This is a genomic window from Undibacterium sp. FT79W (genome assembly GCF_014284215.1).
In the GTDB taxonomy this organism is placed as follows: domain Bacteria; phylum Pseudomonadota; class Gammaproteobacteria; order Burkholderiales; family Burkholderiaceae_D; genus Undibacterium; species Undibacterium aquatile.
Genome location: NZ_JACOGB010000003.1, coordinates 230,687 through 461,372 on the forward strand (window position 1 = coordinate 230,687; position 230,686 = coordinate 461,372).

197 protein-coding genes, 1 tRNA gene and 1 pseudogene (2 of these 199 cut by a window edge) are annotated in these 230,686 nt (G+C 50.6%); 93 read left to right on the plus strand and 106 right to left on the minus strand.

The genetic code is table 11. From position 1 onward, the window contains the following. A protein-coding gene (locus H8K38_RS06485; protein ID WP_222610778.1) for a serine hydrolase crosses the window boundary here: on the minus strand, window positions 1-210 show its start. Its footprint begins 969 nt before the window's first position; the window shows 210 of its 1,179 coding nt (coding positions 1-210); its start codon is at window positions 208-210; its stop codon lies beyond the left edge, outside the window. Between the two features lie 106 nt (window positions 211-316). Between H8K38_RS06485 and H8K38_RS06490 the strand changes: the two genes are divergently transcribed. The 5 genes from H8K38_RS06490 to H8K38_RS06510 all read left to right on the plus strand — a co-directional run bounded on the left by H8K38_RS06490 (window position 317) and on the right by H8K38_RS06510 (window position 6,681). Beyond that, complete coding sequence (locus tag H8K38_RS06490) at window positions 317-1,585, plus strand: glycerate kinase (RefSeq protein WP_186883982.1); 1,269 nt, start codon at window positions 317-319, stop codon at window positions 1,583-1,585. A gap of 355 nt (window positions 1,586-1,940) precedes the next feature. Then, complete coding sequence (locus tag H8K38_RS06495) at window positions 1,941-3,488, plus strand: ABC transporter ATP-binding protein (protein WP_370527132.1); 1,548 nt, start codon at window positions 1,941-1,943, stop codon at window positions 3,486-3,488. After that, entirely contained in the window at window positions 3,481-4,557 is a 1,077-nt protein-coding gene (locus H8K38_RS06500) for an ABC transporter permease (RefSeq protein ID WP_186883983.1), read from the plus strand. Before H8K38_RS06495 ends, H8K38_RS06500 begins: the two co-directional genes overlap by 8 nt. 2 nt (window positions 4,558-4,559) lie before the next feature. Further along, the gene (locus H8K38_RS06505; RefSeq protein ID WP_186883984.1) at window positions 4,560-5,471 is read left to right on the plus strand and encodes an ABC transporter permease; all 912 of its coding nucleotides are present in this window, start codon (window positions 4,560-4,562) and stop codon (window positions 5,469-5,471) included. A 70-nt stretch (window positions 5,472-5,541) separates the two neighbouring features. Further along, window positions 5,542-6,681, plus strand: coding sequence for a BMP family ABC transporter substrate-binding protein (locus H8K38_RS06510; protein ID WP_186883985.1), 1,140 nt, complete (start codon window positions 5,542-5,544; stop codon window positions 6,679-6,681). Window positions 6,682-6,758: 77 nt separating this feature from the next. Here the strand turns inward: H8K38_RS06510 and H8K38_RS06515 are convergent, their stop codons facing one another. Both H8K38_RS06515 and H8K38_RS06520 read right to left on the minus strand, forming a co-directional pair. Beyond that, entirely contained in the window at window positions 6,759-7,685 is a 927-nt protein-coding gene (locus H8K38_RS06515) for a LysR family transcriptional regulator (RefSeq protein WP_186883986.1), read from the minus strand. After that, a complete protein-coding gene (locus H8K38_RS06520) occupies window positions 7,682-8,461 on the minus strand; it encodes a class II glutamine amidotransferase (RefSeq protein ID WP_186883987.1) in 780 nt (259 codons plus the stop codon). Before H8K38_RS06520 ends, H8K38_RS06515 begins: the two co-directional genes overlap by 4 nt. Window positions 8,462-8,741: 280 nt before the next feature. On the opposite strand from H8K38_RS06520, the gene H8K38_RS06525 reads away from it, so the two are divergent. After that, window positions 8,742-9,065: a hypothetical protein gene (locus tag H8K38_RS06525; RefSeq protein ID WP_186883988.1), complete on the plus strand. Its 324-nt coding sequence runs from the start codon at window positions 8,742-8,744 to the stop codon at window positions 9,063-9,065. A 52-nt stretch (window positions 9,066-9,117) separates the two neighbouring features. Here the strand turns inward: H8K38_RS06525 and H8K38_RS06530 are convergent, their stop codons facing one another. Continuing rightward, window positions 9,118-10,008 carry a LysR family transcriptional regulator gene (locus H8K38_RS06530; protein WP_186883989.1) on the minus strand — a complete coding sequence of 297 codons (891 nt, stop codon included), beginning with the start codon at window positions 10,006-10,008 and terminating at the stop codon, window positions 9,118-9,120. 121 nt (window positions 10,009-10,129) lie between these two features. On the opposite strand from H8K38_RS06530, the gene H8K38_RS06535 reads away from it, so the two are divergent. Both H8K38_RS06535 and H8K38_RS06540 read left to right on the plus strand, forming a co-directional pair. Next, window positions 10,130-10,996, plus strand: a complete 867-nt coding sequence (locus H8K38_RS06535) for an MBL fold metallo-hydrolase (protein ID WP_186883990.1) — start codon at window positions 10,130-10,132, stop codon at window positions 10,994-10,996. A gap of 12 nt (window positions 10,997-11,008) precedes the next feature. Next, window positions 11,009-11,647: a DsbA family protein gene (locus tag H8K38_RS06540; protein ID WP_186883991.1), complete on the plus strand. Its 639-nt coding sequence runs from the start codon at window positions 11,009-11,011 to the stop codon at window positions 11,645-11,647. A gap of 125 nt (window positions 11,648-11,772) precedes the next feature. Here the strand turns inward: H8K38_RS06540 and mnmE are convergent, their stop codons facing one another. From mnmE to rpmH, 5 genes are all read right to left on the minus strand, one after another. Continuing rightward, window positions 11,773-13,179 carry a tRNA uridine-5-carboxymethylaminomethyl(34) synthesis GTPase MnmE gene (gene mnmE / locus H8K38_RS06545; protein WP_186883992.1) on the minus strand — a complete coding sequence of 469 codons (1,407 nt, stop codon included), beginning with the start codon at window positions 13,177-13,179 and terminating at the stop codon, window positions 11,773-11,775. Window positions 13,180-13,332: 153 nt separating this feature from the next. Continuing rightward, a complete protein-coding gene (gene yidC, locus H8K38_RS06550; RefSeq protein ID WP_186883993.1) occupies window positions 13,333-15,078 on the minus strand; it encodes a membrane protein insertase YidC in 1,746 nt (581 codons plus the stop codon). 9 nt (window positions 15,079-15,087) lie between these two features. Further along, window positions 15,088-15,387, minus strand: a complete 300-nt coding sequence (gene yidD / locus H8K38_RS06555; RefSeq protein WP_186883994.1) for a membrane protein insertion efficiency factor YidD — start codon at window positions 15,385-15,387, stop codon at window positions 15,088-15,090. 1 nt (window position 15,388) lies between these two features. Then, entirely contained in the window at window positions 15,389-15,796 is a 408-nt protein-coding gene (gene rnpA / locus H8K38_RS06560; protein ID WP_186883995.1) for a ribonuclease P protein component, read from the minus strand. 40 nt (window positions 15,797-15,836) lie between these two features. Next, window positions 15,837-15,971 carry a 50S ribosomal protein L34 gene (gene rpmH / locus H8K38_RS06565; protein WP_061535510.1) on the minus strand — a complete coding sequence of 45 codons (135 nt, stop codon included), beginning with the start codon at window positions 15,969-15,971 and terminating at the stop codon, window positions 15,837-15,839. 521 nt (window positions 15,972-16,492) lie between these two features. Between rpmH and dnaA the strand changes: the two genes are divergently transcribed. The 5 genes from dnaA to H8K38_RS06590 all read left to right on the plus strand — a co-directional run bounded on the left by dnaA (window position 16,493) and on the right by H8K38_RS06590 (window position 25,772). Continuing rightward, complete coding sequence (gene dnaA, locus H8K38_RS06570; protein WP_186883996.1) at window positions 16,493-17,875, plus strand: chromosomal replication initiator protein DnaA; 1,383 nt, start codon at window positions 16,493-16,495, stop codon at window positions 17,873-17,875. Between the two features lie 290 nt (window positions 17,876-18,165). Beyond that, window positions 18,166-19,272: a DNA polymerase III subunit beta gene (gene dnaN, locus H8K38_RS06575; protein WP_186883997.1), complete on the plus strand. Its 1,107-nt coding sequence runs from the start codon at window positions 18,166-18,168 to the stop codon at window positions 19,270-19,272. A 181-nt stretch (window positions 19,273-19,453) separates the two neighbouring features. Then, on the plus strand, window positions 19,454-21,958 hold the full coding sequence (gyrB, locus tag H8K38_RS06580) for a DNA topoisomerase (ATP-hydrolyzing) subunit B (RefSeq protein ID WP_186883998.1): 2,505 nt from the start codon (window positions 19,454-19,456) through the stop codon (window positions 21,956-21,958). Between the two features lie 125 nt (window positions 21,959-22,083). Further along, window positions 22,084-25,467 carry an SIR2 family protein gene (locus tag H8K38_RS06585; RefSeq protein WP_186883999.1) on the plus strand — a complete coding sequence of 1,128 codons (3,384 nt, stop codon included), beginning with the start codon at window positions 22,084-22,086 and terminating at the stop codon, window positions 25,465-25,467. Between the two features lie 17 nt (window positions 25,468-25,484). Beyond that, window positions 25,485-25,772: a hypothetical protein gene (locus tag H8K38_RS06590; protein WP_186884000.1), complete on the plus strand. Its 288-nt coding sequence runs from the start codon at window positions 25,485-25,487 to the stop codon at window positions 25,770-25,772. Between the two features lie 38 nt (window positions 25,773-25,810). On the opposite strand, the gene H8K38_RS18685 is transcribed toward H8K38_RS06590, so the two are convergent. Next, window positions 25,811-26,071: a DNA/RNA helicase domain-containing protein gene (locus H8K38_RS18685; RefSeq protein WP_222610779.1), complete on the minus strand. Its 261-nt coding sequence runs from the start codon at window positions 26,069-26,071 to the stop codon at window positions 25,811-25,813. A 195-nt stretch (window positions 26,072-26,266) separates the two neighbouring features. On the opposite strand from H8K38_RS18685, the gene H8K38_RS06600 reads away from it, so the two are divergent. Beyond that, a complete protein-coding gene (locus tag H8K38_RS06600) occupies window positions 26,267-26,887 on the plus strand; it encodes a glutathione S-transferase (protein WP_186884002.1) in 621 nt (206 codons plus the stop codon). 220 nt (window positions 26,888-27,107) lie between these two features. Here the strand turns inward: H8K38_RS06600 and H8K38_RS06605 are convergent, their stop codons facing one another. Next, the gene (locus H8K38_RS06605; RefSeq protein WP_186884003.1) at window positions 27,108-27,305 is read right to left on the minus strand and encodes a hypothetical protein; all 198 of its coding nucleotides are present in this window, start codon (window positions 27,303-27,305) and stop codon (window positions 27,108-27,110) included. A 143-nt stretch (window positions 27,306-27,448) separates the two neighbouring features. Further along, on the minus strand, window positions 27,449-27,598 hold the full coding sequence (locus H8K38_RS06610; protein ID WP_186884004.1) for a hypothetical protein: 150 nt from the start codon (window positions 27,596-27,598) through the stop codon (window positions 27,449-27,451). A 237-nt stretch (window positions 27,599-27,835) separates the two neighbouring features. Here H8K38_RS06610 and H8K38_RS06615 point away from each other — a divergent pair, with 237 nt between their 5' ends. The 5 genes from H8K38_RS06615 (at window position 27,836) to H8K38_RS06635 (ending at window position 30,968) form a co-directional block, all read left to right on the plus strand. Then, on the plus strand, window positions 27,836-28,039 hold the full coding sequence (locus tag H8K38_RS06615) for a hypothetical protein (protein ID WP_186884005.1): 204 nt from the start codon (window positions 27,836-27,838) through the stop codon (window positions 28,037-28,039). 35 nt (window positions 28,040-28,074) lie between these two features. Continuing rightward, entirely contained in the window at window positions 28,075-28,770 is a 696-nt protein-coding gene (locus tag H8K38_RS06620) for a DUF3334 family protein (protein ID WP_186884006.1), read from the plus strand. 326 nt (window positions 28,771-29,096) lie between these two features. Beyond that, entirely contained in the window at window positions 29,097-29,891 is a 795-nt protein-coding gene (locus tag H8K38_RS06625) for a tRNA-uridine aminocarboxypropyltransferase (protein WP_186884007.1), read from the plus strand. A 93-nt stretch (window positions 29,892-29,984) separates the two neighbouring features. Next, the gene (locus H8K38_RS06630) at window positions 29,985-30,233 is read left to right on the plus strand and encodes a DUF3297 family protein (protein WP_186884008.1); all 249 of its coding nucleotides are present in this window, start codon (window positions 29,985-29,987) and stop codon (window positions 30,231-30,233) included. 117 nt (window positions 30,234-30,350) lie between these two features. Continuing rightward, window positions 30,351-30,968, plus strand: a complete 618-nt coding sequence (locus tag H8K38_RS06635; RefSeq protein WP_186884009.1) for a hypothetical protein — start codon at window positions 30,351-30,353, stop codon at window positions 30,966-30,968. Between the two features lie 46 nt (window positions 30,969-31,014). Here the strand turns inward: H8K38_RS06635 and H8K38_RS06640 are convergent, their stop codons facing one another. Further along, entirely contained in the window at window positions 31,015-31,767 is a 753-nt protein-coding gene (locus H8K38_RS06640) for an ABC transporter substrate-binding protein (protein WP_186884010.1), read from the minus strand. 314 nt (window positions 31,768-32,081) lie between these two features. Between H8K38_RS06640 and H8K38_RS06645 the strand changes: the two genes are divergently transcribed. The 7 genes from H8K38_RS06645 (at window position 32,082) to H8K38_RS06675 (ending at window position 40,494) form a co-directional block, all read left to right on the plus strand. After that, complete coding sequence (locus tag H8K38_RS06645; RefSeq protein ID WP_186884011.1) at window positions 32,082-32,999, plus strand: hypothetical protein; 918 nt, start codon at window positions 32,082-32,084, stop codon at window positions 32,997-32,999. Window positions 33,000-33,183: 184 nt separating this feature from the next. After that, complete coding sequence (locus tag H8K38_RS06650; protein WP_222610780.1) at window positions 33,184-34,155, plus strand: hypothetical protein; 972 nt, start codon at window positions 33,184-33,186, stop codon at window positions 34,153-34,155. Between the two features lie 205 nt (window positions 34,156-34,360). After that, window positions 34,361-34,753 carry an MAPEG family protein gene (locus H8K38_RS06655; RefSeq protein WP_186884013.1) on the plus strand — a complete coding sequence of 131 codons (393 nt, stop codon included), beginning with the start codon at window positions 34,361-34,363 and terminating at the stop codon, window positions 34,751-34,753. 24 nt (window positions 34,754-34,777) lie between these two features. Continuing rightward, a complete protein-coding gene (locus tag H8K38_RS06660; protein WP_255422853.1) occupies window positions 34,778-35,032 on the plus strand; it encodes a hypothetical protein in 255 nt (84 codons plus the stop codon). 242 nt (window positions 35,033-35,274) lie between these two features. Continuing rightward, a complete protein-coding gene (locus tag H8K38_RS06665; protein ID WP_186884014.1) occupies window positions 35,275-35,754 on the plus strand; it encodes a low molecular weight protein-tyrosine-phosphatase in 480 nt (159 codons plus the stop codon). A 286-nt stretch (window positions 35,755-36,040) separates the two neighbouring features. Continuing rightward, window positions 36,041-37,243 (plus strand): efflux RND transporter periplasmic adaptor subunit, encoded by a 1,203-nt coding sequence (locus H8K38_RS06670; RefSeq protein ID WP_186884015.1) that lies wholly within the window; start codon window positions 36,041-36,043, stop codon window positions 37,241-37,243. A 2-nt stretch (window positions 37,244-37,245) separates the two neighbouring features. Further along, a complete protein-coding gene (locus H8K38_RS06675) occupies window positions 37,246-40,494 on the plus strand; it encodes an efflux RND transporter permease subunit (protein ID WP_186884016.1) in 3,249 nt (1,082 codons plus the stop codon). Between the two features lie 97 nt (window positions 40,495-40,591). Here H8K38_RS06675 and H8K38_RS06680 read toward each other — a convergent pair whose 3' ends face one another. Beyond that, on the minus strand, window positions 40,592-41,581 hold the full coding sequence (locus H8K38_RS06680; protein ID WP_186884017.1) for an LLM class flavin-dependent oxidoreductase: 990 nt from the start codon (window positions 41,579-41,581) through the stop codon (window positions 40,592-40,594). A gap of 292 nt (window positions 41,582-41,873) precedes the next feature. Between H8K38_RS06680 and H8K38_RS06685 the strand changes: the two genes are divergently transcribed. Together H8K38_RS06685 and H8K38_RS06690 are read left to right on the plus strand one after the other, a co-directional pair. Next, window positions 41,874-42,359 carry an arsinothricin resistance N-acetyltransferase ArsN1 family B gene (locus tag H8K38_RS06685; protein ID WP_186884018.1) on the plus strand — a complete coding sequence of 162 codons (486 nt, stop codon included), beginning with the start codon at window positions 41,874-41,876 and terminating at the stop codon, window positions 42,357-42,359. 115 nt (window positions 42,360-42,474) lie between these two features. Further along, the gene (locus H8K38_RS06690; RefSeq protein ID WP_186884019.1) at window positions 42,475-43,380 is read left to right on the plus strand and encodes a DNA ligase; all 906 of its coding nucleotides are present in this window, start codon (window positions 42,475-42,477) and stop codon (window positions 43,378-43,380) included. 131 nt (window positions 43,381-43,511) lie between these two features. Here the strand turns inward: H8K38_RS06690 and H8K38_RS06695 are convergent, their stop codons facing one another. Beyond that, complete coding sequence (locus H8K38_RS06695; protein WP_186884020.1) at window positions 43,512-44,027, minus strand: hypothetical protein; 516 nt, start codon at window positions 44,025-44,027, stop codon at window positions 43,512-43,514. 309 nt (window positions 44,028-44,336) lie between these two features. Between H8K38_RS06695 and H8K38_RS06700 the strand changes: the two genes are divergently transcribed. Beyond that, window positions 44,337-45,278 carry a peptidylprolyl isomerase gene (locus H8K38_RS06700; RefSeq protein ID WP_186884021.1) on the plus strand — a complete coding sequence of 314 codons (942 nt, stop codon included), beginning with the start codon at window positions 44,337-44,339 and terminating at the stop codon, window positions 45,276-45,278. Window positions 45,279-45,359: 81 nt separating this feature from the next. Here the strand turns inward: H8K38_RS06700 and H8K38_RS06705 are convergent, their stop codons facing one another. From H8K38_RS06705 to H8K38_RS06715, 3 genes are all read right to left on the minus strand, one after another. Then, entirely contained in the window at window positions 45,360-47,696 is a 2,337-nt protein-coding gene (locus H8K38_RS06705) for a DEAD/DEAH box helicase (RefSeq protein WP_186884022.1), read from the minus strand. 233 nt (window positions 47,697-47,929) lie between these two features. Continuing rightward, on the minus strand, window positions 47,930-48,739 hold the full coding sequence (locus H8K38_RS06710) for a transporter substrate-binding domain-containing protein (protein WP_186884023.1): 810 nt from the start codon (window positions 48,737-48,739) through the stop codon (window positions 47,930-47,932). Window positions 48,740-48,766: 27 nt separating this feature from the next. After that, window positions 48,767-49,603: a 1-aminocyclopropane-1-carboxylate deaminase/D-cysteine desulfhydrase gene (locus H8K38_RS06715; RefSeq protein ID WP_186884024.1), complete on the minus strand. Its 837-nt coding sequence runs from the start codon at window positions 49,601-49,603 to the stop codon at window positions 48,767-48,769. A 112-nt stretch (window positions 49,604-49,715) separates the two neighbouring features. Here H8K38_RS06715 and H8K38_RS06720 point away from each other — a divergent pair, with 112 nt between their 5' ends. Then, window positions 49,716-50,537: a GGDEF domain-containing protein gene (locus H8K38_RS06720; protein WP_186884025.1), complete on the plus strand. Its 822-nt coding sequence runs from the start codon at window positions 49,716-49,718 to the stop codon at window positions 50,535-50,537. 197 nt (window positions 50,538-50,734) lie between these two features. On the opposite strand, the gene H8K38_RS06725 is transcribed toward H8K38_RS06720, so the two are convergent. Beyond that, on the minus strand, window positions 50,735-51,205 hold the full coding sequence (locus H8K38_RS06725) for a hypothetical protein (RefSeq protein ID WP_186884026.1): 471 nt from the start codon (window positions 51,203-51,205) through the stop codon (window positions 50,735-50,737). A 334-nt stretch (window positions 51,206-51,539) separates the two neighbouring features. Between H8K38_RS06725 and H8K38_RS06730 the strand changes: the two genes are divergently transcribed. Further along, window positions 51,540-53,468 carry a CocE/NonD family hydrolase gene (locus tag H8K38_RS06730; RefSeq protein ID WP_186884027.1) on the plus strand — a complete coding sequence of 643 codons (1,929 nt, stop codon included), beginning with the start codon at window positions 51,540-51,542 and terminating at the stop codon, window positions 53,466-53,468. A gap of 189 nt (window positions 53,469-53,657) precedes the next feature. On the opposite strand, the gene H8K38_RS06735 is transcribed toward H8K38_RS06730, so the two are convergent. The 5 genes from H8K38_RS06735 to H8K38_RS06755 form a co-directional block, all read right to left on the minus strand. Then, a complete protein-coding gene (locus H8K38_RS06735) occupies window positions 53,658-54,524 on the minus strand; it encodes a DMT family transporter (RefSeq protein WP_186884028.1) in 867 nt (288 codons plus the stop codon). Window positions 54,525-54,650: 126 nt separating this feature from the next. Next, entirely contained in the window at window positions 54,651-55,406 is a 756-nt protein-coding gene (locus tag H8K38_RS06740; RefSeq protein ID WP_186884029.1) for a LytTR family DNA-binding domain-containing protein, read from the minus strand. Then, the gene (locus H8K38_RS06745; RefSeq protein ID WP_186884030.1) at window positions 55,403-56,797 is read right to left on the minus strand and encodes a sensor histidine kinase; all 1,395 of its coding nucleotides are present in this window, start codon (window positions 56,795-56,797) and stop codon (window positions 55,403-55,405) included. The genes H8K38_RS06740 and H8K38_RS06745 overlap by 4 nt, the downstream gene beginning before the upstream one ends. A gap of 123 nt (window positions 56,798-56,920) precedes the next feature. Further along, the gene (locus tag H8K38_RS06750) at window positions 56,921-57,343 is read right to left on the minus strand and encodes an ANTAR domain-containing response regulator (RefSeq protein WP_186884031.1); all 423 of its coding nucleotides are present in this window, start codon (window positions 57,341-57,343) and stop codon (window positions 56,921-56,923) included. A 151-nt stretch (window positions 57,344-57,494) separates the two neighbouring features. Then, window positions 57,495-59,996 carry a prolyl oligopeptidase family serine peptidase gene (locus H8K38_RS06755; RefSeq protein ID WP_255422854.1) on the minus strand — a complete coding sequence of 834 codons (2,502 nt, stop codon included), beginning with the start codon at window positions 59,994-59,996 and terminating at the stop codon, window positions 57,495-57,497. A gap of 344 nt (window positions 59,997-60,340) precedes the next feature. On the opposite strand from H8K38_RS06755, the gene H8K38_RS06760 reads away from it, so the two are divergent. Next, window positions 60,341-61,870 carry a peptide MFS transporter gene (locus H8K38_RS06760; protein WP_222610781.1) on the plus strand — a complete coding sequence of 510 codons (1,530 nt, stop codon included), beginning with the start codon at window positions 60,341-60,343 and terminating at the stop codon, window positions 61,868-61,870. Between the two features lie 96 nt (window positions 61,871-61,966). Here the strand turns inward: H8K38_RS06760 and H8K38_RS06765 are convergent, their stop codons facing one another. The 4 genes from H8K38_RS06765 to H8K38_RS06780 all read right to left on the minus strand — a co-directional run bounded on the left by H8K38_RS06765 (window position 61,967) and on the right by H8K38_RS06780 (window position 66,343). Next, window positions 61,967-63,145 carry an acetyl-CoA C-acetyltransferase gene (locus H8K38_RS06765; RefSeq protein WP_186884032.1) on the minus strand — a complete coding sequence of 393 codons (1,179 nt, stop codon included), beginning with the start codon at window positions 63,143-63,145 and terminating at the stop codon, window positions 61,967-61,969. Window positions 63,146-63,354: 209 nt separating this feature from the next. After that, window positions 63,355-63,915 carry a phasin family protein gene (locus tag H8K38_RS06770; protein ID WP_186884033.1) on the minus strand — a complete coding sequence of 187 codons (561 nt, stop codon included), beginning with the start codon at window positions 63,913-63,915 and terminating at the stop codon, window positions 63,355-63,357. 206 nt (window positions 63,916-64,121) lie between these two features. Then, window positions 64,122-64,628 carry a methylated-DNA--[protein]-cysteine S-methyltransferase gene (locus H8K38_RS06775; protein ID WP_186884034.1) on the minus strand — a complete coding sequence of 169 codons (507 nt, stop codon included), beginning with the start codon at window positions 64,626-64,628 and terminating at the stop codon, window positions 64,122-64,124. Between the two features lie 2 nt (window positions 64,629-64,630). Then, window positions 64,631-66,343 carry an AlkA N-terminal domain-containing protein gene (locus H8K38_RS06780; RefSeq protein WP_370587068.1) on the minus strand — a complete coding sequence of 571 codons (1,713 nt, stop codon included), beginning with the start codon at window positions 66,341-66,343 and terminating at the stop codon, window positions 64,631-64,633. A gap of 60 nt (window positions 66,344-66,403) precedes the next feature. Between H8K38_RS06780 and H8K38_RS06785 the strand changes: the two genes are divergently transcribed. The 3 genes from H8K38_RS06785 (at window position 66,404) to H8K38_RS06790 (ending at window position 70,018) form a co-directional block, all read left to right on the plus strand. Continuing rightward, window positions 66,404-67,615: an MFS transporter gene (locus H8K38_RS06785; RefSeq protein WP_186884035.1), complete on the plus strand. Its 1,212-nt coding sequence runs from the start codon at window positions 66,404-66,406 to the stop codon at window positions 67,613-67,615. A 2-nt stretch (window positions 67,616-67,617) separates the two neighbouring features. Beyond that, on the plus strand, window positions 67,618-67,752 hold the full coding sequence (locus H8K38_RS18425) for a hypothetical protein (protein WP_255422855.1): 135 nt from the start codon (window positions 67,618-67,620) through the stop codon (window positions 67,750-67,752). A 112-nt stretch (window positions 67,753-67,864) separates the two neighbouring features. Further along, entirely contained in the window at window positions 67,865-70,018 is a 2,154-nt protein-coding gene (locus H8K38_RS06790) for a M3 family metallopeptidase (protein WP_370587069.1), read from the plus strand. 91 nt (window positions 70,019-70,109) lie between these two features. On the opposite strand, the gene H8K38_RS06795 is transcribed toward H8K38_RS06790, so the two are convergent. Beyond that, complete coding sequence (locus tag H8K38_RS06795; RefSeq protein ID WP_186884036.1) at window positions 70,110-70,457, minus strand: energy transducer TonB; 348 nt, start codon at window positions 70,455-70,457, stop codon at window positions 70,110-70,112. Window positions 70,458-70,555: 98 nt separating this feature from the next. Continuing rightward, the gene (locus H8K38_RS06800) at window positions 70,556-72,301 is read right to left on the minus strand and encodes a methyl-accepting chemotaxis protein (RefSeq protein ID WP_186884037.1); all 1,746 of its coding nucleotides are present in this window, start codon (window positions 72,299-72,301) and stop codon (window positions 70,556-70,558) included. Window positions 72,302-72,790: 489 nt separating this feature from the next. On the opposite strand from H8K38_RS06800, the gene xdhA reads away from it, so the two are divergent. The 6 genes and pseudogenes from xdhA to H8K38_RS06830 form a co-directional block, all read left to right on the plus strand. Next, window positions 72,791-74,287 (plus strand): xanthine dehydrogenase small subunit, encoded by a 1,497-nt coding sequence (xdhA, locus tag H8K38_RS06805; RefSeq protein ID WP_186884038.1) that lies wholly within the window; start codon window positions 72,791-72,793, stop codon window positions 74,285-74,287. Then, window positions 74,284-76,599: a xanthine dehydrogenase molybdopterin binding subunit gene (gene xdhB, locus H8K38_RS06810; RefSeq protein WP_186884039.1), complete on the plus strand. Its 2,316-nt coding sequence runs from the start codon at window positions 74,284-74,286 to the stop codon at window positions 76,597-76,599. Before xdhA ends, xdhB begins: the two co-directional genes overlap by 4 nt. Window positions 76,600-76,708: 109 nt before the next feature. Then, window positions 76,709-78,037, plus strand: a complete 1,329-nt coding sequence (gene guaD / locus H8K38_RS06815; protein ID WP_186884040.1) for a guanine deaminase — start codon at window positions 76,709-76,711, stop codon at window positions 78,035-78,037. 780 nt (window positions 78,038-78,817) lie between these two features. After that, entirely contained in the window at window positions 78,818-81,562 is a 2,745-nt protein-coding gene (locus H8K38_RS06820) for a TonB-dependent siderophore receptor (protein WP_186884041.1), read from the plus strand. 98 nt (window positions 81,563-81,660) lie between these two features. Continuing rightward, complete coding sequence (locus H8K38_RS06825) at window positions 81,661-83,643, plus strand: S9 family peptidase (RefSeq protein WP_186884042.1); 1,983 nt, start codon at window positions 81,661-81,663, stop codon at window positions 83,641-83,643. Between the two features lie 332 nt (window positions 83,644-83,975). Further along, window positions 83,976-84,422: pseudogene (locus tag H8K38_RS06830) on the plus strand (amidohydrolase family protein); the annotation flags it as partial. A gap of 186 nt (window positions 84,423-84,608) precedes the next feature. Here H8K38_RS06830 and H8K38_RS06835 read toward each other — a convergent pair. Further along, window positions 84,609-87,353 (minus strand): TonB-dependent receptor, encoded by a 2,745-nt coding sequence (locus tag H8K38_RS06835; protein WP_186884043.1) that lies wholly within the window; start codon window positions 87,351-87,353, stop codon window positions 84,609-84,611. An 869-nt stretch (window positions 87,354-88,222) separates the two neighbouring features. After that, window positions 88,223-88,762, minus strand: coding sequence for a cytochrome c5 family protein (locus tag H8K38_RS06840; RefSeq protein WP_186884044.1), 540 nt, complete (start codon window positions 88,760-88,762; stop codon window positions 88,223-88,225). Between the two features lie 230 nt (window positions 88,763-88,992). On the opposite strand from H8K38_RS06840, the gene H8K38_RS06845 reads away from it, so the two are divergent. From H8K38_RS06845 to H8K38_RS06860, 4 genes are all read left to right on the plus strand, one after another. Continuing rightward, a tRNA-Arg gene (locus tag H8K38_RS06845) sits at window positions 88,993-89,069 on the plus strand. 410 nt (window positions 89,070-89,479) lie between these two features. Continuing rightward, the gene (locus tag H8K38_RS06850) at window positions 89,480-91,888 is read left to right on the plus strand and encodes a TonB-dependent siderophore receptor (RefSeq protein ID WP_186884045.1); all 2,409 of its coding nucleotides are present in this window, start codon (window positions 89,480-89,482) and stop codon (window positions 91,886-91,888) included. Between the two features lie 11 nt (window positions 91,889-91,899). Further along, the gene (locus H8K38_RS06855) at window positions 91,900-93,240 is read left to right on the plus strand and encodes an aminotransferase class V-fold PLP-dependent enzyme (RefSeq protein WP_186884046.1); all 1,341 of its coding nucleotides are present in this window, start codon (window positions 91,900-91,902) and stop codon (window positions 93,238-93,240) included. Window positions 93,241-93,366: 126 nt separating this feature from the next. Further along, the gene (locus H8K38_RS06860) at window positions 93,367-94,125 is read left to right on the plus strand and encodes an ABC transporter substrate-binding protein (RefSeq protein WP_186884047.1); all 759 of its coding nucleotides are present in this window, start codon (window positions 93,367-93,369) and stop codon (window positions 94,123-94,125) included. Between the two features lie 154 nt (window positions 94,126-94,279). Here the strand turns inward: H8K38_RS06860 and dinB are convergent, their stop codons facing one another. Further along, complete coding sequence (gene dinB, locus H8K38_RS06865; RefSeq protein WP_186884048.1) at window positions 94,280-95,365, minus strand: DNA polymerase IV; 1,086 nt, start codon at window positions 95,363-95,365, stop codon at window positions 94,280-94,282. Between the two features lie 158 nt (window positions 95,366-95,523). Here dinB and H8K38_RS06870 point away from each other — a divergent pair, with 158 nt between their 5' ends. Beyond that, window positions 95,524-96,003 carry a thioredoxin family protein gene (locus tag H8K38_RS06870; protein WP_186884049.1) on the plus strand — a complete coding sequence of 160 codons (480 nt, stop codon included), beginning with the start codon at window positions 95,524-95,526 and terminating at the stop codon, window positions 96,001-96,003. Window positions 96,004-96,141: 138 nt separating this feature from the next. Further along, on the plus strand, window positions 96,142-98,502 hold the full coding sequence (locus H8K38_RS06875) for a PAS domain S-box protein (protein WP_186884050.1): 2,361 nt from the start codon (window positions 96,142-96,144) through the stop codon (window positions 98,500-98,502). A gap of 10 nt (window positions 98,503-98,512) precedes the next feature. On the opposite strand, the gene H8K38_RS06880 is transcribed toward H8K38_RS06875, so the two are convergent. Next, window positions 98,513-99,541 (minus strand): AraC family transcriptional regulator ligand-binding domain-containing protein, encoded by a 1,029-nt coding sequence (locus H8K38_RS06880; protein ID WP_186884051.1) that lies wholly within the window; start codon window positions 99,539-99,541, stop codon window positions 98,513-98,515. A gap of 148 nt (window positions 99,542-99,689) precedes the next feature. Here H8K38_RS06880 and H8K38_RS06885 point away from each other — a divergent pair, with 148 nt between their 5' ends. From H8K38_RS06885 to H8K38_RS06900, 4 genes are all read left to right on the plus strand, one after another. After that, entirely contained in the window at window positions 99,690-101,291 is a 1,602-nt protein-coding gene (locus H8K38_RS06885) for a GMC family oxidoreductase (protein WP_186884052.1), read from the plus strand. Between the two features lie 328 nt (window positions 101,292-101,619). Then, window positions 101,620-102,795: a DUF4124 domain-containing protein gene (locus tag H8K38_RS06890; RefSeq protein ID WP_186884053.1), complete on the plus strand. Its 1,176-nt coding sequence runs from the start codon at window positions 101,620-101,622 to the stop codon at window positions 102,793-102,795. A gap of 71 nt (window positions 102,796-102,866) precedes the next feature. Continuing rightward, window positions 102,867-103,406, plus strand: a complete 540-nt coding sequence (locus tag H8K38_RS06895) for a hypothetical protein (protein WP_186884054.1) — start codon at window positions 102,867-102,869, stop codon at window positions 103,404-103,406. A 104-nt stretch (window positions 103,407-103,510) separates the two neighbouring features. After that, the gene (locus H8K38_RS06900; RefSeq protein WP_186884055.1) at window positions 103,511-106,261 is read left to right on the plus strand and encodes a pitrilysin family protein; all 2,751 of its coding nucleotides are present in this window, start codon (window positions 103,511-103,513) and stop codon (window positions 106,259-106,261) included. Between the two features lie 191 nt (window positions 106,262-106,452). Here the strand turns inward: H8K38_RS06900 and H8K38_RS06905 are convergent, their stop codons facing one another. After that, complete coding sequence (locus tag H8K38_RS06905; RefSeq protein WP_186884056.1) at window positions 106,453-107,094, minus strand: DUF882 domain-containing protein; 642 nt, start codon at window positions 107,092-107,094, stop codon at window positions 106,453-106,455. A gap of 220 nt (window positions 107,095-107,314) precedes the next feature. On the opposite strand from H8K38_RS06905, the gene H8K38_RS06910 reads away from it, so the two are divergent. Continuing rightward, on the plus strand, window positions 107,315-108,634 hold the full coding sequence (locus H8K38_RS06910) for a GIN domain-containing protein (RefSeq protein WP_186884057.1): 1,320 nt from the start codon (window positions 107,315-107,317) through the stop codon (window positions 108,632-108,634). A gap of 94 nt (window positions 108,635-108,728) precedes the next feature. Here the strand turns inward: H8K38_RS06910 and H8K38_RS06915 are convergent, their stop codons facing one another. The 5 genes from H8K38_RS06915 to H8K38_RS06935 all read right to left on the minus strand — a co-directional run bounded on the left by H8K38_RS06915 (window position 108,729) and on the right by H8K38_RS06935 (window position 114,353). Further along, a complete protein-coding gene (locus tag H8K38_RS06915; RefSeq protein ID WP_186884058.1) occupies window positions 108,729-109,133 on the minus strand; it encodes a hypothetical protein in 405 nt (134 codons plus the stop codon). A 3-nt stretch (window positions 109,134-109,136) separates the two neighbouring features. Beyond that, window positions 109,137-110,138, minus strand: a complete 1,002-nt coding sequence (locus H8K38_RS06920) for a TraB/GumN family protein (RefSeq protein WP_222610782.1) — start codon at window positions 110,136-110,138, stop codon at window positions 109,137-109,139. An 80-nt stretch (window positions 110,139-110,218) separates the two neighbouring features. Then, window positions 110,219-111,076, minus strand: coding sequence for a type II CAAX prenyl endopeptidase Rce1 family protein (locus tag H8K38_RS06925; protein ID WP_186884060.1), 858 nt, complete (start codon window positions 111,074-111,076; stop codon window positions 110,219-110,221). Between the two features lie 139 nt (window positions 111,077-111,215). Then, a complete protein-coding gene (locus H8K38_RS06930; RefSeq protein ID WP_186884061.1) occupies window positions 111,216-113,258 on the minus strand; it encodes a UvrD-helicase domain-containing protein in 2,043 nt (680 codons plus the stop codon). Window positions 113,259-113,387: 129 nt separating this feature from the next. Continuing rightward, a complete protein-coding gene (locus H8K38_RS06935) occupies window positions 113,388-114,353 on the minus strand; it encodes a phytanoyl-CoA dioxygenase family protein (protein WP_186884062.1) in 966 nt (321 codons plus the stop codon). A gap of 178 nt (window positions 114,354-114,531) precedes the next feature. On the opposite strand from H8K38_RS06935, the gene H8K38_RS06940 reads away from it, so the two are divergent. Further along, complete coding sequence (locus H8K38_RS06940; RefSeq protein ID WP_186884063.1) at window positions 114,532-115,014, plus strand: SRPBCC family protein; 483 nt, start codon at window positions 114,532-114,534, stop codon at window positions 115,012-115,014. A gap of 449 nt (window positions 115,015-115,463) precedes the next feature. Further along, window positions 115,464-116,555, plus strand: coding sequence for a polymer-forming cytoskeletal protein (locus H8K38_RS06945; RefSeq protein ID WP_186884064.1), 1,092 nt, complete (start codon window positions 115,464-115,466; stop codon window positions 116,553-116,555). 89 nt (window positions 116,556-116,644) lie between these two features. Here H8K38_RS06945 and H8K38_RS06950 read toward each other — a convergent pair whose 3' ends face one another. The 8 genes from H8K38_RS06950 to H8K38_RS06985 form a co-directional block, all read right to left on the minus strand. Beyond that, the gene (locus tag H8K38_RS06950) at window positions 116,645-116,890 is read right to left on the minus strand and encodes a hypothetical protein (RefSeq protein WP_186884065.1); all 246 of its coding nucleotides are present in this window, start codon (window positions 116,888-116,890) and stop codon (window positions 116,645-116,647) included. Window positions 116,891-117,018: 128 nt separating this feature from the next. Next, window positions 117,019-117,348: a hypothetical protein gene (locus H8K38_RS06955; RefSeq protein ID WP_186884066.1), complete on the minus strand. Its 330-nt coding sequence runs from the start codon at window positions 117,346-117,348 to the stop codon at window positions 117,019-117,021. Window positions 117,349-117,503: 155 nt separating this feature from the next. Then, a complete protein-coding gene (locus H8K38_RS06960) occupies window positions 117,504-117,872 on the minus strand; it encodes a VOC family protein (RefSeq protein ID WP_186884067.1) in 369 nt (122 codons plus the stop codon). A 122-nt stretch (window positions 117,873-117,994) separates the two neighbouring features. Next, on the minus strand, window positions 117,995-118,522 hold the full coding sequence (locus H8K38_RS06965; protein ID WP_186884068.1) for a hypothetical protein: 528 nt from the start codon (window positions 118,520-118,522) through the stop codon (window positions 117,995-117,997). Between the two features lie 63 nt (window positions 118,523-118,585). Continuing rightward, on the minus strand, window positions 118,586-118,966 hold the full coding sequence (locus H8K38_RS06970) for a hypothetical protein (RefSeq protein ID WP_186884069.1): 381 nt from the start codon (window positions 118,964-118,966) through the stop codon (window positions 118,586-118,588). Then, complete coding sequence (locus tag H8K38_RS06975; protein ID WP_186884070.1) at window positions 118,959-119,600, minus strand: DUF2238 domain-containing protein; 642 nt, start codon at window positions 119,598-119,600, stop codon at window positions 118,959-118,961. The genes H8K38_RS06970 and H8K38_RS06975 overlap by 8 nt, the downstream gene beginning before the upstream one ends. A 916-nt stretch (window positions 119,601-120,516) precedes the next feature. After that, window positions 120,517-120,837 carry a hypothetical protein gene (locus tag H8K38_RS06980; protein ID WP_186884071.1) on the minus strand — a complete coding sequence of 107 codons (321 nt, stop codon included), beginning with the start codon at window positions 120,835-120,837 and terminating at the stop codon, window positions 120,517-120,519. Window positions 120,838-120,988: 151 nt separating this feature from the next. Further along, complete coding sequence (locus H8K38_RS06985) at window positions 120,989-121,324, minus strand: hypothetical protein (RefSeq protein WP_186884072.1); 336 nt, start codon at window positions 121,322-121,324, stop codon at window positions 120,989-120,991. 91 nt (window positions 121,325-121,415) lie between these two features. Here H8K38_RS06985 and H8K38_RS06990 point away from each other — a divergent pair, with 91 nt between their 5' ends. After that, window positions 121,416-123,539, plus strand: coding sequence for a S46 family peptidase (locus tag H8K38_RS06990; RefSeq protein WP_370587072.1), 2,124 nt, complete (start codon window positions 121,416-121,418; stop codon window positions 123,537-123,539). Between the two features lie 117 nt (window positions 123,540-123,656). Here the strand turns inward: H8K38_RS06990 and H8K38_RS06995 are convergent, their stop codons facing one another. After that, window positions 123,657-126,479, minus strand: coding sequence for an EAL domain-containing protein (locus tag H8K38_RS06995; protein WP_222610783.1), 2,823 nt, complete (start codon window positions 126,477-126,479; stop codon window positions 123,657-123,659). A gap of 497 nt (window positions 126,480-126,976) precedes the next feature. Between H8K38_RS06995 and dbpA the strand changes: the two genes are divergently transcribed. Beyond that, window positions 126,977-128,368, plus strand: a complete 1,392-nt coding sequence (dbpA, locus tag H8K38_RS07000; protein WP_186884074.1) for an ATP-dependent RNA helicase DbpA — start codon at window positions 126,977-126,979, stop codon at window positions 128,366-128,368. A gap of 320 nt (window positions 128,369-128,688) precedes the next feature. On the opposite strand, the gene H8K38_RS07005 is transcribed toward dbpA, so the two are convergent. Genes H8K38_RS07005 through H8K38_RS07025 form a run of 5 tightly spaced genes read right to left on the minus strand, consistent with a single transcriptional unit; the run spans window position 128,689 to window position 131,113 of the window. Continuing rightward, window positions 128,689-129,174, minus strand: coding sequence for a GNAT family N-acetyltransferase (locus H8K38_RS07005; RefSeq protein WP_186884075.1), 486 nt, complete (start codon window positions 129,172-129,174; stop codon window positions 128,689-128,691). 15 nt (window positions 129,175-129,189) lie between these two features. Continuing rightward, the gene (locus H8K38_RS07010) at window positions 129,190-129,483 is read right to left on the minus strand and encodes a hypothetical protein (RefSeq protein WP_186884076.1); all 294 of its coding nucleotides are present in this window, start codon (window positions 129,481-129,483) and stop codon (window positions 129,190-129,192) included. Between the two features lie 50 nt (window positions 129,484-129,533). Next, on the minus strand, window positions 129,534-130,049 hold the full coding sequence (locus H8K38_RS07015; protein ID WP_186884077.1) for a phage tail protein: 516 nt from the start codon (window positions 130,047-130,049) through the stop codon (window positions 129,534-129,536). Between the two features lie 10 nt (window positions 130,050-130,059). Further along, window positions 130,060-130,593 carry a phage tail protein gene (locus H8K38_RS07020; protein ID WP_186884078.1) on the minus strand — a complete coding sequence of 178 codons (534 nt, stop codon included), beginning with the start codon at window positions 130,591-130,593 and terminating at the stop codon, window positions 130,060-130,062. A 10-nt stretch (window positions 130,594-130,603) separates the two neighbouring features. Further along, window positions 130,604-131,113: a tail fiber protein gene (locus H8K38_RS07025; protein ID WP_186884079.1), complete on the minus strand. Its 510-nt coding sequence runs from the start codon at window positions 131,111-131,113 to the stop codon at window positions 130,604-130,606. A 362-nt stretch (window positions 131,114-131,475) separates the two neighbouring features. Here H8K38_RS07025 and H8K38_RS07030 point away from each other — a divergent pair, with 362 nt between their 5' ends. Continuing rightward, the gene (locus H8K38_RS07030) at window positions 131,476-136,938 is read left to right on the plus strand and encodes a fibronectin type III domain-containing protein (RefSeq protein ID WP_186884080.1); all 5,463 of its coding nucleotides are present in this window, start codon (window positions 131,476-131,478) and stop codon (window positions 136,936-136,938) included. 155 nt (window positions 136,939-137,093) lie between these two features. Here the strand turns inward: H8K38_RS07030 and H8K38_RS07035 are convergent, their stop codons facing one another. The 19 genes from H8K38_RS07035 to H8K38_RS07125 all read right to left on the minus strand — a co-directional run bounded on the left by H8K38_RS07035 (window position 137,094) and on the right by H8K38_RS07125 (window position 155,422). Then, window positions 137,094-139,130 (minus strand): primosomal protein N', encoded by a 2,037-nt coding sequence (locus tag H8K38_RS07035; protein ID WP_186884081.1) that lies wholly within the window; start codon window positions 139,128-139,130, stop codon window positions 137,094-137,096. Between the two features lie 495 nt (window positions 139,131-139,625). Next, complete coding sequence (gene hemE, locus H8K38_RS07040; protein ID WP_186884082.1) at window positions 139,626-140,717, minus strand: uroporphyrinogen decarboxylase; 1,092 nt, start codon at window positions 140,715-140,717, stop codon at window positions 139,626-139,628. Between the two features lie 437 nt (window positions 140,718-141,154). Beyond that, a complete protein-coding gene (locus H8K38_RS07045; RefSeq protein ID WP_186884083.1) occupies window positions 141,155-141,979 on the minus strand; it encodes a PPK2 family polyphosphate kinase in 825 nt (274 codons plus the stop codon). Between the two features lie 3 nt (window positions 141,980-141,982). Continuing rightward, window positions 141,983-142,438, minus strand: coding sequence for a CoA-binding protein (locus H8K38_RS07050; RefSeq protein ID WP_255422860.1), 456 nt, complete (start codon window positions 142,436-142,438; stop codon window positions 141,983-141,985). Between the two features lie 84 nt (window positions 142,439-142,522). Beyond that, window positions 142,523-142,945 carry a F0F1 ATP synthase subunit epsilon gene (locus tag H8K38_RS07055; RefSeq protein ID WP_186884084.1) on the minus strand — a complete coding sequence of 141 codons (423 nt, stop codon included), beginning with the start codon at window positions 142,943-142,945 and terminating at the stop codon, window positions 142,523-142,525. A gap of 76 nt (window positions 142,946-143,021) precedes the next feature. Further along, window positions 143,022-144,428, minus strand: a complete 1,407-nt coding sequence (gene atpD, locus H8K38_RS07060; RefSeq protein WP_186884085.1) for a F0F1 ATP synthase subunit beta — start codon at window positions 144,426-144,428, stop codon at window positions 143,022-143,024. 29 nt (window positions 144,429-144,457) lie between these two features. Continuing rightward, entirely contained in the window at window positions 144,458-145,327 is an 870-nt protein-coding gene (gene atpG / locus H8K38_RS07065) for a F0F1 ATP synthase subunit gamma (RefSeq protein ID WP_186884086.1), read from the minus strand. Between the two features lie 18 nt (window positions 145,328-145,345). Continuing rightward, a complete protein-coding gene (gene atpA, locus H8K38_RS07070; protein WP_186884087.1) occupies window positions 145,346-146,887 on the minus strand; it encodes a F0F1 ATP synthase subunit alpha in 1,542 nt (513 codons plus the stop codon). Window positions 146,888-146,912: 25 nt separating this feature from the next. Further along, window positions 146,913-147,446: a F0F1 ATP synthase subunit delta gene (locus H8K38_RS07075; protein ID WP_186884088.1), complete on the minus strand. Its 534-nt coding sequence runs from the start codon at window positions 147,444-147,446 to the stop codon at window positions 146,913-146,915. A 2-nt stretch (window positions 147,447-147,448) separates the two neighbouring features. After that, window positions 147,449-147,919: a F0F1 ATP synthase subunit B gene (locus tag H8K38_RS07080; RefSeq protein WP_186884089.1), complete on the minus strand. Its 471-nt coding sequence runs from the start codon at window positions 147,917-147,919 to the stop codon at window positions 147,449-147,451. Window positions 147,920-147,986: 67 nt separating this feature from the next. Further along, the gene (atpE, locus tag H8K38_RS07085; RefSeq protein ID WP_162019491.1) at window positions 147,987-148,226 is read right to left on the minus strand and encodes a F0F1 ATP synthase subunit C; all 240 of its coding nucleotides are present in this window, start codon (window positions 148,224-148,226) and stop codon (window positions 147,987-147,989) included. A 78-nt stretch (window positions 148,227-148,304) separates the two neighbouring features. Continuing rightward, on the minus strand, window positions 148,305-149,126 hold the full coding sequence (gene atpB / locus H8K38_RS07090; protein WP_186884090.1) for a F0F1 ATP synthase subunit A: 822 nt from the start codon (window positions 149,124-149,126) through the stop codon (window positions 148,305-148,307). After that, the gene (locus H8K38_RS07095; RefSeq protein WP_186884091.1) at window positions 149,123-149,467 is read right to left on the minus strand and encodes an ATP synthase subunit I; all 345 of its coding nucleotides are present in this window, start codon (window positions 149,465-149,467) and stop codon (window positions 149,123-149,125) included. Before H8K38_RS07095 ends, atpB begins: the two co-directional genes overlap by 4 nt. A 159-nt stretch (window positions 149,468-149,626) precedes the next feature. Beyond that, window positions 149,627-150,187: an alpha/beta hydrolase gene (locus H8K38_RS07100; RefSeq protein ID WP_186884092.1), complete on the minus strand. Its 561-nt coding sequence runs from the start codon at window positions 150,185-150,187 to the stop codon at window positions 149,627-149,629. A gap of 7 nt (window positions 150,188-150,194) precedes the next feature. Further along, window positions 150,195-151,088 carry a ParB/RepB/Spo0J family partition protein gene (locus tag H8K38_RS07105; RefSeq protein ID WP_186884093.1) on the minus strand — a complete coding sequence of 298 codons (894 nt, stop codon included), beginning with the start codon at window positions 151,086-151,088 and terminating at the stop codon, window positions 150,195-150,197. Between the two features lie 2 nt (window positions 151,089-151,090). After that, a complete protein-coding gene (locus tag H8K38_RS07110; protein ID WP_186884094.1) occupies window positions 151,091-151,867 on the minus strand; it encodes a ParA family protein in 777 nt (258 codons plus the stop codon). 18 nt (window positions 151,868-151,885) lie between these two features. Beyond that, entirely contained in the window at window positions 151,886-152,533 is a 648-nt protein-coding gene (gene rsmG, locus H8K38_RS07115) for a 16S rRNA (guanine(527)-N(7))-methyltransferase RsmG (RefSeq protein WP_186884095.1), read from the minus strand. Next, window positions 152,533-154,485 (minus strand): tRNA uridine-5-carboxymethylaminomethyl(34) synthesis enzyme MnmG, encoded by a 1,953-nt coding sequence (gene mnmG / locus H8K38_RS07120; RefSeq protein ID WP_186884096.1) that lies wholly within the window; start codon window positions 154,483-154,485, stop codon window positions 152,533-152,535. The genes rsmG and mnmG overlap by 1 nt, the downstream gene beginning before the upstream one ends. Before the next feature lie 175 nt (window positions 154,486-154,660). Next, window positions 154,661-155,422 carry a TSUP family transporter gene (locus H8K38_RS07125; RefSeq protein WP_186884097.1) on the minus strand — a complete coding sequence of 254 codons (762 nt, stop codon included), beginning with the start codon at window positions 155,420-155,422 and terminating at the stop codon, window positions 154,661-154,663. A 123-nt stretch (window positions 155,423-155,545) separates the two neighbouring features. Here H8K38_RS07125 and H8K38_RS07130 point away from each other — a divergent pair, with 123 nt between their 5' ends. Further along, window positions 155,546-156,703 (plus strand): iron-containing alcohol dehydrogenase, encoded by a 1,158-nt coding sequence (locus H8K38_RS07130; protein ID WP_186884098.1) that lies wholly within the window; start codon window positions 155,546-155,548, stop codon window positions 156,701-156,703. 286 nt (window positions 156,704-156,989) lie between these two features. Here the strand turns inward: H8K38_RS07130 and H8K38_RS07135 are convergent, their stop codons facing one another. The 8 genes from H8K38_RS07135 to H8K38_RS07170 form a co-directional block, all read right to left on the minus strand. Further along, complete coding sequence (locus tag H8K38_RS07135) at window positions 156,990-157,970, minus strand: branched-chain amino acid ABC transporter permease (RefSeq protein ID WP_186884099.1); 981 nt, start codon at window positions 157,968-157,970, stop codon at window positions 156,990-156,992. Window positions 157,971-157,981: 11 nt separating this feature from the next. Then, entirely contained in the window at window positions 157,982-158,866 is an 885-nt protein-coding gene (locus H8K38_RS07140; RefSeq protein WP_186884100.1) for a branched-chain amino acid ABC transporter permease, read from the minus strand. A gap of 195 nt (window positions 158,867-159,061) precedes the next feature. Then, entirely contained in the window at window positions 159,062-160,273 is a 1,212-nt protein-coding gene (locus H8K38_RS07145; RefSeq protein ID WP_186884101.1) for an ABC transporter substrate-binding protein, read from the minus strand. Window positions 160,274-160,342: 69 nt separating this feature from the next. Further along, entirely contained in the window at window positions 160,343-161,077 is a 735-nt protein-coding gene (locus H8K38_RS07150) for an ABC transporter ATP-binding protein (protein ID WP_186884102.1), read from the minus strand. Beyond that, window positions 161,074-161,847, minus strand: a complete 774-nt coding sequence (locus H8K38_RS07155) for an ABC transporter ATP-binding protein (RefSeq protein WP_186884103.1) — start codon at window positions 161,845-161,847, stop codon at window positions 161,074-161,076. The genes H8K38_RS07150 and H8K38_RS07155 overlap by 4 nt, the downstream gene beginning before the upstream one ends. Before the next feature lie 293 nt (window positions 161,848-162,140). Next, a complete protein-coding gene (locus H8K38_RS07160) occupies window positions 162,141-163,766 on the minus strand; it encodes a GMC family oxidoreductase (protein ID WP_186884104.1) in 1,626 nt (541 codons plus the stop codon). Between the two features lie 11 nt (window positions 163,767-163,777). Next, on the minus strand, window positions 163,778-164,839 hold the full coding sequence (locus tag H8K38_RS07165; protein WP_186884105.1) for a nitronate monooxygenase family protein: 1,062 nt from the start codon (window positions 164,837-164,839) through the stop codon (window positions 163,778-163,780). A 188-nt stretch (window positions 164,840-165,027) separates the two neighbouring features. Beyond that, a complete protein-coding gene (locus H8K38_RS07170) occupies window positions 165,028-166,524 on the minus strand; it encodes a CoA-acylating methylmalonate-semialdehyde dehydrogenase (RefSeq protein ID WP_186884106.1) in 1,497 nt (498 codons plus the stop codon). Between the two features lie 169 nt (window positions 166,525-166,693). Between H8K38_RS07170 and H8K38_RS07175 the strand changes: the two genes are divergently transcribed. The 4 genes from H8K38_RS07175 (at window position 166,694) to H8K38_RS07190 (ending at window position 169,317) form a co-directional block, all read left to right on the plus strand. Then, window positions 166,694-167,587, plus strand: coding sequence for a LysR family transcriptional regulator (locus H8K38_RS07175; RefSeq protein WP_186884107.1), 894 nt, complete (start codon window positions 166,694-166,696; stop codon window positions 167,585-167,587). 257 nt (window positions 167,588-167,844) lie between these two features. Continuing rightward, window positions 167,845-168,531: an ABC transporter substrate-binding protein gene (locus H8K38_RS07180; protein WP_186884108.1), complete on the plus strand. Its 687-nt coding sequence runs from the start codon at window positions 167,845-167,847 to the stop codon at window positions 168,529-168,531. Continuing rightward, window positions 168,531-168,794 (plus strand): hypothetical protein, encoded by a 264-nt coding sequence (locus tag H8K38_RS07185; protein ID WP_186884109.1) that lies wholly within the window; start codon window positions 168,531-168,533, stop codon window positions 168,792-168,794. The genes H8K38_RS07180 and H8K38_RS07185 overlap by 1 nt, the downstream gene beginning before the upstream one ends. An 82-nt stretch (window positions 168,795-168,876) precedes the next feature. Then, a complete protein-coding gene (locus H8K38_RS07190) occupies window positions 168,877-169,317 on the plus strand; it encodes an FKBP-type peptidyl-prolyl cis-trans isomerase (RefSeq protein WP_186884110.1) in 441 nt (146 codons plus the stop codon). Window positions 169,318-169,358: 41 nt separating this feature from the next. On the opposite strand, the gene H8K38_RS07195 is transcribed toward H8K38_RS07190, so the two are convergent. Further along, window positions 169,359-169,628 (minus strand): hypothetical protein, encoded by a 270-nt coding sequence (locus tag H8K38_RS07195; protein ID WP_186884111.1) that lies wholly within the window; start codon window positions 169,626-169,628, stop codon window positions 169,359-169,361. Window positions 169,629-169,740: 112 nt separating this feature from the next. On the opposite strand from H8K38_RS07195, the gene glpK reads away from it, so the two are divergent. The 6 genes from glpK (at window position 169,741) to H8K38_RS07225 (ending at window position 176,522) form a co-directional block, all read left to right on the plus strand. Next, window positions 169,741-171,210: a glycerol kinase GlpK gene (gene glpK / locus H8K38_RS07200; RefSeq protein WP_186884112.1), complete on the plus strand. Its 1,470-nt coding sequence runs from the start codon at window positions 169,741-169,743 to the stop codon at window positions 171,208-171,210. Window positions 171,211-171,420: 210 nt separating this feature from the next. Further along, window positions 171,421-171,819 (plus strand): hypothetical protein, encoded by a 399-nt coding sequence (locus tag H8K38_RS07205; RefSeq protein WP_186884113.1) that lies wholly within the window; start codon window positions 171,421-171,423, stop codon window positions 171,817-171,819. A gap of 125 nt (window positions 171,820-171,944) precedes the next feature. Further along, entirely contained in the window at window positions 171,945-173,159 is a 1,215-nt protein-coding gene (locus tag H8K38_RS07210; protein WP_186884114.1) for a DUF3419 family protein, read from the plus strand. A 13-nt stretch (window positions 173,160-173,172) separates the two neighbouring features. Continuing rightward, window positions 173,173-174,243: a hypothetical protein gene (locus H8K38_RS07215; protein WP_186884115.1), complete on the plus strand. Its 1,071-nt coding sequence runs from the start codon at window positions 173,173-173,175 to the stop codon at window positions 174,241-174,243. 1,015 nt (window positions 174,244-175,258) lie between these two features. Beyond that, complete coding sequence (locus tag H8K38_RS07220; RefSeq protein ID WP_186884116.1) at window positions 175,259-175,786, plus strand: DUF2059 domain-containing protein; 528 nt, start codon at window positions 175,259-175,261, stop codon at window positions 175,784-175,786. A 265-nt stretch (window positions 175,787-176,051) separates the two neighbouring features. Then, a complete protein-coding gene (locus tag H8K38_RS07225) occupies window positions 176,052-176,522 on the plus strand; it encodes an N-acetyltransferase (protein WP_186884117.1) in 471 nt (156 codons plus the stop codon). Window positions 176,523-176,681: 159 nt separating this feature from the next. Here H8K38_RS07225 and putA read toward each other — a convergent pair whose 3' ends face one another. Next, on the minus strand, window positions 176,682-180,341 hold the full coding sequence (gene putA, locus H8K38_RS07230; protein ID WP_186884118.1) for a trifunctional transcriptional regulator/proline dehydrogenase/L-glutamate gamma-semialdehyde dehydrogenase: 3,660 nt from the start codon (window positions 180,339-180,341) through the stop codon (window positions 176,682-176,684). Window positions 180,342-180,492: 151 nt separating this feature from the next. Between putA and H8K38_RS07235 the strand changes: the two genes are divergently transcribed. Continuing rightward, on the plus strand, window positions 180,493-180,951 hold the full coding sequence (locus tag H8K38_RS07235) for an Lrp/AsnC ligand binding domain-containing protein (RefSeq protein ID WP_110254407.1): 459 nt from the start codon (window positions 180,493-180,495) through the stop codon (window positions 180,949-180,951). Window positions 180,952-181,077: 126 nt separating this feature from the next. Here H8K38_RS07235 and H8K38_RS07240 read toward each other — a convergent pair whose 3' ends face one another. Beyond that, entirely contained in the window at window positions 181,078-181,590 is a 513-nt protein-coding gene (locus tag H8K38_RS07240) for a MarR family winged helix-turn-helix transcriptional regulator (protein ID WP_186884119.1), read from the minus strand. Window positions 181,591-181,683: 93 nt separating this feature from the next. Between H8K38_RS07240 and H8K38_RS07245 the strand changes: the two genes are divergently transcribed. Beyond that, complete coding sequence (locus H8K38_RS07245) at window positions 181,684-182,568, plus strand: EamA family transporter (RefSeq protein ID WP_186884120.1); 885 nt, start codon at window positions 181,684-181,686, stop codon at window positions 182,566-182,568. Between the two features lie 122 nt (window positions 182,569-182,690). Here H8K38_RS07245 and H8K38_RS07250 read toward each other — a convergent pair whose 3' ends face one another. The 3 genes from H8K38_RS07250 to H8K38_RS07260 form a co-directional block, all read right to left on the minus strand. Further along, window positions 182,691-183,395, minus strand: coding sequence for a riboflavin synthase subunit alpha (locus tag H8K38_RS07250; RefSeq protein WP_186884121.1), 705 nt, complete (start codon window positions 183,393-183,395; stop codon window positions 182,691-182,693). A 121-nt stretch (window positions 183,396-183,516) separates the two neighbouring features. Further along, complete coding sequence (locus H8K38_RS07255; protein ID WP_186884122.1) at window positions 183,517-185,562, minus strand: sensor histidine kinase; 2,046 nt, start codon at window positions 185,560-185,562, stop codon at window positions 183,517-183,519. A gap of 138 nt (window positions 185,563-185,700) precedes the next feature. Beyond that, complete coding sequence (locus tag H8K38_RS07260) at window positions 185,701-186,669, minus strand: LysR family transcriptional regulator (RefSeq protein WP_186884123.1); 969 nt, start codon at window positions 186,667-186,669, stop codon at window positions 185,701-185,703. Window positions 186,670-186,808: 139 nt separating this feature from the next. Here H8K38_RS07260 and H8K38_RS07265 point away from each other — a divergent pair, with 139 nt between their 5' ends. Beyond that, on the plus strand, window positions 186,809-187,126 hold the full coding sequence (locus H8K38_RS07265; RefSeq protein WP_186884124.1) for a hypothetical protein: 318 nt from the start codon (window positions 186,809-186,811) through the stop codon (window positions 187,124-187,126). A 47-nt stretch (window positions 187,127-187,173) separates the two neighbouring features. Continuing rightward, window positions 187,174-187,566: a DUF2798 domain-containing protein gene (locus tag H8K38_RS07270; RefSeq protein WP_186884125.1), complete on the plus strand. Its 393-nt coding sequence runs from the start codon at window positions 187,174-187,176 to the stop codon at window positions 187,564-187,566. A gap of 223 nt (window positions 187,567-187,789) precedes the next feature. On the opposite strand, the gene H8K38_RS07275 is transcribed toward H8K38_RS07270, so the two are convergent. After that, complete coding sequence (locus tag H8K38_RS07275) at window positions 187,790-189,652, minus strand: phosphoenolpyruvate carboxykinase (GTP) (RefSeq protein WP_186884126.1); 1,863 nt, start codon at window positions 189,650-189,652, stop codon at window positions 187,790-187,792. Window positions 189,653-189,994: 342 nt separating this feature from the next. Here H8K38_RS07275 and H8K38_RS07280 point away from each other — a divergent pair, with 342 nt between their 5' ends. The 7 genes from H8K38_RS07280 to H8K38_RS07310 all read left to right on the plus strand — a co-directional run bounded on the left by H8K38_RS07280 (window position 189,995) and on the right by H8K38_RS07310 (window position 195,544). Beyond that, on the plus strand, window positions 189,995-190,969 hold the full coding sequence (locus H8K38_RS07280; protein ID WP_186884127.1) for a D-2-hydroxyacid dehydrogenase family protein: 975 nt from the start codon (window positions 189,995-189,997) through the stop codon (window positions 190,967-190,969). A gap of 762 nt (window positions 190,970-191,731) precedes the next feature. After that, entirely contained in the window at window positions 191,732-192,340 is a 609-nt protein-coding gene (locus H8K38_RS07285; RefSeq protein ID WP_186884128.1) for a hypothetical protein, read from the plus strand. 169 nt (window positions 192,341-192,509) lie between these two features. Then, window positions 192,510-192,725 (plus strand): hypothetical protein, encoded by a 216-nt coding sequence (locus H8K38_RS07290; protein ID WP_186884129.1) that lies wholly within the window; start codon window positions 192,510-192,512, stop codon window positions 192,723-192,725. A 471-nt stretch (window positions 192,726-193,196) separates the two neighbouring features. Next, on the plus strand, window positions 193,197-193,607 hold the full coding sequence (locus H8K38_RS07295; protein WP_186884130.1) for an ester cyclase: 411 nt from the start codon (window positions 193,197-193,199) through the stop codon (window positions 193,605-193,607). 101 nt (window positions 193,608-193,708) lie between these two features. Next, entirely contained in the window at window positions 193,709-194,116 is a 408-nt protein-coding gene (locus tag H8K38_RS07300; RefSeq protein WP_186884131.1) for a RidA family protein, read from the plus strand. Between the two features lie 161 nt (window positions 194,117-194,277). Further along, window positions 194,278-194,670, plus strand: a complete 393-nt coding sequence (locus H8K38_RS07305; protein WP_186884132.1) for a VOC family protein — start codon at window positions 194,278-194,280, stop codon at window positions 194,668-194,670. A 256-nt stretch (window positions 194,671-194,926) separates the two neighbouring features. Then, window positions 194,927-195,544, plus strand: coding sequence for a hypothetical protein (locus tag H8K38_RS07310; RefSeq protein ID WP_186884133.1), 618 nt, complete (start codon window positions 194,927-194,929; stop codon window positions 195,542-195,544). 329 nt (window positions 195,545-195,873) lie between these two features. Here the strand turns inward: H8K38_RS07310 and sugE are convergent, their stop codons facing one another. Beyond that, on the minus strand, window positions 195,874-196,194 hold the full coding sequence (gene sugE, locus H8K38_RS07315) for a quaternary ammonium compound efflux SMR transporter SugE (RefSeq protein WP_186884134.1): 321 nt from the start codon (window positions 196,192-196,194) through the stop codon (window positions 195,874-195,876). 320 nt (window positions 196,195-196,514) lie between these two features. After that, on the minus strand, window positions 196,515-197,288 hold the full coding sequence (locus H8K38_RS07320) for an L-asparaginase (protein WP_255422861.1): 774 nt from the start codon (window positions 197,286-197,288) through the stop codon (window positions 196,515-196,517). Window positions 197,289-197,408: 120 nt separating this feature from the next. Between H8K38_RS07320 and H8K38_RS07325 the strand changes: the two genes are divergently transcribed. Both H8K38_RS07325 and H8K38_RS07330 read left to right on the plus strand, forming a co-directional pair. After that, window positions 197,409-197,894: an asparaginase domain-containing protein gene (locus H8K38_RS07325; RefSeq protein ID WP_186884211.1), complete on the plus strand. Its 486-nt coding sequence runs from the start codon at window positions 197,409-197,411 to the stop codon at window positions 197,892-197,894. 10 nt (window positions 197,895-197,904) lie between these two features. Next, window positions 197,905-198,399 carry a hypothetical protein gene (locus tag H8K38_RS07330; RefSeq protein ID WP_186884135.1) on the plus strand — a complete coding sequence of 165 codons (495 nt, stop codon included), beginning with the start codon at window positions 197,905-197,907 and terminating at the stop codon, window positions 198,397-198,399. 132 nt (window positions 198,400-198,531) lie between these two features. On the opposite strand, the gene hisC is transcribed toward H8K38_RS07330, so the two are convergent. Together hisC and alaC are read right to left on the minus strand one after the other, a co-directional pair. Further along, window positions 198,532-199,593, minus strand: a complete 1,062-nt coding sequence (gene hisC / locus H8K38_RS07335; protein ID WP_186884136.1) for a histidinol-phosphate transaminase — start codon at window positions 199,591-199,593, stop codon at window positions 198,532-198,534. 152 nt (window positions 199,594-199,745) lie between these two features. Next, entirely contained in the window at window positions 199,746-201,011 is a 1,266-nt protein-coding gene (gene alaC, locus H8K38_RS07340; protein WP_186884137.1) for an alanine transaminase, read from the minus strand. Window positions 201,012-201,192: 181 nt separating this feature from the next. Between alaC and H8K38_RS07345 the strand changes: the two genes are divergently transcribed. Then, a complete protein-coding gene (locus H8K38_RS07345) occupies window positions 201,193-202,068 on the plus strand; it encodes a Dyp-type peroxidase (RefSeq protein ID WP_186884138.1) in 876 nt (291 codons plus the stop codon). On the opposite strand, the gene H8K38_RS07350 is transcribed toward H8K38_RS07345, so the two are convergent. After that, complete coding sequence (locus tag H8K38_RS07350; RefSeq protein ID WP_186884139.1) at window positions 202,027-204,945, minus strand: EAL domain-containing protein; 2,919 nt, start codon at window positions 204,943-204,945, stop codon at window positions 202,027-202,029. The genes H8K38_RS07345 and H8K38_RS07350 overlap by 42 nt on opposite strands. A 409-nt stretch (window positions 204,946-205,354) precedes the next feature. On the opposite strand from H8K38_RS07350, the gene H8K38_RS07355 reads away from it, so the two are divergent. Beyond that, complete coding sequence (locus H8K38_RS07355) at window positions 205,355-205,669, plus strand: metal-sensitive transcriptional regulator (RefSeq protein ID WP_186884140.1); 315 nt, start codon at window positions 205,355-205,357, stop codon at window positions 205,667-205,669. Between the two features lie 57 nt (window positions 205,670-205,726). Here the strand turns inward: H8K38_RS07355 and H8K38_RS07360 are convergent, their stop codons facing one another. After that, window positions 205,727-207,247: a B12-binding domain-containing radical SAM protein gene (locus H8K38_RS07360; protein WP_186884141.1), complete on the minus strand. Its 1,521-nt coding sequence runs from the start codon at window positions 207,245-207,247 to the stop codon at window positions 205,727-205,729. Between the two features lie 273 nt (window positions 207,248-207,520). On the opposite strand from H8K38_RS07360, the gene H8K38_RS07365 reads away from it, so the two are divergent. Together H8K38_RS07365 and H8K38_RS07370 are read left to right on the plus strand one after the other, a co-directional pair. Beyond that, a complete protein-coding gene (locus tag H8K38_RS07365) occupies window positions 207,521-207,835 on the plus strand; it encodes a hypothetical protein (protein WP_186884142.1) in 315 nt (104 codons plus the stop codon). 204 nt (window positions 207,836-208,039) lie between these two features. Further along, complete coding sequence (locus H8K38_RS07370; RefSeq protein WP_317889223.1) at window positions 208,040-208,255, plus strand: SlyX family protein; 216 nt, start codon at window positions 208,040-208,042, stop codon at window positions 208,253-208,255. 118 nt (window positions 208,256-208,373) lie between these two features. On the opposite strand, the gene H8K38_RS07375 is transcribed toward H8K38_RS07370, so the two are convergent. From H8K38_RS07375 to H8K38_RS07385, 3 genes are all read right to left on the minus strand, one after another. Next, window positions 208,374-209,339 (minus strand): MBL fold metallo-hydrolase, encoded by a 966-nt coding sequence (locus tag H8K38_RS07375; protein ID WP_186884143.1) that lies wholly within the window; start codon window positions 209,337-209,339, stop codon window positions 208,374-208,376. 131 nt (window positions 209,340-209,470) lie between these two features. After that, entirely contained in the window at window positions 209,471-210,334 is an 864-nt protein-coding gene (locus H8K38_RS07380) for an HDOD domain-containing protein (protein WP_186884144.1), read from the minus strand. Between the two features lie 45 nt (window positions 210,335-210,379). Then, a complete protein-coding gene (locus H8K38_RS07385) occupies window positions 210,380-212,047 on the minus strand; it encodes a methyl-accepting chemotaxis protein (protein ID WP_186884145.1) in 1,668 nt (555 codons plus the stop codon). 231 nt (window positions 212,048-212,278) lie between these two features. Here H8K38_RS07385 and H8K38_RS07390 point away from each other — a divergent pair, with 231 nt between their 5' ends. Next, the gene (locus tag H8K38_RS07390; RefSeq protein WP_186884146.1) at window positions 212,279-212,968 is read left to right on the plus strand and encodes a hypothetical protein; all 690 of its coding nucleotides are present in this window, start codon (window positions 212,279-212,281) and stop codon (window positions 212,966-212,968) included. A 36-nt stretch (window positions 212,969-213,004) separates the two neighbouring features. After that, complete coding sequence (locus tag H8K38_RS07395; protein ID WP_255422862.1) at window positions 213,005-213,439, plus strand: PaaI family thioesterase; 435 nt, start codon at window positions 213,005-213,007, stop codon at window positions 213,437-213,439. Between the two features lie 61 nt (window positions 213,440-213,500). On the opposite strand, the gene H8K38_RS07400 is transcribed toward H8K38_RS07395, so the two are convergent. Continuing rightward, entirely contained in the window at window positions 213,501-215,165 is a 1,665-nt protein-coding gene (locus tag H8K38_RS07400) for a long-chain fatty acid--CoA ligase (protein ID WP_186884147.1), read from the minus strand. Window positions 215,166-215,336: 171 nt separating this feature from the next. On the opposite strand from H8K38_RS07400, the gene H8K38_RS07405 reads away from it, so the two are divergent. Continuing rightward, window positions 215,337-216,719, plus strand: a complete 1,383-nt coding sequence (locus tag H8K38_RS07405) for a hypothetical protein (RefSeq protein WP_186884148.1) — start codon at window positions 215,337-215,339, stop codon at window positions 216,717-216,719. Window positions 216,720-216,741: 22 nt separating this feature from the next. On the opposite strand, the gene H8K38_RS07410 is transcribed toward H8K38_RS07405, so the two are convergent. After that, a complete protein-coding gene (locus H8K38_RS07410; protein WP_222610784.1) occupies window positions 216,742-217,197 on the minus strand; it encodes a DUF2721 domain-containing protein in 456 nt (151 codons plus the stop codon). Window positions 217,198-217,419: 222 nt separating this feature from the next. Here H8K38_RS07410 and ygiD point away from each other — a divergent pair, with 222 nt between their 5' ends. Next, the gene (ygiD, locus tag H8K38_RS07415) at window positions 217,420-218,196 is read left to right on the plus strand and encodes a 4,5-DOPA dioxygenase extradiol (RefSeq protein WP_186884149.1); all 777 of its coding nucleotides are present in this window, start codon (window positions 217,420-217,422) and stop codon (window positions 218,194-218,196) included. A 54-nt stretch (window positions 218,197-218,250) separates the two neighbouring features. Here ygiD and H8K38_RS07420 read toward each other — a convergent pair whose 3' ends face one another. Both H8K38_RS07420 and H8K38_RS07425 read right to left on the minus strand, forming a co-directional pair. After that, on the minus strand, window positions 218,251-219,600 hold the full coding sequence (locus H8K38_RS07420) for an ATP-binding protein (protein WP_255422863.1): 1,350 nt from the start codon (window positions 219,598-219,600) through the stop codon (window positions 218,251-218,253). After that, complete coding sequence (locus H8K38_RS07425; protein WP_186884150.1) at window positions 219,600-220,325, minus strand: response regulator; 726 nt, start codon at window positions 220,323-220,325, stop codon at window positions 219,600-219,602. Before H8K38_RS07425 ends, H8K38_RS07420 begins: the two co-directional genes overlap by 1 nt. Window positions 220,326-220,734: 409 nt before the next feature. On the opposite strand from H8K38_RS07425, the gene H8K38_RS07430 reads away from it, so the two are divergent. Then, the gene (locus H8K38_RS07430) at window positions 220,735-221,256 is read left to right on the plus strand and encodes a Spy/CpxP family protein refolding chaperone (protein ID WP_186884151.1); all 522 of its coding nucleotides are present in this window, start codon (window positions 220,735-220,737) and stop codon (window positions 221,254-221,256) included. A gap of 76 nt (window positions 221,257-221,332) precedes the next feature. On the opposite strand, the gene H8K38_RS07435 is transcribed toward H8K38_RS07430, so the two are convergent. Together H8K38_RS07435 and H8K38_RS07440 are read right to left on the minus strand one after the other, a co-directional pair. Continuing rightward, entirely contained in the window at window positions 221,333-222,607 is a 1,275-nt protein-coding gene (locus H8K38_RS07435) for an Hsp70 family protein (RefSeq protein WP_186884152.1), read from the minus strand. 81 nt (window positions 222,608-222,688) lie between these two features. After that, window positions 222,689-223,999, minus strand: coding sequence for a hemolysin family protein (locus H8K38_RS07440; RefSeq protein WP_186884153.1), 1,311 nt, complete (start codon window positions 223,997-223,999; stop codon window positions 222,689-222,691). Between the two features lie 128 nt (window positions 224,000-224,127). On the opposite strand from H8K38_RS07440, the gene H8K38_RS07445 reads away from it, so the two are divergent. Further along, entirely contained in the window at window positions 224,128-225,351 is a 1,224-nt protein-coding gene (locus tag H8K38_RS07445) for a TCR/Tet family MFS transporter (RefSeq protein ID WP_186884154.1), read from the plus strand. Window positions 225,352-225,430: 79 nt separating this feature from the next. Here H8K38_RS07445 and H8K38_RS07450 read toward each other — a convergent pair whose 3' ends face one another. Then, complete coding sequence (locus H8K38_RS07450; protein WP_186884155.1) at window positions 225,431-226,741, minus strand: dicarboxylate/amino acid:cation symporter; 1,311 nt, start codon at window positions 226,739-226,741, stop codon at window positions 225,431-225,433. Between the two features lie 205 nt (window positions 226,742-226,946). Next, window positions 226,947-228,464 (minus strand): PLP-dependent aminotransferase family protein, encoded by a 1,518-nt coding sequence (locus tag H8K38_RS07455; RefSeq protein ID WP_186884156.1) that lies wholly within the window; start codon window positions 228,462-228,464, stop codon window positions 226,947-226,949. A gap of 173 nt (window positions 228,465-228,637) precedes the next feature. Here H8K38_RS07455 and H8K38_RS07460 point away from each other — a divergent pair, with 173 nt between their 5' ends. Further along, window positions 228,638-228,964: a hypothetical protein gene (locus H8K38_RS07460; protein ID WP_186884157.1), complete on the plus strand. Its 327-nt coding sequence runs from the start codon at window positions 228,638-228,640 to the stop codon at window positions 228,962-228,964. Window positions 228,965-228,986: 22 nt separating this feature from the next. Here the strand turns inward: H8K38_RS07460 and H8K38_RS07465 are convergent, their stop codons facing one another. After that, the gene (locus H8K38_RS07465; protein ID WP_186884158.1) at window positions 228,987-229,847 is read right to left on the minus strand and encodes a hypothetical protein; all 861 of its coding nucleotides are present in this window, start codon (window positions 229,845-229,847) and stop codon (window positions 228,987-228,989) included. A 324-nt stretch (window positions 229,848-230,171) separates the two neighbouring features. Here H8K38_RS07465 and H8K38_RS07470 point away from each other — a divergent pair, with 324 nt between their 5' ends. Beyond that, on the plus strand, window positions 230,172-230,686 hold the start of the coding sequence (locus H8K38_RS07470; RefSeq protein WP_186884159.1) for a DUF1800 family protein. The gene runs 1,195 nt beyond the window's last position; only the first 515 of its 1,710 coding nucleotides appear in the window; its start codon is at window positions 230,172-230,174; its stop codon lies off the right edge, out of view.

A 230,686-nucleotide genomic window follows, 5' to 3' on the forward strand; every position in this document is an offset into this window, starting at 1 on the left:
CGCCATCGAGGTGATCAGCTTGGTATTCGAAAAAACGCGGAACAAATGATCACCACGCAAGGGAATTTGGTTCTCAATGTCGGCCCAACCGGCGTGGTGTTCATGCACCAGATCACGTCCCACCAGCACCGCCGTTGATACCCCCGCCAGTATCTGACGGTCCACATATTGCTGCATTGTTGAATTTACTTCACCGAAATCGTAAGCCATATCGTTTATGATGATTTTTCTGTTTTATGTATTTTGTTCAGTGGCACTTGCGAGTTGTAATCCGAAGTGCTGTTGTCGTCGAACCGCCATCTTACTACTCAACACTATGCCCATCTCATCTCCACGCGAATTTCTGAATTCCCTGTATCAGGCAGCGGTCGACGCCGTCAGTGCAGAAAAATGTCTGCCGGCCTTTCTGCCAGAGCCGCCACGGCATGGCCGCACCATTGTGATCGGCGCAGGCAAAGGCGCGGCAGCGATGGCACACACGGTTGAACAACACTGGAAAGGCGAATTATCGGGACTGGTCGTGACGCGTTATGGTCACGGCGTACCGTGCGAGAAAATTGAGGTCATCGAAGCCGCACATCCTGTTCCTGATATCGCCGGGCAGCAAGCAGCCGCGCGGATTTTGCAAATGGTGCAGGGTTTAACAAAAGACGATCTGGTGCTGTGTCTGATTTCCGGCGGTGGCTCTGCTTTACTGGCCTTGCCTGCAGAAGGCATCACACTGGAACAAAAACAAGCGATCAACAAAGCGTTGTTGAAAAGCGGTGCCGCCATCAGCGAAATGAATTGCGTACGCAAACATTTGTCTGCAATCAAAGGCGGCAGATTAGGATTAGCCTGTGCACCGGCAAGAGTGATCACCTTGATGATTTCAGATGTGCCAGGTGATGACGCCAGTATTATCGCCAGTGGCCCGACGCTGCCGGATGACACCACCTGTGCCGATGCGCTCGCTATTTTGCGCAAATACGCGATTGCAATTCCTGACAATATCGAAACCCATCTGCAGTCCGGGCAGGGAGAAACACCGAAATCCAGCGACCCACGTTTCGCCCGCCACGAACACCACATCATCGCCACTGCCCAGCACGCGCTGGATGCGGCGGCGTATCAGGCCAGAACTATGGGCATCGCAGCGCATATCTTATCGGATGGCATCGAAGGCGAGGCGCGTGATATCGGCCTCATGCACGCCGCGCTGGCATTGCAGGTCACCCGTAAAAGCCAGCCCTTCCCCAAGCCTTGCGTCATTTTGTCCGGTGGCGAGACCACGGTGACCGTACGCGGTAACGGTCGCGGTGGCCGTAACGCAGAATTTTTACTGAGTCTGGCCGCGACACTCAACGGTCATCCCGGCATTTACGCAATTGCTTGTGACACTGATGGCATTGATGGCTCTGAAGATAATGCCGGAGCCTACTATGAGCCCGCATCTGCGCAGCGGGCAATGACACTCAATTTATCGCCGAAAAAAATGTTAGAGAACAATGATGGCTATGGCTATTTTTCCGCGCTGGGAGATTTGATCGTCAGCGGGCCGACACGCACGAATGTCAATGATTTCAGAGTAATTTTGGTTTTGTGAATGCAGCAGTCGCATTTATAATGTCGGCCGAATACTCAACATGCGGTTTTCATGATAATTCCTGCACAACAAGCCTCTTAATCTAAGGGCATTGTTCTTGCTTAAAGCTAGTGTTAATTAAGCATTCCTGATGTAGTTAATGATGCAGTAACAATGAAATAACGAGCAACAGATGGCGGGCAGGATATTGGTTAAATACGTGGATAAATACGTGGATAAATACGGACGTCCACTCCGTGCCAACCTGACATCTGCTGGTCCCGTCATCCATCATTGATCAGGATTTATAAATAGCTACGCCCATGTTCACCAGCACTCCAGCCGTTTTTTCCATAGAAAGGTCATTGTGACTTCTATCGCAGCACCGCTATCGTCGAGGTTAGCACTGTCTGATATCTGTAAAAGCTATCCCTCCGTCGTCGCCAACGATCATATCAATCTCAGCGTTGCTCCCGGCGAAATCCATGCGGTACTGGGCGAGAACGGTGCGGGTAAATCAACGCTGATGAAAATTATTTTCGGCGCGGTCAAGCCAGACTCTGGCAAAGTGCTGTGGAATGGTCAGGAAGTGAAAGTAGCAACGCCACAAGATGCGCGCAAACTTGGCATCTCGATGGTGTTTCAGCATTTCTCTCTGTTTGATACTTTAACCGTGACAGAGAATATCGCCCTCGGCCTGGATGCCGGGACAGATATGACGCAACTGGCAGAACAAATCCGCCAGACTGGTGAAAACTATGGTCTGGAGCTGGAACCACATCGGCATGTTCACACCTTATCTGTCGGTGAGCGTCAGCGTGTGGAAATTGTGCGTGCCCTGCTGACGCATCCGCAATTATTAATTCTGGATGAACCAACCTCAGTCCTGACGCCGCAAGCTGTACAAAAATTATTTATCACCCTGCGCAAAATTGCAGCAGAAGGCTGCAGCATTTTATATATCAGCCATAAGCTCGATGAAATCCGTGAACTGTGCCATTCGGCGACCGTGATGCGCATGGGCAAAGTCACCGGTCATTGCGATCCGCGCGAGGAAACAGCAGCCAGCCTGTCGCGCATGATGATCGGCGACGCCGTTCAGCATCACCCGCATGATGCAAGCATACAAAAAGGACCATTGCGACTGCAGATCGAGCGACTCAGCCTGCCGAAAGCGCATGCATTTGCGACGGCATTAGAGCAGATTGACCTGAGCTTATTTGGCGGTGAAATCGTTGGTATCGCCGGGGTTTCCGGTAATGGTCAGCAGGAGTTACTGGCGGCCTTGTCCGGTGAAGACCGCCGTCCGGCGGCGCAGATGGTACAACTCAAAGGCAAAGCTGTCGGCCGTTACGGCCCCGAAGCACGGCGCGAACTGGGACAAAGTCTGGTGCCGGAAGAACGTCTCGGACGTGGCGCAGTACCCGAACTCAGCCTGACGGATAACATGCTGTTGTCACAGCAGAAAGCACCATTTGTACGCCACGGCATGATCAATTTTAAACACACGATACAAGCTGCCAGCGACATCATCGGCCGTTTTCGCGTGAAAGCCTCGGGACCTGCAGCAGCCGCACGCAGCTTATCCGGTGGGAATTTGCAGAAATTTATTGTCGGTCGCGAAATTATGCGGCATCCCGATGTGTTCATCGTCGCACAACCGACGTGGGGCGTGGATGTCGGCGCTGCCGCCCAGATTCACGGTGAAATACGTCAGTTGAAACAGGCAGGCTGCGCAGTGCTGGTGATTTCCGAAGAATTAGATGAATTATTTGAGTTGTGTGATCGCATGTATGTCATTGCCAAAGGGCGCTTGTCTCCCTCGGTGGCTACGGCAGACGCCAGCAGAGAACAGATAGGATTATGGATGAGCGGTTTATGGGAAGATCAGGCGACAGCTAAGCAAGAGGCCGAGCATGTTTAAACTGGAATTACGTCCGGCCTCTTCACGGGTGATGGCTTATTTCTCACCGGTATTCGCCCTGTTGTTGACGGTCTTTTTTGGTGGCCTGCTGTTTCTCGCGCTCGGTAAAAATCCGCTGACCGCCTTGCAGGTATTTTTGCTGGAACCTTTACGTAACGCTTCGACCATCGCTGATTTATTACTGAAAACCACGCCACTGGTGCTGTGCGCGCTGGGCCTGTCAGTCTGTTACCGCGCGAATATCTGGAATATCGGTGCCGAAGGTCAGTTGATTGCTGGCGGCCTTGCCGCTGGTGCCACGATTTTGTTTTTCGACCAGGGCACACCTGGCATTTCGAATATTTCCGGCGGTCTGGTGTTATTACTGGCAACGCTGGCGGGTATTGCCGGTGGTGCCGCATGGGCATCTGTCACGGCCTTATTGCGCGACCGTTTTAACGCGAATGAAATTCTGGTGTCGCTGATGCTGACCTATATCGCGCAGTTATTGCTGATGTATGCGGTCAACGGCCCGTTGAAAGATCCGAACGGAATGAACTTTCCGCAATCAAAAGTTTTTTCCAGCGAATTTCTGTTACCGCATTTGTTCAATGGCAGTCGCTTACATATAGGCTTTCTGGTGATGCTGGTTGCCAGCGGCGGCATGGCGATTTTTATCTATCGCAGCTTTGCTGGCTTTCGCTTAACCGTCGGTGGGCTGGCACCGCTGGCCGCCCGTTATGCGGGCTTTTCCAGTCGCAAGGCTTTATGGACTTCGCTGTTGATTTCTGGCGGCTTCGCGGGCATGGCTGGCGCATTTGAAGTCGCTGGCCCTATCGGTCAGGTGCTGCCGTCGATTTCGCCCGGATATGGCTTTGCGGCCATTATCGTTGCCTTCATCGGTCGCTTAAATCCTATCGGCACCATTTTTGGCGGACTGGTGCTGTCTCTGTTTTACCTCGGTGGCGAAATGGCGCAGTCGCGTCTCGGTCTGCCCTCAGCGATTACCGGCCTGTTTCAGGGCATGCTGTTATTCATGTTGCTGGCCTGTGACACCTTAATCAATTACCGCCTGCGCTGGAAGAAATAAGCATGGAAAATTTTGCTGCTCTGATTGCTGCGTCAATCAATTCTGGTACACCGCTGCTGATCGCTGCCTTGGGTTTGCTGATCAATGAACGTGCAGGTGTGCTCAATCTTGGTGCCGAAGGCATGATGCTGGTCGCTGCGATTGTCGGCTTTGCGGTTGCTCATCAGACCAATGTCCCGGCACTTGGTTTTGTCGCAGGTGCGCTTGCGGGCATGCTGATGTCCAGCCTGTTTGCATGGCTGACATTGGTACTGACCACCAACCAGGTAGCGACGGGTCTGGCATTATCGATTTTTGGTGCCGGACTATCGGCGTTTATCGGGCAATCTTTCGTCGGTCAATCCTTACCGGCAGGCGCGCATGGTATTCCATTTTTATCGGAATTGCCGTTTCTCGGTAAGGCGTTATTTGACCAGCACTGGGCCGTGTATTTCAGCCTGTTGTTATGTATCGGCATCATCTGGTTCTTATATCGCACCCGCGCCGGACTGGTGTTACGCGCAGTCGGCGAATCACCGGAATCTGCGCATGCTCTCGGTTATCCAGTCAGAAAAATCCGCTACGGTGCGCTGTTATTCAGCGGTGCCTGCTGCGGTATAGCAGGCGCCTATCTGTCGGTAGTCTACACACCAATGTGGGTGGAAGGTCTGGTCGCAGGACGCGGCTGGATTGCCCTTGCACTGACCACATTTGCCACCTGGCGTCCGGCACGCGTCTTGCTGGGTTCCTTACTGTTTGGCAGCGTGACTATCCTGCAATTTCATTTTCAGGCGATCGGTATTGCGGCTCCTTCACAAATTTTATCGATGCTACCTTACGCAGCAACGATACTTGTGTTGGTACTGATTTCACGTAATCCGGATTGGATACGCCTGAATATGCCAGCATCACTGGGGAAACCTTTCCGCCCCTGAACCGGACAGATGGTTCACGCTGTACTGTTTTTTGAAAACCTTATTTTTTGTTCACCGAAGGAAGCTCATTATGAAAATTTCCCGTAGAAAAACACTGGTGGCAGCAATGTCACTGGCAGTCTTTGGTCTTGCTGCTTGCGGTAAAAAAGAAGAAGCAAAACCTGAAGCCGCGCCAGCCAGTACGGTTGCCGCAACGGCAGCAGCTGAACCTTTAAAAGTCGGCTTCATCTATGTTGGCCCAGTCGGCGACGCAGGCTGGACTTATGCGCACGATGCAGCGCGCAAACAGGTCGAAGCCAAATTCGGCGACAAAGTAAAAACCACGTTTGTCGAAAATGTACCGGAAAGCGCTGCTGACGCTGAACGCGTGATTCGCGATCTGGCGACACAAGGTAACAAGGTGATTTTCGGCACCACCTTCGGTTACATGGAAGCAATGCTGAAAGTAGCGAAAGATTTTCCTGATGTGAAATTTGAACACGCAACAGGCTACAAAACGGCAGACAATCTGGCGCAATACGATGTCCGTACTTATGAAGGCGCTTATCTGGCGGGTATCGCTGCCGGTAAATTGAGCAAATCCGGCAAATTGGGCGTGGTCGCTTCCGTACCAATTCCAGAAGTGCTACGTAACATCAACGCATTTACGCTCGGTGCGCGCAGCGTGAATCCTAAAGCAACAACCAAAGTTGTGTGGGTTAACAAATGGTTTGATCCGGGCAAAGAACGCGAAGCAGCAACGACACTGGTTGGTCAGGGCGTTGATGTACTGATGCAAAACACGGATTCTGCAGCAGTTGTACAGACAGCAGAAGAAAAAGGCGTGGTGGCTTTCGGCTGGGATAGCGACATGACGAAATTCGGTCCGAAAGCGCATGCTGCAGCGTCGGTGATCGACTGGAGCGGCTACTACATCAAGCGCGTTGGCGAAGCGATGGAAGGCAAATGGAAATCAGAAACCACCTGGTGGGGTCTGAAAGAAAACATGATAGACCTGAAAGCATTCAATGCGAATTTATCCGATGATGTGAAAAAACTCATCGCTGAAAAACGTCAGGGTGTGATTGATGGCACAGCGCCAATCTGGAAAGGTCCGATCAAAGACAACACAGGCAAAGAAGTGCTGGGTAAAGATGTCGTTGCTGACGACAAGTTCCTGCACGAAATCAAGTTCTATGTTGAAGGCGTGGATGGCAAAGTACCAGGCTGATCTGCCTCTGATCACATAGTCAAATAAAAACGTCGCCCGGTGCCACACCCGGCGACGTTTTTTATCTGCGCCCTGTCTCAGGCGTAGACTTCACCGGCGGCCTCGGCCACTATACGGCGCAGCCATTGCACTTCAGCTGCCGCATGTACCCGCTCGTGCCACAGCATGAAGAACTGCATCTTTGGCATCGCAATCGGCATCGCTAATATTTCTATCGGCCAATCTTTCGCACACTGAACGGCAAAGCTGCGGCTGGTCGTGAAAACCAAATCCGTCTTCGACAAGATGTACGGCACCATACCAAAATACGGTATTGTCATCTGTATCTTACGTTTCAGACCCTGCTCCGCCAGCGCCGTATCAATAATGCTGCGGTGTCCCATCATGTAAGGCGTCGGCGCCAGATGTGCCATTTCCAGATAATATTTCAGCGACAATCCTTTGCTGACAACAGGATGTTTACGATTCACCATGCAAACGACGTCGTCTTCAAACAACTGCGCGATATGCAAATGCGGCGGTAAATCAGGCCAGTTACCGATCACGCAATCCAGCTCTCCACTTTCCAGCGCGGCGGCATAATCAAAACCGGCATTCAGTGCATGCACAACCAGAACTGCGTTGGGCGCGAGTTCCCGCACTTTTTCCATCACCAGAGGAATCAGTAAGACGCTGAGATAATCGGGCGCGCCGAGATGAAATACCCGCTCGCTGGTCGCCGCGACAAATGCCGGTGGTGGGCTGGCAATGCTTTCCAGCAGACTCAGCCCCTGACGCGCCAATAGCAGTAACTCCTGCCCGCGTTCGGTCGGCGTCATGCCGTTTTTACCGCGTACCAGAATTGCATCGCCGGTGATGTCGCGTAAGCGTTTCAGCATATTGCTGATGGCGGGCTGCGATTGCCCCAGTTTCATTGCGGTACGCGTGACACTGCGTTCGCTCAGCAAGGTATGCAATACCCGCAGCAAATTGGCGTCGAGCTGATCAACCGGGCGCGCGCTCATGCAGGTAACTCCGCCAGCACTTTGCCATCGACAAACACTTTCATTTCACCGGGAGAAAACTGAGTCCAGATTTCGTCGCTGGTCAGCGGTTCGGTAACAATCACCGCCACTCTGTCATCTGGCGTGGTGACTTCTGCAAAATCGACCGTCACCTGCTCATCCGATAAATTCGCCGTCGTGAACGGATACTGCCGGATGATGTAATGTAATTTGGTCGAACAGTGAGTGAATAAGGCCTCACCGTTTGAGAGCATCATATTGAATGTGCCGTAAGCGGCGATTTCGCTGGCAATCCCGCGCAGAAAAGAAGTCAGCTCGGGCAATGCCGGTAAAGTTCGCCCGAACCGATGGCGCATTTGCTGCAGGATGTAGCAAAAAGCACGTTCACTATCGGTCGTTCCTACCGGTAAAAAACTACCGTCGAGTTCGGGCGCAAATTCTTTCAGGTCGCCATTATGGGCAAATACCCAGTAACGCCCCCAGCATTCACGCACAAACGGATGGCAGTTTTCCAGCATGACTTCACCTTGTGTCGCCTTACGGATATGCGCAATCACATTTTTTGATTGGATCGGTAAACGCTTGATCAGATCAGCCACCGGTGAGCTGACTGCGGGTTGATGATCGACAAAATGACGTACGCCATTGCCCTCAAAAAAAGCGATGCCCCAGCCATCTTTATGCTCGTCGGTACGTCCGCCGCGCGTCGCAAAACCCGTGAAACTGAACACGATGTCGGTCGGGGTATTGCAGTTCATTCCTAATAATTGACACATGATGCAAACAGAAAAATTCGGTATCCGCACACCTTAACATAGGCATACTTATTTATGCTCCCGGGCGATGTATATTCAGACTGCGATTGTCAGCTTGCTGCTAACAAGTGTTAGTAGATTTCAACAGCCCAGCAAGAAGCTGCAACAGTGATCCAACTGATCAGATAGTTTCCTCTATGATAAGAAAAAAGATTAAAATAAACATGTATTTACTTCTACATAAAGAACAAAAAACTTACCGTTTCTATCCATCCTGAAATACAGACACCTGAGGTAAAGCATGATCAATACATTCGGTATCAGTGCGGTTTTGTCAGCCATTCCTGAGCTGAAATCGGTCGCCCCTGCGCACTATCCGCGCTTGCTGGCAGAAGCAGAAAAGACGTCCTTTTCTACACAATGGAGCCATTGGCGAGCCGTCTTTGTCGGCATCCTGGTCTGTATTTTTTATATTTTTCCGTCGACAACCTCGTCTGGCGGTTCGTTCATGCTGCAGACATTTGTCCAAGTAGGATTTGCATGGATCATATTGTTTTTTTGCGACTACTTTTATTTGCGCATACTCAGAAATGCGGTGCTGGCGGAATTAAACAAAGTGGTGTGATGCTGCCCGTCGTCATCGACAGCGAGCATATTCAGTCAACCGGTATTCATCACTACCACGTCCTATTGGCAAAGCGCTCTGCCAGAAAATCCAGTAAAGCCCTTACCGCTGGCGACAAATGTTTGCGTGACGGGTATAGCGCATAGATAGACATGTCCGGCAATTGCCATTCGGGCAGCACCACTTGCAGACTTCCGTCTTCCAGATGTGGCTTTGCCAGATAAACAGGCTGCAGGGCAATGCCGCCACCGGCCTGTGCAGCGCACAACAATGCGGTTGCTTCATTGGCGCTGAAATAGCTGCTGATTCTGACGGACACCAGTTCCTCCCCGCGCCTGAGAGTCCACACACTTTTACCAAAATTGGCATAGCTGAGGCCACGGTGTGCCGCCAGTTCGGCGGGTGTCTGTGGCATACCATGAGCACGAAGATACGCGGGAGACGCAACCAGAACTGAAGAGCACGGTGCCAGTACCCGCCCTATCAGACTGGGATCAGGTTCAGCGCTGATGCGAATAGCCAAATCTATGCGGGCATCGACCAGATTCAGCGCGCCTTCACTGATGTTCAGATCAATTTTTAGCTGCGGATAGCGTTTCAAAAATTCCACAATCGCTGCCGCGATCTGCGCATAGGCAAATGACATGCTGCAAGTAATGCGCAACTGCCCCCTCAATTCGCCTTCGTGGCTACCGGTTTCTTCTTCCATGTTTTCCATCAGCGCCATCATTTGCTCACTGCGCCGCAAACAATTTTCCCCCGCATCGGTCAGCGTCACGCGTCGCGTCGTCCGTTGCAGCAGACGTGCGCCCAGCCATTGTTCGAGCTCACTGACGTAGCGCGTGACCATCGCACGCGACATATCGAGCTTGTCAGCAGTTGCCGTAAAACTGCCACTCTTTGCCACCTCAGTAAACACTTGCATTGCAATCAGTCTATCCATCATTCGCTCATTTTATGAAACAGTTATGTACACTTTAGCGTATTTATCTGTACAAATACTGAAACTATAGTAGCTACCTGTACTGCAAAACAGTTTTTTTAATACTCAACAGGAGTTCACCATGATCCGCACATCCATCGTCGCCGCATCTCTCGCCATCGCTTTCACCTCTGCGCACGCAGCGCAACCGCTGCAAGTGAAGGTGTACAACGCGGACGGCAATAGTTTTAACGTTAATTCAACCCTGGTGTATGGCGAGAAAGATGCGATGGTCATTGACGCCGGCTTTACCCGCGCAGATGCACTGCGTATTGCCGCCAATGTACTCGACAGTGGAAAACAATTGACGACCATCTATGTCAGTCAGGCTGATCCCGATTACTACTTTGGTGTGGAAACACTGAAAGAAATATTTCCTCAGGCTGACGTCGTAACGACTCCGGCTGTGCTGGAAAAACTGATGCCGAAACTGGCAGGTAAAGTCGCATTCTGGGGACCTAAAATGGGTGCCAATGCGCCGCGCAAACCAGTGGTACCGCGTGCATTGTCAGAGAATACCCTGACACTGGAAGGGCAAACCATTGAGATCCGCGGCACACAGGGCGTGCTGGCGCACCGCCCTTATACCTGGATTCCATCCATCAAAGCCATCGTCGGTAACATCGGTGTTTTTGGTCAGATGCATGTCTGGACGGCAGATACACAAACCGCAGCAGAGCGCGCCGCCTGGGTCGCACAACTGGATGAAATGGCGGCGCTGAAACCTGAGCTCGTCGTGCCCAGCCACATGCAATCAGGAACAAAAATCGATATCAGCAACATTACGTTCACTAAAGATTATCTGCAAACATTTGAGAAAAAACTCGCGACCAGCAGCAATAGTGCAGAGCTGATCAATGCAATGAAACAGGCCTATCCGCAGATCAGCGCTGGTAGTATGTCGCTGGACATCGGCGCCAAAGTCAACAAAGGCGAAATGAAGTGGTAAGGAGAAAGCAACATGAAAACAACAATCACCTATCTGTTTGATCCCTTGTGTGGCTGGTGTTACGGTGCGGCACCGATGATAGGAAAGCTGAGCGAACAAAGCGATATCACGCTGGTGCTGGCACCATCCGGCCTGTTTTCGGACAGCGGCGGACGCGTCATGGATGGGGCGTTTGCTGATTACGCATGGTCAAATGATCAGCGTATCGAAAAACTCACAGGACAACGCTTTACTCCGGAATACCGCTCGCACATTCTGGGTAAGCCGGGTAGCCGGTTCGATTCGGCAGCAGCAACAATGGCGCTCAGCGCGGTTGCGATGAGCGCACCGGAAAGGGAACTCGACGCACTCAGGCTGTTACAGGAAGCCCGTTATCTGCACGCACAGGACACCTGCGATTGGTCTGTCGTGACTACTGTTTTACGCAATAACAATTTTAATCGTGCTGCAGATAGTCTGGCATCACCCGACGATGCCCTGCGCGACCGTCACCGGAAGCGTATCCGCAACGCACAGGAAATGATGCACAGTTTCGGTGTACAAGGAGTACCGGCGTTGATTATCAGCGATGGACAGGGGAGCCGTCTGCTCAGAAGTAATGCGCTGTACACCAACTTTGATACCCTGCTCGGCGACATCGCGGCAGCGTGAGGCAAATCATTCCGCTCATCGCCATAAAAAAAGCTGACCGTTTGGTCAGCTTTTTTAGCGTCGTATCCGAGCAAATTCCCCCAACACGGCGATTACAGATCATTCTGCCGTCAAGAACTGTCGGTCTACTTTCCTATACAAAAACGCGAGAAAATCACACCCAGCAAATCGTCCGACGTGAATTCACCGGTGATGCTGTTGAGGCGATCTTGTGTCAGGCGCAGTTCTTCGGCGAATAAATCCAGCGACTGATCATTTTGCGCGGCATATTCAGCCGCATTTTGCAGATGTTCATGTGCTTGCTTCAACGCAATCAGATGCCGTTCGCGGGCCAGATATAAAGATTCACCCGTCTGCTGCCAGCCCGCAATACGCAATAACTCCTTGCGCAACAGATCGATACCGATATGCTCAGAGGCGGACAGATAAATATGCGTCGCATCATCCATAGAATCAACGCTGGCATGATGACCAGAGAGATCAATCTTGTTCCAGACGCGAATCACAGGAACACCATCAGGAAAACGGGCGACAATGGCTTCGTCGGCACGGGTCGGGCCACGGCTGGCATCCAGCAGATGCAAAATCACATCGGCCTTTTCAACCTCGGCCCAGGTGCGCTCAATGCCAATACGCTCAACCGTATCAATGGCATTCACGATACCACCCGGCTCGGTATCGTCGTGCTCATGACGTATGCCTGCGGTGTCGATGATATTCAGCGGTATGCCTTCGATATGGATGGTTTCCGTCACTTTATCGCGGGTCGTGCCGGCAATCGGTGTGACGATTGCCACATCATCACCAGCCAGCGAATTAAGTAAAGAAGATTTACCGACATTCGGCTGCCCGGCCAGCACCACATTCAAACCCTGACGCAGTAATGCGCCCTGCGCGGCCTGCTCGAACACTTTTTGCAAAGCGGTCTGTATCACCGATAGCTGACCTCGTGCATTTGATTTTTCGAGAAAATCGATTTCTTCTTCAGGAAAATCCAGTGTCGCTTCCACCAGCATACGCAGATGCACGACCTTCTCCACCAAGGCATGAATCACTTTAGAAAATGCGCCGGACAAGGATTGCGAAGCCGATTTCGCAGCAGCTTCGGTCGATGCTTCGATCAGATCGGAAACCGCCTCTGCCTGCGCCAGATCGAGTTTGTCATTCAAAAAAGCGCGTTGTGTGAATTCACCCGGCTCTGCCAAGCGCAGACCAGATTCTTTACCGGCTTCCAGACAGCGACTCAGTAACATTTGCATGACGACCGGGCCGCCATGTCCTTGCAACTCAATCACATCTTCACCGGTATACGAATGCGGCGCTTTGAAATACAGCGCGATGCCCTGATCAATAACCGTGCCATCCACTTGCGTAAAAGGCAGATAGGTTGCGTGACGGGGCTTTAACTGGGTGCTGCCAAACAGTGCTGTCATCACGGCAGCCAGATTTCTGCCGGAAATCCGCACCACGCCGATGCCTCCGCGTCCGGGGGCTGTGGCAATGGCGGCGATGGGAATAGGATCGTAAGTCATGTTGAAATTTTATCTGTGCTTGCACTGATCAAGTGCAGAATTGTCTGAATAGTTGTGACTGAAATGCGACAGGCTGGCGGTACGTCTTGCAGCCTGAACATCGTTGCAGCGATAAAAAAAGCCCGCGCAACGCGGGCTTTTTCCGGTGTGACGTTAAGCCTTGTGCTCAGGTGGAATCAATTTATTGTTGATCACCCATTGCTGACCTATCGACAGAATATTATTCACGACCCAGTACAATACCAGACCAGATGGGAAGAAGAAGAACATGACGGAAAACGCTAACGGCATGAACATCATCATCTTCGCTTGCATAGGATCTGCCGGTGCCGGATTGAGCTTGGTTGTGATGTACATCGAGATTGCGTAAATCACCGGCAAAATGAACAACGGATCAGGTGCGGTCAGATCAGTGATCCAGCCCATCCACGGTGCGCCGCGCATTTCCACGCTGGCTTGCAATACCCAGTACAAGGCCAGGAAAATCGGCATCTGGATCAGGATAGGGAAGCAGCCACCGAGCGGATTGATCTTCTCAGTTTTGTACAACTCCATCATCGCCTGATTCATTTTTTGCGGATCGTTTTTATAACGCTCGCGCACTGCCTGCATCTTCGGTGTGACGACTTTCATTTTAGCCATGCTGCGATAACCGGCAGCCGACAACGGGAACAAAGCCAGTTTGATTGCAATAGTGAAGGCAACGATAGTCCAGCCCCAGTTACCAATCAGGCCGTGTATCAACTCCATCAGACCAAACAATGGTTTAGCGATAATTGCCAGGATGCCGTAGTCTTTCACCAGCTCTAAACCTGGGGCAATTTTTTCCAATGTGGCAGTCGATTGCGGACCAGAATATAAAACGGCATCACTGGATTTGCTTGCTCCCGGAGCGATACTACCCAGCGGCAATACGGTGCTGACTGAGAAGACATTTTCTTTCACTTGTTCCGTGCGGAACTCACGTGTGCCCTTGTCTTGCGGTACAAATGCGGAAACAAAGAAATGCTGTATCACTGCAACCCAGCCGTTATCGGCTGATTTCGCATGGCTGTTGTTGCTGCTGCCAGCCAGTTCTTTTTCGGCTTTATGAATTTTTTCAAAATCCAGTTTCTGGAATTTTTCAGCATCGGTATAGATTGCAGGTGCATAAAATTCACTTGGGCCGGTGAACATAGAGCCACCCTCTGGTTTTGTGCCATCGTGAATTAACTGCAAGTACAGCGATGGTGTAATCGCCGCAGTGCTGTTGTTGCTGACCGTATGTTGAACACCAACTGCGTAATCACCTTTTTTGAAGGTAAAGGTTTTAGTCAGTTTCACGCCATTCTGTTCTGACTCCAGCAGCAATTGAACGCTGCTATCTGCATCCAGCGTACGTTTGCCTGGTTTCGCAACAAACACAGATTTATGGTTAGGAAACGCACCGCTGATTAAACCAGTCTGAGCCAGATAAATCCGTTTTTCGCCAGCATCAAACAAAACAACATTTTTGTGATTTTCTGTCTTTTCTTTCAAGCCAACGGCTTCCAGAAACGGCGTGTAGAAATGCTCGTGTTTGGCATCTTCTTTATATTTCAACAATTCAAGACGTCGAACCTCACCACCCAGCGTGTCAATATCGGCTTTCATCACGTCAGTCGTGATCGTGATGATCTCGCTCTTGACAGGAGCAACGGCAGGGTTATTCGCAGAGACCGGAGCGCCATTTGCACTGACTGCCAGTGTTGGTGCGGCCACAGCGGAGGCAGAAGCCGGAGCATTGGTATTTTTACTTTGCTGCGTGGTCGCGGAAGGAAAAAACATGGACGATTTGCCATTGTGGCGCATCCAGTTGTCCCACAGGAGCAACAGCGACATAGAGAAAATAACCCACAGGACGGTACGTTTGATATCCATTTGTGTATGTCAGGAAAGGTGTGAGGAATGACCAGTGTCGCCATCATGATCGTGGCAACACTTGTCGGATGTGGGGACGGTCTTATTTTTTTCACCGGCAGGTGGAACATTATCCACGCCACCAGGATGCCAGGGATGACATTTGCACAGGCGTTTGCCGGCTAAATAACTTCCCTTAACGGCACCATGCAGCTGAATCGCCTCTGCTGCATATTCAGAACAACTGGGGTAAAAACGACAATTCTGCCCCAGCATAGGACTGATTGCGTACTTATAAAAGCGTAGCAACAGGAGCAGCAGTGTTTTCATGTCAGCCAGCCTTACAAGCAGGCGCAGCGAACAGACGCACGATTTCCGCCCGCAGCTCACGTTTGAGCTGGGCAGTTGTCGCAGGACCGTCTTTGCTGTTCACTGGTCTGGATAAGCGCACAATACAATCCACGTTTTGCAACGCTGAGCACCGGAAAATCTCGCGCGTAACGCGCTTGATCGTGTTGCGTGTTACCGCCCTTGGCGCAAAGCGCTTGGCAGCAACAACACCCAGACGAGCGTGCGGCAAATCATTGGTTCTGGCATACAGCACAAAATGCGGCGTTTTTTGTACGGGGCGCAAACGAAAAACGGATGAAAACTCATCCGTTTTAACGATGCGACGAACGCGGGCAAAATCTGCACCGCCTGCATCTGCCTGAACTGGGTCAGTTAAATGATTGATCATGCGATTTCAGCCAGAGCTGCCGCAGACCAACAATTTAAAATCAAGCTGCCAGGCGTTTACGGCCTTTGGCACGGCGTGCGTTCAGAACAGCGCGGCCACCGCGGGTTGCCATACGTGCGCGGAAACCGTGGGTGCGCTTGCGGCGAACGACGGAAGGTTGGTAAGTACGTTTCATGTTGGTCTCGCTATTTGAGCAATAAAAAAAATCGGAATTACGGGTAAAGGCTTGCGTTTAATTGACGTCAGGCTTTTCACCTTTACTGCCCCAAAACCGCTGCTCATGGCTTGTTGCATGTCGTAAAAACGATGCACCATCCAATAAAAGAGGGTAGGGAACCCTGAATTAGACACCATTTTTAGCTTACGTGTCAATCACTTAGCACAAAATTTAATCAAAGCCCGTTTACGTACGGTCGTGCATAGGGAAGAATAAATTTAATCTCAAGGCTGTGGATAACTCTTGCAGTCGCGGTTAAAATAGAGGATTAGCGCGGCACCGGTTTATGCCTTTAAGGCAACTTTTTTGATCTGACTCAGATACAATGAGTTCAAAAAGGATAATAAGAAACTGTTGCGAAATTCGTCTGTGTTCTCTCAACTACAAGCGCCGTTCCGGCTTCCGGATGGCAGACTGATTTCGCAATCGCTTCATAGATTCGGCACCGCGCATTTGCATTTAATACATTAAAGTCATACATGGAAAATTTCTGGCAAGCCTGTTCGTCCCAACTTGAGCAAGAGCTTCCACCGCAACAATACAGCGCCTGGATCAAACCTCTCGTACCGCTCGACTTCGAAGAAGGCAAGCTGCGCATTGCTGCGCCTAACCGTTTTAAACTCGACTGGGTGAAAGCCCAGTTCGCTAACCGCATTTCAGAATTAGCCAATCAATATTGGGACGATGAAGTCGAAGTACAGTTTGTACTTGATCCGCGTGGCGGCAAAAAGCCAGCTGCACCCGCCCCTCGCGGCAACGGCAGCGATGGTGATCATTCCACGGCTAATGTCGAAATTGTCCAGGAAGCTGTGGCTGCGCCAGAAGCATCACCACGGCGCGACCTGAGCCGCATCAATGTCGAACTGACTTTCGACAGCTTCGTAACAGGTAAGGCGAATCAATTGGCACGCGCCGCAGCGATACAGGTGGCGAATAATCCGGGCGTATCTTACAACCCGCTGTTTCTGTATGGTGGCGTCGGGCTCGGTAAGACGCATTTGATTCATGCAATCGGCAACCAGATTCTGGTGGACAACCCGAATGCCAAAATCCGCTACATCCACGCTGAGCAATATGTACGCGACGTTGTCACGGCATATCAGCGCAAGGGTTTTGATGAATTCAAACGTTATTACCATTCGCTTGATCTGTTGCTGATCGATGACATTCAATTCTTTGGCGGTAAAAGCCGTACGCAGGAAGAGTTTTTCTATGCGTTCGAAGCACTGATCGCCGCAAAAAAACAGATCATCATCACCAGCGATACTTATCCAAAAGAAATCACGGGGATGGATGACCGCCTGATTTCGCGTTTTGACTCTGGTCTGACGGTCGCCATTGAACCACCGGAACTGGAAATGCGGGTGGCGATTCTGCTCAAAAAAGCGCATTCCGAAGGCGTACATTTTTCTGACGACGTCGCGTTTTTCGTTGCCAAGCATCTGCGCTCAAACGTGCGTGAGCTGGAAGGCGCACTGCGCAAGATTCTTGCTTACTCCCGCTTCCACGGCAAAGAAATCACGATCGATGTGGTGAAAGAAGCGCTGAAAGATTTATTGTCGGTGCAGAACCGACAGATCTCGGTAGAAAACATCCAGAAAACCGTGGCTGACTTTTTCAATATCAAAGTCGCTGATATGTATTCTAAAAAACGTCCGGCCAATATCGCCAGACCGCGCCAGATTGCGATGTATCTGGCAAAAGAACTGACGCAAAAGAGTTTGCCTGAAATTGGTGAATTATTTGGCGGACGCGATCACACCACAGTCTTGCATGCAGTACGCAAGATCACGGCTGATCGCGCGAAAAACCCTGAGTGCAACCATGAGCTGCATGTGTTGGAACAAACGCTCAAGGGCTGATCGCTGAAGCTTGAAAGTCTGGTCGGGCTAAAATAACCGAACCATCATGATGCAGAAGTGACAGCAGCAATCAAAGTATAAAGGCCTCGCCCACTTTTCGGGTCAGGCGTGAGTTTTTAAGTAGTCAGGCAGTACATAAAAAGTAATAAGAGACGAAGCAGATAAAGTCACGGGCAGAAAGCAGATCGCAAAACAAGAGGCAGCAACGTGCGAGATGCGACTGCCAGTGAACTTAACTGAGGCGCCCACAAATCAGGTCCCTTATCAACAACATAAGTGAGGATATTCAAATGCAATTGGTTAAAACCCACCGGGATACCCTGCTCCGGCCTTTGCAAATTGTGAGTGGTATTGTCGAGCGTCGGCACACATTGCCGATTTTGGCCAATATCCTCATTCGCAAAGATGGCGAACAAGTGTCGTTCCTCTCGACGGACATCGAGGTGCAGATCACGACCAAAGCAGAAATCGGCTCTGGCGGCGAGAACGTTGCCACCACAGTCGCTGCGCGTAAATTGCTGGACATCTTGCGCGCCCTGCCGGATGACAATGATGTTGTCTTGAAACTGGATAACAAGCGCATGAGCGTGCAATCGGGCAAATCCCGTTTCTCGTTGCAGACGCTGGCGGCAGAAGAGTTTCCTACAGTAGCGCAGGCTGAGCACTTCAATGCCAGCGTGAACCTGCCACAAAAAACACTGAAACACTTGTTCAACATGGTGCATTTCTCCATGGCGCAACAAGATATCCGTTATTACCTGAATGGCTTGTTGCTGGTGGTTGATGGCAAGAACGTCATCGCTGTTGCCACTGATGGTCACCGTCTGGCGTATTGCCAGGTCGAAGTCGAACAAGAATTTCCACGCCACGAAGTCATCATTCCGCGCAAAACCATCATTGAATTGCAGCGCTTGCTGGAAGACAAAGATGATCCTGTGCAGATCGACATCGCGAATAACCAGGTCAAACTGACATTTGCTGATATCGAATTGATTTCCAAGCTGGTCGAAGGCAAATTCCCAGACTTCAACCGCGTGATTCCTAAAGGTTACAAAAACAATTTCACGCTGGGTCGCGAACAATTACTGCGCTCTTTACAACGCGCAGCGATCATGACCAGCGACAAGTTTAAAGGCGTGCGCTGCGTCATCACACCTGGCAGCATGCAAATCTTGTCGACCAATGCCGATCAGGAAGAAGCGATGGAAGAAATTGAAATCGACTACGGTGGTGATAACGTCGATATCGGTTTCAATGTCAGTTATCTGCTGGATGTATTGAATAACCTGAAGTGCGAGCAAGTCAACATTGCTTTGGGCGATTCAAATTCATCTGCACTGATCACCATTCCTGACAACACCGACTTTAAATACGTCGTGATGCCAATGCGGATCTGATTTGCTCTGCCCCTTCTTCTGTCCGCAGAAGAAGGGTTGGGGATGAAAGCACCGTCATCACGCCGCGTCCTGCGTAGTCTCGCTGATCCGCGTTTTACTCTGCTGTCACCCCGCCCTCTTACACCTACGCAAGAGGGAGTTAACACCCTTGAACACGCAGTAAACACAACAGAAGGTAGCCATGTCCGATAACAACCAAGACAATACTCCAGCCCAAGCCGCCAGTTCAGCGCAATACGGCGCATCCTCCATCCAGATTCTGGAAGGCCTGGAAGCCGTGCGTAAGCGCCCCGGCATGTACATTGGCGATACATCGGATGGCACCGGCTTGCATCATCTGGTATTTGAAGTTTTAGATAACTCGATTGACGAATCGCTGGCAGGACACTGTACCGAGATCAACGTTGCGATTCATACCGACAATTCCATCTCCATAACTGATAACGGTCGCGGCATTCCGACCGGCATCAAATGGGACGATAAGCACGAACCAAAACGCAGCGCCGCCGAAATCGTCATGACCGAATTGCATGCAGGTGGTAAATTCGATCAGAACTCGTACAAAGTATCCGGTGGTTTGCACGGTGTTGGTGTTTCCTGCGTGAATGGCTTGTCCAAATTACTGAAACTGACGATACGCCGCGATGGCAAAGTTCACACCATGGAATTTGTCCGTGGTGTTCCGCAAAACCGTGAACTTGAAACGGTTGATGGCGTTCTCACTTCCCCGATCAAAGTCGTCGGTGACACGGACAAACGCGGTACCGAAGTCCACTTTTGGGCTGATGAAGAAATCTTCACGCACGTTGAATTCCATTACGAAATTCTGGCAAAACGTATCCGCGAACTCTCATTCCTGAACAATGGCGTGCGCATCAAACTGAATGATCACCGCACCGGCAAAGAAGAATTATTTGCCTTTGAAGGCGGCACCCGTGGTTTCGTTGAATACATCAACAAAAATAAATCAGTTTTGCATCCGACCATTTTCCAGGCAACTGGCGAAAAAATGTCGGATCAGGGCACCAACATTACCGTTGACGTTTCCATGCAATGGAACGATGCCTACAACGAACAAGTGCTGTGCTTCACCAATAATATTCCGCAGCGCGACGGTGGTACGCATCTGACCGGTTTGCGTGCAGCGATGACACGCGTGATCAATAAATATATCGACGAACACGAATACGCAAAGAAAGCCAAAGTTGAAGTCACCGGTGACGATATGCGCGAAGGCTTAACCTGCGTCTTGTCCGTCAAAGTGCCTGAACCAAAATTCAGCTCACAGACAAAAGATAAGCTGGTGTCTTCTGAAGTGCGCGGCCCTGTCGAAGAAATCGTCACCAAAACATTGACGGATTATCTGGCTGAAAAACCAAACGATGCCAAAATCATTTGCGGCAAAATCGTTGAAGCATCGCGCGCCCGCGAAGCGGCCCGCAAAGCCCGCGAACTGACCCGCCGTAAAGGTGTGATGGATGGTTTAGGCTTATCTTCCAAACTCGCCGACTGCCAGGAAAAAGACCCTGCCCTGTGCGAACTGTATATCGTCGAAGGTGACTCTGCGGGCGGCTCTGCGAAGCAAGGCCGTGATCGTAAATTCCAGGCGATTTTGCCACTGCGCGGTAAAGTGCTGAACGTAGAAAAAGCCCGCTTTGAAAAAATGCTGTCGAGCGAACAGATCACTACCCTGATCGCCACTCTCGGCACATCCATCGGCCCTGACGAATTCAACGCCGATAAATTACGCTATCACCGTATCATCATCATGACCGATGCCGACGTTGACGGTGCCCACATCCGCACCCTGTTGCTGACCCTGTTCTATCGCCAGATGCCGCAACTGGTCGAACGTGGCCACATCTACATCGCGCAACCACCACTCTACAAAGTCAAAGCCGGTCGCGATGAACGCTATCTCAAAGACGATGCCGAAGAAGCGCAATACATGATGACCGTGGCACTGACCAACGCATCGCTGATACCAAGCACAGGCGCAGTGCCTATCACTGGCGACGCACTGGCCGAATTGGTACGTCAATACAATCTGGCCAATGCCATCATGACGCGCCTGACGCGCCTGATCGACCGCGCCGCACTGACAGCGATCATGACCGGTGTCACCCTGAATTTTGAGAGCGCAGAAAGTACCGAACAAACTGCACTGCAAATGACCAACACCATCAATGACCCGGCAATCAAAGTCGTCGCCATCAATGATGATGTTAATGGCACCCGCACCCTGCGAGTAGAACGCCTGCATCATGGCAACATCAAAGTCAGCAATATCGAATCTGACTTCGTTGTCAGCGCCGATTACAAAGTATTGGAAAACGCGGCCGCCACATTTAAAGGCTTGTTAGGCGAAGGCGCATTCATCCGCCGTGGTGAAGGCGAGCGCGTCAAGGAAATCGCTGTGCAGGATTTCCACCACGCCATGCTGTGGTTGCGCGAAGAAGCCGAACGCGGTGTCTCCAAACAGCGCTACAAAGGTCTGGGCGAAATGAACCCTAGCCAACTCTGGGAAACCACCATGGACCCCACCGTACGCCGCCTGTTGAAAGTGCAAATCGAAGACGCGATCGCAGCCGACCAGATCTTTACGACTTTAATGGGTGACGATGTGGAACCGCGTCGTGCTTTTATTGAAAGCAATGCGTTAAGGGCGGGGAATATTGACGTTTGATGTTTGTTTGAATTTGACAAAGCCCAGCAGTTTGTTGGGCTTTTTTATTGGTTGCTAAATTCGAAAACAGGAAAGAGGAAGGCTCAGCCCCTTACACGGACTAAGTCTTCGGAGGAAGAAACTCAATGGCCGATATTATTCCATCAAAAATACTTAACGCTTTCTCTGATAAAACATTGGTTCCCATTATCGGTGCTGGCGTGTCAATGGCGCTTAAAGACAAAGCAGGTCAACGCCTTTTTCCTAATTGGAAGGAGTTGTTGCAGAAAGCATCTGAAAAGTTAGAACGTGAAAATAAGCCTGAACAGGCAAATGCCATCAAGGCAATGCTTGCAATTGATGACTATCAAGTTGCTGCCGATCTCGCCAGAAAGGGATTGAAGGGGGGATTGTGGAACCAATTTTTCAAAGAAACCTTTACTGTTGATCGAGCCTCTATTGAGGATGCGAGCTTGGCGCTGCCACAAGCAATTTGGCAACTTAGCGACCGCATTATTACACTCAATTACGATCGCGTTTTGCGATTTGCATGCCCACGTGCCGACGACCTGATGGAGTTAGACAATAACAATGTAATTGAGTTGGCGGATTTTAATCGTGCGATTTATCGCGAGCCTACGGTCTGGCATTGGCATGGTAGGTTAGGTAATTTGACGAGCATCATATTTACTTCGGAGAGTTACAATCGACTCTATCTCGAAACAGACGAATCCTACAAAGCGGCACTTGATGTTTTCCGTGCAGTCAGTCGTGATTCGACTTTGCTGTTTGTAGGTTGCAGCTTGTCAGATGCAGAGTTACTACAACAACTTGGCGACGTACATCAACTTTTTGATGGTAATACTGGTCCACACTATGCGATGGTACCAAAAAAAGACGAAGCTTTGATTCGTGAAAAATTGAAGAACTTCGACAACATTGAGGTGTTTTGCTTTGCTGATTTCGGACAGCCTTTGATTGATAAACTCGATATGATTGTGAGGTCAGCCCCACAGCCTTCGCCTTCCTCGCTGATAACCGTACACACAATATCCGATACAGTTCGAGGGCGAAGTGCACCTTCACATGTACTTGATACTGCACTCGCAACCAACACACGTATCGCTGTTCTAAGTGCTAATCCCATCACCAAAAATTATCAATATGACCCCCTAATTCTGAAAGAAATTAAATCTTTCAAATGCGAGGTTAGTTATTTTCCACTAAACGTCAAATCCTTGAATGCTTTGGACGGTTTTAATTACATCATCATCTTGTCGAAACTAGTCAAGCAACGCATTGCTATTGAAGATGAGATGCTGCAAAGCCAGTTTGTAAGTATTACTTATTTAGAAGAAAACATCGGCAATAGCAATACAGAAGGCGTATTGATTTTTCTCGATCACACCGACACGTCAGAATTGAATGCAGAAGAAATCGCTTCTTTGGCGTCACCAACCATACTTTTTCCTAAGATGGTGAAAGCGCAGATAGAAAGTTTGGCGTTTAAGTTGTTTAAAAAGGCAAAACTGGACGCATTTAATGATCCAAATTTTTACGGCATAGCTCAATCCGATGCTTTCAAATTGCATGAGTTAAAAGGTGTGCATCAAGATGTGTATATTAAAAGTGCGCTTCCCGATAGCATTGACCCCAAAACTACTGCAAACTACATTGGCAGAAGTAGCGATTTAGAAAATATCTGTCGTAAGATAATTGAGCTTCAGTCTAAGAACCTTGTTCTCACTATCAAAGGCTCTGGCGGCATCGGTAAAACTATGTCGATAAAGAAAATTGCGGTTGAACTGGCGATGCGCAGTTTTTTTTCAAATGGCATCGACTTTGTTGATTGTGAATTCATCCCCGATTACGCCACATTTGAGAAAAAAGTGGCGGCCAGTTTTCATCTTGAAACCGCATTGAATATTCGAAAGCAAATAAAGGAAAACTTCACGAAACAAGATAAATTGATTATTTTGGATAATGTAGAAACCTTGTTGTATTTGTCTGAGCCAGAATCCATCAAGGACTTCATCCACTTTATTTGTGATTACGCCACTATCGTTATCACTTCTCGTGAATTGCTTGATATCGATTGTGAGGATGTATATGAATTGCGTCCCTTTACCAGCGACGAAGCGTTCGAGTTGTTTTTACAGGAGTTGAGCGGTATAACACCAGCACCAAAGGAATACAACTTCATCCGTACACAGATCGTTGAGAACTTGCTCGACAATAATCCCTTGGCGATAAAACTGGTTGCTAAAAATATTCCCAAAGGAAAAAGTTTTGCCCACTTGAAGGACGAACTTGAAAACGATTTTTTCCGCAAAGCCAGCGAATCGGAAATTGCTGAGTATGACAGGGTGGCAGATGGCAATATCGAGCGTAAAAAATCACTGTATGCCTCTGTTCATTTTTCATATCGGAACTTGAGCGATGACGAGAAAAAAGTATTCGAAATTCTATCGCTTTTTCCAGATGGAATTTCTTTGGCGAATTTAAAACGGATCGCAGAAAACCGCCGCATCGAGCAACGTAAAGACAAGAAAAAGCTATTCGCGCTTAATTCTCCAAATATCATAACGGATGTTGTTATAAAGTCGCTAGAAAAAAAATCCATGACACAAGTGGATAACAGTAATATTAAGTTGCAATCGATTATTGGGAAATTTTCGGAATACCAATTGATGCGTCAGAGTCATCAAATACGTACACAGTATTACCAAAGCGCATTATCGTATTTAATGAGCTTTGCCGAAGTATTGTGTGACTTACGTCATGAAGAATCCTATGCTGCGAATTTTTCTTTTAGTGAGTATCAAGGCAATTTTTTGAAGAGTATCGACTATATTGATGTCGCGAATCTAACAAGTGATCAGATACTCTCGTATCTTCAAAATTTGAGTCACTTAGCCATCAATACTAGTTTGTCCAACGAGCTGGCTCGGGCTATGGCAAAAAAAACAGAATTTTTTAAAACCGATGAGAAGGCTCAATTGTGGTTTGATTTGCTTTTGATAGATGCACGTTATTTTGGTGGCGACTTTGAAAATGCATTCACTGAGCTCCAACAACTCTGTCCTTTAAACCAACTGACGCCACCTACAAACTTAGTAGAAAAGCAGATTATTAGTACTGTAATGCCCCTCTATAGCATGGAGGGTGCACAATTATCTGCCTTGACGCTGTCGATTAAAATGAATTGGAGTCAATTTAGAGCCTATCCTTCCGAGCTATTTCAACTTGGTGAAGTAGACTTTGGAACACTCTCGACTTGGAGAATTAATTTTTTTTCGTTGGAGGCGAAATTCGCTAGCGGACAACTTACGTTAGCAATGATTGATACTTTTCTTGCGACCCGTTACGAAAAGGATCACCTCAATATAATGCAGTGCCATTATTTAAAAGCCAAACTCGGTGTTATCGATAAATCCCGCGTCAAGAAGCTCGCTATCATTAATCCCTACACTGCGGGTTTACAGCAACTGATCCTCGGGCTAGCCGAACCTGTATTGGAAAAAAAGTAACATTATTTGAGACGGCTTTGAGTAATTTGCGTCATATCAAGTACTATTATGTAGAAGCCTTGTTGCTTTATGCGCGCTGCTTACTTGAAAACGGAAAAACTGATCGCGTCTCTGAAATTGTACAAAAAGGATTAGACTTGGCCTGCCAACATCACTACCGCTTTTTACGTTATCAGTTTGAAGACTTAGTCGAGAAAAAAACTGAACCTTATAGTTCGGCGACTTATCCGTTACCAGACGTGGGTGATCTGTCAGGTCATATTCAAATGCTTATCAAGCGCACTCAGCGATCAAAATCAGTTTAAATAATTGATGTTAACTCTTGTGTAGCTTACAACGGGGATCACTTGCAAACTTCTGATCCACAACCAATCAAACAATCTGAAGCCTTATCAAAATATGCTGGCAAACGAGTCGCGTCCTCAACATCACTTCGAGGTAAATAAGTCACCATCCCCTGCCGTGCTCGTGCCAGCAACACGCGATAAGCGCTCTCAAGGTAACGCTGTGGCTCCTCTTGCTGACGTCGTTTCCTTATCGTTCCGGTAAACTTCCAGTGCTCGAATTGACCATCGACGTATCTGTAGTCTGCATTCCACGCCACCAATTACCAATCAAGCTCTAGGGCTTGAATATCAAATTCTGTGCCGACATCTTCGAAGTAGTGGCATGCAAAGGGACAATCCGGCATTCTGCCACCCCTTGCTGACCCTGCTATGATGGCGCTGGTTTTGGGTTCATCACGCACCCAAAGCTGCCAATTTTTTAGTTCCGCTTTTATTCGCTTTCAGGAGACAACATGCCTCAACTTAAACTGACCTATTTCGATTTTCATGGTGGCCGTGGTGAGCCGATACGGCTGGCGTTGGCGCTGGGTGGGGTGGCGTTTGATGATCATCGTTTCAGCTATCCTGAATTTGCCGACGTGCGCAAAGCGACGCCGTTCGGGCAGGTGCCAGTGCTAGAGGTGGATGGTGTGCAACTGACGCAATGTGATGCGATCCTGCGTTATGCAGGCAAGCTGGCGGGGCTGTATCCGCAAGACGCTTTGCAGGCTTTGTACTGCGACGAGGTGAGCTTTGTTGTGGAAGAAGCGGGTATCAGGATGGGCCCGACTTATCGTATGACGGGTGAAGAGCAAAAGGCGGCGCGCCTGGCCTTGGTGAATGGTTCTATGCCGGTTTATCTGCGCTGGCTGGAGCAGCGTTTGCTGGCGCAAGGCGGCGAATACTTTGCTGATGGCCGCCTGACGATCGCCGATCTGAAGGTGTTTGTGGATATTCGTAGTTTGAATGCCGGTCGTCTGGATCATGTGCCGACCGATCTGGTAGCGCAAGTTGCACCGGCGCTGAATGCGCATAATCAGCGCATCGCGGCCTTGCCTGCAGTGCAGGCGTATTATGCGAAATTTGCTCAATAAAGCGGCAGTGACTGACAAAGAGTGCGACAACCAGTCGAGTTACATCAGCAAGACTGTTTATTGATCAGGTCTGCAGGATGAAATGCTGCCAGCAGCCGCAAGGAATCTCAGACCTTGAACGCAGACCCGGGTTTTCGTGCGATTTTTTGCCACCTCTTTTTCCGCATAAAAAAACAGCCGGTGTTGATACCGGCTGTTTTTTTATGCGTCAGCGTATTGCTTAACGGCTGTTCTGTTTGCAGGTAAAACTGGTCGTGGTCACTTTATCGACATTACCCTGGCCACAAGTGGCAGTGGCTTGTTGCGACATCACGCTGATTTGCTTGCCAGCTTCAGCAGTGCTTTCAACGACCGAAATACAGGCACTTAAACTGGCAACGATGGCGACCAGGCTCAGGATATGCAGGATTTTTTTCATAGTCTCACTCTCAGGTTGATTTAATTTGGCAAAGCAGACATGTCGTTGGTCGCTTCGTCATTTGGTAGACCAGCATGCTGTTGCTTGGTTCCCGACATGCCGGTGCGAGTGGCAGGCCATCACCACTGTTTGAACTTAACGTTTCAACAATCTATCCGGCTGACTTGTAACACGCCTTTATTTCCGGTGATAACAAAGGTGCAGCGATTACGCCTGAAAGAAGCGCGAGGTGCTACTTTTGCCAGCAACCGGGTTTGTAAGTGAGCCGCCGTTGTGGCGTTATTTGTAGGCATGTTTTGCTTCATTTTGTATCATGAAGCTAAGAAAACGTGCAGAAACTTGGAAATCCGATAAAACCGCCTGCCTTTACAGGCGTTTGCCTGCCCCAAATCGCACAGAAAACGTGAAACATCTGGACGCAGCGTGTACCATTGAATATTCTTATCTATTTCCATGGTACAAGTGTTCTGCGTGCGGCGATTAACGCTGCGCTGAGTTCCCGGTAACACTGCCACGCAGAGGAGAAAATCATGTCTGGCTTCGCCCTGTCACCGCAAACATACTTGCGAGAACCGATGGCAAACCTGCTTAGCCGTATCGCCCTGTTTCGCGTGGTATTTGCCAGCGAAGCGCGACGGCACGACATTACTCCCGGCGCTGGGCGAAACGATGTGTCAGCCAACGTGTTGGTCATAGTGCATCGGCCACTGCGCGGACAAAATAACAATAGATAACAATCATTTCAAGAAACCTAATTCAGGAGTTGGTCATGAGTAACGAAGAAAAAAGAGTTGTCTACGGAACAGAAGATCTGTTGACCAGTTTATGCAATTCGGTCACGCGAGTACTGAACGTAGCGACGCAAAGCAAGATTCATTACTCTGCGATGGTGCAAAGAATTACCAAAATCGGTCTGAAGCCGGATATCGGTTGTTTCGTCTTATTTGACGGTGGATTTTCCGGTCTGGTGGTGTTGAATTTTGCAGGCAACGCCGCGTTGGAAATTTACGAAAAATACATGCTCAGCATGGGTATGCCGAAATCGGAACTGGCCTCGTCGTTCAGCTCGGACGAAGTGTCAAATATCCTCGGCGAACTGATGAATCAGATCGTTGGGGACTTTACCGGCAAAATACGCCGGGAACTGCAAACCAACATCACCCAGAATCAACCCAAAATGCTAGTGCTGAATAAGCAGGTGATGCTGAGTGTGGATACGCCACTGGATCGCCCTGAAATCCGTCGCGTGTCGTTTTTCACTGAAAACAATAATATTTTCTATCTCGAACTCGCGATTGATCGCACGGAATTCATTAAATTGCATGATTTTGATTCCAGCGAAATCATCGATCCGGATGCCTTGCTTGATATGGAACAAGCCGATCTGAGCAAAGCAGCGCCAGCCGCCGCCGCACCGGTGGTGGATGACGAAAGCGATGAGCTGTTACGTTCGTTGGGCATGTAAGCACCGGCGTCTGTGGCTGATCTGCGCCTGATCAACGCAACAGCTGGTTTGAAAAATAAAGAACGTCACGTAACGATATGGCTTACATGGCGTTTTTTATTAGCAAAAGGCTTTTCAGCCAATTTGCTGAAAACACCCCCTAGTGTTCATGCGGGTTTCCAAGGCATACCCCTGTATCCCCGCATAGATATTGGCTGTTGGCAGCATCACCCGGCAGAAGTCCATTTAATGCGGGGTTTGCAATGTCGCGTCGGTCATGCCAAGATACGCGCCCTGTCTGAATGATGAATCGCGCGGCAATCGTCTGTCGCACCTGAGTTTTCCTGATGAATACCACTCACCCACCGCATGCTGTCTCCCGCTTACGTACTGCCCGTCTGGCACGCAGCACGCGACCGTTTCTGGCGCGTGGCGGGCCACATGGCGAACGTTGCGGCGGCTGCCGCCTGATACTCAGCCATTGCATCTGCGCGTTGCGTCCTGTGGTGCCGACGCGTGCTGGTGTGTGTCTGATCATGGCAGAACATGAAGCGCTCAAGCCCAGTAACACGGGTTGGCTGATCGCAGATGTGGTGCCGGATACGATGGCATTTGGCTGGGCGCGCACGGAAGTTGACCCCGCCTTGCTGGCGGTGCTGGCAGACCCGCAATGGCAGCCATATGTGGTGTTTCCCGGTGAATTTGTGGCGCCAGAGCGTGTGATCACGCAATTACTGCCGGAACAAAACGCTTCAGATTCCAGCGAACCCGCAGCCGCAATCTCAAAGAAACGACCGCTGTTCATTTTGCTCGATGCGACCTGGCCGGAAGCACGCAAGATATTCAAAAAAAGCCCGTATCTGGAACAGTTTCCTGTGCTGAGTCTGTTGCAGGAACAATTGTCACGCTACCGTTTGCGCCGCTCGCGCCGTGATGAACATTTGTGCACATCGGAAGTCGCCGGTTTATGCCTGCAACTGGCGGGCGATGTATTCGCCGCGCAAACGCTGGAAACGTATCTGGATGTGTTCAGCGAACATTATCTGCGCGCCAAACAGCAATTAAAGGTGGACTGGGAAGACGAATTCCATCAGCGTTTGCGGGCCTTGGCAGCATCGGTAGCATCAACGCCCCAAGCCTGATGACACGATAAAGCTGGCGCGAAATATCCGTCGCTGACAGCAAAATCGACAGCGGCATTGAACAGACTGCGCATCTGGTGGATAATTCGGCCTATGAACGATACTACACAACTCCCCCCATTACCGGATCGCCTGTCGGTTGATCCGCGCAGCCCTTACTACGTCGCCGCCGTGTTTGAACACGAAGTGGGCATCAAGCTCAACGGTAAAGAGCGTCTGGACGTCGAAGAATATTGCATCAGCGAAGGCTGGATCAGCGTGCCAGCAGGCAAGGCGCGTGACCGTAAAGGCAATCCGCTGATGATCAAAGTCAAAGGTCAGGTCGAGCCGTTTTATCGCTGATGTCTGCCGCTCAGGCACGAATCTGACGATGGCGTCTGTATCTATCATTACTGCAACTCAAATGAAAAAGTCCCTGTATTCATGCGCTGGTCAGGCCATTTTCGCGCCACAAAGCGCATGAACACAACAGGCTGGTATCGACTGATGCCATTGCTTTTACTGGCATCGGTCACAACGCTGACCGCCACCGCCTATGCAAATGCAGATGAACAAACCTTTCCCGTCAGGCTCAGTCGCAACGAACATCTGTTGTTAGAAAAACTGGTCTGTGGCGATCCATTCGGTATCGGCGTTGCAGAGATTGATGCGCGCGCTTTCAGCGCTCAGGCGGACAAGGCAAATTACGCCGATGTGAAATGCCGTCCGCATGCGCAACTCAAGACCCAGCCTTTATATTACGTTGCCCAATGCGGGCGCGATGGCAAACAATGGAGTTGTGGCACGGCAGAGGTGGAAACAATCGTGCCACTGCAAGCGCGTAAGCTGATTGTGCGGCCAGGAACAGTGTCACCGCAACGCGCAACGGAAGCAATACAAACCATCAGCACCTACGGATATTTTCAGGCGAAATCGCTCGATGCAGCGCTGCAATCGACCTGCAATATGGGCATGGGCGACACAGCGGATCTGGTTGAAATTTCTTGTCGACGCTGGTCGATCACGGTGTCATTCTGGTGCCCGCAGAAATCTCCACAATCGCCCTGCCCACGTGTGATTTATATGGGAGAGCGTTGAAAAAATCAGCGCAGGATAACGCGTTCAGCAATGTTCTGAATGAAATTTAATCGAGAGCATTTGCTTTGATGATGCGGTTTAATTCACCGCTACGCACAAGCTTGCTGAAGGCATTGTCAATCTGCGCCATCACTTCTTTGGGAACCATTTTTCCACCCGCAATATACGCCGGGCTGGGGTCAAGTATGACGGGGAGCAATCGGATATTCGGATGATTTTTCGGTGAGTAGGCACCGCTCTTAAAAAAAGAATCGCGGTGATAAAAAAATCGGCCACGACCCGCTTCCAGTTTGATCAGATTCTGTTCTGCTGTCGGTGTACCGCTATCGAGGATCACGCCTAACTGCTGCAAGCGTTCGACCTCGGCATGCCCTTGCATGATCAGCACTTTGCCGGCCTTGCCCATTTTTTTCACGTCGTTCCAGTTATTCACAACAACATCATCACCGGCTCTGACTGCCAGCCGATAGCCCGTCGTGTGCAAACCCTGTTTCAGAAACTGCATGCCGGCAGCTTCACGCGATGCATTCTTTCTGGCGCCACAGATAATGTCACGCCGCCCGGCGCTGAGCTCATATTCGATACGGCGAATCGGCATAGGATCGTCATCCAGCACAAAATGCAACTGCGGATCAATTGCCTCTATCGCACGATAGACGTCAACACATGGCCCTTTCCAGCCGCTTTCAGTTTTCACGTTATATGGCGCAGCACTTTCCCATATCGCTACGCGTAAATCCGTTGCAGATGCTTGCCATGCGCAAAATAATCCAAGTAAGCAAAACACTTGTTTCTTCATACATTGAAGTCGGTCAGTGGCGATAAATATTGAACTCACATTTAACCACATCTTGACCGCATCCCCGTGCGCAAGAAACCACGATATACGCGTTTATTTCGTTTTCGATCTGTAAGAAGAATTTTGTGATACAGGCTCGGCCAAAAAAGAGAATTAAAGTTAACAAATTCATTCGTGTCAGATATTCTTTAGACAACCAGGATAAATCTGTTGATCACTACGGCACGCAAACTCAGACTCAAATCTGAGTATCGTTGCCGAATCATTTTCTGGCATTCCCTTTTCACCGTTGAGTAATTTTCTTCCAATATTTTATGACGCAATATTTGCTTTCATTCCAATACAAGCTGGTGCTCTTTTTTTTAGTGGCGATACTCAGTGCGAGTGGTGCGTTTTCGCAAACGCTGGAACAGAAATCTGCCGAGCTGGATAACATTGCAGACGCCGCGACGGAAACAACATCGACTAAAGCAATCGCAATGGCAAATGCTTTCGATCGCCTTATGCTTCCGTTTCTGGATGCAGAAAAAATCAAATTAACCACGCCATCTGATTTAAAAATTCTTTTTCGCGCGGCAGACATGACCGCTTTTTATACCGCTGAAACGAAATATGTAGAATATCTGCAGCGTATTTCCGAGGTGTTAGAAGAGCGCAAACTGATCACTGAAGAACACTATACAAAGTTATATTTCGCGCTCTTGCAGGTCAGAATGTTGAAAGAGGCAGACGCACTTTTGGCACGGCACAAACTATCAGTGAATGACGCTTTGCCTGCACATCGGGAAGCGCCTGATTTATCCGCTCAGATGCCAACAGAATGGCTGATTGAAGCAAACAGCTTATCTTTATTACGAAGAAATGTTGACATCAATCAGGGCGCAAAAATTATTGTGGTATCCAGCCCCGGATGCCCTTTTTCCAGAAATGCAGTACGCGATATTTCGCAAGATCCCGCCTTGATGACGGTGTTTCGCGAACATGGAAAATGGCTGGTTCCACAAATGCGCCACAGTTACTTTCACGACATCCAGAAGTGGAATCGTTCTTTTCCCAACTTTCAAATGACCATGGTTTATCAAGGACAGGAATGGAAAGACATTGACCATTGGGGAACGCCGACTTTTTATTTTTTTAAAAATGGAAAACTCAGCAGCAAGGTTACCGGCTGGCCGGAACAGGGAAATATAAAAGAACTGAAAAATTCACTGCAAAAAATCGGATTGCTTTGAGAATGAATTGGAATCAAAACAGATGAAATTTTTTCTCATCGTTCACAGGTATTAATCTGTTAAAGAAAAAATTTTTATGAATACAGATCAGAAAATTTCTGCTTTGAATTATGTATTTTCATAACGATGATGATTACGTATCACGGATGCTTTGATCAAAAAAAAACGGCGCATATCATCTGATATGCGCCGTTTTTTTGAGCTGAATTATTTAGCTGGAGCTGTCTTCGCTGCGTCTGCTTTGACTTCAGTTTTCACTTCTGATTTTGCATCGGCTTTGGCTTCTGCTTTGGCTTCTGCCTTCGCTTCTTTTTTCGCATGTTTTACATGCTTTACTTTTTTCTCTGCGGTTGCACTGGCTGATTTTGCTTCTACTACCGGCGCTGGTGGTGCCACTTTTGTTTCCGCTTTCGCTTCGGCTTTTACTGCAGCAGCTGGTGCACTTGCTTTGGCAGAAGCAGCTGGGGCTGCAGGTGTCTGGGCGAACGCTGTACCCATTGCGAAAGTAGTTGCGATGATAGCGGCGATAACTTGTTTCATGATAGGTCCTGTTCTTTCGTTGAGTTTGTTTTGCGTAGTCAATCTACGTAAGCTAATAACGCGGCCTTGCTACATTGTGTTGACAGGATTTTTAAAAAAATTGATGTATCTATTTTTTTATTTTCCCGTATTTTTATATCTTTTTTTCAGCTACGAAGAATGCAGTATGTTTTTATCGTGTATAAAAAAACCGGCGCACATCAATGATGTTACGCCGGTCTTTTACCTCATTTCAGAGGCAACAAAATCAAACCATTATTTTGCTGGTGTCGTCTTTGTTGTATCTGTTTTTGCTTCTGCTTTTGCATCTGCTTTGACTTCTGTGTTCGCTTCTTTTTTCATGTGTTTTACATGCTTAGATTTTTTTTCTGCCGATGGTACTGACGCTTTTGTTTCTGCTGCTGCGCTGGCAGGTTTTGCTTCTGCAACCGCGGCGGCTGGCGCACTTGCTTTGGCAGGAGCAGCTGGGGCTGCAGGTGTCTGGGCGAACGCTGTACCCATTGCGAAAGTAGTTGCGATGATAGCGGCGATAACTTGTTTCATGATAGGTCCTGTTCTTTCGTTGAGTTTATTTTGCGTAGTCAATCTACGTAAGCCAAGAACGCAGCCCGCTTGATTTCTGTTGACACGATATTTGCCGCAGAATTGTAGCGAATTGTTACCTCGTCAAATTAACGGAAATTTATTTCCTTTTTTCAATGCATGCTCTTACTGGGTTCATCTTATGCTGCACGCTGTGACGTTTTACCGAAACAGGACTACTATCTGTCGCGTCGCACATCATGTGTGACTCATCTCAAAATTCAGAAAGAGGAAATTTAATGACTTTAGCAAATTGGTGTGTACTGGCAGCATGTCTGTTACCCATCGTCACGGTTGGCTTGGCAAAGGCGGGGTCGGCGAAACTGAAGCGAGAAGACGGTCGCTATAACAACCAGCAACCACGTGTATGGGCACAGCAGTTACAGGGCTGGCGACAACGCGCGAATGCCGCACAACAAAATGGCTGGGAAGCCTTGCCTTTGTTTATTGCAGCAGTCGTTCTCGCGCAGCAAGCGCATGCAGATCAGGGACGCATTGATACGCTTGCGACGATATTTATTGGTCTGCGGCTGATCTACGTCGCGACATACCTGACAAATATGAGCAATCTGCGCAGCCTGGTCTGGACAGGCGGCATTACGGTAAATATCGCAATCTTACTGATGTCTTGAAACGTCTTTCAATCACAGGAACAGATGATGGATGAACAGGAATTACAGGCAACTTTATTCAGTATGTTGCCGACACCCGCGTATATTTTTGGCGCTCTTCTTTTTGGCATCATCGGCTTTGCGGCCTATCGCTACGGCAAAAAGATGGAACAGACGAAGTGTAAATGGCTGGGAATTGCGCTGATGCTCTACCCTTACCTCATCGGCAGCGATACGCGCTGGCTGTATGCCACTGGTACGGTACTATGCGCGGCCTTATACATTTACCGTAACGAATAAGCAGGCGAGAGCAGGTATGCTGCGATAAGTCGTAGTGATTTGCGGCATTCTTTTTTCTTCCGTGCATTCTGGCAACGCTCAGGAATTTATTTCGCGGGACATCATTCCGGCTCAACGCAGGAACAGATAAATTTATAAATCGTTGACATTTACCCGCCCAGTGAACCGCTTTTTCCCTTTCCCAGCGTGTTAACATCAGTCCCCGCTCGTTACAAATAGCAGCTATTGGCCGTTGCGCTAAAATGAACCCTCCTAAAGTTACTTCTATTCTCTTCATTTGCATGGGGAATATCTGCCGCTCTCCCACGGCGGAGGGAGTGTTTCGCGCCAAAGCGAAAGCGGCGGGAATATCAGAACAATTAGTTATCGATTCCGCCGGGACACATGCGTATCACATCGGTGAACCACCAGATGCGCGCTCACATGGTTTTGCAGTCAAACGTGGGTTTGATTTGTCACAGCAGCGGGCACGCCAGATAAAAGCGGAAGATTTCGTTAACTTCGATCTGCTGCTGGCGATGGATAAAAGTAATCTCGCCCTACTTCAGGCGGCGTGTCCTGAACCCTATCAGCATAAGCTGGATCTGTTGATGCATTACGCCCAACATACGCAGGCGGAAGAAGTGCCCGACCCGTATTATGGCGGTGTGAGCGGCTTTGATCTGGTGCTGGATTACATTGAAGACGCATCCGAAGGGCTGGTTGCCCGTTTACAAAAGTAAGCCGCAAAGACTTTTTATTGACTGATCGCCACAAATAGCCTGTTGTATGGACATTCCGTGCATTCCAGGCACAGCATCACCGTATTGGAAATCCTCCCGTCTGTCCCAAATACGTCGCTGGTATTTCACGTTGCTTCATCCCTGAATGCATTTCATCCCCTGAAATTAGCATTTCATCCATCAAAAAAGGCAACTTAAATCCTTGCCTCTTGTCCAAGCACGGCGACTTCGGAATACTTCCGGTTCAGTATCATCCCGTCCCTCTCACTTGCGCAAGAGACCTCTCATGTTACGAAAAACACTTATTGTCCTCGCTATTGCCTCAACGCTCGCCGCTTGCAGCAATAAAGAAGCAGAAAAACCAAAAAATGCGGCTTCTGCCAGCAGCGCCACAAGCAAAGCGGATAAACAGGATACCGCGGCAGCGCCAAAACTGATCATCGCTCCGGAAGACATCATGAAGGTGCAAAGCAATGCGCTGGCATCCGGCCCGGTCGTTACCGGTTCAATTCAGCCTGAACGTAAAGCAGATCTGCGGGCAGAAGTGTCCACGATCGTGCTTCAGGTACTGAAAGAGAACGGGGATGTCGTCAAGCGCGGAGATGTACTGGTCAGACTCGATGAAACTTCGATCCGGGAAAATCTGAATTCAGCCGAAGACAATGCGCGCAGCGCAGCGCTCGCACTGGATCAGGCAGATCGCGCGCTGCAAAGGCTGAAGACACTGCGAGCCTCAGGAATGACCTCGTTACAGGCGCTCGATGAGGCAGAAGTCAAAGTCAACGCGGCACGCAGCGAGTTATCCGCGTCCCGCGCCCGTGCAAGTACCGCGCGCCAGCAATTACAACGCACAATCGTGCGGGCACCGTTTGACGGTGTCGTCAGCGAACGCAAAGTCTCCGCAGGCGATACCGCAGCAATTGGAAAAGAACTGGTCAAAGTTATCGACCCGACCAGTATGCGTTTTACCGGACGTGTTTCTGCCGACAAAATTGCCCAGGTCAGAATCGGTCAGCCGGTCAGCTTCCGCATCAATGGTTATGGCGGTCAGGAATTCCGCGGCAAGGTAACACGTGTTGACCCGGCGGCGAACGATGTCACGCGTCAGGTGGAAGTGCTGGTGGCGTTTGCCGACAGTAATCAGCCGCGCGTATCGGGCCTGTACGCCGAAGGCAATATCGAATCCACGACAGTGAATGCCCTCACGCTACCGGAAGGCGCATTAGTGAAAGCAGGAGATAAATCCTATGCCTGGCGGATTAATGGAAAAGCCCTGAAACGGGTTGATCTGAATATAGGAAAACGCGATCAGCGCACTGGTCACTACGAAGTGCGCAGCGGGCTGGCTGAGGGTGATGTTGTGATGCGTAGCCCGAATTCCAGCTTCAGAGACGGACAGGCAATCGAAATGGCAGCAACACCAAAAGTCGACGTGGCTATCGGTGCGAATCTGCCGGCATCGACCACTATCTCCAGCGGAGGCAACTGATTATGTTTTTATCTGATTTCAGTATCAAGCGACCGATCGCCACCATCGTGATGATCATCGCCCTGATGGCACTGGGTTTGCTGGCACTCAGCAAATTGCGGGTCAATCAGAATCCGGACGTCGAAGTTCCCGGCTTATCGGTGATCATCACTTATCCCGGCGCTTCGCCAGATACGGCAGAACGTGAAATTATCAACCGTCTTGAAAAGTCGCTGCAAAGCGTACAGGGTGTGAAAGCCCTGTATTCGTCGGCAAACGAGGGCTTTGCTGAATTCGACATTGAATTCGTGTTTAAAAAGAACATGATCGAAGCCAGTGATGATGTGCGCAATGTGATTTCTGCGGTGCGCTACAAAATGCCGACAGAAATGCGTGAACCTGTCATCAAACGCTGGGATCCATCGGCGCAACCTATTATCAACATGGCGCTGTCATCAAGCAAACTGAGCCATGCCGAAATTTCGCGGATGGCGGAAGACCTGCTGGCCGATAAATTCCGTGCAGTTCCCGGTGTTGCCACAGTGGTTGTGAATGGCTCGCTGAAACGCGAATTATCGGTTTTACTCCGTGCTGAAAAACTGCGCGAATTTAACGTGTCTGTCGGCGAAGTCGTGAATGCTCTGCGCAATCAGAATACCAACGCACCGGTCGGAAAAATTCGCGGCAAGCTGGATGAAGAAAGCATACGTCTGGTCGGACGCATCGAGTCGCCAGAAGAATTTCAGGGCATCGTCGTCAAACGGAATGGCGATCAGATCGTGCGTCTTGCGCAGGTCGCGACTATTGAAGACAGCTTTGCCGACATCAATGGTTTAAGCATACGCAGCGGCAAACCGAATGTCGGTATGCAAATCACGAAATCGCGCGAAGCAAGCACCGTCAGCGTTGCGACCGCCGTGCGCGAAATGGTGAAAGAAATCAATACCGGTTTTGAAAAAGATCAGCCTGGCACCAAGCTTGAAATCACGCGCGATGGCGGTAAAGATGCTCAGAACAGCCTGAATAACGTGATTGAATCGCTGGTACTCGGTGCCGGTCTGACGATTTTTGTGGTGTATGCGTTTCTCAATTCTTGGCGCTCCACACTGATTACGGCACTCAGCTTACCAACCTCGGTGGTCGCGGCCTTTATCGCGGTATGGTTGTGTGGCTTCACCCTGAATTTCATGACCCTGCTTGGTCTGTCACTGGCAATTGGTGTGCTGATCGATGATGCGATTGTCGTACGTGAAAACATCGTGCGGCACATGCAAATGGGGTCAGACCGCCGCACGGCAGCGCTGGAAGGCACTGCAGAAATCGGTCTGGCGGTGGCAGCAACCACATTTTCGATTATTGCGGTATTTATTCCTGTCGCCTTTATGCCGGGGATGCCGGGTGAATGGTTCCGGCCGTTCGCGCTGACTGTGACCTGCTCGGTATTAGTCAGTCTGGGTATTTCATTCACACTGGATCCGATGTTGTCGGCCTACTGGGGCGATCCACCAGATCATCACACTGCGCCGAAAAAAGGTTTGGGAAAAATACTGGCGCGTTTCAATGACTGGTTTGATCATCAGGCTGACCGTTATGGCCGTGTGATTGCCTGGGCTTTACATCATCGCCGCTGGATGGGCACGATTGCGCTGGTCAGCCTGATTACGGCTCTCGGTCTGCAAGTGAAATGGGGCGGTACCAGCTTTTTGCCGACCGCAGATTCTGGCAACCTGATGATAGAAGTGCGCACACCGGCTTCTTCTTCTCTGGAATATGCACGCCTGAAAATGGAAAGAGCAGCCGCCATTGCGCGCACAATCGCAGAGACCAAAGACACTAATAGTAATATCACACCGTCGGGTGGTCGTATCTATGTCGACATCGGTAAGCGGACTGAACGCAAACGCAGCGCCAAAGAAATTGCGGTTGAATTGCGGAATAAAATCAAACCCCTGGTCGGTGCTGAATACACTGTTCTGGATGATCTGAACAACGGTGCACGGAAACCGGTGCAGATAGAATTTACCGGCCCGGATTCACGCAAGCTGCTGGAAATTACCAGTGCTTACATGGAAAAACTGCAGAACGTGCCGGGCGCGGTCGATATCGGCTTGTCTCAGCAAGATCCGAAAAAAGAACTGAAGATAGAACTGAACCGCGGCCTGGCAAATTCTATGGGCATTTCTTCGAATGATGCAGCACAAGCTTTGCGCGTTGCATTTGCCGGGATAGAAGTCGGTGACTGGGTCGATCCTACCGGTGAAACCCGCGACGTTGCGGTACGCCTGCATCCGGATGACCGTGTCAGCAAAGAAAACATCGAACGCCTGCCGATCGCCATCACCGGAACTAACCAGATGGTGCCGCTGGATCAGATCGCCAGTATCAGCATGGGCAAAGGGCCGTCGGGCATTGAGCACAGCAACGGCAAGCGGACGATCACCGTTTCTGCCAATGCACAGGGTCGCTCGAACGGCGAAGTGATTGCCGATGCGAAGAAACTGGCGGAGTCGTTCAACTATCCGCCAGGCTACGGTCTGAACATTACCGGCTCGGGTCAGGATCAGGAAGAAGTGTTCGGCGCGATGATGATTGCATTGTTGTCCGGTATCGGTCTGATGTATCTGATTCTGGTGATGCAGTTCGGCTCATTCACTGCGCCGCTGGGCGTGATGCTGTCGCTGCCTTTATCGCTGATCGGCGTCGTTCTGGCCCTGCTGATCACCGGTAGCACAATCAATCTGATGAGTCTGATCGGCGTCATTATGCTGATGGGTCTGGTGGCGAAAAATGCGATTCTGTTGCTCGATGCGGCACGGAAAAATGAAGCCGAAGGCATGAACCGCGAAGAAGCGCTGATGCAGGCTGGGCGCGTGCGTCTGCGTCCGATTCTGATGACAACGTTCGCGCTGATCGCCGGTATGATGCCTGTCGCTCTTGGTTTAGGTGAAGGCGGTGAGTTTTACCGTCCGCTGGCGATCGCCATTATCGGCGGCACCATCACCTCGACCTTGCTGACCTTGCTGGTGGTACCGACCTTCTACGACAGCATAGAAATTGCGAAAGATCGCATGATGGACAAGATGCATGCGCGTGGCACCCGTTATCATCCATCGCTGGCATTTATCGTCACCATGCTGGAAGCCTTTTTCACGCTGACCTTTGTCCGCCTGATCTATCGCAGCCTGCTTAAATTGTGGCGGCTCATCAGTGGGCGCAAAGCCAGCGCTGGCGTTGCCACAGTGAGCCTGTCAGGTGCAGATCAGGTGAAATAAGCGACGACCTGCAACGATTATCCCCGTGCTGGGGTTTTCTCCTAAGTATCCTCCAGCATTTTTTACAGCCTGCCAACCGAAAGTTGGCAGGCTTTTTTTACGATAATGCAGAACTTATTTTTGCCACGATTTCATACGAATGCAGGCGTGCCTGATGCTCAAAAATATTCGAGGCGATCATCAGTTCATCAGTACCGGTGCGGGAAATGAAATCACGCATCTGCTGTGTGACCGTCGCGGGTGAACCGATTGCTGAGCAGGCCAGAATCTGGTTCAGCAATGCGCGCTCGCCTTCACCCAGTTGTTGCATGAAATTTTCTACCGGCGGTGGAATTTTCGCCGGTCTGCCGCTGCGTAAATTGACGAAAGCCTGCTGCGCCGAGCTTGCCAGCAGGTGCGCCTGGTCATCGGTATCGGCGGCAAACACATTGAATCCCAGCATCACGTACGGCTTTGTCAGATACGCCGACGGCCGGAACGTGGCACGATAAATATCCACCGCCTGCATCATCTGCTGCGGAGCAAAATGCGAGGCAAACGCATACGGCAAGCCCATCGCTGCCGCCAGTTGCGCGCCATACAGGCTGGAGCCGAGTATCCACACCGGCACATGCAGGCCCGCACCCGGTACCGCCTTCACGGCAGAGTGAGGCTCATCAGAAAAGTAATCGAGCAATTCCGCCACATCTTGCGGAAATTCATCCGCATCTGAACTCAGGTGTCGCCGCAACGCCCGTGCAGTACGCTGATCGGAACCCGGCGCGCGACCCAGGCCAAGATCAATGCGACCCGGAAACAGCGATTCCAGCGTGCCGAATTGTTCGGCAATGACTAAAGGCGAGTGATTCGGCAACATGATGCCGCCAGCGCCCACGCGGATAGTCCGCGTACCGCCAGCCACGTGCGCAATGAGAACGGCAGTGGCGGCGCTGGCAATGCCAGGCATGCCGTGATGTTCTGCCAGCCAGAAACGGTGATAAGCCCAACGTTCGGCATGTTGTGCCAGATCGAGTGAATTTTTAAAGGATTGCGCAGGTTCCGTCCCTTGTGCAATCGGGGAAAGATCAAGAATAGAAAGAAGAGCCATATCGTCTGCCTGTGACGCAAAGCTTGTGGCGGGCGATTCCCGGACTCAGACAAGCAATGCTGGGATGCCTATTATCAGCGAAGTCTGTTTTGCCTGCTGCGAACAGCTGGAACAGAGATGACAAAGAACAAATATGATGTAAAAGCCACAAGACAAAATGATAAATAAATATCATAATCAATTCGATTTTTGAGGCTTTTTGCGAATAAGGATGAGAAACACGAATAAGCCCTTATGTTTCTTCCTCCAATAAGAGCCCTTGCCGCACATTGATTTTGTTAAAGGATGAATTGTGATCCGTTTAGCCAACGCTGACGATGCCGCTGCAATCTGCGCCATTTATAACCGCTATGTTCTGAACACGACCATCAGCTTCGAAGACACCACCGTGCGCGCACCAGCTATGGCAGAACGTATCGCTGCCGTATTTGCAGCGGGTTTGCCGTGGTACGTCTGCGAGGAAGATGACGTCATTCTGGGTTACGCTTACGCCAGCCCTTGGCGAACCCGCCATGCTTACCGGTTTTCGGTTGAAATATCCGCCTACATCAGCCCTGAACGCAAACAAAGCGGTATCGGCTCGCAACTGTATGCGCATCTGATCGACGATCTGCAACAACGTGGCATGCACTCGCTGATCGCCGGCATCTCCCTGCCGAACCCGGCCAGCGTTGCCCTGCATGAAAAATTTGGCATGACAAAAGTGGCTCACTTCAAGGAAGTCGGTTTTAAGTTTGGCCGCTGGATTGATGTTGGTTACTGGGAAAAGCAGCTATGAAACGATGAAGAAGGGCTAATCAGCCCAATGATAACGCTGCAATCTGGTCCGTACTCTGTATCCGTTCTCAGTCTTCTCATTTTTCACTGATGATTCATTCGACAGAAAGCTCATTATGCGTTGCAATCCTCTGCCTCGACGTTTGCCTCTGCCCCGGTTACGCGCGCTCGTTCTGAGCCTGTGCCTCGCTGGTGTCGTTACACCACTGGCATTGCTGCCAGATAGCGCCATCGCGGCCACCGACATCGACACACCGGCGATACTGCTGGCGCGCAATTACCATACGAAAGTGAATCCGGCGGCGTATCTGGTCAGTGAAAAACTCGATGGTGTGCGGGCGATCTGGGATGGTAAGCAATTGCGCTTTCGCAGTGGCCGCCTGATACAAGCACCGGCGTGGTTCATTGCCGCCCTGCCGGCACATCCGCTGGATGGTGAATTATGGATGGGGCGACGCCGGTTTGAAGCCTTGTCTGCAGCAGTCCGGCGGCAGATTCCTGACGAGGCAGAATGGCGGCAAATCAGCTATCAGATTTATGAATTACCCGAAGGCAGCGGCAGTTTCAGCGAACGTCTGGTCACGCTCAGAAATAGCGTTGCACGCAGCCAGGTGCCTTGGTTGCAGGTATTGCCGCAGCAGCGCGTCGGCGACCACGCCGAACTGCAGGCGCTGTTGAAAAAAATCGTCAGCGAGGGAGCAGAAGGCCTGATGCTGCATCAGGCGGATGCCGTCTGGCAGACCGGCCGCTCGGATGTGCTGCTGAAACTCAAATTGCATCTGGATGCAGAAGCCGTCGTCATCGGCCATGAACCCGGGCACGGAAAATATCAGGGTTTGCTCGGTGCCTTGCTGGTACAAACGCCGGAAGGTCAGCGCTTCCGGCTCGGCAGCGGCCTGAGCGATGCGCAACGGCAATCACCACCAGCCATCGGTAGCACGGTCACCTATCGTTATCGCGATCTGAACGCGAATGGCATCCCGAAATTTGCGACCTTCCTGCGTGTCAGGGACAGTGAATAAGCAGTCCGCGCAATAAAAAAATCAAACTCCTTGATAAATAAGGCTCGCAGCCTACTATTGGGCTGCGAGCCTTATTCTATGCGGATATGCATTCCGGGAAAAATGAATATCCGTAAAAAAAGCTGCAAAAATCAGTTGTAAGGCTGCGTTTCATGTAAAGAACAGGCTTGCACTTTCGCGCCGAAAAAATTCGCCTGTAACTGAAATGCCTGCAAAATTCTTTGCCTGCCAGCAGCATCGGCAGGCAAGGCAAACACCACTTTCAAAAACTGCTGCTCAGTGCCGCTGACGGTTTTACCGATATCCGCGACCAGTAAATCCTGTTCCAGTAAAGCCTGCGGCACGGGCGGCAAGGCTTCCTGCGCCGCGCGCATCGCGGCCAGCACTTCCGCTTCTGTCACCGTCAACGCGTCATCTGTGGTCTGAAATTTTTTGACGCCGCCGATATTCACGGCAACGCCACCTGTCACTTCAAATTCTGTCGGTGAAATCCGCTCGTAATGAAAGGCCTCCCAGCCCGGCACACCGCGCTTACGCTGCGCGACTTGCGCCATCGCCGCTGCCGCGGTGCCGCCGCCATTAATCATGCCGACCGGCAGCATCCCGGCGAGATTGTCAGGAACCGTATCTTTGCTGGTATCGCTCATGGTGCATGCTCACTGTATAGAATCAGCTTGCATTGTATGCTGCCTGTCGCGCAGTTGGAAAACAATACACCGTGAAATGGACGTATTTATCTGCATTTCTGTGCCGTTGGCAGAACATTGCTCAAAGAAGAAAATCCTGAGGAAGTCATGAAAAATGAATAACTAACAGCTCGTCCCGCATTGCGGGTAAAATTCAGCGGCAATTTTATTTTGGAAGCATCAGACATTATCGTCTGCTGCAAAATCGTGACTAAGCTGCATCGCAGCTGAAACGAATTTCAACCGCAGTTCACATTTAAGGAAATTTTCATGTCGATCAAATCCCGTGTAGTTTTGGGTAGCGCTATTGCTCTGTTCGCGCTCAGCGCTTGTAATGATAAGGATAAAGCCGCGTCAGCGTCAGCCCCGGCTTCTGCCGCTGCGGAAAGCAAAGAAGCAGTCGCTGCGACTGTGAATGGCACGCCTATCAGCAAAAAACAATTGGATCAGATCATGCAGCAGCAAGCAGCGCAAGGCATGCCGGATAATCAAGAAACACGCAAAATGGTGATCGACCAATTGGCAATGCAAATTCTGGTCGCGCAGGAAGCAACGAACAAAGGTCTGGATAAAGTACCTGAAGTCAAAGAACAACTGGACATGGCGCGTTTGTCTATCCTCGCCAATTCCTACGTTAAGGACTACATGAAAACCGCCACTGTCAGCGATGAAGCGCTGAAAGCGGAATACGATAAATTCAAAACTACGGCCGGCGGCACAGAATTTAAAGCACGCCATATTCTGGTCGCCAGCGAAGAAGAAGCCAAAGACATCATCGCCAAAATCAAGAAAGACGTGAAAGCATTCGACGGTCTGGCAAAAGCAAAATCACAAGACCCTGGTTCCAAAGGCAAAGGCGGCGATCTGGGCTGGTTTAATCCACGCAGCATGGTGCCGGAATTCGGCGAAGCGGTCGCGAAACTGGAAAAAGGCAAGTTCACTGAAACACCAGTCAAATCCCAATTTGGTTACCACGTCATCATTCTCGATGACAGTCGCCCATTGGCAGTGCCTGCGCTGGACGATGTAAAAGCACCTCTGACTCAGCAATTGCAACAGCAAAATCTGAAAAAAACTTTTGATGATCTGAAAGCCAAAGCAAAAATTGAAATCACTGCTGTAGTGCCAGCCGCGCCAGCTTCCGCTGCGGCAGCCAGCCCAGCTGCGACACCAGCACCGGTTGCAGCGCCAGCAGAAGCAGCAAAGAAATAATTGCGACGCTCTGGTCAGCGATAAAAAAAACCGCCATTTTGGCGGTTTTTTTTATTCCTTTATATCGCAACAATGACAGTCTTATTTAGCTGACTTACGACGCGTGGTGCCACTGTCTTTATCGAACTTGGATGGACGGCGTTCGCCTGGTTTGGCGGATTTAAAACCCGGTTTGCCATGCGCTTTTTCAGCAACGCGACGATCGCCGCCGCCACGTTTCGGGCCGGATGGAAAATCCGCCGCAATGCCGCCGCTTGATGAGCCAACTGCGCTGATCCGTATTTGTTTACCGGCAACCCAGACATCCTTGAGTTGCTGCAATAATTCCTTCGGCATCCCATCCGGCAGATCGAGTGTGCTGTGATCGTCGAAAATAGCAATGCGACCGATGTATTTCGCTTCCAGCCCCGCTTCGTTGGCAATCGCACCGACGATATTCGCTGGCGTGACAGCATCAGCCTTGCCGACTTCGATACGATAAGTCTGCATAGGAATACTGACTTTTTCCTTGTCTTTTTTCGATTTAGCCGGACGTGGTTCGTCGTCTTCTTTGCTGGTAAAAGCACGATCAACCACCTGATTCAAACGGCTGCCGGGTGCGCTGTCAACGATACGCGGTGCGCGCTCAGCACGCGGTTCGTCACGAGTTTCAGCACGTGCAGGGCGCACGGCAGGTGCAGCGGCGGCACCCGTTTTTTCGGCACTGATACGCAAAGACTGACCAGCCACCCGTACCGATTTCAGATGATCAAGCATGTCTGCTGGCAAATTATCAGGCAGATCGAGGATGGTGTAATCGTCGTAAATATCAATGCGGCCGATGAATTTCGATTCAATATTGGCTTCGTTCGCAATCGCACCAACGATATTACCGGGCTTTACACCATGCTCATGGCCAACCGCGATGCGGTAGGTTTGCATGCCAGGTTCGGCAACGCGCGGGCTATGTTCGCGACGTGCACCACGGTCTTCGCGCTCAAATCTGTCGCCACGGTCGCCGCGTTCACCACGATCACGTGAAGGACGCTCACCGCGATCGCTGCGGGCAGGGCGTTCATCGCGCCAGCTGTCATCGTTTTTAACTTCACGACGATTTTTATCGAGCAGCAATGGTTCATCGCCGCGCGCCATTTTCGCCAATGCGGCTGCGATTTCGATGGCAGGAATATTGTGTTCCTGTTCGTAAGCTTCGATCAGCGAAGTGAATTCTTGCAAGCCATCCTGCGCCAATGTCGCAGTGATCTGATCTTTGAAGCGGGCAATACGGACATCGTTCACGGTCTGTATCGTTGGCAATTCGAGTGGCGATACCGGCTGGCGGGTCGCACGTTCTATCGCTTTCAGCAGATTTTTCTCACGCGGTGTGATGAACAATATCGCTTCACCGCTGCGACCAGCGCGGCCAGTACGACCAATACGGTGCGTATAGCTTTCAGGGTCATACGGCACGTCGTAGTTGATCACGTGGCTGATACGTTCAACGTCCAGACCACGCGCGGCAACGTCAGTCGCTACCAGAATATCGATCTTGCCATCTTTCAGTTGCTGGATCGTGCGTTCACGTTGCTGCTGATTGATATCGCCATTGATCGCGGCCACAGAAAAGCCTCTGGCATCAAGCTTAGCGGCGAGTTCTTCGGTACCGAGCTTGGTACGCGCAAAAATGATCATGCCGTCAAAGGTTTCAGCTTCGAGAATACGGGTTAAGGCATCCAGTTTATGCATGCCGGATACCAGCCAGTAACGCTGGCGGATATTGTCGGCGGTGCCGGTTTTAGCTGCAATCGTGACTTCGGCAGGCTTGTTCAGATAAGTCTGGGCAATGCGTTTGATGGCCGATGGCATCGTTGCCGAAAACAAGGCAGTCTGACGATTTTCCGGTGTTTCCTGCAGAATGCGTTCGACGTCATCGATAAAGCCCATACGCAGCATTTCATCGGCTTCATCAAGCACCAGCGTTTTGAGCGCAGATAAATCGAGTGAGCCTTTGTCGAGGTGATCAATCACGCGACCAGGCGTACCGACAACCACATGTACACCACGGCGCAGTGCCGACAATTGCGGACCATAGCTTTGCCCGCCGTAAATCGGCAACACGTGAAAACCGGGAATATGCCGCGCATAGGTCTGGAATGCTTCGGCAACCTGTATCGCCAGCTCGCGGGTCGGTGCCAGCACCAGTGCTTGCGGCGTGGTCTGACGAATATCGATACGCGACAGAATAGGCAAGGCAAATGAGGCCGTTTTACCGGTGCCGGTTTGCGCCTGACCGAGGACGTCGCGGTTATCCATCAGGTAAGGGATGGTCGCCGCCTGAATAGGTGACGGGGTTTCGTAGCCGACATCTTGTAAGGCGCGCAGCAAAGGCGCACTCAGTTGCAGATCGGAAAAAGAGATGGGGGAAGTAGATTCAGACATGCGATGCTCGCTTATTTCACTCATATCGCAGGATGCGACTAGATTTGGGGCGTAGTTTACCCTGTTGTCATCGTCTCAGGGAGAAACCACGGGGAATTTTGCACAATTTTTAAGCAAAGCGAAGATAAAAAGCTAAGCACTGATGACAGGCATGCAATGCCTCTGTTCTTTTCGGCAATGTCAGACCAGTTAGTGAGCGGTCTGACAGTCCGCTTGCTGATCTGACAGATCGCTTATTTCTCAGACAAACCGTATTTGCGCATCAACCTGTCTTGTGTGCCGTTCTCTTGCAAGCGATGCACTATCCGATTGATCTGCTCTATCTTCCACGGCGATTTCAGCGACAAAGCACATTGGGTATACACGACTGAAAATGGGGTTTTCGACACGCTGTACAAAGCATGCTTGTCGGGGAATTTTTTGAAATAACCGGCAATTTCAGACTCCGAGGTAATCAGTGCATCGGCACCACCGAGCGCGAGTAAACGAAACATACTCGGCACATCGGTCATATCAACGCGGGTTGTCCGGCCAGCAGCCAGATCCGGTGCAATAGCAGGATAGTGATAACCGATCTGCGTCGCGATTTTTTTACCCTGTAAATCGTCAGGAAACTCATTTGGCACGACCGTTTCCTTGCGGACCACCACACGTTCTGTCTGCGGCAGATTGGGAATAGTCCATGCAAAATCGGTCGGCTGATCCACCCATTGCGGGCTGTGATAACAGACCAGATCAGCTTCACCGCTGACGACAGCAGGCTCAATCCGGCGACGGGAATATGGCAGATAAACCGGCTTCGCATCCAGCCCTCTGGCGATCGCATCGGTGTAATCTTTCAACAGGCCACCGACCAGTTGATGCCGTTGATCAAAGATGATCAGCGGATCACTCAGGGTCTCAAAACCCGCAATTTTGAGTTGATCCTGTGCCTGCACTTGCGATGCGACACTCAGAGTCACTGCCAAACATGCCACCTGAAAAACACAACGGCCAAGGTTTGCTGCCGCTGGTAGTACTTTTGTTGTTACGACTCGTGTCACTGCATCTGCTTTCTGTCTGTTCTGATCTCACGGTGTTTTCCCGTAGCCACGCAAGCCTTGCAAGCCACCGGTATGCACCGCCACCACCTTACTTTCCGGAGCGATTTGCCCGCTCAGCCACAACTGGCGCAGGGCAAACAACATTTTTCCGGTGTACACCGGCTCCAGCAATATCCCGGTATCTTCGAAAAAATTCTCGCAAAACGCGCTGAGCTCCGCGCTTACTTTAGCGTATCCACCGTGATGGAAGGTAGTTAACAATTGATAATTCTGATGTGTGGGGTAGCCTGCGGCTGCCAATAAGCGGGCAACTTCGGCATGCAGATAATCCGCATTTTTAAATGCAGCCACCCCGATCACTCTGCCCTGCCCGCGCAATCCGGCCAGCACGCCCGCCATCGTTGCGCCTGTGCCGCAAGCCATTACCATCAGATCCGGCGTAAATTCCAACTCGCTGACGAGCTCGGCAACACCATGTAATGCGGTCACCGCACTGCCGCCTTCGGGCAGCCAGACATGCTGCGCGCTGCTGTCAGGCAGATGCTGGCGCCACGCCTCAGTATCGTCCCGCAAAGCGCGATACGCCTCGCGCGAAACAAAGCGAATTTGCATTCCCAGCGCGCGGCAATCGTCCAGCATCGCACTGTTCATGCCTTCCGCAGCGCGCACCAGCGCCGTCGCCGGAAACCCGGCAATCGCCGCAGCATGTGCCAGCGCATGCAAATGATTCGACCATAAACCACCCATGCTGACCAGATGCACCGGTTGGCCCGCCAGTGCCTGCAAAGGATATTTCAGCTTACGGAATTTATTGCCCGATACGTGCGGATGCAGCAGATCGTCGCGCTTGATCCACAAATTCATGTGCGGAAACAAGCTGCTGCGTATTGGTTGGCAAGGAGAAAAAGGAGCAGAAAACACAATATTGTTTTTATTGCCTGATGGTAAAGTATTATATTGTCAGGACTGACGTAAAATGATTTCAGCCAGATGTGGTGATGAAGGCATACGCATAGTAAAACGCCAGCCCCAAACCCTATTGTATCGCCCGTTGCCAGCACCCGGGATGACTTATGTCACGGCGATCATCCGGCGCGCTGGCCGCACTGAATTATTCAATGAAGTTGGAGAGTACATGCCTGCAGACGGAGATCAGCCACTGGTGAACGCCAGACAACAGCTGACACAGTTAATCAAACAAATTAAAGAAAACGGCAAGCAAGACAATCTGCTGCCCACGCTGCAAACCGTCTTAACGCAGTTAGAAAGTCTGACGAAACACGACCAACTGACCGGCGCACTCAACCGCCGTACTTTACTGAGCATGCTGGAGAGTGAATTAGCGCGCTCATATCGTACCGGCCACACTTTTTCATTTGCCGTCATCAGTGTCGATCATCTCGAAAAAATTCTTGAACAACACGGGCAGGCCGTTGCCCGTCAGGTCTTGCAAATGGTTGCCAAAGAAGCGCTGAACATGCTGCGCACGCTTGATTCTTTCGGTCGCGTTGCCGCCAATGAATTTGCAATTGTGATGCCGACCACCTGGCTGGATCAAAGTCTGAAAGCCATCGCCCGCCTCAAAAAACGCGTCGCGGCCTGCGACTGGAATGCCGTCGCCCCCGGCCTGCAGGTGACATTCTCAACCGGCCTGACAACCAACGCCATCAAAGACACCGCAGACATCATGCTGGCGCGCGCCACCTCGGCCTTACACACAGCCAAAGCTAAAGGTGCCGACAGCATCGCAGAAGCCGAATTACCGTTGCCAGAATATCTGCCGGAAGAGGATGAGTGAGGACGATGCAAAGCAGCAAGCCTTATCATCCATATCGAGTAAGAATGATGAAAGCGTCTCCTTCGACGATGTCTAATCTGGGCTATCTGGATAGAAAAATTAGATCTCAAAATACGTTAGGACAGGGTATTTTTAAGTGGCCTTACGTTTGACGTCAGGTAGTAGTTAGCGGCAGAGGAAATCGTTCGTTCGGAGTATTAGAAGCTCACTACTCGGTATTGAAACTTGGTATCGGGAAAGCCACAGTCTTTACGCATAGCCTCTATCACTGATGTGTAGGCGATTTGCAGCTCCTGCTCAGCAATAGACCCACGTGAGGTAGTGTTTTTACGAATTAGATCAAGCAAGTGACCTAGCGAATTCATAACATCATCAGTGGCCCAAAGCGTAGCTTCATCGTATGCTTCTAGGAATTTTTTTTGGTCATCAAAGCTTGTATGCGTTCTTACACTTAGAAATACCCTAAGCGATACAGAAAGTTTTGCATATATGTTTCGCCTCCTAACCAATAGCTCTTGCTCTCGGGCACCGGTAAGCCGCTCAGTCTCTAGGATGCGAGCCGCCCATACTCCCCCAAGCCATTTTGCGAGGGCAAAAACAATAATAGCGCCACCACCAAAAGCTAAGAGAATAGAACCAAAAATTGAAAACAAATCGGGAAAGCTCATGGTCATGAAATTAAAAGGCTAACTTGCTTTAAAGTGATAAATCGAAGTTAACATATTTATGCAAAAAATGATAACAAGATTTAAACTTTCTTAAAAGGCTGATGCACTTTAGTTCTGACTTCACGCGATTTCTACAACGAAAGTAGCCAAATGTAAAAGTCTCAGGTATAGATAACAGCGTATGTCGCGACCGCCTGACATCAAAACTAATCGAGTATTTTCACTGCTGTTCGCGGAACTTCTTACAGGTATCGCGCACTAAGTCTGCAGCCAGTTAAGCTGGTCTGACAGTTGCACTTACCTTGTTCATGCCTCAGCCCATTCAGGATTCTCAATGAAACTCTCTCCCCTGCTGGCCAGTCTGTTGGCCGCATTTGTATTGACCGGTGCGGCGTTGCCGGTGTCTGCTGCGCAGCAATCCGTCGTCAGTCTGGACAACCGCGCCGATGCGATGAGGCAGCATGCCGACTATATTCGCGAGCATTACAGCAAATTTGAATACCGGATTCCGGTGCGCGACGGTAAAGCCTTGTTCACGTCGGTGTATGTGCCTAACGATGCGAGTGTGAAAAAAACCTATCCGATTTTGCTGGTGCGCACGCCGTATTCTGTCGCTCCGTATGGCGCAGATAATTACAAAACTGCTCTGGGGCCAACCGCCGAGTACGACAAAGAGGGTTTCATTTTTGTGTTTCAGGATGTGCGCGGCACGAATATGTCGGAGGGCGAATTCGTCAATATGCGACCGCATCTGGATGTGAAAAAGACGTCGGCAGATATTGATGAAAGCAGCGACACCTATGACAGCATAGACTGGCTGGTAAAGCATGTGCCGCACAATAACGGCAAGGTCGGTCAGTGGGGCATTTCGTATCCGGGCTTTTACACTTCAGCTGGCGCGATTGATTCCCATCCGGCACTGAAGGCGATTTCACCGCAGGCACCGATTGCGGATTGGTTCCGTGGCGATGATATGCACAGAAACGGCGCGTTTAATCTGCAGATGGCCTTCGGCTTCTTTAACAGCTTTGGTCAGCCGCGCCCGCAACCGACCGATAAGCGCAACTGGAAAGAATTCAATTACGGCACACCTGACGGTTATCAGTTTTTTCTGGAACTCGGTTCGGTTGCGAATGCAAACGACAAATATTTTAAAAACGGGATTCCGTTCTGGAATGAGATCGTCGCCCATCCGGATTACGATCAGTTCTGGCAAAGCCGCAATCTGCTGCCACATCTGAAAAATATTAAAGCCGCGGTGCTGACGGTTGGTGGCTGGTATGACACCGAAGATTTATACGGCCCGCTGCAAACCTATCGCGCGATAGAAAAGCAAAATCCGGGCATACAAAATACGCTGGTGATCGGCCCGTGGACACACGGCGGCTGGACGCGCAGTGATGGAGATAAAGTTGGCGACGCGAATTTCGGTTTCAAGACGGTACGCAATTATCAGCCAGTCGAGCTCGCGTTCTTTAAACACCATCTGAAAGGCGGCGAGAATCCTGCGTTGCCGGAAGCCTGGATGTTTGAAACCGGTGCGAATCGCTGGCGTGGTTTCGATGCCTGGCCGCCGAAAGAAAGCAAAGAACAGGCTTTGTATTTCCATGCGAACGGCAAACTGAGTTTCACAGCGCCAGCAGCAAACGAGAGCGGCTTTGATGAATACATCAGCGATCCGGCCAAGCCAGTGCCGTATACAACCGAGATTCTGAACGGCTGGAGCAAACAATATATCGCTGCCGATCAGCGTTTTGCCAGCCGCCGCCCGGATGTGCTGACCTGGCAAACCGAGGTGCTGGATAAAGACGTGACGCTGGCGGGGCCTCTGAATGCTGATTTATTTGTCAGCGTCACTGGCTCCGATGCCGATTTTGTGGTCAAGCTGATCGACGTGTCGCCGGCCGATGCGAAAGACGGGCCAATCCTTCGCGGCAATCAGCAAACGCTGGTACGCGGCGAACCTTTCCGCGCGCGCTTCCGCGATGGCTTTGAAACGCCGAAAGCCTTCACACCAAATGCCGTGACGAAGGTGGCATTCAATATCAACGATGTGCTGCATACGTTTCAGCGCGGTCACCGCATCATGGTGCAGGTGCAGTCGAGCTGGTTCCCGTTCATCGATCGCAATCCGCAAACCTTTGTGCCGAATATTTACGCGGCCAAAGACAGCGATTTTGTTAAGGCCACGCATCGCGTTTATCACAGCAGCAATCAGGCGAGTGCGCTGCGGGTGAAGGTCTTGCCAGCGCTCGGCGAGTGATACAGGCAGCGACACTGAGCGAAATATTCAGCAATACGCGTAGCAATAGTAGCGATAAAAAAAGCCCGGAATTTCCGGGCTTTTTTGCACTTTCGGGGGAGTATGTGTCAAAAAATGCTTAATGTCCTTATAAACAAAGGGCTTTAAAACATACTCCCCCCAGTATATTTTCGTGTTTTTGAGGCATTTTCAAGAGCTTTTAGGCGCAAACACCACCAGCCAGGTCGCCAGCACCACGCCTGCGCAGCCGATCAATGTGCTCATGGTGATTGCTTCGTGCAAAAATAAATGTCCCCACAACAAGGCAAACAAGGGAATCAGAAACGTCACCGTCAGCGCTTTGGTCGGCCCGACATCCGTCATCAGGCGGAAGTAAATCAGATACGCAACGGCACTGCATAACAGCGCCAGCGCCGCGCCGAGCAGCAGAATCTGGCTGGTGATTTCGCCCTGTACCGGCGCCAGCGGCAGAAACGGCAGCAACACGAAAGCGGCACCGACTTGCGAGCCTGTCGCCATCTGCATGGAATTCATCGCGCCGGATACTTTTTTGGAATAGATGCCCGCCAGCGCATAACAGATCGTCGCGCCAACACAAGCCAGCACACCGAGCAGCAAATCACTGGTGAAAGCGACCGGCCCCAGACGCACCAAAAAGCCGACGCCGACCACGCCGCACAACATGCCCAGCATTTTGCGGCCGGTGAAACGTTCACTCAAAAAAATCGCGCCCATCACTGCGCCCCATAAGGGGCTGGTGGCATTCACAATCGCAGAATAACCAGCAGGCATGCGCATCGCGGCAAACGAATACAAGGCAAAAGGCAGCGCTGAATTCACCAGACCCAGCAGCAGATATTGCCGCCAGTGACGCCGGAGATCGACAGGCTTTTGCGTTGCCAGCATCAATAAAGTGAGAGCCAAGCCAGCCAGACCAACACGGATTTCTGCGGTCCACAAGGCACCCAGAACGGGTGCCAGCACCCGCATGAACAGAAACGAAGCACCCCAGATCGCAGCCAGCGATAAAAGGCGAAGAAGATCAACACTGCGCATGCGCTTTTCCGTATCAGTGAAAAGCGCTCAGCTTAACAAATTAGCGTCAGCACCGCTGGCTATTTCCGGTCATCACATGCCGACGCGGTGCCAGCGTTCGTCGTCGAATCGGTATTTAATCGGTGTCTACATCGGCTTAAAGCGCCACGCATAGGCCTGACTGACTTTGAGTTTTTCGGGGCTGCCGTGCAGCTCGACCAGATAACGCCCCATGTCGTCACGCTGCGCGCGTGCAATCGCATCGGCGCGCACCACCGTGCCGCGATGGATCTGCCAAAAGATATCGGGATCAAGCCCTTCCATCAATTCTTTCAGCGGTTTGCGCACATGCGCTTCGTCATGCCCGCACACGACGCGGGTATATTTTTCATCGGAACTGAAAAACAGAATTTTTTCTATCGGGAACATCTTGATCGTATCGCCGACGCTGGCACTGATCCAGCGTATGCGCTCAGCCGCATTGCCACGGATGCGTTTATCGAGTTCCGACATCAGCTGGCTCAGATCGGGTGCCGCCTGTTTGCTGGCAAGACGTGCTTTCAGACGCGCAATTGCTTCCGCCAAACGCGCCTGCGCCACTGGCTTCAACAGATAATCGATCGCACCGGCGGCAAACGCATCCAGCGCATGGTTATCGTAAGCGGTGGTGAACACCGCATGACAACGCCCTTTGACGGCATTTGCGACATCCAGCCCCGACATGCCGGGCATGCGAATATCCAGAAATGCGATGTCGGGTTGATGAGTATAAATTGCATCGAGCGCATCAGCGCCATGCTCGCACTCGGCGATAATCTGCAGTTCCGGCCACAACTCATTTAGCATGCGGTGCAATTCTTTACGCGGTAAATCTTCATCTTCAGCGATGATGGCGGTGATCATGCAGCCTCCGTCTGTTTTTCTAAAGGAATCGTGATGATGGCAGCAACCCCGCCCTCGGGACGGGCTTTCAACAGCAGGCTGGCGCGGTCGCCGTACATCGCTGCCAGCCGCTGATGGATATTCGCCAGACCAATGCCTGAGCCGCTGTTGTGACCGCCGAAACCGACGCCATCGTCTTCGACGCGCATTTCCAGCATGCGCGGCTCTGGAGTTTCTTGCGTTTCTTGTGTTTCGATGACACGCACTGTCACGGCGATGTGCGCCGCGCCGACCTTCGGTTCTATGCCGTGTTTGATTGCGTTCTCGACTAAAGAAATCAGCATCAGCGGCGGCACTGAGGCGTCAGCAATCTGTGACTCGACACTGAAACTCAGGCGTGGAATGCGCGCCTGCATCAGGCTCAGATACGCATGCACTGCGTCAAGTTGTTTGCTTAAACGTGACTGCACCGAGCCGCCGTCGTCGCGCATCTGCGGTATGGTCGCGCGCAGATAATCGACCAGATGATCGACAATCGCCACAGCCCGCACTGGCTCAGTACTGATCGCCGAACGCACACCGGCCAATGTATTAAACAGAAAATGCGGTTCCACCTGCGCGGCCAATACCGACAAGCGTAATTCGGTTTCTCTTTGCATCGCCTGCGCCTGTTCTGATGCGCGCTTACTCTGTGCGACTTTCAACATATTGCGCTGGCGAGAAAACAGCCAGAGATCGTAACCTCCGCTGAGGTAAATACAGACGGAAGACAATACCAAACCGATATAAAAACCTTTCCAGAAATCCGCGCCTGACATATCAGGAGAATGTGGTGCGCGGTTTTGTTTGCCATCCTGAAAGCCCTGCTCAAATCCGGCTTTGAATTCAGATAACCAGTTTTCCGCAGGCGTGGCCGCGGTTGTTTTTGCAGGATCCGGCGAACCAGAATAATGCAATTTCAGCGCGGTCAGCATCGGTGCCTCGTAATGCAATAATTGCTGTGTCGCCTGCCTCGCTGCAAAAAATAGCAATAGACTGCACAATAATCCGGCACATAAGACCGTGATCAGACAACGCCATTCTTTTTTTTCTGCGTAGCCGCGTTGTCGCACCCAGACCGCCAGCGCAGCACCACCAAGATGCATCGTGGTACCGGCAAGAGACAGCGGTATCCAGACGACAAAGAAGGTACGCCAGTCGGCACCGCGCGCAGCATCGATCAGAAAAATCAACAGCAGCGCGGGAATCAGCGTACCCATCCAGGCGCGTGCGCGATAGCGATACCAGGTGCGTGAAAACACCGGATAATTGCGCGCACGGGTCAGCCAGGATTCGCTTCTGGCTGAAACTTCCGGTGGCAATATTTCTTCATTTACCGATGGCAGCATATCGATTGCAGATGTGGCTGACATGATCTTCCCTTTCACAGACGAAGGCAGTCTACGCGGACGTCATCGCATTGCGTGAGCATGCGACGAATGCAGATCAGGGCGGATAAAACAGGTGTCGTACCGGATGAAACGATTCACGCGGATTCAGGCCGATTCAGCGCCACCGTTGCTGGCGGCTTCTGCATTCGCACGCTGTTGTTTGGCAATGCGGACGATGGTGTTGCGGATAGAAGTCAGAACCGCGACGGAGTTGAAAGGTTTCACGATAAAACCATGCACACCGCGCTGCTGCGCATCCTGAATCAACCCCGCGTTAATTCCGGACGACACCAGAAACAGCAGCGACTTTGGCAGCTCGGTGCGTAGCTGGGTGATGATGGCCCATCCAGCTTCATTTGTTTCGCCAAGATCGATGCAAACAATTTGCGGTCTGAGCCGGATCACGCGTGCAAGGCTGGCTGGTGCGAGGTTAGCGTCAGCAATCACTTCATGGCCGCCGTTATTGAGTACGGAAGTCAGTAAATTGCGGGCAATCGCATTCGCGTCCAGAATAACGGCTTTAAGCATAGAAAACCTGACAAGATAAAAGCAATTTGCATCTTAATGCAAAACTTTAATGTAAAACATTAAGTAAGAGGAAAAAGGCGGAAAAAGCCACATCCGGCGATGCGGGTGCCGTGCAATCCACGCATCATCAGGCACCCTCTTTCGCAGATATTCAGTCCTTCTCTCCGGCTTCGCCTTTCGCATTTTTTACATAGGTTTCCAGCCAGCGATCCTGTTCCCACAACATGTGCAGCACAGATTCCCGCGCGCGGTAGCTGTGACTCTCATTCGGCAACATCACCAGACGCGTCACCGCACCCAGACCTTGCAAAGCCTGATACATACGTTCACTTTGGATAGGGAAAGTGCCGGGGTTGTTGTCTTGTTCACCGTGAATAAAGAGTATCGGGTCTTTGATCTGGTTGGCGAAATTGAACGGTGACATTTCCTGATACGTCTTGCGCGCCTGCCAGAAATTGCGCTCTTCTGACTGAAAACCAAACGGCGTCAGGGTGCGATTGTAGGCACCGGAACGGGCAATACCGGCGCGGAACAAACGCGTGTGCGTCAGCAGATTAGCCGTCATGAACGCACCATAGCTGTGACCACCGATCGCGATCCGGTTGCGGTCGGCAACACCGAGTCGCACGACTTCATCGATCGCGGCTTCGGCACTCATTTTCAGCTGTTCAAGGTAAGTGTCATTCGGCTCTTTCTTGCCTTCACCGATAATCGGCATGGTCGGGCCATCCAGCACGGTGTAACCACGCGCCAGCATGACTTGCGGGCCGTTATAGGAAATCCGGTTGAATTTATACGGCGAACCGTTCACCTGACCTGCGGCCTCCGCCGTTTTAAATTCACGCGGATAAGCCCACATAATCATGGGGCGCGGACCATCGCGTTTCGGGTCATAGCCTGGCGGCAAATACAGGGTTGCGGTCAGATCAACGCCATCTTCGCGTTCATAGCGCAGTTGCTGCTTTTTAACTCCTTTGAATTGTGGCAAAGGATGCGGAAACTGGGTCAGCGCCCGTGCGGCCTCATTGTGTGCCAGATCGCGGACAAAATAATTAGGGCGTTCCTCGTTCGATTCGCGGCTGGTGACGATGCTGGTGCCTTTATCGTTCAACAAACCAAGCACTTCTTCGTAATACGGCGCCTGCGAGCGGAACATGCGCACCGCTTGCTTGCTGGTCAGATCAAACCGATCCAGAAACGGGCGATCTCCATCCGGGCTGGCACCATTGCCGGTCATGAAAATCGACTTGCCATCCGGTGCCACGCGCAGCACCGCGCGGCCGTACTGATTTTGCGTCATCACGGGCTGCCCCGGATGGGCATACTGGTCTTCTGATTTACGGGCAAACAAGAGTTCGGGTTTGCTGTCGGCGACGCCGGGACGAATACGCCAAATGCGGGTGTCACGGGTTTTCCACCAGCTTTCTGTCACCAGCGCCAGCCCGTCATTGCCCCATTGAACATTATTGAAGCGCCATGCCAGATCCATCAATTTTTGTGGCGGCGCATCAAACGGTGCTGCTTGTTGCATCAAAACATCATGTACTTTGACGGGCGCTTCAGGATCGCCACCGGCCTGTGCTTCTAACCAATACAAAGTGGCGGGTTTATCGTTGCGCCAGGCAAAGTCACGCGGCCCGGCCTGTACCGCGTCATTCCCGGTGGGCAAGCGCTCACGCATAGGACGTTCTGCGATGGTTTTCACTTTCTTGCCATTCTCATCCCACAATTCGATCAGTTGCGGAAAACGATCCACGGGCAGCATCGTTGAATAAGGGCGGCGTAATTGTGTGGTCAGAATCAGATTGCCATCGGGCGAAGCCTGCGCTTTGGTCAGTGTCATGACCGGGCCGATGCGACGCACGTCGCCGCTGAGGTTAACAAATGCCAGTTGCGTCTGTAACTGCCAATCCAGCATATCAGCGTCCGCTGCTGTTTTCAGCATGTCCGGATAAGTGCGGTTTTGCGTCAGCTTGCCGCCTTTGCTTTCCAGCATATTTGGCCCCAGCGGCTTTTGCGTCAGGTTCGGTGCGGGTTTCTGACGTGCGGGCAACAAACGCACCAGCAATTGCTCAGAACCATTGCTCCAGGCGAATCCGGCACTGGCGACGGCATTTAACTTTTCGTCCATCAGTCTTTGCGCATGGGCTTTCTTCACGTCCAGCAACCACAGTTCCACGCCGTCATCAGTCCAGCGACTGAAGGCCAGCCATTTTTCATCCGGTGACCACAGTGTTTCAGCAATCCGCGGCTTCGCTGGCAAACCACTGACGTCGCGGATTTTTCCGCTTGCCACGTCCAGCAAGCTCAGGCTGTTACCAAAATCAAAATGACTGGCAGCATGAGTACGTGGATTAATACGCAAACCGGCCAGTTTGAGTTCTGGCTGCGCGACTTCGGCAATACTCGGCAAACCCGGCAAGCTGACCAGCAATGCAGTTTTACGCTGCGGCCCAAGTTTAAACAGCGGCCCACGCGGTGCATCGACGATTGCCTGCAATTCTGCCGGCGGCAAACGATAACTGCCTTCTGCGGTAGCGGCAGGAGGCACTGCGCTTGAGGTGGCAAGTGCCGGGATGTGGATGCCAGACAACAGTGTCACAGCACCTGCAATGATCACCGTGGAAGGAAGTCGGGAAGAAAAAAACATCATTCGTATATTCACTATGTTAAAAAGCCGCACCAAAACGAGCGGCATCGCCTGCATTTTTATGAGAAATGTGCATCAGGATCGCACAAAATGGCGTGCTGGCAAACCCGCCATTCTCAGAACGACGTCCCGGATGTCTCCCGGATGGTGTCGCAAAGGCTTATCCACACTCATTCGCCTACGGTGGCACAACATTTGCTGCGACGCACAATATGTCTTTTTATATGAGTTTTTCATCGTGGTAAGCTACGCGCCGAATTGATTCAATTCAAATCATTCTTGCCTCAGGCTTGAAAATTTATTTGCTGGCGAATCATCATCCAATTAAACCAACAACGGAGAGCAATTTGAACAAAATTCAAAATCCAGGGGTGAACACTATCCTGGGACACCCCGATAGCTTATTTGTTTTGTTTTTCACAGAAATGTGGGAACGATTTTCTTATTATGGCATGCGCGCATTGCTGGTCTTGTTTCTGGTCACAGAAACAGCCAAAGGCGGCTGGGGCTGGACCCGCGCAGACGCCACCAATCTGTACGGCTGGTACACCGGTCTGGTGTATCTGACACCGATACTCGGCGGCTATATCGCGGATAAATTCCTCGGCAGCCGTCGCTCGGTTGTTCTGGGTGGTTTCATCATCGCTGCCGGTCATGCATCACTGCTGTTTGATACACCAACGATGTTCTATGTCGGTCTGTCACTGGTCGTTGCCGGTACAGGTTTGTTTAAACCGAATATTTCGGCAATCGTCGGTCAGCTTTACACCAAAGATAATGAAAGTGGTCGTGACGGTGGCTACACCCTGTTTTACATGGGTGTGAATGCAGGTGCGTTTTTCGGAATTTCACTTTGCGGCTATATCGGTGAAAAAATCTCCTGGCCACTCGGCTTTGGTCTGGCTGGCGCCTTCATGATCCTCGGTGCGATTCAGTTTTACTTCGGTCAGGGTATTTTCGGTGAGATCGGTTTGCCAAAAGCGCAACGATCTGCGACCGTCGCACCGGTAGAAGAGGCTGCGCCACATATCGTTGCTGATCGCCTGAAAGCAATTTGTGTATTTTCTTTCTTCACGATTTTCTTCTGGTTCGCCTTTGAGCAAGCTGGCGGTTCAATGACAATTTTTGCCGCAGACTACACTGACCGCACGCTGGTTGGCACCAGCGGCTTTGCGTTCAAAATCATTAATTCCCTGATGACAGTCATACCAACGGCGATCTTGTCGTGGTTGCTGATCAAACTGTTTATCGGTACCGCAAAGCGCTATTTGTTGTCGAATCTATTGCTGGTCTTGTGTATTGGTCTGATCTGGGCACTCGTGATCTGGATGCTCGGTCGTGAATTCTCTATGGAAAACTCCAGCGTACCTGCCACTTGGTTCAATGTTCTGAACTCTTTTTTCCTGGTGATTCTGGCGCCGATGTTTACCAAAATGTGGGATAAATACTGGAACCCCAGCGGCCCGATCAAATTTGGCACTGGTCTGATTTTGCTGGGTCTGGGTTTCGCGGCCTTGTCTTATGGCGCATCCAGCATTCCTGCAGGCGCGAAAACCGCTTCCGTCAGCATGATTTTCCTGATCGCCGCTTACTTTTTCCACACGATGGGCGAGCTGTGTATTTCACCGGTCGGCTTGTCGTACATCAGTAAGCTCGCGCCACCACGCCTGCTAGGTTTGATGTTTGGCGTCTGGTTCCTGAACACGGCGATTGCGAACAAAATTGCCGGCTCTACTGGCAGCTATATCGACCGTATCTCAGAAACCTATTCCTTATCCACGTTCTTCCTGATCTTCACTATCATTCCTATCGGTGCAGGTCTGGTGCTGATGACGCTGAATAAATGGATGGAAAAGAAAATGCACGGTATTCACTAATCAAGAGTATCCGGCCCAACAAAAATCCCCGCCAAAAGCGGGGATTTTTTTTTAACTATTTCCGACAAATTCCGTTGGAATTCTGCTTCAGACTTGTTATGAGCGTTCGATTGCCAGCGCCACGCCCATACCACCACCGATACACAAACTCGCCAGACCTTTTTTAGCATCACGACGTATCATTTCGTGAATCAGGCTGACCAGAATACGGCAACCGGAAGCACCGATAGGGTGACCAATCGCAATCGCACCACCATTCACGTTGATCTTGCTGGTGTCCCAGCCCATTTCTTTATTCACGCCGATGGCTTGTGCCGCAAAGGCTTCATTAATTTCCATTAAATCCAGATCAGCATGAGTCCAGCCCGCTTTTTTCAAGCAGAGCTGTGCTGCAGGCACCGGCCCCATGCCCATGACGGATGGGTCTACGCCTGCCGACGAATACGCTTTGATCCGCGCAAGCACTGGTAATCCCAGCTCTTCCGCTTTCTTTGCCGACATCATGATCACTGCGGCTGCGCCATCGTTCAGACCGGATGCATTACCTGCGGTGACGGTACCGTTTTTGTCGAAGGCCGGGCGCAATGCTGACAAGGATTCCAGGGTTGCGCCATGTTTGATGAATTCGTCGGTATCAAAGACGACCGTGCCTTTTTTCGACACGATTTCTACCGGAATGATTTCATCTTTGAACTTGCCGGCTTTTTGTGCCGCTTCCGCTTTGTTTTGTGAGGCAAGTGCAAATACGTCCTGCTCTTCACGACTGATGCTGTATTTCTTAGCGACGTTTTCGGCGGTAATGCCCATGTGGTATTGGTTGTACACATCCCATAAACCATCCACGATCATGGTATCGACCAGTTTGGTGTCACCCATACGGAAGCCATCGCGCGAGCCATTCAGTACATGTGGCGAAGCGCTCATATTTTCCTGACCGCCAGCGATGATAATGTCAGCGTCACCGACTTTAATGGCCTGCGCCGCCAGATGCGTTGCTTTCAAACCGCTGCCACAGACTTTATTGATCGTCATCGCTGGTACCATCACTGGCAAACCCGCTTTGATGACGGCCTGGCGCGCCGCATTCTGCCCGACACCTGCCGTCAACACCTGACCGAGCAAGACTTCGTTGATCTGGTCGCCGCTCAGACCCGTTTTGGCGAGCAGGCCTTTAATCACAATCGCACCCAATTCGGCGGCTGGGATTTTAGCCAGGGAACCACCAAATTTACCTACCGCTGTACGTCCAGCAGCAACAATGACGACGTCTTGCATGTTGAATCTCCTGTTATAAAAAAAGATGCGTCAGACAAAAATGCATAATCTGTCTGATACGGTAGCGGTCAGATTACACCAGCTTGCCGGTTGATGTTCATCCTGCTGAAATTTTGAGCAAAAAAAAGCTCCCGATTGAAGGGAGCTTTTTGGTTCAGGCGAAGTTCATATCGAACTTGTCCTTGCTTTACTTAAGTAACTTAAGTTGCTTATTTTTTCTTTGGCGTCGCTTTTTCAGCAGCTTGAGTGAACTGTTGTGTTGCTTTTGCCAGATTTTCTTCCAGCGTTTCTACCGCTTGCTTGGTCGTTTTGGACAATTGCTCGTAACCGGCGTTGATGTTACCAACGACAGATTTTAACGCTGTCACGGCTTGTTCGGAGCCAGCTGGTGCATTTTTGGTGACTTCATCGATCAGGGAAATCACTTTAGTATTTGTTTCAGCAATATGCGCTTCCACTGCTTTTGTGAACTCTTGCTGAGTAGCAGAAGTGATGCTGGCCAGATGACGACCATATGCCAGTGCTTTTTCTGCAGTTGGCTGTGCTTGTGCTGTCGTCAGCGTGAAAAATTCCTGAGGATCTTTTGCGCTCAACAGTTGTTTCGCAGCCGCAGTACCTTCTTCGATACTGGCTTTGGCAGCGTTCACGTTCAGGGCGAACAATTGCTCCAGACCTTCAAACGCTTTTTTGTTCAATGCAGTCAGGGAAGCAAACTGCGCTTCGAGGTTAGCTTTAGTTGCAGCAATAAATTGTTCTGGTGATGTAGACATGGCATTCTCCGTTAAAGGGGATTAATAATCGGCAGCGCCTTCCACAACTTCTTTAAATGGTGCACCGCAACAAGTTCAATTCTACACGGCATATTTCGTACGTCAAGCTTTTTTTGTGCATCGCAACAAAATGATGTAAATGATATCACTCTAAAAATACAAACCCCAATATCCATCAGGTTTTCCAGCCTATTCCGGGCTGAGACTCAGGTAAATAGCGGGGATTGATGCCGAGATTTATCTGCCTCAAATTGCAGCAAGGCCTGCTTATTTTTTAAGCCGCCGGCATAGCCAGTCAGCGCACCGTTCGCTGCGATCACCCGGTGACAAGGAACAATAATCGACAAGGGATTGCGTCCGTTGGCTGCGCCAACCGCCCGCACCGCCGACAGCTTGTCGATGCTGGCGGCAAGAGCGCCGTAACTGCACGTCTGACCGAAAGGTATCTGCTGCAACGCCCGCCATACGCTTTGCTGAAATGGCGTGCCCGATGACATGTCGAGAGGAAGATCAAAATGCTGGCGCTGACCGGCAAAGTATTCTTGCAGTTGTTGTGTCGCCAGTTGTAATACCGCATGTTCCGGTACGAGTTGCCATCCCTGTATGCCTTTGAAATGCCGGTGCTGTTCAAAGTAAACGCCGCTCAATCCCATGTCACTCGCAGCCAGACAAAGCACGCCGAGCGGGCTGCTAAATTCTGTATATTTTTTCATCGCTACACCTTATTTTTCTGTACTGCTTTGCTTGCCGCATTGTGCGCACTAAGGCTGTCCGTCGTGTTAAGCGACTGCCACAGCAACATGGCGGCATAGGCGCGCCACGGTGACCACGCTTGTGCCTGCAACAGCAACTGCTTTTCTGTCCAGCGCGTTGGTGCGGGCGACGCTGCCTGTCCTGATAATTGTGCCGCTGCCTTTTGCAAACCGAGATCACCGGCAGGAAAAGCATCTGGAAAACGCAGCGCACGCATCGCGATATATTGCGCCGTCCATTCACCGATACCGCGCACACTTTTCATGTTGTCCAGCATCGTCGCCTGAGTGCTATCCGGCAAGCGTTCAAAGCCGCCCGCCAGCGCGAAGCGGGCGACATTCTGCAAGGTCTGGGCGCGTGTCGCCGGAATCCCTATTCCCGCCAATTCATTGATGGGCAGCCCGATAATCGTTTCCGGTGTCGGAAAATGACGCGTAATCGCCGCCAACGGCGTATCTACCAGATCACCAAAGCGCTGCACCAGACGACCGGCAACGGTCGTTGCACCAGCTACGCTGACCTGTTGCCCCAGCACCGCACGGATCGCCAGTTCAAAGCTGTCAAAAGCGCCCGGTACACGCAAACCCGGCGTTGCCTGAATCTGCGCTGCTAACAAGGCATCTTGTTGCAAGTGGCTTTGAATAAACGCGGGATTCGCTTCCAGATCAAATTGCTGCCGCACTCTCGCCAGCACCGGCATCAATACCGGCGTCAGTTGTGGCGCGAGTTGCAGCAATAACTGATTTTTCTGCGGTAAATGGCTGACTTTCAACCAGCCTGAGATCCCTTGTATACGCACGCTGCGCACATAGGCGGCCAGATCACCGTCCTGACCTTCCTGAATCACGGCTTCCAGCCCTGGCATCGCACGTCCGCGTAAATAGCCGATTACCGCGTCCCACGCATACGGCGGACGATACGCCAGGCGCAACAAAATACCTTCGCCACGCCCATCTGCCGCGCGCCGCACCGAGCCGGGTGCCATCTGATAACGTTGCAAGAAAAGTGCGTTGAAACGCCGGACACTGCCAAAACCAGCGGCAAACGCGATATCAGTCATCGGCAAGCAGGTTTCTTGCAGCAGTTTTTTGGCGAATAGCAGACGCTGGGTTTGTGCGAGTTCGACCGGGCTGGCACCGAATTCCTGCAATAACACACGCCTGAGCTGGCGTGAAGACAAACCGATTTGTTGCGAAAAATCTTCGACATTCATTGCATTCAAAGCGCCGTCAGCAATCTTCTTCCAGATCGCATGGGCAAGATTCTGTTGTATCGCATACGGCGCCAGCTCGGGACGACAACGCAAACAAGGACGATAGCCTGCCGCTTCCGCTGCTGCCGCTGTCGAAAAGAACTCGCAGGAACTTTCACGCGGCGTTCTGACCGCGCAAACCGGGCGGCAATAAATACCTGTTGTTTTTACGCCAGTAAAAAAGACGCCGTCAAAGCGGCTGTCTTTTGCGGCGAGCGCACGATAGTACTGATGTGCCTCGCGCATCAGTCTGCCTGGGTTGGTCTCAGGTTTATTCATCGTGATGTCGTTATCGGTCTGCATGTGCACTTTATACGCGTTGACCGGCACCAGATCTAGCCATTTCCGGACATGCGTATTGTTGCAGGAAGAGTGGCCACGACCAACATCGCCACAGCCGTCATGGTAAAACCGGCAGGCCACATGATTTAGACGTTTCCACTACACTAGTGCGCTGATATATATATGCAGAAAGCATAAGCCATGACCGTCAAGCAATCTCCTGATTTGAAAACCGTCCTCATCGCCAGCGGCTTTGTATTAACGCTAGCCATGGGCGTGCGTCATGGCTTTGGCTTCTGGTTGCAGCCGATTTCGCAAGCGCATGGCTGGACCCGCGAAACCTATTCGATGGCGATGGCAATCCAGAATTTGTTATGGGGCGTGTTCGGCCCATTCGCCGGTATGGCGGTAGATAAATTCGGCACCGCCCGCGTGGTCATCTTCGGCGCACTGATGTATGCGGCTGGTTTGCTATGGATGGCGACGATCAGTCATCCGCTGCTGTTTGTCATCGGTTCCGGCGTTTTATTAGGTGCGGCGCTGGCCTGCACCGCTTTTGGTGCCGTCAGCAGCATTATCGGACGCACCGCACCAGCGAATAAGCGTTCATGGGCGTTCGGCATTTCTTCAGCCGCCAGTTCTTTTGGTCAGTTTGTGATGATGCCAGTCGAACAGCAATTAATTACCCACAGCGGTTGGCAAACGGCGTTTTATCTGCTGGCGGGCTTATTGATCGCCGTTATGCTGCCGATGGCGTGGAAGCTGCGCGAGCCACCGATAGATCATAGTCATGGCCCGCAGCAAAGTATCAAAGAAGCTATCCACGAAGCGTTCTCACATAAGCCTTTCTTGTTTTTAGTCGCAGGTTATTTTGTCTGCGGTTTTCAGGTAGTTTTCATCGGCGTGCATATGCCAGCCTATCTGAAGGACAAAGGCATACTCGACCCTAACGTGGCAGTGTCGGCGCTTGCCCTCATTGGCTTGTTCAATATTTTCGGTTCGTATTACGCCGGTAAGCTCGGCGGCATGTTCCAGAAACGTTACCTGCTGTCTTCCATCTATTTGTCCCGCACGATTGTGATCAGCCTGTTTCTGCTGGCGCCACTGTCGTCCTACTCGGTGTATATCTTTGCCGCCGGTATGGGCTTGCTGTGGTTATCGACAGTACCGCTGACCAATGGCGTCATCGCCAGCATCTTTGGACTGAAATATCTTTCCATGTTGTCTGGCTTTGTATTTTTCTCGCATCAGGTCGGCAGTTTTATGGGAGTCTGGCTCGGCGGCTATATCTATACACTGATGGGCAATTACAACCTTGTCTGGGGCATTACGCTGGCACTCGGTATTTTCGCGGCACTGATTAATCTGCCGGTGAATGAAAGCCCGGTTGCACGTCAGACTTCGACGGCATAACGATGATGAAACTGCGCCAGACATTGTTGAAGCTGTCTCTGATGCTATTGCTGCTGCTCGTGCTGGCAGTAGCGTTTCTGGCTTATCTTCAGCCTGGTTTTGTACTTGATCTGGCGAATCGCTTTGTGCTTTGTTGAATAAATGAGTATTCGATTGATCTGATCGATTTAGATAATTTTAAGGAATTATTTTCTCAGCACGAAGTCTGATGTTATTCTTTTCAACTCCTATTTTTCAGATCTGATTCCCATGAACAAATCCATGCTCATGCTGCTGTGTTCTGCGCTGGCAATACACTCCAGCGTTGCCGCAGATACCTCCGTCACTTCAGCACCGACCAGCAAACCCCTTATGAATAAAGCGCTTGCAGCCAATCCTCTGTTGGCAGCCAGTACTCTGGCGTATGAATATCCAGCCTTCGATCAGATCAGAAACGAACACTATGCGCCAGCGTTTGCAGAAGGCATGCGTTTGCATCTGGCCGAAATCAATGCCATTGCCAACAACACCGCCAAACCAACTTTTGATAATACGGTAGTAGCGCTGGAACGCGCAGGGCAGGCGCTGAACCACGTCAGCACAATCTTTTTCAATCAGATCGCTACTAACACCAACCCGACACTGGAATCACTGTCCACCGATCTGGCGCCAAAATTGTCCGCTCATCAGGACGTGATTCTGATGAATGCGAAACTGTTTAAACGCATCAATGCGATCATCAGCCAACGCGACAAACTGAAACTCGACGCCGAATCCAATCGCTTGCTGGATCGTTACTACACCGATTTCGTGCGTGCGGGTGCAAAATTATCCGACAGCGATAAAGCCAAACTCAAAGCGATCAATGCCCAACTGGCATCGCTGGGCACCAAGTTCAGCCAAAACGTATTGAAAGAAACCAATGCGTCTGCAGTCATCGTTGAACATAAAGAGCAGTTAAAAGGTTTGTCAGAAGGTGAAATCAGCACCGCAGCGGCCGCAGCAAAAGCCAAAGGGCTGGATGGTAAATATCTGATTCCATTGATGAATACCTCTGGACAACCTTATCTGGCCAGCCTCGAAGACCGTTCCGTGCGTCAGCGTTTGCAGGAAGCCTCTGTCAATCGTGGCAGCCACGGCGGTGATTTCGATAACCGCGATACAGCTCTGCAATTAGCCCGTCTTCGCGCAGAACGAGCGCAATTGCTGGGCTATCCGAATTACGCCGCCTACGGCCTCGAAGATGAAACGGCGAAAACCACCACTGCCGTCAATAAAATGCTGAGCGAACTGGCACCGGCAGCAGTCGCCAACGCCAAAAATGAAGCCGCTGAATTACAAAAAATTATTGATGCCAACCACGGCGACTTTAAGCTGGCGGCATGGGACTGGGCCTACTACACCGAGCAATTGCGTACCGCAAAATATGCCTTTGACGATACTCAGTTACGCCCGTATTTTGAACTCGACAGCGTATTACAAAATGGCGTGTTTTTTGCCGCGCATCAGTTGTACGGTATCAGCTTTAAAGAGCGTAAAGATTTACCTGTCTATCACCCCAGCGTCAGAGTGTTTGAAGTATTCGATGCCGATGGTAAATCGATGGCATTGTTTATTGCCGATATGTACGCCCGTGACAGCAAACGTGGCGGCGCGTGGATGAACTCGTATGTCGAACAATCGACGCTGTTCAACAAAAAACCCGTGATTGCGAATCACCTGAATATTCCGCAGCCACCAAAAGGCGAACCGACCTTGCTAACCGCGGATGAGGTGAAAACGGCGTTCCATGAATTCGGCCATGCACTGCACGGTTTGTTCTCACAAGTACACTACCCGCGCTTCTCCGGTACCAATGTACCGCGCGATTTTGTCGAATATCCTTCACAAGTCAACGAGATGTGGGCGACCTGGCCTGAAGTCTTGAAGAACTACGCCAAGCATTACAAAACAGGGGAAGTCATTCCTCAGACGCTGGTCGATAAAATTACTGCCAGCAACAAGTTCAATCAAGGCTTTGCGACCACCGAGTATCTGGCGGCATCTTTGCTTGATCAGCGCTGGCATCAGCTGACACCGGCGCAGATACCAAGCGATGCAATTGCGTTTGAAAAAGCGGCATTGAAAGAAGCCGGAGTCGATTTTGCACCGGTACCGCCACGCTATCGCTCCACGTATTTCTCCCACATATTCGGCGGCGGCTACTCGGCTGGCTACTACGCCTATCTGTGGAGCGAAGTACTGGATGCCGATACCGTTGAATGGTTTAAAGAAAATGGCGGGCTGACGCGGAAAAATGGCGATTGGTTCCGTCAGCAATTGCTGTCACGCGGCGGCAGTATCGATCCTATGGAGTCGTTCCACAACTTCCGTGGGCGTGATCCAAAAATCGACCCATTACTGTTGCGTCGCGGCTTAAAATAAAACAAGCAACTGGCAAGACCTGCAGGTCTTGCCAGCGTATAAAAAAAGGGGGAAGACATCGCGTCTTCCCCCTTTTTCATATATTGCTGACTTATTCCAGTTTCCAGACAAAATCAGTTTTCACCCAAGCCTGCTCGGCTTTGCCGTCTTTCGTGCCGGGCTTGAACTTACATTGGCTAAAAGCGCCGATGGCCGCTTTATCCAAGCTGCGTGAGCCGCTAGATTTTTCTACTTTCGATTCTACGACTTTACCGTCAGCAGAAATCAGAAATCCCATCGTCACCGTGCCGCTCTCTTCGTTCATCAAAGCCGCTTTCGGATACTTCGGTGGGTCGCAGGATTTATTATCCATCACAGGCGCTGTTTCAGCCGCCATCACCGAAGAAGCAGCCACACACAACATGGCTGAGATAAGGAAAGAACGCGAAGATTTCATCATGGTATTTCTTTTCATTTCTGATCAATATAAAAATGTGGTGCTTATGTCTTAATGCTGCTAAACCTGCTGCTGATTCTGCCGCCTAGTCTGACGATTAATCAAAACTCTTCCCAGCCATCATCGCTGGCAGCAGATGCGGCTTTTTTCACAGCAGGTTTTGCGGCAGGTAAAGATTTCACCGGACTGGCTTTTGCCTTGGACTTTGCCGCTCTCATTGCTGGCTCTATGCGTTTGACAACCGGTGCTGCCGGTTTCGCTGGTGCCGACTGAAACGATAAGAGACCTTCATTTTTGTCGAGTTTGAAAACACCCACCACATTTGCCAATTCAGCGGCCTGATCTTGCAAACTTTGAGCAGCTGCAGCAGCCTGCTCTACCAGCGCCGCATTTTGCTGTGTCACGCCATCCATTTCAATAATCGCGTGGTTCACACGCTCAATACCGGCGCTCTGTTCCTGACTTGCTGCCGTAATTTCCGTCATGATCTCGGTCACATGCTTAACGCTGGTGACCACCTGATCGATCGTCACGCCAGCCTGACCCACCAGCCGCGCACCGATTTCAACTTTTTCGACGGAATTATCAATCAGTGTTTTGATTTCTTTCGCAGCAGCGGCGCTACGCTGCGCAAGATTACGGACTTCTGCCGCTACAACAGCGAAACCACGTCCTTGCTCACCGGCGCGCGCAGCTTCCACCGCAGCATTCAGCGCCAGAATATTCGTCTGGAATGCGATGCCATCAATCACACTGATGATGTCGACAATCTTGTTTGACGACGTGTTGATGTCACCCATGGTCTCAACCACTTGGGCAACCACCGCCCCACCCTGACGAGCAACTTCCGAAGCAGAGGCAGCCAATTGATTCGCTTCACGCGCATTATCGGCATTTTGCTTGACGGTGATAGTCAGCTCACGCATGGATGAAGTCGTTTTTTCCAGTGAGCTCGCCTGTTGCTCGGTACGGGAAGAGAGATCCAGGTTACCAGTCGCGATCTCACTGGAGGCGGTAGCGATCGTGTCGGTACCGGAACGCACTTGCGCGACGATATTGACCAGACTGTCACGCATGTTTTTCATTTCAAATATCAGACTGGACTGATCACCATTTCTGACGTCTATCGGCGCGCTCAGTTCGCCCGCAGCAATCTGACCGGCAATCTGTGCCGCATAATCAGGCTCACCACCAAGTTGCCGGATCAGACTGCGGCTGATATAAAACGCCGCCGCGATACCGCCTGCTAATGCCATCAGACCAAGAATCAGCATCAGGCTGGTCGCCGATTTAAATGCTGAGTTTGCTTCGCTGGCGACTTCAGAATTCAGTTTATCTTCCAATACAACCAATTCATCCAGAGTATCGAGCCAGCCTTGCTGAACCGGACGCAGTTTTTTGATCAGGGTGATGGTCGCCATTTCCTGATCGTTCGCCAGACCAAGCGCCTTGGCTTTTTCCGGCAAAGAAGCAGCGGCTGTTTCGCGCTCTTTCAATTTATCGAATATGGCTTTCTTTTCACCCGAAACGACATCGGCCGATTGCGCAAGCTTGATCAGTTTTTCACTCGCTTCCGCGTATTTTTTTGACTGTTCGGCGATGTTCTTCAGATCTTTTTCCATGTCCCCCTCATCATTGAGCAAGGTCAGGTTGCGTAAAGCCACCATACGGTCATAGACGATCGCCCGCATATCGAGAGCCAGTCGGGTTTCGACGTTACTGACATTCACGATCTTTTCGAGACGCCCCTGAATTTGAGACATCCGGAAAACACCGACGATCGTCAGTGCGATCAAAAATATTAAAACCAGAGCAAAACCCAGCCCCAGGCGTTTACCAACAGTCATTTTTGATAGATTCATTTACGCCACTACTTTGAAAAAGAATTAAAACATTCAAAAGCGCTAAAATTTCAGCAACTTATGTGCCTGTCCCCTGATTGCAAGTCCTAGTTTTGTTCAGAATCAACTCGCACTTTGTAACATTCAGGTAGGAAATATACTGTAATTTTTCCAGATGGAAACATTTTTTTACACTTTTTTTTCACACATGTTCAATAACTATTGCGAAATAAATAGTTTTCATTTATTCGTTGGCAACTAATGCAGTCTGCACTATTTTTGTGCAAACTAATTATGCTTTTGTAAGAGCCACTGTGCTCAAAACTTTCTTTGTTATTCCCCTTCTTTTTATCGATTCGCTGGCATAAATTCTGCTGTTGATAGTCAGCATCATCATTTCGATATAAATTTAATTTATCTGAATGCTAACCTTCACGATTCACGTCACTCTCGACTGCTGCGTGCAATTTCACAACACTTCTACACGGGATTCTCATGTCTGGGCTGATACGTTATTTTTTCCAGGGACAAATTCACGAGGCAGACCATTTGCCGCCCACCCGTACCCTGCTCCAGCACTTGCGCGAAGACCTGCATTGCACCGGTACCAAAGAAGGCTGCGCCGAAGGTGATTGCGGCGCCTGCACCGTTGTTACTGGTGAACTGCGGGATGGCAAAGTCGAAATGAAATCCGTGAATGCCTGTCTGCAGCTCATGCCTACGCTCGATGGCAAGGCTATTTTCACGGTGGAAGACCTGAGCCAGGAAGCACCTTTGCATCCGGTGCAGCAAGCGATGGTGGAGTGCCACGCGTCACAATGCGGCTTCTGTACGCCGGGATTTGTGATGTCTTTGTGGGACCTGTATTTGCAAAGAAGCCCGGAGTCAGCGCCCCTGCAACGCAAACAAATCGATATCGCTTTATCCGGTAATCTGTGTCGTTGCACCGGTTACCGCCCCATCATTGACGCCGCGCATCGTATGGAAGAATTACCGCGTCAGGATTTCGATCAGGCCGGGTTGGCAGCCATACTGGCGGGCTTGGTTCGCAGTGAAACGCTGGAGTATGTCTGGCAGGGCCAACACTTTTATGCGCCACGCACGATGGCAGAATTAGTCCGCTTGCGGGCCGCTCATCCACAGGCCTGTCTGCTCGCAGGCGGCACAGATATTGGCTTATGGGTGACCAAACAATTCCGTGAACTGGGCGATATTATTTATCTGGGACACGTTGAAGAGTTGCGCTCGGTAACTGAGAAAAATGATGTTCTGGAGATCGGCGCCGCAGTCACGCTGGACGAGGCCTATCGCGCATTGTGTGAATATTATCCGCAGGAATTAAGCGAGTTGTGGCAGCGTTTCGCGTCGTTACCGATACGCCACGCGGGCACACTGGGCGGCAATGTCGCCAATGGTTCACCGATCGGTGATTCTATGCCGTGGCTGATTGCACTGGGTAGTCGTATCGTCCTGAAAAGCGCTGATGGCGAACGCGAGCTGGCGCTGGAAGATTTTTATCTCGGTTATCAGCAGAAGGACTTGCGCCCGACTGAGATCGTCGCTGCGATACGCATTCCTTTACCGGGCGCCGGAAAAATTTTCCGTACCTATAAACTGGCGAAACGTTTTGATCAGGATATCTCTGCTGTGTGTGCCGCCTTTTCAGCACAGTTGCAAAATGGAATATTGTCAGAAGTCAGAATCGCCTTCGGCGGAATGGCTGCAACGCCGAAACGGGCAACGCATGCCGAAACCGCGCTGGAACAACAAGTCTGGAATGAAGCAACATTGCAAACGGCGATGCTAGCCTTAGCCGAAGATTACGCACCACTCAGCGACATGCGTGCATCAGCAGAGTATCGCCTGCAGACCGCGCAAAATCTGTTGCGTCGCTTCTGGTTGGAAACGCGCGCAGACGATGCTCTACCGACCGCCTTACTCAATCCATTTGCGGCTGCGGCTGACACAAGCTCAGCAGAGGAGTCCGTATGATCAGGCAAAACGAAACACCGTGGGCGGAAGTAGGTAAATCGCATCCGCATGAATCCGCCGTGTTGCACGTCAGTGGCAGCGCAAATTACACCGATGATATTCCTGAAACGCAGGGCACGCTGCATGCTGCACTCGGCTTATCAGCGCAAGCACATGCGCTGGTGCGCAATATGGATCTGGATGCCGTGCGACAGGCGCAGGGAGTGATTGCCGTCTTCACTGCCCGAGATTTCCCCGGCAGCAATCAGTGTGGTCCTATCATCAAAGATGACCCGATACTGGCCGATGGCGAGGTCGACTATGTCGGTCAGCCACTGTTCGCCGTAGTTGCCCGCAGCCATGAACTGGCTCGCCGCGCTGCTCGCCTGGCGAAAATCGATTACGAAACACTGCCGGCCGTCCTTCATCCACGCGCCGCACATGAGCAACAATCGTATGTGCTGCCACCGATGTCACTGGTGCGTGGAAATGCGCAGCAAGCCCTGACCGACGCACCGCACCGCATCCGTGGCGAATGGCAGGTCGGCGGCCAGGAACAGTTTTATCTTGAAGGTCAGATCGCGTATGCGATTCCAAAAGAAGCACAGGGCATGTACGTCGCCTGCTCGACTCAGCATCCGAGTGAAATGCAGCATGTTGTAGCTCATGCGCTGGCTATTCCGTCGCACAGTGTGCAAGTCGAATGCAGGCGTATGGGCGGCGGCTTTGGCGGCAAAGAATCGCAATCAGCGTTATGGGCTGGTGTTGCTGCTCTGTGTGCGTTCAAACTGCAACGACCGGTTAAGCTCCGTGCAGATCGCGACGATGACATGCTGGTCACAGGCAAACGCCACGACTTCCACTACGACTATGAAGCCGGTTACAACGACGAAGGGCTGATTCTCGGCGTCAAAGTACAAATGCTGTCGCGTGCCGGATTTTCCGCCGATCTGTCCGGCCCAGTCGCTACCCGTGCGGTTTGCCATCTGGATAATGCTTACTTCCTGTCCGATGTCGATATCCGTGCCATGTGCTGCAAAACAAATACGCAATCGAACACCGCATTTCGCGGCTTCGGCGGCCCACAAGGCGCGATACTGATAGAACATATCATCGACGATATCGCCCGCCATCTTGGTAAAGATGCGCTGGATGTGCGACGACTGAATTTTTACGGACGCAGTGACAACGAAGGCAGAAACATCACCCACTATGGCCAGAAAGTGGTCGACAATGTGATACACGAGCTGGTCGCAGAATTAGAACAGAGCAGCGACTATAGAGCACGCCGGGCAGCGATTGCAACATTCAATGCGGCCAGCCCTGTGCTGAAAAAAGGGCTGGCACTGACGCCGCATAAATTCGGTATCGCCTTCAACGTGACGCATCTGAATCAGGCTGGCGCCTTGGTGCATGTGTATCTGGATGGCTCAGTGCTGGTCAATCATGGCGGCACCGAAATGGGGCAGGGACTCAACACAAAAGTCGCACAGGTGGTGGCGCACGAACTGGGTGTGCCGCTGAGCGCCGTCAAAGTCACGGCAACCGATACCACGAAGGTGGCCAACACATCAGCCACCGCAGCATCGACTGGCACCGATCTGAATGGCAAAGCCGCGCAAGCCGCCGCACGACAAATACGCGAAAGACTCGCCACATTTGCGGCTGAGACCCTTGGTGGCATCGCCAGCGAAGTGAGCTTCTTTGATGGCCACATCAGCTCAGGCGGCAACACTGTTTTGTTTACAGAACTGGTGCAGAAAGCCTATCTGGCGCGGGTGCAATTATGGTCCGATGGCTTTTATGCGACACCGGATTTGTATTGGGACGGCAAATCCATGACGGGCAATCCGTTTTCGTATTACGCCTATGGCGCGGCGGTGTCAGAAGTGGTCGTCGATACGCTGACAGGCGAATGGAAATTATTGCGCGCCGATGTGTTGTTCGATGCGGGTCATTCACTCAATCCTGCGATTGACAAAGGCCAGGTAGAAGGTGCATTCATACAAGGCATGGGTTGGTTAACGACGGAAGAATTGGTGTGGAATGCCAACGGTAAATTGACCACGCATGCACCATCGACGTATAAGATACCAGCAATCTCAGATTGCCCGGAAGATTTCCGCGTCAGCCTGTTTAAAAATACAAACGTCGCTGACAGCATACACAGATCAAAAGCCGTTGGCGAACCACCACTGTTATTGCCGTTTTCTGTGTTCTTTGCGATACGCGATGCAATTGCCAGCGTCGCGGATCACCAACGACATCCGCCTTTACCTGCGCCAGCAACCAGTGAAGCCATACTGCGCGCAGTGAATGCGATTCGCGATTAAGATACGCGGATCAAGAATACATTTTTTCAAACAATCACCCAATATTGATGCGGCTTTTCGGGCAAATTAGCCCTGCGAGCCGCATCAAATCTCTGTCCGACAGAACCAGATGACTATCCACAATATGCAAGCCTACCGTGCAAGCCTGCTGCACTTTACCGATGATCCACTGCGTAATCCGGATGGAACACATTGGCATGAAGACGGCCTGCTGATCGTCAATGATGGCCACGTTCAGGCAGCGGGCGATTATCAACAGTTAAAATCGACGCTGCCTGATCACGTCGTGGTTGAGCACTTCCCCGGCAAAATCATTACTCCCGGGTTCATCGATACGCATATCCATTATCCGCAGACCGACATCATTGCGTCACCGGCACCGGGGCTGCTGCCTTGGCTGGAACAATATACGTTTCCAGCGGAAAGACAATTTGAAAATCCCCTGCACGCGCAGGAAGTCGCCAATTTTTTTCTGGATGAATTACTGCGTTGCGGCACCACCACCGCGATGGTGTATTGCACCGTGCATCCAGCATCGGTCGACGCCTTTTTCGAAGCGAGCGCGGCACGCAACTTACGCATGGTCGCGGGGAAAGTACTGATGGACAGAAACTGCCCGGAATTTTTACGCGACACCGCAGAAGGCGGCATCCGCGACAGCGAAACCCTGATCAAAAAATGGCATAAACAGGGTCGCCAGCTCTACGCCATCACACCACGTTTTGCGCCGACTTCCAGCCCGGCGCAAATGCAACTCGCCGGTGAGTTAGCGCATGCCTACCCGGATACTTTTATACAGACACATGTGGCAGAAAATCAGGACGAATGCGCATGGGCACGCTCACTGTTTCCTGAAGCGCGCAGTTATCTCGATATTTATGATCGCTACGGCCTGATGCGGGAACGTGCGATGTTTGCCCACTGTATCTGGCTCAATGATGAAGACCGTGCGCGCATGGCCGCCACCCGATCCGCCGTCGCCTTATGCCCGACATCGAATCTGTTTCTGGGCAGCGGTTTATTTGATTTTCAACGAGCCGAAGCCCAAAGCGTCCCGCTGTCGCTGGCGACCGACGTCGGCGGCGGCACCTCGTTTTCTATGCTGCAAACGATGAACGCCGCGTACAAAGTGGCCCGTATGGGCGGCACCTATCTGCCTGCAACAAGGATGTTTTATCTCGCCACCTTAGGCGGTGCACGCAGTATGCAACTGGAAGGCTGTATCGGTAATTTCGTGACCGGTGCCGAAGCAGACTTTATCCTACTCGACCCGCAAGCAACACCACTGCTGAAACGGCGTACAGCCAGCTGTAATTCATTGGAAGAATTACTGTTTGCATTAGCGTTATTGGGAGATGACCGCAGCATTGCGGCGACTTATGCGGCGGGTAAACGGGTGTCAGAAATGAAAGCCCTAAGCAAAGCGAGTATTTTTTAATATTTAATGTCGAGTAAAACAAGATCAACTCAACACCGAAGCAACAGCGAGTGAACCTTCAGTATAGCCAAACATCTCTACAAAATAAACCCGCCATCCCGGCCAGATCAAAAAACATGCATGTTTAACCTGATATGCATTGCCTGTAATCTCAGGTGCAGCCCTCAGTAAGTCAAATCTGCGATTGTGTTTGAAATGAGCCAAGTCAGAGGGTAATCCCTGTCTTTTTTTCTATTAGTCTCATTTTTGATTCAATTTTAAGAAAATTTAATCAAATTATTTCATCTCTGTATGTTGCAGCTATTTACCAAAGCCGGGGTGATTCAAGCAACGAATTCATTGCGACATATAAAGAGCGCATTTTAGTATTTTTTAGTTTTGTTAATTTCATAAAAAATTTAAATAATATTCAGTAAAAAAATCACAAATCAGGCCTTTGTAATCAAAATGCAACAAAGCTGATAATAAAAAATGTTTTGCACAATATGCATCACATTAAGTTTATGTTTTGATTTTCCTCATAAAAATGAATAAATTTTTTACAAATTAAGAATTACCAAAATAATATATTTTCAGGCCAATACGTTCGTATTTGCCATTGTATCGAAATGTATAAAATTTCTAGTCATAACAAATTGACTCATAACATAATTACCAAACCACTATTGAGTTGCCATATGCCATATCGGTTTATGGAAGAAGATAACCAAAACTGCACGCAGTTGTATGTAACTTAGTGAGTGGGTAGCTGCCATTTAAATAAAAATAGAGGGGTAATTTATGAAGTTGAATCGACTGGCGATTGCATTATCCGGCGTTGGCTTGCTGACACTTGCGCAGCAAGGCTTTGCACAAGAAGCCGTGAAAAAGGAAGAAGATAAAAAACAAGAGGTACAAAAAGTCATCGTGACTGGTTCTTCAATCAAGCGCGTGAATTATGAGACTGCGTCGCCAGTACAGGTCATTACTCGCGAAGAAATGACTCGTGGAGGTGCAACCTCGCTGACCGAAGTCTTGCGCAATGTGTCGTCCAATCTGGGTGGTGTTGATGAAAACCGCACTGGCGGCTTTACCGCTGGTGCATCGGGTCTGAATTTACGTGGCATCGGCAGTCAGGCAACATTGGTGCTGATCAATGGTCGCCGCCTGGCTCCTTACGCGCAACCTGAATATCAAACTACTTTTGTCGATTTGAATTCAGTTCCAGTTGGCGCAGTTGAACGTATCGAAATTTTGAAAGATGGCGCTTCTGCAATTTACGGTTCAGAAGCGATCGCCGGTGTGGTCAATATCATTTTGCGCAACAGCTTTGAAGGTGCTGAGATTTCGTCCTCTTACGCACAATCACAAAGAAATGATGGTGAACAAACGCGTGTCACTGGTAGCTACGGTTTCGGTAATCTGGCTGAAGATAAATATAACGTCTATGCAACTTTGGACGTTCGCCAACGCAAACCAACGCTAATCAAAAACCGTGATGGTTACATGTCAACTCAGGATTTGCGTGCCTGGGGCTATGCAGACGGTCGCACACTGTACACCTATCCTGGCAATATTTATTGGACTGATAAAGCGACAAATTTATTCGTGGTGCGTCCATTGGGAGGTAACTGCCGTCCAGATCGTTTAGTTCCGGCATCGAACTTATTCGGCGCCGGCACTCAGGGACAGGCTTGTGTGCACGATGATTTCCAGGACTCAACATATAACTCCAGTGCAAAATCTGATCGTATTGGCATAACCAGCAAAGGTACATGGCAAATCAATGCTGATACGACTGCATTTGCTGAAGTGATGATCAATCAAACTAAAGCCAATCTGCAAGGTGTGCCGCATTGGTTCGCGGGTCAGAATGGTCAGATTACTGGCGCTTTACCTATCACACATCCACAATATCCTAAGGATTTGATTGATCCGGTTACTGGCAAAACCTTAGCTGGTGGTAATGGCACCGTGCGTGTACGGGCATCGTTAACTGACTTACCTGGCCAGGGTTTAGACAATACTGTAACTTTTGGTCGTTATCTCGCTGGTTTGAAAGGTACATTCAAGGACTGGGACTGGGAATCTGCGATGATGTACAACTCCAGTAAAGTTGAATCACGCGCAACTTCTGGCCTGTTAGCTACCCCCTTGGTTGATGCTTATAAAAAAGGTCAGCTCATTTTTGGTCAGATTGGCAGCAATTCAGCATTGGTCAACTCACTGATGGCTCCATCTTACGATCAGTTCAAGTCTGAAATGATGTTGTGGGATGCTAAAGTATCTGGTGAATTATTCCAATTGCCTGCAGGCGCGGTAACTGCAGCGTTTGGCGCTGAATTGCGTCGTGAAACTCTGGATATCAATCCTGATCCATTATCGGTTGAGGGTGAACTCTATCATCGTGCGCAATCGCAACCCGGATACAAACGTTCGCGTGATATCAAATCGGCATACGCAGAATTGGCTATTCCGGTTTTCAAAACGGTTGAAGCCTCGATGGCAGTACGTCATGACCGCTATTCCGACTACGGTAGTTCAACAACACCAAAAGTTGGTTTGAAATGGAATGTGACACCGCAGTTCCTGGTTCGTGGTACTTATGCATCGGGTTTCCGTGCCCCGACCTTGGTTGAAAACTCCAGCTCCAATCAAAATGCGTTCCTCAGCTACCAAGATCCTGCACGTTGTAACGATAAATTCAAAGGTGGCTGCCAATGGAACAGCGCTTATATCAGCGGTTCTAACCCTGACCTGAAACCAGAAACGGCAAAAAGCTATACCCTAGGGGTCGTCTGGGAGCCAAGCAACTGGTTCAATATGTCTCTGGACTATTGGAGAATCAAACGTGACGACGAAATCAGTACCTTTGACGTAAAAACCGTATTGTCGAATCCAGCACGCTATGCGGGGAACCCTGCTGTTGCTATCACTCGCGCTGCCTTGACCGATGCGGACAGAACTGCCGGAGCAACAGCTGGAGAAATTACTCTACTCAAAATGTTACTGACTAACGTCGCAACAACACAAGTGAGTGGTATTGACCTTGATATTAAGACCAATTTCAACCTCGGTGAGTATGGAAAAATCAAACCACAAATGACGATGACTTACAACCAGTCGTACAAATCAGCTCCTTCACCAGAAGCTGATTTGATTGAGTACGCTGGCAGTCGTGGTCAACCTCGTGTAATTGCAAACATTGGTCTGGGATGGGAAAAAGCTGCATGGAAAGCATCGATTGATACTGATTACATCGGTCACTTCTCCGCAATTGGCGACTTCACTCAGCCTTGCGAATTCAAAACTCAAGGCTATGAAGCTTTATGCCGCGATATTCCTTCATTCACGACGATGAATCTGGGTGGTAGCTATTCTGGTTTGTACAAAAACCTGAAGCTCAGCTTCGCGATCCGCAATGTATTTGATCGCATGCCTCCTTTTGCACCTAGTCCAAGTAGCGCACAGAACCTGGCGGTACACCCTTTGCATGATCGCATGGGTCGTTACTTCCAATTAACTGTTGACTACAAATTTAAGTAATCGCACACAGACTGAATGCCGGAATCTCAGGGTTCCGGCATTTTTTATTTCATTGCCAATAATGAAATAAAAAAATTACTAGAAAGAGGACAAAGATCATGAGAAAACAGATAAGTTTGGCATTAATTTCTGCCACTATTGCTGCACTTGGCGGAGTTTGTTTTCCTGCGTACGCAGATAAGTCGATTCCGGTCGCAGATTTTTTTAAGAAACCACAATATGGCGGTGCTCCAATACTGTCCCCTGACGGTAAAAACATCGCTGTGTTAACCCCGCGCAATGGGCGTTTTGTACTTGCCGTGATTAATTTGGAGAGTCGTCAATCAAAAGTGATTGCCTCTGATCCGGATTGGGATATTGGCAGACCCTTCTGGGTTAATAATTCACGTTTGGCATTTAGTGTCACGCGTGGTAGCGATGTCGTCATGGAAGATCAGGATGGTGGCGGCTTGTTCGCAGTAAATATTGACGGCACAAACTTCCGTAAATTGTTGATGACAATTAAGGAAGCAAAAACTGGTCAAAAAGCCTACAAGCCATTTAGTGTGGTCAAACGAGTCAGTAATGAAAGCAATGATTTAATCGTTGTAAATAACGAGCGTGGTAACGATGCTGCTTTGGGCGCCAGCGATTTGTTCCGCTTAGACACAACAACGGGGCGCACTAAATTATTGACCTTTGACAACCCTGGCAAAGTGGGTTCTTGGGTAGTGGATCATGATTTAGTGGTACGGATTGCATCCTCAAATAGCGTAGACCCAGATAATAAGCGGATTAAACAAACCGTTTACTATCGCGATGGAGAAGGTCAGCCTTGGAAGCAAATTTACCAGGCTTATCATGACGAGGGAAATACCATTAATCCTCTTACATTTGATTTCGACAATAAAACTCTATTAGTCGCCGGACGTTTTAATGGGCAGGACAAAGAAGCGATTTACACTTGGGATTTTGCAAAACAGACTGCGGGTGAAATGATCGCAGATCATCCGGTGGCTGACTTGAATGACGTCATCGTTGACGAGAAACGCAAAAAGATCGTCGGTACTCTGGCGGAAGGTATGACGGCCGAAATGATTTACTTCGACGAAGACTATGCCAAAATCGACGCTACTTTAAAGGCCAGTTTCCCAGGACAAAAAGTGAATTTTTCTTGGTCAGGCAACAATATTGTTGTCTTTGTTTCAGGCGATCAAAATGTCGGTAAAGTGTATCTCTACGATATCTCGAAGAAAAGTCTTGAGCCAATTTATAGTCTGAAACCTGAGCTAGAAGGTAAAAAACTCTCTGCGCAGCAAGTCATCAATTACACCGCACGTGATGGTTTAAATATTCCCGCCTATCTGACTTTGCCAGAGGGAGTGCCAGCGAAAAATCTACCGTTAGTGGCATATGTACACGGCGGACCACATGCCCGAGACTCTCAAGGTTTTGATCCGCTGTTGCAATTGATGGCGTCACGCGGTTACGCGGTGTTGCAACCGCAATTCCGTATGTCTACTGGCTTTGGCTGGAAACATCACACTGCAGGTTGGAAGCAATGGGGCCTGGCGATGCAGGATGATGTTTCGGATGGCGTACAACATTTGATCAAGCAAGGCATCGTCGATAAAAATCGGGTTTGCATTATTGGTGCCAGTTATGGTGGCTACGCTACGATGTATGGTTTGATTAAAGACCCTGATCAATATAAATGCGGAATTAACTGGGTTGGGGTGACTGATGTAAAAATGCTGTTTACCGTAACCTGGTCAGATATGAAGGGTCCCGTGATGGACAATATCGGCGCTAAAATGCACGGTGATCCTAAAACGGATGGTGAGTACTTCAAAAAAGTTTCGGCAATCGACAATGCGCATAAAATCAAAGCTCCCGTGTTGATGGCTTACGGTAGCGAAGATATACGTGTGCCTCTGATACACGGTGAAAAAATGCGGGATAAACTGAAAGCTCAGGGTAATGAAGTCGAATGGATGGTGTTCACTGGCGAGGGTCACGGTTGGGCCAAAGAAAGCAACCGTATCCTATGGGGTGAAACAGTGGTTCGCTTCCTCGATAAATATATAGGTAAGAATCCTTAAGCTGTAAACCTAAATTAGTCGGGTTGATGTTTGATTACGCTGTGTTCAAAGGTATTGTTTACTAAAGATGACGAGTCCACTAACAAGGTGTCCGTTGACTTGTGGACTCATCTACATTTACAGATCATTGCATCAATATGAATCAACTCGTTCCCGCGACGAGCGGTTAGCCTTTCAGAACGCTATTCGCACAATTAAGTACAACGTGTTTTGCGTCAATTTTACTTCAGTTAATCGCTTCGTACATATTCGAAATACAACTCGAATGGTGGTATGCGCATTCCCTGATATCGACGTCCAGACGCGTGTAACGACTAATTAGAATTAGCGTCGCCGCTACCCGATCCGCCATCGCCTTATGCCCGACATCGAATCTGTTTCTGGGCAGCGGCTTATTTGGTTTTCAGCGAGCCGAAGCCCAAAACGTCCCGCTGTCGCTGGCGACCGACGTCGGCGGCGGCACCTCGTTTTCTATGCTGCAAACGATGAACGCCGCGTACAAAGTGGCCCGTATGGGCGGCACCTATCTGCCTGCAACAAGGATGTTTTATCTCCCCACCTTAGGCGGCGCACGTAGCATGCAACTGGAAGGCGGCATAGGCAACTTTGTCACCAACGCCGAAGCTGATTTCATCGTGCTCGATCCACAGGCAACGCCACTGCTGGAACGCCGCACCGCCCGCTGCAATTCATTGGAAGTATTGCTGTTTGCATTGGCGTTATTGGGAGATGACCGCAGTATTGCGGCGACTTATGCGGCGGGTAAACGGGTACATTAATTAGAGCGCGATTTGCTTTGGTTTTTAACGTATATAACTTCAGCAACGCGTTAACGTCGACGAGAATATTTTGCGTTACGACTACGGCTAGTCGCAATAGCAAAAAGGCTGACGCGTTGCATCAGCCTTTTTTATTACTCATGAATAAACCATGCAGCAGAGAGCTAACTCTGCCGCAAAAGTTATTTATTTAAAGCGATAGTTTGCTGTTACATAAACAAAACGGCCACGTGGATCGTATTGAGTAACATCATAACCAGCTTGGAACTGATTTGTTACAGCAGTACCAATGATGCCTGGTTGTTTATCAAACAGATTTTTCACACCTACACCCAGCACCAGATTTTTGAAACCTTTGTAACTGACATTAGCATCAAAAATAGATTCACTGGCAAGGAAGACACGATTGTCATTTAAATCGTGACCAACTTCATATCCAGTTCTGTAGTTCTGGATCAAAGTTGTCGCCCAAGGCCCCATTGTCCAGGTACCAGCCAGTTGGTGCTTCCAGCGTAATACGACACCACCATTTTGAGCACCAATAACTGGAGCACCAGTACCGTCAACCAACGTGCCAACCTTGTGAGAAATATCTCCGCCAGGGCTAGTTTGGTCGAATTTGTCCATGTAAGTGCCGTTCAAAGCCACTTCTACACGACCGAAGCTAAATGTATCGCGCCAGTTAGCGAAAACATCAACACCTTGCACACTAGCATCGCCAGTATTAGACAACACTGATCTGATCAAAGAAACATCGTTACCTTGTAAAGTTACTAAGCTTGCGTAAGCTTTATCACCATTACGGAAACGCGATACGATTTCTTGTGCAGATGGAGTGGCCAGGATATCTTTAATTTTTACATTAAACACGTCAAAGCCGACACTGATGTTATTCGTTGGTTGCAACACCATACCAAACGAATATTGATCAGATTTCTCTGGCTTCAGATTCGGATTACCACCACTGACTTGGTTGACTTGCAACCCAGTTTGATTTGTCGCCGGATCGTTAAACGCTTCAGATGTTCCCAATGTTTGTGGCGTCCACAGATCAACTAACGTCGGAGCACGGAAACCTGTACCTACTGATGCACGCAGCACCACTTCCTTAACTGGCTGCCAGCGGATATTTGCTTTGTATGTAGTTGAAGCACCAACATCGTTATAACGGTCATTACGGACAGATGCAGTGGCTTCCAGTGTTTTCAATACAGGAACAATTACTTCGCCAAAAACAGAATTGACGGTACGGCTACGATCAAGCGGCACTTGCTGACCACCTAAACCAGCAATATCGCCACTTTGATACGCTGCACTTGGCGCAGTTACATAGCTTTCACGACGAGACTGAACACCTGCAGCGTACAGCGTTTGTACATCACCGAGTTTAATCAGATCACCGGAAATTTTTGCATCCAACGAATTACTTTTCGAAGTTGCATCGAAAAAGTCGCCAGTAAATTTAGATGTTTGAATCTTGTCTGCTAATGCACCGGTTTGCACACCACCTGGAGCCCATGGATTCCAATTATTTGCAGGATCATTGATGATCTTCGCATAAGCAACTTGTGAGAAATAACCAGTTGTTACAGCACTGGTTAATTTTGACTCGTTGCTTGAAAATGCCACTTCATAATCCTGATTAGCGAAGGTACCTTTTGTACCAATAACCAGACGGGATTGTTTTGCCGTATCCACATTCTGACGTGGGCCAAAATCAAACACGCGAGATGTGATAGACAGCGGATTACCGTTAAGTAACGAGCCAAAGCCTTTACTTCTCAAATAAGGTGCCGCAATCGTTTGATATGCAGGATTACTTGGGTACAAAAGCAACGCAGGCACTACATTATTTTTTGCAAACAGACCGTCTGTCTCAAAAAAACTTGCACGTGCGGGGGACGGTTGATAAGTCTGTGTCACTTTGCTTTGCGAGTACAAGGCATCCGCAAACAATTGCATGTCAGAGTTAACTTTATATGTAAAGTTACCAGTGAAATTGGCTAATTCACGATCAGGAATCAGGCCAACATCTGGCGCACCTTTGGCGGAATTAGGGAGCAAACCCATCTTAATAGAACCGCAGTTATTTGCTGCTGCGAGCGGGTTACCATAACCGCTACCACCTGAGCTGAAGCCTTTATCTGCACCAACACCTGGTGTCCAGCTACCTTGAATATTACCTAAACCAGTTGCCGTACCATTGAAGTATGGCAGCACTGTTGAAGTGGATGCATATGAACGATCACGTCCAAACAATGTTTTATCTTTTTCATAAGAACCAGACAAAACAGCACTGTACCCATCGGACTCCAAATTACCGAAACCTGCCGTAATGGAGGCCTTTTGCGACTGACCACCGCCGCTCGCAGAAGGTGAACCGTAACCTGCAGTGACGTCAACACCAGTTGCCTTCTTAGACAAAATAAAGTTAACAACACCTGCAACCGCATCACTACCATAAACGCCTGAAGCACCGTCCTTCAGCACTTCAACGTGGTCGATAGCTGCCAAAGGAATAACATTGACATTGACAGTAGAACCGTCACTACCCGCAAATGACGCTAAACGGCGTCCGTTAACCAGAACCAAAGTACGAGCAGATCCGAGACCGCGCAAGGAAATGGAAGACAAACCACCGGTAGATGTGCCGGCACCTGTCGCATTTACAGTTGCACCAGCAGTGGACAGTGCCGAGATTGAACCCAGCAACTCTTGCGTACTAGTCGCACCCGAACGGTCAATTTCAGCCTTGGTAATGATTTGTACAGGCAACGCTGTTTCAGCGTCAACCCGTTTAATCGAGGAGCCTGTAATTTCTACGCGTTGTGCTTCTTGCGCCATTGCCAGACCAGGCAATGCTGCAACACCAAACGCCATCGTCAACGCATGGGCAACCAGCGTTTTTTTAAAAACTATATTTTTTGACATGTGAGTTCCTAAGTATCCAATTAAACAATAAGCAACAAGAAACGATGAAAAACCCCGTTCTCTGTTGCTTGTTATTTTTGTGTATGTTTTACGATTAAAAATGAATCAATCCTGCTGCAATACACAATGTCCAACACCCCGTTAAATATTTTTTGCAGATTTTTACACGTTGTTATAGCTTTTGTTCTATGTAAATAAGCCCATTCATACGAACCTATTTATGTAAATAATTCTGTCAAAAAAATATTATTCGTCATAGAAACATCTGGGTACTCTTAGTGTCAATCTGGTTTTTTTTTGCCTTCGCAAAAAAACAACATCGATTTTTCAATAAAAAAACGTCCCTCAGAGACTCGCGCTTTTTTTGTGCAAAGCAATATAAATTGTTTGATCAATTGTCGTTTTTTGTTCAATCTGCATTTTATTTATCAAATCATCGCAAATAGCCGAAGAATGCCCGCCGGGAGCTAAAAAATAGCAAATAGATTTACTTATATTTACTTCTGGGAAAGACTGCTTTTATGACGATGAAAGATCTCGGGAAGAGATAATTTGACTGATTCGCACTATTTTGTGGCAAAAAAATATTTTTGCACCATTTTATGGAAATTTTGCAATTCAAACTGAGTAGACATATTTTTAGGAATGTTGCAGCACCGACCTCGTATAAATCAGCATGCAAGCAACGAGGTAAAAGCAATTGCTTATTCAAGACCAGCGCTTACGCGGCATGAATGTTTTACGTATCTGTTGGCGTGATAGACTTATTTCGCGCTAAGCAACAAACAAAAAAGCCCTCGTAAAAACGAGGGCTTTTTTATTACTACACTTGGTCACAGCACTTATCGTGCAAGTGACGCAGCATGTGTTTATTTCGCTGAAGCATCCGCCTCTGCTGCCGCTTTGACTTCCGGCTCTTTAAATTTGGCGCCACCTGCATTTGCCAGATGCACCACAGCGCGGGCAACTTCGACGTCGTCCAGATCAGGATTGCCGCCTTTGGCTGGCATTGCGCGCAAACCGCCAAGCGCGTGCGTTAACACTGTATCGTAGCCCTGAGCAATACGTGGCGCCCAGGCTGCAGCATCGGCAAATTTTGGCGCACCAGCCGCACCGGAGTCATGACATGCGGAGCAAACCATTTTATAGACGGCTTCGCCTGACTGTAATTGTTTAGGGCCAGTGTTGTCTTGGAATGTAAAACCCTGATCAGCAACCGGGTGAATACGTGCGGCAATCGCTTCCGGCGTTTGCGCAGATGAACCAGCGCCAACTTTTTTATCATTGGCTACATATTGAACCAATAAAACAATAGCGATAATGGGGACCAGAAATCCGGCGAGAATCGCAACGATAAGTTGCTTTGGTGTCTTAATCGCTGATTCGTGTTCGTCGTGCGCGTCGCTCATGGTGTCCTCGTTGCAAATGAAATGGTCGTTCCGGTTGCCCGCCAGCGACTGAAAGTGGCTGGTATCAAAGTTTTTGATTATAGAGCGAAAGATAAGGGTTTGGAACGAAAAGCGGTGTTTCTCTGATCAGTATCAGCGAATCTGCTGATCATCTGCGACAAAAAGCGCGAAGTGATTTACAAGAAACGATGGAAATTAGGTTAAAATGCTGGCCTTGCAACATCCTCACCGCGCCAGTAGCTCAGTTGGATAGAGTACAGCCCTCCGAAGGCTGGGGTCGCACGTTCGATTCGTGTCTGGCGCACCACACTTCCTTTCATTCATTCTCCGGCATTAGCTAGTTGAAGGCTTCGCCTCACAAAACACTGAAACGTGTTGATCGCCGCTGCTCTTCCCGGCTGAACGCATCTGCTGTCTGCGATACCGATAGCTGGTCGGAACATATGTTCCAAACGCAAATCACCTACCTCGTTGTTGCCAAGCGTCAACATTTCACCTCTGATTTGTCTATCCGTGATATCCGTAAAGAGATAGATAATAGATGTCACGCCAGAGAAACATTTCGTTCTTAGTATCTGACTGCTTCGCATCATTCGCATGATTTAAATGCTTTTAATGTGAGTAAAATTAACTTCGTGATAAATGCTGCAATATGCTGATGTTTTTTGCAAAGCGCACGGAGTTGCCTGACAGACTCAAACTCAGAGAACGTATCCAATGACTTTATCCCGTACCCGCATCGCACAAGCCGTGGCATTACTGTGTAGCCTGAATGCATTGTTGATCCCGCACGCACAAGCGCAAAATAATCTGACTACGCCGTCCGCGACCGGCAATGAAGAAGCTGGGGCTCAGGCAGTGATCGTCACGGGCACACGCGGCAGCAATCGTACCCAGTTTGACACCATGGCGCCGGTCGATGTGTTTAACCGGGAAGATATCCGCTCCGTCGATTCATCTGATCTGAATAATGTGCTGGCACAACTGGTGCCATCGTATGTGGTGCAGCGTCTGCCGATGGCAGATGGTCAGGTCTTCGTGCGACCCGCTACCTTGCGCGGCTTATCACCTGACCAGACGCTGGTACTAATCAATGGCAAACGCTTCCATCGCAGCGCGCTGCTCGGTTCACGCGGTGCGCAGGCGGCAGATCTGGCGCAGATTCCTGTCAGCGCAATCAAACGCATAGAAGTTCTGCGCGATGGCGCGTCTGCACAATATGGCTCGGATGCGATTGCCGGTGTGATCAACATCATTCTTGACGATACGCCGGGTACGGAATTCTCGGTTCGCCATTCGCAATATTCTGAAGGCGATGGCAAGAGCAATGAAGTGAATCTGAAAACGGGCTTCACATTCGGCGACGCTGGAAAAGCGACGATCTTCGGCGCGCTGGCCAAGTCTGATCCGACCTCACGCACGCGCCAGCGAGCCGATGCGATTGCGTTTCAGGCGGCGCATCCGGAACTGAATGTGCCGAATCCAGTACAACGCTGGGGTCAGCCTGAATTAGAAAGCAAGCGCATCGGTTTCAACGCCAGCATGAACCTCAGCGACACAATCGCGCTGTACAGCTATGGCTTATATAGCAGCGGCGACGGCACCTCTGATTTCAACTGGCGTAACCCAGACACAAGCACTGGTGCGTACAAAACCAGCAGCGTGTTCCCCGGCTGGGATTTACGTCGTTTGTACCCTGTCGGTTTCAGCCCCAGCTATTCCAATGAGCAGGATGATGTGCAGTTCGTCGCTGGCCTACGCGGGCAGGCGAGCGAGCGCATGAATTGGGATGTCAGCGCCTCCTATGGCCGCAACCGCATCGACTATAAACTGGCGAATTCTATTAATGCGTCGATGGGGCCAACCAGCCCGACGGCGTTTTACCTCGGACGTTTGTCGCAGGAAGAAAAAATTCTGAATGCGAACGTCAACTACGAGTTACCAGTTGCATCAATGGCGCAACCGCTCAATATTGCGTTTGGTACCGAAGTCAGAAATGAAACCTATGGCGTCAAAGCAGGTGAGGTCGCCTCATATACGGTCGGCCCCGGCGCTGCGATCGGGCTGGATGCTAATTCTAACGGCGCACCGGGCTTCAGTGACAGGCAGGCCGGTAGCTGGGGACAGGATAGTTATGCCGCCTACCTTGACATCGAAGCGCCGGTCAGCAAAGCGCTGAATCTCGGTGCCGCCGTGCGTTATGAACATTTTTCGGAATTCGGTAACACCGTCAACGGCAAGCTGTCGGCGCGCTATGCATTGAATCCGGATACGGCCTTGCGCGGTTCGTACTCCACCGGCTTCCGCGCTCCAACGCCGGGACAATCAAATACCAACAGCACCGGTCAGGGTCTGGATACAAAAACACTCTTGCTGTTCACCAGCGGACGTCTGGCGAATAATGATCCGCTCGCGATTCTGCTCGGCGCACAGCCATTGAAACCCGAAAAATCACAAAATCTGTCGCTCGGTCTGACATGGAAAAATGCGCTGGGCTTTTCCGGTTCTGTCGATGTGTACAACATTAAAGTGACAGACCGTTTCAGCACCTCAGCTTCATTTGCAGTACCAGCAGGCATCGCGAATCCGCTGCGTTACACCTCGGTCAGTTATTTCACCAATGACTTCGACACCACGACGCGCGGTATTGATATCGTCGGCAGTCATCTGAGCAAGCTGGGTAACGGCAAACTGAATCTGACACTGGCATATAACTACAACACAACCACGGTTGACAGCGGCCAATCCAGCGTCGCCACCAATGCGGCACAGCGCAAGGTGTTCGAAGAACGTCTGCCACGCCAGAAAGCGACGATCAGCGGTAACTATGAAAGCGGCAACTGGGATGCACTGGCACGCGTTCGCTATTACGGCGCCTGGACCGACAATTCCGGCAATGCGACCGGCGATATTTTCCAGCGCTTTGGCGGCATTCAGTTTCTCGATATCGCCCTCAGTTACAAGCTCAGTCAGAAGCAATCGATACGCGCCGGTATCGATAATCTGCTGAATAAATACCCCGATGAAGCCAGCTTTCAGGCCAGCCGTGGTCTGATTTACTCACGTAACGCACCGTATGACACGGACGGCCGCAGCCTCTACGTTGAATACAAGGTGAAATTTTGAGTGGTAACAGTATGAAAAACAACGACAAAGTCGATGCCAAGCGCCGTCATTTATTATGCTCAGGAGCACTGTTGGGAACGCTGCCGCTGGCATCCGGTAGCGCAGGTGCGGCAAGCCAGCCATCAACAGCATCACAAGCTTCACCAGTCATACCGGTCGCCCCTGTTGGCGCAACGCCGGCGACGCTGGCGCGTGATAACGCTTACTGGAATGCGGTCGCAGCACAATACGACATCACGGATGATGTCATCCTGCTCGACAATGCTTACTGGGGTTCGATGTCGAAGTCTGTGCTGGCCGATTATCAACAGCAATTGGCGATGGTCAACCGTGGTAACGCCTGGTACGGGCGCGTGCGCTTTCCTGCCGAGTTCGAGACTGCCCGCAAACGCACCGCCGACGCACTCGGCGTTCACCAAGATGAAATCGTATTTACGCGCGGCGCAACCGAAGCCTTGCAAGTGCTGATCGCGGGTTACCAACGCCTGACAGCGGGTGACAGCGTGCTGTATGCCGATATCGATTACGACAATATGATCACCACCATGCGCTGGTTAAAGCAACGCCGTGGCGTCAACGTTGTGGCGATCAGTATGCCGGAACCATTCAGTTACGATGCCGTGGTCGCCGCCTATGTCGCAGCGATGGATCAGCATCCGCGCCTGAAATTAATTCTGCTCACGCATGTCAATCACCGCAACGGCATGGTCTTACCCGTCGCCCACATTGCCCGGCTGGCGCGCGAACGCGGTATCGATGTGATCGTCGATACCGCCCACGGCTTTGGACAACTCGACATGCGCATTCCGGATCTGCAGGCGGATTTCGTTGGCATTAATCTGCACAAATGGATAGGCGCGCCGGTCGGTGTCGGCGCGGTGTATATCAAGCGTGGGCGCGTGCGCGATATTGCCCCTTATCTGGGTGAACCTGATGGCGACGACATCAGCACACGCGTGCACACCGGCACACTGAATTTTGCGGCTTACCTGAGCCTGCCGAAAGCGCTTGATCTGCACGCCGCGATCGGCGTGGAGAACAAACAGGCGCGGTTACAGTATTTGCGCAATCGCTGGATCGAAGGCGCGCGCCAGATCAAGGGCGTAGCTGTGCTGGCCTCGTCCGATACGCGGCTGAGCAGCGCCATCAGCGCATTCCGTCTGACGGGAAAAACCAGGGCGGAAGACACCACGGGATTAGCAACACAGCTCGCCTTGCAACACGGCATTTTTACGGTTCCCCGCAACGGCCTGGTATCTGGCAGCTGCATCAGAGTCACACCCGGAATTTTCACTCCCGAATCACATATTGATGCCCTGCTCGCAGCGATGCAAAAAGTGGCCGCAGCTTAATGCATGTCATCGTATTTCACCGGACGAAATACGATGTGACGCAATGTGATATGACTATGTGAATAAAAGCCGCCAACGATGGCCTGATACTCACCTTCGCACATATCCAACTGTTAAAATTCCGGCATGCCTCGCTTTGCTTTTTCTTTGTTATCTGGTTGTTTGTTGTGCTGCGCATGCAGTCTGGCACCCGCAACCGTCTGCGCCAGTCAGTTATCGGTGGTCACCGAGAGTTTGCCACCGCTGAATTTCGAAGAGCATGGCAGCGTCACCGGCTATTCCACCGAAATTGTGCAGGCGGTTTTGCAAGAAGCAAAGCTGGCAGCCCCGATAGAACTGATACCCTGGGCACGCGCGTATCAACGGGCGCTGCAACAACCGAATACCCTGATTTATTCCATGACCCGCACGCCCGAGCGTGATGCGCAGTTTGAGTGGATAGGCGTGCTCAGCAACCGCCAGATTTATCTCTATAAATTGAAGTCCCGCACCGACATACAGATAAAAACACTGAGCGATGCTGGTGCTTATAAAACCGGGCTGGTACGGGAAATGGCGTCAGCGAAAGAGTTCATGCGTAAAGGACAGTTTCCCGACTACGTGGTCGACTACGCACCGACTGACGAATCCAACATGAAAAAATTTCTGATGGGCCGCGTTGATCTGGCCATTTTTCAGAACTGGAGCGCGGCGTTTTTAATGAAGTCGCAGAACCGTACGATGGATGAAATCGAACCCTTGCTCCTACTCGATGGCAGCAGCAATTATTATCTGGCGATGAGCAAAAACAGCGACCCGGCGCTGGTGAAAAAGATACGCAAAGCTTTTGAAAAGGTGCAGCAATCCGGCTTATTCGACAAGCTGCGGCTCAAATATCTGCGCTGATATCTAAGCTGATACGTCTAAGCTGATACTTCAGCCGAAGTCTACACTGAAAAAGCGGGTATTTTCATATACTCCCCCTGCTTTTTCATAAAACATGCTTCATGTCCTTATGTTTAAAGGGCTTTAAAATATACTCCCCCCAGTATATTTATCCTCAAAACAGGCCTAATTGCTGCCCGCTGGCGACCTCTGTTTCAGCAAGTCGCACGCCCAGACCCAGCAGGCGCACGGGTAACTGGCGGCGCTGTAATCCGGTTTCCAACAATTGCTGAAACAAACCGATATCCAGCGTTTTTGAAACGCATTCGACGGTGGTGATACGAAAATCAGAAAAGCGGATTTTGACGTAGAGTTTATGAATATAGCTGATCGCATCTGCCCGCTGCACCCGCTGTTGCAGCGACGCGTATAAAGCAGGCAGTTCGGCCACACACGCGGTCAGATCGGGCAAATCATGGACATAAGTTTCTTCGGTACTGACCGATTTGCGCTCGCTGCTGGCACGCACCTCGCGCAGATCAATACCGCGACACAACTGATACAAGCTATTGCCGAGCTTGCCGAAATGCTGCATCAGATCTGCCAGCGACCACGTACGCAAATCGCGGCACTCCTGAATGCCCATGCTGTGTAATTTGGCGGCGGTGACTTTGCCGACGCCAAACAATCTTGCCACCGGCAAGGCCGCAACGAACTCTTCCACCTGATCCGGCAAAATGACGAACAAACCATCCGGCTTGTTCCAGTCGCTGGCAATCTTGGCGAGAAACTTATTTGGCGCCACGCCTGCCGAAGCGGTGATACCGACGGTGTCGGCAATCCGGGCGCGGATTTCACGCGCAATCAGGGTCGCGCTGCCATGATGGCTGGTCGCCTGACTGACATCGAGATACGCTTCATCCAGCGATAAAGGCTCGACCGCCTCGGTGTAGTCGCGGTAAATCGCCAGAATCTGGCGCGATGCAATCCGGTATTTTTCCATCGTCGGCGGCAAAATCAGCAGCTCCGGGCAACGCCGTACTGCCTGCGCCATCGGCATGGCTGAACGGATGCCGAAACGCCGCGCCTCGTAATTACAGGTCGCTACGACGCCGCGTTGATCCGGTTGACCGCCAATCGCCAGCGGCCTGCCCCGCAATGACGGATCATCCCGCATTTCTATCGAGGCGTAAAAACAGTCGCAATCACAATGAATAATTTTTTTCAAAACGCAGATCGTTGGGGTGGGATTGAAACTCATTTCATCAATAGGGATGAATTCTGGTTTATTTTATCTGTTTTTCTCTACAAAACTGTATGCATATACAGTTATTTCAATCTTGCTTGCGCCATATCAGCGATGACAAAGCGCAAAAATTACGTCACTATCTGAAAGTTTTCCTTTCCTGCGGCTTCAACATGAAAAAAACTTTCTCCTTTGTCTCCAGACTCATTTCCGCATGCACGATTGGTCTTGCGTTAAACCTTGCACATGCCGACGTTGCCAGACCATATGACGAAACTGCTGATGCGCCCGCCGCAGTCGCCAAAGCGCTGACGCAGGCACAGGCCAGCAACAAAAAAGTGCTGGTGATTTTCGGCGCGAACTGGTGCAAGGATTGTCTGGAGCTCGACCGTTCTATGCAAGGACAAAGCGCCGCCCTGATCGCCAGCAAATTCGTCTTGGTTAAAGTCGATGTTGGTCAGTTTGATAAAAATCTGGCGCTGGCAAACAGCTACGGCAACCCGATTAAAAAGGGTATTCCGGCCGCTGTCGTTTTAAAAGCAGATAACAGTGTCTTGTTTGCATCGAAAGGTGGTGAATTGTCGAATGCACGCAAAATGAGTGAACAAGGCGTGTATGATTTCTTCAATCAGATCATCACGCAGCACCCGTAACATCAGGTTTTCTGCTGTCATCTGAGATACGCAGTAACGGCGGCAGCAACGGCTCGCTGCCGGTCATGGGCATGATATCGGTTGTGCGTTAATCACCCAATTTTCTGCACATTTTTTCTGTTTTTTTTAAGCAAGCTGATGTCTGTCACACCAACGCCACCCAACCCGGTTGCTGCAGAGATCACGGCAGCAGAGCTGAAAGCGCTGAAAGTCAGCCAAGCCTTGCTGAATAATTTCTCGCGCTTTCTGCCGGCAGTTTTTTTTCAGTATCAACGTTTTTCCGCCGAACGCTTTTGTTTCAATTATGCAAGCGAGGCGGTTGAACGCTTGTTTGAATTCAGTGCCGCAGAACTGTGCGCAGACGTCAATATTCTGTTCAGAAAAGTGCATCCGGCAGATTTATCTGCATTCATACTCAGCGTTCGCACGGCGGCCGAACATCTGCACGTCTGGACGCATGAATTCCGCATCGTTCTCAAGAATGGCGAAGAGCGCTGGATGGCGGGCGAGGCCAGCCCGGAACTGCAGGCCGACGGCAGTCTGCTCTGGCATGGCTGCTTTATGGATCAGACCCGCAGCAAACAGACTGAGCGCAGCTTAATCACGGCGGAACAACAGCGGCGACTGGTCATGCAGGCCTCGAATCAGGGTTTGTATGACATCAACCTGAACACCGGCGCGGCCACCTTCAGTCCCGAATACAGCAACATGATCGAACACTCAATCGAAGAGTTTGCCGATCCGTTTGCATTCTGGGATTACTTCTGGAAACACAGCATCCATCCGGATGATGTGGCCGGGATAAAAGAAGCCTATCGCATCCATTTTGCTTCGAAAGGCAAAACCGATTACCACGCCGAGTTCCGACAGAAAAATCGTGCAGGCGAATGGCGCTGGATTATGTCACTCGGGGCCGCTGTCGAATGGGATGAAAATCAGCGTGCCGTGCGTATCGTCGGCACCCACATCGACATTACAGAACGCAAACGCACAGAAGAACAATTGCAGCTGAATCAGGAATTGCTGCGCTCGAATAATGTCCGTTATAAAGAATTGGCACGCGAACTGGAAATTCTGATCGCCAACGCGCCGGTGGGCATTATGTTCGTCAGCAACGGCGTCATCATCCGCGCCAATGAGGCTCTCGCCGATTTGTGCCGCTTCCCTGATGCGAAATCAATGATAGGGGTAAAAACCACTTTTCTGTACCACAACGATGAAGACTACCGCGCCTTCGGTCAGGCAGTGATACCGAATCTGGAAGCCGATGAACTGGTAGAGCTTGAATGGTATCTGCGGCGCGCCGATGGCGAGTCGTTCATGGCGCGCGTCGCTGGTCGCGCCCTGCCCGCTGAAACCTACGAAAAAGGGGCAGTCTGGATGATAGAAGATATCACCGGACAAAGAAAAACTCTGGATGCGCTGCGCGAAAGCGAAAGCCGCTTGCAGCGCATCATGAATTCCAGCCTGATCGGCATTTTGTATGGCAGTGACGGCTCCCGTCTGACGGACGTGAACCGCATGTTTTGTCAGTTGTCCGGATACTCTCGCGAACAACTACTGGCAGAGCAGTTTCTGTGGCGAGTCGTGTTGTCAGAGCAGGATCAGTATCTGGTACATCAGGCATATACAGAAATGCTCAGCACCGGTACCACGGCACCGTTCGAAGTCATGCTGCGACGTGCCGATGGTTCGGCAATACCGGTGCTGGTGGGTCTGGGTTATCTGGAAAATTCTCCGCGCGAGTGGGTCGTCTTTGTCATGGACATCAGCGAGCGCCTGCGTATCAATCAGCTCAAAACAGAATTCGTGTCGATGGTCAGCCACGAACTACGCACGCCGCTGACCTCAATTCGCGGCTCACTCGGTTTGCTGGAATCCGGCGTCGGTGGCACCTTACCTGACGCAGCCCGGCAATTGATACGGATCGCGCACAATAACAGCAAGCGCCTGGTGAATCTGGTCAACGATATTCTCGACATCGATAAACTGAACAACGGCAAAATGAATATCCGTTCTGAGCCTGTCGATCTGATCGAAATGCTGCACAATGCGATGGAAGCCAACGAAGCCTACACCAGCTCGCTGCGCGTCGGGCTGATCATGGAACAACAAGTGATGCAGGCCTGGAGTCTGGGTGACCACGACAGGCTGATGCAGGTGATGGCGAATCTGATCTCCAACGCGGCCAAATTCTCACCCGAAGGTGAAAGCGTGACCGTCAGAATTTATCAGGAACAGAGCCATTATCATATCGCCGTCAGTGATCGCGGCCCCGGCATTCCACTCGATTTTCAGACGCAATTATTTGAACCGTTTACGCAGGCCGACGGCACCAATACCCGTCGCCAGGGAGGAACCGGTTTGGGGCTGGCCATCACCAAAGCGCTGGTCGAAAAAATGCATGGCGAAATCTTTTTCCTGAGTTGCCCCGGTGAAGGCTCGACATTCTGGTTCAGCTTACCGGCGTGCGTACCGCCAGCGTCTGCCATCACCTGAAATCTGGGATTCAAAGCAGCTGTGTCTGCGCCTGACTCTGCCGGAATTCAGCCGGGGTCTGCGTCGTCCAGCGTCTGAACGCGCGCCGGAAACTGCGACTGTCGGAATAGCCGAGTTCTTCCGCAATACGTTCCAGACTCAGGCCGGTTTGCAGTAATTGCCGCGCCCGTCCGATGCGGATAGTTTCGGTAATCTGGAAATACGAAGTTCCTTCGCGCGCCAGCAAACGATGCAAAGAACGTTCGCTGGTTCCCAGGACAGATGCCGTCTGTGCCACGCTGTGCAATTCACACTGAAGCGCAGTCAGAGTGCGTAGCAGGCTTTGCCGTCCAAGCACACCAACCGCCGCCAGTTCCGCCTGACAGGCATCGTGCGAAGTATGTGCCAGCAGCGCATCCGGTTGCGGCAACGCCATTTGCAACACCTGGTTGTCGATCACAATACGACTGACATCAGCACCTGCGATCACGGGACAAGCAAAGAATTTTTCGTACGCTGTCAGACTCGCGCCGGGCTGCAAACGCAGTTCCACCCTTACCAGCGGAAAGCGGCAGCCGCACAATTGGCGCGCCGCATTGATGGCGGTGACCAGATGATCGACTTCCAGAAAATCCTGCAATTCCGCATCGTCGAATAAAGGCAAGGCAAGCAGTGCCGATTGTTGCGGCCCCGCTTCCAGTTGCAGATGCACCATAGAGCCGGCGATCAGTTGATAGTCGAGACCGAATTGCATAGCCTGCGCCAGCGTTTCCTGAGCGCCCATACCGGTGGCCATCTGACCCAGTTGCGGCAAGGCTTTACGCGTACCGGATCGCAGCCCCAGATCAGCGCCGCCGCGGTGTCGCGCCTGTAACAGGCCTTCGCGTGCCTGGGCATAACTGATGCGGTTATCGTGATGCTCGGCAAAGGCGGGAAACATATCCTGCCAACGCCAATCCTGCTCACGCGCGATCGCCAGCACACCGCTGAACGGATGAGCAGGAAATACCGCATCTTGTACCGACAAGAGTGCGGATATGGTGGGCGCAGGCTGGTTCATCTGTGATGGTCTGACAACGTGGCAGTAAATGTCCTTACTTTAACCGAAACGGCATACTAATATCGTCGTACCGTACACCGGAAATTAAAACAACAGGCCTGACGCTGGCGATGCCATCGCGTACAGCCTCATCCAAAGAGAGAGACACATGAATAATATCAGCGACTATATTGTGGTCGGCGGTGGTTCCGGCGGTTGTGCCGTGGCCGGACGCCTGACTGAAGACCCGGATCTCAGCGTAACCGTGCTGGAAGCGGGCGGCGGTGGCGACAGTCTGGTGGTGAATACGCCCGCTGGTGTGGTTGCCATGCTGCCAGGCAAACTGAATAACTGGGCATTTGAAACCGTGCCGCAACCCGGCCTGAATGGTCGCCGCGGCTATCAGCCGCGCGGCAAAATGCTGGGCGGGTCTTCCGGTCTGAATGCAATGATTTACGTGCGTGGACACCGGCAGGATTACGATCACTGGGCAGCACTGGGCAACACCGGCTGGTCGTATGACGAGGTTTTACCGTATTTCAAACGTTCAGAAAATAATGAAACCCATCATGACGCGTACCACGGCAACGCCGGGCCGCTGCATGTCAGCGAGTTACGCACCGATAACCCGTATCAGCAATTGCTGATCGAAGCGGGCAAACAAGCGGGCTTTCGCATCAATACCGATTTCAACGGTGCCGAGCAGGAAGGCATAGGCTTGTATCAGCTGACCCAGCATAATGGCGAACGCTGGAGTGCATCGCGCGCGTATCTGCGGCCGCACATGGGCAAGCGGCCAAATCTGCGCGTGGAAACCGGCTGCTATGTGACCCGCATTCTGTTTGAAGGCAAGCGTGCCGTCGGCGTAGAAATGCTGCAAAACGGTCAGAAAAAAACTCTGCATGCACGGCATGAAGTATTACTCGCAAGCGGTGCTTTGCAGACCCCGCAATTGCTGATGCTGTCCGGCGTCGGCAATGCGAATGCGCTGCAAAGCATGGGAATCCCTGTGGTGCACGATCTGCCCGGCGTTGGTCAGAATTTGCAGGATCATCCGGATTTCGTGTTTAAATATCGCGCGAAAAGCCTTGATCTGCTTGGCGTTTCTGCCGCTGGCAGCCTGCGTCTGCTGCGCGAACTGATGCGCTATCGCTCACAACGGCGCGGCATGCTGACCTCAAACGGTGCCGAAGGTGGTGGCTTTCTGAAAACCGATCCGTCTTTGTCAGCGCCCGATATCCAGTTGCATTTCGTCATGGCGATGCTCGACGACCACGCACGCAAATTGCATCTCGGTCATGGATACTCGTGCCACGTCTGCCTGTTGCGCCCGAAAAGCATAGGCGAAGTCACGTTAGCCAGCCCCGACCCGATGGCAACGCCGCTGATCAACCCGCGTTTCCTGGAACATCCCGACGACATGGAAGTCATGCTGAAAGGCTTTAAGCTGACCCGCAAACTGATGGATGCGTCAGCACTGGCAAACGCCCGCAGCAGCGATTACCAGACCGCCAATGTGCATACCGATGACGACATCCGCGCCGTCATCCGCCAGACCGCCGACACCGTGTATCACCCTATCGGTACCTGCAAAATGGGCACAGACAACATGGCGGTGGTTGATCCGGAGTTGAAAGTGATCGGCCTGCATGGTCTGCGCATTGTCGATGCATCGATCATGCCTACCCTGCTCGGAGGTAACACCAATGCACCAACCATGATGATCGGTGAGAAAGCGGCAGACATGATCAAAGCCGGACTGCGCGGCTGAGCGTCACCAGATATCACATAACAAGACATAAAGGCAGCCAGCCACCATATTTGCTGCCCGCTCACTTCCCTGTCGTGCCGGATGGAACCCGATGGCACGACAGCGGCCAAATTACGCAGCCCCGCTACGACAGGCATGCGGCACGATTGACTAGCCAGCGCAGTGCGATATTCAAATAAAGCTGAATCGCATGTTTATGAAAATCAATGCCAATGGTCACGATGGTATTCGTGGTGGATTCTGTGATGCATTAATGATATGTTTGAGCATGACTTCTCCCTATTGATTGGATCATGATGTTGACTGGAATTTTCATCTTTGCACTACTTTGGCAAACCGTAAAGGTGACGCCATTTTCTTGGGACGGGGAAGTCCCTTTCTTTCGTCAGACTTATTTTCGGGAGATGCTGTGAATTATTGTCGATCAATTGCAATCCTTCTTGCCAGCGCATCGCTATGGGCACTCGCCAGTGACGCTGCTAGCATCAACATGAATAGATGCAAGCTGTCTGACGGTCGGATTGAATTTACTGATCAGCCATGTCCATCAGATGCGTCCTCTGCATCTATCGAAAGCAATGCATCCCCTCACCCAACACAGCAGAAGCACTTGAAGGCAAAGAATAGAATAGCACTCAGCGGATTACCTCCCGAAGATCGAATGACGTCCTGTGAACCAAGCATCGCGATTGCCGCAGCAGAAGAAATTGTCAGCAATCCTTCTAACCTGAAAGAACCTTTGCAATTATTTCCCCCTGCTTTCGCCTTTTTCCAGAATGGAAAGAAAGACGATGGGGTGTTTTGGTTTTATGCGGCACAGCTGCGTGTTCGTCAGCAGATGATTTTAGAAAATGGCGATCGGGGTCAACTCTTAGCAATCACGCAAATGACCATGGGAGGCCCCATCAATAACTATGCCTTCCAGAACACTTCAAACCTCAATCAGATTTTGGACAGGGTATTGAAATGGGACAAAGACACCCCGAATCCATTTCGTGAAAAAGCTAGGACACAAAAGCTAGATAAACAAATGGACCAGGTTTATGCTGGACTGGACGAACTTAAATCCAAACTTATTAATGAAAAAAACTCTTTGGAAGCTGCGGCACGACAGGCTGCATCTGGAGTTGAGCAAATGAATGCCCAAATGATTAGCCAGCGTTGTCGCAAAGGACAACCTGATCCCGCCTACGATAATCAAACAAAGAAAACAGAAGAACAACTTGCTTTGGATTACATAACACATAATGAACAGGTGATTAAATTAGCAGGGGGAGCAGTGAAGACATATCCTGCTGCATCTACAACCTATAGCAATGACAGGAACAAGGGTAGATATGATTTTTCTATCTCAGGCTCAAAAAGCTTTTATGCCATTGTTGACGTTAATCGAAGTTCTGGGAAACCAGAGTTCAGACTTGCCTGTGTGACGACACTATCCATGGGGTATCGTGAGGCGGGTAAAGATGCTTGCTCACAATCCACAATAGCGTTGCCAAAATGACGCAACCTAACACTGCATTCGAGAGGGACTGCGCAAAAGCGCGCTGCCCCTCAATTTGAACGTTAGGCGTCATGAGCATCACTCTTTCGGAAGCTTGGGTGAAGAAGACCCCGGTCACCGCTGCAGTGCAAGTAAGTGGTGCGCTCAGTGTCAGCTTCTCATATTGGCAAATTTTTGGTGCTCGTAATGTCGAAAGCATCGCTGATGCCATGCACCAGCTCACAGGCGTGCCAGTGGGGCTTGTGATGACGCTCAAGCGCGTTGACTGGCACGAAGTTATTCATGTGGCAGTGGCTTCTGCTATGCCGCACGTGAAGCCATGTTATCAACACAGAGAATTCTTCAGGTTCCGGGGGCTAAGCCGTGAGCTGCCAACAATTCCGTCGAGGAACCGCCCACAAGTGATGCTTGTGGTGTATAGCATAGCTGCTTGCCGGGAAATGTCATCTAAGCCGCCCAAAAGTTCAGAATTAGATGAACAAAATTCAGAGTTAAGTGAATTTCGACACACAGTCAGCCGCAAAATAATTTTGCTTGCGGACATCATTCCAACGATTATTATTGTTATTTATTGCTATTATTATCATTTAATCAGGATACTCCCCCTCTGATTAAATAAAATCGCTCAGTTGTCAGCATATTTAAAGGACGTGTGCAACATACTCCACCCAGTATATTTCACACCTGTTTTGTTGTTTCTGCTATCAGGATCACTATGTCATCTCGTTCTGCTGCAATCCCTTTTTCACTTACCCCAGTTTTGCGCGCGCTGGTTCTGGGCGGCGCTATCTTGTTCACCACGCCCGCCGTACTCGCCGATGCGCTGCCGAAAGGCGTGAGCCAGATCACCAGCGTCGAAGGTCTGACCGAATACCACCTGCCGAACGGCTTGCGGGTATTGCTGATGCCGGATGCAACCAAACCGACCGTGACCGTTAACATGACTTATCTGGTCGGTTCGCGCCATGAAAATTATGGCGAAACCGGGATGGCGCATTTACTCGAACATCTGCTCTTCAAAGGCACGCCGACGAATCCGAAAATCGACGATGAATTTAACAAGCGCGGCATGCGCCCGAACGGCACGACCTCGCTCGACCGCACCAATTATTTTGAACTGTTCAAAGCCGATGACGACAATCTGAAATGGGCGCTGACGATGGAAGCCGATCGCATGGTCAATTCCTTTATCGCGAAAAAAGATCTCGATACCGAAATGAGCGTCGTGCGTAACGAATATGAACGCGGCGAAAATTCACCCGGCAATGTCTTGCAAAAGCGCATGCAAAGCGTGGCCTACGACTGGCACAACTATGGCAATTCGACGATAGGCAATCGCAGCGATATCGAAAATGTGAAGATTGAAAACCTGCAGGCGTTTTATCGCATGTACTACCAGCCGGATAACGCCGTACTGCTGGTCGCCGGTAAATTCGATACCGATAAAGTGTTGCAATGGATCAGCGCTGCTTTCGGCAAAATCGCTAAACCAACGCGTACACTGCCGCAATTCTGGACGACCGAACCAACGCAGGATGGCGAACGCAGTTTCGTCGTGCGCCGCAGCGGTGATATTCAGATCGTCTTGCTCGGCTATAAAGTCCCAGCCAGTCTGCATAGCGACCGCAACGACCTTAGTTTTGCGGGCAGTATTCTGACCAGCGCCCCGCATGGCCGTCTGCATAAACAACTGGTGGAAACCGGCAAAGTGGTGCAGGTATTTTCCGGCGGTTCCGGGGCGGTAGCGCTAGGCCTGATGACGATAGGTGCGATTGTCAAAAAAGGCGAATCCGTCGATGCCGCCAAAGAGGCTCTGCTGGCAGGAATCGAGGATTTTAAAAATAATCCGCCGACCAAAGAAGAAATCGACAGGATCAAACGCGATACGGCCAATGCGTTTGAAAAAATGCTGAACAACCACGAAGCCATCGGTATCAGTATGTCGGAATTCGTCGCCATAGGCGACTGGCGCTATCTGTTCAAAGTGCGTGATTCAGTTGATGCGATCACAGCCGAGCGCGTCGCTGCTGCCGCAAAACATTATCTGGTGCGCGATAACCGCACCATCGGCATGTTCATTCCTGAAGACAAGCCACAGCGCGCCGAGATTCCGGTAGCACCGGACATGGCCGAGGTCATGAAAGACTTCAAACCCAAGCCATCCACGCTGAGTGGTGAGGCGTTTGATTCTTCTCCGGCGAATATTGATCAGCGCACGCAAGTTGGCAAGGCGGGCAATCTGCAAATCGCTCTGCTGCCAAAGAAAACCCGCGGCGAAACCGTGAATGTCGCGCTGAACCTGCATTGGGGCGATGAAACCAGCCTGCGTGGCAAAGCCATCGTCAGCGGCATCACCGCTGGCTTGTTAGGCACTGGCACCAGCAAATACAGCCGCGCCCAGCTCTCTGATGAAATGTCCAAACTCAAAATGAGCGGCGGCATCTTTTCATTCCAGACCACCAAAGCCAATCTGCCTGGGGCACTGGCGCTGGTAGCGCATGTGCTGCGTGAAGCCAGTTTCCCGGAAAACGAATTTACTCAGGCCAAAGAACGTGGGCTGGTGGGTCTGGAAGCTTCGCGCAAAGAGCCAGGCAGCATACTCTCACGTGAAATGTCGCAGTATTTCAATCCGTATCCGAAAGGCGATTATCGCGAAGCAAAAACACTCGATGAGGCCATCGCTGATTTCAAGGCAGTGAAACTCGATGATGTGAAAGCCTATTACAAAGAATTCTACGGCGCGTCCAAAGGCGAGTTGTCCGTGGTCGGTGATTTCGATGCCGACAGTACCAAAGCTGTGATCGCACAGATGTTTGACGGCTGGGTCAGCAAAGCACCGTACACCCGCATGGTCAGCAAACGTCTTGATCCACCGGCGATACGGAAAGTATTCAACACACCGGACAAAGAAAATGCGGTTTACAGCAGCAAAATGACGCTGGCTTTGCGCGAGGATGATGCTGATTATCCAGCGCTGAGTATCGCCAACTATATCTTCGGCGGCGCCGGACTGAATTCACGTCTGATGGAGCGTATCCGCCAGAAAGATGGTCTGTCGTATGGCGGCGGTTCCAGCCTGAGTGCGGGCGATATCGATCCGGTCGGCAGTTTCGGCATCAGCGCAACAGCAGCGCCGCAGAATATGGAAAAACTGGAAAAGGCGATACAGGAAGAACTCAGCAAAGCACTGAAAGACGGTTTCACTGCGGAAGAACTCGCTAAAGCAAAATCCGGCATACTGCAAAAACGTCAGCAAAGCCGCACCAGCGACGCTGGTATTGCCGGTGGCTGGAATCACTATCTGTACCGTCAGCGTAACTGGTCTTACTCGCAGGCGATGGATGACAAAATCCAGGCGCTGACGCTGGAACAGGTGAACGCGGCGTTCCGTCGCTATATCGATCCGTCAAAAATCAGCACGTTTATTGCGCTGGATGAGGTCAAGGCAAAAGCACCTGCGAAGTAAGCTGTAACAATAAAAAAATCCCGGTACAGACCACCATTGTCTGTACCGGGATTTTTTTTAAACTGTGACGATGGCGTTCAGGCAGCCAGACGCTATCGTTGTTGCTATCGTTGTTGCTATCGTTGTTGCTATCGTTGTTGCTATCGTTGTTGCTATCGTTGTTGCTATCGTTGTTGCTATCTTTGTCGGTATCAGCCTTTCCAGCTGCGCTGCAAACCAGTGTCGGTATGGATCCAGCCACCGTTTGCCGTTGCACGATAATAAAAGCCGACGCCGCCCTGACGGAAGCTGCTGATCAGACCGCCCAGCACTTCTTCATGCAACTGTGAAATGCGGATGTCGGCCGCCTTGCCATCCATGTGCAAGGATTTACGCGCAGCCGGCACACCCTGTTCTATCAGGCGTTTATTCGATTCCGGTGTGCGATAGCCAGATAAAATTTCCAGCGGCTTGGTCATACCGAAACGCGCGATATAGGCTTGTGTCGCCCACAAGGTTTCAAGTAATTTCGGGTCCATCGGTGCCGATTTTTTGCCGTTCACATCGCGCAGTAAGTGACACAATTCCTGATACGCGGAATCAATCATCTCACCGTCTTTCCAGTACAGTAATTTGCTGCGCTCACCCGATTGCGGCCGCACCAGATCGAGGGTGCGCGGCTTGACCCAGAAGTCCAGATCGAGTGCCTGTGAATCGAATAAATCCGGCGGCGGTGCTAATTGCGTCGATTTTCCGGCATTGCTGTCATTACCATGTGCGACGGCCGTTTCACGAAATAAACCAAGTGTGGTCAGAACTAAACTACTTTTGAGTATGTGGCGGCGGGTTGTCATGAGCCTGATAAATCCGTTGGTGAAGTTCTTAGAACTCATTTCATCAATAGGGATGAGATGCGTTCTATATATATAGTGTACTTCTCTGGCTGGCAGATGTGAATCTATCTGTAAAATTTACCGTTGATAATCCTGATTCTGCATTCTGTCGCAAACAGCTGATGCGCTCCGGAGTTTTCAGATTACACTTCATCCTGTTGCAAAATTGATCCGACTATATATGGTGACGAAAGCAGCACCGGAAACGCTGGTGCGCAGCGTCAAGCCGTCACGCCAGCGGATAGTTTTGCGTATGTCCTGTGTACGACCTATTACTGATCACATTCATATCATGCTCAAATCTATCACCTGGACCAGCCTGTTCATCCTGATGCTCGCCGGATGCGACATCCAGATTGACGGCAAACATATCAGCAACGGCAAAACCATCAACGGCGGTAAAGCCATCACCGAAAAACGAACGCTGACCGCCTTTACCAGTATAGAAAACCGCAGTTTTCTCGATCTCGTGATTACATCCGGACAACCGGAACTGGAAATCACCGCCGATGAAAAATTGCTGCCGGACATAGAAACCGTGGTCGAAAACCAGCGCCTGATCATCCGCAAAAAAAATGTGACGGTCACGATAGGCGGCAGCCCGCAAGGGAATATCCGCATCAGCGCCAATCAGCTGCAACAATTGCTGCAATCTGGCAGCGGCGATATCGAGCTGAACAATATCCAGGCAGAGAAATTTGAACTGACGCAAACTTCATCCGGCGACATCAAAGTCAGCGGGCAAATCAAACAACTCGATCTCAGCGTCAGCGGCAGCGGCGACATCGATTTGCGGCAATTACAGTTAGGCAGCGCCAACGTCAATATGCGCAGTTCCGGCGATGTCAGAATGCATCAGCTGACCGGTGCCCTCGTTGCCGAAGTGCATGGCAACGGCAGCCTGAAAGTCGATGCGATGCAAAATGCCTCCGCCAACATTCACCGCAATAGTTCCGGCGACATCAGTCTGCACGGTGATATGCAACAGTTGCAGGTCGATGCGTCCGGCTCCGGTGATCTCGATATCGACAGCTCGCAATTACCGCTGGCAAATATCCAGCTCAATGGCTCCGGCGATCTGGCCTTGCATGGCCATATTGCAGTACTCAATCTTAATCTGCGTGGTTCCGGCGAGGTCAAAGCCAACCAGCTCAGTGCCGATAATGTACGCATCGAAAGCCATGGCAGCGGCGACCTGCGCATACACAGCATACGCCAAACTCTGAAGGCAGACCTGTCAGGCTCCGGCAATCTGCATACCTCGCTGGAGAATGCGACGCTGGCTGAGCTGATTATGTCGCGCAGCGGTGATGTCACTATTGATGGCACGGCAAAAAAACTGACCGCCAGACTCAGCGGTACAGGTGATCTGCGCGCACAGGACTTATTACTCGATACCGCCAGCGTCAAAGTTACAGGCAATTGCGAAGCACAGGTGAATGTCAAAAAAGCGGGTGGCTCACGCGTAGTGAAGGTAGATCGCAACGGCGTTGTCAGCTGATTTTTATAACGAAGATACTGATGCAGAAATGAAAAAGCCTGATCGTGTCAGATCAGGCTTTTTTTACGCCACATTGCAAGCTCAACTTACAAGCTCAACGCTTCACAATCCGGTATTCATGTTGCACCACTAAACGGCTGGTGGCAATCAGACTATTCAAGCCCAGTATCAATTGCATCAGCACCTGCCCCGGCACCAGCCAGATCTGCCCACGCGGGGGCGACACTTGTGTCACGGCAGTCAGTACCGGCGTCACCCACGCTGCATCCGGCGTAACATCGAGCAAAATATCGCCGTCACTATTGGTGTGCAGATACACTTCGCCACCGTGCAATAAGGTAAAACACACGCCATAACCAGCCTGTGGATTTTTACCCGCGAGTTGCTGCAATTCGCGGTCATACAAATCCAACCAGGCCTCGACATCATTGACCGATTCCAGTGAGACCCACGGCAAGTCAGGATAATTTTTTTCTGTGGATAATGCCTTCAATGTCATGTCTTACTTTTTTTGTGCGGTTGCTGAAACTGCGGTGGACGCGGTGGCGGTTGTGGCTGTCGTTGCGGATGAAACGTTCGGCGCACCGGTTTCCGGCTTCATCTGACGCACCTGCAAACCACGCTGCCTGAGCAAATCCGTAATACTGTTTTTACCGGTAATGTGCCCGGCGCCGACCACGATCATCACTTTTTTGCCCGCGCTCATCAAGGCCACGATCTGATCTGCCATCGCCGGATTGCGGTCATCGAGCAACAGCTTCATGATCTTGCGCGACCCGGCATCTTTATTCGCCGTTTCTTCCAGTATCGCCGCCAACGCCTCGGCATCACCGGCTTTCCATGCCTGCACCATCAGAGCAGTATCACGCACGGCATCGCCATTGCTGAGGCTGTGTAAAGTCTGCGACAGCATCGCATCGCCATCTTCATCACTCAGGCCGCCCAGCATACGCGCCTGAAATTCCAGACTTTCTAATTCCACCAGTTGCTTGCCGTCTTTCTTTGCCCTTTTGATGAAGTGCAGGTCGATGCCCTGCGCCGGATCATAGCCTTGCTGCGCCACCACGCCTATCATCAGGCCAGTCGCCACCATCGCCGGTTTGAGGTTCTGAAACTGCGCGGCAGAAGCCCCAAGAAACTTCTGCATACTTTCCCAGGTCGCTTTCTGCAGATGATTTTCCAGCTTGTCCGGCGCGGCATAAGACAGCAAAGGAATCAACTTACGACTGAATTGCGGGTCGCTGGCGTCCACCTCCACCGCCAGCGTATCGGCCTGTTGATACGCGTTTTGTACTGCGGCAGGCAAAGGATAAAAGCTGGCTTTGGCCAGATGAAATGAACCAAATAAATAAGCAGTATTCGTCGCCGATTTCACTTCCCACATAATGCCATTAGCGGGAGTGTCGTCCGCTGCTTGGGCGAGACCGTGAGTGGCAATCAGCGTTGTAACGACCACCGATACAACCCGCTTCAAGCCCTTATTCAACAACAAATTCATCATCATTTTTCCATTAAAAATACTGCAAAGTGCAGTTCTACTGACGCACCTGTTATCTCTTTTCCTGTTGCGGGCAGAATGTGCCACTAAGGAAACAATAACTCTGCACATAAACACGATGCATTGAACAATACATGGTACGCGATTGCACTGCGCAAACCTTGTCGCAATCGCAGATAGCCGAGTAATGCGCCACCAAATAGTTGTGAGCTCAAGGCGAAGACCAGCCAATAATCACGACCATTTGTAGAATATAAATTGGAAATGTGCGCCAGGCCAAAAATGATGGCGTACATCCAGAAAACATAGGGATAACGTCGGATAAATGCACGGCTACGCGCAAAACGAATGCTGTCAGCAGATGCGGCGTACCGCAAACGTATCGCATCCGCTGCAGCAATGCTTAGCCATATGCCAGCCATGATCAGGACAAACATTTTGTCTGCGTGCAGCATTGCTATCAGCACAGGGGCAACAAACAAGCTGTACTTTACCTGCCGTAAGCCAGCCCTGAAAACTAATTCTTCGAGCAACGGTCCGATCAAGGCGACAGTCCCCCATTCAGAGATTTTTGTTGCGTCGCTCTTTACGGACTCATCAAGACCAGCCCAATGATATAGCGCGGCATTGATTGGTAAAGTCACGATAACGATAAAGCAGAAATTCAGCGCCAGCATCAACGCGATGCGCCGCCATCCTTGTCTGAGTGTCAGTACCTTTGCATGTCCGCGCACAGGTTTGCGCAAAAAGGCGACCAGTTCACGCAGTTCGCGACGCCAGTCAAAGTCGGCAGAACTTATTGCCTGCTCATTGGTATGCGCTATTGTTTGCTTCACCGCCTGACCAGGTAAGCCAACGCAGCCATTACTGGCGACAATCATTTCTTGAGCCTGATGATCACCAGAACCGGCGGAGCTTGTATTTTCAGTTAACACTTGCGACATAGCGCCCTTTAAAAAATGCTGCGCACATCATTGCGCTGAAGCATTCTCTTTTTTTGTTTTATTTTAGTCAACAAAATTCAAGGCATTTGTCCGGCATTCTTCTGCAGCAGCAACGAACGATATCGCACCGAAATACCAACTACTCTGATTTAGGCTGGCTCAATAAAGCTTTCAGGTTGGCGAGCCGTTCTTTCGGGGTCAGGGCTTCTGCTTCTGTGGGGACGGCGTCGCCTTCGTCGAGTTTCATTTCTTTAATAAAGCGTGATGGATCGCAATGTACGGGCACACCTGCGCGCTTGCGCTTTTTGCACCAGGTGATGTGCAGGCTGCGCTGCGCGCGCGTGATGCCGACGTACATCAGGCGACGCTCTTCTTCTATGCGTGCGGCCAGAATTTCTATCGGCGTATCGGGGTCGCCTTTATGCGGCAAAATGCCTTCTTCGACGCCGACCAGAAACACGTGCGGATATTCCAGCCCTTTCGACGCGTGCAAGGTGGACATGCGCACCGCATCAGGCTCTTCGTCCTTGCCTTCCATCATCGACATCAGCGCCACCATCTGCGTCAGATCGAGCAGGCTGCGGTGATCGTCAGTGCCGTCTTTACCGCCGCTGCCTTTGGTTTTCAGCCATTGCGTGAAATCGAGCACGTTCTGCCATTTGTTTTGCGCGGCGCGGTCATCGAAGCTGTCGTACAAATAGCCTTCGTAATTAATTTCCTTCATCAGATCATCCAGCAATTCGCTGGCATGACCTTCGCGGTGGGCATGCGCTTCAACCTGATTGATGAAGGTGCAAAATTCGCGCAGCGGGCGCAGTTGGCGATCTGTGAGTTTCGCTTCGATGCCGCCTTTAAACACCGCAGAAAACAGCGAGCATTGCCATTGCCCGGCGAATGCGCCCAGCACTTCCAGCGTCGCCTGACCAACGCCGCGTTTCGGCGTGGTGATCGCGCGGATGAACGCCGGATCATCGTCTTCATTCGCAATCAGGCGCAGATACGAAATGATGTCTTTGATTTCAGCTCGGTCAAAAAAACTCTGGCCGCCAGAAATCGTGTACGGAATCCGTTCACGCCGCAGCGCCTGCTCAATCACACGCGATTGGTGATTGCCGCGATACAGTATCGCGTAATCGGAATAGTTGGCGCGTCGTTCAAAACGATGCGCCGAGATCATGATGGCGACTTGCTCGGCCTCTTGTTCATCATCCTGCATGCCCAGCACTTTGACCGGATCACCGAGGCCATGTTCTGACCACAGCGATTTTTCAAACAGCTTGGGATTATTGCCAATCACAGCATTCGCCGCTTGCAATATGCGGGTGCTGGAACGGTAATTTTGTTCTAGCTTGATAATTTCCAGATCAGGAAAATCGACTTGCAGCGTTTTCAGATTTTCTATGGTCGCACCGCGCCACGCGTAAATCGCCTGATCGTCGTCGCCCACGGCGGTAAACATCGGTTTTTTGCCGATGCCCGTCACCAGCAATTTCACCAATTCATACTGGCAGGTATTGGTGTCCTGATATTCATCGACCAGCAGATAACGCAGACGGCGCTGCCATTTGTCGCGCACCTGCTCGTTGCTGCGGAACAGCTCAACCGGCAGCCGGATCAGATCATCAAAATCCACCGCCTGATACGCCGACAGCGTGGCGACATAGCTTGCATAAATGCGCGCCGCCGTCGCTTCATCATCATCTTTGGCCTGCTTCAAGGCCAGCTCAGGCGTAATCAGTGCATTTTTCCACAGCGACATCGCGGTCTGTATGCGGCGGATTAATTGCTTGTCGGTGGTGATCGCCAGATCCTGTACCAGCGAAAAACAATCATCGCTGTCCATAATCGAAAAGCGGTCTTTCAGCCCCAGCGCCTGCGCTTCCTGGCGCAAAATTTTCACACCCAGCGAGTGAAACGTCGATACCGTCAGTTGCTTAGCCTGACGCGGCTCGGCCAGCAATTTGGCGATACGCTCCTGCATTTCATGCGCAGCTTTATTGGTAAAAGTCAGCGCTGCAATGTGCTTGGGCTCGTAGCCATGCAACTCGATCAGATTCACGATTTTTTGCGTGATCACGCGCGTTTTACCCGAACCCGCCCCGGCCAGCACCAGACAAGGGCCGTCCATGTAGTTCACTGCATTGCGTTGGGGAGTATTCAGGCCGTGGGACATCGTAGTCATCGAAAAAACTGGGTTATATCCGGATTATCTCCATGAATTTTCATGGAGATATTATTGTGTACGCTCAGGCTCAGATACAAATCATGATATTTTCGAAAACCAGATGACATCAGTGCTGCGGAGCGATTGTCAGATAGTCCAGCTCGGCAACTTATTTGTTTGCTTCAGCCACGGATAATCAAAACAATAGCCACCGTTTTCTACTACTGCACCGCTTCCGTTTTTCGCAGATGAATGCTTGTGTTCCGGTGGATATGCGTCAAGCGAGGTAAAGTGCGTCACATAGGATCTGCGAGTTAATTCCTCATTCAGAATCTTGCTTCCTTCATGCGATAAATTACCGTGCCATATAAATACATCGCCCTTCTTAGGACAGAATACTTCTGGTTCGATACCGGCGTTCTTCATTCGCTCAGCCAGGTAAACTGATAATTCGTGGGGCTGACGCTTACTGTCTGATTCAAATAAAATACTACCGTCACCCCAATCAAAAAAGTCGCTGATCTCTGTTTTGTGTGAGCCCGGGTAATAGACCAATGGGCCGGCTTCCGGTTGAATATCTTCCAGAGGAATCCAGCTCGCTGCCAATTTCGCTAATTGCGTCTGGCATCGTACGTACGGATAGTCTACATGTATCGACTGCTGGCTTCCCTTGTAGAAAGTAAGTGACTGCAAAGCGCAAGCGGGTGATTGAAATACATGTCCTAAAAAAGAAGACACTTCTTTTACCAGACTGAGCCGCGCAGCAGCCAAAGATACCGTCTGTATACTATTGAATTTCACCCCATCCAAACCCAGCTCTTCTTCGGAAAATTCCCCAATTGGTTTGATCACACCTCTGAGTTCTGCGTAAAGCTCGAAATCACGATAATGTTTACGCAAATACTCGATATCGCCAGCCAAGGCATCAATTAAATCGTGCGGAACGACTTGTTCAAACGCGACATATCCTTTTTCCCGCCAAGACGTTAATTTTTCATGTAAGTCAAAATCAACGCTATCGCCATGACGCTTAACGTATTCATCAATATTGGCGTTTTCCTGATCAATCCATGTAGCGGAATTGATCCAGTCTTTTGGTAAAAATTTTTTCATCATCAATCCTAAACATTCAACTCTTTATGGTGCGCGAAAATTTGAAGGCATTATACGGGAGACAATTTCGTCTTAATTAAATTTTTATGTCTCAGGTTTGAAAGCCCGGTAATTGAATAAGACTTACGAAACTGAGAAGAAGAGTAAACTATCGCGCATTCCACATTGAGACATTGCCATGAAATTCGAACATTTAATCGAGATTAACGACATCCTGAATCCTTTAGCCGAAGTCATCACCCGCGAACAATTGTGGCGCGGGCTGGTGCTGCGTGCCGAGTCACCGAAGCTGTTTGTGTCTTACCTGGACGATGCGCTGATCGAAGACCGCACCGAAGCCAGCATGACGCGCACCCTGAAATATGGCGAGCTGAGCGTCACCGACACCGTGCGTTTTGTGCATCTGGAACATGTGCATTACGACATCGCCGCGCAGGGCGAGATACGCCAGTCATCGTTGCGTATGACGATAGAAGAGCCACAGCCAGACTCGCTGTTTGTGCGCTTTCAATACGACGATGGAGCCACCGAAGAGCAGGACAAAGAAAACGAGATGTACAACGACTATCGCCGTTCCGCCTATCAGGCCGCGGACATCGACACGATACGGCAGATACGCGAATTCGCCGAAGCCGGACGCCTCGACGCCTTGCCGAGTTAAGCGCCGCCCGCAATCTCGCCGATCTGCATTGGCCTGCGTTGACCTGAACCAGCCTGTGCGATGCCCAAAAATGCGGCTGGAAGGTCAAATAATACTGGGGGGAGTATATTTTAAAGCCTAATGTTTATAAGGCCATGAATGGGTAAAATGGCAGATACTCCCCATTTTTTTGATTTTTACTGGGCATAAACAGGCAAGACAGGCCGCTATCAACAACGTCGCCAGCATCATCAGCAGTACCGGGCTGCGATAAACCAACGCTAAAACCGCGTAACGCAGCGACTCCGCGTCAACGTCGCAATGACCCATCAGGTACACAGCAGCGACCAAATTCCCATCCCCTTTGTTGTCCCGCCTGCGCGTGTCAGGCGGGATTTCTTCGTCTGCCCGCCGGATTCTGGGATAATGGCGCGAATTTCTGTTTCCACCCTCACCTTCTAAGGTTCATCATGATTAAACGTGCCGCCAAATCTGCCGCCCAACCTGTTGCTGAGATTCCGGCAGCACCCGAACCGTTTCAGGCTAAAACGCTCAAACGCAAACAATTCGCCAGCACCGGCGACGTCCACATTCAGGGCGATGTGACCATCACCACGCAACTGATCGTCGGCGGTGATCTGCTGGTGGATGGCGACCTGATTGCCGAAGAAGTGTTTTGCCTCGGCAAACTCACCGTCACTGGCGACATTCAGGTGCAATCGTTGTACATCGGCCAGACGCTGGATGCGGGCGGCAATATCGATGTCGAATTCCTTGTCAAAACCGGCTGCAATGCCGAATGGATGGCGCGCGTGCTCGAGCTCGATCAGCGCAAACTCAAAGAAGGTGAAAACTTTATCGATCTGCTGGTGCATCCGGCGATACTCGACCGCCAGCAGCACAACGATGTGTTCGGTGGCTTTGGCGATATTCAGGGGCTGGGTTATTTGTCCTGCGCCGATCTCGATTGTCAGGGCAATCTGCAACTCGATGACGACCTCGAAGCCAGCGAAGTGCAATTCGTCGGCGGCCATCTGGCTGCCAGCGCGATCCACGTTGCCGGTGATTGCAATTGCCAGGGCGAAGTCTTCAGCGAAACCAATATCGAAGTCGAAGGCAGCCTGTTTGCCGGTGAAATCGTCTGTCAGGGCAATGTCGCTGCCGGTGCGATCGGCTGTCAGGGCGACATCAGCGCGTGGGGCAGCATCCGCGCCAAAGGCGAACTCAGCAGCCTGTTTGGTGAAATCCACGCCGGTCGCTGGATCGCCACCGCTGCCACTTTATACGCGGCGAAATACATCAAGGCCGGTGAATCGGTGATCGGTGAAAAAGGCATACACTGCGGCAAAGACTACGGCATCTTCGCTGGCTCCACCCTGCCGCGTTCGGCATGGGCAACGCAAGGCCTGATCTCTGCCGACAGCAAACCGCGCCTGATTTTGTCGGGTGAATTTGTCGAAGGCAAAAAACTGCGCCACATCGACGCGCTGGAAAAAAAGCGCGATAAAGAGCTCGACTGGGAAATCGCCCGCCGCGTTAAACGCGAAATGCTGGCGGAGTAAAACCAGAACGCATCTCCTCCGTAGGAAGAGTTCTGAAAAAGCGGGCGCATCTGAGTCGCCCGCTTTTTTACATCCTGACCGCTATGCCATTACGCAGGCCGACCACCATCATCTTTGATCGCCACAGATGTGATCTTAGAAAAATCAATCGCCAAAAAAAGCTTGACGCCGTTTTGCTTCACTTCATAAGGTTTGAGCGCAGACGGTGGTTGCTTTCCAGTTGACAGGTAGGTCAGAAAATCATTCTGGAAATTCTTCAGCGCCGTCCTGATTTCAATCTCATAACTCGCAGCGGTGCCGTTATTGAATTGAAGGAAGAGGTTTTCGTTGCTCATTTTTGTTACTCCTTTTTCTGATGTGGCACGAAGGCCACGGACATCAACGGGGGAAAACAAATGACAAAACAGCAGAGACAATAAACCGGCACAACTGACAAACACGACGCGCACCCGTACCAACAGCGCTACCAGACGGTGTACAAAATGATAAAACCGGTGGCGACCATGCCGGTTAATGCGACCAAAAATATGACGTCGCCGATTAACTCTAATTTCGTGGCCAGCGATGGATTTCTGGTGCGCAAAGAAAAGAAAAATAAATAGGTCGCCAACAAAAAACACAATGACACCGCAGCCAGTATATCGTCGGCAATCGTCACGGCGATTCTGTCTGCGCCTTGTTTTTTGAAGATGGTTAACGCCGTGATGCTCAGACCCGCCAGCGTGGCAGACAGCGTAAGTAATTGCAGAATTTCATGCCTGTCCCATTTCCTTTGCATTGCAACGCCTTTCATTCAGACTCAATACAGAAGAATGGACTATCAGGCGAAAATTTAGTTCGTGTATTTATATTGCGTTACAAAATACAGCGCAGATAGCAGATAACGCGCAGACGAGTAATGCATGGCATTTGCTGCGCGTTTGAGATGGAAACGTCGTCACGGGTGGCTTATTTATGCTGACGAAAAGCGCGACTGGAAATACACACAGAATTGTTATCCGGGTCTTTCGCATTCGAGAAAGAATAGCCATTCGCAATATGCGTACTTCCAAACTGCAGACCCAATTCCAGCGATTTTTTCTTGAAGGCTTCGACGTCCTCAACATCGAACATGAGCTTCACGCCCGCTTGTCCCAGCTTGACACTTTTTGCCGCCTGATGGATCAAGATACTTGCGCCACCGTGCTGTGCGGTCAACTCTATCAGGCCATCGACGACCTTTCCCGTTGAAACGAAATCAAAATACTTCTGATAAAACTCAGCCGTTTTTTGCGTCTCTTTCGCATAAATAATGATGACGCTAAGTGCTGGAGTCATGATAGGTCCGATATGTATTCAGGCGACCCCATGTCGCCCAAGAACTGGTTTTGTCGCATTGCATTATTCATGAAACTGTTCAAAAGGCGATTGTGTTGGCATAGCCTTTTCGCAACGCACCTTTACACTTGCACGTTGACGGAAATGAACGGACTGCCGCGTCGTAAGGCGTAGGCTGGAACGCATTGTTCAGCCTGTTCTATCGTTTCAAATAACTGCCCCTCTGAACCCGACCAATACAAAACCTGATGCTCCAGTGTCGAAAAGCGCTTGAACAAAGCGCCAAGCTGATTGATCTGAGCGGGTTCCGCCCGGATGCACATATCGACGATTTCGCGATCCGGCAAATCCTGATTATTGTTAAAGCGAATTTGCAATGCGCTATGACCCCAGGCATCGGTCGTGAACAATTGCATACGCAGGTAATAAGCAAACCTGTCTTCGGGGCGTTCAGAACCTGCCTCCCAAAGATAAACGCTTTGCGCGTGCCTTGGAAACTTCTCGTATGCAAAAGCCCATTCGATCAGCGTATCCGCACCGATGTAAAACTCAAGCACGCCGGAAGCCGATCCATTCGACACCGACATCACCAGATTTAAGTGATACGGCTCTTCGTAAGGATATCTTATGATGCAAATGTAGGAAGTCATTGTGATGTCTATGTGGATAAGTGATCAGGTGAAATGGTGCGTACAACGCACCCTACGCTGGCATCAAATGATCTTGCAACGGATGATGGCATCCTCATCAAATCCATAGATCGCGCAAAGCCTGTGATAGCCATCGGCGATAATCACTTTGCCGTTGCTTTCATCTCTGACCAGCAACAGCGGCGACAGCGCCACGCCGTTCGCGATTTTCTTTCTGTCTTTCTCTACGTGCGAATTACTGATGCCGAGCAAGGATAATTGCGATGCTCTGAAAATATCCTTGGATTTAAACTCGACGATGACCGCCGTTCTGAGTCTGGCGACCATGTCAGCGACTTTCTTATCGTTGTAGATAATTCTCAGATAAGAATCGGCTGCCGGATAGTCATGCTCCTCAACATCAGGAAGCCATAGTATTTTTTCAGATGCCAGGTGCTTAGCCATTGTTCACCTCAGAAGAGAATGCAGAGTTTCGCAAGCGCACTATCTGGCGGTCTTGCGTTCGTGCCAGTACTGCCTGTGCGACAACTGCCCCGATAAGTGCGAACAGCATGTCGGATTGTGTATCCCAAGGATCGCCCTGAGTACCAAGAAATTCGTCAGCGCCCTGCCCAAGCGAGATGGCAGCGGCCCACTCGATGAGTTCATACGATGCGCTGATAGCGAGCACAACACAGGTCACCAGAAAGCTCAGCATTTTTCCCGCACGGACATATCCACCCCGCAGCAGAATTTCCCGCGCCGCCAGCGCCGGAACAAAGCCCTGGGCAAAGTGGCCGATCTTGTCGTATGGATTGCGATGCAGTCCTAGCACCTCGGCGATTTGGAAACCAAAAGGTACTCTGGCATAGGTATACGCGCCGCCGACCAGCAAAATAACGGCATGCACGAAAATACAAATGTAAAGCAAGTGCGTCAGCGGAAAACGCGTGTAGCTTGCGATCAGCACAGGCACGACAATGAATATCGGCAGCACCTCCATCAGCCACGTGGCGCGGTCATACGGGTGCCAGCCGGACCAGGCCAACAAGCCGAGCAGAGCGAAGAGAGCGACAAGGAGGGTTTGGGTGCGGGGCATAGGTTAGTTGTGAGGTTTTGAAGCTAAGGGGCACTTCGCTTCAGCGACGCCCCGCTTGAGCGTAAAGTTAGTGCACATGGTTAATTGAAAAGCCACAATATTTGCACGAGGACGTAAAAACATTTGTATTTGGGTGAGTAATATACTCATCCTGTGGGCCACAAAATAGCCGCCCACATGACGGGCACTTTGCCTTTGCTAGAAACGGTACTGCCAAGAATAAAAGTAGGAAGCCAATGCCTAGCAACCACTGAGCCAAGTGTGACAACCCTGCATACGAATCGGAAAATACCATAGCAGTAAAGCCCAATAAGAGAATACAAAGTGCAATTGCGACTACGAGCTGTAAGATACGTATGTAGTTACGAAAAGTCATACGGAATGCGCCTAACGCTAAATTGTTGAGATGAGCCGCGAAACGCAGCGAATTTGTAAACAAAGCAGTATCACGGCAATACACTCGAATGTATTGTCATACATCATTGTGGTGCCTGTGATTTATATTTCTCGACAAACACTTTTGCCTCCGAAAGAGTCGTGGGATAACTCACATGTGCGAATACACCGGGCTCAATCATTGCCCGAATCGGATAGAAGAGAAATCCGTGCCCCACTAGAAAACGTACCTTTTCCCACTGCTGCTTATCACTCGATTTTGGAGCAGCAAATTTACGACACAGACGAGTCATCGGTTCCCGACAGTGTGGACAAATTCGTACAGCAATTTGCGCTGGGAATTTGAACGATTTTCTACAGCAAAAACACACGTGAGGAAAACGAAATCCTTGAATCTGTTTTATTTTTGCGAACGCTGAATGATGTTTAAATTTCGCCATATTTGAAGATGTTTAACGTTTGACGTTAGGCGCTGCAGTAGCGGCAAAACCGCGAAGGGAATTGTTAGGCGAATGCGGCATCAAAACCCAAGCCTCTTGGCTGCCCACGTAGACGCTGCTTCGCCAAGCATGGATTGCCAATCAGAGAACGATGATATGGATCGAATAAATTCATCCCACTCCGCATCCGGGATCGCCGAGAAATCATCTTGCGATTCAATTTTGAAGCCGCTGGATTCAAACATCTCATCGGCATTAGCGAACTTCGTGTGAGAAGAGACGAATTCAGGAGATAGCAGTTCAGCCATAGGAACGGAGTTCGTACCATCTAACTCTTCCGCGCCTTTCGCCATGCGATCAAGTTGATTTGTTAGTTCGTCCAAGCCGGTGATCTTCAACATGTCATGTTCCTTGTCGGTAACGATATGCAAATCGGGATGAGAAAAGGGGTTCGCCTAACTTGATTTAAGTTTGCAATATTGCATCTTAACTCAGCGTTGAAAAATTAACCATTCGCTTGTCATGCCTTGTTCTTCTTCAGGAATGTTTGCGTTATCGGAGTTTTCGCTTCGCCACTGAAAAACTGCGTGGTACTGGACGCATGCCGCCATCGTTATCGCCGCAATCATCTGCCTGACCAACGCCACACCGCTTAAATGTAAATAATTTTTCCTTTTTTTCTTTACGGTCGTAAAGATATCTGTCAAATTTCCTTCTTTGCCGGAACTTTTCCTGCGGCGGCAGGTCTGGTTCTGGAGTCGCAATTCGATAATAATGAGCGGAGTACGGCGCTGTTCTGATGTGATGTGTGTTGCTGCGTGTGTGCATCTGGGTGTTTTCCAGACACTGTTTTCGCATCGCATCTGACACTTTTTTAGCGCTGGTCACCCGCCCCCACCTGCAACGCGCTGGCTGCACACTGTGCCGGCGCTTTTGACCATAGACGGAGAGTAAGTTGAAACAATCGTATGCATGGAGTCTGGCACTGGCCGGGCTGAGTCTGTCCAGCAGCCCGCTGAGCTATGCCGATGAAGGCCAATGGCAGCCGCATCAGTTGCCGCAATTAAAAGCAGAGCTGAAACGCATAGGCATCACGATTCCGGCAGAAAAGCTGGCGGATTTGTCTAAGCACCCGATGAGTGCGATGGTGTCTTTGGGCGGTTGTTCAGCGTCGTTTGTGTCTGACAGCGGGCTGGTGGTGACGAATCATCACTGTGCTTACGGCGCGGTGCAACGTAATTCGACGGCAGAAAAAAATTACATCAGCAATGGCTTTCTGGCGAAAACCCGCGCTGAAGAATTACCTGCCGGGCCGGATTCGCGCATGTATATCACCGATAAAGTGGAAAACGTGACGGAGCAGGTGTTGAGCGGTATCACGCCAGCGATGTCGGGCAAGCAGCGCCATGAGCATGTGCAGAACCGCATCAAAGCGCTGATCGCGGATTGTGAGCAGGATAAGGCGTATCGTTGCTCGGTGCCGAGTTTTCATCGCGGGCTGGAATATTACCGGATACGTCAGATGATGATCCGCGATGTGCGGCTGGTATATGCGCCATCGGACAAGATCGGTAATTATGGCGGCGATGTCGATAACTTTGAATGGCCGCGTCATACCGGCGATTTTTCTTTCCTGCGCGCGTATGTCGGTAAAGATGGCCGCCCGGCAGATCCTTCTACGGATAACGTGCCGTATCACTCTAAAGATTTTCTGGTGGTGTCGGCACAAGGTCTGAAAAATGGCGACCCGATTTTGCTGGCGGGTTATCCAGGCACGACCAGCCGTTATAAATTACCGGAAGAAATCCGCTTTGCGCGGGACGCCAGCTATCCGGCGCGTGTGGCGGAATACAAATCTGATCTGTCGGTGATCGCGGCGGCAACGCAAGGTAATGCGAATGCCGAAGTGCGTTACGCGAGCGTGGCAAAAAGCATCAACAATCGTTTGAAAAAAACCGAAGGTTTACTGGCCGGGTTTGCGCGTAAAGATATCGCAGCGATTAAAGATGCTCAGGATGCGGAATTCCGCAGCTGGTTCAGCCAGCACAATGCCGACCAGAGTTTGCTGAAAGAGTTGGATGCGGTGATCGCCAGCGATATGGCATTGAATGAAGAAGAGTTTGCCTGGAGCGTCGCCACCAACAGCGATTTGCTGAAAAATGCGCGCACCTTATATCGCCTTGCGCTGGAAAGCAGCAAGCCGGATGCCGAGCGCAAAGCGGGTTATCAGCAACGTGATGTGTCGTTCATCTCAGCGCGCCTGGCACGTCTGGAACAATCGTATGTGAGCAATGTGGATCAGGCGCGTTACACGGCGGCACTGCAACGGTATAACAAACTCGATAGCAAATTCCGCCCGCAAGGTTTAGATATTTTGCTGCCGACACCGGAATCGGTCGCGGCTCTGTACCGTCAGTCTGAACTCGGCAATACAGCGACGCGTCTGGCGTGGCTGAAAAAAGATGTCGCGGCATTCCAGCAATCGGACGATGCGTTTATCCGTCTGGCGGTGAAGCTGCACGATATCGGCCTGTCACTCGAAGAACGCCGTAAAGAAGTTGATGGCAATCTGGAACGGGTGATTCCGCAATATATGCAGGCAGTGATTGCATGGAAAAAATCGCAGGGCAAACCTGTGTATCCGGATGCGAACTCCACGCTGCGCGTGACTTACGGCACTGTTGCGCCTTACAGCCCACGTGATGGCGTCAGCAAAGGCCCATTCACAACGGTAGAAGGCATCGTTGAAAAACATACCGGTAAAGCGCCATTCGATGCGCCGGAAAGCTTGCTGGCCGCTGTCAAAGAAAAACGTTACGGCGTGTTCAAAGACACTGCGCTGGGCACAGTGCCGGTGAATTTCTTATCCAGTGCGGATACCACTGGTGGTAATTCTGGCTCGGCTGTCATGAATAAAAACAGCGAGCTGGTTGGGCTGAATTTTGATTCGACTTACGAATCGATCACCAAAGACTGGTACTTCGACAGCGCCATCACGCGCGCGATTCATGTCGATATTCGTTACATGCTGTGGGTGATGAAAGAAGTCGATCATGCAGATAATCTGCTGAAAGAAATGACGATACGCTACCCGGCGAAATAAACACCGCAAGCAACGAAAAAAACGGCGCACATCTGAAATGATGTGCGCCGTTTTTTTATGTCATCTGCATCAGCTTGTATGCAAATGGGTTCATTCGATTTGGTGGAATGCGTAACGTCAGGCTTGTTGTAACCACTGCTCAGGCTGCACATAATTTTCTGCCCACTTCTCTACACGCGACGCGGGCATGGGGCGGGAAACACCGTAGCCTTGCGCAAAATTGCAGCCGAGGCGCATCAGCGCAACGCCGTGTTCTATCGTTTCCACGCCTTCGGCAATCACTTCGCGCTTAAACGCATTTGCCAGGCCGACGATCGCGCTGATCAGCGCCAGATCATCTGAATCTTCCAGCATATCGCGCACGAAACTCTGATCGATTTTCAGAATATTGGCTGGCAACCGTTTCAGATATGATAAAGAGGAATAGCCGGTGCCGAAATCATCGAGGGCAAAACGCACGCCAAGCTGCTGACAGGCGCTCATCACTTCGCGCACTTGCTGCACGTCTTGCAAAGCGGCTGATTCGAGAATTTCTATTTCCAGATATTCAGGCGGCACATCGGGGAACTGGGCAAGATAACTGCGCAGATTTTCTAAAAAATCGGCATGTTGAAAATGGCGCGCAGCGATGTTCACACTGACCACCCAGGTATAGCCATTGGCGATCCAGTTACTCATCTGCTGCAGGGTCTGATGTATCACCCAGTTGCCGATGTCGATGATGATGTTGGTGTTTTCCACCAGCGGTAAAAATTCCATGGGACCGACGATGCCGCGCTGCGGATGATTCCAGCGTATCAGCGCTTCCATGCCGGTGATACGGCCATGCCGCATATCGACTTTGGGTTGGAAGTACAGCTCAAACTCGTCCTTCAGCAAGGCTTCGCGGATCCGTGCACGCTGATTGTGGCGGGTGCGGACTTCCTCATCTTTTTGCAGGTCAAACAAATGATACTGATTACGTCCGCTGAGTTTGGCCTGATACATCGCCTGATCGGCATAGCGTAATAACACATCGGGGCTAAGCTCATCATTCGGATACATCGCAACGCCGATGCTGGCGCGCATGGTCATTTTTTTATGCTCGAATTCATAGGGTTGTGCCAGTTGGCCCAACAGCAAAGCGATGTTTAACTCTACTTCGTTGAGATCACTCTGATTCTGCAACAGCACCACAAATTCATCGCCGCCAAGACGGGCAACCGGATTATTTTTACCAACACAACTTTCTAATCGGCGCGCCACTTGCTGTAATAACTTGTCGGCTACTTCATTACCGTGTTTGTCGTTAACTTCCTGAAAATGATCGAGATCGAGCAGGCACACCGCCAGCAGTTTGTGATGTTCACGCGCATAGGCTATGGCTTGTGAAAAATGGGCTGATAGAGACTGGCGATTTGCTAACCCTGTCAGTAAATCATGCCCGGCCTGCCAGGCGATTTGCCGCATCAGATAATGCGTTTCACTGAGATCACGGAACACCAGTACGCTGCCGGTAACGGTGCCATCCGGCTGACGGATTGGCGCCGCACTAAGATCCACTTCGAGTTGCCTGCCGGCACGGGACAACAGCGCCAGATTGTGTTCCTGAAACGTCGCACCGGTGCTGACAACATTCGTCAGATAGGTGTGCAATGCAGTTTGTTGTCTGCGGTCGCCCAAGGTGAAGACGGTGGCCAGTTCTTGCGACAAGGCTTCCTCAAGCCGCCAGCCGGTCAGCTTTTGTGCAGAGCGGTTCAGAGTCAGGATGCGGCCATCAATGTCAGCGCTGATGACGGCATCATCAATCGAATCCAGTGTCGTTTCCACACGTTCTTTTTGTTCTTCCAGCGCAGCCTGAATTTTTTTGCGCTCGCTGATATCAACCAGCGCGCCAATGATGCCTGAGGCTTTGCCATCAACACTGGTATACGTCGCCTGATAATACAGCGCAGAAATATGTTCGCCATTAACCTGGCGGGGTATATCAGGAATGGTTTTGTGAGAACAGATGGCTAAGCCGGCGGAAGAAATATGACGAGTATCGAGTGTCGCTAAGAAAGGCAGTAACTTGTGCATGGGCTGACCAACTGCGTCTTTCTGATGTATGCCAAACATCTTGCACCAGGCTGGGTTTACCCCCCGACAGATGCCCTGGCTATCCTGAAAAAATGTCGATACCGGCAGCGCATTGAGCAGTTGTAATGTGAAGTGCATCTGCTCGCTTTGTTCGCGCTGACTTTTCTGCAGCGTCAACAAAATGCTTTCAATTTCTTCGGCCATGTCATTGAAAGTGGTAGCCAGCAAACGCTCTTCATGACTGCCACGAACTTCCATTCTGACGCCATGATCACCGGTCTTGAATCGGTTCGTTGCCAGCGCCAGCCGCTTCCAGCTGCGCTCATTGACGCGCAATATCAGCCCCAGCAAAAAATAGATAAAAAAGATCGCCATGGCAGAAATCTGCAACTGCACCACCACTTTCTGCCAGATGCGGTTGACGGCACTGTTTGTACTGATTTCTACGGTGACTCTGGCAGCATTTTTGTCAGCGGTCGTGATGGTCTTACTCAGCGTTGCCGGCATCTGTAAGATAGCCTGAAACCATTGCGGTGCGAGCAAGGGCACGGTGAACGTGCCTGTCATGTCAACGTTGCTTTGAGGGTAGCTCCAGGTCAGACGGGTCAGATCGGGATCATTTGCCAGTTGCCGTCGTAAGGTGTTGGTGATCTCTGTCTGATCCTGAGTTTTGCTCAATTTCAGCAGAGTGGGCCCCAACAGGTGCTCCATATTTTCGGCATGCGTGAGAATCTGCTGTTTTGCCCCTGCGACTTCCGCATGAATCAACAGGTCGTAACGCAGCCCGCTGACCACGAATATCAACAATGTAATAGGGACAAATAATCGCGTGTAAGCTCCGAGAGCTAACCACGCTTGGATAAGAGATTCAAAAGGGCGCACAGATTCTCATAGCGAAGAGGAGAAGTTCAGGAGATGAATTCCTTGTGGCTGTGATCAATTCATCATGAAAAATGAAACAAATTTTAACCTATCGCAACATTTTTCAGTATTATTTTGTTGCTTTATGGAAATTTTGTGGAAATCACGTAGTGCTGAAACCGGCTCCAATCTGGGTCTGCAACGCAGCATTGGTATAGACAAAAGAATACGGCAATAATTGAGTATAACGCCGTCTTCTGTATTCGCGTCATCGGATCAGAAAATTGTAAGCATGCGACAAACAGGCGGTCGCCCGGCTTATCGCCTACAATAGCGACATTCCTTCACGCGCCTGCGGTGTATGGGCTGCGGATAGCTTGGCATACGGGTGATACCGCCGGTAGATGGCGATTACGCGTCAACCCGATCAGGCCGTGAACCTGCACCCACGCTGGCATCGCGCCTGTTTTTTGTCATCGCTTCGCCCCTGTTTTTACCTGTTCCAAGAAAAAATTCCCATGTCTGACGCTACTGCTTTCAATTCACTTCCTTTATCTGCCGCCATGCTCGCCAATCTGGAGAGCCTCGGTTACACCACCATGACGGCAATTCAGGCAGAAAGTTTGCCCGTGGTTTTGCAGCAGCGTGACCTGATCGCGCAAGCAAAAACCGGCAGCGGCAAAACCGCCGCTTTCGGGCTGGGCATACTGGCAAAACTGAATCCCACATATTTCGCAGTACAAGGCTTGGTGATATGCCCGACGCGAGAACTGGCGGATCAGGTTGCGAATGAATTACGCCGTTTGGCGCGCGCAATCGAGAATGTGAAAATCCTGACCTTATGCGGCGGCACCGCGATGCGCCCGCAAATTGCCTCACTCGAACACGGCGCGCATATCGTCGTCGGCACACCGGGGCGACTGATCGATCACATAAGCCGTGGCACCATCAATCTCAATACCGTGCAGACACTGGTGCTGGATGAAGCAGATCGCATGGTGGACATGGGCTTTTACGATGATATTTACACCATCGTTGCAGCCTGCTCACCGCGCCGCCAGACCTTGTTATTCTCAGCCACCTACCCGGACAATATCCGCAAAGCCAGCGAACAATTGCTGCGCGACCCGGTGGAAATCAAGGTCGAATCGCAACATGCGGCCAACCATATCGAACAATTGTTTTATCTGGTGACGCCGGAAGAACGCAACGAAGCCGTGGCGCGTTTGCTGCATCACTACCAGCCGGTTTCAACGATTGCGTTTTGCAATACCAAAATTCATTGTCGTGAACTGACCGAAGAATTGCAGGCGCAGGGCATCAGCGCACTGGCCTTGCACGGCGATCTGGAACAACGCGAACGCGATGAGGTGCTGATCCGTTTTGCGAATCAAAGCTGCTCGGTGCTGGTGGCAACCGACGTTGCGGCGCGCGGGCTCGATATCCAGACGCTGGGCGCGGTGATTAATGTCGATGTCTCGAAAGATACGGAAGTGCATATCCATCGTATCGGTCGTACCGGTCGCGCTGGTGAAAAAGGGCTGGCACTGAGTCTGGCGACGCCGAATGAAAAAAAATGGGTGAAGCTGATCGCGGAATATCAGGGTGAAGCTGTTACCTGGGCCGACATCAATGAACTCGAAGCAGCGCCGGAACAAACACTGGCTGCGCCGATGATGACGGTCTGCATCATGGGCGGCAAAAAAGACAAACTGCGTCCCGGTGATTTGCTCGGTGCGCTGACAGCAGATATCGGCCTGAAAAAAGAACAGGTCGGCAAAATCAATGTGTCTGAGTTTGTGACCTATGTTGCACTCGACCGCCACATCGCCGCCAAAACGGTAGAGAAACTCAGCTTCACGAATATCAAAGGCCGCCAGTTCAAAATGCGCCTGATCAACAGCGTGTGATGCGGCGCGGTGTGGTGTGATACGGCGTGGTGTAATCCGGTCACCTGAGCTTGCCACAGAGCGACTCCATCAGATCGCCATGAGACCACAATACCAACGAGATTGAACCCTGAAATTTGCTGTTATTTGCTGTTTTAGGGGGAGTATCTGGCGTTTTGGCCTTTATGTCGGCATAAACAAAGGGCTTGTAAATATACTCTGGGGAGTATATTTACAGCCCAAAATGCCTGAAAAACACCTGTAGTGATGATTTCCGTGCAGTGCAAGCAGCAAAACGCGTTGCGAATTCAGGCCGCAGGCATCGCACCGTTCAGCACTGCTCAGTCCGTTTCAGCGGGACGCCGCATCAGCAGATACACGCCTTTATCTTCGACTTCCAGAAAACCCAGCCGCTGATACAGGCGTAACGCTGGATTAAATTTTTCGACATGAATCTGCACCGCTTTGTGCGCTGCCCGCGCCTGGGCAAAAACTGCCTGCAACAGATCGGTGCCTATGCCCTGGCCGCACGTGTCGGCCATCAGCGAGATATCGACTATCGATATCGTCTCAGGCTGGTGTTGCAGATACAAACGGCCAATGTCTTGCTGCCCGCGCTGAACAATAAAATACTCAGTATCGGAATAAGCCGCATACGCACGGTGTTGCGCCTGAAACTGCATCGCCAGAAAAGCGGCTTTCTGTGCTTCAGGCCAGCCTGTGGGGCGCAGCTCTTCCTCGCGCACAGACGCATACAAGCGTTGCAAAAACTCCTGATCGGCGTCGCTGACCGCACGCAAGGCCAGTTGCGGATGCCGGAAAATCATCGCCGACGGCACTGCTTATTTCTCCACACTGAACGTCGCGGAATAAGAAACGCCACGTTCTGTTTTCGAAAACGGCACCAGAAAAATTTCCTGCGTCGCTAAGCTGGCATGCTGCAAGGCGTAGATTCCCTGTGGCAAAGCCGTGCTGGCATTGCTGGAAAAATTCAGAGAAAAAAAGTGATACGGGGAAGATGCTGTCGTGCTGTCTTTGACATCATCCAGTGTCAGGGTCAGGCTCAGACCATCGCCAAACGGAATAGAAAACTGAGAACCAACATGCGGTAAAAATTGTGCAGCGGTAAAAGTCATATCGTGAAATGTTCAGACAAAAAAATGCCAGAGCAAGCTCTGGCCAGAATTTAAGGACGCTGCGGAAACACGCCGTACAATGAAATGCAGAAATTCAGCACGCTGAAAGGCTGACGATTTTCATGCGCAGTCCCCTGACCGACAACACTGATGCCCTGTGGTGACAGCATTGTCAGCGTCGGTGCAGACGTATCGGTCGTGGCAGCATACAAATTGCCGCTTGCCAGCTTGGAAACTAAATGACCGCCCGGGCCTGCCGATGCGGATTGGCTTGCATTGACAACCATATCATGCGTATGCGTGGTCATTTCGCTCAAGGTCAAACTCACTGCATTCTCGCCTTGCTGCTCACCTACCAGATTATTTTGCGCGCCAATCACGGCCTGCCCCATTAAATTTGGCAAGCCAAAAGTTGTTGTGCCATTCCCGCCATAATTGACGCCAAGAATCGAGAACAAGGTTGAATTTTGCTGGATAGGTACCAGCGCGCCGTCACAGAATGCCCATTGATAAGGGGCAAAGTTGAAACCAAACGCGCGGATTTCTCCGATAAATGGATCTGCCATTCTGTTCTCCTTAAGCTTGCTGCGGGTAAATGCCGACCGTTGCGATGATGTAATTCAGTGCCGTTGTGGGCATCAGATTGCTATGCGGGAGACTACCGCCAACAACAGGGATCGATTGTGGACTGAGCTTGCGTTCCAGCGTGGGATTTGGCACGCCAGAGTCGTACAAAGTACCGCTGGCCAGCGTTGCCAACACCGTCGTCGGTCCGGGAACACCAATAGTGGCATTATCCGCACTGCCTTGTATCGTGTGGCTATGCGCAGGGAGTTGCGCTTGTGTCAGTGACACACTTGCCACCCCAAATGTCTGCCCCATGGTGCGTGGCGACAGAGCCGGACCGGTACCCTGCCCGACGGGCAGGCGATTGCGCAGATCGGGCAAAGCAAATGTGCGGACGCCGTCGCCGCCGTAGGTGGTGCCCAATAATGTAAACAGGATCTCGTTCTCTGAAATCTGAATCTGACTACCATCACACGCTAGCCAGCCCTGTGGCGCGTAGGTGCCTGCAAACAAACGAATTTCGCCAACAAAAGGATCTGCCATTCTGTTCTCCTTAATTTCTGGATGGGAAAATGCCGGAAGTGGCAATGATGTAATTGATGACGAGTGATGGCTGCATGTTTTCATGCGCAGCGCCGGCACCTATTGTCGAGGTCATGCCAGCTTCCATTGCGACCAGATTAGTGGGGGTACCGTAGATGTTGGTCGCCGTTGCCGCCAATACATTCAGCGCTGCACTACCGACACGCGGGGTAGTCGCAGGCGAACTGGCCACCACCACATTATGATTGTGCGGCGGTAAATTCGCGGCCTGCAGAGCAACCGTTTCCTGACCACCGGTTTGACCTTGAATAAAGGTATTGCCATCTCTGTGGACGGCGACGCGCCCGCGTAAATCCGGTAGTCCAAAAGTATTTTTTCCATCGCCACCGTATTGCACGCCCAGCAATGCAAACAAGGCATTGTTCTGTTGCACGCTCATTAAGGCACCATTACAGAGTGCCCAACCTTTCGGCGCAAATGGAAAAGCGCAAATCTTAATCTCACCTAAAAACGGCTCCACAGTTTTCTCCTTAAAGAGGTGCTGACGGTTAAAAAAGTGCTGACACTGACCACTATTGGCAATTTTTATTTTTTTACAACAACCATAATTCGCTCAAAATAAATTTTCGTCAATCATCTATTCAGACTAAGGAGGCGAAAAGAACACACTTATAGGCAATTCATTTTTTAATTTGCCTTTTTTTTGTGCAATGTGGCTAAAATATTACCGTCGCTGATAATTGCCTAATAAATCACTTTTTGTCAAGAAAAAGTTTATTTTGGGCAACTATCAGCAATCCGATTCTCTGCTTCAGCATATTTCAATCCCAATCGGCATCACCTATTACCAGTCAATCAACACGGAACATCCCCGAGGAAAAAATGACGATATATCCCAGCCATGATCCCGCCAGCCAGGCAGAAAGAATGCGCTATCCCGCATGGTGCAGCCTGCTTTTATTCACCTTACAAAAACAGATGCTGCGCAGCTTAGTCCAACTGATGCTGCTGATTTTTTCCTTGCTGGCCTATGGGCAAGCGTCTGCCGCTTGTAATATCAGTTTTACCGCTGCGGCTGGGGGACAGGTCACTTTTGAGGCTGCAAACAGTCAATACGCCGGACAGCCTGCAAGGTACAAGTACTCATTTTCGGCAGCAGATAGCACCAATTGCGGCAATGCCGACGTATTTGGTCTGTCGAACGCCGACGGCTCCAGTAATAGTAATAACACCGGCGTCACAACCAGCGCGGGGATCATGCTTCAATCCAGCGCCAAAGGGTCGAACAATATGTTTGTTCACTCGACAAACAATGGTGGCCCCAACGATTTCAGCGCTTTTTATTATTCCATTCCCGCTGGCTTATCGAATACCACTGATACCTTCCAGTTTTATGATGGCAATGTGGTTTTGCAAACTGCAACTGTCACCATTCCGGCTGCAACTCCCGGCGCACCAACAGGTGTTACCGCTACAGCAGGAAATGCGCAGGCGTCGGTTGCCTTTACGGCCCCCGCCTCCGATGGTGGTAGTGCCATTCTTGACTATACCGTCACATCAAGTCCCGGCGGCTTTACTGCTACCGGCGCGGCCAGTCCGCTGAACGTCACTGGTCTGACCAATGGGCAGGCTTACACTTTCACGGTCACGGCAAGAAATGCCAATGGCTCTGGTACTGCGTCTTCCGCATCCACGGCGGTCACGCCTAAGGCAACGCAAACCATTACCTTTAACCCTCCCGGCGCACAGACTTTTGGCACGACACCGACCTTGACGGCTACGGCTTCTTCTGGTCTGACGCCGACATTCACATCAACGACAACCGGCGTCTGTACGATCACTTCCGGTGGTGCGTTGACGTTTGTCACGGCAGGCTCTTGCACGATTAACGCCGATCAGGCTGGTAATGCTGCCTTTTCAGCAGCAGCAACGGTTCCGCAAACCTTTACTGTCAACGCCATTGCTCCGGGAGCACCAACGGCAGCGGCCGGCACCGCCGGGGACACTCAGGTCTCCGTCGCCTTCACCGCACCAGCTTCCAATGGCGGCAGTGCTATTCTTGACTATACGGTCACGGCCAGCCCCGGCGGAGCCACGGCTACCGGTGCAGCCAGTCCGCTGAACGTCACTGGTCTGTTAAACGGAACTGCTTATACTTTTACTGTGACCGCCAGAAACTCGGCTGGCTCCGGTTCGGCATCCACGGCGTCCTCTGCAGTCACGCCTAAGGCACCGCAAACCATTACCTTTAACCCTCCCGGGGCACAGACTTTTGGCACGACACCGACCTTGACAGCTACGGCTTCTTCTGGTCTGACACCGACATTCACATCAACGACAACCGGCGTCTGTACGATCACTTCCGGTGGCGCGTTGACGTTTGTTACAGCAGGCTCTTGTACGATTAATGCCGATCAGGCTGGTAATGCTGCCTTTTCAGCAGCAGCAACGGTTCCACAAACTTTTACTGTCAACGCCATTGTTCCGGGAGCACCAACGGCTGCGGTGGGTACACCAGGAGACACTCAGGTCTCCGTCGCCTTCACCGCACCAGCTTCCAATGGCGGCAGCGCTATTCTTGACTATACAGTCACTGCCAGCCCCGGCGGAGCCACGGCTACCGGTGCAGCCAGTCCGCTGAACGTCACTGGTCTGTTAAACGGAACTGCTTATACTTTTACTGTGACCGCCAGAAACTCGGCTGGCTCCGGTTCGGCATCCACGGCGTCTTCTGCAGTCACGCCTAAAGCTGCACAAACCATTACCTTTAACCCTCCCGGTGCACAGACTTTTGGCACGACACCGACCTTGACGGCAACCGCCAGTTCCACCTTAGCTGTGAGTTTCACCTCCACAACAACAGGGGTCTGTACAGTCACTTCCGGTGGTGCGTTGACGTTTGTCACGGCAGGCTCTTGTACGATTAACGCCGATCAGGCTGGTAACGGCACATACCTGGCAGCGACTACCGTCGGCAGAACATTTGCGGTTAATGCGACTGTTCCAGGTGCCCCAACCGGTGCCGTTGGTACAGCCGGAGGTGGACAAGTATCCGTGGCCTTTACAGCGCCAGCTTACAACGGCGGCAGCGCCGTCACGGGCTACACGGTCACTGCGAGCCCCGGTGGTGCGAATGTCAGCGGCGCGACCAGCCCATTGGTCGTCACCGGCCTGACAAACGGAACGCCATACACTTTCACAGTGACGGCAACCAATCTGGCAGGTACTGGCACGGCGTCTACCGCATCCACGGCAGTGACGCCTAAGGCAGCGCAAACCATTACCTTTAACCCTCCCGGTGGTCAGGCTTTTGGTACAACACCAACCTTGTCCGCTACGGCTTCTTCCGGTCTGATACCAACATTCACCTCCTCAACAACCGGTGTCTGTACTATTACTTCCGGTGGTGCGTTGACGTTCGTCACGACTGGCACTTGTATAATTAATGCGGATCAGGCCGGAGATGGCACTTATGGGGTAGCAACGACGATCAGCAGAACATTTGCCGTAAATCCTGTTGTACCTGGTGCGCCTACCGGTGCCGTAGGCACTGCCGGAGCCGCCCAAGTGTCTGTCGCCTTTACTGCACCGGTATTTAATGGTGGTAGCGCGATCACAGGTTACACGGTCACTGCGAGCCCCGGTGGTGCGTCTGTTAGCGGTGCGACCAGCCCATTGGTCGTCACTGGCCTGACAAACGGAACGCCATACACTTTCACAGTGACGGCAACCAATCTGGCAGGTACTGGCGCGGCATCGACGGCATCTACCGCAGTCACGCCAAAAGCACCTCAGACCATCACGTTTGGCAATCCCGGTACACAGACTCTCGGTACGGCATTGACGTTGACAGCCAGCGCCTCTTCCGGTTTAACGGTCACATTCACATCATCAACACCCGGTGTTTGCTCAGTAACCCCGGGAGGTGTTGTGTCCTCTATCTCTGCGGGTGTCTGTACCATCAATGTTAATCAAGCTGGTAACACGAACTTCGCAGCAGCGGCAACGGCGACTCAATCGTTCACCATCAGTCCTTTGCCAGTTGGCGTGCTGACGTTTGCCAAACCGGGCGCAGCACTCGTCACGATGGGTTCGAGCTTCACAAACGTTGCAACCTCAACTTTGAGCGGTGGCGGCTTTGGTGCCATCAGTTACAGCAGTTCGAATAATGCAGTGGCAACGGTGAATGCGGCCGGTGTCGTGACACCGGTCAGCCCCGGCTCAAGCACCATAACGGCAACGCAAGCTGCTGTGCCTGGTGTGAACGACCAGGCGACACAAACCTATACACTGACAGTTGCACCTCTGCCGGTTGGTATCCTGAGTTTCACCACACCAAATGCAGCAACGGTCGTGATGGGAGGTACGCTGACTAATCCTGCAACATCAACCCTGACGGGTGGTAGTTACGGAGCGATCAGTTACAGCAGTTCAAACACTGCCGTGGCTACCGTGAGTGCAAATGGCGCAATCACTACTGTCAGCGCCGGTACGAGTACGATCACGGCGACGCAAGCAGCAGTCGCAGGGGTGAATGCTCAGGCAACGCAGACTTACGTGCTGACGGTTGGTAAAAATGCGCAAGCGACACTCAGAGTCGTCAGCGATAAATCAAGCATCTTTAAGGTGACAGGTACAGCAACACTGACCACAACTGGCGGCTCTGGTACCGGCGCCATCAGTACTGCAGTCACAACGGGTACTTGCTCAGTCGCTGGCAATGTGGTTACTGCAGGCAGTGTTGCAGAAACCTGCGTCGTCACAGTGACTAAGGCAGCAGATGCCAACTACAGTGCAGCAACGGCAACGGTCAGTATCCAGATACTGAGTATGGCGACATCCAGCGTCACGCTGGCCAGTTCCTCGCTGAATCCTATGTTAGGACAAAGCGTTAATCTGACCGCGACGGTTAATCCAGGCGCGGCAACGGGAACCGCCAGTTTTATGGATGGCACGACTCTGATCGCGAAAGTGAATCTCAGTGCGGGCGCTGCAAGTCTGACGACCAGTACTCTCGCCGTCGGCAGCCACAATCTGACCGTGGTGTATTCTGGTGATGCCAATCTGGCCAGCTCCACCAGTGGTGCCATTGTTGTGAACGTCAATGCCCGACCTGATCCGGTAAGCAATCCGCTGGTGAAACAAAATATCGTTTCGCAAGCAACGACAACACAACGCTTTACTGTGGCTCAGATGAGCAACATCTATAACCACGTACAGATTCTGCATAGTGACTTTAATATCCGTAACCGTTTCGGGGCGGGTCTGAATGTGCCGTATCTGGATACTTTGCGCCTGGTCGGTGGAAAAATTCTGGATAATTTCAGTGGCACTCAAGAGAAAGATGTTCTTGCCGGAGAATTCGGAACAGTGAAAACTGCGGAAAATCAACGCCGCGCAAGAGCGCCATTTGCTCAGGACGGTACGGCCCATCAGAAAGAAAAACGCATTGCGAAAGACGAGGAAGCAGATCAGGAACCGGTCATCAGCGATGATGTTCCACGGATTGCCGGTATGCCGGCAGGTTTCTGGACTGCGGGTAATATCGACGTCGGCTCTCTGGATGCACAGGATGGCTCTCGTACTAAATTCTCCAGTGCAGGTTTAACGCTGGGTATGGACGTAATGGTCAATTCTAAGTTGATTGCCGGTGGCTCGTTAGGCTACGCTAAAGACAACGCTACTTTTGATAATCTTGGTAGTGAAAGTAAAGCAAAACAATGGTCTGGCTCGCTGTATGCAACTTACAAACCAGAAAAACATTGGTTTGTTGATGGCGTACTTGGTGCCGGTCATGTGACCTACGACAATCGCCGTTGGGACAGTAACAATAATGTCCTGTTGTCTGGTGACCGCAAAGGTAAGATCATTTACGGTTCAATGAGCCTGACACGCGAATTGATTCTGCAACAGTTCCGTGTACATCCGTTCGGTCGCGTCGACGTAATCAACGTCAAACTGGATAGCTACTCAGAACAAGGCAGTCCGATGGCATTAACCTTTAAAGATAGCAGCTTTACTAACTCCACCGTCACTGGTGGTGTGGATATCTTTAAAGACTATTTCTTTGCCAGCGGTCAGGTAACGCCTTCACTGAAGCTGCAACTGTCACACCGTACCAGCGGCGATATCAATCAATCCGTGTATTACTCTGACACGGGTGTGAATGGTCCAACGTATAACGCGATCGTGACAGGTATTCCGGAAGATGTTCAGTCTTTAGGTTTAGGGCTGAATTTCAAAAACCGTCGTGGTTTCCAGGCAAACTTCGCGTGGCTGGGATCGATGGGCGCCAATGCTTATCGTGCCAATAGCTTCCGACTGGATTTACGCTTCGGCTTCTGATGCATTGAGTTAATGCGTATTTCAAATAAAAGCCCCCGTTAGCAATAACGGGGGCTTTTTCTTTATGGCGGCTGAACATGAACGCCCGCTCAGCAGCTATCTGATAAAAAACTGGCGATAGATTTTCAACGCATCATCATCGTGGAAAGTGTGCCTCAGATATCCACAGGATCAATTTCTACCGACCACTTCACCCGGCTTTTCATTGCCCGCAAAGTCACTATCCATTCTTTGACAAACGCCTGCAATGCCGGGCGCGAAACCGACTCAACCAATAATTGGGCACGGTCAACATTCGCAACTCTGGTCATGGTCATGGGAATCGGATCGTTGATCGTGATGCCGATATGTTGAGTGCAGCTAGCAGCCTGCTGCAAAAATTCTATCGCCGTCGCTAACTCGCGCGCCTCCGCACGCAACAAAGCCTGATACATAAACGGCGGCAGTTGTGCCTGCTGGCGTTCCTGCAATAAATCGGTCGCGAAACTCTGATAGTTATGTGCCATCAACGCGTGATACAAAGGATGATCAGGGTAACGCGTCTGAACCAGCACCTCCGAAATGCTGCCGCCCTCTTTCTGCGCGGTTCTGCCGGCACGCCCCGATACCTGCATCAGTTGGGCAAACAAGCGCTCGCTGGCGCGATAATCCTGGGAAAACAAAGCGGCATCCGGATTCAAAGCCGCAACCAGAGTCAGGCGCTTGAAGTCGTGTCCCTTGGCAACCATCTGCGTGCCAATCAGAATATCGACCTCGCCATCGTGCACGCGCTCAAAGGCGGCGGCGGCACTGCCTTTCAGACGAGTCGAATCAGCATCGATGCGAAATACCCTCGCCTCCGGGAAAATGTTCGCCAGCGTTTCTTCCAGCCTTTGCGTGCCGCGACCCAGCGGTTGTAAATCAATATTGCCGCACGTCGGGCAAGAACGGGGGATACGTTGCTCCAGCCCGCAGTGATGGCAACGCAGACGATGGTCGCCTTTGTGCAACACCAGATTGGCAGTACAACGAGTGCAATTGCTGATCCAGCCGCAGGCATCACAGGCTAGTACAGGTGCGTAGCCACGCCGATTCAGAAACAGTAGTGACTGCTCACCTTTCTCTAAACGCTGACGTATCGCGGCAATTAATCGCGGGGTTAAACCTTCACTGGGCTTTTCACGTTCAAGATTAATGATTTTAACAACCGGCAACACTGCGTCTTTGACAGCACGTTCATGCAATTCAAGCAGGCGATAGCGTCCGCTTTGCGCGCCATGCCAGCTCTCCAGCGATGGCGTCGCCGATCCCAGCACAACAGGAATCCGCAATTGATGTGCGCGCCAAATCGCCAGATCACGCGCGGAATAACGCAAACCTTCCTGTTGCTTATAAGAAGGGTCGTGCTCTTCATCAACGATGATCAGCCTTAAGTCCGGCATCGACGCCAGCATCGCCAAACGCGTCCCCAGGACAATGCGAGCCTGCCCCTGATGCGCAGCCAGCCAGTGCAACAAGCGTTCGCCCTCGGCCATACCACTATGCAAGGTTGACAAGTGTAGGCCGGGAAAGCGATCGCGTATGCGCGCCTCAAATTGCGGTGTCAGATTAATTTCCGGTACCAGAATCAATATCTGCCCACTTGCCGACTCAGCAAGAATTCTGGCGGCAGACTGCAAGTACACTTCTGTTTTTCCGCTCCCTGTGACGCCGAACAAGAGATAAGGGCTGAATTCGCGGATATGCGTTATTGCGTTGACCGCCACTTGCTGCTCAGCATTGAGCGCAGGTTTGTCTTGTGGAGCAGCGTCGTGCGGGAACGATAATCGGCCTAATTTCTTCAGCGCCCTGTCCAGAGAAACGGTTTTGGCTACTTTTAAATTTTTAGGCAAGGCGGGTAATGCGACTTCCCCGAGAGGGCGCTGATAATAATCAGCCGCAAACCTGATCAAAGCCAGCCATTCAGCGTTCAAAGCAGGAAGCACATGGCGCACGGCGATCACATCGCGCAACTTATCTGCAGGTACCGTTGTTGTTTCTACTATATCAACAATAAGGCCTGTGATTTCCTGGCGACCAAACGGTACCAGCACCAATTGCCCTATGCATGGCTGATTGGATGCATTCGCCTCTTCTGTCGCGGAAACCCAGCGGTAATCAAAGAAAGTGTCAAGCGGAGTATCTAACGCGACACGCAGGAAAATGGCGTTCACGTGTCTAGTTTTTGTCGTAAAAAATAACGTTAAGCATTGATTTTATGAGTAGTTTGCCAGTTATCCACAATTTCTGTGAATAACTTTGTGGGTAAAGGTCTATTGACATCGCTTTTTGCTAAGGTTTACGCGGGTTTCAACAAAATGCTTATTCTGAAGGCAAATTAATTTATCATTTAAAATCAATGAGTTAGAAAAATCATTTGCTTACTTAAAAATATTTTTTAAAGTTTTTTTCAATTGCCCTGAATTTGTGCATAAGTAAGATAAATCAAGCTTGTTTTTACACAATAACTCTCGTTATACAGCTTGGTTTTCCATCGTTTTTGGGCTTGAAAAGGGCGTGTATACAACGTTTTGCAAAGCAACATGCTGAGCTGATCAGCAAAAGCAGGCATCGTTAATTGATTAACGTTTTAAATGCCTGCTTTTCTATTCATTTTGTTATGCGTAACCAATGTGCAAAGCCAAAATTTGAGCGTCAAGATACGGCACTTATGCTACTTTTTGGCGCTGGCTGCGACTGTATTCGTGCACAGTCTCGACCAGGACGCTCACGGAATCCGGTGAGGTAAATTGTGAAATTCCATGGCCAAGATTGAATACATGCCCATGACCCGCTGCAGGAGTACCGTAACTATCCAGTGTTTGTATAACCTGCTGACGAATTTGCTCTGGTTCTGCAAATAAAATCGCGGGGTCAAGATTGCCCTGCAGCGCTACCTTATCACCGACCCGGGCACGCGCTTGTCCAAGATTGACGGTCCAATCCAGACCCACTGCATCGGCACCGATCGCTGCAATTTTTTCCAGCCACAAACCACCACCCTTGGTAAAGACAATCGCCGGGATACGTTTTCCGTCTTTTTCTTTTTGTAATTTATTGACGATGTCCTGCATGTAGCTCAGTGAGAACTCCTGATAAGCTGCATCCGCCAACGCGCCACCCCAGCTGTCGAAAATCATCACCGCCTGCGCCCCGGCATCGATTTGCGCATTTAAATAGCTGGCAACAGCATCCGCGTTGACCCGCAAAATGTGGTGCATCAGATCAGGGCGTTTATACAGCATGGTTTTTACTGTGTGGAACTCACGTGAACCCTGCCCTTCCACCATGTAGCAAGCCAGTGTCCACGGGCTGCCGGAAAAGCCGATCAGCGGTACTCTGCCATCGAGCGCAGTACGGATCTGCGTCACGGCATCAAATACGTATTGCAGGCTACCTTCTTCAGGGACTTTTAATGCCAGCACGTCTTTTTCTTCTTTTAAAGGCCGTTCAAATTTCGGTCCCTCACCCTCTTCAAAGTACAGACCCAGCCCCATCGCGTCCGGTACGGTCAGAATATCGGAAAACAGGATAGCCGCATCCAACGCAAAGCGGTCTATCGGCTGCAAAGTGACTTCTGTCGCGAACTGTGGATTCTTTGCCAGACTCATAAACGAACCTGCGCCTTTGCGCGTAGCGCGGTATTCCGGCAAATAGCGGCCCGCCTGGCGCATCAGCCACAATGGCGTATATTCAGTCTCCTCGCGCAACAGAGCTTTGATGAAGGTATCGTTTTTGAGTGGAGCAAAATTGTGGGACATGTTGACTTTCAGAACACTGTTTTAATTTTGTGAAGATGCGGAAAACATTGCAAATCTCGGAATAGCTGACATTATCGCCTAAGCTGCATCGAACGGCATCTGATCTTGCGCAATTGACTCAACAGGGCCGCAATGCAATGAATATAAATTGTGGATAACTTTGTGGATAGCTTTATCTATTTTAGTATTTAGCTTTGATTGTTAAATACAGTTAACAAAATATGACTTCAACTCATTGATTTTATTGAATTTATTTTTCATCGATTGCTATAAAGAAAAATTTCCTCGAAAACATGTTTGTAATAGCTTGTGCATAAGTCCGCTTGTCAATGAGATTTTAAAATAATTACTTCCCCGGACACCGCATGCATTCCACCTCGCCGGTACGCTTATTTTTTTACGTTCAGAGCAAACGCAAGTTATTACCCTGGCTTGGGTTATTCGACCTTAATTTTTGCGTAATCCGGATTAGCCGGTGGAAATTTGAGTTTCATACTTTCCAGTTTTTCCAGAACAATACTGGCGATAGCCAGATTACGCTGCGTCTTGGAATCAGAAGGAATGACATACCAGGGTGCGGTTTCGCTATCGGTGGCACAGATTGCTGCCTCGTAAGCGCGTTGATAGGCATCCCAATACTTGCGTTCAGCCAGATCCTGCATATCAAACTTCCAGTGCTTGTCAGGATCAGCTAAACGCTCTTCCAATCTGCGCTTTTGTTCCGCTTTAGATATGTGCAAAAAAAACTTCAGAATGATCGTTCCCGTCTCTGCAAGCATGCGTTCAAAGTCCCGGATATGCGCATAGCGTCTGACGCATTCTGAATCATCAATCCAGTCGTGCACCTTGCTGATCAATACGTCTTCGTAATGACTGCGGTTAAAAATGACAATTTCACCTTTCGACGGAACCTCCTGGTGAATGCGCCACAAATAATCATGGTCTTTTTCGGCCTGACTCGGTGCCTTAAATGCCACCGTTCTCGCACCCAGCGGATTAATCTGTCCGAATACGCCTTTGACTGTGCCATCTTTGCCTGAGGTATCCATTCCTTGCAAAATGATCAGTAATTTCGGCGCTTTTGAAGCGACAAAGACATTTTGTAAATCTGCAATCTTTTCAGCAAGATTAAAGGTCTGAAGTTTATCGATAGATTTCGCATCAGGTTGCGCGGTCACCGCCGCACCCAGCACCTTACGATTAGCGTCGGTCTCTTTTAAAACAAAATCTGATTTCACCCGGAATTGATCTGCAACCGCCATAAATTACCTGTTTGATGTGTCAGAGAAAAGGTTGGGACGAATTTGGTGTTCAATTTTCAAACACCGGCCCATCACCACAAATACGCCCGCCGATTGCAATGCTGCCGCTGCGGCGACGTTGACTATACCTGATTGCATCCAAAGGCATGGCGCAGATATTGCGATCGCTTGTTCGGCGATCGGCGGAATATCATCGGCATTCCTGAAACAATCAACGATATCGATAGCATGTTCACGACTCGCCTCAATCAGACCCGGATAGCAACATTCACCAAGGATCAATTCCCCCGCATAACCCGGGTTAACGGGAATAATCCGGTAGCCATGCGCTTGCATATAAGCAGCGACCATATAGCTGGCACGATGTTGTTTTGGAGACAGACCAACAACAGCAATATTTTTGCTTGATTTAAGTAATGCCGAAATTGCGTCGGGGTCGTTGATCATGACTGAATTCATCCGTGTTTCTGTAAAACAAAAAGGCAGCCAGAGCTGCCTTTTTGTTGTATTGCCTTCGTCGCGATAGTTAATAACGCAAACGAATTAACGCTTTTGACGCAATTTCTGTATCGCTGCCAACTGTGCGATCGCTGATGCCAACTCTGCCTGTGCTTGCGCATAGTCAATTTTGGAATCACGATTAACCAATGCTTCTTCTGCCAATTTTTTGGCTTCTACGGCTTTGGCTTCGTCCAGATCATGACCGCGAATCGCAGTGTCTGCCAGAACAGTCACTGTATCTGGTTGCACTTCAAGCAGGCCGCCTGCAACGAATACAAATTCGTCTTCGGTCTTGCCCGGAACCTTGATGCGCACTGCGCCCGGTTTGATACGGGTAATCAGTGGCGTATGTTTTGGGTAAATACCCAATTCACCAGCCTCACCCGGCAACGCGACGAATTCAGCCTCACCGGAAAAGATCAACTCTTCCGCAGAAACAACGTCAACGTGAATAGTGTGTGCCATGTTCGACCCTTTTTATTCGCTAAAAGCTGGGGTGCGACTCAGTTGATTCAACTCTGCCGCACCACTATGCTGACAATTAAGCAGCAGCCAGTTTTTTCGCTTTTTCGATTGCTTCGTCGATAGTACCTACCATGTAGAACGCTTGTTCTGGCAGGTGATCGAGTTCACCGGAAGCGATCATTTTGAAGCCCTTGATCGTATCTTTCAGTGAAACATATTTACCTGGAGCACCGGTAAATACTTCAGCAACGTGGAAAGGCTGAGACAGGAAACGTTGCATTTTACGTGCACGAGCAACGATCAGTTTGTCTTCAGGTGCCAATTCATCCATACCCAGAATCGCGATAATGTCGCGCAATTCTTTGTAACGTTGCAAAGTACCTTGAACAGCACGCGCTGTTTCATAGTGTTCAGCACCAACCACTTGTGGGTCCAGCTGACGGGATGTGGAATCCAGTGGATCAACCGCTGGGTAAATACCCAGAGAAGCGATGTCACGGGACAAAACAACGGTGGAATCCAAGTGAGCAAACGTTGTCGCTGGGGATGGATCGGTCAAGTCATCGGCTGGAACATAAACAGCTTGGATCGATGTGATCGAACCAGTTTTAGTCGATGTAATACGCTCTTGCAGACGGCCCATTTCTTCAGCCAATGTAGGTTGATAACCCACAGCAGAAGGCATACGACCCAGCAACGCGGATACTTCTGTACCGGCCAGTGTATAACGGTAGATGTTGTCCACGAAGAACAGAACGTCTTTGCCTTCGTCACGGAAACCTTCAGCGATCGTCAGACCTGTCAGAGCAACGCGCAAACGGTTACCTGGTGGTTCATTCATCTGACCATACACCATCGCAACTTTGGAATTTTCTGGATTTTCCAGATCAACCACTTTAGCGTCAGCCATTTCGTGATAGAAGTCATTACCTTCACGAGTACGTTCACCAACACCGGCAAACACGGACAAGCCGCTGTGTGCTTTAGCGATGTTGTTGATCAGTTCCATCATGTTCACGGTTTTACCCACACCCGCACCACCGAACAGACCGACCTTACCACCTTTAGCGAATGGGCAAACCAGATCAATAACTTTGATACCGGTTTCCAGCAATTCTTGCGATGGGGACAGTTCGTCGTAAGCAGGTGCTTTACGGTGAATGGAAGCTGTCTGCTCATGGCTGACAGGACCACATTCATCAATTGGGTTACCCAATACGTCCATGATACGACCCAGCGTTGCTTTGCCAGTTGGTACCATGATAGGGTTGCCAGTGTTGGAGATAATCATGCCACGACGCAGACCATCGGAAGTACCCAGCGCAATCGTACGGACTATGCCGTCACCCAATTGCTGCTGAACTTCCAGAGTCAGTTCGGAGCCTTCCATTTTCAAGGCATCGTAAATCTTAGGCATCGCGTCGCGTGGAAACTCAACGTCCACCACAGCGCCGATACACTGAACGATTTTGCCATTAGCCATGTTCGTTCCTTCAATAATTAGTATTCAGTTTAGACCGCTGCCGCGCCGGCGACGATCTCGGAGAGCTCTTTGGTAATGGCAGCTTGACGGGTTTTGTTGTAAACCAGTTTCAACTCACCAATCACGTTACCAGCGTTATCACTTGCTGATTTCATCGCCACCATACGGGCCGACTGTTCAGATGCCATGTTTTCTGCGACTGCCTGGAAAATCAGCGCTTCGACATAACGTATCAGCAATTCATCAATGACCGTCGCAGCATCTGGTTCGTACAAATAATCCCAGGAATGGGCATTTTTATCTGTCGCCAGTTTGTCCGATGTCAGCGGCAATAATTGCTCAATGACCGGCTCTTGCTTCATAGTGTTGATGAACTTGGTATAACTCAGATAAACCGCGTCCAGTTTGCCTTCCTGATACGCGTCCAGCAAAACTTTGACCGGACCAATCAGTTTGTCGAGATGGGGCGTATCACCCAGTTGTACCGCATGCGATACCACCGGTGCCCCAATACGATTCAGGAAACCAAGACCTTTATTACCAATTGCGACCGCTTCTATCTTTGAACCCTTAGCTTCTAGTTCACGCAGTTTGTTGGTGACCAAACGCAATACGTTCGTATTCAGGCCACCGCACAAACCCTTATCTGTCGTCACAACGATCAGTCCAACCTTCTTGGACTGATCTTGCTGAACCATGAAAGGATGCGTGTACTCAGGATTCGCTTGTGACAAGTTCGCGGTGATATTACGAATTTTTTCACTGTACGGGCGAGCCGCTCGCATCCGATCCTGCGCTTTGCGCATTTTGGATGCGGCGACCATTTCCATCGCCTTAGTGATCTTTTTCGTGTTTTCTACACTTTTGATCTTGCCACGTATCTCTTTGCCTGAGGCCATGTTTAGCTCCAGTTAAGATCAGTACGCGCCAGATTTTTTGAAATCAGCAACAGCTGCTGACAAAGTGGCTTCGCCGTCTTTATCGAGTTGCTTGGTTTCTTCAATCTTAGCGAGCAATGCTGCCTGGCTAGTCTTCAGGTAATTATGCAGACCAGCTTCGAAAGACAATACTTTCTTCACTTCGACATCATCCAGGTAGCCCTTGTTCACTGCGAACAAAGAAGCCGCCATCAGAGAAATCGGCAATGGAGCGTACTGCGCTTGCTTGAGCAATTCTGTCACGCGGGCACCACGATCCAACTGCTTACGTGTGGATTCATCGAGGTCAGATGCGAACTGCGCAAACGCTGCCAATTCACGATACTGCGCCAAGTCAGTACGAATACCACCGGACAGGTTTTTGATAACCTTAGTCTGAGCAGCACCACCAACGCGTGAGACAGAAATACCAGCGTTAATCGCAGGACGGATACCGGCGTTAAACAAAGATGTTTCCAGGAAGATCTGACCGTCAGTAATCGAAATCACGTTGGTAGGAACGAAAGCAGAAACGTCACCAGCCTGAGTTTCAATGATAGGCAATGCTGTCAGAGAACCTGTTTTTCCTTTAACTGCGCCTTCAGTGAATTTTTCAACGTAGTCTGGATTCACGCGGGCTGCGCGTTCCAGCAAACGGGAGTGCAGGTAGAACACGTCACCTGGGTAAGCTTCACGGCCTGGTGGGCGGCGCAGCAACAGGGAAACTTGACGGTAAGCAACCGCTTGTTTAGACAAGTCATCATAGATGATCAATGCATCTTCACCGCGGTCACGGAAGTATTCGCCCATGGCGCAACCGGAGTAAGCGGAGACGTATTGCATCGCTGCAGATTCAGCCGCAGTTGCTGCAACAACAATGGTGTATTCCATCGCACCGTGAGCTTCCAGAGCACGCACAACGTTTTTAACGGAAGACGCTTTTTGACCGATCGCTACATAGATACAGGTAACGTTCTGACCTTTTTGGTTGATCACAGCATCAATCGCAACAGCTGTCTTACCAGTCTGACGATCGCCAATGATCAATTCACGCTGACCACGACCAACAGGAACCATCGCATCAATTGACTTGATACCAGTTTGCATTGGCTCAGAAACGGATTGACGTGCGATAACGCCAGGTGCGATTTTTTCGATAGGCGCAGACAATTTCGCATTGATCGGACCTTTGCCATCGATAGGCTGACCCAGCGCATTGACAACACGACCACGCAATTCAGGACCAATAGGTACTTCCAGAATACGACCAGTACATTTCACTGTGTCGCCTTCGGAGATGTGTTCGTAGTCACCAAGAATAACGGCGCCAACGGAATCACGTTCCAGATTCAATGCCAGACCAAATGTGTTGCCTGGGAATTCCAGCATCTCACCTTGCATCGCGTCAGACAGACCGTGAATGCGGCAGATACCGTCGGTAACGGAAATAACCGTACCTTGATTACGAATCTCAGCAGTTTCACCAAGGCCTTGAATCCGGCTCTTGATCAGCTCGCTGATTTCAGATGGGTTGAGTTGCATACTAACTCCTAATATTTATACGTTCTTACGCGGTCAGCGCTGAGTGCATTTTTTGCAGCTTAGCGCGAACCGACGTGTCAAGCACCTGATCACCAACCACGATGCGCACGCCACCGATCAAAGCAGAATCTACTTTGACGGTAGGATGCAATTTGCGGCCAAATTTCTTTTCCAATGTCATCGCCAGGTCGCTCAACTGAGCTGCCGACAATTCAAATGCGCTGGTCACTTCAGCATCTGCCGCACCTTCGTGGGCGTTTTTCAATGCATGAAATTGGAAAGCGATTTCGGGCAGCAAAGTCAGGCGATCATAGTCAGCGAGTGTATTGATGAAGTTTTTCGCTTCAGCAGTCACTGGAGATTTGAGCACAGACAGGAAAATCTCAGCTTTTTGCGAAGCCGAGACTTTTGGGTTGTGTGCAAGAGCTTGTACATCGGAATGCGCACCAGCCTGTGCCATTTCGGCAACCAGATCCGACCAGGCGGACAGGTTACCGGATTGGGCAACACGAAACAGCGCTTCTGCGTAAGGACGAGCGATCGTTGCGAGTTCGGCCATGATTACAGCTCGGTTTTCAGTTGATTCAACAGATCTGCGTGAGCGGATGCATTGACTTCACGTTTCAGAATTTGCTCTGCGCCTTTGACTGCCAATGTAGCAACCTGATCACGCAGTTCTTCGCGTGCTTTAGTTACCTGGTTTTCAGCATCAGCTTTTGCAGCAGCAATAATGCGGGCAGCTTCAGCAGCGGCAGTATTTTTGGCTTCATCCACGATCAGGGCAGCGCGTTTTTCCGCGTTGATGATCTGTTTCTGGCCTTCTTCACGGGCGCTATTCAATGCAGCTTGCGCTTCTTTTGCGCCATCTTGCAAAGTCTGACGCGCTTTGTCGGCTGCAGCCAGTCCGTCTGCGATTTTCTTCGCACGCTCGTCGAGCGCGTTCATCAGTGGCGGCCACACAAACTTCATTGTGAACATTGCCAAGATGAAGAAAACCCCAAACTGAACGAACAATGTTGCGTTTAAGTTCACGGTAATTCCTTATCTAAATGGATCAAGCCGAAAGCACAGTGCTTCCGGCAGTAGAAGGAAAAACTGATTATTTGAATGGGTTAGCAAATGCGAACAACATTGCGATACCAACACCGATCAGGAACGCAGCATCGATCAGACCAGCCAACAGGAACATCTTAGTTTGCAATGTGTTCATCAATTCTGGTTGACGAGCAGACGCTTCGAGGTACTTACCACCCATGATAGCGATACCGATACAAGCACCGATCGCGCCCAAGCCGATGATCAAACCGCAAGCCAAAGCAACAAAAGATAAATCAGTCATGACATTTCCTTAAAAGTTAAAAATAATAAAAGACTAAAACTAACAAAACCAAATCGAAACAATTACTGCAAAAATCAATTAATGATGTTCATGCGCTTGACCGATGTAGACCAGAGTCAGCATCATGAAGATAAACGCTTGTAAGAACACAATCAGAATATGGAAGATCGCCCAGATAGAACCAGCCACCAGATGACCAAACACACCAAATACTGTTGCCATCGAACCCAACAAAGCGATCAACAAGAACAACAATTCACCAGCAAACATGTTACCGAACAGTCGCATACCCAGAGAAACGGTTTTAGCAGCAAATTCGATCAGTTGCAAAATCAGATTAAATGGTGCCATTTTGATACCAAATGGAGCTGACACCAATTCATGCAGGAAACCACCAAGACCTTTGATCTTGACACTGTAATACAGCATTAAAGCCAACACGCCGAGAGAAATACCCAGGGTGCCGTTTAAGTCAGCGGTCGGAACAACACGGTGATGAGTAAAAATGTGTTCTACGCCCAGCAAGGAAAACAAACCAGAGAACAAATCGACAGGCAAGAAATCCAGTGAGTTCATCAGCGCAACCCAGACAAACACGGTCAGTGCGAGAGGAGCGATGAAACTGCGGTCACCGTGGACGATGCCTTTCGATTGTTCTTCTACCATCTCGACCAGAATTTCGACGGCAGCCTGAAAACGGCCAGGCACACCGGAAGTCGCCTTACGCGCAGCAAGCCACAAAATCAGGCTACCAACGATACCGGAAAATATGGACCAGAAAATGGTGTCCATATTGAAAATAGAAAAATCAACGATTTTATCTTGGTGATGGGTCGAGAAATGTCCTAAGTGATGGACAATATATTCTGACGCTGTTGGTGCGTGCTCAGTTGCGCTCATGGTCGTTGTCTAAATAGTAAAATAAAATAACTTTTCAGTACTACGATGAAGGCGATCAAAAATGCCGGCCAGTTTACATCGCGGTACCAGTAGACAACCGCCGCCATCAGCGCAATTGTCAGTGCAATCTTGATAAATTCACCGATGAAAAATGTCATCGGGTTCGCACCACCAGGTTTTTTGGTGCCCATGAACAGGCGTAACGCAAAAAACGCATTTGGTAGTGAGCAACACATCCCACCAATAAAGGCAGAAAAAGCCAAGGAAGTGTTACCAAAAATTCCGGCCAACAGAGCCACAACCAACGCTGTTGCCATCTGCAACAGTACGATACGGGCCATGCTTTCCTCACTTATTTACAAATGACTGTTGATATTCAAGCAGTTGCCACAAAATATTATCAGGCAGCGCGAATCCTCGCCAATCAAAACCACGGAATTATACGTGGTAGTGCGTAACATCGTCAAACGTTTGATGCAATGCATCAGAATGAGACATTTTTAATTTTTCCGCCCTGCCCTTATTTCATTCAACATGCTGGAAAGATAGTCCTGGCCTTGCTTCCAGCCCCCCAGTCCTGAGTCACCATTGATGTGACCGTAAGCACCAATATTGTGAAATGTTGCCCCCCAGAGTCGAGCCCAGTTCTCCGCAACCTCTATTTCACACCAGGGATCATCTGCAGAAGCAACAACTTTAACTGGAAATGGAAAGCTCGTCGTCGGCATCGGTGCGAAACTTGGAGCAGGAAAGTTTCCCCGGTTCACGCCTGGCGGAGCAACCAATAAAGCAGCCTTGACTTTACTTTTGTCCAGAACGCCGGGGCAATCCTGCGCAACCCACCATGCAGTCAAGGCACAACCGAGGCTATGGGCTACCAGAACAATATCGTCGTCACAGACATTGATTGCTGCGGATAAAGTCTGCACCCATAAATCACGGTCCGGCTGTTCCCAATTCGTTTGCTGAACACGTTCGACATCCGGCAAAGATGTCTCCCATAAACTTTGCCAATGTCCGGGCCCAGAATTGTACAAGCCCGGCAGAAGAAAAATTTTCATTTTGAATTTATTGACCTCGGATTTTCAAAATAATGCCGTCCAGAGAATCCAGATCGGCGAAATCAATCACCATCTGACCACGTCCTTTGCTTCCCATCTTCAGAGTTACCTGTGTCGCTAACACATCCGACAACTCTTCCTCCAGACGCGTGATATCGCGTGATTTTTCGGCTTTATCGCGAGGCTTTGCGCCAGAACTCATTTCAAGTGTCGTTTTTGCAACTAATTTTTCTGCTTCCCGCACAGACATGCGCTTTGCGACAATCTGATTCGCCAGTTGTATCTGCGTCGCCGCGTCAGTCGCCAGCAGCGAACGTGCATGACCCATATCGATATCACCAGCCATCAACATGGTTTGTACCGGCTTTGCAAGGTTCAACAAGCGCAATAAATTCGATACTGCACTACGTGATCGACCGACTGCGGTTGCCGCCTGTTCATGCGTAAACGAAAAGTCAGTAATCAAACGGTGGATACCTTGCGCTTCCTCGAGAGGATTCAGATCTTCACGTTGTATGTTTTCAATCAATGCCATCGCGGCGGCGGCCTGATCGTCGACGTCTTTGACCAGTACCGGCACTTCGTCCAGCCCGGCCATTTGTGAGGCGCGGAAACGGCGTTCACCGGCAATAATTTCGTAGCGAATCACACCATTGCTTTGCCCCACTGGACGCACCAGTATCGGTTGCATCAGCCCTTGCGCCTTGATTGAGGCTGCCAGCTCTGTGAGTGCACCTTCGTCCATGCGTGTACGAGGCTGATATTTACCCGCTTGCATTTGCGTTACCGGCAAGCTCGTCGGCGCGCCGCTGACCGTTGGTACTGCTTCTGCAAAATCCCCTGCACCACCTAATAATGCGTCCAAGCCACGGCCTAAGCCTTTTTGTTTTTTTGTGACCATGCTTATTTGTCCAATTGTTTAATTCTTTCAACCATTTCTGCACCGAACGCGATATACGCCTGCGCGCCTTTCGACGAGGGGTCAAATACCACGCCAGGAATGCCATACGAAGGGGCTTCTGCCAGGCGCACGTTACGCGGAATCAGTGTTTTGAAAACCTTGTCGCCAAAATGTTGCTCCAATTGATCTGATACCTGCTGCGACAAGGTCATGCGTGGATCAAACATTACACGCAGTAAACCAACGATTTTCAGATCAGGATTCAGATTGGCAGAAACCTTCTTAATGGTATTTGCCAGATCGGATAAGCCTTCGAGCGCATAGTATTCGCATTGCATAGGAATGATCACGCCATGTGCGGCACACAAGCCATTCAACGTCAGCATAGACAATGCCGGAGGGCAATCGATCAGTATGAAATCGTACTCATCAGCAACAGCTGAAAGCGCGTCACGCAGACGTTTATCACGGTTGTCGAGCTCCACCATCTCGACTTCTGCGCCAGCCAGCTCACGGTTCGCTGGCAGCACGTCAAACTTACCCGATTCAGAACGCTGGCGAGCAGTTGCGACATCGGACATGCCAAGTAACACTTCATAAACAGACGCTGTCAGCTTTGCCTTATTGATCCCTGCACCCATGGTGGCATTGCCTTGCGGATCGAGGTCGACCAGCAACACACGCTGCTCAAGCTTTGCCAGACCGGCGGCAAGATTAACGGTGGTCGTCGTTTTGCCGACACCACCTTTTTGATTTGCGACACAAAATATTTTTGCCATAGAGGTTCCGTGTAAATTTCAGACTGCAATTTTCTTGACAAAGACCAGGTGTCGTTCTGCCTGCAGACCAGGTACTGTCAGCGCTTGTACACCCGTCACAACCCACCCCTCTGGCAGACGCTCAATCTCCTGTGCAGGAGCGATGCCTTTCATCGCAATAAACTGGCCGCCATCGGCCAATAAATGCCAAGACCAGTTAATGAAGTTACACAGCTCGGAAAAAGCACGTGAAGTAATAACGTCGAACTTTTCCTTCACTTGCAAAGACTCGACCCTTCCCGTGTAGACCGTCACATTACTTAGGCCAAGCTCAGTTTTCGCTTGCGTCAGGAAGGCAGTTTTTTTACTGACGGTATCGATCATGGAAATGCGGGTATCAGGGTATGCAATTGCCAGTATCATTCCCGGTAAGCCACCACCAGCGCCGACATCCAAAATGTTTTTTGCGTCTTTAAATGCTGGTGCCGCAGACAAGGAGTCCAACAAATGCTGTTTCACCATTTCTTTAGGATCACGGATGGCGGTCAGATTATAAACAGAATTCCATTTAGACAACAATGTTAAATAGGCAATCATTTTGTCGATTTGTGCGTCACTCAGGTCGAGACCTAACTCCTGAACACCATTTGCAAGCATATTCCGTAATGCTGAAATATCTCCACTCATTATGCATCTTCCCCTGTTGCGATCTCAGCGACAATTTCCGGCGTTGCAGCGAACTCTTTGAAGCCGCGCTTTTTTAAATGGACGAGTAAAAGCGAAATAGCTGCTGGGGTCACACCAGATATACGCCCGCATTGGCCCAAGGTTTCCGGCTGATGCTTATTGAGTTTCTGACGAACCTCGATCGATAAGCCATTCACTTCCATGTAATCAAAACCGACTGGCATTTTCAGGTTTTCGAAATGGGCGTGGCGCTCCACCTCTTTTGCCTGCCGGTCAATATAGCCTGCGTACTTAATCTGAATCTCAACCTGCTCGCGGACAGCCTCATCGCCAACACCTGGCCCAGCCAGCGCCTGCCCTTCCACACCTTGCAGACTCATCAGACTTTCATACGTCACTTGTGGGCGACGCAGTAAATCAGCCAACGAATATTCGCGCTCTAAAGCCTTACCGACAACACGTTCAGCTTCAACATCAGCCAGAATGCGTGGGTTCACCCAGGTCGAACGCAAGCGTTCTAATTCACGTGAAACGCTTTCACGTTTTTGCTCGAACATCTGCCATTGCGCATCGCTGACGCAACCAAGCTGACGACCGATTTCCGTCAGTCGCATATCGGCATTATCTTCACGCAGACTTAATCTGAATTCCGCACGACTGGTGAACATCCGATACGGCTCCTGAACACCTTTGGTAATCAGGTCATCGACCAGCACACCGAGGTAGGCCTCATCACGACGTGGCACCCACGCCTCCTTGCCCTGCGTTTGCAATGCGGCATTCAAGCCCGCCAGCATTCCTTGTGCAGCCGCCTCTTCGTATCCTGTTGTACCATTAATTTGTCCGGCAAAGAACAGACCCTGAATTTGCCGGGTTTCCAGCGAGGACTTCAATCCGCGCGGATCGAAATAATCATATTCAATTGCATACCCTGGACGCAGGATGTAGGCATTTTCCATACCGCGCATTGATCGCACCAGATCAAGCTGCACATCAAACGGCAAACTGGTAGAAATGCCATTTGGATAGAATTCGTTCGTTGTCAAACCCTCAGGTTCAAGGAAAATCTGATGTGACTCTTTGCTGGCGAAACGATGGATTTTATCTTCGATCGACGGGCAATAACGCGGACCAACACCCTCAATAACACCTGTGTACATCGGGCTACGATCTAAACCTGCGCGGATGATATCGTGCGTTTTTTCATTGGTATGTGTAATCCAGCAAGGCATCTGCTTGGGATGCATGCTCGCATTACCCATATACGAAAACACCGGCACCGGATCCAGATCACCCGGTTGCTCCTGCATCACTGAAAAATCGATACTACGACCATCGATGCGCGGTGGCGTTCCTGTTTTCAGGCGACCTTGCGGCAAGGCCAGCTCTTTCAACCTCGCTGACAAAGAAATCGCTGGCGGGTCACCCGCTCTGCCTGCGGAGTAATTATTCAGGCCAACGTGAATTTTGCCGTCTAAGAAAGTACCTGCGGTCAACACCACTGCACGGGCACGAAATTGAATACCCACTTGGGTTACAGCGCCGACAACCTGATTGCCTTCCACCAGCAGATCATCTACTGCCTGCTGAAACAGCCAAAGATTAGGCTGATTTTCCAGCCGACTGCGTATCGCTTGCTTGTACAAAATTCTGTCGGCTTGCGCCCTTGTCGCACGTACCGCCGGCCCCTTAGATGAATTCAATATACGAAACTGTATGCCCGCCTCGTCTGTCGCAATCGCCATTGCGCCACCCATTGCATCAACCTCTTTAACCAGATGTCCCTTACCAATACCACCAATAGATGGGTTGCAGGACATCTGACCAAGTGTCTCAATATTGTGACTTAATAACAGCGTGGACTGCCCCATACGAGCCGCGGCAAGCGCAGCTTCAGTGCCGGCGTGACCACCGCCAACAACAATTACGTCGAATTCTTTAGGATAAAACATAGCTAGCTTCTGACAAACAAGGATTGCACGAGGCTCGATTATAGTTTGTTTTACGCCCCACTCACTTTTAACAAAGCAAAACAGCCAAAAATTAGCCCGATTGTTTCACGTGAAACACCGGGCTAAATAACTAAACATCCGTTTTACCTCTAAGATTGTGTTTCACGTGAAACAATCATCTCAAAAATCCATCGTAACTTGTTTTGCAAATCAGGCAGATAACAACGAACAAAAACATTTTTCTGACAAACCCAGTACCGTGTTTGATAGCGAGATGGGTTCCAAGCAATGACCCGCCTATACCGCAAACCGCCATTAAACCGCCAAGCATCCAAAGGACATGCCCACTGAAGCCAAACCACGATAAGGCGGCGGCATTACATGCAACGTTTAACACTTTCGCGACAGCCGATGCTCTCAAAAAATCGTAGCCAAAAAATCTGACGAACAGAAACATGAAAAAGCTACCCGTTCCCGGGCCAAAGAATCCATCATAAAAACCTATGCCGGCACCAACCAGCATCGCCAGCCAGATTTCTTTATTTCCGGAAAATAGCGGCCTATCTGCCGAACCAAAATCCTTTTTCTTAAACGTATAAATAGCAACTGCAACCAATACAAACGGCAACGCTTTGCGCAAATGGGTAGGCGGAATATGTGTGACCAGATACGCACCACCAAAAGAAAAAAGGAAAGCCATGGCAGCTGCGGGTACCAACATCGCCCATCGCACCTTCACCTGACGTAAATAATTGCGTGCAGCTACTGTTGTCCCCCATACTCCGGCAAACTTGTTCGTTCCCAATAAGGTCGCAGGTGGCGTGCCTGGGAAAAAAGAAAACAATGCCGGGACTTGCACTAATCCACCGCCGCCCACAATAGAATCAACAAAACCTGCGAAAAATGCAGCTAGCCCCAACAAAAGCATATCCATCATGAAATTTATTAACCTTCATCAAAATACAGACAACATCTGGCAAGCTAGGGAGAATAGCAATTCTTCGCAGTCTTAGGTAACACCGACACAATTATCTTTTGCCCGTCAAGAAAGGCATGTGCTATGAACAATTTCGAATTCCAGACCGTCCCTCACCTCATCAGTGAATCCGGTGCGGCCAGTCGTTGCGGCGACATCATACGTAAATACTATCCAGAAGCCCGGCATGTGTTGATCGTCACTGATGCCGGATTTCTAAAAACGGGATTAGTGCAGCCGGCTATCGATAGCATAAAAAATCAGCAAATCCGGGTCAGCGTATTTTCTGATGTGATTGCCGATCCACCGGAAGCTGTCGTCCTACAGGCGGTTGCAAATGCGCGCGAACTCGGCATCGATCTGGTTGTGGGCTTGGGTGGCGGCAGTTCTATGGACGTTGCCAAGCTGATCGCCGTTCTCGCCGGAAGCGAGCAGCCATTATCGACAATGTATGGAATAGGTAATGTGAAAGGTGAACGATTACCCTTAATACAGATTCCGACAACGGCAGGTACGGGTTCAGAAGTGACACCGATCTCTATCGTTACCACCGGCACCACTACCAAAATGGGGGTCGTGGCACCACAGCTATACGCCGACATCGCCATCCTCGATGCAACGTTAACGACAGGATTGCCAGCAAAAGTAACCGCAGCAACCGGAATTGACGCCATGGTGCATGCGATTGAAGCCTATACAACGCGCCATAAAAAAAATCCGATTTCTGACATGCTGGCGCGTCAGGCACTGAAATTATTGTGGAATAACATTGATCAGGCCTGCAGCAATGGCAGTAATTTAGCGGCGCGCCAGGCCATGCTGGTAGGTGCGATGATGGCCGGTCAGTCATTCGCCAATGCGCCGTGTGCGGCAGTGCATGCACTGGCTTATCCGATAGGCGGCATATTCCATGTTCCACACGGTTTATCAAACTCACTGGTTTTACCACACGTCTTGCGTTTCAACTCGCCTGCGGCAGCAGAACTGTATGCGGAACTCGCTGAAATTATCGCGCCCGAGGCCATGGGTAGCGCGGAAGCGCGCAGCAATGCCCTTATTACCGCGATGGAAGACCTCGCTGAGCGTACCGGTATTGAAACCCGTCTTACTCAGGTTGGCGTTACTGAGAGCGATCTCGACCGCTTGGCGGCGGACGCAATGCTGCAAACACGTTTGCTGGGAAATAACCCCAGAGAAGTCAGCCTCGTCGATGCAAGAGCAATTTATGCTGCAGCGCTGTGAACTGCAGCTATTTGAAAGACCGGTGACGACAAGACTGAATAGCTGCGCGGGTTTCACTACATAATCCTGCTGCGAGGATCATGGATATTGGACATCCGTTTTTTTACAAAGAGCTGTGTTTATCCGGCAGTGGATAACATCCGTGTTTCACGTGAAATAAGCAAGAGAAGGCTCGTCTTAAGATGAAAATTAATTGCTATTTTTATATTGTATTAAAATTAATATCATAAATGAAATACCCCGCTTTTGCGGGGTATTTTTACGGCAGGACAAAATCTGAACTAGCTCAACTCAGTTTCGCTTTACGTACGCGCTGTAGCCGGTCACTCAACTCGCCGACAATTCCTTTACGGAACGCCAGTACGCAGACAATAAAAATCAGCCCTGTCACGATCGTGACGGAATCACCAAGATTACGAAACCAGTCAACCGTCGTCCAGTCCGCCAGCAGATTGCCGAGGTCACCAAGTTTATTCTCCAACGCGACGATAATGATGGCGCCGACAATCGGGCCCACCAAGGTACCTAAACCGCCCACCAGGGTCATTAACACCACGAGGCCAGACATTGTCCAGTGCACGTCCGTCAGCGTCTCAAAACCGAGTACCAGCGTTTTAGTCGCGCCAGCTAATCCGGCAAGTGCGGCAGACAAGACGAAGGCCACCAGTTTGTACTTATCCACATCGTAACCAAGCGAAACGGCACGTGGTTCGTTTTCTTTCACCGCTTTCAATACGTGACCAAAAGGAGAATGAATCGCCCGCACGACCACTGCGAAACCTGCAATCGCAATTGCCAGCACCACGTAATACAAAGTCAGATCCGATGTCAGATCCAGGCTTCCCAGTAATTTTCCGCGTGGAACGCCTTGCAAGCCATCCTCGCCACCGGTGAACTTCGCTTGCAGAAACACGAAGTACAACATCTGCGCCAGCGCCAGTGTGATCATGGTGAAGTAAATCCCCTGCCGCCGTATCGCCAGAGCGCCCATCACCAAACCAATCAGAGCAGCGGCGAGTACACCAAGCATAATACCCAGTTCCATTGGTAAGCCAGCATCACGGATCGCCCAGCCAGCGACGTAACCGGCGCCGCCGAAGAAAGCCGCATGACCAAACGACAGCAAGCCGGTGAAGCCGATCAGCAAATTAAAAGCGCAGGCAAACAAAGCAAAGCACAACAACTTCATCAGAAACACGGGATAGACAAAAAACGGTGCTGCCAGCAATACGGCAAATGCAATGCCATAGCCAATTTTCTTATTCATAGAAGCTCCGATTATTTTTCTTTACCGAACAGGCCAGCGGGACGAATCATCAGCACGATCGCCATCACGATGAAGACAACGGTCGCCGATAACTCAGGATAGAAAACGCGTGTCAGACCTTCGATAATTCCAAGCGCGAGACCCGTCAGTATGGAACCGAGAATCGAGCCCATGCCACCAATCACCACAACCGCAAAAACGGTAATGATCAGGTTAGAACCCATCAGTGGCGAGACCTGAATCACCGGTGCTGCCAGCACCCCGGCAAACGCAGCAAGCGCTACGCCGAAACCGTAAGTCAGCGTCACCATCAACGGCACATTCACACCGAAAGCTTCAACCAGTTTCGGGTTTTCCGTGCCGGCGCGCAAATAAGCGCCAAGCTTGGTTTTCTCAATCACAAACCAGGTTGCAAAACACACGGTCAGCGAAGCGATCACCACCCATGCGCGATAGTTAGGCAGGATCATGAAGCCAAGATTCGTCGCCCCCATCAATGCATCCGGTACTGAGTAGGGTTGCCCAGAAACGCCATAGACCGAACGGAAGACTCCTTCCAGCATCAGCGTGATACCAAAGGTTAGCAACAATCCGTACAGATGATCGAGCTTATACAGCCAGCGCAGCATCGTCTTTTCTATGATGATGCCAAATAAGCCGACCAACACCGGAGCCAGAATCAGCATCACCCAATAATTGATGCCAAAATAATTCATGCCCATCCAGGCCAGGAATGCGCCCATCATGTACAGCGCGCCATGCGCAAAATTAATCACATTCAGCAAGCCAAAAATGACTGCCAGTCCGAGAGACAGCATCGCGTAAAACGAGCCATTGACCAAGCCCAGCAACAGCTGGCTCAGCATCGCCTGAAGCGGAATACCAAATATTTCCATGGCACTCTTTAGAAAATAACCCGCAAAACCGGCGGGCAGATGTCAGGAAAAGGATGTATTTCAACGTCGCTAAATCATTACCAAGCAGCGCCAACGTACATCCGGCTTACGTATCAATTTATGTGTCAATTTATGAGTCAACACAAACAGCGTGAACTTCCCTGCTCCAAGGACAGGAGCAGGGAAATCAGTGCATTATTTCCACAGAGCGCACTTGGATTCGGCTTTCGTCGTGAAGGCCTGTTCACCTGGAATAGTCTGCGCCACTTTGTAGTAATCCCAAGGCTCTTTTGATTCGGCTGGCGACTTCACCTGCATCAGATACATATCGTGAATCATGCTGCCGTCAGCGCGGATGTAGCCATTTTTCGCATAGATATCGTTGATCTTGGCGGCCTTCAGTTTCGCCATCACTTTATCGGTGTCGTCGGAACCAGCGGCCTTGACTGCGTTCAGATATTGCAAGGTTGCGGAATAATCAGCCGCTTGCAAACTCGATGGCATCTTTTTCATTTTTTCAAAATAACGACGCGACCATTTACGTGCTTCATCATTCTGATTCCAGTACCAGCTGTCCGTCAGATACATGCCACTTGTCAGGTTCAGTCCCAGAGAGTGAATATCGTTAATAAACATCAGCAGACCAGCGAGCTTCATGGTTTTGGTAACACCAAATTCATTCGCTGCTTTAATCGCATTGATCGTATCGCCACCGGCGTTAGCCAACCCCAGAATCTGGGCTTTCGATGCCTGTGCCTGCAACAGGAATGAAGAAAAATCAGACGCGGATAATGGATGTTTTACCGATCCGGAAACACTGCCACCAGCGGCTTTCACAACGCTGGACGTATCACTTTCCAGCGACGCGCCAAATGCATAATCGGCAGTCAGGAAATACCAGCTTTTACCGCCTTGTTTAACAACCGCTGAACCTGTGCCCTTCGCCAGCGCGACGGTATCGTAAGCATAGTGAATTGTGTTTGGTGTGCATTCTTCGTTGGTCAGACGTGCAGTACCGGCGCCGATAGAGATGAACACTTTTTTCTTTTCTGCTGCCACTTTCGACATCGATAAAGAAGTGCCGGAATTAGTACCACCGATCAGCATATCCACACCATCGCGGTCAAACCACTCACGTGCGCGGCTTGCCGCAATATCCGCTTTATTCTGATGATCGGCCGTTACCAGCACAATCTTTTTACCGAGTACAGTGCCGCCGAAATCAGCGATCGCCATTCTGATCGCTTCTGCACCGCCGTTACCGTCGATATCAGAATACAAGCCTGAAATATCTGTGACGAAACCAATCTTGACGACGTCGCCCGATACCTGAGCGCTGGCCGTCCCTGCGAACGCCGCGAGTGCTGCACCCACAGCCAGACTGGCAATTTTAAATTTTGTATTCATTTGTCTTCTCCTATCGTTTTTATAAACGCCCACGCCATTGCTATGGCTGCAGGAACCACCACCATCAATTTACACGCCCAACAACTCATTCAACACAGGCATTTTTTCCTGCAATTGCGAGGCTGCAAAAGTCTCGACAATCTGTCCATGTTCCATCACATAAAACCGGTCCGCCAATGGGGCTGCGAAACGGAAATTCTGTTCCACCATCACGATGGTGTAACCCTTCGCTTTCAGGGTGGTAATCATGCGTGCCAAAGCCTGCACAATCACCGGTGCCAGACCTTCGGAAATTTCGTCCAGCAATAACAAACGCGCCCCGGTACGCAGAATGCGGGCCACTGCCAGCATCTGTTGTTCACCACCGGACAGACGCGTACCCTGACTGTTTTTACGTTCAGCCAGATTAGGAAACATGTCGTAAATTTCTTCTACCGACATGCCTTGCGCATCACGCGAAACCAGCGGTGGCAACATCAGATTTTCTTCTGTGGATAAGGAAGAAAATATTCCGCGTTCTTCAGGGCAATAGCCAACGCCAAGATGCGCGACTTTATGCGTAGCTAAATGGATTGCTTCGACACCGTTGATTTTGATCGAGCCTTTGCGAGCGCCTGTCAGCCCCATGATCGCGCGCATCGTTGTCGTGCGGCCTGCGCCATTCCGACCAAGCAAAGTTACGACCTCACCCTGATTCACTACCAGGTTCACATCATGCAAAATATGCGACTCACCATACCAGGCTTGCAGATGCGAAATCTCCAGCGCTGGGTTTGTTCCGGCTTGATTCGTTGAAACACTCATGCGTGCGCTCCTTCCAATTCGCCGCTGGTGCTTCCCATGTAGGCTTCCATGACTTTAGGATTTTTCGATACTTCAGCATAAGTGCCCTCGGCCAGCATCGCACCGCGTTGCAACACAGAAATTTTGTCGCAGATACCGGAGACGACACTCATATTGTGCTCGACCATCAGAATGGTGCGCCCTGCCGATACTTTTTTGATCAGTTCAGTCACACGATGTACGTCTTCATGCCCCATTCCTTGCGTTGGCTCGTCCAGCAACATCATCTCCGGCTCCATCGCCAGCGTCGTCGCAATTTCAAGAGCGCGTTTGCGGCCATACGGCAGATCCACGGTCACGGTATCGGCAAATTCAGTCAGATCGACTTCAGCCAGCAACTGCATTGCACGGTCATTCAGGTTACTGAGGCTATTCGCGCTTTTCCAGAAATGAAACGACGTACCCAAACTGCGTTGCAAACCTATGCGGACATTTTCCAGCACGGTCATGTGTGGGAAAACAGCAGAAATCTGAAATGAGCGGATGATGCCCTGGCGCGAAATCTGTGCCGGTTTCGCAGACGTAATATCACGCCCGTTAAACAGAATTTCACCGGATGTCGGTACCAGGAATTTGGTCAATAAATTAAAACAGGTGGTTTTACCGGCACCATTCGGCCCGATCAGCGCGTGGATATGTCCACGCTGCACCTGTAAATTTACTTCGCTTACGGCAGTGAAGCCCTTGAACTCTTTGGTCAAGCGCTTAGTCTCGAGGATGACATTGGTCATCGCGTCTCCTTATTGTCTTGCTTCAGGCCCTCTTTGGGGATCCAGTTTTTTTAACATGACAAACTTACTGTTCGTGCAGTAAGTATTATTATTTTTTATTCAAAAAGCACCTGTCACCATCTCTGATGTTGCCGCAGCTCAACGCATTGAAGCGTTATGCCATGCGACTTCCGACAAATACAGCACTGGCGTTTCTTTGAATTTTTGATAGTACCTATCAAACGGATTTTTCAACAATACGGTATAACTACTGTACGTAGTTTCACGCAAGCTGACATAAAAATAAAGTTCGTTTATCGTTCTCCGGACAAAATAGACCGCGCCGCTTTTTCAGCGATCATGACAGTCGGTGAATTGGTATTACCTGAAGTGATTGTCGGCATCACAGAAGCATCTGCCACCCGCAGCCCGGCGATCCCTATGACGCGTAAATCGCTGTCGACAACTGCACTGGTATCATCACGCCGTCCCATCTTGCACGTGCCGACCGGATGAAAAATTGTCGTGCCGATATCACCAGCCGCTTTCGCCAATTCTTCTTCCGTGCGGAATTGCGCACCGGGTTTCATTTCTTCCGGCTGATATTTTTTCAACGCAGGCGCCGCAACGATCTTGCGTGTCAGCGTCAGTGAGTCCGCTGCAATCTTACGGTCTTCATTCGTACTCAGATAATTCGGTACGATTTTTGGTGCCGCTAAAGGGTCCGCCCCGGTAATTCGGACATAGCCGCGCGACGTTGGGCGCAGGTTACAGACACTCGCGGTAAACGCCGGAAAATCATGCAAAGGATCACCGAATTTTTCCAGCGATAAAGGTTGTACGTGGTATTGCAGATTCGGTGTTGCCTGCGACGCATCAGAGCGGGTAAAAGCGCCCAGTTGTGACGGTGCCATCGACATCGGGCCGCTCTGAAATAAAGCATATTCGAGACCGATACGCGCCTTGCCCAGCAAACTGTTGGCCATCTTGTTCAGTGTTTTCGCACCCGTAATTTTGAAGGCAGAACGGATCTGCAAATGATCCTGCAAATTACCACCGACCCCCGGCAAATCGTGGATCACAGACACACCGGCTTGCTGCAAATGGCTGCCATTGCCGATCCCGGAATACTGCAAAATCGCGGGGGATCCTATCGCGCCTGCGGCCAGCACGGTTTCCTGAACGGCATCAGCAAACCACTCACGACCGCCGCCAATAAATTCGACACCGGTACAACGTTTGCCGTGTTCATCGTCAACAATGCGCAGACGCCGGACCTGGCAGCCAGTCATGATCGTCAGGTTGCCGCGTGTTGCGGCAGGCTTCAGAAAAGCTTTCGACGCATTCCAGCGTATGCCGCGTTTCTGGTTCACATCAAAATAGCCGCAGCCTTCGTTATTGCCGCGATTAAAGTCGTCGGTTTTAGGAATGCCGACTTCTGCCGCCGCATCGCGAAACGCATCCAGAATTTCCCACGACAAGCGCTGCTTTTCCACGCGCCACTCGCCGCCCTGACCGTGAAATTCCGCATCGCCGCTGTAATGATCTTCGCTCTTTTTAAACAGTGGCAACACCTGATCCCAGCGCCAGCTATCGTCCCCGGTCAGCGCCGCCCATTCATCATAATCCCGTTGCTGACCGCGCATATAAATCATGCCGTTGATCGATGAACAGCCACCCAGCACTTTGCCGCGCGGATAAATCAGGCTGCGCCCATTCAGACCCGGTTCGGCTTCGGTACGCAGCATCCAGTCTGTGCGTGGATTATTAATGCAATACAGATAGCCAACCGGAATATGTATCCAGACATAATCGTCTTTACCACCGGCTTCGAGCAACAACACGCGCTTGTCCGGGTTCTTCGACAAACGATTCGCCAATACACAGCCGGCAGTACCGGCACCGATCACGATGTAATCAAACTGTCCTGCTGATTCCATGGATATTTTCCTTAGCTTTTGCGGGAAGCTGTCTGCATTTCCTGCACCAGCGTGGCGACCAGATCTGCAGCATGAACATCACGGGCGCGGGCAACGCCCTGCCCACACCACAGCGACATGAATTCGGTTTTGCTTTCTTTCGCCGCTGCCGAGCGTATCGCCCCGGTCAGCGCGTTTTGCACAGGGTAAGCTGGCACCTGATCTGCCACGGATTCCATCAATTGCATGAAACGGTTATCCAGACCACGCGCAAAGCGACCGGAAAACGCACGGGTCTGGCGCGTGGTAGCACTGGTGTCGCTGGTCGCTGCCAGTAAACGCTGTTTGTAAGCGGGATGAATTCCAGACTCTTTCGTGGTCAGGAATGCCGTTCCCATCTGCACCCATTGCGCACCTGCGGCAAGGGCGGCAGCGATATCCGCACCATCCATGATGCCGCCCGCAACGATCAGCGGAATCTGTATCTGCGGGCGGCAAACGGCAAGCAATTCTGCGGTGCTCAGCGTTGCGTCCTGCTGCGCCCCGATGAAAGTGCCGCGATGTCCGCCAGCCTCCGTGCCCTGCAGGCAAATCGCATCGGCACCGATCGCTTGCCAAACGATGGCTTCCGCCAGATTGGTGGCGGTACCGATCACCAGTATCCCGGCCTCATGCAGACGTTGTACCTGGCTGCCATGCAAAACATCGAAAGTAAAACTGGCGACGGCTGGTCGTGCGGTGATCAAAGCATCTAATTGCGCTTCAAAATCCTCGCACCACCGGGTCGGTGTCGGCAAGGTGGTCCAGCCTAATTCGGCGCACACCGGTTGCAGCAATAATTTGGCCGCCTCTATCTGAGCAAAATCGACTTGCGGGCGCGTCTGTACAAACAGATTGATGGCAAATGGTTTATCCGTCAGGCGACGAATATGTTCGGCTTGCTCAATGATCGCCAGCGGCGTCAGCAAAGGCGCTGCGAGAGAGCCCAGCGCACCGGCTTCCGATACTGCTGCCACCAGTTCCGGCGTCGTCGCGCCGCCTGCCATCGGCGCCTGGATAATCGGGTACTGGCATAAGGTGTTGATCGTCAACATAATGTGGTTCTTTCACATACTGGGGAGGAGTATGAGTTACTGCACCCGTTATCCCCTTTATTTATAAGGACATCAGATGCAAACTGAAAGATACTCCCCCATCCCGCAGAGGCCATCTGGGTGCGGAGGGTTATTCGGGCTGCTCCCGGCAAGTCTTTACAACATCAACGCACCGGGAGCAGAGGAAATTACTTCGCTACCGGCATCGTGAATTCAGCACCTTTGCCTATGCTGTCTGGCCAGCGCTGCATCACGGATTTGTAGCGGGTGTAGAAGCGTATGCCTTCTTCGCCATACGCATGCTGATCACCAAATAAAGAACGTTTCCAGCCGCCGAATGAATGCCATGCCATAGGCACAGGAATAGGCACGTTAATGCCGACCATCCCGACCTGAATACGGCGTGAAAATTCGCGTGCCGTGTTGCCATCGGACGTGAACAAGGACACACCATTGCCGAATTCATGGCGGTTAATCAGCTCAACGGCCGACGCAAAATCCGGCACGCGGATGATGCACAATACCGGCCCAAAAATCTCTTCGCGATGAATTTTCATGCCTTCTTTGACGTGATCAAACAGTGTGCCGCCGAGGAAGAAACCGCCTTCATGACCAGGCACAGAAAAGCCACGTCCATCAACCAGCAATTGCGCGCCTTCAGCCACACCATCGGCAATATAGCCTTCGATTTTTGCCTTGTGCACCGCTGTTACGACCGGCCCCATTTCGGCATCGGCTTCCATGCCATTTTTAATGATCAGCGTTTTTACGCGGGGCACCAGTGCGGCGACCAGTTTATCGGCCACATCACCGACCGCCACCGCCACAGAAATTGCCATGCAACGTTCACCTGCAGAGCCGTATGCCGCGCCCATCAAGGCGTCGACGGCCTGATCCAGATTCGCATCCGGCATCACAACCAGATGATTTTTAGCACCGCCGAGCGCCTGTACGCGTTTGCCCAGGCGTGTGCCTTCGCTGTAAATATATTCAGCAATCGGCGTCGAACCAACGAATGAAACAGCGGACACATCAGGATGCTGCAGCAAGCCATCCACCGCGACTTTATCGCCTTGCAATACGCCGAACACGCCGTCTGGTAAGCCCGCTTTTTTCAACAGATCAGCAATCAGCAATGCGCAGGAAGGATCGCGCTCAGAAGGTTTCAGAATAAACGTGTTGCCAGTCGCAATCGCCAGCGGCGCCATCCACATCGGTACCATGAAAGGGAAATTAAACGGCGTAATACCGGCAGTCACACCGAGCGGCTGACGCAGGTTGTAATTATCGATGCCACCGCCGATGTTGTCGGAAAACTGGGTTTTCAACAGTTGTGGCATGCCACAAGCGAATTCAACGATTTCAATACCGCGGGTGACTTCGCCCATCGCATCCGACAAGACCTTGCCATGTTCACGCGTGATCAGCGCGGCAATTTCCTTATGATGCTGATCCAGCAGTTCTTTGAATTTGAACATAATGCGTGCACGCTTGAGTGGCGCAGTCTCCGCCCACGCTGGCGCTGCCGCTTTCGCCGCAGCCACCACCGCATTCACTTCGTCCAGATTCGCCAGCACCACTTGCGCCACAACCGCGCCGGTCGCCGGATTAAACACGTCCTGCTGACGGCCACTGGCCGAGCTTACTACCTGGCCATTCATAAAATGCTGTATCAACGATGTCATAAGAAACCCTTAGTCAGAAATGGAAGTTCGATAGCAGATTAATGGACTACTCATAGCAAATCCAATTAATTATTTTCAATAGCAATATAAGACATGCTTATAATATTCAAAAAATTCTGCGTGCCAGTGTTATCAACACCAGTTTATATCCCACGCTGATGGAGACAACATGGATTTCACTCAATTACGCGCTTTTGTGACCGTCGCCAGAGAAGGTAATCTGACCCGCGCCGCCGAGCGTCTGCATGTCACACAACCCGCCGTCAGCCTGCAAATCAAAGCATTGCAGGAAAGCCTGAATTTGCAACTATTCAGCCGCAGCGCCAGCGGTATGACGCTGACGAATGATGGCGCGAAATTGCTTCCGTATGCAGAACGGGTCTTAAGTTGCCTCGTTGAATTTCGTCAGGCATCGAATTCTTTACACTCCACGCTGAGCGGCGAACTGGCGATAGGAACGATACTCGACCCGGAATTTACGCGTCTGGGGGCTTTTCTGAAACGGCTGGTAGAAACTTATCCACAGTTATCCACACGACTGCAACAGGGAATGTCCGGCTCGGTATTACAACAAATCCGCGCTGGCAGTCTGGATGTCGGCTTTTATATCGGCGAAGCACCGGACGATGGTAAAACGCCGGTTTACAGTGTGGTGCTGACTAATTTTACCTATCGCGTGGTCGCACCCAGCGGCTGGAATAAGCGTGTGCTCGGTCAGAGCTGGCAAAGCCTCGCGCAATTGCCATGGATATGGACACCGCCCGAATCGGCCCACAATCGTCTGTTGACGAAAATCTTTGCCGAACTCAATCTGACGCCGAATAAAGTCGCGCTTGTGGACCAGGAACCATCGATGCTGGATCTGGTGAAATCGGGGGTGGGTCTGAGTCTGATCCGCGATGCGATTGCGATACGGGAAGCGCACGCACATGGTTTAGTCATCGCCGACGCCGTCAGCGTTGAAACGCAACTTTGTATTATTTGTCAGGAAAAACGTAAGAACGAAGCGATGATCGCCGCCAGTTTTGAATTGATCAAACAGTGCTGGCAATTATTAATTTAGCTTTTTCAACAGAACCGACGACAACAGAAAGAAGCAAAAAAATTTGCTGTCGCCCTCGCTTTTTCCCGGATCAAATTCACGTTGTATTTGCAGCTTTTATTGTCATTCTCAACATCAATTTTTTGCCGCAGACGTATACAATCCGGACTACCGCAAATAAAAATAAATCTCGATGCCGGTAGTTCCTGTAAGCCGCACTGAAAGTACATGCTTTGAAAGCCCAGACTCTTATTATTCTCTCCGCCGGTCTTACCTCTATGCCCTCGATTGCACTGGCCGAGAATCTGCATTTGCTGATACAAGAATACGCACCGTTCTCATATACCGAAGCGAAAACGGGAGAAATCCGTGGTTTCGTCACCGACAAAATTATAGAAATCATGAAGCGGGCAGGTGAAACCCCGGATATCAATAGCACCTCACTCGCACGCGGGCTGAACGCGACACTAAACGACGATAACACTTGCCTGTTTGCTTTTCGTCGTACACCTGAACGAGAAAATTTATTCAAATGGGTAGGCCCGCTCACCAATGATAACTGGGTTCTGTACGGGCGGAAAAACGATAGCCGCGTATTAAAGAAATTTGAAGATGCCAAACCTTACTCTATCGGCTCCTATAAAAATGCAGCGACCGGCCTACAGCTGACAGAGCAAGGTTATCGCATCGCGTTCGCCAGCGAAGACGATGACAACCCGCGTTTACTCGTCAACAAACGCATCGATTACTGGGTGGTTTCCGAATTACATGGCATGTCGTTGGCCCAACAACTGGGTTTTGCCAATGACATCGTACGCGCTGCCCGCTACAAAAACATCGAACTCAATATGTTGTGTAATATCCGCATGGATAAACAACGCATTGATCTCTTTAACAAAATCAATCGCGAATTAGATAACGATGGCACGATGGAAAAACTGATGCGTAAATATGGAATCCGCTGATGGCACGCTCGACGAAAGCAAGTAATGCAGTGCAAAGACTGAAAGACCGTAGCAACGGCACCGCCTATTCTATGGTCAGCATGGCCGATGGTCGTTTTTTTCTGACGCGCTCCAACGGCACCAACACGCCAGACGTATTACATGAGCCGCTGGAAATCGATGCCTTCGTCGCCTACGTCAATTCTCTCGAAAAACAGGCGCCGAAAAAAGTCAGCAAACTCGATCTGGCGTTTGAGCAGAAATTACAAAATTCAAAAAAATAATTAATCGCCGTGGCGCGCATATCGAGAGCCGGTTGGTTTTCTCGGTTGCAGTCATGGCTTACTCAAAAAGGATGTTTTAGTGATGAAATCTCGTCTGCTTGTTGCTGCATTCGGTTTGTCTGTTCTTTTAACTGGCAATATTGCCACTGCACAGATGCAAAGTGATACCGCGACAGTCGGTAGCAAGTTGCAAAAAATCGACGTTAAAACCGGTACCGGACAAGAAATTGCAGCAGGAAATAATGCCCTGGTACATTACACCGGCTGGCTGCATGATCCTCTCGCTGCGAAAGAACATGGAACCCAGTTTGACAGTTCTTCCGGCAGACCACCGTTCAGTTTTACAGTCGGTGCCGGCAAGGTTATTAAAGGCTGGGATCAGGGAGTTGTCGGTATGAAAGTCGGCGGCAAACGTACCCTGATTATTCCGCCAGAACTGGCGTATGGTGCGCGCGGTGCGGGTGGCGTCATTCCACCGAATGCGACCCTGATTTTTGACGTGGAATTAGTCGGAATAAGGTAAAAAAAGCCAGCTATGCTGGCGCTTATCCTGACTGAACGAGTTTATTCCCGGTCGCTGGTTTGTCGGGGTTCCGACTGCGGTGGATCGAATGTATACACCGCGTAAAAAAAACAAGAAACCACCAGCACGGTGGCCAGCGTACCGATAAAAAACAAGGGTTCTAAACCTTGGGGGAAAACAAACTGGTACCAGTTAACCAGGCCGGACAATACCATCGCGGCGAACGACAAATTCATTAGCAAACGCGACCGACGCAAAGTCGCCACCGCAAATAACAGCATCACCAATAAAGATAATGAAAAGCTGATCATTCCCGCCACAATCTGACCTTTTGTTTTTTATATTATTAGCAAAATAACATAATGGTTTTGTCTCAGCCAAAGTTTTACATCTTTTTTCAATTTCCATATGGCAGGATCATCGATGGCTTATTTGCTCGCACTTGATCAGGGAACTTCCAGTTCACGCAGTATTATTTTCGATGAACAGGGTCAGATCGTTGCCTCGGCACAGCAAGAATTCCGTCAGATATTTCCGCAGCCGGGTTGGGTCGAACATGATGCCAATGAAATCTGGCAAAGTCAGTTTGTCACCTGCCAGCAAGCCATGCGCAATGCACGTTTGCAGGCGAATGACATCGCCGCCATCGGCATCACGAATCAGCGCGAAACCACGGTGTTATGGGATAAAAAAACCGGCCAGCCTTTGTACAATGCAATTGTCTGGCAAGACCGCCGCACCGCAGCGTATTGCGAAGAACTGCGCGCACAGGGTTATGCTGAAAAAATTCAGGCAAAAACCGGGCTAATACTCGATCCGTATTTTTCAGCAAGCAAACTCAAATGGCTGCTCGATCACATTCCCGGCGCGCGGCAGCGGGCGGCACGCGGCGAACTGGCATTCGGCACCATAGATACCTGGCTGGCGTGGCAACTCAGCGAAGGCAAGCTGCATGTGACCGATATCACGAACGCCTCGCGCACCATGCTGCTGAATATTCATCAGGGACAATGGGATCAGGAATTACTTGCTCTGTTTGATATTCCTGCTGCGGTGTTACCCGAAGTGTCGCCATCCAGCCATTTGTTTGGGACATGCGGCTTACTCGGCAGCACCATCCCCATCGCCGGTATTGCCGGTGATCAGCAAGCAGCGCTGTTCGGGCAGGCGTGTTTTACACCCGGCATGGCAAAGAATACCTATGGCACCGGTTGTTTCATGCTGATGCACACCGGCACGCAAGTCGCGACATCACACAATGGCTTAATCAGCACAAGTGCTTGTCAGACGGGCCTCACCAGCCAATATGCGCTTGAAGGCAGCGTCTTTATTGGGGGAGCCGTTGTGCAATGGCTACGCGATGGGCTGCAGGCGATACAACATTCCACCGACGTCGAACAATTGGCCAGCAGTGTGCCGGATTCCGGCGGCGTGGTCTTTGTACCCTCATTTACCGGACTCGGCGCACCGTACTGGGTGGCCGACGCCAAAGCCGCGATTGTCGGTCTGAGCCGTGGCAGCACGGTTGCCCATATTGCCCGGGCAGCACTTGAATCCATTGCGTTTCAAAGTACCGCCGTATTGCTGGCGATGGTGAAGGATGCGGTATCCCCGATCACTGAATTGCGCGTCGACGGTGGCGCTGCAGCCAACAATCTGTTGCTGCAATTTCAGGCAAATTTACTCGGCATTCCCGTCATCCGGCCAAAAGTAACGGAAACCACGGCTCTGGGCGCGGCTTATCTGGCCGGGCTCGGTGTCGGTATTTTTGCGAATCAGGATGAATGCGCGGCAACCTGGAGAATGGACAGACAATTTATCCCGACCATGAGCCGCGCGCAGGCACAAGCGCTGATGGCTGAATGGGAAACGGCGGTAAACCGGGTGCGCTGAACATTAACGCACAAGGCAGTCAGCCAGCGATAAGGTCACCATGAACACGGTTTATGGATAAAATGCAGGCTGGTTCGTGATCGGCAATGACGATGAACGAACCGGAACTGCCTTCGTTTTGCGAAATGCAGCGAAGCTTCACCTGCGATTGACGCAGCATTTGATGCTCAGCGTTTTATATTTTTCTGTACTTTTTACTGCTCTCCACTCATGAAACTCAAGTGCGCTCTGGTTCTGGCAATGCAATTATTCAGCGTCACAGTCTTTGCTGCTGATACCACGCCATCAGCGCCACCTGCACCAACGTCACAATCAGTCGCCCCATCCGTCTCGCAATCGGTGTTCGTCGTCGCGCCGGAAGATTTACCAAAACAAACGACCGGCGTCGTCATCGACACACCGAAAATGCCTGAACCGGAAAAGAAAAAAGAATCCGCCCCTATCACTGCTGCACAAGTCTGGTCTGGCCCGGTGCCACTATCGGGTGGTTTGTTTTTTCTGGTCGCATCGATGCCCGTCTTAGCCTCGCTCTATTTCGCGTATCAGTTGTATCTGTTCATCGTTGCCCGTCGCCGTCGCTTATCTATCCGGCATAGCAAAGAAAACTGAGCCCGCCGTTGGCGAAACACTGCTACCGCTGTTCGTTTTTCACCAAAACTTCATCTGTTTGTCACCAGCCTGTCACCTGCCCGGCCTACAGTCTCCATTATCAATAACGATAATCGGAGAACAATATGTCCAGCAAAGCACTGATCGCCAGCGCGGTGTTTAACTCGACGACCCAGGGTCGTAAAGGCGTCGCTGACAAACTGTTCGCGCACTGGTTCAGCCGCCTCGTTCATGCGCAGATCTGGGAAGACCCGCAAGCCGATCTGCATGCGCTGCAATTACGTCCCGGTGCCAACATCGTCACGATTTCTTCCGGCGGTTGTAACGCGCTGGCGTATTTATCTGCCGAACCGGCGGCCGTACACGCGGTTGATCTGAACGCAGCGCATCTGGCGATGCTCAACATCAAACAGACCGCGATCAAACATCTGCCCGATTATGATGCTGTGCTGGCGTATCTCGGTGACGCGAATCATGCCGATAATCTGAAACGATATAAACGTCATATCCGTCAGCATTTATCCGAAGATGCGAGTAGCTTTTGGGAAAGCCGCACGATCACAGGCAAGCCTCGCTATCACTACTTTACCGATCAGGCATATCAACACGGTTTGCTTGGCCGCTTCATCAGCTTCGCCCACGGCTTTGTCAGATTGATGGGCGGCGACATGAGCAAAATGCTCGAAGCCCGCAGCGTGCAGGAACAACGCGATATATTCGACCATTACATTGCCCCGGTATTTGATACAAGTCTGTTCAAACTGCTGGCGCAACAGCCGCTGGCGCTGTATAGCCTGGGTGTACCACTCTCGCAGTTCGCGGCGTTGAAAAAAGATGCCGGAGAAGGATTACATGTCTTATTCAAAGAAAGAATGCGGCATTTATCCTGCGATTTTCCACTGGATCAGAATTGTTTCGCGCAACAGGCATTTGGCCGGCGCTATGACATACGGCGTCAGGCCTCCTTGCCCATGTATCTGCAACAAGCGCATTTTTTTAGCCTGCGCCGCAATATCGACCGCCTGCATGCGCATCATCTGACGATGACCGATTTCCTGCGTACCCAGCCACGTGCTTCAATGGATGCCTATGTTTTCCTCGATGCACAAGATTGGATGGATCAATCACAACTCATCAGTCTGTGGGAAGAAGTCAACCGCACTGCTGCCCCCGGTGCCAGAGTCGTGTTCCGTACCGCGGGTCAGTCATCGCCATTGGAACCGGCATTACCAAGCACATTGTTATCCACATGGCATACCGATACCGGACATAACCGTGCTTTGCACGCGATTGACCGTTCGGCCATTTACGGCGGCATGCATCTCTATCAAAAAACCTGAGTCTTTTCCTGATTTGAATAATTCCATCCCACCGCGTCTGGTGGCTGATGCCCTATGGTTGCTGACCGCACGTTCACGCGGTGGCAATCATTGGGTCAGTAATGCCCATTGCCAGATCCAGACCATAGAATTTGGTGGCCACAGCCATCCCGTCAGCTTGCTTGAACACAGCGATTGGCAAGAATGCGCCGCGTCCAGCCCGCGTTCGGCTTGGCTGCGTGCCAACCGCTACCGTCTGACACAGTCGGCTTCCGCCACCGCCCGCATAGCTGATGCCCTGTCATGTCTGGTCTATGGGCCGTTATCGGCACTCATGCACACCGGCAAGCTGGATCAGGCTGCCCTGGTTGCCAATTACCTGCTGCCGACCAGCCTTTATCCGGCCTGGGGGGCAGACGATATCCGGCTGATGACAGAACGATTGCAGACAGCACATCCGCAACGTCCGTTGATGATGCAGCATCTCAGCTCTGAAGTTTGTCCGCAACTGATGCAACATCTGTGTAATCTGGGTTGGAAAATGGTAGCGACACGTACCGTCTTCCTGTCGGATCCGCAGCAAACCCATCCAACCAGTTTCTGGCCTGACGCTGATGTCGAGATTGTCGGTCAGGATCAGCTCAACAATAGCGATCTGCATGAATTGCATGCGCTGTATCTGCAGCACAAGGCGGAGCAAAGCTATCACCTGCAGACGAATTTCAGTCTGGCATTTTTTGAATTATGTCTGGAAACCGGATTTGTTGAACTGACTGGCCTGCGCTGGCAAGGACACTGGGTCGGCGTCCTGGGAACTTATACACAAACAGACAGCGACTGGCTCACTGCCCCGTTGATGGCGTGGGATCACAACTTGCCTGTGTCAGTAAAACCGGAACACCTGCTACATGACTTATTCATCCGGGAAGCACGGCAAAAACAATTGCGCCTGCACTGCGGTACTGAGCAGAAAATCGCTCCCGACCACAGTCATAGTGCGATTGAATATACCGCCGTTTACGATCAACACTTGCCAACTACTCAGAAAATCGCCAACCGGTGGTTCTCTGCGCTGTTTCAGCAATGTGTTTATCGTCCTTCATAATCAATCGGCATCAATCAACAGCACGACATCGCCGTTTTACTGAATACCTGAATAAAAATTAAGACAACACTTGCAAGCATTCAAGCTCAACGCCGAGCCTATAAAACCATAACAAGTACAAAAATTAACGCCGAATCAGAGTTAAAACCCTGTGGATAAGGCTTTGCATATCCACAGTATCGTTTGGGGAAAACCGTCAGACTTTTCCCCAGGTTTTTATTTATCCCAAAACTGTCATCAAACGATACAAGGCTTATCAGAACAGATATACAGTCACTAAGTCTTTGTTTATGTGAATAAATAAGGACTTATCCACAAAATATCGCGCCGTTAACTATCACTACTATGTATATATAAACTAAGTTATATAAGTAAACCGGTTTTGAATATTTTTCAAAGTTTCAGCTCATCGCAAACCACAAACAGATTTAAATTTAAAAATTTTTAAATCTGATCCTGTTTCAACTCAATTTAAAAATAGATCAGCAATCCATGTAGAAAGAACGCCTGATTTTTTTTAAACGTCGAAAAAATGAATAACACCATGTTGAAAAGCCAGTTTTTTTACCCACAAAAGCCGTATGCCAGTGGAAAACAAGTTTATTGCTGACCATTTTTTTATCAAAACAGCCGCAAAAAGACAGAAAAGCCACGTTTTTTGAAAATATTTTTGTGGATAAGCTCACTGATATCCACTGCATACATTGTGCGTAAACAAGTAAATGCTGGCCGGATACTTTTCTATCCCGATTTTATCCTGTGGATATACAGACTTTTTGCACCGCCTTATCAATTGCTTAAATAATTGATTCTGTGGACGTTTACTGACTTATCCACAGCACATGAATGGCGTTAACAACTACTACTATTTATATATAAAGTTATTATCTTTAAAGGTATCCACAGGCAAAAAAAGCTAAATCCCCACAAGCAAAAATTTCCTTTAGAATCCGTTACTTAGAAATCCAGCACCGCATTACGGCGGGTTCTTCGTCTTTTTCTTCTGGGGATATTCATGAAACTTTGGCATACCTTGTCGCTTAGCCTGACACTCAGTCTTTTTGTGGCAACAGCTCACGCTGCTGCACCGACCGATGCGTCCATCAAAGAGTTATTGCAGGCAACGCAGAGCAAAGAATTGCTGCAATCAGTTCAATCGCAAATTGACAATATGACCGCCGGCATCATGCGTGACGCTGCCAGTAGTACGAAAATCGATGAAGAAAAGCAAAAAGCGCTGGATAAATTCCGCGAAAAGATGATTGCGATTCAAAAAGAAGAACTTTCCTGGGAAAAAATGGAACCGATACTGATCAGCATCTATGCCAGCTCGCTGACGCAGGAAGACGTTGATGGCATTACTGCATTTTATAAATCGCCTGCTGGCAAAGCCTATGTGCAAAAAATTCCGGCCATCATGCAGCAAACCATGACGCAAATGCAGGCAAAATTAAAGCCTATGGCTGAAAAAGTGAAACAGGCTCAAAAGGAATTAAACGAAGAATTTGCGAATATCGATAAAAAGAAAAAAGCATTAAAATGATTTATCTTTATTTAAAATTATTTTAATTTTCATTAAATGTCGTTAATTTTTTTGTTAATTTATTTTTCTGCTGATGCCAAAAAAAATCTTCATCAAAAAAAAATCCCTGATTTGTTCCAGTTTTTCATGCATTTCGGAGGAGTATCATTAATTTCGGCTCTAATCTCAGCGTCAACATTGGACTTTAAAATATACTCCCCCCAGTATTTTTTATCGCTGAAAGCCGGTTCTGGCCGTTGGAATACGCTTATTTCGCTGACAATTTATGTATTTACGATCTCTCGATGCTGCCGACGCGACACATATTGCATGCCTCTGGCTGACGGGAGCAGCAGAAAGTGGAAAAACAGAAGCCGCTTACTTACCGCAAGTATCTCAGCAAGCCTATGCGGCGACGCTCGCGGGCGATCTGGCCTCTGAGGCTTGTATAGGCTGGGGGATCTTTGATGCCGCCACAGCAAGCTTACTGGCCTATCTGACGGCAAAAATCGCCACTCCCGAAGCTGAATTTAAGCAAGTTCCGTATTTATACCTGTTGGATCTGGATGTGCATCCGCAACAGCGGCGGCGCGGATTTGGTGCAAAACTGATTGCAGCTGCCAGAGCGTATGCAGAAACGCAGAAACTTGGCAGCATCGAAGTCAACTGGCTCGCCGAAGACGCGCAGGCATCTGCATTCTGGCTTAGCCAGGGATTTGGACAATTTCTGGTACGTGGACGCTATCGCTTGTCCTGAGACTGCCAGCACCGCTCAAAACGTCACCGGCCGCGTATTTGTAAAGCAAAAGGCAAAGTAGAAAGCAAAGCAAAGCACTGCACAACATCCTAAGCAAATGCAGCGCAAAAAAAAGCCCGCACATCAGCGGGCTTTTTGCAAATGATGATCAGGCCGCAATCAGCTCGCCATCGCCATCAGGCTGGCATTACCGCCAGCTGCTGTCGTGTTGACGCATAAAGCCCGCTCTGCGACCAAACGCCAGAGTGGAATCTCCGCGGCATGCGTTGTCTCGATCACGGATGCAATCGCCCCGTCAAGCGCCGCAAAGACGGGTTTGTAAATATTCAGCAAGCTGCTTTCGACCAATGCAATCTGTGCGCCGCAATCCTGCACTTCAGCGCTGATGATCTGCTGCCGCAGTTCTGCCGGAAAACTGGCTGGCAACAGCATCAATGCCTGTTGTGGCAAAACCGCAGTGTTACCGGTTGCGAGTGTCGCTGCAAGCTGATTCAACAGGCACGGCAGGCTGCTGGCCGCACAATAGATACGACCACGCGGTACAAACGATAAAGTATTGCGTTCGCCTGTTGGACCTGGCAGCACTTGCGTGATCTTATATGGCGTCTGATGGCTGTATTGTTCGCCGAGATTGCCCAGTTCCTGCATGTGCTGGGTTTTCGCCCACACGAGTAAGGTGCTCAGCGCAGCAGGTTCTTGTCGCTCATAGACGGTGTGGCCGCCAAGGCTGATATCCGGCTTGCGTTGCAGACGTTTCAGATACAGCGGACCACCGGCTTTTGGGCCTGTGCCGGATTTACCTTCGCCGCCAAACGGTTGCACGCCGACGACCGCACCGACGATATTACGATTCACATAAATATTGCCGACATGAGCGCGGCTGGTGATGAAATTAATCGTTTCATCAATCCGTGAATGCACACCCAGCGTCAGGCCGAAGCCTGTGCCATTGATCTGATCAATCAGTTCGGACAACTGATCGCGGCGGAAGCGCAAAATATGCAGTACCGGACCGAATACTTCTTTTTGCAGTTCGGCCAGATTGCTGATTTCTATAACCGTTGGTGGGATAAAGGTGCCTTGCTGGCAGCTTTTCGGCAGTGTCAGGCTGAATACCGATTTGCCCAGGCCACGCATCGCATCGATGTGCCGTTGTAAATTGTTTTGCGCTTCTGCATCGATGACGGGGCCGATATCGGTTGCCAGGCGATCGGTCTGACCGATACGTAATTCTTGCATCGCACCGTGCAGCATTTCTATCGTTTTGTCAGCGATATCTTCTTGCAGACACAAAATACGCAGTGCTGAGCAACGCTGACCTGCACTGTCAAAGGCAGAGGTCAAGACATCGTTGACGACTTGTTCAGGCAGAGCGCTGCTATCGACGATCATCGCATTTTGGCCGCCGGTCTCTGCGATCAGCGGTATATCGATGCCTTCAGCGACCGCGCGTTTGCTGAGGGTGCGGTTGATGATCTGTGCGACTTCGGTTGAACCTGTAAAAATAACACCTTTGACGCGGGCATCTGCAACCAGTTGCGCACCGACGACTTCGCCAGTCCCAGGTAAAAATTGTAATGCTGCACGGGGGATGCCTGCTTCGTGCAACAGCTGTATCGCGCGATACGCAATCAATGGCGTCTGTTCTGCAGGCTTCGCCAACACCACATTACCCGCCGCCAGAGCTGCGCTGACTTCACCGATAAAAATCGCCAACGGAAAATTCCACGGGCTGATACAAACTACCGGACCGAGTGCTTTGGTATCGGCGTGTGATTCGACCTGCGCTGCGTAATAGCGTAAAAAGTCGACCGCTTCACGCACTTCTGCAATTGCATTCGGCAGCGATTTCCCCGCTTCGCGTATGGCGAGTGCCATGAACTCAGGTGTATTTGCTTCCAGTAAATCAGCTGCTTTTTTCAGGCTGGCCGCACGGATCGATGGGGCGGTCGTTTGCCATTCCAGTGCGTAGTGTTCTGCTGTGTACAAGGCTTGTTGCACGTCTTGCGTATTGGCTTCAATCACCGCACCGACGGTATCAGACAGACAGGCCGGGTTGCGTACATCGCGCTGTACGATGGCACTGCTGTCACTGGCTAATAATGGCGTGGCAACGATGAACTGGCTGGCGGCGCTGTTGAATTCTTTCGATATTTCCTGCAGCGTGATTTCATTAGAAAAATCCAGACCGGCAGAATTCTGACGTTCATGACCAAACAATTCGCGTGGTAGGGCAATACCTGCATGTGGCTTGCCACCGAGATCGCGCGCAATCGCAATCGGATCCGCGATCAGTGACTCAATCGACACGCTTTCATCGACGATCTGATTCACAAACGACGAGTTGGCGCCGTTTTCCAGCAAGCGACGCACCAAATAGGCAAGCAAAGTCTGATGCGAACCCACCGGTGCATAGATACGGCAAGGCTTATTCAGCTTATCTTTACCGACAACCTGATCGTATAAAGTTTCGCCCATGCCGTGCAGACACTGGAATTCATAATCCGTCACGCCTGCTTCTTTTGCCCAGGTATAAATTGTCGCCAGCGTCAGTGCGTTGTGCGTGGCGAACTGTGGATAAATCACGTCGGTCGCTGCCAGCAAGCGTTGCGCACAGGTCAGATACGATAAGTCGGTATACACCTTACGTGTGTAGACCGGAAAATCACTCATGCCATCGACTTGCGCACGTTTGATTTCGGCATCCCAGTAAGCGCCTTTCACCAGACGCACCATAAATTTGCTGCCGCTGCGGCGCGCCAGATCAATCAGATAATCAATCGCATACGGGCAGCGCTTTTGATAGCCCTGCACCACGTAGCCTATGCCTTCAAAGCCTTTCAGGTCGGGATCGAACGCCAGTGCTTCCATCAGATCGAGCGATAATTCCAGCCTGTCGGTTTCTTCCGCATCGATGTTCAGGCCGATGTTGTAGTGCTTTGCCAGCATCAATAAATTTTTCAGCAGCGGCAATAATTCCGTCATCGTGCGTTCGCGTTGTGCACGCGAGTAACGCGGATGCAAGGCCGACAATTTCACCGAAATACCCGGGCCATCTTTGATGCCGCGACCATTTGAGGCTTTACCGATCGCGTGAATCGCGGTTTCGTAAGACTGATAATAATAGGCCGCATCTTTGGCGGTCAGTGCTGCTTCACCCAGCATGTCATACGAATAGCGGTAACCGCGTTTCTCATTTTCCTGACTGTTTTTCAGCGCTTCTTCTATTGTTTGCCCAGTGACGAACTGATTGCCGAGCATACGCATGGCGAGATCTACACCTTTACGGATCAAAGGTTCGCCGCCTTTGGCAATCAGACGCGTCAACGCAGCGCCAAGGCCTTGTTCGCTATTGGTTGCCACCAGTTTTCCTGTCACCAGCAAACCCCAGGTCGCAGCATTGACGAACATAGACGGTGATTCGCCCAGATGTTTTGCCCAGTCGCCTTTACTGATTTTGTCCGCAATCAGGCGATCTGCGGTCTGATGGTCAGGGATGCGCAACAGCGCTTCGGCCAGACACATCAGTGCGACACCTTCTTCGGACGACAAAGAAAATTCATGCATCAGCGCATCGACACCGGAAGCACGCGTGCGTTGCTGACGTACTGAGCTGACTAATTTTTGCGCAAGTTCTGCAACATTATTTTGTAACGAGGGGTAAGAATTAACTTGTGACAGCAGATACTGCACAGCCTCGGTTTCATTGCGACGGTAAGCGTTGGTAATTGCATTTCTGAGTGGGCTGATATTCACTAACAGCTCGGCATGCAGTGCCGCAAACGGGGATGTAGATGTAGTCACAGAGGTCGCAGTCATATAGAAATAATAAAAACAAATATGATTTCATTGTATCGACGCTGCTCAATGATTAATTCTGGAAAATAGAACTCATATCGAAATTTTCTTTTTTGTGAGAAAATAATCCCGAATATTATTAATCACCACTCTGATCAATTTTTGACTTCTTATGCTAGACAAAATCAGTAAAAGAATTCTGGCCGAATTACAAAACGATGGCCGTATCAGTAATGTAGAACTGGCGACACGGGTTAACCTATCCCCGGCAGCCTGCCTAGAACGCGTGCGTAAATTGCAGGAGTCCGGCTACATTCTTGGTTACACAGCACAACTCAATCCGCATCTGCTGGATGTGGCTTTGCTGGTGTTCATCGAAGTTGTGCTCGACAGAACCACTCCCGATGTATTTGATGCGTTCCGCCGCGGCGTGCAGGCAATTCCCGAAGTACTGGAATGCCACATGGTTGCCGGTGGTTTTGATTACCTGGTCAAAGCCCGTGTGAAAGACATGAACGCCTATCGCGACTTTCTCGGTAAATCTTTGCTGCAATTAAATGGTGTACGCGAAACGCATACCTATGCAGTGATGGAAGAAGTTAAAAATACCAGCTGTCTGCCGATCAAATAAGTGGCTTGCTGTTGCCGGTATCATGCCGGTAATGGGTTCACTACGATAAGTGGATAACCCGCCACATACAAACGCTCTAAAAAAATTGGCCACCTGACGCAGGTGGCCAATTTTCATGCTGCGTTGTTATTGCTGGTTAAGTTCCTCAAGCACTGCAAGCAATTCCGTCAGACGCGCATTCAGCGCTGCCTGACTGCTCGCTTTCAGCGGTGCCAGTATCCGTCTTTCATTTTCCACATGCGCTGCGACAGCGCGATCGATCAGCTTCAGGCCACTGGCGGATAATTGCACCAGCATACTGCGGGCATCAGCCGGGTTTGGCAGACGCTTGATCAGTGCGCGGTTTTCCAGACTTTGCAGGCGGTGCGTCATCGTACCGGAAGTGATCATCATGCTGGAAAATAAGGCTGTTGGCGTCAGGCGAAATGGCTTACCTGAACGACGTAGTGTCGCCAGCACATCAAACTCCCAGGCGCTGAGGTTAAACTCTGCAAATGTAGCGTCCAGCTGCGGTCGTAACAGCGCTGTACAACGCCCGAGTCGGCCGATAATTGCCATGGGGCTGACATCCAGATCAGGTCTTTCATTGCGCCATTGTTCCAATACTGCATCAACGGTATCTGATTGAATTTGAGTCATTCTAGTTCCTTCATTTATCTTGATATCAAGATTATATATCTTCTGTTTGTCTTCTTTGTGATAAGATTATTTATCTTGAATTGAAGATAAATAATGAAAAAATTTTCCGCGAATTCTGTCGCTTGGGGCGACATTTTAGTTACGGCGCTCGCGCCGGTTATCTGGGGTAGCACGTACATCGTCACTACGCAATTTTTACCGCCGGATCGCCCATTTACAGCAGCGCTGATACGGGTGCTACCCGCGGGTATTTTGCTGTTGTTGATGACGCGTTGTCTTCCGCGATTTTCTGCCTGGCCACGATTACTGTTACTGGCCGCACTGAATATAGGATTTTTCCAGGCTTTATTATTTATCGCTGCATATCGCTTACCCGGTGGTTTAGCAGCCGTGGTCGGCGCTTTGCAACCTTTACTGATGATCGTGCTGGTATGGGCGTTTGATCAGCGTAAGCCAGGTATGCCAGTGATTTTCGCCGCGATCACCGGTGTTCTCGGCATGGCTGCATTATTACTGGGGCCAGGCTCTGTTTGGGATCCGGTTGGCATTGCAGCGGCACTCTCAGGAACGGCCTGTATGGCAGTGGGAACTTATTTATCGCGGCGCTGGAACATTGCCTTACCAGTGCTGGCATTCACCGGATGGCAATTGCTTCTGGGTGGCTTAATATTGCTGCCACTTGCCTGTTTGTTTGATCCGCCATTACCGGTACTGACGCCGGTGAATCTCGCTGGGTATGCCTATCTGTGTGTGATCGGAGCCTTGTTCGCGTATGTGTTGTGGTTCCGCGGTGTTGCACGGCTACCGGCAGTGGCCATATCTTCGTTGGGACTGTTTAGTCCTTTGACTGCAGTATTGTTGGGGTGGATTTTTCTCGGGCAAACAATACGCGGGTTATCGTTGGCCGGATTATTGATGGTGCTGTTAAGCATCCTTGCAGTGCAATGGCTGAGTAAGCCAGCAGCGCCGAAAAAATAGTGACAAGCGTCGTCTGTTCGACTTAACCTGCAAATGGTGTGATGACTGATTCTATGCAAGATGAATTCGTCATCAACCGAAAGAACGCATTTCACCGCGACAGATGAAATGCGTTCTGCCTGTCACTTTTCTGCTTTGATAGTGTTCAACAATTGCGCGCTGCTGACGCCTTGTTGTTGCAGCAGCGATTCGAGTGCGGGCAGCAAGGGCCCCAGCGTTTCACTCAGTATATTGCGCACCGTATCGACGATTACCTGAGTGCTGCGCTCGATTTCTATATTCAGAGCAGCACCTACCTTTTTCTCTGCAAATACCGTCATGCGCAATGTTTCCGGGATCAGCCAAACTTCAAACCAGGCTTCATCGCGGTTGACCTCAGCAATCGTCAGGCTGGCACCGTTGATGGCGATGTAGCCTTTAGCGAAGATGTAACGCAACCAGACCGGCGGAACCGCGATACGGATCACGTAGTTATTTTCCAGTTCACGGATCTGGGCGACGTGCGCTGTGAAATCGACATGCCCGGATAAAGGATGTCCACCGATTTCAGCGCCGTCTCTGGCAGCACGTTCAACGTTGACACGGCTGTTTTCGGCATAACTGCCGAGAGTGGTGATCGTGAGACTTTGTTGCATCACGTCGAAGTCTGCTGCACGCTCACCATGCAATTGCGTGACGGTCAGGCAAACACCATCAACCGCAACGCTGGCGCCGATTTCCAGTGCGTTCGCAAAGCCATCGGGAAACTCAATCTGAAACGTGCGCAAGCCCGGTTTGTCGTTGATGCTTGCGATGCGGGCGATACCTTGTACTATGCCTGTGAACATGATGATAACAATGGAAAGTAAATGGAAAATTGGCGAGCAGCCGTGATTGTAAGGTGAATTGCAAATACAGATGCAGCTACACGGATAGTCGGTTATTTGATCCGCTAGTTCATTCGTTGGTTCAAGTGCCGGTCAGAACCTGCACCTGTGACGGAGATACCGCCGCCAGCGGTAATTCGACCATGAAACTGGTACCAGCACCCAGCGTACTGACGCAACGGACGCAGCCATCTTGTGCTTCGCTGAGTTTTTTAACGATGGATAAACCCAGCCCGCTGGAATGTTCGCCAGCCGTTGGTGTCGGCGATAATTTTGAAAACTTCGTGAACAAATGTTGCTGATCTTCACCGGATAAACCCGGCCCTTCATCGCGCACTTCGAACCGGCCCCTGCCATTGTGCTGACTGATTGTCAGCCAGATTGTTTTTTCTGTCGGAGAAAATTTGATCGCGTTTGAAAGCAGGTTATCGAAAATACGTATGCAGGCATTCAGATCTGCGGTAACGAAAACACTGCTGTCGATATCCACAACGGTATGCAGATTTTTCGCTTTCAGTGCCGATTCATATTGCTGAATGATATCTCTTAATAACTGACCGAAATCGACGGTTTGTGCCGACAAATGAAAGTGTCCTGATTCCAGCGCATTCACATCCAGCAGATTGGTGACGATATGCATCATCCGCTGACCGCTGTTACTGATACGTTCCAGATACTGATGCTGCTGTTCTTCGGAAATCTGATGGCGCATCTTACGCAGCAGATCACTCATGCCAATAATGCTGGTCAATGGGTTTTTGAGATCATGTGCCGCAATCCCGAGTATGTCGTCTTTCTCTTTATCCAGCAGTTTCATGCGTTGAACCGCATCATCCAGTTCAGCGGTTCGCAATTGCACTTTGGCTTCCAGCTCATATTCAGCCTGCTGCGAAATTTTCAGCAACTGCCGCTGTATATCGACGCTTTCTTTTTTAATCAGACTGATTCTGTAAGCCTGTGCTAATGCCAGCAAGATCGCTTCCATTGCAGAACCGATCTGGAAACCGTAATCTGTGATCCAGCTGGATTCCAGAATACCGAGATTGCGTAAAGGCAGGAGAAAAATACTGACGACCCAGGAAACAGACGCAACACAAACGATATACCCCGGCAGGTACCCACGCAGACCTGCCAAAAAACAGATCGGTAAAAAAAAGATGACCTGAACCAATCCGACTAATTGCACAAACTCAGCAATGGTCGTGTTGTATCCAGCCAGAATAAGGGCAATAAAAATCAGCACCATGACCTGCATGATTTTGAATGCCTTGTAGAAAAATGGCATCGTTTCTTTGAGCCGCAGAAAACTGCTGATAAATAACGATGAGACGAGAATAATTAATTGTGGTAACAGTGCCGGCATGATGTCGACCAGCCAAGGCCAGTCGGGGGCGATAAACATGCCTATGTGGCCGTTGATACTCATACCGGCAGCCAAGGTTCCGAATGACAGCAGCAGGTAATAGAACATGGAAATATCGCGATAAGTGATCAGCAATATCGCGTTGTAGATAATCATGGCCAGCATCACACCATAATAAATACCCATCAGGCTGGCGATGTAGTCAGAGGTCTCTGTGAATTTATTCGGTGTCCACAATACTGCGCGGAAAAAGACGGAGCTAGTGCTTTGTATCCGTAAATACACCGTCGTCGTTTCTGTATCCTGCAGATAAAGTTTGAAAATGGGATAGTGGTGCCGGATTTCCTGCTGTGAGAAAGCAATGTGATCACCCGCCCGTTGAATTTCCATGCTGCCGTCTTTGCCGCGGCGATACATGCGGATATCGTCAAGCATAATGGGCATCATTTCCAGCAACCACATCTTATTGCTGTCGGCGCTGCTTCTTTGTAAATCCAGACGTAGCCAGAATGCCGATTCGGAATAACCTGCGCTCAGATTTTTTGACAGTGGTTTGAATTGGCGCGCGATCTCCGGTGACAGAATATCCTGAATATCAAGCTTGCCAGTGGTGTCTTCAAATAATAGAAAATTATTATGCAGAGGTATTTTCTGTTCGCCTTTTTCGAGCAAAGTCACTGCCGCCTGCGCTGTTAATCCTTTGAGTAAAAAAGATAACAGCAACAAGGCGAAAATAAAAAATCGGCGATAGCGGGCTGTATGCATCTTTCTGGGCGGGTAAGTCGCTATACGGAAACGAAGCGAAAAATCAACGCGGAATGTAAAAAACTGTTAAACAGATGAAGCAGCCTAACAAGTTTCAATCCGCTTAGCAATCAGAAAGAACAATAAGATACTTTTCAGTTATTCCTGTTTGTCCTGCTGCAATTCCGGGATCAGATTGGAATGCGTCATCGTGATCAGATTGTTTCTCAGCCATTGATGCGCGGGATTGCGGGCATCGCGTTCATGCCACAACATATCGATATGTACCGCCGGGGTTTCAAACGGCAATTCTGTCCAGATCAGCGCGTCGGTCATGCCAGTGGCTGAAATCAGGTGTCTTGGCAACACCGTCAGCAAGTCAGAATTCGCAACCACGCGGCCTGCTGTAAAAAACTGGTTGATGGTCAGCAAAATACGTCGTTCACACCCCATTTTGCTCAAAGTTTCATCAATCAGCCCATGGGCCCGTCCTGAGAAACTCACCAGCAAGTGATTGGCACCGCAATAATCATCGACCGTCAGGGTTTTCCCCGCCAGTGGATGATTCTGCCGCATCACGCAGACATAGTGACCAGAATACAGCCGTTCATGGCGGATGGCGCTGTTGCCAGCGGTCTGGCTTCCGGAAAGCTGAGCGACGACGCCTGGAAAAAAACCGACCGCAATATCGATATCACCATGTAGCAGCATAGGGCGGGGTTCGCGCGTTGTCAGCGGCATCATGCGGACGTTAATACCGGGAGCGTCATTCTGAATAGAGCGCACCAGCGTTGGCATCCACAGTGCTGCAGTAGCATCTGCCATCGCCATGCGAAACGTCAGCTGCGCCTGTGAGACATCAAAGGCACCGGGCGCAATGGCTGATTCCAGGCTGGACAAGGCCTGCCGTATGGTTGGCCACAATGCCTCGGCGCGCGGAGTCGGCTTCACGCCATACGCGGTGCGTATCAGTAATTCATCGTTCAGTGAATGGCGCAGGCGTTTCAATGCATTTGACACGGCGGGCTGGGTCATTGCGAGTTTATCTGCTGCGCGGGTCAGGTTTTGCTCAATCATTACCGCATCAAACACCCGCAATAAATTCAGATCCAGTGTCAAAAAGTTCATGTTGTTTGCCTCCGTTAATATCGTTATCTGCAATTATTCACAAACAATATATTGATTATAGGAAATCGAAATTAGAATTATATGTTGCAATGCAATATGATCTGATTACTCCCAAATGTAAATAAAAGTAGAGATCATCATGACTTTCCTCAATATCGCTTTCCCTGCCACCAGTGCACTCCCTGTTGCCGAAGTTGCTATCAGCGCTTTGGTTGCCGCTGCCCGTCCTTTGATTGGCCTGAGCATCCTGACCACAATGTTATTGGTCTTTAAGCCATTGATTACAGGCATGTTGCGCGCATTGAAGCTGGCTGTATTCCCAAACAAAACACGCGAAGAAAAATCTGCCATGCGCAATTTGCGCAGCATGCTGGCCGTTCGCAATATCGCCAACGAACTCGACAGCACTTCGCCTAACATGGCCGCTGAGCTGCGCGCACTTGCGGCTCGCGGTTAATCAACAATTTTGCAATGCAACATAGCCCAGTGTACAGCGAGTTAACCATGTCTGCCTATACCCCAGCTTACCAGCGTACAACACCGCGTGAAGTCGCTGGTTCCAGAAGTCTGGCATCAATGCTGCCAAGTCTGCTGATGACAGGTTTGCTGACTTTGATCGTCACCGCCATCTTGCGTTTGTTGTGGGTTGGTCTGACTAACGACTTCTTCGCATCGTGGATGGAAGCATGGCTGACGACCTGGCCTATCGCATTTCCACTGGCTTACATGGCGTTGCCTGTGATTCAGAAAATCTCACGCAGCCTGAGCAAACCTGCTGTGTTGAAGCGTCGTACACAGGGCATCACTATTGCAGCGATACAGCAAGTGTCTGATGACGTCACCGTGCAGAATGGCTTAACGGTCAAAGCACCACAACTGCCGAAAATTGTACGTTAATTGCTCGCTGACCGACCCGATTTGTCTCAAAAAAGCCGCTGATTCGTAGCGGCTTTTTTTACGTGCTCTGCTGCTGTCGGCGTGATTGTTAGCGTCAGTATTTTTGCTGCGCTGCTCAGGTCAAAACGGATAAACACTACTCGCAGCTTGATTTGCATCGATATAAAAAAGGCGCGACATCGTCGCGCATTTTTACCGGGCTGAATTTATTGCGCTGACAAACTTACATGCTCAGGCGGTTTTTCAAAGCAACGCGAGTTGCTTCCAGTTCTGCCGGCAAACGGTAAGCCAGTTTTTCAAACAACTCGGTATGCAACACCAGCTCTTCTTCCCACGCGGTGACGTCGATCGATGTGATGGTATTGAATTGTTCCTGGGTGAATTCCAGACCATCCCAGTTCAGATCATCAAAGCTCGGTGTCACACCAAAGACGTGTTCCACGCCATTCGCTTTGCCTTCGATACGTTCCAGCATCCATTTCAGCACGCGCATATTGTCGCCGAAACCTGGCCAGACAAATTTGCCGTTTTCATCAGTACGGAACCAGTTCACGCAGTAGATCGATGGCAAAGTCGCGCCGATCGCATCGATTTTCTTACCCATATCCAGCCAGTGCTGGAAATAGTCGCTCATGTTGTAACCCATGAATGGCAACATCGCGAATGGATCACGGCGTACCACGCCTTGCTGACCAGCCGCCGCCGCAGTAGTTTCAGAGCCCATGGTCGCCGCCATGTAAACGCCTTCGATCCAGTTACGTGCTTCCGTTACCAACGGCACTGTCGTTGAACGACGGCCACCAAAGATGAATGCAGAAATTGGCACACCAGCAGGATCATCCCATGCCGCATCGATCACAGGGTTTTGTGTTGCAGCGACAGTGAAGCGCGCATTTGGATGCGCCGCTTTACGGCCTGTTTCTTTACCGATGGCTGGCGTCCAGTCTTTACCTTGCCAGTCGATCAGATGCGCTGGCGCTTCTTTCGTCATGCCTTCCCACCAGACATCGCCGTCGTCAGTCAGCGCGACGTTAGTGAAAATAGTGTTGGCTGTCAGCGATGCCATGCAATTTGAATTCGTTGCCGTGTTGGTGCCCGGTGCCACGCCGAAATAACCTGCTTCCGGGTTGATCGCATACAAGCGGCCATCTTTACCTGGTTTGATCCACGCAATATCGTCACCGATCGTCGTCACTTTCCAGCCTTTGATTGCTGGAATCAGCATCGCAAAATTCGTTTTACCGCAAGCCGATGGGAACGCCGCTGCGACGTAATGTTTTTTACCTTCTGGTGATTCCACGCCCAGAATCAGCATGTGTTCTGCCAGCCAGCCCTGATCGCGGCCCATGGTCGAAGCGATACGCAGCGCAAAGCATTTTTTACCCAGCAGCGCATTGCCGCCGTAACCAGAACCAAACGACCAGATTTCGCGGCTTTCAGGATAATGCACGATGTATTTCGTCGCATTGCATGGCCACGCCACGTCTTGCTGACCAGCTGCCAGCGGTGCGCCGACGGTGTGCACGCAAGGAACGAAATCGCCATCTGTACCCAGCACGTCATACACCGCTTTGCCCATACGCGTCATGATGCGCATGTTCACTGCCACATACGGCGAATCAGACAATTCAACGCCGATATGCGCGATTGGTGAACCCAGCGGGCCCATAGAGAAAGGCACCACGTACATCGTGCGGCCTTTCATGCAGCCATCGAACAGCGGGTTCAGCGTCGCACGCATTTCTGCCGGTGCCATCCAGTTGTTGGTCGGGCCCGCATCTTCTTTTTTCTCAGAACAGATGAAAGTGCGGTCTTCCACACGCGCCACATCGGTAGGATCAGAACACGCCAGATAGCTGTTTGGGCGTTTTGCATCATTCAGTTTTTTCATGGTGCCGCTGGCAACCATTTGCGCGCACAGGCGATCATATTCTTCCTGTGTGCCGTCGCACCACACGATATTGTCTGGCTTCGTCAGCGCAGCAATATCAGCGATCCAGCTGATCAGCTTCTGATGTTTGACATAAGCGGGCGCATTAATTGTTGCACCGATGGCCGCGATGTCGTTGGCGGTTGTTTGACTCATACTGACTCCAATAAGATTGCAATAAAAAAACCGGGGTAGCAGCGCGGCAGGGTCGTCATTAGAAAGTCAGGCGATGCGAGCACGAATGGGGCAATTCCCAGCTCCAGCAAGGCGAACACGATGGCGGCGGTTCTGTCGGATAATAGGCCACCGGGACGATGATCCCGATGCCAGCTTGCGTCGGCGCGGTAGGCGGACGGAAGAATCAAAAAGCTACGTAACCGGATATTCTACACGGACGCGCCCATTTGGGTGCAGTTCACATCAGATTTATTATCACAGTAGTACCGTTTTTGAAAGTGAAACTGTTTCAACAGTGGCGCTCTATAAGGAAAAAAAATCATGAAGATTGCCATCCTCGATGATTACCAGGATGTCGTGCGGCATTGCCAGTGCTTTGCCATGCTCAAAGACCATGAAGTCAAAGTATTCAACAGCAGCGCCGTCGGTATAGGCCAATTGGCGATACGCCTCGCCCCGTTTGATGCACTCGTGCTGATCCGCGAACGCACCCGCTTTCCGCGCGCCCTGCTGCAACGCCTGCCGAATTTAAAACTCATCTCACAAACCGGCAAAGTCGCCGGCCACATCGACCTCGCCGCCGCCAGAGAGAAAAACATCGCCATTGCTGAAGGCGTGGGTGACGCCACCGCTCCCGCCGAGCTGACCTGGGCGCTGATCATGGCCGCCTCGCGCCGCCTGACTAATTACTCGTCTTTACTGCAACAGGGAACCTGGCAGGCATCTTCCGTCCAACCGGAGCGCAACCGACTGGGGCGCGTGTTAAAACAACGCCGCCTCGGCATCTGGGGTTACGGCAAAATCGGCAAACGCATCGCCAGTTACGCTGCCGCGTTTGGCATGCACGTCACGGTCTGGGGCAGTGAAACCAGCCGCGCACAAGCGCTGCAGGATGGCTATCAGGCCGCTGCTTCGCGCGAGGCATTTTTTACCGACAGCGATATTGTCACCCTGCACCTGCGCCTGAATGACGCCACACGTGGCATCGTGCAGCCAGACGATCTGGCCCGCATGAAACCGGATGCCCTGTTCGTCAACACCAGCCGCGCCGAACTGCTGGCACCGGACACCCTCGTCCACGCGCTTGATGCTGGCCGCCCCGGTTTCGCCGCCATCGACGTCTTTGAAACCGAACCCGTACCGCAAAACCACCCGCTGCTACACCGTGAAAACGTCCTCGTGACACCGCACATCGGCTACGTCGAACAAGACAGCTACGAACTCTATTTCGCCGCCGCATTTCAAAACATCCTGAATTTCGCCGCCGGAACACCGACCAATTTATTGCAGGGGTGAAGGTGGGGTGTGGATAAGATTGGATATGTCCACAATCAGCGGCGGTGCGCGATGTGGCGGCAGAACGTCTGATTTTTAACGAGCGCATGAAAAAACGTATCCAGTACATGCACACTTTTTCAGTCGATTAGCGGTCATGCAGATAACGCAAACGTTCGCGCACCTGATCCAGCAAGCGCGGTTTTTGAGGGATGATGCTTTTGTTCATTTGTTCATTTGTTTATACTGTATTAATTATCAGTACAAACAAATTCAGTCAATATTAATGCGATTTTCAAGAGGATTGCAACATGTTGACAGTTTGATCACTAACGGTTAATGTTGCAAAATGAAAATTAAAACACGTTAGGAACTTTTTTCTTACCATATAAGTCGCATCTTTCATTAACAACACCAACAGAGGTTTCATTTTGCTAAACGAGTTCCTTCTATATGCGGCTCTTGCAGGTGCAGTGGTTTATGGATCAGTCTGTTTCGTGCTCAAAGACAAGACTATTTCTTGGGTTGTGTCAGTTGTAGCCGGGCTTGCTGTCATTTATTTTTTCTTTCCTGATCCAAAGTCGGCCAAGACCATTGGCGACATCGCGAACAACCTCACTCTTCTTATTCAAAAAGGTATTTATCTTATTGGTTGGGGTGTTGGCAGTTTCTTAGTCAGTCTCGTCTGTGGCCGGCGCCCCTAACCCCTCGGTCAAGTGGAACGCTCTGCCTGCAAGCCGGCTGCGCGCCTCTTACCTCAAACGTTAGAAATCAACCTGACACATGCGCAAATTTATCGAAGACTTTTTTGCTTTGGCTGCTCTAGTCGGAACTGAGGCCTGGTTTCTCAAAGGCTACTTTGCCGACCAACCCGATTTTGAACCAGCTTTGGCTTTTATTGCGGCGTTGGGTATCGTACTTGCGAAAGACCCTCTACGCGCCCGACTTGTCGCACCTGAAAAAAGCGCATCTCCGCATGACAAAGAGCTTTTTCGGGCGTTTACAGATTTGCTCCCGCCAAATCAGACCGCCAGATTTTTCAAAGAGCATGACTTCGGAGGTTCGTTCTCAAAGTCCGATGTGGCTCCGCTATATTCATTTGTGGAGACGTGGGACAGTGTGGACAAAGAGTTTCTTGACGAAGAATTGGAAGCAAAAAGGAAAGCCATCTATTCGCTGGCATCAGAACTAGCCAAGGAAATTGCCTGCCGTACAGTACCGCTCAGAAGTGGGGATCTGTTCTCTGTTTTCTCCGATCAACAAAGAGCCACGGGGCAACCCAGACCAGCATCTGTAATCGAAGACGCTAAGTTTCTCAACGAAAAATCGTCGTTGTTTGTCCCAAAGTACGAAGAGTTTGTTCGCCTTTGCAAGGGTAAGCTGGAAAAATGATTACTAACCTGGCGCTCAACCTCGCTCCCTTCGGTCGCTGGACGCTGCGCGATAAAGCCGCGCAGCGCCGGTTAGCTCTACGTTAGAGCATGTATCTGTGCGTCAATTCACCCGTTGCACATTAAATGAACAGTGGCCGGAGTTTCTATTATCAAAAAAAGGAAGTTTAATGTCTGATTCTGTTGTGCAATTTGCTGTTCACACGATTCCATTTTTGGTCATCGGGCCATTAATGCTTGCTTTGCTCGTCTGGACTTTCAAGAGTTGTTGGAATCGTGTTTTGCCCTCGGTCTTTGGACTGAAAGAAATTGACTTTCTGGACTCAGCCGCCTTCCTGATCCTGTTGGCGATTGTCTTTTCAATGCTGCATGGCGCTGTTCGTTAAACCTTGCCGTAACTCGGCAAGTTAACTTTGCACGGTGTCGCTCTGTCGCCTCTGCCGTTGAACTCAAACGTTCTTTTCCAAAGCCTCAAGTTTCCTTCAACAACCGTCGCATCAGCCTGACCCCGGCATTACCCATCTGCCCTTGGTGATCCATTTCACCGCCTCCCACACCCTCAAAACGCCAAAAATATACTCCCCGGGGTATGTATACAAGCCCAATGTCTATGCTGAGATTAAGGGCGTTTTCTTAAAAACTAAGTGGAGTATGCAGAATGCGGGCTGTTTGCCTGTGGTGTGATGATGATTTTTGTTCATACAATTGCACTGTATATAAATACAGTATAATTGTTTGCAGCAAGTTTCCATGTCGCTTACAAGGCAATGGGGGAAATTGTCTTTTTTGCACCCAGAGTTAAGCTACATTTTTGTCAAATTCAATCAAGGTTCGAGCTGACTAATGTCGATATTGCTATGAATACTCTTCCTGAAAACAAACAAATCGTCGCACGCTTCAATCGTGAAGTCATTGAGCAAGGCAATATGCAGACCTTCAATAAGCTGGTGGCTGCTGATTTCATCAACCATACTGCGCCACCTGGCACGCCCAATGGGCGCGAAGTTTGCGCTGCGTTTTTTACTAACATCCTGCGGCCAGCCCTGCCCGATCTGACGGTCGAGTTACACGATCAGATCGCCGAAGGCGACAAAGTCGTCACCCGCAAGACGATTTCCGGCACGCACCAGGGCATGTTTCTCGGCGTTCCGGCGACCGGGCGCCGCATCCGCATTAACGTGACCGACATCGTCCGCATCAGTAACGGCCAGTATGCCGAGCACTGGGGCAACGCTGATCTGCACGGCGCATTAGCGCAAATGAAGTAATGGCAGCACCATGCGCGCGCCCGGTTACCCACTGAGCGTGCGCCACACACCGGGGCAGCGATGCGCCCGACACCCTCTGAAATTTACCCTCTGGAGTAACCATGACGCAATCCATCGTCCGCCTGAACCCACCGACCTTGCCAAACGCCGGCGATATGGGCTATTCACAAATATCCATCGTTACGCCGGGACGCATGGCGTATATCTCCGGCCAGGTCGCGTGGCGGGCAGATGGTCAGCCGGTGCCAGCCGGGCTGACCGAGCAAATGCAGCTCGTCGCGCTGAATGCCAAAGCCGCACTGGACGCCGTCGGCGCCACGCCGCACGATGTGGTGCTGGCGCGTGTTTATCTGGTCAACCTGACGCCTGAACGCATGGAAGAACTGATGCCACCGTTTCTGGCCACCTTTGAAGGCGCGCAACCCTGTGTGACCGGCATCGGCGTGGCGGCACTGGCGGCACCGGATCTGCAGGTGGAAATGGAACTGGTTGTCCGGCTGCCTGATTAACAGCCGCAACCCGTTCTGAAACAAACCTGAGCTGCAAATTCAGAGTATCACCAGATAGCGGCGGTTTGCCGTCCGCTGGTTTTGCGGGTCAGGCCTCATGTCAAATGCGCCGCGGTAAAAACCTCACGATCACAAATGCCTTTTGAGCGAAGGAGCGAAAGATGAATCCAGTCGTCCACTTTGAAATGCCGTATCAAGACGCGACCCGCGTGGCGGAATTTTACAGCGCCGTCTTTGGCTGGCAGACACAGGCGCTGGGCCCCGCGATGAACAATTACGTCGTTGCCAACACCTGCGAAACCGCCGATGGACGACCTACTCAGCCAGGCACCATCAACGGCGGCTTTTTCGAGAAAACACCGGACAGCCCGGCGCAGCAGCCATCGGTGGTCATCGCGGTCGATAACCTGCAAGCCGCCATCGCCAAAGTGATCAGCGCAGGCGGCAGCATACTCGGTGAACCCATGAATATCCCGGGCGTCGGCACCTATGTCTCCTTCCTCGACACCGAAGGCAACCGCGTCGCCATGCTGCAGGCACTGCCGCCGGCCTGACACAGGCACAGCCACGGTCCTAGCGCGGCGCAGCAAGACGAGCCCGGCGATCTAATCTGCTGCGTCCGATGCCCTCGAAACCTGCAAAATATACTCCTAGGGGTATGTCTGCAAGTCCAATGTTCATGCAGGGATTTGGGGTGTTTTCTTAAAAACGGGGGGAGTATGCGGATTTCAAGGCATTTGAAGAAAATTGTCTTTTATAACATTCCAAGTTAAGCTGAATTTTTGTCAAACTAACTAAAAGTTAAGCATCATGATAGACCAGCAATATATAGAAAAATATGCGGAATGCATGGAAGAAATAAAGAAACGATCCGAAGTAATTCGGGCGTTTCTTGATGGTCGATGCAATGCCTTGTATAAACAAACGACAGCTGAGTCAATCTGCCTTCAGGTTAGAAAGATTTTAGAGCTTATTGCTCTCGCATCTCTCGTAGCTAACAAAGAAGAATATGCAAAAAACAGAGCCAACTTTGCCAAAGACTGGCATGCCAAAAGAATTCTTCAAAGTATTGAAGAAATTAACCCAAAGTTTTACCCATCTCCAAGCACTCAGATACTGGAGGAAGCAACAGGAAAGGTGATGGAAATCAAACCTATCAAATCTGGATTTCTTACAAGAAGAGATTTCGAGAACATCTATGATAGGTGTGGCGGTTTACTTCACGCTCAAAACCCATTTGCTGCTTCCAAAGACATAGATGATTTTTTAAAGGTGGTACCTGCTTGGTTTGAAAAAATAAAAAACCTCCTTAATCACCACCAAGCTCAACTAGTACAAGAAAATCTTCAGTTTTGGGTTGTCATGCAGTCAAAAACAGATGGCAAGGTTCAAGTTAGTCTTTTTCAACGAGTTGATGATCATTCTTAACAAGCCGCCGGTTAGCGGAGCGTTGACCCCAAATCCCCAACCTTCCCGCAAAAATAACTACATCAACTGATGCCAGCGTTACCTATCTGGCGTCAGTAATCCAATCCACCGCGTCCCCACATCCTCAAAACGCAGAAAACATACTCCCAGGGGGTATCTCTACAAGCCCAATGTTCGTGACGGGATTTTGGGTGTTTTCTTAAAAGTTGGGGGGAGTATGCAGAATTCGGACAATTCGTCTGTCATTTAGAGGATGAATCACTCGCAATCGCCCGATGCACCTGTGCGTAAATCCGCTGTTATGCACAGGCGCATTTCGGATGGTGAACTCAGGCAGGCGTGGCGAGTTTCAGGCCGATGATCCCGCAGACGATCAGGGCGAGGCTGAGCAGGCGGGCCGGGTTGGAGGGTTCGCCGAACAGAAGGATGCCAAAAATCGCGGTGCCGACGGCGCCGACGCCGACCCAGATTGCGTAGGCGGTGCCGACCGGCAGGGCTTTCATGGCGATACCGAGTAAGCCCACGCTCACTGCCATCGCAGCCAGTGTCAACGCGCTGGGCCAGAAGCGGGAAAAACCTTCGGTATATTTGAGGCCGATCGCCCAGACGATTTCAAACAAGCCTGCGGTGATGAGGATAAGCCAGTTCATGTTGTGTTCCTTGTGCGGCGGCAGGGTCGTCCCTGCAAAAAATCGGAACCGCAGAGGTCGTCCTCTGACGGGGATGCTGCTGAATATGGCGTTATTGGCAGTGGCGGTGGCTGCGGTTTTTGCCGCGCTTACATCTTGGCCTGCATTGTTGTGCTCATTGTTGTGTACTCGGTGGTGCCGATAGTGCCAGTCATTGTGCGGCCATCAGGCCGCTACAGACGCTGAAAATACTCCCCCCAGTATATTTTACAGCCCAATGTTTATGCTGAGATTTGGGGTGTTTTGTTAAAAACAGGGGGGAGTATATCTGCAGACACTGTTTAAAAATCGATGGGCAGGCTCCAGCCGGACGGAATCACATCGTGGCGCACGACGGCGCGTTGCTGGTGGCGGCGGGCGAGGCTGTCGGGGCTCCAGGTGCGTTCCCAACCGGGCGGATAGGGTAATTGCCGTTCCAGCGCGGGCTGGCGCTGGCGCACGCCAATGACGGGCAGATACAGCGGCAGCGGGTTGTCGGCAGTGTCGGCACCGAGGCTGTAGGCGTAATCGGGCAGCAGCGCATCGCAGACGTCGGCAAACCAGGCGCTGTGATCTTCGTCGCGGCCCAATGCCTGCGCCAACCCGGCGGGGTCGAACTGGGCCAGCGCCTGACACAGTTCGGCGCTGCTGGCACCAGGCGCGTCGCCCCAGCCCATCACCGGATTAAAAATATAGTCAGCGCCGGAACCATACCAGCCTTCGCGGCACGGGCGTTGCATCCAGTTGCGCGTGCCTGTGAATAACTGCCAGCGCCAATGCAGGCCAGAGGCTTTCGGCCAGATATACAGATATAGTTTTTGATAACCGGCGGCGTGCAAGTCGCGCACCATCGCCATCAGGCGCGCGTGCGGCATGCGTTCCGGCGGGTCGCGCCGAAATAGTATCGCGCTGCCGTCGGCATGCTGAATTTCGTCTGTGGATAAGTTCAGATCAAGAGTACGCTTTTCATCGCCAAAGCGGGCGGCGACCCAGCCGGTCAGCAGATTCACTGTCGTCAGCACGCCGTAGCCGCGATGACGGTGAAAGATAACAGTGCCGGGGGCGATCGTTTTCATGATGGTGCGAGGGACAGAAAAAACAGGTCAGCGATGATGAGGCGCAAGTGTAGCAGCTTTCAGCGCGCCGCCTGGCGCGTTACAATGACAGCCTCTGACACTTCATTTTTCCGGCACACCATGAGCTTGCGTATCCTCGCCACCGGCGGCACTTTTGACAAACATTATGATGAAATCGCGGGCAAGCTGAGTTTTGCCGACAGCCATTTGCCGGAAGTGATACGCCGCGCGCGGCTGACGGTGCCAGTCGAGCTGGACATCTGCATGTTGATGGATTCGCTGGATATGGATGACAGCCACCGTCAGACCATCTTAGCGGCGTGCCAGGCCGCATCGGAAAAAGCGATCGTGATTATTCACGGCACCGACACCATGCGTGAAACCGCCGAAGTATTGGGCGCGGCGAATCTGGGTAAAACCATTGTGTTTACCGGCGCGATGATACCGTATGAAATTGCGAATTCCGATGCCTTATTCAATCTGGGTTTTGCCTGTGCCGCCGCGCAATTGCTGCCGCCCGGCGTGCATGTGGCGATGAATGGCAAAGTGTTCCCGTGGAACGATGTGCAAAAAAACCGCACGGCAGGCGTGTTTGTGAATAAATGAGGATGACATCATGAGATGGCTGCTGGCAGCGGTATTGCTGAGTTTGTCGACGCTGGCGTCGGCCGCAGATGTGCGGTTTGATGCGTTTTATTTCTTTCAGTCAGAAAGCGTGCTGCAACAAAAAGGCATCAATGTGGACAGCCTTGGCCGTTATACACGGGCGCTGCAATCGCAGATTTACAAAGCGTTCAAAAAATCGAAAGTTGCACCCAGCACGGGTTATGTTGTGATCGCGATTCGCTCTGATGGCGCGACGTATTCGTGGCTGGATATGACGCCAACGGTGCACGAATATTTTGATAATCAGATTTACGATATCGTGCAGAAACTGCCGCCACCAGATGTAAAAACCGGCATCTTTGTGTTTGCGATGAAGATGGCGATCGATACGCCGGTGTTCACCAGAAAACCTGTACCCGAGCCAGCTGATTGGCCTGCTGCGAAAAAGAAAATCAGCAACCCGGATAATATTGAAGAACTGGTGATGTCGCTTTGGCCTGATTAAAAAAGCAGCATTGGCGGGCATCCTGTTCGCCATCGCTAAAAAAAACGGCGTGATTTCTGAATAAGGAAATCACGCCGCTTTTGTTTGCATTGTCTTTTGCTGGCTCGTTGCGGTAGATGCAGTAGCGAATGATTACGCCAGCAATTCTTCCAGCGCTTCGATCAGCAATTGCGATTCCGCATAGGTGCCGATGGAAATTCGCAGGAATTGTTCTATCCGTGGCAGACGGAAATGGCGCACGATGATATGCCGCGCGCGCAGGTCTTGCGCCAGTGTTGCCGCATCATATTCAGGGTGACGCGCAAACACAAAATTGGCTGCTGATGGCAACACCACAAATCCTAATTCTTGCAAACGTGCCGTGAGCTTTTGTCGCGTGTTGATGACGGCATCACAGGTCAGTTTGAAATAATCCTGATCTTCAAACGCCGCAATCGCACCGGCAACCGCAAGCCTATCTAACGGGTAAGAATTGAAACTGTTTTTGACGCGGTTCAGCGCTTCGATCAGATCAGGATGCCCAACCGCCAGCCCTACCCGCAAGCCCGCCAGCGAGCGCGATTTTGATAAGGTCTGCACTACCAGCAGATTCGGAAACTGCGCTACCAGGCTGATCGCCGAGGTGCCGCCGAAATCAATATAGGCTTCGTCCACCACCACAACTGAGCGCGGATTATTCTTCAGCAACTCAGTGATTTTTGCCAGACCGAGCGCGCAGCCGGTTGGTGCATTCGGGTTCGGGAAAATAATCGCGCTGCCATCTGCCCGTGCATAATCTTCGACATCAATCTGAAATTGCGCATTCAGCGGAATGGTTTTGTACGCGATGTCGTACAGGCCGCAATAGACCGGATAAAAACTGTAAGTGATATCAGGAAACAGCAAGGCGCTATCGTGCTTCAGCAGCGCCTGAAACGTGTGCGCCAGCACTTCATCTGAGCTGTTACCGACAAACACATGTTGCGGTGTGACCCCGTAATAATCAGCAATCACTTCGCGCAGACGGTCTGAGCCCGGATCAGGATACAGACGCAGATCGCCGGATGTGGCTTGCGTAATCGCGGCCAGCACTTTCGGTGAGGGCGGATACGGGTTTTCGTTGGTATTGAGTTTGATCAGATTTTGCAGCTTGGGTTGTTCACCCGGCACATACGGTGTCAGGGTGTGTACAAGCTTGCTCCAGTATAGACTCATGATGATTTTTCATGTGGGACCGCGCACAACAGATGCCTGGCGCTGATCTGGTGAAGATAAAAATATCGTTGGTGTTGGTGATGTTGCCGGTATTGCTGATTGCCGGAAAAAAGTAAGAGCAATCTGCCCTTACTTTTTTTATCAGACATAGTTTAGCCGATCAGACCATCTTCTTTGAACATGTGCTTCAGACCACGCAAAGCCTGACGGATGCGCGATTCGTTTTCGATCAGCGCAAAGCGCACATAGTCGTCACCGTATTCACCGAAACCGATCCCCGGCGAGACGCAGAGTTTGGCTTTATCCAGCACTTGTCGCGCGAATTCGAGTGAGCCGAGATGACGATAATGTTCGGGAATATGCGCCCAGATATACATCGATGCTTTCGGCTTATCGACCATCCAGCCGATGTCGTGCAAACCTTTGACGAGCACATCGCGGCGACTCTGATACTGATCGCGAATCTCGTGCACACAGGTCTGATCGCCTTCCAGCGCGGCAATCGCGGCGACCTGCACCGGCGTAAAACTGCCGTAGTCGTGATAGCTCTTGATGCGTGCCAGTGCTGCGACTAATTCCTTGTTGCCGACCATGAAACCGATGCGCCAGCCTGCCATGTTATAGCTTTTCGACAGCGTGAAAAATTCCACCGCCACGTCACGCGCGCCCGGCACCTGCATAATCGATGGCGCTTTCCAGCCGTCATACACGATATCGGCATACGCCAGATCATGCACCACCAGAATATTGTGTTCTTTGGCGAGCTTCACCACGCGTTCGAAAAATTCGAGCTCGACACATTGCGCGGTTGGATTCGATGGGAAACCGAAAATCATCATCTTCGGTTTCGGATAGGTTTCGCGTATCGCGCGTTCCAGTTCGCTGAAAAAATCTACATCCGGGCTCATGCGTATCGAGCGGATATCCGCGCCGGCAATCACCGCCCCGTAGATGTGAATCGGATAACTCGGGTTCGGTACCAGCACGGTGTCGCCTTTGTCCAGCGTCGCCAGCATCAGATGCGCCAAGCCTTCTTTCGAACCTATGGTGACGATGGCTTCGGAATCGGGATTCAGATCGACGGCGTAGCGGTCTTTATACCAGCGCGCAATTGCACGGCGCAGGCGCGGTATGCCTTTGGAGGCCGAATAACCATGCGTATCAGGGCGTTGCGCGACTTCGACGAGTTTATCGACGATGTGTTTTGGCGTCGCACCATCGGGATTTCCCATCGACATATCGATGATGTCTTCGCCACGGCGACGGGCGGCCATCTTGAGTTCGGCCGTGATGTTGAACACGTAAGGCGGCAGACGATTGATGCGGGAGAACGAAAATTTTGGCGAGGAAGCAGGCGTGGATGCAGGTGTATTTTCACCCGTTGAACCCCGGCCCGGCGGAGTAAGTGGATTTGTCATGATCAGTTTGTGTGTGGTTAACGTAGCGCCCGGAACCGTCCGAGCGACGTGGAAGCGCGAACTTCCTTTTTCATTGTACTCACCAAATGACGATGTTCACAAGACTTTTGTACTGCTAAAAAAAGATGCTTACGCTATGCTGTCGTCATTCATCAGCGTTCACAGAAATACGGAGAAAATTATGTCGCAGCATCAGGCAGCAATCGTGCAGGATTTACCTTTGCACGCGGTGTATCTGAGTTTTGCTTTACAGGAAAGTGCGAGTCAGAGCGCGGTACGCAAGGCTTTGCAGCAATTACAAACACTCGCTGACGGTGAACATCTGGTGATCGGCATCGGCGCTTCGCTGGCTGGATTTTTACAGGCCAGCATACCTGGTTTGCGTGAATTCGCTGGCATCGCAGGCAGCAAAGTACGCTTGCCTGCGACACCGGCGGCGTTGTGGTGCTGGTTGCGTGAAGATGAACGCGGCGAGTTGTTGCATCAGCAAATCCGCTTGCAACAGGCATTGGCAGGCGCGTTTGTTTTGCAGCAAAAAACGGATGCGTTCAAATATGCCGGAGGCCGCGATCTCAGCGGTTATGAAGACGGCACAGAAAATCCGCAAGGCGATGAAGCGCTGGCGGTAGCGATTGCTGCCGATGGCAGCAGCTACGTCGCGATACAGCAATGGGAACACCGTTTTGAACGTTTGCAGGCAATGCCGCAAGCGGAACAGGACGAGATGATAGGGCGGCGTAAAGACGACAATGAAGAATTGGAAGAGGCGCCGGAATCGGCGCATGTGAAACGCACCGCGCAGGAAAATTTTGAGCCAGAAGCCTTCGTGATGCGCCGTTCTATGCCGTGGGCAGATGGCGCGCGCGGCGGTTTGTATTTCGTCGCATTTGCAACTTCTTATGCGGCGTTTGAAGCGCAGTTGCGTCGCATGTCGGGTGCTGAAGATGGTATGACCGATGCGTTGTTTCAATTCACGCAGCCGCAAACCGGCAGTTATTTCTGGTGCCCGCCGCTGTTATCCGGTAAAACCGATTTGCGCTTGCTCGGTGTGGGCTGAATGTTCCTGTTCTAACAAGCACATAAATTCTTCCATCGGCAAAGGTTTGGAAAACAGATAGCCCTGAAATGCCGTGCAGCTGTGTTTTATCAGAAATGCACGCTGGGCGCTGGTTTCCACACCTTCCGCAATAACGTTCAGACCGAGATTGATGCCCAGTGCGATGATGGCGCGAACGATGGTCGCATCATTTTCATCGTGGCTCAGATCTCGTACAAATGACTGATCGATTTTCAGCTGATTCAGCGGCAGTCGCTGCAGATAGGCTAATGAAGAATACCCGGTACCGAAATCATCCATAGAAAAAGCGATACCGAGTTTTTTCAACTCGCGCATTTTTTCTGTGGTGGCATCGATGTTGTCGAGAATGGCACTTTCGGTCAGCTCAATTTTAAGCAGCGCTGGATTAATCTGATGCCGTGCGACGATCTCACTCAGTGTTTCGACAAACGACGTGAGTTGAAATTGTTTGGCACTGACATTCACTGCCAGACTCAGATTTGCGGTGGCGGCTGATTTTTCCCATTGTTTCAATTGGGCACAAGCGGTTTCTAACACCCACTGACCGATAGGAATGATCAACCCGGTTTCTTCTGCCAGAGGAATAAATTCAGCCGGCGAGATGAAGCCGCGATCCGGATGCCACCAGCGTATCAGTGCTTCAGCGCCCAGAAATTTACCGTCAGCATTCACTTGCACCTGATAGTAAAGCTGGAACTGGTTCTGTGATAATGCCAGTCGCAGATTCGATTCCAGCAGCATGCGCACCAGTAATATCGCCTGCATTGCCGGATCGAAAAAGCGAACGGTATTTCGCCCGGCTGTCTTGGCTTCATACATGGCGGTATCGGCCCGCTTGAACAAGTCTTTGACCGTGATTTCGTCACCCTGAAATAAGCACACGCCTATGCTGCTGGAACCATGATGTTCAAAATCGGCAATCTGGTATGGTTCACTCAGAATCTGGCGGACTTTTTCTGAAATTTTATCTGCCTGAATAATCGCTTCTTTTCTGTCTGTACTGAGTTCTTCAAGTATGACAACAAACTCATCGCCACCTAATCGGCCAACGGTGTCGCTTTCGCGTATGCAACTGCTTAAACGCTTTGCTGTTTCTATCAATAACAAATCGCCCGCATCGTGCCCACGGGTGTCGTTCAGATTTTTGAAGTTATCCAGATCGATGAAAAAGATGGCGCTGTGACTGCTGTTGCGCTGACGAACAGAAATCAGATGTTCCAGGCGATCCATCAGCAAGCGGCGATTCGGCAACTGCGTCAGCGAATCGTAAAATGCGAGTTTGCGGATATCTGCTTCATAACTTTTGGAAAGACTGATGTCGGTGAATGAGGCAACATAGTTGCTGATTTCCTGGCCTTCCATGATGGCTGTCAGTGTCAGCATTTGCGGGAACGCTTCGCCATTGCGGCGGAGGCTCCACAGTTCTCCGTTCCAGAAATGTTTCTCTTTCAATGAGTCAAAAATTCTCTGAAAAAAAGCGCTGTCCTGCTCATCGCTTCTGTAAACCGAGGGGCGTTTTCCCAGCATATCTTCTGCGGTGAATCCTGTGATCCGGGTGAATGCCTGATTAACTTTCAGAATTTTCCAATTGGCATCGGTGATGAAAATACCTTCTTGTGATTCGAAGGTGCAGGCAGCGATATGCAAATCTCTTTCCGCTTGTTTGCGGTCTGTAATATCGCTGAGAAAACAATGCCAGAGCATAGCGCCATCGGCTTCGCGCTCAGGCAGTCCATCGACAAACAACCAGCGCACACTGCCATCAAGGCGATAAAAGCGAAATTCCGTTTGCCATGGCGACAGTTCTCGGGTTGCCTGTGCGAGTTGTTGTCTGGCTGTCTCTACATCACGAGGATCGATTCTGTCTATGAGCTGTTGCGCGTTATCTTTGACGTCTTGATGACTGACTTCTAACATATGCAAGATGCCGATACTGGCGTAAGGGATGCTCGTGGTTTTGTCAGAACGTACCCGGTATTGTATTGCCAGACCGGGCAGGCGGGACGTCACTTTATTGAGCCGCTGATAGGTTTCGTTTATTTTTTTACTGGCGATTGCGTTTTCTGATCGCATGGCGTTGATCATCAGAGCAATCAAGGCAATCGTGCTCACATACGCCCAGACCACAACCAGACCGGATGCCTCGAAACTGGAAAACCTGCCGAGATTATTCGATGCGGCCCAGGTCGAGAATATGGCCAAGGCCAGGGTGATGCTGCTGACCGTCAACAGGCTGAATCGCATCGCGGCCCAGATCATCATGGCGACAATCACGAAACTGAGACGCAGATAGTTATACGGCGACAAAAAAACGAACCAGTTCGCAGCTACGAGCAGAATCAGAAACATCAAAATTTCTTTTTTATGCTCAAGTGCACGTAAAGAGTGTCGCGATATTGCAAGTAATACCGGGCTGGCCAGTAAAGCACCCACGGTGTCGCCGGCAACCCAGATGTACCAGGTGCTAACGGTGAAGGGTTTTCCGGACAGAATACTTAAAGCCAGTGTGCCAAATGTCGCAGAAATCATCGCGCCGGCCAGCGAAGACAGCGTAAACCACAGTACATCGCGGCGCGCCGCAAAGTGCAGGTCGAAATTTTTTTTATGAAGCATCCAGCAGGTCGCCGCAGGCCCGGTCGTGGAACCGATGGCAAGTAAGATTGCTTGATAAATGGATAATTTCCACCATAACTCCGTGAGCAGAATCGCGATGAAAATTGCTGGAATCATCACTTTTCCGTAGCGAAAAATAACGGCAATCGCGACACCTGCAGGCAACCAGAGCAGGCTGAGATTTGAATCGCGATAAGTAATGGAGATTGCCAGGCTGCAAGCGAGAAAATAGATCAGTATCACTGACAGTATCCGGGGAAGCGACTGCTTTGATCTGAAGCGGGCAAACAAGCTGGGGTTCTGCGTCTTTAACATGAAAATTGAATGATGACTAAGCCTGGCTATTATGCGTTATAACGGCAATGAATTGAGTTGGGACATTGCCGGAATTTTTTGTGCAGACATAAAGAACTGATGTCTCTCTTTTGATGTATCTCTTTCTTAGCGGAATGAATCATTCTAATAAAATGATGCTGCGGGTTCTGTCTGAGTCTGATCGGATCTTCTGTGCAGAATGCTGTCCGGCATTTTTGCGTGTGTCGCATGAGGCGACACAGTTTCCTTGTCTGGCTTGAATGCTGTTAGCATACTCGGTAGAGTATAGGGGATCATGCCCGTATAACTCATATAAACACTACTCAGGAGAACGAAGATGGCAGATACTCCCCCATTAAAGATAGTTCCAGGGAATGCGTTAAGCGATGCACAGAAAAAAGATCTGATGCACAGACTGGCGCGTATCGAAGGTCAGTTGCGCGGTGTGCAGAAACTGATTGCCAAGGCGGATACAGCCGACGATTGTGAAGGTATCGCCCAACAGATGTCGGCGGCACGCAAGGCGCTGGATCGTTCTTTCGTGACTTTGCTGACGGATTCTGTTGTTACTCAGGCTGAAAAAGCGAAGACGACGACGGAAGCTATTGAGGGCAGCAAGCGCCTCGCTGCGCTGTTAGAAAAATTCGCCTGATGTTGCCAATGCCACAGACGCTGCTTGCCTGAAGCATCAGCGTTTGTGAGCCTGTATTCAGGCAGCGATATGTCTGCTCTGGCGTTGCGGAGTGGCTTTGGCCGTCGTTTTTTCTGCTACGGGTTTACTGCTGCTTTGTTTGTGCTTGGCGTCGCCAGCATAATCGCTGGATACCAGCGCCAGCGCTGCTTCTCTTTCCATGCCACGTTCTTCCTGTAACCATTTGCTGACCAGGCCGGCCAGACGGTCAAGGGCAATTCTGTGGGTGGCATCTGTACTCGTGTAAATCCAGTCAGAGAACGCCAGGAAGTTTTCAAATGGCGCGTCGGCCAGAATGACAGGCAGGGTGTTTGCAAAGCGTCCCGAGTTAGCCACCATGTCCCAGTAGCGGGCAAAGCGCACCAGTTTTTGCATGTCGGCGAAGGGTACATCTTTATTCGCCAGTATCGTGTATGGTGGTTGCGGATCAAATACTAAGCCGAATGCTTCGGTATGGCGTATCACGGGTGTTCCGCGTAAGCGTTTCAAAATGCCGAATTGAATTTCATGCGGCCCGAGCGCAACCAGCTTGTTAAAACCCGCCGCAAAACTTTGCATCGTTTCACCGGGCAGGCCAGCAATCAGATCGACATGCAAATGGGCGTGCGAGTGTTCGCATAACCAGCGTATGTTCTCTGCCGCTTTGTCATTATTTTGCTTGCGACTGATCAGGCTTTGCACTTCAGGGTTAAAACTCTGAATGCCGATTTCAAATTGCAGCGTGCCTTCGGGGAATTTTTGTATTCCTTCTTTCAGGGCGTCGGGTAAATGATCTGGAACCACTTCAAAATGCGCAAACACCGGATCATCCGGCGCGGCTGCCAGCTTATCCAGAAAAAACTGCATGATTTTCAGGCTGGTTTTGATATTCAGATTAAATGTGCGGTCAACAAATTTGAATAAGCGCGCGCCGCGTTGATACAGACTTTCCATCTCAGTCAGAAAAACATCGATATCAAACGGCCACGCGGTTTTATCGAGCGAGGATAAACAGAATTCGCATTTGAACGGGCAACCGCGTGAAGCCTCGACGTATAAAGTGCGGTGGCGGATATCCTGACCGCTGTAGAGCTGATACGGCAGGCGGATGTCATTCATCGGTGGCTGCAGCCCGGCATGAATTTTCATTAAAGGTTGTGGGCCGCGCAAAATTTGCTGACACAAATTGGCAAAGCTGATATCGCCCCAGCCGGTAATCACATAATCAGCAAGACGGATAATTTCCTGATCGCCAGTTTCGTGCGACACCTCTGGCCCGCCAAGAATGACGATGACCTCGGGCGCCACCCGTTTCAGAATCGCAACGATCTGGGTAATCTCGACCACATTCCAGATATAGACGCCAAAACCGACGATGAATTTTTTTTCGGGTTGGCGATAGGCAAGAATTTTTTCCACCACGTCAGTGCTGCGCGCACCGATGACGAATTCATGAATCTTTGTCTGTTCCTGTAACTCTTCCATATTCGCGAGCAGATAGCGCAGCCCCAGTGAAGCATGGGCATAGCGGGCATTAAGGGTCGTCAGCAGGATAGTCATGGAGCGGAAAGCGGGCGGAAAGCCGCTATTGTACGCTGGGTGCGGGCTATCCCGATGAATGTCGCCTTGGCGTACACGTGCTTTCGTGGTTGATGCGGATTCATACCCGCAATCGCAGTGAAACGGAGGTGTTGGAAAGCATAGGATGCATTCTTTATTCCGGATATTTGTAATTTCAATCCTGCGTTTCTGCAGTTCGTCGCATACCGCTCGCTGCTGGACAAATGATCTTCTACAGTACACACATCAAACAACCACTGAAGGAGAAATAAAATGAAATCATCACTGAAAAACACCACAATTTTTGCAGTTGCTATGTGTGCTGCAGTCTTTATCAGCGGCAGCGCTTTCAACACTGTTAAGCATGGTACACAGAATAAAATCCAGACCGTCACTATCACTGCGAAGGCAATGACGGAAGCACAAAAACTGGCTTACGATGCTGAACAAAACGGGATACAAACTGTCGTGATTTCTGCGAAACGTCTGACGACAGAGCAAAAACTCGCTATGGATCAGCAAGATAAGCAAAATCAATTCAAGCAACAATCTGTCGCAGAGAAAAACAACCATCGCACTGCGATCTGAGGATGAACACAGATGATGTATGCATTCTTAAAAAATGGCGGGCAATCAGGGGTTGCGACTAACTAGCACGGGTGCGTTTTTAAAACAAAGTGATGCGCCTGATTTTTGTAGTGGATTGCTTTGCTTTGAAAACATGCCGAAACGTGAATTTTTTGTCGCCCCAGTATGTGGCATACTGTGACCCCTTTCCTATCAAGTGGTTGCATGATGAATACCGAAGAACGTCTGATTGATCTGGAAATCCGTTTGTCACGGCAGGATGATCTGGTGGATACCTTGAATACGCAGGTGTATCGTCAACAGAAAAAAATTGATGAGCTGGAAGCCTTGTGTGCTGCGATGGCAGGCCGTATCCGTGAACTGGCTGTGATGGCGAGTCAGAAAAATACGGTACTCGATGAAAGACCGCCGCATTATTAAATTTTCACTCAGCATTGCCGGTTGCTGAAAATACGGCAGATAAAAAAAAGGACGAAAGCCGCAAGGCGATTCGTCCTTTTTTGTTGTTGCCTGCGCTATGACGCAGGCACGAAGCTGATTATGGCTGTGGTGCGTAATTTAATGGTGCCCAGGCATAGCCTTTACCTTCTTTGCGCACATAGCCCAGACCCGGGAAAGCCAGATGTGCCGCGCCTACCAGATAAGACTGTTGTGCCGCATCGGCATAGCTTTTCTTGCGTTCAACAGCCGCAGCTTTCGAGTCAGAATCAAATTGTATCGTGATAGATGGATTCTCAAACTGTACCGCTGCCACATGCATCAGATCCCCCCACAGTACCAGTGTCTGCCCTTTGCTTTCGATTTTATAAGTGCTGTGACCGGCGGTATGACCGTGAGCTGGTATTGCCTTAATACCAGGAACCAGTTCTGTGGCGCCGTCGAAGGATTTGAATTGTCCTGCTTTGACATAAGGGTTCAGTGATGCCATTGCGCCTTGAAAGTAGCCTTTACTTTCTTGTGGCGCTTTGTCCAGATTAGCCTGACTCAGCCAGAAGTCAACATCATGCTGATCAGCGCGTACCATTGCGTTCGGAAAGGCCATTTTGTCGCCGTTCATCAGACCTCCGACATGGTCAGGATGCATGTGCGTGATGTAAATTTCATCGACTTGTTCTGGCTGATAACCCGCAGCTTTCAGGTTGGCCTGCATTTTTCCCAGAGTCGGACCAAATAATGCGCCAGCGCCGGTATCGATCAGTATCAATTTGCTGCCGGTGTTGATCAGATAAGTATTGACGGAGGTATCCAACGGGCTGTGCTGGTGCAATTTACCGAGTGCTTTATTGACTTTCGCGGGTGTGGTATTTGTCAGTAACTTATCCACAGGAAGCTGTACCGTGCCGTCTGAAATTGCCGTGACTTCAAAGTCACCCAACATCGTCCGGTAATAACCCGGTGCAGCAGTTTTTACCATAGGTGCGGCTGCATAGGCCGTGCTGACGGAGAGTGTCAAGGCGCCGGCAGTAGCAAGGATTCCTGCAGATAACAGATGTGAAACTTTCATTTGTTCTTCCTTCAAAGTCATTGGTCGGGCAAACATGGGAAGCTGATTATGCCGAATAAATGCAAAGCCTGCAGATGACCAGTCTATTTCTAGTGGGCTGCTATGATTAACTGGGCTGGTTATGCAAAAAATCAGTGGATCAGCGCCTCGGTCAGGGAACCAAGGTCTTCTTTCGATTCATCCAGAATCTCTTGTAAAGATTTGTCTCCGACCATGAAGTCGATTGTACCGGTGTTCGCTGTCAACTTCGTCTGATGGCGTTGCTTCAGCGGAGAGACCGTATCGGTAAGATGATTCGCCAGCAATAAGGTGTCGCCCAGACTGACCGGTGGAAATACCGCGGCGCCATGCCAGCAGCTTTCTATGCTGCTCATGACCCGCTTGGGAATCAGTAATTTTTGCAGCACTGCGCGCGCGATTTCCAGCTCGTTGGATTGGTCTGCAGATGGATAATCGATCTCTGTTCCGCTTTCTAATAATGCAGGAAACTCTTCTGCTCGCGACAGTAAATAGAAACCTCCAACTTCATGGACAACACCGGCAAACAGCGCAGTTTCAGGATCAATTTTGCTGACTTTACGTGCTAACAGATGCGCCATTGCAGCTACGGTTGCGGAATGCACCCACAGATATTCCATCTTTTCCCGGATGGCATTATCGGAAATTGCCAGACATATCTGGCGCATGATCACGGCGGCGACAACGGAACGTAAGGTGCTGAATCCCAGAATGGAAATCGCCATGCGGACATTGGTAATGCCACCGCCAAAACGGCTGTAGGCGACGGAATTGGCGACGGCAATGACACGGGCGGCGACCAACGGTTCCTGAATAATCAGTTTCGCGATCTCGTCTGTCCCGTATTTCGGTTCATCAAGCGCTTCCTGAATTTTTAAAGTAGCCCGGACGTTGGCGGGAAAAACCAGTTCGCCCGAGCTGATCTGTGCAACGATATTACGTAATGCTTCTGACTTTATAACTGCTGACTTCTTCATATCTGCTGACTATCGCCTGTTTTTCCAGACGTCTGATGGTGGGAGTCATGTTTTCATACCTAGAGTTTTTACAATTGCTCCAGCCGTCGCAGAAAGCAGAGACATGGGTGTAGCCGTGTCGGCGATTTCTTTCTGCACTCGCTGTACGGTACGATGGTGACGTCCGTCTGTGTCGAGTTTAAATGCAGATACCGCACGTGCAAGATTGCCTGCCTGTTCTTCCATACTTTCTGCTGCTGCGGCGGCTTGTTCTACCAGCGCCGCATTTTGCTGAGTCATTTCGTCCATCTGTGTGATCGCACGATTGACTTCTTCAATACCGGAACTTTGTTCCTGGCCTGCTGCGGTGATTTCAGCCATGATGTCCGCCACATGTTTAACGGAACGGACTATTTCATCCATGGTTTTGCCCGCTGCTTCGACTAACTTGTCGCCAGTTCCGACTTTTTCTACTGAATCACCGATCAGGGTTTTGATTTCTTTGGCTGCGTTGGCACTGCGTTGTGCCAGATTCCGGACTTCGCTTGCCACCACGGCAAACCCGCGCCCTTGCTCTCCGGCACGAGCAGCTTCTACTGCGGCATTGAGCGCCAGAATATTGGTTTGAAATGCAATTCCATCAATCACACTGATGATGTCGACTATTTTACGCGAACTTTCTTTAATCGAATTCATGGTGTGAACAACTTTGCTGACCTCTTCGCCGCCTTTGACCGCAAAATTCGATGCCGAAGTCACCAGCGCGTTTGCCTGGCGGGCATTGTCGGCATTCTGGCGCACGGTTGCGGTGATTTCTTCCATGGAGCTGGCCGTTTCTTCCAACGCTCCTGCCTGCGTTTCTGTGCGTGATGACAAATCGGCATTGCCGGTTGAAATTTCGACCGAAGCAATGGCGATGGCATCCGTGCCTTGTCTGACTTCGCTGACAATGTGATAAAGATTGTCGTTCATTTCTTTCAGCGCCAGCAGCAGTTCGCTGATTTCATCATTGCCTTCAGGTTCTGCATGAAAAGATAACTCACCGGCGGCGACCTGCTTCGCAATTGCCACTGCTTCGCGTAACGGTGCAGTGATACTGCGTGTGAGTAACACAGAAAAAGCGATGCCTGCGCATAAAACCAGCAACGCCATGAGTACCAGTGTTCCTATGGTTTTGTTTGCAGAGCTTTCCGATTGCGTCGCCAGTTCAGCCGAGGCGGCATCTTGCAATGCAACCAGCTTGTTAATTTCCTGCAGTGCTTTTTGTTGCAAAGGATCGATCTGCGTGGAGATCACTTTGACCGCTTCTTCACCATTAAACGACAGCAGCATTTTGAATGCTTCCTTGGTCGGGCCATCGACTTGTTGATCTAAACTGAGCACGCTATCGAGAATTTTTTTCTCTGCATCGTTGAGCCCCAACGCCGTTAATTTCTGGCGCGCTTCGTTAAATGCATTCTGCTGATTTTTGACGATCAGTTTTTGTTTGTCGATTTCAGCCAGGTCTGTCTGCAATCCTATATTCCGGATTGCCATACCACCTTCCAGCATGCTGCTTCTCATTTTTGCTGCCAGTGCTGTTTTGCTATGAGACAGTTCTATGCCTGTCAGCATCTGTTGCCGGTTGCGTGCACTGAGCGCGCTGCCGATAACGAGCATCGCAATCAAAGAGACCAGGATAACGCCGAAACCAGTTGCGAGACGTGTTCCGATATGAAGTTGGCGGAGATTCATTTTGGCGTCCTTTGAGTAATTTTAATCAAATGATTGCATCTAAAATAACGTCCGTGAAATAATCGATCCGGTTCAGGTATCGCCTGTGACCGGACTCTATCGTTCACTCAATGCCGTTCAATCTTTTAAGCAAATGCAATGCCAGAAGCATCGTGTTGTTATACCAACCTGTCAGCTTCTGAGTCCGCGATTCACTTTGTTGCATATCCTCTAAGATAGGAATTTGTCAGAATGATCCTGGTTGTTACTTTCGTATTGATATCTGCTCTTGCTGCGGCATTGCTCTTTGTCTGGTTGCGTACACGACGGGTCATGCGAGCCGACTATATCCGTAGTTATATGTTCCCGCCTGGCCTGTTGGAACGCTTGCATCAACGTCGTCCAGACTTATCTTTAAAGGATAGACAACTGGTGGCCAGAGCACTGCGACAATTCTTTTTGGTGTATCTGAAGTCTGGATACAAGCATATCTCTATGCCGTCACAAGTGGTGGATGATTTGTGGCACGAATTTATTTTGTACACAAAAAACTACGATGCTTTTTGTCAAAAAGCTTTTGGCCGTTACATGCACCACACCCCGGCGGCTGTGTTAGGTGAGAGCCAGCGTAGTAATATTGGTTTGCGTCGCACCTGGTGGTTTGCCTGTCTCGAAGAAAATATTAATCCACGCAACGCTACTCGCTTACCTTTGCTGTTTGCGCTGGATGCAAAGTGGAATATTGCAGATGGATTCCGTTATGAACCAGACTGCAGTGCCTTACGCAAAAATGGCGATGGCACCGTGTACTGCGGCGGAGATTTTTATACCGGGGGAAGTACAGGAGACAGCATTGATTTTGGCGATTCCACTTCTTTTGGCGATGTTGCCGATAGTGGTGGTGACGGCTCATCATGCAGCGGTGGATGCGGCGGCGATTAATGATCGTTTGCCGGTGAATGAAAAAAAAACAGAAAGATGAAGATGGAACAAGTGTTATCAAATCAGGCAGAACATGCCGAAAAACTGAATCAGCTGGGCAGTAGTTTTTTACCTGGTCATCTTGGTGTACGGATGTTGTCGGTAGAAAAAGGTCGCTCACATGGTGAACTGGAAGTACTTCCTCATTTGCTGGCACCGAATGGTTTTTTACATGCCGGTAGCGTGATCACGCTGGCCGATACTGCTTGCGGCTACGCATGCATGGCAAGTTTGCCAGAAGGCGCGCACAGCTTTACAACCATAGAATTAAAATCGAATCATCTGGGAACTGCCCGTAGCGGCAAAATCGAAGTGGTAGCGAGTGCATCTCACCTCGGGCGTACGACCCAGTTATGGGACGCCGAAGTGACATACGAGGGAAAGACGATAGCCTTATTCCGATGCACGCAAATGATACTCTATCCAAAATGAGGCTGGCTTGCAGATGGTGCATACAGCCTGTGCACCATCTCAGCGGATGTTTCTCAGTCTGTTAAGCCGCGTTTGCGGCTTCTTTTTCTTGCAGCAGGCGCCACATGATTTTGCCCGAACCGGATTTGGGTAGCGTCTCGACAAACTCAATCAGACGTGGCACTTTATAAGCCGCCATTTTCTCGTGCGCCCAGGTGATGATTTCTTCCGGGTGAATCACTGCACCAGGTTTTCTGACTATCAGCGCCTTCACGGTTTCACCGCGATACGTATCCCGTGCTGCGATGATGCAGCATTCCTGTATAGCCGGATGCTGATACATCATGGATTCGACTTCGGCTGGCCAGACTTTAAATCCGCTGGCATTGATCATGCGTTTCAGCCTGTCCGTAAAAAAGAAAAAACCTTCCTCATCGATATAGCCGAGATCACCGGAACGGAAAAATTTTTTACCGTCGAGTTCAGCGAACGCATCGGCGGTTTTTTCCGGATCATTCCAATAGCCTTGAAATAATTGCGGGCCGTGTATCCAGATCTCGCCGGTCTCACCTTGTCTGACTTCCTGCATCGTAATGGGGTCAACAACGCGGGAATCGACATTGAAAAAGGGTATGCCCAGACATTGCTGTTTCATTCTTTGTGGCGGATTCAGATGTGATGGCGCCATCGTTTCAGACAAACCGTAACCTTCCATATATACCTGACCTGACAGATCCAGCAATTTTTGTGCGATTGCCGCCGGCATCGCAGCACCGCCACCGGATACGCGCGTCAGTTTGGAAATATCATATTCCGGCAGACGTGGATTCGATAAAAAATCTATCATCATCGATGGCACCAGTGTCCAGTTTGTGACGTGGTAGCGGGTAATCAGTTGTCCCGCAACGTCTCTGTCCCAGCGTGGCAAAATCACCAGCGTGCCGCCACAGTAAAGCGAAGCATTCATGACGGATTGCATGCCGGTGACATGAAAGAAAGGCAGCACCGCAAGCGCGACGTTATTCGGCACGATAGGGCCGGACCAGGTCGGGCTGGCGACAATATTGAACATGACCGAGCGATGGGTATGAATGCAGCCTTTCGGATGCCCTGTTGTGCCAGATGTATAAGGCATGCAGGCCAGATCATCCGGTATTGCCTGATGTGCGGCGGGAGACAGGGCTGCTGCAATCGCCGTTTTCCATGGCGTGATCTGAGGCGACGCTGGTACATCGGCTGCGGCTTTAACGAACTCAGGAACGGTCAGTGTGGTGTCGCAAGTCAGATGATCTGAGTATGTCGCCACCACTGCATGCCGGAGTGCCGTGCTGCCGACGAGTGGTGCTAATCGTGGAAAGACATCCTGCGACACCAGTGCGGCTTTGGCGCCACTGTCTTTAATGTAGTAATCAAGTTCGTCCGTCATCAGCATCGGGTTGACTGGCACGACCATCGCATCCGCCCGCAGAATCGCGTAGAAACCGATGACGAACTGCGGGCTGTTCTGCATATCCAGCAACACCCGGTCGCCACGCTGGATACCGCAAACCTGTTGCAGATATCCGGCTAAAGCGAGCACTTCCTGATGTAGCTGACGATAAGTCAGCACGGAGTCGTAAAATATGATCGCTGCTTTATCGGGGTAACGTTGCGCGGAAATCTGCAGATTTTCATACACACTGATGGAGGGGACGATCAAATGGTGCGGCAGCCCTTTTGGCCAATGGACGTAGTGAGCGGTATTCATTCAGAGTCTCCTTGGAATAGTGTTTTATTTAGAGTGCCATATTTCGGCTGGAATTGCATGATCGTTCGTAAAATTGGAACTAATTTCTGAGTTTTGTAATTTTGAACATATTCTGTTTTACTGCTGACGTTACAATGTGCTGTCAGTCTCAATTTTCATATCGGAGTTACCGTGGTTTTCAGCAGATTCATTACTTTCAGTGCCATCAGCATACTGTTGTCCGCTTGTGGTGGAGGCGGGACTGGCAGCACTAGCGCTGGTAGCACCCCGGTTGCTGTCAGCGTGCCCTCTGCATCCACGGTGTCAGTTGGCGACGCACTCAGCTTTGTCGGGCAGGCCAGCAGCTCTGCGGGACAGATAACGCAAATGTCCTGGCAGACCGAGGCTCTGACGCTGGGTGCCAATCCGCTGACAGCGATCACGAATGCCGACTGTAAAACGATGCAGACCTCGGGCAATTCGGCGAGTTGCACCTTGCAACTGACGCCTCCCGCAAAACTGACTGCCGACTACACTTATAAGCTGACCTTGCTGGCAACTGATGCAAAGGGAAATACCTCCAGCACGTCGACGACATTAAAGGTACTGCAATCCGCTTCGGTGACCAATAATCCCGTGGCGCAGACCGGTGCTGACGCGAGCGTGACTTCCGGTGATAAGGTCAGCCTGAGTTGCGCTGGTAGTGGCGGAACGCCCGCCACCAGTGGCGCCGCTTATGCCTATCAATGGGTGGTCGAAGATGCAGCCGGTCTGACGATTTCTCTGGCGAGCACGACTGGTGCCAGCAGCAGTTTTGTCGCACCCGTAGTGAAAGATGCCACGACCGTCAAGTTGCAATGCCGTGTCACTGACGATAAACAAAAGACCGGTACCGCGACACAGAAAATCACGATCACGCCTGTTCTCAAGCCGACGATCGTCCCGATTTCATACAGTGGCGGCACCGTGCAACCCGGCGCTGCGGTGGCGCTGGATGGCAGCAAAACTACGATGTATGACGTTAATGGCAAAGAAGTCAGTGGTACGATTTATTATCTGTGGCAATTCAAATCCGGTCCGGCGGGCGCTACCCCGCTGACGGTCTACAACCCGACCAGTAGCGTCGCCAGCGTTGTCTTTCCCAGCGTCGTCACGACCACATCAACTTATGTATTTACCTTGAACGCATCTACTGCTCCGATTGCTGCGGATGGTACTTCGGCAGATACCGTTAAACAAAAAGATGTGGTGTTCTTTGTCAGCGCCCTGCCACCGATTACATTAACTTCATACAATCTGGTACAGGTAGTGCAGAGCGGAGCCAGCGTACAGTTGAAAGCGGAAACACCGAATTACACCGGATCATCGCCGCTGTATTTCAGCTGGACACAGACAAATACGCCGCTGGTGACACTGGTCGGTACGAATTCCCAGATTGCTGGTTTTATCGCGCCGACCGTATCTGTCGCGACAACGCTGAGCTTCCGGGTGTCGGCAGACTATTTTCCGATTACCGTGGCCAACCCCGGAAGTGCCAGTGTCGATTTGCTGGTGCAGGTACAGCCCAAGAACTGAAAGCGATATGTCGACGACAGAATCAGCGTTGCAAATGTCTGATTCTGTCGCGTTGATGTTGGCGATCCAGCGTTCTTGTTGCAACGATAATTTCACTCATAAAATAAACAAAGCTGCCGATCAGCGACAAAATACCGCCAACAAACAGACCCGCAATCAGTTTATCAAGGTTTAAACCAATCGCATCCCCGACGAACAACGCCGCAATCACCAGGCAGATCAATAAGCCGCAGGTTGTGCTCAGCGTAATCGCACGATTAATCAGATGTGAGCGTTGAAATAATTCAACCAGTTCCTCTTCGAGACCCACCGTTGTGTTTGTCTGCAGTAAATTTTCCACCACCCTCGCTCGGTCGATAATCCTTGCCAGACGGCTGGTCAGTACGGCCAGTTTGGTGCCAACACCGGTCAGCAGAAAAACGGGGGCAATCGCGAGTTGGATGATATGGCTGACGTCGCCAAGCTGAAGACTGATCATGAAATTCCTTTCTAATTTTTGCGTGATTCTACCTTGTGGTTGAATTGCATTGATGTTCTTCCCTACCTGCTTTTCAAAAATATTCTATCCTAGAGCCCGTTACTGTTAACTATCTGTAGCTTGTGTGCCTGACTGATACCGGTTTGTGCTTGCAATAATTGACCTCAGGTTACATATATTGTTGATAGATTCAAAACCAGATCACTGTCAGGACTTATATTTATGACTCAGTCACAGCGCATGCCAGCCATTTTCGTCGGACATGGCAGCCCCATGAACGCCATCGAAAATAATATTTATACCCAGGCCTGGGAGGCATTGGGGCAACGTTTTCCTGTGCCAAAAGCGATATTGATGATATCGGCACACTGGATGACGCGTGGTGTGGCGGTAACGGCAATGAAGCAGCCGCAGACGATTCATGATTTCGGTGGTTTTCCGCAAGCCTTGTTTGACATTCAATATCCGGCTCCCGGCGATCCGGCGCTGGCGCAGCATATTGCACAACATCTTGCACCGTTACCGGTGGTACTCGATCAGCAATGGGGGCTGGATCACGGTACCTGGTCGGTACTGGTGAAAATGTATCCACAGGCGCAAATTCCAGTGATACAACTGAGTCTGGATCTGACCCAGCCGGCCAGCTGGCATTTCGAATTGGGACAGAGACTGGCGGCTTTGCGGGACGAGGGCGTGATGCTGATGGCGAGCGGCAATGTGGTGCACAATTTACGCCGTATGGCTTTTCAGTCGCCCGGTTTTGACTGGGCGCACCGCTTCAATAATGTCATGCGCAAGGCCATTCTTGAAGATGACACTGAAAAACTGGTGAATTACCAGCAATTCGGTCAGGATGCGGCACTCTCCGTACCGACCTCTGAACATTTTCTGCCGTTGCTGTATGTGATGGGAAGTAAAAATGGTCATGACAAGACCGAGATCGTAGTGGATGGTATGGATCTCGGTGCCATTAGTATGATGACTGTCCTCATATCATGAGGCGAGTGCCGGAAAGCCCGCGACTATGTGACTATAGGGCTTTCTGGCAGACAGTTATTGCGGATTCTGAATGGGCAGGGTCAGGCGTACTTCCAGACCGCCCTCGGGCAGATTACGTAGGTGCAGTTGTCCGTCATGTTGTTGTGCGATATTTTGCGCGATGGTCAGCCCGAGGCCAGAACCGCCGGATTCGCGCGAGCGTGATGTTTCCATGCGATAAAACGGCTCGAATACTTTTTCTTGCAGTTCCGTTGGAATGCCTGCGCCGCCGTCCCGTATGAAAATCTGTAAAACGTCTTTGCCGCCTTCTTTTTCTTTTGACATACTGACTTTTGCGTAATGTCCGTATTTGACAGCATTATCAATCAGATTAGTCAGGCAGCGGCGCAGCGCCTGAGGTTTGGCCAGGACGGTTATTCCTGGCAATCCTGAAAAACTGACGTCTTGCCCCGCCTCGCTGGCGTCACTGCAAACACTGTCGAGCAGTGAATCAATATCCAGCGGTCGGCGCGCTTCACTGCTTTCTATACTGCGCGCCAGATCCAACCCTTCCCTGATCATCATCTGCATGGCGGATAAATCACCGATCAATTTTTCGCGTAATTCAGCATCACTGACTTTTTCCAGGCGCAGACGCAAACGGGTTAAGGGCGTTTGTAAATCGTGAGTAATCGCCGCCAGCATATGTGTGCGCTGTGAAATATGGTGGCGTATCCGGGCCTGCATCGCATTGAATGCCCGCGTTGCGGTGACGATTTCGCTGGCACCTTTTTCAGGTAAGGGCGGACGATTAATGTCTTGCCCTAGCGCCGTGGCCGCTTCTGCCATATGGCGCAGGGGACGCATCGTCATTCTGGCGATAATCAAGGCTAATACTGCAATGAAGGTCAGAAATAAAAAGAAATATTGTATGAAATCATCACGCAGCGGTGGCGCTGGTGTTTTTGGTGGCATCACCGTCAGACGTAACACGGTGCCATCGTGCAAGGTAATACTGAGAGCCTCACATGGCACCCGCATCAGCACGGCATTTTTGGGTGGACGCGGGCAGGTTGACGGATCAGTCGGCAGAGACAGTACGCGGAAATTCCGACCCAGCCGTTCGCTGACAGCTCTGGCGTAATCCGAGCGCGGCCCGGTATCGCTGATATTTTCGGGTAATGTGGTGACTTGTAACCCCAATCGCGGAGCCGTCGCCAGAAAACTCTCGCGGTTTGCTGTGGGCAAGGTATCGAGCGCACTGATTAACTGTTCTATCCTGTCGATAGAATGTGATTCACGGTATTGCATCAGCGTTTTTTCGCGCTCACCAAAGGCCAGCCATACTGTCAGGGTGGCGGATAATAAAACACCGATCAGAAGCGCACCAAAGACCCGCCCCCACATTGACGACAACATCGCCATCAGTGCTTCTCTGCCGTTACAGTCACCGCCAGCACATAGCCGCCGTTACGAACCGTTTTAATGATTTGCGGAGAGCGCGCATCTTCCCGGAGTTTCTGGCGCAGACGGCTGATCTGGATATCGATAGAACGATCAAAAGGATCGGCATCGCGGCCGTGCGTCATATTCAATAACTGATCCCGATTCAGAACGCGATTCGGGTGTTCGAGAAAAATATTCAACATCCTGTATTCGGCACCGGACAAGGAAACGATCATATCGTCCGGGGCGATCAGATGACGAGCCGTCATATCCAGCACCCAGCCGGCAAACTTCAGTTTTTGCAAACCGTCGTTATTCGAGCCCAGCTGATTATTTTGTGTCCGCCTTAACACACTGCGTATGCGTGCCAGTAATTCGCGTGGTTCGAATGGTTTCGGCAGATAGTCATCAGCACCCATTTCCAGCCCGAGTATCCGGTCTAAAGGTTCGCCACGCGCGGTCAGCATAATGACGGGAATCGTCGATTTGCTGCGAAGATTCCGGCATAAAGTCAGACCGTCATCTCCGGGTAAATTCAGGTCGAGGACGATCAGTTCAAATTGATGTTCCTGTAATGCCGCCCACATCGCGGTGCCATCTGCCGCCATGACAGCGGAATAGCCGTTCTGATCCAGATATTCAGCCAGTAAACTGCGGATATCGCGGTCATCGTCAACAATGAGTATTTTATTTGAGGTATCCATGGTCTTCATTATGAACCGGGTCTCCGTGAAAGGCATTGTGGGTTTGTATCGTCTTGTTATGATAACGCTTTGCCGACATAGTACGAAACATCGGAAGGACACGCGTTCCGGCGTTGTTACACAGAGATACAAACCTGAACGTAATTGATATTTACCGGTTACAAGACGCAAGCACAATGAGGCCGTTGACTGTTACCCCGGCAAGATGTGTAACGGTTAATGTTGCTCAACTGCAGTTGTTTTATTTTATAGGACTGACGCAAAACCGCCCCAGCGGCGTTATGGCTCCTGGCCGTACTATTCGTACTGTCTGCGTTGCCATGCCTTGCCGGAGCAATTTTGCGTCAGTCCTGTTTAAAAAATAAGTATCTGCAAAGTCTGAGCTTTTTCCGTGCATTCAGAAAGATAAATGATGAAAAATTTCAAACAAACTTTGCTGGCAGTTGTTCTTACTTCCTGTTGTGGCGTCAGTGCGATAGCGTTGGCACAAACTGCACCGGACGTTCCTCCGCGTCCGCAACATCCTATGGGCGAGCCTGGTAAAAATCCAGAGCAGATGAAAGAACGTTTTGCCAAGCATCAGGCAGAGCTGCACGATACCTTAAAGATTACGGCAGCACAGGAGCCCGCGTGGAAAACATTCATACAATCGGTCACGCCTAAAGCCATGCCGCAGCGCGAAGATTTTAAAGAGCTGGATAAGCTGACCACACCGCAGCGCATGGAAAAAATGCTGGAAAAAATGAAAGAGCACCAAGCGGCATTACAGGATCGTCTGGCTGCTACCAAGACTTTCTATGCAACATTGACGCCTGAACAGCAAAAGATTTTTGATGAAAGCCATCGTCGCCTGCAGCACAAAATGCAGAGCCACATGGCGCGGCAAATACATAAACGCGGTGATGCTCCCGGCATGATGGACAAGCCATAAAACATTCAGAAGCAAAATAAAACGGGCACCTTCATCGGATGCCCATTTTCTTTTTTAATCGGTATCTTTGATATCGTCAGGCGAATCGTCGTGCCGCATCTAATCCCAAGCCTGCACCGATACTGCCGAATAAATCGCCTTCCACCTTACGCGCGTTCGGAACAATCGCAGCAATTTGCTGACGCAAACCGCGCACGCCACTCGACCCACCCGTAAAGAAGACTGTATCCACCTGATCTGGGTGAATACCCGCCTGCTGCAATACTTTGGCGACAGCTTGTGCAATATCGCGGCTCAGATGGCCGATGGCTGATTGCAAACCTTCTTGCTCCAGTATCAGTGAACAGGGCACAGATACCGGTTTGCTGCGCAGGCGTTCCAGCGGCAGATTAATGGCATCCTGATCCGACAATAAAATTTTTGCTTCTTCCGATTTGATCGCCAGCCAGTGTCCATCCCGGTCTTCGACCAGATTCAATAAGCGTTCAAAGCGTTGACGTACATCGCTGCTTTGTATATCGCGATATACATCCTGTAATTCCCGCCAGACTTTTTGCGTGTAGGCCAGATTGATTGTGTGCCACGTCGCCAGATTAAAATAATAACTTGATGGCACATCGGTCTGATTCGCCAGTCTGCCGCCTAAACCCAGCAAGGGCATGATGTGCGTCAGACTCAGATATTTATCGAAATCCGTACCGCCGATATGGATACCGCCATTACCCAGAATATCGTCATGCCTATCCAGTAAATGAGCGCGTTCCGGCGCCAGACGCACCAGCGAAAAATCGGAAGTACCACCACCGATATCGGCGATCAGAACCAACTCTTCTTTTTCTATGCGCGACTCATAATCGAAGGCGGCCGCGATAGGTTCAAACTGAAAATGTACTTCTTTGAAACCAACTGCGTGGGCAATATCTTCCAGCGTGTTCTGGGCGATCTGATCAGCCTGGCGGTTATCGTCGATGAAATGGACGGGGCGACCGAATACCGCATGTTCAAACGATTGTCCGGCGGATTGTTCGGCACGTTTTTTCAGTTCACCAATAAATTGCGACAGTAAATCGCGAAATGCCAGTGGCTTGCCCATGACTTCCGTTTGACCGTCGATCAGACTGGTGCCCAGCAAGCTTTTCATCGAGCGCATCAGGCGCCCTTCGTACCCAGCCAGATAGTTCGCCAACGCGGCACGTCCATAGCTGACTTCATGTTCTTCGGCATTGAAGAAAATGACCGATGGTAAAGTCAGCTTATCTTGTTCCAGCGCCAGCAAAACGGATTGCGCGCCACGATGCCAACCCACGGTTGAGTTTGAGGTACCAAAATCTACTCCACAAGCTTGCGACATGAAACATCCTGATAAAAAACGAAAACGCCGTCAACCTGATGCTGGCGGCGCTGAAAATGAGTGACCTCTATACAGAAGCCTTTATTCCGGTGTTGCTGACGGTTCTTGCTGAAGAACGACCAGCAACTGATCTATACGGTAATGGTCGATATCGACAACTTCAAACTTATACCGGTCTACCATCACGAAATCGGTACGCTTCGGTATCTTTTTGAGCATCGTCATCATGAAGCCCGCAATAGTCTCATAGCTGCCCTGCCCGGGCAAGGAATCTATGTTCAGAGCACGACAAACGTCTTCTATCGTTGTCGCACCGTCAATCAGCCACGAGTTCGTGTCGCGCTGGACGATCTGGTCTTCCAGAAACGGATGCACCAGATTTCCCATCAGCGTACTCAGGACATCATTGAGTGTGATAACACCGACAACCAGCGCGTATTCATTGAGGATCACGGCGAAATCCTCGCGCGTCCCTTTAAATTGCTCAAGCATCTCCGATAAAGTCAGTGAATCGGGTACGGCCAGCGCGGTTCTGATCGACAGTTCCTGCACTTTGGAAAACGCCTGATTAGTCAGGACTCGCTTCAGAATATCCTTGGATTCGACGTAACCAACCACGTTATCGATGTGGCCGTCACAGACCAGAAACTTGCTGTGCGGATTATCCGCAATTTTCTGGCGTATCACGGCATCGGTGTCTTGCAAGGTAAAAAATACGATGCTGTCGCGCTGTGACATCGCGCTCGGAACGGTGCGGCTTTCCAGTTCAAACACATTGCCTATCATGTGGTGTTCACGTGCCTGCAATACCCCTGCCTCAGCACCGGCATCCACCATCGCATAAATTTCATCCGAGGTAATCTGTTCATCCCGCACGGTTGGTAAATTCAGCAATTTGAAAATCAGGTTGGATAAGCCATTGAATATCCAGACCAGCGGCTTAAACAGGCGGGCACACAAACGCATCGGGGTAATGACCACCATTGCTACTGATTCCGGCGCGATCATTGCCAGCTTTTTCGGAATCAGATCCGCAAACAGAATAAAAATAGAAGTAACAAAGACAAACGATGTCAGAAAACTTGCGGTATCGACCCAACTGTTATTTCCAAACATCGCGTGGAATACGGTCGAGAAATACGGCGTCAGCGCTTGTTCACCCAGAATACCGCCAAGTATCGCGACCGCGTTCAGGCCGATCTGTACAACAGTAAAGAAATGACCGGGCGCCTGTTGCAGCTCCAGTACTTTCGTTGCGCGCGACTCCCCTTCTGATTCCAGTACCTGTAATTTCATTTTTCTCGCTGCGGCAAGAGAAATTTCTGCCATCGAGAAAAATGCACTGATCGCAACCAGTAAAGCAATCACCAGAAAGTGATCAAATAAGGCCATGTTAACTCCCGTGAAGCATGTTGTCAGGGTTAATCATATACTATGCAAACCTCCGCCTGAGAATGCAAGTAAGACGGCGACACCGCAAATTGATCCCTGAATTTTTATTGTATCGAAAGAGAGTGCAGATGCCTCCACCGGATTCTTCTGAGCAAACGTCTTTGTCGACGAATGTGCGTTTTGTGCTGATTACTGTCTTTCTGGATATTCTCGGCATCGGTCTGATCATTCCTGTTCTGCCCCGGTTGGTGGCGTCGTTTACTCTGCAGAGCGATATGCAGGCATATTGGTATGGCGCGATTGTCGCCATCTACGGTGTGATGCAGTTTTTCTTTGCTCCTGTGATCGGCGCACTGAGTGACCGCTTTGGTCGCCGTCCGGTGTTGCTGACCTGTGTATTTGGACTGGGGCTGAATTTTGTTTTACTGACTCAGGCAACATCCATTTACTGGCTGCTGTTTATCCGGGCTTTAGGCGGTGTGACTGCGGGTAATCTGTCTGTCGCAACGGCCTATATTGCGGATGTCAGCGCACCGGAAAATCGTAGCAAGGCGCTGGGAAAAATTGGTGCGATGTTTGGTCTTGGTTTTATCTGCGGACCTGTGATCGGCGGGCTGCTCGGTGAAGTCCACATTCATTATCCGTTTTATCTGGCGGCTCTTGTGTCGCTGGCAAACGTGGTCTACGGCTATTTCTCTTTGCCTGAATCCTTATCGCCGGAACACCGTAAAGCCTTTTCACTGTTATCGGCCAACCCATTTGCCGGACTGAACGGGCTTGCGCATTTACAGAGCGTCGGGCCGCTGGTATGGGTTTATGCGTTGTCGATGTTTGCCCAGTTTATTTTGCAAACGACCTGGGTTTTATCGACGGAATTACGTTTCGGCTGGACGCCGATGCAAAATGGTTTTTCCCTGTTTATGGTCGGTATTTCCAGTGTGCTGATGCAAGGTGTTTTTCTGACGCGTTATATACAGCGTGTCGGTGATGCGAATGCTGTTTTGTTTGGCCTCACGTCTTCGTGTATTGCGCTGAGTCTGTACGGCGTGGCCACGCAGGGCTGGATGATGTATGTCCTGATCCTGTGCAATATGCTGGCATTTGCTTCCGGGCCAGCTTTACAGGCCTTTTTCTCCCGTGCTGTGAATGCGCGTTCGCAAGGCTTAGCCATGGGTTCACTAAGTGCTCTGGCGAGTATTATGAGCGTTGCGGCGACACTCACTGGCACTGCTTTGCTGGCACAGGTGAGTCATTTTCCGCGCGGTAGTTGGATGCTTGGCGCGCCTTTTTTTATGGCGGCAACAGTACAATTATTTGCGCTCTTGCTGGCGATGCGTCACCTGAAAAAATAGCGCATTCTCATTTGCGTACGATAATTTGCGCTCATAAAAAAAGCGGACTAATGTCCGCTTTTTTTTGATCATCAACCGATCAGCGATGCCGTGGTACATCCATCATCGCTTCGTAATCATCACTGTCCACTGGATTGACTGAATTCAGACCGTTTTCCAGCTGCTGCATGTTGACGTCATTTCCCCACTTTGCCACGACGATAGTTGCAACGCCATTCCCGATCAGATTTGTCAAAGCGCGGGCTTCTGACATGAAGCGGTCAATACCGAGTATCAGAGCGAGACCCGCAACCGGCACGTGACCTACCGCAGATAAGGTGGCGGCCAGCACGATAAAGCCGCTGCCGGTAATACCCGCCGCGCCTTTGGATGTCAGTAACAGTACGGCCAGCAAAGTGATTTGCTGCATCAGGCTCATCGGCGTATCGGTTGCCTGTGCGATGAACACGGCTGCCATCGTCAGATAAATCGAGGTGCCATCGAGGTTGAATGAATAACCCGTCGGAACAACCAGACCAACGACGGATTTTTTCACGCCCAGTTTTTCCAGTTTCGCAATAATGCCTGGCAACGCGGATTCAGAAGAAGAGGTCCCGAGTACGATCAGTAATTCTTCCTTGATGTATTTGACGAATTTCCAGATGCTGAAACCGTGGAACTTAGCAATAGTACCGAGGACAACGAAAATGAAAATCAGGCAGGTGCCATAAAAAGTCGCCATCAGATAACCGAGTGACAGCAGTGAGGAAACACCGAATTTACCGATGGTAAATGCCATCGCGCCGAACGCACCAATTGGTGCCGCTTTCATGATGTAGCCAACGATGACGAATAAGACATGCGAAAATTTTTCGATAAAGTCAAAAACCAGCGTGCCGCGACCACCGAAACGATGCAGTGCAAAACCAAAAAATACCGAGATCAGCAAGACTTGCAGAATTTCACCTTTGGCAAATGCGTCGACGATGGTTGTCGGAATAATGGCCATCAGAAACTCGGTCGTTGTCTGCATTTTCCCCGGAGCAGTGTAGGCTGCGATTCCTTTGGTATCGAGCGCATTCACATCGATATGCATGCCAGCACCGGGTTGGACAAGATTGATCATGACCAGCCCGACAATCAGCGCCAGCGTACTGACAACTTCAAAGTACAGCAGCGCCATACCACCGGTTTTACCGACTTTTTTCATATCTTCCATACCGGCGATACCGATCACCACGGTACAGAAAATAATCGGTGCAATCATCATCTTGATCAGCTTGATGAAGCCGTCGCCCAGCGGTTTCATTGCCGCGCCGGAATCAGGGTAATAGTGACCTAATAAAACGCCGATGATAATGGCGCTGATCACCTGAAAATACAGGGATTTGTAGATTGGTGGCTTATTCATTTGCCGTCTCCGTTAATTTTGTGGAATTTGATGGCGGGAATGAATGCGCCATATCAATCACGATGATTTCTAACCGAGAGCATTATCAAAAAATAGGCAAGTCCGGGCAATTGTGGGTTTCCACACGATTGCCAATCTGCCAAGCGGGGTGCTGAGTGTAGAAAATCTAGCCTGAATATGTGTTTATTTTCAGGCCGGATCAGTTTTAAGCCGCGATGTGCCGTTCCTGATGTTGACGTTGTCGCGCCATGGCCGTGATGATGTGTCCCAACTGACGCAGGGCATTATCCAATTCCGGCGTGAAATGCTTGCCACAATTTAAACGCAGGAAATGATCGAACCGGTTCGAGTTTGAATACAGCAAACCTGGCGACACTAATATCCCCTGTTCTAACGCCGCCTCAAATACAGCTTGCGACGAAAGCTGATGCGGCATTTCTATCCAGAGTGAAACGCCACCATCTGGTATCGTCAGGCGCGTACCCTCAGGAAAATAGGCAGCAATCGCTTCGGCGGTGCGTTCGCGTTGCTGAGTCAGAACATGGCGCAGTCGCCGCAGGTGGCGGTCGTAGGCGCTGGAGTTAATAAATTCAGCCAGCACGATTTGGGACCATTCCTCGTTATACCGGGTCTGGGCATATTTCAACATGCTGATTCTGGCGTGCCAGCGTCCGGCGACCATCCAGCCTACGCGCAAGCCCGGTGCCAGAATTTTATGCAGGGACGCACAATAAATCACATTGCCGGTTTTATCCCAGTGTTTGGCGCTGACCGGTGTCGCGTCGGCATTCACTAAGGCGCTGTACGAATCATCTTCAATCAAGGGAATTTGCTGCGTTTCACACAGGGCAACCAGTCTTTGTTTATGGCTATCCGGCATGATGCTACCCAAAGGATTTTGCAAATGCGGCACGACAACGACGGCTTTGATATTGTCATAGGTGCGCATTGCCAACTCCAACGCCTCTATCGAGATGCCGGTTTGCGGGCTGGTCGGAATTTCCAGCGCCTTCATCCCCAGACTCTCGAGCACTTGCAGCAGACCATAAAACGTCGGCGACTCTACCGCGATGACGTCACCGGCTTGCGCCACTGCACGTAAAGCCAGATTCAAGGCTTCGATACAACCCATCGTAACAACGACATCATCGGGCTTGATGCTCATGCCTATGCCCAGCGCGCGCTTAGCCAATGCTGCTTTCAGTTCTTTATTGCCGCCCGGCGAGATCGCCTTGGTCAGCAATTGCGGCCGCTGTCGCAGCAAGCGTATGGCCAGATTTTTTAACTCTTCCTGTGGATACATATCCGGCTCACCGTTGGCTCTGGCGAAATTGATGTTCACCGGACGCTGGCCCTGCGCGATGATGGCCGACACTCGCTCGTGAATACCGACGAACTGCGCCGGGTCAATCGGCGCATTGATGGGTGGCTCTGTTGCCGGCACGAGATTAATGCGTCTTGGCTGACGCACAAAATAACCCGAGCGCGGGCGCGCTTCCAGCCATCCCTCAGTTTCCAGCTGGCGGCACATTTGCAAAGCGGTTGATAAGCTCACGGTATGCAATTGCATCAGCTTGCGCACAGACGGCATACGATCACCGACAACCAGCGTGCCTGCCTTCATCGCTGATAAATAATGATTGGCCAGCCGTCGGTATAAAGGCAGAGGTAAATCATTCTCGTGATTCGGGTTGTACAGTTGAAATGTGCTGTGTTTGGACATGCGACGATGATCCTCTCCGCCATACAGGATGAACAGATACAGTTAGCGTGAATAGACACAATAACAGATGCCGGAATTCTGGTTTGCACCGATGCAGTCTGTGCGTTTTTGTGTCTGTTATGGCTGTTTGCCCTGACCTATTCTGTGTGCATATCTTCAGATGAGAGCTCAGCATGCATATCACTACTTTGCAATCCACACAGTCGCTTCAGGTGTATGTTACCGCCGGGACTTTATTACATTTAAGTGTCGGCCAGGTCGTTATTTGGATTCCCTCGTTGGAGGTTGACGCTTACGCTTACACAACGCAAATTTACATGCCGGAAGGTGCTGTCTATGCTGTTGAGCACAGCGGTTGGATACAGATATCGGCCCGGCGTCGTAGTGAGATTTTGACCCAACTGCCAGAACCCACTATGGCTGTCCGATTCTGGTGTGCCTTAAAAAATCTCGCTCTTCGCTGGTGGCGTCGCAGTTGGCGCAGGCGTGTACCCGGTTGATCGCGCAACTGTGTCTGAAGGGCTAACGGCCGCTGCCAAAAAACTCTTTCATCATGAAATTTTCCAGCTCTGCGGTGTCTTGCGGTCTGGCTGATAAGGTAACAACCCGGCCAAGGCGGTGTGATTCCCAACTGAAGTCACCCTGATATTCTTCACGGATTAACACGATCATACGGCGGATGATGGCGATCTCAATATCGCCACCAAGACCCGCATCCACTTCTATCGTCTTTTTGTAGCTGTTTTGTCTGCCCGGTTTCCAGCCACGGAAGGTGAAGGTCGCCGTGCGTAAGTTTTTGTCTTTGATCTCGAATACCCCGCCCGTACCTTCACGGCCATTCGCTTGCTGCATACTGCGACGCACGTTGGCTTCTGCGACTTCTTGCGGACTCATGCCGCGTCCAGGCTGATTTGCCGCATTTTCCTGATTCGACGGATCCTGCGCACGGCGTCGTTCACGTGCAGCATTCAACATGCTCATCATATCTTGCTCAGGTGGTGCCTGAACGATGGGCGTGGGCGGTGTGACGGTTGTTTGCGCCATCTGAACCGGTGCTACCGGCGGCGTTACCGGTGAGACGATGGATTTTTTCGGACGTGGAATGACTACGGGCTTGGAAACCGGCTTTTTGGGTTCAGGTGCAGCCATTTTTGCGACGGTTGCCTTATCCAGCATCAGAACGATGGCATTTTGTGAGGCGGCGTCATCGCCCTGCTTTTTTTTCTTGACCGGATGCATATTCAGTAAGAAGTACAGCAGCAAGGCATGAATGATCAAAACAATCACGATACCTACGAAATTGGCGGGTCGAAACCGGATATGCAGATGAATTTCGCCAGACTTGGCAAGATCATTTTCTGGTGCTTCGATACTCAACTTCATGGATGGCGGTCAAGAATTTCTGGATGGCAGGTTGGCAAGGATACCTTAATCTGTGGCACGGACTGTAACAAAGATTGATGATTTGGTAGCAGGCATCCTCTACATGAAGTTGTTTTCGGAAACGAATATGTAACAAGAATTAATGTCGTGGTTTTCAGCGACTGCGCTATTCTCCTATGAAATCGCTGATTTTGTAGCGGTTTTATGCGTTCATTTTGTGAAGAGCGCATACAAATTCAGTGTGCGAATCCAGCGGCTGTCTTCTATGCTGTTCCGGATTCGCCAACGGTGTCTGGCATTGCATGCATACAGAGGGAGAAATACATGCTGGTTCAAACTGAAGATGAGAACGTTCTCGAGGGGGATCTGTCCCGCCTGCATGAAAATTCCAGCGTGGGTTTGCCTGCTGCGGCGCTGGCATCAGCCACCCTGTTGAGTGCCTGCGGCGGCGGTGGCGGAACCACTGGCACTACGGACAGCACTCCTCCCGTTATCAGTGCCCCGCCGGTTACCGATATTCAGGCATCCCGGTTTCTGGCACAGGCCTCAACCGGTGCGACCCGCGAACAGATTGCCCGCGTCGGCGCGATTGGCTATGCGGCATGGATAGACGAGCAGATGGCGATGCCGCCTTCCCAGACCCGTTGGGACTGGCTGGTAGCCAAAGGCTTTAACGCTGCGGCGAATATTTTTACCCAGAACGGTTTTGATTCTGTGGTCTGGTACAAGTTGATTAACGCGCCAGATACCTTACGTCAGCGCGTCACGTTTGCCTTGTCAGAAATTATCGTGGTCGGGATTGATGGTCTGGTTGGCGCTGGCTGGCAGGCATTTTCTGC

Bases quoted from the DNA above. Each gene is read 5' to 3' on its own strand.
- H8K38_RS06490 (WP_186883982.1), top strand. From the start codon at position 317: ATGCCCATCTCATCTCCACGCGAATTTCTGAATTCCCTGTATCAGGCA.
- H8K38_RS06500 (WP_186883983.1), top strand. From the start codon at position 3,481: ATGTTTAAACTGGAATTACGTCCGGCCTCTTCACGGGTGATGGCTTAT.
- H8K38_RS06505 (WP_186883984.1), top strand. From the start codon at position 4,560: ATGGAAAATTTTGCTGCTCTGATTGCTGCGTCAATCAATTCTGGTACA.
- H8K38_RS06510 (WP_186883985.1), top strand. From the start codon at position 5,542: ATGAAAATTTCCCGTAGAAAAACACTGGTGGCAGCAATGTCACTGGCA.
- H8K38_RS06515 (WP_186883986.1), bottom strand. From the start codon at position 7,685: ATGAGCGCGCGCCCGGTTGATCAGCTCGACGCCAATTTGCTGCGGGTA.
- H8K38_RS06520 (WP_186883987.1), bottom strand. From the start codon at position 8,461: ATGTGTCAATTATTAGGAATGAACTGCAATACCCCGACCGACATCGTG.
- H8K38_RS06525 (WP_186883988.1), top strand. From the start codon at position 8,742: ATGATCAATACATTCGGTATCAGTGCGGTTTTGTCAGCCATTCCTGAG.
- H8K38_RS06530 (WP_186883989.1), bottom strand. From the start codon at position 10,008: ATGGATAGACTGATTGCAATGCAAGTGTTTACTGAGGTGGCAAAGAGT.
- H8K38_RS06535 (WP_186883990.1), top strand. From the start codon at position 10,130: ATGATCCGCACATCCATCGTCGCCGCATCTCTCGCCATCGCTTTCACC.
- H8K38_RS06540 (WP_186883991.1), top strand. From the start codon at position 11,009: ATGAAAACAACAATCACCTATCTGTTTGATCCCTTGTGTGGCTGGTGT.
- mnmE (WP_186883992.1), bottom strand. From the start codon at position 13,179: ATGACTTACGATCCTATTCCCATCGCCGCCATTGCCACAGCCCCCGGA.
- yidC (WP_186883993.1), bottom strand. From the start codon at position 15,078: ATGGATATCAAACGTACCGTCCTGTGGGTTATTTTCTCTATGTCGCTG.
- yidD (WP_186883994.1), bottom strand. From the start codon at position 15,387: ATGAAAACACTGCTGCTCCTGTTGCTACGCTTTTATAAGTACGCAATC.
- rnpA (WP_186883995.1), bottom strand. From the start codon at position 15,796: ATGATCAATCATTTAACTGACCCAGTTCAGGCAGATGCAGGCGGTGCA.
- rpmH (WP_061535510.1), bottom strand. From the start codon at position 15,971: ATGAAACGTACTTACCAACCTTCCGTCGTTCGCCGCAAGCGCACCCAC.
- dnaA (WP_186883996.1), top strand. From the start codon at position 16,493: ATGGAAAATTTCTGGCAAGCCTGTTCGTCCCAACTTGAGCAAGAGCTT.
- dnaN (WP_186883997.1), top strand. From the start codon at position 18,166: ATGCAATTGGTTAAAACCCACCGGGATACCCTGCTCCGGCCTTTGCAA.
- gyrB (WP_186883998.1), top strand. From the start codon at position 19,454: ATGTCCGATAACAACCAAGACAATACTCCAGCCCAAGCCGCCAGTTCA.
- H8K38_RS06585 (WP_186883999.1), top strand. From the start codon at position 22,084: ATGGCCGATATTATTCCATCAAAAATACTTAACGCTTTCTCTGATAAA.
- H8K38_RS06600 (WP_186884002.1), top strand. From the start codon at position 26,267: ATGCCTCAACTTAAACTGACCTATTTCGATTTTCATGGTGGCCGTGGT.
- H8K38_RS06605 (WP_186884003.1), bottom strand. From the start codon at position 27,305: ATGAAAAAAATCCTGCATATCCTGAGCCTGGTCGCCATCGTTGCCAGT.
- H8K38_RS06610 (WP_186884004.1), bottom strand. From the start codon at position 27,598: ATGCCTACAAATAACGCCACAACGGCGGCTCACTTACAAACCCGGTTG.
- H8K38_RS06615 (WP_186884005.1), top strand. From the start codon at position 27,836: ATGTCTGGCTTCGCCCTGTCACCGCAAACATACTTGCGAGAACCGATG.
- H8K38_RS06620 (WP_186884006.1), top strand. From the start codon at position 28,075: ATGAGTAACGAAGAAAAAAGAGTTGTCTACGGAACAGAAGATCTGTTG.
- H8K38_RS06625 (WP_186884007.1), top strand. From the start codon at position 29,097: ATGAATACCACTCACCCACCGCATGCTGTCTCCCGCTTACGTACTGCC.
- H8K38_RS06630 (WP_186884008.1), top strand. From the start codon at position 29,985: ATGAACGATACTACACAACTCCCCCCATTACCGGATCGCCTGTCGGTT.
- H8K38_RS06635 (WP_186884009.1), top strand. From the start codon at position 30,351: ATGAACACAACAGGCTGGTATCGACTGATGCCATTGCTTTTACTGGCA.
- H8K38_RS06640 (WP_186884010.1), bottom strand. From the start codon at position 31,767: ATGAAGAAACAAGTGTTTTGCTTACTTGGATTATTTTGCGCATGGCAA.
- H8K38_RS06645 (WP_186884011.1), top strand. From the start codon at position 32,082: ATGACGCAATATTTGCTTTCATTCCAATACAAGCTGGTGCTCTTTTTT.
- H8K38_RS06650 (WP_222610780.1), top strand. From the start codon at position 33,184: ATGCGCCGTTTTTTTGAGCTGAATTATTTAGCTGGAGCTGTCTTCGCT.
- H8K38_RS06655 (WP_186884013.1), top strand. From the start codon at position 34,361: ATGACTTTAGCAAATTGGTGTGTACTGGCAGCATGTCTGTTACCCATC.
- H8K38_RS06660 (WP_255422853.1), top strand. From the start codon at position 34,778: ATGATGGATGAACAGGAATTACAGGCAACTTTATTCAGTATGTTGCCG.
- H8K38_RS06665 (WP_186884014.1), top strand. From the start codon at position 35,275: ATGAACCCTCCTAAAGTTACTTCTATTCTCTTCATTTGCATGGGGAAT.
- H8K38_RS06670 (WP_186884015.1), top strand. From the start codon at position 36,041: ATGTTACGAAAAACACTTATTGTCCTCGCTATTGCCTCAACGCTCGCC.
- H8K38_RS06675 (WP_186884016.1), top strand. From the start codon at position 37,246: ATGTTTTTATCTGATTTCAGTATCAAGCGACCGATCGCCACCATCGTG.
- H8K38_RS06680 (WP_186884017.1), bottom strand. From the start codon at position 41,581: ATGGCTCTTCTTTCTATTCTTGATCTTTCCCCGATTGCACAAGGGACG.
- H8K38_RS06690 (WP_186884019.1), top strand. From the start codon at position 42,475: ATGCGTTGCAATCCTCTGCCTCGACGTTTGCCTCTGCCCCGGTTACGC.
- H8K38_RS06695 (WP_186884020.1), bottom strand. From the start codon at position 44,027: ATGAGCGATACCAGCAAAGATACGGTTCCTGACAATCTCGCCGGGATG.
- H8K38_RS06700 (WP_186884021.1), top strand. From the start codon at position 44,337: ATGTCGATCAAATCCCGTGTAGTTTTGGGTAGCGCTATTGCTCTGTTC.
- H8K38_RS06705 (WP_186884022.1), bottom strand. From the start codon at position 47,696: ATGTCTGAATCTACTTCCCCCATCTCTTTTTCCGATCTGCAACTGAGT.
- H8K38_RS06715 (WP_186884024.1), bottom strand. From the start codon at position 49,603: ATGAATTTGTGGATCAAGCGCGACGATCTGCTGCATCCGCACGTATCG.
- H8K38_RS06720 (WP_186884025.1), top strand. From the start codon at position 49,716: ATGATTTCAGCCAGATGTGGTGATGAAGGCATACGCATAGTAAAACGC.
- H8K38_RS06725 (WP_186884026.1), bottom strand. From the start codon at position 51,205: ATGAGCTTTCCCGATTTGTTTTCAATTTTTGGTTCTATTCTCTTAGCT.
- H8K38_RS06730 (WP_186884027.1), top strand. From the start codon at position 51,540: ATGAAACTCTCTCCCCTGCTGGCCAGTCTGTTGGCCGCATTTGTATTG.
- H8K38_RS06735 (WP_186884028.1), bottom strand. From the start codon at position 54,524: ATGCGCAGTGTTGATCTTCTTCGCCTTTTATCGCTGGCTGCGATCTGG.
- H8K38_RS06740 (WP_186884029.1), bottom strand. From the start codon at position 55,406: ATGATCACCGCCATCATCGCTGAAGATGAAGATTTACCGCGTAAAGAA.
- H8K38_RS06745 (WP_186884030.1), bottom strand. From the start codon at position 56,797: ATGTCAGCCACATCTGCAATCGATATGCTGCCATCGGTAAATGAAGAA.
- H8K38_RS06750 (WP_186884031.1), bottom strand. From the start codon at position 57,343: ATGCTTAAAGCCGTTATTCTGGACGCGAATGCGATTGCCCGCAATTTA.
- H8K38_RS06755 (WP_255422854.1), bottom strand. From the start codon at position 59,996: ATGATGTTTTTTTCTTCCCGACTTCCTTCCACGGTGATCATTGCAGGT.
- H8K38_RS06765 (WP_186884032.1), bottom strand. From the start codon at position 63,145: ATGCAAGACGTCGTCATTGTTGCTGCTGGACGTACAGCGGTAGGTAAA.
- H8K38_RS06770 (WP_186884033.1), bottom strand. From the start codon at position 63,915: ATGTCTACATCACCAGAACAATTTATTGCTGCAACTAAAGCTAACCTC.
- H8K38_RS06775 (WP_186884034.1), bottom strand. From the start codon at position 64,628: ATGAAAAAATATACAGAATTTAGCAGCCCGCTCGGCGTGCTTTGTCTG.
- H8K38_RS06785 (WP_186884035.1), top strand. From the start codon at position 66,404: ATGACCGTCAAGCAATCTCCTGATTTGAAAACCGTCCTCATCGCCAGC.
- H8K38_RS18425 (WP_255422855.1), top strand. From the start codon at position 67,618: ATGATGAAACTGCGCCAGACATTGTTGAAGCTGTCTCTGATGCTATTG.
- H8K38_RS06790 (WP_370587069.1), top strand. From the start codon at position 67,865: ATGAACAAATCCATGCTCATGCTGCTGTGTTCTGCGCTGGCAATACAC.
- H8K38_RS06795 (WP_186884036.1), bottom strand. From the start codon at position 70,457: ATGATGAAATCTTCGCGTTCTTTCCTTATCTCAGCCATGTTGTGTGTG.
- H8K38_RS06800 (WP_186884037.1), bottom strand. From the start codon at position 72,301: ATGACTGTTGGTAAACGCCTGGGGCTGGGTTTTGCTCTGGTTTTAATA.
- xdhA (WP_186884038.1), top strand. From the start codon at position 72,791: ATGTCTGGGCTGATACGTTATTTTTTCCAGGGACAAATTCACGAGGCA.
- xdhB (WP_186884039.1), top strand. From the start codon at position 74,284: ATGATCAGGCAAAACGAAACACCGTGGGCGGAAGTAGGTAAATCGCAT.
- guaD (WP_186884040.1), top strand. From the start codon at position 76,709: ATGACTATCCACAATATGCAAGCCTACCGTGCAAGCCTGCTGCACTTT.
- H8K38_RS06820 (WP_186884041.1), top strand. From the start codon at position 78,818: ATGAAGTTGAATCGACTGGCGATTGCATTATCCGGCGTTGGCTTGCTG.
- H8K38_RS06825 (WP_186884042.1), top strand. From the start codon at position 81,661: ATGAGAAAACAGATAAGTTTGGCATTAATTTCTGCCACTATTGCTGCA.
- H8K38_RS06835 (WP_186884043.1), bottom strand. From the start codon at position 87,353: ATGTCAAAAAATATAGTTTTTAAAAAAACGCTGGTTGCCCATGCGTTG.
- H8K38_RS06840 (WP_186884044.1), bottom strand. From the start codon at position 88,762: ATGAGCGACGCGCACGACGAACACGAATCAGCGATTAAGACACCAAAG.
- H8K38_RS06850 (WP_186884045.1), top strand. From the start codon at position 89,480: ATGACTTTATCCCGTACCCGCATCGCACAAGCCGTGGCATTACTGTGT.
- H8K38_RS06855 (WP_186884046.1), top strand. From the start codon at position 91,900: ATGAAAAACAACGACAAAGTCGATGCCAAGCGCCGTCATTTATTATGC.
- H8K38_RS06860 (WP_186884047.1), top strand. From the start codon at position 93,367: ATGCCTCGCTTTGCTTTTTCTTTGTTATCTGGTTGTTTGTTGTGCTGC.
- dinB (WP_186884048.1), bottom strand. From the start codon at position 95,365: ATGAGTTTCAATCCCACCCCAACGATCTGCGTTTTGAAAAAAATTATT.
- H8K38_RS06870 (WP_186884049.1), top strand. From the start codon at position 95,524: ATGAAAAAAACTTTCTCCTTTGTCTCCAGACTCATTTCCGCATGCACG.
- H8K38_RS06875 (WP_186884050.1), top strand. From the start codon at position 96,142: ATGTCTGTCACACCAACGCCACCCAACCCGGTTGCTGCAGAGATCACG.
- H8K38_RS06880 (WP_186884051.1), bottom strand. From the start codon at position 99,541: ATGAACCAGCCTGCGCCCACCATATCCGCACTCTTGTCGGTACAAGAT.
- H8K38_RS06885 (WP_186884052.1), top strand. From the start codon at position 99,690: ATGAATAATATCAGCGACTATATTGTGGTCGGCGGTGGTTCCGGCGGT.
- H8K38_RS06895 (WP_186884054.1), top strand. From the start codon at position 102,867: ATGAGCATCACTCTTTCGGAAGCTTGGGTGAAGAAGACCCCGGTCACC.
- H8K38_RS06900 (WP_186884055.1), top strand. From the start codon at position 103,511: ATGTCATCTCGTTCTGCTGCAATCCCTTTTTCACTTACCCCAGTTTTG.
- H8K38_RS06905 (WP_186884056.1), bottom strand. From the start codon at position 107,094: ATGACAACCCGCCGCCACATACTCAAAAGTAGTTTAGTTCTGACCACA.
- H8K38_RS06910 (WP_186884057.1), top strand. From the start codon at position 107,315: ATGGTGACGAAAGCAGCACCGGAAACGCTGGTGCGCAGCGTCAAGCCG.
- H8K38_RS06915 (WP_186884058.1), bottom strand. From the start codon at position 109,133: ATGACATTGAAGGCATTATCCACAGAAAAAAATTATCCTGACTTGCCG.
- H8K38_RS06920 (WP_222610782.1), bottom strand. From the start codon at position 110,138: ATGATGATGAATTTGTTGTTGAATAAGGGCTTGAAGCGGGTTGTATCG.
- H8K38_RS06925 (WP_186884060.1), bottom strand. From the start codon at position 111,076: ATGTCGCAAGTGTTAACTGAAAATACAAGCTCCGCCGGTTCTGGTGAT.
- H8K38_RS06930 (WP_186884061.1), bottom strand. From the start codon at position 113,258: ATGACTACGATGTCCCACGGCCTGAATACTCCCCAACGCAATGCAGTG.
- H8K38_RS06935 (WP_186884062.1), bottom strand. From the start codon at position 114,353: ATGAAAAAATTTTTACCAAAAGACTGGATCAATTCCGCTACATGGATT.
- H8K38_RS06940 (WP_186884063.1), top strand. From the start codon at position 114,532: ATGAAATTCGAACATTTAATCGAGATTAACGACATCCTGAATCCTTTA.
- H8K38_RS06945 (WP_186884064.1), top strand. From the start codon at position 115,464: ATGATTAAACGTGCCGCCAAATCTGCCGCCCAACCTGTTGCTGAGATT.
- H8K38_RS06950 (WP_186884065.1), bottom strand. From the start codon at position 116,890: ATGAGCAACGAAAACCTCTTCCTTCAATTCAATAACGGCACCGCTGCG.
- H8K38_RS06955 (WP_186884066.1), bottom strand. From the start codon at position 117,348: ATGAAAGGCGTTGCAATGCAAAGGAAATGGGACAGGCATGAAATTCTG.
- H8K38_RS06960 (WP_186884067.1), bottom strand. From the start codon at position 117,872: ATGACTCCAGCACTTAGCGTCATCATTATTTATGCGAAAGAGACGCAA.
- H8K38_RS06965 (WP_186884068.1), bottom strand. From the start codon at position 118,522: ATGACTTCCTACATTTGCATCATAAGATATCCTTACGAAGAGCCGTAT.
- H8K38_RS06970 (WP_186884069.1), bottom strand. From the start codon at position 118,966: ATGGCTAAGCACCTGGCATCTGAAAAAATACTATGGCTTCCTGATGTT.
- H8K38_RS06975 (WP_186884070.1), bottom strand. From the start codon at position 119,600: ATGCCCCGCACCCAAACCCTCCTTGTCGCTCTCTTCGCTCTGCTCGGC.
- H8K38_RS06980 (WP_186884071.1), bottom strand. From the start codon at position 120,837: ATGTTGAAGATCACCGGCTTGGACGAACTAACAAATCAACTTGATCGC.
- dbpA (WP_186884074.1), top strand. From the start codon at position 126,977: ATGTCTGACGCTACTGCTTTCAATTCACTTCCTTTATCTGCCGCCATG.
- H8K38_RS07005 (WP_186884075.1), bottom strand. From the start codon at position 129,174: ATGATTTTCCGGCATCCGCAACTGGCCTTGCGTGCGGTCAGCGACGCC.
- H8K38_RS07010 (WP_186884076.1), bottom strand. From the start codon at position 129,483: ATGACTTTTACCGCTGCACAATTTTTACCGCATGTTGGTTCTCAGTTT.
- H8K38_RS07015 (WP_186884077.1), bottom strand. From the start codon at position 130,049: ATGGCAGATCCATTTATCGGAGAAATCCGCGCGTTTGGTTTCAACTTT.
- H8K38_RS07020 (WP_186884078.1), bottom strand. From the start codon at position 130,593: ATGGCAGATCCTTTTGTTGGCGAAATTCGTTTGTTTGCAGGCACCTAC.
- H8K38_RS07030 (WP_186884080.1), top strand. From the start codon at position 131,476: ATGACGATATATCCCAGCCATGATCCCGCCAGCCAGGCAGAAAGAATG.
- hemE (WP_186884082.1), bottom strand. From the start codon at position 140,717: ATGTCCCACAATTTTGCTCCACTCAAAAACGATACCTTCATCAAAGCT.
- H8K38_RS07045 (WP_186884083.1), bottom strand. From the start codon at position 141,979: ATGGCGGTTGCAGATCAATTCCGGGTGAAATCAGATTTTGTTTTAAAA.
- H8K38_RS07050 (WP_255422860.1), bottom strand. From the start codon at position 142,438: ATGAATTCAGTCATGATCAACGACCCCGACGCAATTTCGGCATTACTT.
- H8K38_RS07055 (WP_186884084.1), bottom strand. From the start codon at position 142,945: ATGGCACACACTATTCACGTTGACGTTGTTTCTGCGGAAGAGTTGATC.
- atpD (WP_186884085.1), bottom strand. From the start codon at position 144,428: ATGGCTAATGGCAAAATCGTTCAGTGTATCGGCGCTGTGGTGGACGTT.
- atpG (WP_186884086.1), bottom strand. From the start codon at position 145,327: ATGGCCTCAGGCAAAGAGATACGTGGCAAGATCAAAAGTGTAGAAAAC.
- atpA (WP_186884087.1), bottom strand. From the start codon at position 146,887: ATGCAACTCAACCCATCTGAAATCAGCGAGCTGATCAAGAGCCGGATT.
- H8K38_RS07075 (WP_186884088.1), bottom strand. From the start codon at position 147,446: ATGGCCGAACTCGCAACGATCGCTCGTCCTTACGCAGAAGCGCTGTTT.
- atpE (WP_162019491.1), bottom strand. From the start codon at position 148,226: ATGACTGATTTATCTTTTGTTGCTTTGGCTTGCGGTTTGATCATCGGC.
- atpB (WP_186884090.1), bottom strand. From the start codon at position 149,126: ATGAGCGCAACTGAGCACGCACCAACAGCGTCAGAATATATTGTCCAT.
- H8K38_RS07095 (WP_186884091.1), bottom strand. From the start codon at position 149,467: ATGGCCCGTATCGTACTGTTGCAGATGGCAACAGCGTTGGTTGTGGCT.
- H8K38_RS07100 (WP_186884092.1), bottom strand. From the start codon at position 150,187: ATGAAAATTTTTCTTCTGCCGGGCTTGTACAATTCTGGGCCCGGACAT.
- H8K38_RS07105 (WP_186884093.1), bottom strand. From the start codon at position 151,088: ATGGTCACAAAAAAACAAAAAGGCTTAGGCCGTGGCTTGGACGCATTA.
- H8K38_RS07110 (WP_186884094.1), bottom strand. From the start codon at position 151,867: ATGGCAAAAATATTTTGTGTCGCAAATCAAAAAGGTGGTGTCGGCAAA.
- rsmG (WP_186884095.1), bottom strand. From the start codon at position 152,533: ATGAGTGGAGATATTTCAGCATTACGGAATATGCTTGCAAATGGTGTT.
- mnmG (WP_186884096.1), bottom strand. From the start codon at position 154,485: ATGTTTTATCCTAAAGAATTCGACGTAATTGTTGTTGGCGGTGGTCAC.
- H8K38_RS07125 (WP_186884097.1), bottom strand. From the start codon at position 155,422: ATGATGGATATGCTTTTGTTGGGGCTAGCTGCATTTTTCGCAGGTTTT.
- H8K38_RS07130 (WP_186884098.1), top strand. From the start codon at position 155,546: ATGAACAATTTCGAATTCCAGACCGTCCCTCACCTCATCAGTGAATCC.
- H8K38_RS07135 (WP_186884099.1), bottom strand. From the start codon at position 157,970: ATGAATAAGAAAATTGGCTATGGCATTGCATTTGCCGTATTGCTGGCA.
- H8K38_RS07140 (WP_186884100.1), bottom strand. From the start codon at position 158,866: ATGGAAATATTTGGTATTCCGCTTCAGGCGATGCTGAGCCAGCTGTTG.
- H8K38_RS07145 (WP_186884101.1), bottom strand. From the start codon at position 160,273: ATGAATACAAAATTTAAAATTGCCAGTCTGGCTGTGGGTGCAGCACTC.
- H8K38_RS07150 (WP_186884102.1), bottom strand. From the start codon at position 161,077: ATGAGTGTTTCAACGAATCAAGCCGGAACAAACCCAGCGCTGGAGATT.
- H8K38_RS07155 (WP_186884103.1), bottom strand. From the start codon at position 161,847: ATGACCAATGTCATCCTCGAGACTAAGCGCTTGACCAAAGAGTTCAAG.
- H8K38_RS07160 (WP_186884104.1), bottom strand. From the start codon at position 163,766: ATGGAATCAGCAGGACAGTTTGATTACATCGTGATCGGTGCCGGTACT.
- H8K38_RS07165 (WP_186884105.1), bottom strand. From the start codon at position 164,839: ATGTTGACGATCAACACCTTATGCCAGTACCCGATTATCCAGGCGCCG.
- H8K38_RS07170 (WP_186884106.1), bottom strand. From the start codon at position 166,524: ATGACATCGTTGATACAGCATTTTATGAATGGCCAGGTAGTAAGCTCG.
- H8K38_RS07175 (WP_186884107.1), top strand. From the start codon at position 166,694: ATGGATTTCACTCAATTACGCGCTTTTGTGACCGTCGCCAGAGAAGGT.
- H8K38_RS07180 (WP_186884108.1), top strand. From the start codon at position 167,845: ATGCCCTCGATTGCACTGGCCGAGAATCTGCATTTGCTGATACAAGAA.
- H8K38_RS07185 (WP_186884109.1), top strand. From the start codon at position 168,531: ATGGCACGCTCGACGAAAGCAAGTAATGCAGTGCAAAGACTGAAAGAC.
- H8K38_RS07190 (WP_186884110.1), top strand. From the start codon at position 168,877: ATGAAATCTCGTCTGCTTGTTGCTGCATTCGGTTTGTCTGTTCTTTTA.
- H8K38_RS07195 (WP_186884111.1), bottom strand. From the start codon at position 169,628: ATGATCAGCTTTTCATTATCTTTATTGGTGATGCTGTTATTTGCGGTG.
- glpK (WP_186884112.1), top strand. From the start codon at position 169,741: ATGGCTTATTTGCTCGCACTTGATCAGGGAACTTCCAGTTCACGCAGT.
- H8K38_RS07205 (WP_186884113.1), top strand. From the start codon at position 171,421: ATGAAACTCAAGTGCGCTCTGGTTCTGGCAATGCAATTATTCAGCGTC.
- H8K38_RS07210 (WP_186884114.1), top strand. From the start codon at position 171,945: ATGTCCAGCAAAGCACTGATCGCCAGCGCGGTGTTTAACTCGACGACC.
- H8K38_RS07220 (WP_186884116.1), top strand. From the start codon at position 175,259: ATGAAACTTTGGCATACCTTGTCGCTTAGCCTGACACTCAGTCTTTTT.
- H8K38_RS07225 (WP_186884117.1), top strand. From the start codon at position 176,052: ATGTATTTACGATCTCTCGATGCTGCCGACGCGACACATATTGCATGC.
- putA (WP_186884118.1), bottom strand. From the start codon at position 180,341: ATGACTGCGACCTCTGTGACTACATCTACATCCCCGTTTGCGGCACTG.
- H8K38_RS07235 (WP_110254407.1), top strand. From the start codon at position 180,493: ATGCTAGACAAAATCAGTAAAAGAATTCTGGCCGAATTACAAAACGAT.
- H8K38_RS07240 (WP_186884119.1), bottom strand. From the start codon at position 181,590: ATGACTCAAATTCAATCAGATACCGTTGATGCAGTATTGGAACAATGG.
- H8K38_RS07245 (WP_186884120.1), top strand. From the start codon at position 181,684: ATGAAAAAATTTTCCGCGAATTCTGTCGCTTGGGGCGACATTTTAGTT.
- H8K38_RS07250 (WP_186884121.1), bottom strand. From the start codon at position 183,395: ATGTTCACAGGCATAGTACAAGGTATCGCCCGCATCGCAAGCATCAAC.
- H8K38_RS07255 (WP_186884122.1), bottom strand. From the start codon at position 185,562: ATGCATACAGCCCGCTATCGCCGATTTTTTATTTTCGCCTTGTTGCTG.
- H8K38_RS07260 (WP_186884123.1), bottom strand. From the start codon at position 186,669: ATGAACTTTTTGACACTGGATCTGAATTTATTGCGGGTGTTTGATGCG.
- H8K38_RS07265 (WP_186884124.1), top strand. From the start codon at position 186,809: ATGACTTTCCTCAATATCGCTTTCCCTGCCACCAGTGCACTCCCTGTT.
- H8K38_RS07270 (WP_186884125.1), top strand. From the start codon at position 187,174: ATGTCTGCCTATACCCCAGCTTACCAGCGTACAACACCGCGTGAAGTC.
- H8K38_RS07275 (WP_186884126.1), bottom strand. From the start codon at position 189,652: ATGAGTCAAACAACCGCCAACGACATCGCGGCCATCGGTGCAACAATT.
- H8K38_RS07280 (WP_186884127.1), top strand. From the start codon at position 189,995: ATGAAGATTGCCATCCTCGATGATTACCAGGATGTCGTGCGGCATTGC.
- H8K38_RS07285 (WP_186884128.1), top strand. From the start codon at position 191,732: ATGCGCAAATTTATCGAAGACTTTTTTGCTTTGGCTGCTCTAGTCGGA.
- H8K38_RS07290 (WP_186884129.1), top strand. From the start codon at position 192,510: ATGTCTGATTCTGTTGTGCAATTTGCTGTTCACACGATTCCATTTTTG.
- H8K38_RS07295 (WP_186884130.1), top strand. From the start codon at position 193,197: ATGAATACTCTTCCTGAAAACAAACAAATCGTCGCACGCTTCAATCGT.
- H8K38_RS07300 (WP_186884131.1), top strand. From the start codon at position 193,709: ATGACGCAATCCATCGTCCGCCTGAACCCACCGACCTTGCCAAACGCC.
- H8K38_RS07305 (WP_186884132.1), top strand. From the start codon at position 194,278: ATGAATCCAGTCGTCCACTTTGAAATGCCGTATCAAGACGCGACCCGC.
- H8K38_RS07310 (WP_186884133.1), top strand. From the start codon at position 194,927: ATGATAGACCAGCAATATATAGAAAAATATGCGGAATGCATGGAAGAA.
- sugE (WP_186884134.1), bottom strand. From the start codon at position 196,194: ATGAACTGGCTTATCCTCATCACCGCAGGCTTGTTTGAAATCGTCTGG.
- H8K38_RS07320 (WP_255422861.1), bottom strand. From the start codon at position 197,288: ATGAAAACGATCGCCCCCGGCACTGTTATCTTTCACCGTCATCGCGGC.
- H8K38_RS07325 (WP_186884211.1), top strand. From the start codon at position 197,409: ATGAGCTTGCGTATCCTCGCCACCGGCGGCACTTTTGACAAACATTAT.
- H8K38_RS07330 (WP_186884135.1), top strand. From the start codon at position 197,905: ATGAGATGGCTGCTGGCAGCGGTATTGCTGAGTTTGTCGACGCTGGCG.
- hisC (WP_186884136.1), bottom strand. From the start codon at position 199,593: ATGAGTCTATACTGGAGCAAGCTTGTACACACCCTGACACCGTATGTG.
- alaC (WP_186884137.1), bottom strand. From the start codon at position 201,011: ATGACAAATCCACTTACTCCGCCGGGCCGGGGTTCAACGGGTGAAAAT.
- H8K38_RS07345 (WP_186884138.1), top strand. From the start codon at position 201,193: ATGTCGCAGCATCAGGCAGCAATCGTGCAGGATTTACCTTTGCACGCG.
- H8K38_RS07355 (WP_186884140.1), top strand. From the start codon at position 205,355: ATGGCAGATACTCCCCCATTAAAGATAGTTCCAGGGAATGCGTTAAGC.
- H8K38_RS07360 (WP_186884141.1), bottom strand. From the start codon at position 207,247: ATGACTATCCTGCTGACGACCCTTAATGCCCGCTATGCCCATGCTTCA.
- H8K38_RS07365 (WP_186884142.1), top strand. From the start codon at position 207,521: ATGAAATCATCACTGAAAAACACCACAATTTTTGCAGTTGCTATGTGT.
- H8K38_RS07370 (WP_317889223.1), top strand. From the start codon at position 208,040: ATGATGAATACCGAAGAACGTCTGATTGATCTGGAAATCCGTTTGTCA.
- H8K38_RS07375 (WP_186884143.1), bottom strand. From the start codon at position 209,339: ATGAAAGTTTCACATCTGTTATCTGCAGGAATCCTTGCTACTGCCGGC.
- H8K38_RS07380 (WP_186884144.1), bottom strand. From the start codon at position 210,334: ATGAAGAAGTCAGCAGTTATAAAGTCAGAAGCATTACGTAATATCGTT.
- H8K38_RS07385 (WP_186884145.1), bottom strand. From the start codon at position 212,047: ATGAATCTCCGCCAACTTCATATCGGAACACGTCTCGCAACTGGTTTC.
- H8K38_RS07390 (WP_186884146.1), top strand. From the start codon at position 212,279: ATGATCCTGGTTGTTACTTTCGTATTGATATCTGCTCTTGCTGCGGCA.
- H8K38_RS07395 (WP_255422862.1), top strand. From the start codon at position 213,005: ATGAAGATGGAACAAGTGTTATCAAATCAGGCAGAACATGCCGAAAAA.
- H8K38_RS07400 (WP_186884147.1), bottom strand. From the start codon at position 215,165: ATGAATACCGCTCACTACGTCCATTGGCCAAAAGGGCTGCCGCACCAT.
- H8K38_RS07410 (WP_222610784.1), bottom strand. From the start codon at position 217,197: ATGATCAGTCTTCAGCTTGGCGACGTCAGCCATATCATCCAACTCGCG.
- ygiD (WP_186884149.1), top strand. From the start codon at position 217,420: ATGACTCAGTCACAGCGCATGCCAGCCATTTTCGTCGGACATGGCAGC.
- H8K38_RS07420 (WP_255422863.1), bottom strand. From the start codon at position 219,600: ATGGCGATGTTGTCGTCAATGTGGGGGCGGGTCTTTGGTGCGCTTCTG.
- H8K38_RS07425 (WP_186884150.1), bottom strand. From the start codon at position 220,325: ATGGATACCTCAAATAAAATACTCATTGTTGACGATGACCGCGATATC.
- H8K38_RS07430 (WP_186884151.1), top strand. From the start codon at position 220,735: ATGATGAAAAATTTCAAACAAACTTTGCTGGCAGTTGTTCTTACTTCC.
- H8K38_RS07435 (WP_186884152.1), bottom strand. From the start codon at position 222,607: ATGTCGCAAGCTTGTGGAGTAGATTTTGGTACCTCAAACTCAACCGTG.
- H8K38_RS07440 (WP_186884153.1), bottom strand. From the start codon at position 223,999: ATGGCCTTATTTGATCACTTTCTGGTGATTGCTTTACTGGTTGCGATC.
- H8K38_RS07445 (WP_186884154.1), top strand. From the start codon at position 224,128: ATGCCTCCACCGGATTCTTCTGAGCAAACGTCTTTGTCGACGAATGTG.
- H8K38_RS07450 (WP_186884155.1), bottom strand. From the start codon at position 226,741: ATGAATAAGCCACCAATCTACAAATCCCTGTATTTTCAGGTGATCAGC.
- H8K38_RS07455 (WP_186884156.1), bottom strand. From the start codon at position 228,464: ATGTCCAAACACAGCACATTTCAACTGTACAACCCGAATCACGAGAAT.
- H8K38_RS07460 (WP_186884157.1), top strand. From the start codon at position 228,638: ATGCATATCACTACTTTGCAATCCACACAGTCGCTTCAGGTGTATGTT.
- H8K38_RS07465 (WP_186884158.1), bottom strand. From the start codon at position 229,847: ATGAAGTTGAGTATCGAAGCACCAGAAAATGATCTTGCCAAGTCTGGC.